This window comes from Microbispora rosea (assembly GCF_044460045.1).
In the GTDB taxonomy this organism is placed as follows: domain Bacteria; phylum Actinomycetota; class Actinomycetes; order Streptosporangiales; family Streptosporangiaceae; genus Microbispora; species Microbispora rosea.
In genome coordinates this window covers 57,672-235,973 of the sequence record NZ_JBITJO010000012.1, presented here as the reverse complement: position 1 = coordinate 235,973, position 178,302 = coordinate 57,672, and the positions used below count along the sequence as shown (strand labels likewise).

The following is a 178,302-nucleotide window of genomic DNA, read 5'->3' as shown; positions in this document are numbered from 1 at the left end:
GCGGTCGCCGCCGGTGAGCCGGTCTCCAGTGTCGTCTCCGACGGCACCGGGGCCCCCGAGGTGGGTCTGAAGGGCCAGGAACTGCTGGTCTCCTCCGCCAACTCCGCCGACGAGATCGGCACCTCGCAGGTCAACGCCGACCTCGCCCTGCGCACCCCCACCGACATCGCCGCCGGCGAATACCACTCCACCATCACCCTGTCGCTGTTCAACCAGTCCTGAACCGCCAGGGGCGGGACAGCACCCCCCCGAAAGTGGGCGTTCGGGACCCGCGTGGGCTCACGCAGGTCCCGGACGCCCACCATCGTCAGATCGGCCTCCACCCTCATCAGACGCGGCCGCCCACGATCAGACAGGAGACACCCGTGTTGCCCAAGAGCCGCCCGCGGGGCGCCCCGGCCCTCCTGGCCGCCCTGACCGCCTTGCTGCAGGCCGCCGGCGTGACCGTCCTGGTCGCCCTGACCACCATGACCGCCCTGGTGGCCGTGGTGGCGGTCGCCGCGCCGGCCGGGGCCGACACCACCTGGTCGGTGGTCCCGGCCGACGCCAACGGCCCCGACGGCCGCAGCGTCATCGACATCGAACTCCCCGCCGGACAACAGGTCACCGAACACATCGCGGTCGTCAACCGCTCCACCCAACCGGTCGACTTCGCCATCGACGCCAACGACGGCTACCTCACCTCCAAGGGCTACTTCGACATGCGCCCCCCCGAGGCCACCCCCGTCGACGGCGGCTCATGGATCAAAGTCCCCGACAAAGTGACCATCGCCGCCGGCGCCACCACCGTCGTCCCCATCACCGTCACCATCCCCCAAAACGCCACCCCCGGCGACCACCCCGCAGGCGTCACCGCCTCCGTCGACGCCATCTCCGGCCAAGTCCGCGTCCACAACCGCGTCGGCGTCCGCCTCAACATCCGCGTCAACGGCACCTTCGCCGCCAAAGTCACCGTGAACGACGTCCACACCGCCTACACCTGGTCGTGGAACCCCTTCACCCCCGGCACCGTCGAAGTCACCTACACCCTCGCCAACACCGGCAACGTCCGCCTCGCCCCCGACAGCCGCATCCTCACCTCCACCTTCGCCGGCGAAAACGGCTGGGACGACACCTCCGAAGCCAAAGCCCGCGAAATCATGCCCGGCGGCAGCCGCACCTTCACCGCACACGTGACCGGCACCTGGCCCCTGGGACCCATCGGCACCACGATCATGGCCATCCCCTCCCCCGCCGGCAAACCCCTGCCCGGCGTCACCGCCGAACGCGTCGCCATCGACACCACCGTCTGGGCCATCCCCTGGCCCCAGCTCACCCTCCTCCTCCTGCTCGTCATCGCCGTCCTCACCCTCCGCCTCACCAGCATCCGACGCCGCCGCCGCATCGAAAAACTGATCATCCTCAACAGCCGCGGCACCCCTCTCGGAACATGAGCCGGCGTCCCCCTTCCAGCCCGACAACCGACATCCGCCCCTCAGGAGGTGGCACCATCAACCGACCCAGGCAACCGATGCCGGTCCAGCGGCCTCCGGTCCGGGGCCGCGTGCTCGCCCTCGCGGTCGCCTTCGCGCTCGGCGCGCTCGTCGCCGGCGGTGCGGTGTTCGGGATGACCCGGCCGAGCTCGATCGAGCAGATGGCCGACCAGATCCGCGCCGAGTCCGCCCTCCGTGACAAGACGCAGATCAAGACCCTGACGGAGCTGGCCCGCACCACGCGGGACCGGCTTGTCCCCGTGCTCGACGGACTGGGCCGGGCCCTGCCCGCCGACGGCACGGCGGGACCGGCCGTGGTGACCGCCGCCGACGTCGAGAACTGGCGGAAGGCGGCCACCGCGGCGGTGGAAGGCTTCGCCGACCCGCCGTCCGGTGAGACCGCCACCAACGTGGCGAGGTCGAGTCTCGCCTCCTCCGTGCGGCAGATCGCCACAGTCGTCGACACCTACGCCGCCGCGCGGGACCTCACCGGACCGGCCCGCACCGCCGCGATGGACCTGACCGTGCGGCAACGCGCCGACGCGCTCTTCACCTGGTCGGTCGGAGCCACCGCCCTCGACGCCGTGAACGTCGACGCGGGCTACGGCCACCAGCACGTCTTCCTGCCGACATCACCCGGCGAGGGGGAACTCACCCCTGACAACGAACCCGAGGGGAATCACGACTCGTGAAAAAGACACTGACCTACGTCCTCACCGCCCTGATGGCCGGGCTCGTGCTGATGCTCGGCGCACCGGCGGCCTCCGCCCACGGTGGAGCGATCAAGCTGGAGGTGACGGGGGACGGCGCCGACAACGTCAACGTGCTGGCGACGTACAAGAAGGACGGCCACCCGGTCACCGAGATCGTCGAGGCGACGCTGTCCGCGACCTCGGCCGACGGCCGTTCCTTCGGGCCGGTGCCGCTCAGGTCGGCGCCCGAGGGCCAGAACCTCTACCACGCCGCCGAGCCGCTGCCGAACGGCGACTGGAAGGTCACCGTGACCGCGACCGAGCCCGCCAAGGCGGCCACGACGGTGAAGGTGAAGGCGGGAGAGATCTCCGTCTCGCCCGTGGCGGCGACCGGTCCCGCATCGGCGTCCGCGCAGAGCAAGGCGGCCGCGGCGGCGGACGACGAGGGCGCTATGGGCATGCCCCTCAAGATCGGCATCATCGCTCTCGTGGCGCTCCTCGCCGTCGCGGCCTTCATCGGCCTCGCCCGGCGCAACCGGGCGAGCGTCGGTCGCTGAAAGAGAGCACAGGTGATCGGGGGACTGAACCCCGGCACTGCCTGGAGCGGCGATCACCACGATGGGCCGGGATGAGGATCCCGGCCCATCGTGGTGTTGTCCCGTGACGGATCAGGGGCTCGTGCAGGTGAGGGCGGGGGTGGCCGCCGTGCCGTTGGCGGTGAAGCCGAAGGTGGTGGAGGCCCCGGCCGCGACGGAGCCATTGTAGGCGGCGTTGCGGACGGTCACGCTGGAGCCGGACACGCTCTGCGTGCCGTTCCACAGACTGCTGATGGTCTGTCCGCCCGGCCAGGTCCACTTCACCGTCCAGCCGTTGACCGCCGAGCCGCCCGCGCGGACCGTGACCTCCGACTGGAAGCCGCCCGGCCAGCTGTTGACCGTCGTCAGGGTCGCCGTGCACGCGCCCGTGACCGGTGGCGTGGGGCTGGGGCTGGGGCTGGTCGGTGGAGTCGGGCTCGGGCTCGTCGGCGGGGTCGGGCTCGGCGAGGTGTCGGGAACGCTGTTGAGGGCGTTCAGCGCCGCGGTGTAGGCGGGCTTGGGCTGGTAGCCGGAGTCCCACATCATGGGGGCGCCATAACCGGGGAACGTCCCGGGGATCCAGGTATGGCCGTCGTCCACGCCCCACTGTGAGACGCCGACGCAGCGGGCGACCGCCAGGCAGGCGTTCACGACCTTGCCGTAGTCCGTGCCCTGCTGCTGCAGTTCGGAGGAGTCGGCCGGCATCGGGATGCGGTCGTCGAGTTCGGTGATGGCGACGTCCAGGCCCAGGTTGGCGAAGCGCTGCATGTTCGCCTGCAGGGACGAGGGAATCTGGCCGACGATGAAGTGGCTCTCGAAACCGATGCCGTGCAGCGGGACACCCCGGGACAGCAGCGACTGGGCCAGCGAGTAGAGCGCGTTGCTCTTGGCGTTGGTGCCCTCGATGTTGTAGTCGTTGATGTACAGCTTGGCGTCCGGGTCGGCGGCGTGCGCGGCCCGCAACGCGTTCGCGATGTAGTCGGCGCCCATCGCCTTGTAGAACACGTCCTGGCGCAGCGTGCCGTCCTCGTTGTACGGCTCGTTGATCACGTCCCAGGCGTAGACCTTCCCCTTGTAGTGGGTGGCCTCGGTGGTGATGTGGTTCTCCATCACGCCCTGGACCTGGTTCAGCGGCAGGCTGCTGACCCAGGATGGCAGCTGGGCGTGCCAGACCAGATTGTGGCCGCGTACCCGCATGCCGTGGGACTGGGCGAAGGAGACGATCTGGTCACCCGACCCGAAGTTGAACGAGCCTCTGGACGGCTCCGTGGCGTCCCACTTCATCTCGTTGCCGGGGGTCACCATGTCGAACTGGGCCGCGGCGAGGTTGACCTCGGCGCTGATGCCGAGGTCGCCGCGCGTCAGCGCGGTGCCGAAGTAGCGCCCCTTGGCCTCGGCCGACGCCTTCAGCGTCGACGCCGCCTGCGCGGGCATCGCGAGGCCGGCCGAGACGGCGGTGGCCACGGCCAGAACGGCGGCCAGTCCGCGGGCGCGGCCTCGTGACCGGTCGATCGGATGGTTGGGCGGTTCCATCTCAGCCCTCCAGTGGTGACTCGGATGCTGTGTGTGAACATGACACGCGGGCGTGGGAACAGGACCGAGGGCCTGCGGCGCTCCCGTGACCAGCTCGGCTCCGGACCTGTCCGGGGAACGGCCGTCGATTGTTAGCGCTAACAACCGACTTCTCGACGTTCCCTCAGCCCGATGGCGGTGAGTGGAGCAAATACGGCTCGAACCGGTTCGTCAAGAACGCGACCGTGCTCCCCCTCGGATGCTCCGCCTCTTGCGTGCCGTTTCACCACCGCGTACTCGCCCCGGCCCGCTTCGTACGCGCGCATCCGTCACTGAAACGTTCACCACATACGGAGCCGGTACGCAGCCCTCATGGGGAAGACGTGGAGGTGCCGGCGTCCGGTAGCGGGAAACGGCGCAGCTGGAGTTTCTGGATTTTTCCCGAGCCCGTCTTCGGCAGGTCGTCAATTATGTCGAAATAGACGGGCAACTTGTATTTGGCCAGGCGGGGGCGGAGAAACTCGCGCAACTCGTCGGCGGTGACACTCGTGCCGGGGCGGAGAACCACGAACGCGCGGCCGACCTCACCCCAGGTGGCATCGGGTACGCCCAGCACCGCGACCTCGGCGACGGCCGGATGCTCGAAGATCGCGGCCTCGACCTCGGCCGGATAGACGTTCTCCCCACCCGAGATGTACATGTCCTTGACCCGGTCGACGACGTACAGATGGCCGTCCTCGTCCAGAACGGCGACGTCTCCGGAGCGGAACCAGCCGCCGTCGGAGAAGGCGGCGGCGGTCGCCTCGGGATTGCGCCAGTAGCCGGGGGTCACGTTCGGCCCCTGGATGAGCACCTCGCCCGGCTGCCCCGGCGCGGCGTCCGTGCCGTCGGGCCGCACGACCCGCACGTCGGCGAAGAACACCGGCACTCCCGCCGAGCCCACCTTGCGCACGCTCTGGCTGGCCTCGAGGAAGGTGGCGCCGGGAGCCGTCTCGGTGAGTCCGTATCCCTGGCAGAACACCAGGCCGCGTTCCTGGTAGGTGCGGATCAGCGCGGCGGGGATCGACGCGCCTCCGGACATCAGGGTGCGCAGCGAGGACAGGTCCGCGCCCGCCCACCTGGGTGACCGGGCGAACGCGGCGAACATCGTGGTGACCCCGAACATCCAGGTGACCCGGTGCTTCTCCATGAGGTCGTAGCACTCGTCCACGTCCCACGACGGCGTGATCACCGAGCATCCGCCTTTGAGGAAGGTCGGCAGCAGGGTCTGGTTCAGGGCGGCGACGTGGAAGAGCGGCGCGCTGATCAGCGTCACCTCGTCGCTGGCGACGTCGACGCCCAGCAGGAGGTTGAAGCAGTTCCACACGAGGTTGCCGTGGGTGAGCATCGCGCCCTTGGGCCGCCCGGTCGTACCCGAGGTGTAGAGGATGAGCGCCGTGTCGTCCAGCCGCACAGGCGTGTCGATCGGGGTGGGGTCGCCCTCCGCGAGCCAGGTCTCGTATGCCCGCTCCCCCGGCCCCGGAGCGCCGAGAGCGACGACCTGCCGGAGGGAGGCCGCGGTGTCCGGCGGCAGGGCCCGGACCACCTCGGCGCACTCGGGCGCGTAGACCAGGACCGTCGCACCCGAGTGGTCCAGCATGTAGCCGATCTCGGGCGCGGCCAGACGGAAGTTCAGCGGTACGAAGATCGCCCCGAGCAGGTGCGAGGCGAACATCGTCTCGGCGAAGGCGACGTGATTGCGGCCGAGGAAGGCGACCCGGTCACCGGCCCCCACCCCCGCCGCACGCAACCGCGACGCCAGCCGTGCCGTCCGTTCGTGAACCTCGGCGTAGGTGAAGGGCCGGTCCTCGAAGACGAACGCGACCCGGTCCGGTGTCATCTGGGCCCGGCGGGCGGGCCACCCTCCCAGTCCGGCGTTGCGCATCGGTGTTCGACCTCCTGTGAGCTGGGGGATCAGGGAAGGCGCCAGGACCGAGCGGGCGCGGCGGCTCGGGACCGGCGGACGAGGCCGACCTGGGAGTCGACGGCGGCGGCGCCGGAGACGGCGCCCGTCACGGATCAGGCGTAGTGCCGGTAGATCACCCGGGCGACGCAGGCCGGCTTGTTCGCGCCCTCGATCTCGACGGTGAAGTCGAGCAGCATCTGGACGCCGTCGCCGGGGACGTCCTCGACGGAGACCACGACGGCGGCGAGGCGGATCCTGCCGCCGACCTTGACCGGGCTGGGGAAGCGGACCTTCTCCAGCCCGTAGTTGACGCTCATCTTCACGCCCTGGATGTCGAGCAGTTCGTTGAACAGCGGGATGACCAGGGACAGGGTGAGGTAGCCGTGGGCGATCGGGCCGCCGAACGGCCCGTCCGCGGCCCGGACGGGATCGACATGGATCCACTGGTGGTCGTCGGTGGCGTCGGCGAAGGTGTTCACCCGCTCCTGGGTGATCTCCAGCCAGCCGCTGTGGCCGAGATCCTTGCCGGCCAGCGCCTTGATCTCGTCGAGCCCGTGCGCGGTGGTGGTCATGCGTCTGTCGTCCTCTCCTGCGTGCCGAGCCCGAGCAGGCGTACGGCGTTGTCCTTCAAGATCTTCGGGCGGACCTCGGGCTTGATCTCGAGCTTGTCGAAGTCGGCCAGCCAGCGGTCCGGGGTGATCACCGGATAGTCGGAGCCGAAGAGCACCTTGTCCTTGAGCAGCGTGTTGGCGTAGCGCACGAGCTGCGGCGGGAAGTACTTCGGCGACCATCCCGACAGGTCGATGTAGACGTACGGCTTGTGCGTGGCGACGGCCAGCGCCTCGTCCTGCCACGGGAACGACGGGTGGGCCAGGATGATCCGCAGCTCGGGGAAGTCGACGGCGACGTCGTCCACCAGCATGGGATTGCCGTACTTGAGCCGGATGCCGCCCCCGCCGGGAACGCCCGCGCCGATGCCGGTCTGCCCGGTGTGGAACAACGCCGGGACGCCCAGCTCCTCGATCGCCTCGTACAGGGGGTACGCCACGGGGTCGTTGGGCGCGATGCCCTGGATGCTCGGGTGGAACTTGAACCCGCGCACGCCGTGCTCCTGGACCAGCCGCCGCGCCTCGCGCGCGCCCGCCCGGCCCTTCCAGGGATCGACGCTCGCGAACGGGATCAGCACGTCGGCGTGCTCCGCACAGCTCTCCGCGACCTCTTCGTTCGAGATGCGCGGGTGCCCGGTGGCGTGCTCGGCGTCCACGGTGAACACCACCGCGGCCATCTTCCGCTCCCGGTAGTACGCGGCGATCTCCGTGATGGTCGGCTGCCGGTGCCCGTGGGCCTTGAAGTAGTCCGCCGAGGCGCCGAACAGCTCGGGGCTCAGCGAGCCGTGCCCGTCCTTGGAGATCTCCGCGTGCGTGTGCACGTCGATCGCGACCAGGTCGGCGACGTTCATGACCGTCATGTCAGACTCCCTGTGCGTCCTCGGCGGGGACCTTGGGCGCGGGGATGCCGTACGTCTCCGGCTCGGCGCCGACTCCCGACTGCCAGGAGGCGGCGATGGTCTCGGCCGTCCATCCTCCGTCGGCGAACGCGACGGCCTTCTCCGCGGGGTGCGACCACAGCGCGAGGCGGTCGCCGCCGATGCCGATCGCCTGGCCGGTCACGCCGGCGGAGGCGTCCGAGGCGAGGAACACGACGAGCCCCGCCACGTCCTCGACCGTGCCCAGCCCCTCGTCCTTGCGCAGCCACTCGGGGAACGGCTTCCCGGTCCGCTCGGACTCCTCGATGACCGGGGCGAAGACGGGGATCGTCTTGGTCATCTCCGTCGCCGCCACCGGCACGACCGCGTTCACCGTGACGTTCGCCCTGGCCAGCTCCATCGCCCAGGTCCTGGCCATCGCCACGATGCCCGCCTTGGCCGCCGCGTAGTTGGTCTGCCCGAAGTTCCCGCGCTGGCCCGCAGGCGAGGAGATCAGGATCAGCCGGCCACCGGTCCCCTGCTCGCGCATCCGGATCGCCGCGGCCCGCGCGCAGGTGAACGTGCCGCGCAGATGCACGCCGATGACCGCGTCGAAGTCGTCGTCCGTCATCTTCCACAGGACCCGGTCGCGCAGGATTCCCGCGTTGGTCACCATCACGTCGATCCGGCCGAACTCCTTCACGGCCGTGTCGACCAGCCGGTCGGCCACCTCGGCGGACCCGACCGGGGCGACGACGCTCCGCGCGGCGCCGCCGCCGGCGGTGATGGCCTCGACGACCTGCGCGGCCGCGTCGGCGTCCACGTCGTTGACGACCACCGCCGCCCCGGCCGCGGCGAGCGCTTCCGCGTAGGCGCGGCCGAGCCCGCGGCCCGCACCTGTGACAACGGCGACCTTGCCGGAAAGATCCATGGGTTCCCCCTGAGTTGTACGGCGAATGGCGCGAATATATGACACTATTGTGACGACCGTCAAAGATGTGCACAACATATGTGCGACACCGGTCCCCATGGCGCAGCGGAGCCGGGTGACGACCGAGGTCAGGCCAGGACGACGTTCTCCAGCCACTGACCGACGCGTTTGACCACCTCGTCGTCGAAGGTGCGGGCGTCGACGTTGTCGGCGTGGATCTCGATCACCGGGAACCCGGCCGCCTCCAGTGCCCTGGCCGTGAAGTAACTGCCGCGAGGGTCGTCGGAGACCAGATGGACCACACCGTCGATGCCGTGCAGGCGGGCCTCCTTCACGTACCACTCGCTCGACCACGGCGGGGTGTAGAGCTGGTCGGTGAAGGCGGCGAAGCGCGCCGCGAGCGCCCTCATCGGGTCGTCGCCGTAGCGGATGTACCCGTCGGCGGCGATGGCCAGATACATCGACCAGACGAACACCGCGCCGTACTCGTCCTGGAAGCGCTGGTAGAAGCCCATGTCGTACCAGAGGCCGCGGCCGATCCACATCAGCCGGGCCCGCTCGTCCGGGCACGCGGCCTGGCCCGTGTCGACCCGTTCGCGCACCTCCTCGTAGAAGCGCTTCGCGATGTCCCTGGCCCACTCGGTGCCGCGGTGCCACTGCGGGAGCATGACGCTGGGGATGCTGTCGACGACGCCGAGCGGCGCGGGCCGGGTGCGGGCGATGAGGTCGCGGGTCTTCCTGTTCCACTCCTCCTGCTCGTTGACCAAAGCCATCACCTCCCGGAAGCGGGACTCGCTGAAGCGCCTTCCGGTGGTGGTCTCCAGGAACCTGACGAGGTTCTCCAGCTCCGCGGTGAGCAGGTCCAGCCTGGCCGGGCCGACGGCCTGCTCCCAGCGGTGCGGCATCAGCTCCCACCAGTTGGCGGGGACCTCGTTCTCGGCGGCGCTTTCCAGCGGATAGAAGGTGACCCCGGGCTCGTGGCCCCAGATGTCGAAGACCTTGCGCGTCACGTCGCCGGAGGCGTCGCCGACGACGATGTCCGGCTTCGGCAGGCCGCCCCACGGGCCGGCCTCCGGTTCCGGGTCGAAGGCGGAGCCGAGGGTGACCGCGTTGTACTGCTCGGAGTAGTCGGGGTAGCCGCGCTCCCGCACCAGCTCCAGGTAGTGACCCGAGCGCTGCTTGGCCGCCACCAGGGACGCCCACCATTGGCTGACCGCGTACGGGATGTCCATCGTGCGGAAGATCTCGTGCGGGACGTCCGCGTTCAGCAGGGCGAACGGCTCGCCGGCCGCCACCCGCCGTCGCAGGTCGGCGAACCATTCGCGCTGGTGCCTGCCCGCCTCGGCCGCGGTCGCGAGGGATTTCACACTGCGCATGGATGTTCCTTCCGCAGGGCGGTCAGGTCGGCACGCCCGTACTCCTGGCGCTCCAGCAGCACGGCGGGGATGTCGAGCGCCGCGCGCTGCGCCGGGAAGTCCCAGGCCGGGGCCTCGTCGCCGATCCTGGAATAGGCGACGAAGAGCTCGGCCCGGCAGTGCCGCACGGCCCGCGCCGCGTGCGCGGCGCGCTCGCCCACCGTGGCCCGGTGCGCCGTCGGGCCGCTGTGGTGGTAATGCTCGGCCAGCGCGTCGAGACCGCCCGCGCCGACCGGTCTGTCCGGGTGCGGGCCGCCGAAGGAGTGGTCCTCGCCGACGACCACGTAGCCCTCGGACTCGACGGCCTCGTACACGTGCGGCGTGTCGTGGTCGCCGCCGCTCAGGAAGACGCGCCGCCCGGCGTGTTCTCCGAGCTGTCCCGCTTCGGCCAGCAGCCGCTCCAGCAACGCGATGTGCTCGTCCACGGGCAGGCCCGGGTCGGCCACCGCGAGGAACTGCCGGCCCGTCAGGCGGGCGGGCACGGCCCGGCGGAGCTCGGCGACGGCGGCCAGCAGCCGGCGGCGCTCGTCGTGCGCCGCCACCGCCCCGGCCAGGTCGAGAGGGCGGCCGGTCCAGGCCTCCAGCCTGGCCGCGAACTCGCCGATCCTGCGCCGGTTGTACCGGGCGGTCGTGCGGTGCGGCAGGTGCAGGATGTCCACGAGATACGCCTCGGGCAGCTTCGTGCCCGGCTCCACGCGGCGCAGCTCCCGCAGCGCGTAGAACAGCCGCAGGGACGCCTCGCAGTCGTGCGAGACCACGATGTGGTCCAGGTCGCCGAAGGCCCCGTCGAGCAGCCGGGTGAGCACCGAGCGGGCCATCGGGTCCACCCCGCGGCCCAGGTAGCGGTCCCCGAGCGCGGAGCCGGACTCCGGGTCGCCCGTGAGGCGGAACGCACGGACCCCTGCGGCCGTCAGCAGTTCGACCGGCATGTCCGCCCCGACGTACCCGACGACCGGCGTCCCGTCGCCGGCCGGGCCCTTCGGGGAGGGCGGAGGCGCGCCGCGCCGGGCGTACGCCTCCTCCAGCGCGGCGAGCGCCGTGGGCATGTCAGATCACCCCCTCTCCGGCCAGGGCCTTGAGCTCGTCGTCGGAGTAGCCGAGCAGGCCGCCGTAGATCTCGGCGTTGTGCTCGCCGAGGCCGGGCGCCGGCCGGTCGAGCCCGGCCTCCGAGGCGGAGAAGCGGATCGGCACGCCGGTCCCGTACAGGTCCCCCTGGGGGCCCTGGCCCGGACGGTGGCGCGGATGCTCCAGCGGCACGACCTCCTCGCGCTCCAGCACGAGCGGGTCGCGCACGGCGTCGCCGGGCTCGCGCACCTCGGCGGCGGGGACGCCGTGCCCGGTGAGCGCGTCGAGGATCGCGTCGAGCGGGCGGTCCGCCGCCCACGAGGCCACCAGCGCGTGCAGCTCGCCGGCGTTGGCCACGCGCGCGTCACGGGTGGCGAAGCGCGGGTCCGCGGCCAGATCGTCGCGTCCCATCGCCGCGAACAGGCCGCGGGCGAACGCGTCGGTGGGACCGCACAGCGCGAACCAGCCGTCCGCGGCGGGGAACGTTCCGAACGGCGCCAGCCTGGGCACCGTCGTCCCCGTGCGCATGGGCAGGCCCAGCTTCTCGTACGCGTCGAACGGCTCACACGCCACCAGCGAGGTCAGCGCTCCCAGCATCGACACGTCCACGTGCTGGCCCTGGCCGGTCGCGTCGGCCCGCAGGACCGCGGCGAGCGTGCCGATCACCGCGTACAGCGGCGCGACCAGGTCGCCCACCGGCAGCCCGAAGCGGACCGGCGGCTCGCCGGGCGCGCCCGCGGTCATCATCACGCCGCTGAGCGCCTGGATGATGGTGTCCATCGCCTTGCCGGAGCCCGGACCGCCCTGCGCGCCGAAGCCGCTGATCGACGTGCACACGATGCGCGGGTTGATCGCGCCGGCCCAGTCGTGGCCGATGCCGAGCCGCGCCATGACGCCGGCGCTGTAGTTGTCGATCATGATGTCCGACACCCGGACCAGTCCGGCCAGGATGTCGCGGGCCTTGGGGTGTTTGAGGTTGAGCGTGACGCTCTGCTTGTTGCGGCCCCGAAGGAGCATCGACACGGACATGTCGTCGTCGCCGTGACGCGCCAGCGTCAACCCGTCCGCGCCGAGATAGGGGGCGTTGTTGCGGGAGCTGTCGCCGCCGGTCAGCGGGTTCTCCACCTTGATCACGCGGGCGCCGAGCCCGGCCAGCAGCAGGGTCGCGTACGGACCGGACAGCGCGGTGGTCAGATCGATCACCGTGCGGCCGGCGAGCGGACGGTCAGCCACGCAGCACCACCTCGTCTCCCTCCCAGTGGAACTCCGTCGTCAGGCCCGCCTGTCGTGTGATGCCCTCGATGTACGACACGACCCGCCGCCCCTCCTCGTCGTCGCCGAGCGGCACCGGACGGCCCGCGCCGTCGATCCAGCAGGGCACGAGGCCCGCCGAGACCAGGCCGGCCGAACCGCTGCCGTCCCGGTCGAACCGGCAGACCGCGATCGCGGTGTTCCGGCTCTCGGGATGGAAGGGGTAGTACGGCATGTCCGGGTCGGGCGCGAAGCCGTACAGCTCGACTCTGCGGCGCGCCCACTCGGCCCGTTCGCCGGCGTCGCCCGTGGCGGGCGTCAACGCGTGGGTGACGGTCACGAAGTTGCCCAGGCCGTGGTAGACCGGCCTGCCGCGGTACATCTCGACGCCGCGCATGATGTGGGCGTGGTGGGCGAACACGGCGTGCGCGCCGGCGTCGATCGCGGCGTGCGCCACGGGCCGCTCGTACATCGCCAGCACGGCGGGCGTGTGCCCGACTCCCTTGTGCAGCGACACCGTCACGACGTCGGCCTCGGCGGCCAGGGCCGCCACGTCCTCGGCCATCCGCTCCAGAGTGGCGGGGTCGGCGAAGGTGTAGACGGCGGGCGGCCCGCCGGGGCTGGCGTGGTCGAGTTCGTAGTGGGTCAGCACCTTGACGTAGGCGCAGCCGGGCTTTCGGCTGGTCGCCCAGGACTCGCGGGGGCCGACGCAGTTGTAGCTGAGCACGCCGATCCGCAGCCCGTCGCGCTCCACGACGGCGGGGCGGCGGGCCTCGTCGAGGGTCAGACCGGCGCCCGTCGTGGTCAGCCCGGCCTCGGTCGCGTATTTGATCGTGTCGGCCACCCCCTGGTCGCCGACGTCGTAGACGTGGTTGCCGGCGAGCGTCACCACGTGGAAGCCGGCCTCGGCGACCGCGGACAGCGCGGCGGGATCGGCGGGCGGGGCGGGGACGTCGGTGCTGACCTGAGCGGTGGACGTGCTGTGGGGAACCTCGATGTGGCCGATCACCACATCGCCCCGGCCCAGCGTCTCCCGGGCCGGGGCGAAGAAGGACGCGGGGTCGGGCTCGTCGACGACGAGGTCGCCGACGGCCATTACCGTGAAGCTCAAGAGGTGGTCTCCTCCTCCAGGAGGCGTTCGTCGGGAATTTGCGCCGCGCGCCCGGAGTAGCGCGACAGGAAGGCCCGCAGGCGGGGCGAGGCGGGGTTGTCGAAGATCTCCTCGGGAGCACCGGTCTCGACCACCCGGCCGTTCTCCATGAAGACGCACCGATCGGCCACCTCGCGGGCGAAGCTCATCTCGTGCGTCACGATGATCATGGTCATGCCGCCGCGGGCCAGGTCGAGCACGACGCTCAGCACCTCGTCCACCAGCTCGGGGTCCAGGGCGCTGGTGGGCTCGTCGAACAGCATGATCCGCGGGTTGGTGGCCAGGGCCCTCGCGATGGCGACGCGCTGCTGCTGGCCCCCTGACAGCATCCGGGGATGGGCGTCCGCCTTGTCGGCGAGCCCCACGCGCTCCAGCAGCCGCAGCGCCTCCTCGCGGGCCTTCTCCGGCCTCCGTCTGTGGACCAGCACCTGCGCCTCGATGACGTTGCGCAGCACGCTCCAGTGCGGGAACAGGTTGAACTGCTGGAAGACCATGCCCATGCGGCCGCGCTGGGCGGCCACCCGCCGATCCGGCAGGGGGCGCAGGTGGCCCCGGTGGAACTCGTAGCCGAGCAGCTCCCCGTCGAGGTGCATGGCCCCGCCGTCGATGCTCTCCAGCTGGTGGACGCAGCGGACCAGGGTGGACTTGCCCGAACCGGACGGGCCGATCACGGTGACGACCTCGCCCTCGTGCACGTCCAGGCTCACCCCGTCGAGCGCCACGTGGTCGCCGAACCGCTTGCGCACGTCGCGGACGCGCAGGACCGGCGTGTCGCTCACCGCTGCCTCGCTCACCGCTGCCCCTTTCCGAAGTGCCGCTCCAGGCGCCGCTGGCCGAAGGACAGGCTGATGACCACCACCAGGTACCAGGCGCAGGCCACGATCAGCAGCGGCACGATCTCGTAGGTCCTGTTGTAGATCACCTGCACCGAGTACAGCAGGTCGGCCATCGCGATCACGCTGACCAGGGAGGTGCCCTTGAGCAGGCTGATGAACTCGCTGCCGGCGGGCGGGACGATCACCCGCATCGCCTGCGGGAGCACGACCTTCACGAAGCTCTGCCGCGCCGTGAACCCCATCGCGCGGGCCGCGTCGCGCTGGCCGCCGTCCACGGCCAGGATGCCGGCCCTGACGATCTCGGCCATGTACGCGGCCTCGTGCAGCGTGAGCCCGATGACGGCCGCGGTCAGCGAGCTGATCACGGAGTTGGTCGGCCACGAGACGAACGTCGGGCCGAACGGGATGCCCAGCGGGATCCGCGGCAGCAGATAACCGAGGTTGAACCAGAAGATCAGCTGGACCAGGGGCGGGATGCTGCGGAAGACCGTGACGTAGACGCCGCAGGCCCAGGCCACCGGCCGGAAGCCGCTCAGCCTGCCCGCCGCGAGAAGCACCCCGAGCACGCTGCCCAGCAGCATCACGATGACGGTGAGCAGCAGCGTCATGCCCAGGCCGCGCAGGACGTTCGGGTCGAACAGGTACGTGCCGGCCACCGGCCACTCGAACCGCGGGTTGGTGACGAGGAACCAGGCGAACTGCGCGACGAGCACGAGCAGCACGACTCCGGCCACCCACCGCAGGGGGCGGACGCGCGGCCGGGCGGCGGCGACGTCCACGGCCTGTGGCGCCCCGGCCTGTGGTGCCGCCGTCTGTGGTGCCACGCTCATTGCGTCGCCGCGGTGTTCATCTTGGGCTCCGGCACCGCCACGCTCTGGAGCCCGTACTTGTCCATGATCTTCTTGTACTCGCCGTTCTTGAAGATCTCCTTGAACGCGTCGAGCATGACCGGGCCGAGGCCGCTGGACTTGGGCACGAGCATCGCCAGCTGGTCGACGCCGGCGCCCTGCTCCTCGGTCTGCGTGACGTAGGTGAAGGCGTCCTTCTCCTTGGAGAGCACGTCGAGGGCGGCGCTCTCGGTCATACCGGCCGCGTCGGCCCGGCCGGACTTCGCGGCGAGGATGGTGCCGTTGGTGTCGGCGAAGCCGATGAACTCCATCGCCGGCTTGCCCTGCTTGGCGCACCACTCGGTCAGGCGCTTGGCCTGATCCTCCACGATGCTGCCGGCGGTGCCGGCGACGCGCTTGCCGCACAGGTCACCCGAGCTCTTGACGGCCGAGGACCCCGCCTTGGGGATCAGGTAGGAGGTCCGGGTGACCATCCACACGAGCGCGTCGAACTGCTTCTCCCGCTCCGCGCTGTCCTTGACCGGGCCGTTGAAGGCGTCGTACCGGGAGGCGAGCATGCCGGACAGCGCCGCGGGCAGGCCGCTGACGATCGAGATCTCGGTGCGGACCCCCAGCACCTTGCCGAGGGCGTCCTGCAACTCCTTGTCGATGCCCGTGACGGTCTTGCCGTCGTTGGCGACGATCCGATAGGGCGGGTGGGAATCCCCGGCAAATCGGATGACGCCCGCTTCTTTGATGCCATCGGGCAGGGCGTCGTACAGAGCCGTCGCACCGGCCGGCCGCTGTGTCTCGCCGTCGCCTCCACCGCAGGCTGCGACGCCGGCGAGGGCCAAGGCCGCCGCACCCGCGAGGATGGTCCTGGGCATTCTCATGGTGGTCCTTCCACGACCAACTAATGATGCAGTTAATTTGGCGGTCGTTGGGATAAGTGTCACACCTAAGGGTGCACACCTGTCAAGAGGCGACTGTGCAGCGGAGACGTACGGGGCGAGCCGGAACGCCGCCCCGTCGCCGATCGATCAGGTGAGCGCGAGGATGGAACTGGTCCGGTGGTGGGCGACCAGCCCGGCCAGCTCGGGCTCGAACTCCGCGACGATCTGCTTGACGCGGAACTCGGCGAGCGGCCCGAGGGTGTCGTAGACCTCCACGAAGAGGTCTCTGGCCGCCGCACGCGGCCAGTCGGCGGGCAGCAGCTCCGCCGGCAGGTCGGGATCGTGGTTGGGGAACGTGCGCCAGGTGTCCATGATCCCCGTACGCGCCACCAGGGCCTCGGACGCGCCGACCACGCCCCTGCGGACGCGCTCCAGAAGAGGAGAGTACTGGGCCACGAACCCCTCGTAGGTGCGCCTGAGCTGGTCGAAGTCCCACGCCTCCCGCGGGGCGCGCATGCCCGCGAGATCCAGGGCCTCGGCCCGGAAGATCGTCGACATGGGGATCTCCAGCTCGGCGAGCACCGCCGCCGCGCCGTCGGCGTTCGCGGTCGGCGACACCCACAGCCCGTCGTAGAGCGGGGCGAAGCCGAGCCAGCGCAGCCTGGCGCGCAGCGCGTGGCGCAGGTCGCGCTGCTCCTCCGAGATGGAGAACGCCGCCATCACCCACGTCCCGTCCCACGCGCCCTGCGCCAGGCCGAAGGACATGATCCGCTGCCGCCCCTCCAGCATCACCGCGGCGGCCCGATCCGTCAGACGATAGTAGGTGCGTCGCCCGTTTTTGGACGACTCGAGCAGATCCCGCTTGGTCAGGCGGCTGAGCGCGGCCCGGGCCGCCACGGCGGAGACGCCGAACTCCTCGGTCAGCCGCACCAGCGCCGCGGACGGCAGTTGCTCGGGCCTGCTGATCCAGTAGTCCCCGAGAAGCGTCGTGATCAGGTGCTGCGGGGGCGCGCCCACCTGGAAACGCGGGAAGTCGAGGTCCGCTGCCTCGGACCTTTCACCATCATTCACAGCAGGAGTATATTGACAACGCTTGAGCGCGCGCTCGTTACCAAGATGTCATGCTTTCGCGGGCTACGGCTACACGATGTGCCGAGGCCACCGCGTCAGCCGGCCAGGTCGCCGCCGGCGAGCAGGTCCAGGCGGTCGCGGTCGGTCGTCTCGTCGAAGCTCGTGTGACGGCGCGTCGCCGGCGACTCCATGACGGACACCTGCGCGAACGTGTGGTGCGCGGCCAGCGCGGCCAGCTCCGGGTCGAACTCGGCGAGGATCTCGCGGAACCGCCGCTCCGCCGGTTCCCCGAGCGAGTCGTAGATCTGCACGCACAGCCGCCTCGCCTCGTCGCGCGGCCACCCGGCGGGCAGCAGCTCGGCGGGGAGGTCGGGGTCGAGCGTGGGGAACGCCCGCCAGTCGGTCATGATCGAGGTTCGCAGCCGCAACGCCTCGGCGGGGCCGGGGCTGGACGTCGCCAGCCGCTCGGCCACCGGCCGGTGGGCGCCGATGAAGCGCAGGTAGCGTCCGCGCAGCGCGGCGACGTCGAAGGCGCGGTCCAGCACCGGGTCCAGGTCGTCGTCGGCGACCTTGCGCGCCCGGAAGACGACCGCCCCGCGCACGCCCAGCCTTCGCACGAGCTCGGCGACGTCGTCCGTCTTGTCGTGCGGGGACACCCACACCGCGTCGAAGAGCATGCCGAAGTGCAGCAGGCGCAGCCCGTCGCGCAGCATCCTCCGGGTGTCCCGCTGGTCCTCGGGCACCGAGAACGTGACAACCGTCCACTGCCCGTCCCAGCGCGGAGTGGCGGCGCCGAACGTCAGCAGCCGGCGGATGTGCGCCACGATCACGTCGGACGCCCGGGGCGGCAGTCCGTACGCGGTGGTGCGGCCGTTGCGGGAGCTGGCCAGCAGCCCTCGTGAGGCGACCCGCCGCAGGGCGGCGCGGGCGCTGGTCGCGGTGATGCCGAACTCCTCCAGCAGCCGGACCAGCGCAGCCGACGGGATGTGCTCCTCGCGCCAGAACCAGTAGTCGCCCAGCAGCGTGGTCAGCAGCCGCTGTGGTTCTGCCCCTTGCCGGGCCCTGGGCAGGGAGCCGGGCTCCGGCGACGCGGTCACCCGGTGTCCCTCCATCGTCAGACTCCTCAGCCGGTGCAGGCTCCCCGGCGGGCCACCCGTACGAACACGGGGCGCTCACCTGGCTCGACCTGCGTGAATCTTATGTCACGCGACTTCGCGTACGTCCGGGTCCTTTCCCGGCGATCCCGGCCGCGGCCAGGAGAACCGGGCCGAGGACCGCGCGAAATGTCTCCTCATTCTTCACCTTTCGGGGACATGGGGGCGCAGGAATCGGCCGGGGGTGTAGGGGATGAACTCCGCGGCGCCCAGGTCCGGGTTCTCGGCGGCCAGGCGTGCGGCGAGCGCGTTGAGCCGGTGGGCGTCGACGTCCGTCCAGCGGCCGGTGGTGACCCGGTTCTCCAGCGTCCGCACCGCGGCGACGAACTCGGCCCCGGTGTAGCGGCAGTGGCCGGGCCGGTCGACGAACGCCTGGCGCAGCATCGCCTGGTTCCCGGCGCGCCGGACCACATCGGAGTAGGCGCGCGCCTGGGTGACGGTGGGGTAGTTGTCGCCGCGCTCGTGCATCGTCAGGACGGGAACGCCGAGCGCGCCGCGCGGGGTGAAGTAGTTCTCCATGTAGGTGACCGCGCCGGGGTCGGCGGACACGCGCGGCGCCGCCGCCAGGGCCGCGAGGTCGGCGTCGAGGTCCAGTCCCGCGCTGTCGTAGAGGGCGCGCACCTGCTGCGCCCGCCCGGACTCCCGCAGTTCCCTGCGATAGTCCACGCCGGTGTTCCAGGACAAGTTCCCGCCCGCCCGCTGCTCCAGCGGATAGCGGGGAGAGAAGACGGTCGCCGTGAACGCCGCGTACTCCTGGGCCTGCTGCGCCGCCCAGTCGCGCGGCGCCGGTTCGGCGGTGCCGGTCACCGACCACGTGGAGACCTGGGCGAAGGAGGCCGCCAGGGCGATGCGGGCCCGGCCGGCCGGCGTCTGCTGGGCGGCGTCCAGGACGGCGCGGGCGGCCGCGACGCTCCGCGCCTCCTCGTCGTCCGAGGCCAGCCGGACGAGCTTCACCGCGTCGTCGCCGGGGGCGAGCAGCGTCTTGAACGCGAACGCCGCGTCGAGCGACTGGTTGAGCATCGCCACCGGCCCGGCCACCGAGGCGCAGTAGGGCAGCGCCCCGTCGACGAGGTCGGGCCGGCGCTCGGCCAGACCGGCCGCGATGGCGCCGCCCATCGACCCGCCCCACGCCAGGGTGGTCGTGGGCTCCCCCCCGACCTGGGTGAATGCGGCGAGCGTGTCGGCGGAGGCCCGCAGGGTCTCCTCGACGGCCCAGCCGCTCCCGTAGGGCCGGGTGCCGGCGAGCGCGTACCCGTGGGCCAGCAGCCAGCTCTGCGCGGCGGCGTTGCCGCCGAGGTCGGCCGGCAGGTGCTGCGGCCCGGCGCCCTGGCCGTAGCCGGGGCTGAACGTCAGCACGGTGCCGTTCCAGTTCCGCGGCACCTCGATCGCGTACGTGGCGCCGCTCGGGTGGACGCCCATGACGCTGACAGGACCGGTCCGGCCGGACGCCGCCGAGGCCTGCGGCAGGCCGGCGACCGGCGGGACGGCGAGTGCGAGGGCCGTGGCCGTCACTGTGGGCGTCACTGTGGCGATTGCTGTGGCGGTGAGCACCGTCACGGCCCGGATCGCCCGATTGATCACTGAACGGGGATTGATGTCCGCCTCCATGAGTGGGAAGCTGCTGCGACACGAGATCCGCAACAGTTGAATGGACGGTCGTCCGATTTCCGCCGCGAGTTAAGTTCGGCAGAAATCTTACGGTCGTCACAGAACTGTTGACAATGCTCTTGGGCCTGCTTACTTTGGCCCGACCACCTGCATGTGAGGAGCCTCGATGTTCCGAAAGTCAGCTCTGGGCGTCGTCGCGGCGGGTGCCGCGATCGCACTCCTGTCCGCCTGCGGTGCCGGTCCCGGTAGCACCCGCGGCGCATCCGCCGACGGCGGCGGGTCCGACGAGCTGGTCTTCGCCGCCATCCCATCGGAGCAGAGCGACAATCTCGAGGCGTCGTTCGCCCCGATCGTCTCGGCGCTGGAGAAGGACCTCGGCGTGCCGGTGCGGTTCCAGGCCGTCACCAGCAACGCCGCCGTCGTGGAGGCGCAGGTCGCCAAACGGGTGGACATCGCCGTCTACGGGGCGTTCAGCTACTACCTCGCGCGGAGCCGCGCCGACGTCGAGCCCGTCGCCGTCCCGCTGGCCGCCCCGGGCGGAGAGCCCGGCGCCTACGCCTACGGGGTGACCCGCGGCGACGACACGTCGATCGCCTCGCTCAAGGATGTCGCCGGCAAGGACGTCTGCTTCACCGACCCCGGCTCCACCACCGGCTACCTGCAGCCCCTCGCCTCGTTGCGGGAAGCCGGCGTCGATGTGGACAAGGACGTCAAGTCGGTGTTCACCCACGGGCACGACACGGCGGTCGCCTCGCTGCTGGCCGGTGACTGCGACATCGCCTTCGTCGGCGACGTGTTCATCGACCAGCTGCTGCCCGCCCGCGGCCAGCTCAAGCCGGGTCAGGTCACCAAGGTGTGGACCTCGCCGCTCATCCCCGGGCCGCCGATCGTGGTCGGCACGTGGCTGCCGCAGGACACCCGCGACAAGATCGTCAAAACGGTGACCGGCCTGACCGCCACCGGCGCCGCCTCCGCCGGGCTGTGCAAGGGCGGCGAGATCAAGGGCCCGAAGAACTGGGGCCAGTACGCCGACGCCCCGGCCTGCACCCTCGGCGCCTCCACCGCCTGGACGTTCGTCACGGCCACCGACGCCACCTATCAGCCGATCGCGCGCATCTGCGAGATCACCAAGGCCGAGGTGTGCACGTCCGGTGGCTGAGGAACCCGCCGTGATCGGCGACCCCGTGCTGCGGCTGTCGGAGGTCGGCAAGGGCTTCCACGGCACCACCGTGCTCGACGGCGTCTCGCTGGACGTCCCGCAGGGGCAGTTCGTCGCCTTGGTCGGCCCCTCCGGCGCCGGGAAGTCCACGCTGCTTCGCCTGGTCAACGGCATGCACCTGCCGGACAGCGGCACCGTGCGCACTCTGGGCGAGAATCCCGCCGCCTGCTCCCGGAGCCGGCTGCGCGCCCTGCGGGCCAGGGTCGGGTTCGTCTTCCAGCAGTTCGGTCTCGTCGGGCGGCTGTCCGCGCTGGAGAACGTGCTGATGGGGTCGCTGGCCACCCTGCGGCTGCCGAGGTACGGGGTGATGAGCTACCCGCGCGCGCTGCGGATCCGCGCCGTGGAGCACCTGAACCGGGTGGGGCTGGCGGACCGGCGCTTCCAGCGCTGCGACACGCTCTCCGGCGGCCAGCAGCAGCGGGTCGCGGTGGCCCGGACCCTGCTGCAGAGCCCCGAGCTGATCCTGGCCGACGAGCCGGTCGCCTCGCTGGACCCGGCGGCGAGCATGGTGGTGCTCGAGATCCTCAAGCGGATCAGCGCCGAGGACGGCATCTCGGTGGTCTGCAGCCTGCATCAGGTCGAGCTCGCGCTCGCCACCGCCGACCGGGTCGTGGCGCTGCGCGGCGGCCGGCTGGTGCTGGACGAGCCGGCCGCCGGCCTCGCCGCGGAGCGGCTGCGGGAGGTCTACGGAACGGCGGGGGGCGGTAGCGAGCAGACGGGGGCCGGTAGCGCGCAGACGGGGGCCGGTAGCGCGCAGGCGGGGGCCGGTGATGCTCGGCGCGATGGCCGGGCGGGGGCCCGCGATGGTTAGCACCACCCCCGCCACGCGCGCCCCGGCCACGGCGGACCCGGGTCCGCTGCGACCGCCGTGGAGCGCCCGCGCCCTCATCGCGGCGGGGCTGCTCGTCGCGGCCGTGGCCGCCACCTGGCTGACGTTCTGGTGGATCGGCCTGTCCCCCGCCTCGCTGGCCGCCGGGCTGGACGACACCGCGCGGCTGCTGCGCCGGATGTGGCCGCCGGACCTGCCCCGCGCCGGCGACGTCGCCTGGATGATCGTCGAGACGCTGCTCATCGCGGTGGCGGGCACCGGTCTGGCGGCGCTGGCCTCGGTGCCGCTGGCATTCGTCGCCGCGCGCACCCACAGCGGCCCCCGCTGGCTGCGGCCGCCCGCCCGGGCGGTCGTCGTGCTGACCCGGGCCGTGCCGACGCTCGCCTTCGCGATCCTGTTCGTGCGGATCTTCGGCCTGGGCCCGCTGGCCGGCGCGCTCGCCGTCGCCGTGCACTCGGTTGGCATGATCGCCAAGCTGCTGACCGACGCCGTCGAGGAGGCCGACCCCGTCCCCGCCGAGGCGGCCCGCGCGTGCGGGGCCGGCGAGGTGCAGGTGGCCGTCTCCACCGTGCTGCCCCGCGTGTTCCCCGCGCTGGCCGGCATCGTGCTGTACCGCCTCGACATCAACATCCGGGCGTCGGCCGTGCTCGGCGTCGTCGGGGCCGGCGGCATCGGCGTGGCGCTGCAGACCGCGCTGGGCAGCCTCAACTACCACCGGGCGGCGGGGATCATCTGCGTGATCGTCGTCCTGGTGCTGCTGCTGGAGCTGCTGTCGGTGGCGGTCCGCCGCACGGTCCTCCGTCCCGGCGTCCGCCGTCCCAGCGTCCGCCGTCCCACGGTTCGCCGCCGCACGGCAAGCCGCACGAGCCGCCGCGACCTGGTCGGTCGCGATGCCGGGGCGGCCGGCCGGACCGCCGGGGACACGACGGGCACGGCCGCGCTGCCCGCCGGGCGCGCCCCGCACGACGTCGGCTGGGACCGCGGCCGGGTGCTTCGGGTGGCCGGCGCGGTCGCGACCGGAGTGGTCTTCCTGGTGTCGCTGTGGTCCCTGGACCCCGACCCGGGCCGGCTGTCCGGCGCCTGGCCCAACCTGCGCGCCGTACTGGCCGGCATGTGGCCGCCCGCGTTCTCCGGCGACCTGCTCATGGCGGTGCTGGAGAGCCTGCTCATGGCCTTGGGCGCCGCCGCGGTGGGCGCCGCGTGCGGGCTGGTGCTGGCCCTGCTCACCGCCGTCAACACCACGCCCTGGCGGCCGCTGTCCGCGGTGGTCCGCGTGCTGCTCGTCGTGGTCCGGGGCATCCCCGACCTCGTATACGCGCTGCTGTTCGTCGCCGCGCTGGGGCTCGGCCCGTACGCCGGTTTCCTGGCGCTGTGGATCTCCTCCACCGCGCTTGCGGCCAAGTTCTTCGCCGACTCCCTGGAGCAGCTCGACCCACTGCCGCACGAGGCGCTGACCTCGGTCGGAGCCCGCCGGTGGCAGGCGTTCGCCGCGGGGATCTGGCCGCAGTTCGTGCCGTCGTTCACCGGCAACGGCCTGTTCGTGGCCGACCTGGCGCTGCGCGAGTCGGTCGTGCTCGGCATCGCCGGCGCGGGCGGCGTCGGCTACCTGATGCAGGAGTCGATCGCCACCCTGCGTTACGACACCACCGCCGCGATCGTCATCGCGATCGCCGTCGTCGTGTACGCCATCGAGACGCTCGCCCGGATCGCACGCAGGCACCTGCTGTGAGCGGACGGGCACAGGACGGGAAGGGAAAGGGATCTCACCATGACCACCACCGCCGACGGCCTCGGGCGCGCCTCCGACTGGGACCCCACCGCGCCGGAGACCTTCGACAGCTCGCACGAGGTCTACGCCGAGCTGCGGCGACGCTGCCCGGTGCCGTGGAGCGACGCCTTCGGCGGCTTCTGGGCCGCCACCCGCTACGCGGACGTGGTGCGGGTGGCCCGGGACAGCGAGGCGTTCAGCACCGCGGTGCAGAACGTCGTCCCGCACGTGCCGCGCGCCCAGCGCCGGCCGCCGCTGCACTTCGACCCACCCGAGCACGGGATCTACCGCGCCCCGATGGACCGGGTGCTGCGCCGCGGCGTCGTACGGCGTCTCGAACCGGCCTTCGCGGAGGCGGCACGCGAGCTGCTGGGGCCGCTCCTGGCCCGCGGCGGCGGCGACTACTCCCAGGAGTTCGCGCTGCCGTACGCGGCGCAGTGCTTCGCGCTCTTCCTCGGCCTGCCGGTCGGCCAGGTGCTGGAGATCCGCCGGATCGGCGTCGCGTACAGCTTCGCCATCCAGGAGATGGACCGGGCCGGGGTCATGGCGGCCAGCGAGGAGCTCTACGCCATCGCCCGCGCCATCGTCGAGGACCGCCGGGCCGACCCCCGCGACCCGGACGAGGACCTGGTGACCAGCCTGCTGCGGGCGTCCGGCGACCCGGAGCGGCCGATCCCCCACGACATGGTCGTGGCCACCGTCCGGCAGACCATCGTGGCCGGCATCGGGGCGCCGCACGCCGTGCTGGGCAGCGCCGCCGTGCATCTGTCCCGCGACCCCGGCCTCCAGGACCGGCTGCGCGCCGACCCCGGGCTGCTGCCGGCGACGGTCGAAGAGCTGCTGCGGCTGTACGCGCCCTACCGGGTGTTCGCCAGGACCGCCACCCGGGACGTCGAGCTCGGCGGCCGCACGGTGCGGGCCGGCGAGGCGATCGCGATGATCTTCCCCTCGGCGAACAGGGACGAGGCGGTGTTCGACGACGCCGACCGGCTCGACCTGGAGCGGCGGCCCAACCGGCACCTCGCGTTCGGGCGGGGCGCGCACCGCTGCCCGGGCGCGGCGATGGCCCGGCTGGAGATGACGGCCGCACTGGGCGAACTGCTCGCCGGCACCACCCGCGTCGAACCGGACGGCGAGGTGGAGATGTTCAACTGGCTGGAGTTCGGGCCCAGGTCGGCGCCGCTGCGCCTCGTCCCCCGCCGCTGAACCGTCCGCTGAAGCCGTCGGAGGCGGGCGCCCGGCAGGCCACATGCCACTGCCGCTGCCGTGAGCCGCCTCGCCCCACGTCGACGGTGCGGTCCGGACGATGTTTACATGCACCGGCGTCATCCGGGTGTCGCCCGTCAGGCCGTGGACCGGGCACGCCGCTCCGCGGCCGCAGGCGGCTCGGAGGTCGCCCGCCGCGTGACCATGACCATGGTTCGACGGCTCCCACCTGTGCAATCGCGCTCAGTCGTGCAGCGGAGGCCCGCGTGCCGCAGCCCGGCCGGGGCACGTCACGGTCGCGCCACCCCGGGATCGATGCGGCAATCAGGGGATTGACATTGGTGACATAAAGCTGAACGATCGTCTGCGTTGGAGACGGCAATGTGCCGCACAACTGCTGCCAGGCGCCCCGCCGGCCATTTCCGGACCTCGCCGGGCCCCGAGCCGACACCCCCTGCCCGTCCATCAACCGTGGAGGAAACGCAAACGTGTTTGCCCGCTCCATGACCGCGCGGACCCTGCTGGCGGCGACCGTGGGAGCGGTCGTCCTCGCCGGCTCCGGCGCCGCGGCGGCGTCGTCCCCCCAGAAGCCCTCACCGCCGAAGCCCCCCGCGGCCGGCGCTCCCGCGCCCGCCATCCTGCCCACGGTCCGCGAGGCCGCCGAGGGGCTGCCCGGGCACACCGTCTACCGCCCGGCCGATCTCAAGGCGCTGCGGAAGGACAGCCTGCCCGTGATCGTCTACGGCAACGGCGCCTGCGCGACGAGCAACCTGGAAGGGATCACGTTCCTGACCGGCCTGGCCTCGCAGGGCTACATCGTCGTGGCCAACGGCGGGCTGGACGAGTTCCCCGTCCCCAACACCCCCGAGAACACGATCGCGCACCCCGAGGCGCTCCTCGCGGCCGCCCACTGGGCCACCGAGTCGAAGCAGGCCCGCAAGCAGTTCGACGGGCGGGCGGACACGACGCGGGTCGGCGTGCTCGGCCACAGCTGCGGCGGAGTCGAAGCCCTCGCCGCCGGGACCGACCCCATCGTCGACGCGGTCGCCGGATTCAACACCGGGTATCTCCCGGAGCCGGCCTTCGGCGGCTACGGGCGGGACCGTCTCGCCGGTCTGCACACGCCGACGCTGCTGGTGAACGGTGGTCCCGACGACGTCGCCTACCAGAACAGCATCGACAACTACGCCCTGCTGAACGTCCCCGCCGCCCTGGTCGGCGACACTGCGGCCGGCCACACCGGCCTGATCGCGGGTCTCGAGGCCACCAAGGGCTGGCAGGTGGCCGCGGACTGGTTCGACTACGTCCTGCGCGGAGACCGGACCGCCGGGGCGCGCTTCGCCGGCCCCGACTGCGGGCTGTGCGGCGAGAGCGGCTGGACGGTCGAGTCGAAGGGGCTGCCGCTGTGATGCGCCGTGAAGTGACCGCGTGCCTGGCCGCCGCGCTGGCGGCCGTCGTCGGCGGCGCGACCGCCGCCGCCGCTGCCCCTGCCGCTGCCCCCGCTGGGCCCTCCGGCGGCACCTCGTGCCTGCCGGACTCCCCCGCCCACCCGACCTGCGTCAGCGGCACCCTTGAGGACGGCACGCCGTACGAGTTCGTCGTCCCGGCCCACTGGAACGGCACCGTGGTGGTCGCCCTCGACTTCGCCGGCACGGGCCGGAACGAGGCCCTGACCACGCGGTTGCTGGCCGACGGCGTGGCCCGCGGCGGGACGAGCCGGGCGGTCACCGGCTGGGACATCCGGTCCGCGATCGACAACCAGGCCGAAGCGCTGGCCCGTTTCGAGCAGGCCTACGGCCCGGCGCGGAAGGCGATCGCCTCCGGAACCTCGATGGGCGGCTTCGTCGCCGCCGGCGTCGCCCAGGTCCACCCCGGCACATTCGACGCCGCCGTCCCGATGTGCGGCGGCCTCGGCGGGTCGGTCGGCCAGTGGAACCAGAAGCTCGACACGGTCTTCGTGCTCGAGCGCCTGGTCGCGCCGGGGCTGCCGGTCGTCGACATCCCCGCCGACATCGAATCGGCCAGGAAGGCGTGGATCGACGCGCTGGCCGCGGCGCAGCGGACCCCACAGGGGCGGGCCCGGATCGCACTGGCAGCCGCGATCGGCCAGTTGCCGGCCTGGGGACGCAACCCCGACGGGTCCGTGCCACCGCCTCCGGACCGCGGGGACGCCGCCGCGCTGCAGCAGGGCGCCTACCTCGCGCTCGCCGGTGGGCCCCTGCCCTACATCGGGCAGGCCATGAGCAGCCGGCGCCAGATCATGGACGTGGTCGGCGGAAACCCGTCCTGGAACACGGGCGTGGACTACGACAAGCAGTTGAGCCTCGCCGATCCCGCCCTCCGGCGTGCCGTCCGCGACCTGTACAAGGCGGCGGGTCTGGACCTCGGGGCCGACCTGAAGACGCTGGCCGCCGCGCCTCGCATCGCGGCCGACCCGGACGCCGTCAAGCGCTTCTCGCGCGGCATCGTCCTGAACGGCGACCTGCGGATCCCCGTGCTCACCCTGTCCGGCACCGGTGACCAGATCTCCACCGTCGCCCAGCAGCAGTCGTACGAGGAGAATGTGCGCCGGGCGGGAGCAAACTCCCTGCTGCGCCAGACGTACACCGAGACCGTCGGCCACTGCGACTTCTCACCGGCGGAGCAGGAGGCGGCGCTGACGACGATGCTCGACCGGCTGCGGAGCGGTCACTGGCCCGCGACGTCCGCCCCGGCGATGAACGCCCGCGCCGCGGCGGCGGCGGCCGACCCCGCCCCTCGGTATGTCCCGTTCACCCCGCCGCGGTTCAACCGCCCCTATCCCGGCTGAGCCGCACGGGCGGCCGCTGCCCGGGACCATCCGGTCCGGGGCAGCGGCCCCTCCGCACATGCCGGCCCGGGACGACGCACGACCTGGCGCGCCCCAGCCGGACGGGGTGACCGGCCCGAGAGCGGTACGACCGCACGTCCCGACCGGCCGCCGGAACGGAGGGCACTCGGCGCCGATTTTCGGCACGAGAGCGATCAGAACACGATCGACTACGTCCGCCCCGCACCTCCTCATCCGTGACTGTCCGAGAGGACGCTCCAGGGACGTGGTGTCTGTCCGCTGGACCGCCCCGCACCGTGGCCGCCCGGTGGAGGCCACGAGCGAAATGTTAACGCTAACAATTCTCCCCTGTCGCGGTTCCTTCTCTATCGGATGACTGTGGTGGCAGGTCGGAGCCAATACGAGATGAAGACGCGATGTCAAGGACGGCACCTCGCGCGCGCTGCGTGGTGAAACACCGGCATACGGGCTCATCAGGCTTTATCAGCGGCCGTCGTTCGCGAGGCGGGAGCGCCGCTCTGAAACTTTCTCGCGATACTTGACACATTTCGGCACAGTTTTCCAGAATGTTTCTCCTAGGCGGCTTTCTCCTGCCCATGTGGTGGTGCGCGGTGAGGACCGCCGTTCGCGACGCCCTGGTGGTGTGCGTTTCCTGATCACAGGACGCGGCGTCGATCACGCGGAGCGACCCCCGCGTGTCCGCTTTTCCCGCAACCGCTCCGTCGCCGCCGGCGGCTCCACGACCTTCGGGTGCACCGTGAACGGCACCGCGGCCCCGCCCGCTGCCTGCATCAGCCCCTGACGGCGGCCGGACATGATGATGAGGAGAAACACAGATGCGTCTGCCCTGGAGAGCGCGGTCACCGCGCCCCTCCGCCGCCACGACCGCGGCGTCGCCCCGGCGGGCCTCGCGCCGAGGCCTCGTGATCGGCTCCATCTCGCTCCTGCTGGCCGGAGCCGGCGGCGTGCTGATCACACAGCCCGCCGAGGCCGCCGTCGCCTGCCGGGTCGACTACGCCATCAGTTCGAGCTGGCCGGGCGGCTTCAACGCCAGCGTCACCATCAACAACCTCGGTGACGCGGTCAACGGCTGGCAGCTGACCTGGTCCTTCGGCGCCGGCGAGCAGATCACCCAGATCTGGAGCGCCACCAACACCCAGTCGGGCTCGTCGGTGACCGCCACCAACGTCTCCTACAACGGCAGCATCCCCAGCGGCGGCAGCACGAACTTCGGGTTCAACGGTTCCTCGAACGGCTCCCCCCAGGTGCCCACCTCGTTCTCGCTGAACGGTGTCGCCTGCACGGGCAGCCCGGGCTCGCCGAGCCCCTCCCCCACGCAGTCGCCCAGCGCGTCGCCGACGCGCTCCCCGTCCGCGTCGCCGTCCCCGTCCCCGTCTCCGTCTCCGTCTCCGTCTCCGTCGGTGACGCCGACATGCGATCTTCCGTCGTCGTACCGCTGGAGCTCGACGGGCGCGCTGGCGACTCCGAAGTCCGGATGGGTCTCGCTCAAGGACTTCACCAACGTCGTCTACAACGGCAAGCACCTGGTCTACGCGACGACGCACGACAACGGATCGAGCTGGGGCTCGATGGCCTTCAGCCCCTTCACGAACTGGTCGGACATGGCCTCGGCCACCCAGACCAAGATGAACTTCTCCACCGTCGCGCCGACGCTGTTCTACTTCGCGCCCAAGAACATCTGGGTGCTGACCTACCAGTGGGGCGGGACCGCCTTCTCCTACCGGACCTCCAGCGACCCCACCAACCCGAACGGCTGGTCGGCGCAGCAGACCCTGTCCACGGCGAGCATCTCCGGCTCCGGCACGGGCCCCATCGACCAGACCCTCATCGGTGACGGCCAGAACATGTACCTGTTCTTCGCCGGCGACAACGGCAAGATCTACCGGTCCAGCATGCCCATCGGGAACTTCCCGGGCAGCTTCGGCTCGAACTACACCCAGATCATGAGCGACTCCACGAACAACCTGTTCGAGGGCGTCGAGGTCTACAAGCTCCAGGGCCAGAACAAGTACCTCATGCTCGTCGAGTCGATCGGCTCGCAGGGCCGCTACTTCCGCTCGTACACGGCCACCAGCCTGGGCGGTTCGTGGACCCCGCAGGCCACCAGCGAGAGCAACCCCTTCGCCGGCAAGGCCAACAGCGGCGCCACCTGGACCAACGACATCAGCCACGGCGACCTGGTCCGGTCCAACCCCGACCAGACCAAGACCGTCGACCCCTGCAACCTGCAGCTGCTCTACCAGGGCCGCAGCCCCAGCTCCAACGGCGTCGACTACGGTCTCCTGCCCTACCGCCCGGGCGTGCTGACCCTGCAGCGCTGACGGCATGACACGGGTCCCGCCCGGCCTTCCCGGCGTACGCGCAGGCCCGACAGGGTGAGCGCCATCACCGCGAGGTAACAGACCGGGCGGAACCCGACCGGCGGGCTCGGCGCGCAGCCGAGCCCGCCCTTGTCATGCCGAGATCCGCATGATCCCGCCGCGCGAGCCCGGATCCTCTCCGAGCGGCGGCGCCGGTTCCTCGTGATCGCCGCTTCCGGCCCACGCTCGCGTGGCTGACGGCTAGCGTGACCGCCGGCCGATCCATTGGAGAACGCGGCCGAGCGGACCTCCGCCGAAGGACGACGCCGCCTGCTCGGACGCGCGCACCGCGGCGAAGCCGTACTCGGTCATCCGCCGCTCGTACTCTCCGATCGCGGCCGTCAGAGAGCCGCCCGAGGCCACGGCCGCGCGGAGCGTTCGGCAGAGCAGCGCCGCGTCCAGCAGCGCGCAGTTCGCCCCGGAGCCCTGGGCCGGGCTCATCGCGTGGATGGCGTCGCCGAGCACCGTGACGGCGGAGGCCTCCCACGGCGCGACGGGCACCGAGCTCCTGATCGCGACGCAGAAGGTCTGGTCCACGTCGGCGGCCTCGATCAGCCGCACCAGAGCCGGGTGCCAGCCCGCGACGCGCCCGGCCACGAACCGGTGCAGGTGTCCGGCGCCATGAGACGACAACTCGGCGTCGGAGCCGGGCAGCAGAGCGGCGGGCACGGCCAGGGACCACATCACGTAGTCGCCCCGCCAGCGTGGGTCCAGACCCGGCCACAGCCGGGCCGCCGCCCGCGCCGGGTCCTCCCGCGGGCGCATGAGCCCGAGCGCCAGGCCCAGCCGGCCCGCCCGTACGGACATGAATCCCTCAGCGAGCCGGGGCGGCAGCAGCGCGGCGACGTCCTCGGTCAGCGGTGTCCTCCCGTAGACGCACCGGGTGCCGAGGTCCTTGATCCGCGCGTGCGGGAGCAGCTCGCGGCGCACCCGTGAGCCGACGCCGTCGGCGCCCACGAGCAGGTCGCAGCCGACGCTGGAGCCGTCGGCGAACCAGGCGCGCACCCGCTCGCCCTCGGTCTCGTAGCGGGTGAACTCCGCGCGGAAGCGCACCACGTCCTCCAGGCCGGCCAGCAGGATCCGGCGCAGCGTCATGCGGTCGGCCGAGGCGCTGAACGACGCCGGGTCCCCATCCGCCGACACTCCGTCGAACTCGACGGCGTGCAGCTCCCTGAGCCACTCGTCCACGATGGTGACCCGCCTGCTCGGCTGCCCGGAGGTGGCGGTGAACAGCTCGTACAGCCGGACGGGCAGGCACTCGCGCAGCGCGCCCGCGCCCCTGGAGTCGAGGTGGATCCGGTACCCCTGCGGCCGGTGGTCCAGCGACGGGTCACGCTCGTAGACGGTGACGCCGATGCCCGCCGCACGCAGGCCGTGGGCCGCGCACAGACCCCCGAGCCCACCACCCACGATGACCACCTGCAACGGCGCATCGGACATGTGCGCGCACTCCTGTCAGAGGTGAGCGGGATGGGACGAGAGCCCGGCCGAGCGTAACCCACCCTGACAACGTCCTCCCGATGATTTCCGCGAGTACGCCGCGGGGATCCCCGGTACGACTCGCCGAGCACCAGGCCACGCTCCCGGCGTCGGGAACCGCAGGGAAGGGATCAAGCGAGGAACGGGCCAGGCGGCACGGCTGTGCGGATGAGGCTTCCTCGCTACGCTGACGTCCGTGTCGATTGATTCCGGTTTCCGGTGCTCCTGTTGCGGGGGTCACCACGACGAGCTCCCGTTGAGCTACCACATGCCCGCACCCGCCTTCTGGAGCCCCGAGATGGCCGAGGCGACCGACAGCGCGCTCTCCTCCGAGCAGTGTGTGATCGAGGGAGAGCACTTCTTCGTCCACGGCCTCATCGAGATCCCCGTCATCGACACGGCCGAGACGTTCAGCTGGGGCGTATGGGTCTCACTGAGCCGGGACAACTTCGAGCGGATGGGCCGGCTCTGGGAAACTCCGGGGCGCGAGTCCGAACCTCCGTATTTCGGCTGGCTGTCCTCCGAACTGCCGATCTACGAACCGTCGACGCTCAACCTCAAGACCAACCTCCACACCCGGCCGGTCGGACTACGGCCGGCCGTCGAGCTGGAGCCCACCGGCCATCCCCTCGCCGTCGAGCAGCGGACCGGCATCACTTCCGCCCGCGTCCGGGAACTGGCCGAGCTGCTCCTCCACCCCGATCATCAGGAATCTCGCCGCGGCCCCGCGTGAGCCGGCGGGGACATCGCGCCGCACCTGATCTCTCACTCCACACGACGTCCGCAGCGGTGGCCGCTGGACGCCCGCAGCACCGGCGGATCAGTCCCGGCGCACGCCGGGCGTGCTCTCCCGCAGCACGACCTCGCCCCGGACGAGCCGCCGGCGAGGGCGCTGCGCCGGTTCGTCGAGGACCATCTCCAGCGCGGCCGCGCCGATCTCGACCAGGGGCAGGCGCACCGTCGTGAGGGCGGGGACGACGTCCCGCAGGGTGGCGATGTCGTCGAATCCGGCGACCGCCACCGTCCGTTCGAGCCCGCGCGATCGCAGCGCCGCGAGGGCGCCGACCGCCATGACGTCGTTGACCGCGAACACGCACTCGACCTCACCGCGCCGCGCGAGCAGTTCGAGCATGGCGTCATGCCCGCCGTCACGGTCGAAATCACCGTGCACGATCGCCTCAGACGGCACGACGACGCCCGAGGCCGCCAGCCCCTCGGCGAATCCGGCCAGCCGGTCGGCGGCCGTGAGCAGGCCACGCGGGCCGGCGAGCACGCCGAACGAACGGTAGCCGAGACCCGCCATGCGGCTGCCGAGGTCGCGGCCGCCCGCGCGGTTGGCGACGACCACGGTGTCGACGGGCAACCGTCGCTGACCGACGAGCGCGACCCGCCCTCCCGACCGTTCGAAGGCGTCGAGTTCGGCGCCGAGCCGCTCGAGCGCGTCGTGGTCGTCCGTACGCGACCCGGCGATGACGATCGCCGCCGCGCGCAGGCCGCGCAGTGCCGCGGCGTACTCGATCTCCTTGTCCGGCCGTCTCCCGGTGCCGGCGATGCTGACCATCAGGCCGTTGGCCTCGGCCACCCGCATCGCCCCGGCAGCTATCGAGGAGAAGTACGGGTCCTCGATGTCCTGCACGACGAGCCCGATCAGGTTGGTGCGGCCCCGCGCGACGGCCTGCGCCTGCGCGTTGGCCGTGTAGTTGAGCGCACGCGCCGCCTGTTCGACCCGCTCGCGGATCTCCGGACGGACCGTGCGCGTGCTGCCGTTGATGGCGCGCGACGCCGTGGCGAGCGACACCCCGGCCTCTCTCGCCACGTCTTCCAGCGTGACCGCGCCGCGCTTCGCACCCATGGTCCTCATCTTGGCCTGCCCGCGGTCGTGTTTCGAACGGCGGACCCGGTTGACGTTCCGATCATCGGGCCGTACGGTCCAGCGTAACGGAAAGCGCTTTCCGTACCAGCGGAGAGCGCTTTCCTCGCGGCTCTCGCACACGAGGAGAAACGAATGGAGACCCTCGGCGTGATCATGAACGGGGTGACCGGGCGCATGGGCTACCGCCAGCACCTGGCCCGTTCGATCCTGGCGATCAACGAGCAGGGCGGCGTCGAGCTGTCGGACGGGCGGCGGGTGGTGCTCCGGCCCGTGCTGGTGGGACGCAGCGCGGCCAAGCTGGAGGCGATCGCGGCCCGGCACGGCATCCCCGATTGGACCACCGACCTCGACGCCGCCCTCGCCGACGACCGCAACACGGTGTACTTCGACGCACAGACGACGAACGCCAGGGTCGCGGCCGTGACACGGGCCATCGAGGCGGGCAGGCACGTCTACACGGAGAAGCCGACCGCGGAGAACCTCGCCGACGCGGTCGCTCTGGCACGGGCCGCGCGCGAGGCGGGCGTGAAGAACGGCGTGGTCGCCGACAAACTGTTCCTCCCGGGGCTGCTCAAGCTGCGCCGGCTCATCGACGGCGGCTTCTTCGGCCGGATCCTGTCGGTGCGCGGCGAGTTCGGCTACTGGGTGTTCGAGGGCGACTGGCAGCCGGCCCAGCGGCCCTCCTGGAACTACCGGGCCGAGGACGGCGGCGGGATCGTGCTCGACATGTTCCCGCACTGGGCGTACGTGCTGGAGAACCTCTTCGGCCGCATCGAGGCGGTAACCGCCAGGGCGGTGACGCACATCGAGGAACGGGTGGACGAGCACGACCGGCCCTACAAGGTGACCGCAGACGACGCGGCCTATGCGATCTTCGAGCTGGCCGGCGGGGTGATCGCGCAGATCAACTCCTCCTGGGCGGTCCGAGTGAACCGCGACGAGCTGGTGGAGTTCCAGGTGGACGGCACCCACGGCAGCGCCGTGGCGGGGCTGCGCCGGTGCCGCGTGCAGCACCGGTCGGCCACCCCGATGCCGGTGTGGAACCCCGACCTGCCCGCGACCGAGCCGTTCCGCGACCAGTGGCAGGAGGTCCCGGACAACGCCGAGTTCGGCAACGGCTTCAAGACCCAGTGGGAGATGTTCGTGCGTCATGTCGTGGAGGACGCGCCCTTCCCCTACGACCTCGCCTCCGGCGCCCGCGGGGTGCAGGTCGCGGAGCTGGGCCTGCGCTCCTCGGCGGAGGGCGTGCGCGTCGAGGTGCCCCCGATCACCAGCGGGGCCTCGGCATGACCGTTGTCACGCTCCCCACGGCGGACCGCCGGCTGGAGACCTACCGGATGCGCGAGCCGGTCGTCTGGACGCGCCCGCCCGCCCGGCCGGCGAGCCGCGTCGCCTACGCGGCCGCGCACGTGGTGGCCGACCCGCTCGCCGCCCACTCCCCCGGCTTCCCCACCGCCCTGGACTGGGACGCCACCCTTGGCTTCCGCCGCCACCTGTGGTCGTACGGGCTGCGGGTGGCCGACGCGATGGACACCGCCCAGCGCAACATGGGGCTGGACTGGACGGCGACGGCCGAACTGATCCGGCGCAGCGCCGCAGCGGCGCTGGATTTCGGCGACCCCGCCGACCTGCTGGCCTGCGGCGCCGGCACCGACCACCTGCCCGAGGCGGCCGGCCTGGAGGAGATCGTCGCCGGCTACCTGCAACAGATCGAGATCGTGCAGGACGCGGGCGCCCGGGTCGTCGTCATGGCCAGCAGGCAACTCGCCCGGCTCGCCTGCGGCCCCGAGGACTACCACAAGGTCTACGCGACCCTGCTCGCCCACGCCGACCGGCCGGTGATCCTCCACTGGCTGGGCGAGACGTTCGACCCCGCCCTCGCCGGATACTGGGGGTCACGCGACCTGGAGATCGCCACCGAGGCGTTCCTCGCGCTCGTCCACGACAATGCCGCCCGCGTGGACGGAGTGAAGGTGTCACTGCTCGACGCCGACCACGAGGTGCGGCTGCGCGAACGGCTCCCAGACGGAATTCGGCTCTACACCGGCGACGACTTCAACTACCCCGAGCTGATCGTGGGCGGCAGCCACGCGCTGCTGGGGATCTTCGACCCCATCGCGCCTGCCGCGGCGGCCGCACTGCAGGCGCTCGACGCCGGAGACACCGCGCTGTTCGATACCGTCCTCGCCCCGACCGTGCCACTCGCCCGGAAGATCTTCGAAACCCCGACCTACCACTACAAGACCGGCATCGTCCTGCTGGCCTGGCTCGCCGGGCACCAGGACGCGTTCGTCATGGTCAACGGCGCGCACAGCGCCCGGTCGATCCTCCACCTGGCCGAGGTGTTCCGCCTCGCCGACCACGCCGGGCTGCTGCCCGACCCCGACCTCGCCGCCACCCGCATGCGCGCCCTGCTCGCCACCGCCGGGGTGACCGCATGACCCCCGACCGCCTGTCCCTCAACCAATGGACCACCCGCCGCTGGTCCGTGCGCGAAGCCGTCGACGGCTGCGTACGGCACGGCATCCCCGCGATCGGGCTGTGGCGTGAGAACGTGGCCGAGCACGGCCTGGCCGCGACCGCGAAACTCGTCACGAACGCGGGACTGCGCGTCTCCTCCCTGTGCCGGGGCGGCTTCCTCACCGGCCCCGACCGCGGTCTCGACGACAACCGCGCGGCGATCGACGAGGCCGCCGCCCTCGGCGCCGCCTGCCTGGTGCTGGTCGTCGGCGGGCTTCCCGGAATCCCCCCCGGAGGCGGGCCACGTCCAGGCTTCAGCCGCGACCTGGCCGAGGCCCGGGCCCGGGTCGCCGAGGCGCTCGCCCTGCTGGCGCCCTACGCCGCCGAGCGCGGGGTGCGGCTGGCTCTGGAGCCGCTGCACCCTGTCTATTGCGCCGACCGCGCCGTGCTGTCCACCCTCGGACAGGCGCTCGACCTGGCCGAGCGCTACCCGGCCGAGCAGGTGGGCCTGGTGGTCGACACCTTCCACGTCTGGTGGGACCCCGAGGTGCTGGCGCAGATCGCACGGGCCGCAGGCCGGATCGCGAGCTACCAGGTGAGCGACTTCCTGGTGCCGCTGCCCGCCGACCCACTGCTCGGCCGCGGTATGATGGGCGACGGCGTCATCGACTTCGGCCCGCTCACCGCCGCCGTCGAGGCCGCCGGCTACCGCGGCGACGTCGAAGTCGAGATCTTCAACGCCGACATCTGGGCCGCCGACCCCGACGAGGTGCTCGCCACGATGAAGCGCCGCTTCGCCGCGGCGATCGGCTGACGGTCTCCGCGACGTCCCCCGCGGGTGTTACGGCGTCCAGCGGACATTGGGGTTGAGGCGACCGTTCCTATCGAAGATCGCCTGGTTGTCCCAGCCGTCGCCGGAGCCGTTGATGTCGGCCGGGTCCCAGCCGTTGCCGGGCACCGCGTACCAGGTCGGCTCCCAGTAGAAGACGCCGATCGCGCCGGCGTCGCGCGCGGTGTTCTGCACCGCCGTGAAGTTGGCTCCCTGCCCCGCGGGCGTCGCCTGGTATCCGGAGCACGGCTGGGAGGAGGAGATCACGTTGGGGGTGCCGTCGGCGTTGGCCGTGGTGTAGGGGTATGCCGTCTCGGCGAGGATCACGTCCTTGCCGTAACGAGACTTCATGTCGGCCACCACGCTCGCCATGGTGGACATCGTGCCGTGCCAGTAGCAGTAGTACGACAGGCCGGTGATGTCCCAGGGCACGCCCTTGGCCCTGATGCCGTCGTAGAACCAGCGAGCGTTGGCGTCGCTGTCCGCGTCCGCGGTGTGGATGATCACCTGGGTCCCGGAGTTGCACGCCTTCGTCGCGTTGTAGCCGGCCTTGAGCAGCAGGCTCAGGTTGGTGAAGTCGTTGTCGACGACCTTGCCATCGTTCCACAGCATGCCGACGTTGATCTCGTTGCCGATCTGCACGCTGTCGGGAGTGGTGCCCTGCGCCTTGAGGCTGGAGCACACGTCGTAGGTGTAGTTGTAGACGTCCGTCTGCAGCTGGGCGATCCCGTGGCTCGCCCAGGCGGCGGGCTTGTACTGCTTGCCGGGATCCGCCCAGGTGTCGGAGTAGTGGAAGTCGACGAGCAGCTTCAGGCCCCTGGCCTTGACCGTCCTGGCGTACTGCAGCACCTTGGCCTTGTTGTTGTAGCCGCTGACGGGGTTGTTCCAGATCCGCAGCCGGACGTAGTTCGCCCCGATGCCCTTGAGAATGTCCAGCGGGTCCCTCTGCGCGCCGCTCGCGTCGTAGTACTTCGCGCCCAGATCGGCGGCACGCTGCAGGGTGGACACATCCGCCCCCAGCATGGTCAGCCTCTTCCCGGTCGGTGACGCACTCGGTGACGGGCTCGGTGACGGGCTCGGTCTCGCCGGGGACGGGCTGGGCGTCGGGCTGACGGCGGTCGGTGACGGGCTCGGTGACGCACTCGGAGTCGGGCTGGGAGACCCGGACACGCCCCCGGTGCACGGCGTGCCGTTGAGGGTGAAGGCCGTCGGCACCGGATTGCTCCCGGACCACGAGCCGTTGAAGCCGAAGGAGACGCTGCCGCCCGTGCCCACGGACCCGTTGTAGCCGGCGTTGGTCGCGGTGACCTGCGGCCCGCTCTGGGTGACGGTCGAGTTCCACGCCTGCGTCACCTGCTGCCCCGCCGAATACGACCACGCCAGCGTCCACGAGGAGATCGGGTCGCCCAGGTTGTCGATCGTGACGTTCGCCCCGAATCCACCCGGCCACTCGCTGCTCACCGCGTAGGTGACGCGGCATCCGCTCGCCGCCGAGGCCGGTGACGCCGCGACGGCACCGGCCCCCGCCACTAGTACCGCCGCGCACAGCGGCAGAGCGAGACCAGGTCTCTTCATGTCTCTCCCAACCTCCACAAGACGCGGACGTCCCCGCCGTACGCGAGGCACTTCCGGCAGGACAGGGCATCGGGGCACACGGCCCCCTGACGGGGTTCTGTGAACGTGCACAGTAGCTCACGACCGCCTGCCCGAGAAGCGCGGCCGCACGGACCGGCGCACACCGACGACCGCGTAATGGTCGTTGACGGAGCGGCGCACATCTCTCATCTTGTGAACGTTCCCAGAGCCGGCATGTGCCGTCATCGTGTCCGTCTGTCCGGAGGCCAACGTGGGAAGACCCGAGCGCCACGACCGTTCGCGAGTGGAGCATGACCAGCGGCGCGATCCGCGTTCCGGGCCGGTACGACCGGCCTCCGGACCGAGCCAGAAGTACGGGGTCCGCGGTGCCGGCCGGCCCCTGCGCCGGTCCTCCTGACATGAATGTTTCACGCCTCACGCTCCCCACTCCGGTGACCCGGCGGCCGTGAACGTGACGCCGGAAACGGATCGCCGCCGGTCGCCGGCCCTCCCCGCGAAACCGGGGACCGGCATCGACCCCGGCGGAACGACCCCTCGCCTACGCGTACGCCCGTCCAGGCGTGCTCACGCGTTCGACCCCCTCGGCGAACCTGCCGCAGGAGAAACGGACCGCCATGCAACTCACGCGCCTCACGCGCCTCGCCGTCGTGGCCGCCGCCCTCGCGACTGTGCTCGCGGCCGTGCTCGCGGCGCCGCCCGGAGCCCAGGCCGCCGCCGGTGACGGGACGCCCAACGACCCGAACATCCGCTTCGTCGGCCGCTGGGACACCCGCAACAGCTCCGCCTACGTCCCGGGCTGGGCCGGCGCCTACCTGACCACCGGCTTCACCGGCACCACGGTCAAGCTGAAGCAGCGCAACGCCATCGACCTCTACTACAGCATCGACGGCCGCCCCGACGTGTACCTGCAGAACGTGCAGGGCACGGTCAACCTCACCCCCACCCCGATCCCGGCCGGCGACCACACCCTGCGCGTGTCCTACCGCGTGGTGGCGGGCTCGTACCACGGCGACGCCGTGTTCCAGGGCCTGGTCCTCGACTCGGGTGCGCGCACCCTGCCCGCCCAGCCGGCCCGCGGCATGGTCGAGTTCGTCGGTGACTCCATCACCGTCGGGACCACCACCTCGAAGAACGCCCTCACCGCGTACGGATGGCTGGTCGGGGAGCAGCTCGGGCTGGATCACATGCAGGTCGCGCAGGGAGGCGCCTGCCTGGTCACCACCGCCGACGGCTGCGTCGGCCTGGACCGCCGCTTCGTGAAGGTCAGCGCCGCCGACGGGGCCGCCGACCACGACTTCTCGCGCTACCAGGCGGACGTCGTCGTGATCAACCTCGGCACCAACGACGTGGGGCACGGCGTGTCCACGACCCAGTTCCAGGACTCCTACGCCGGCCTGCTGCGCACCATCCGGGTCAAATACCCGAAGGCCGCGATCCTGGCCCTGCAGACCTTCCGCGGGCGGTTCGTCGCGCAGACGCAGGCCGCGGTGCAGACCGTCAACAACGCCGGCGACCGCAACGTCTTCTTCGTCGCCACGGACGGATGGGTGCCGTCCGACGGCCTGTCCGACAGCGTCCACCCCAACGACGCCGGACACCGCGCGATCGCGGCCGAGCTGGCGCCGATCGTGGCCGGACACCTCCCCCCGCGCACGACCCCCACCCCGACGCCGAGCCCGAGCCGGACACCGACCCCGGCGCCCTCCCCATCGCCCAGCCGCACCCCCTCGGCCTCACCGACTCCCACGCCCTCGGCATCGCCGAGCGCCACGCCCAGCGGCTCGGCCGCGGGCTGCGACGTGCACTACACCGTGACCAACCAGTGGCCCGGCGGCTTCCAGGCCGACGTACAGGTCACCAACACCGGCGCCGCCGTCCTGACCCCGTGGGCGCTGCGCTGGACGTTCCCCGACGGCCAGCAGATCGACCAGGGATGGAACGGAACGTTCACCCAGACCGGGGCGACCGTCGCTGTCGCCGGACCGCAGTGGAGCCCCGCGCTCGCCCCCGGCGCCTCCGCGACCGTGGGCTTCACCGCGACCTGGAACGGCGCCAACGGCGCACCGTCCTCCTTCACCCTCAACGGCGCCGGATGCCGGGCCGCATGAGCCCCGCGGCCTCGGCCGCCCCGCCCGGAGCGGTCAGCCCACTGACCCCGAGAAAGCGAGAATGCGAATGAGCACGTTCCGGCGACGAGCCGCCGCCCTCATCACCTCGGCCGCGGCCGTTCTGACGGGAGCGCTGACGTGGGTGGCGGGCGCAGCGCCCGCCGACGCCACCACCGGATGCGCCGTCACCTACCGGATCACCAACCAGTGGCCCGGCGGGTTCGGCGCGGACGTGACGGTGACCAACCTCGGCGACACGATCAGCGGCTGGACCCTCGGCTGGTCCTTCACCTCGGGACAGCAGATCAGCCAGGCGTGGAACGCGACGGTCACCCAGACAGGAGCCGCCGTCACCGCCGGAAACGTCGATTACAACCGCACCATCGCGAGCAACGCGTCGGTGAACTTCGGGTTCAACGGCTCGTGGAACTCCGCCAACCCCGCACCGGCGAGCTTCACGCTCAACGGCGTCACCTGCACCGGTGGGGTCACGAGCACCCCCAGCGCCTCGCCGACCCGCTTCCCCAGCCCCAGCCCCAGCCCCAGTCCCAGCTCCAGTCCACGCCCGAGCCCGACGCCGAGCCCCACTCCGGCTCCGGGACGGACCACCGTCTGGCTGGCCGGCGACTCCACCGTCGCCAACAGCTCCGGCGCCCCCATCGTCGGCTGGGGCCGCGAACTCGGCCAGTACCTCACCACCGGCGCCACCGTCGTCAACAACGCCGTCGGCGGTCGCAGCATCCAGACCTGGCTGTACGAGTCCGCCGTCACCGACCGCATGAACTCCACCGGCGAGTGCGCGCTCAGCTCGACCGCCTACGCCTCCCGATGGCAGTCCATGCTCGACGCCTCGACCGGGATGAAGGCGGGCGACTATCTGTTCATCCAGTTCGGCATCAACGACGGCTCCCCCACCTGCCCCCGCCACGTCGGCGCCGCCCGGTATCGCGAGCTGCTCACCACCATGGTCCGCGCCGCTCAGCAGCGCGGCGCCAACCCGGTGCTCGTGACCCCCGTGGCCGCTCTGACCTGCAGCGGAAGCACCGCCGTCCCCAACCGCGGCTACGTCACCGACACCTTCACCGTCGGCACCGCCACCGGCGCCCCGGTGATCGACCTGCACAAGCTGAGCTACACGCTCTACAACAGCCTCCACTTCTGCCCGTTCAACGGCGACTACACCTCCGGCCCGGTCGGCGCCTTCTTCGCCGACGACCACACCCACTTCGAGGCCACGGGCGCCCGCCAGATCGCCGGCCTCGTCGCCACCGCCGTACGCGACCAGCGGCTCGGCCTCGGGGTGTACCTCCGATAGCGGCGTACCTCCGATAGCAGTGCCCCGGGATCGGGGCACTGCCTCCCGGGGCACTGCCTGCGGGTCACGACGGCGTGCGGCTCCACTGCTGGTTGGCGCCACCGCCGCAGGTGTACTGGATGACACGTTGGCGGTCATGTCGGACGGTCTGCCGCCGCTGAAGGCCCAGTACGCGAAGATCACGTTGCCCTTGCCGAGCGCGGTGTCGATCGCCCCGGTGTAGGTCCCAGTAGTTCGCCACGGTCGGCTCGTTGATCGGTATCCGGACGGTGTCGGCACCGGTGATCGAGTACAGCTGGCCGACCACCTGGTTGGCCGTCGCGGCCGCCGAGGAATAGGTGTCGGACGAGCCGAGCCCGGACACGTAGAGCACGCCGTTGACGAAGTTGTCCCTCGCGTCCGCCCAGTTGACGGCCCTCAACTGACCGGTGGACGCGTGCGCCGCGGTCGAGCTGACACTCAGCATGCTTCCGACGAGCGCCAGCCCCGCCAACAGCCGGACCGCGACGACCGCGCGATTTCGATCGTTATGTTCATAAAGGAACATGACGAGCAGTGCCGGAGACGATCGCGGGGACCGCGGAATGTCCCAGGTGAAAGTTTCACCATCCGGACCAGATGCCGATCAGCCGGACGCAACGGCTCATACACATCATCTTCGATCAACTTCGATCGCTACACTGGTTCGCTGACCGCCGTGCTGACGCCCCGGGCGCTGGAGGATCCGACGCTCTCGGAGATATGGGGCGAGAATCTGACCAGGCCGGCCCTGGTCGTGCCGCACACGCGGCAGGGGGTCGTCGACACACGGGTGGAGGGTGGCGAATGACGGTGTCCGACTCGGCCGCACCGCTTCCGGACGAGCGACGGGCCCAGGTCGTCGAGCTGCTACGGCGGCGCGGTGTCCTGCGCGTCAACGAGCTGGCCTCGGAGCTGGACGTGTCGGCCATCACCGTTCGCCGCGACATCGCCCTCCTGGCCTCCCAGGGGCTCATCCGCCGTGTCCGCGGCGGAGCCGCCCTCCTCCGCGGGCCCTTGGCCGAGGCGCCGATCAGCCAGGCAGCCGGGGACGGTCCGGCTCCAGGGCCGGCGCCGGTCCCCTCCGAGGAGGTGAAGGCACACCTCACGATCGGCATGGTGGTCCCGTCGCTGGACTACTACTGGCCCGACGTCATCCGGGGGGTGCGTGAGGCCGCGGCCGCCTCCGACACGCGCGTCGTCCTGCGGGGCGCGACCTACCAGGCCGCCGACGAGCGCCGCCAGCTCTCCTGGCTGGTGGATTCCGTGGGTGTCGACGGCCTCCTGGTGGCGCCGACCACCACCGGCGAGGACGGGGAGGCCCTGGTGCGCTGGCTCCAGTCCGCCGAGGTGCCCGTGGTCCTCGTCGAGCGCGCCGCCGTCGTCGGGCCCTACCAGGAGGCGATGGAGTCCGTGGTCAGCGACCACGTCTTCGGGGCCGCCATGGCCGTGCGCCATCTGGCCGCGCTGGGTCACCGGCGGATCGGAGTGGTCACGACGAGGGAGAGCCCGACGAGTCCGCATGTGCGGCGCGGCTGGCGGCAGGCCTGCGAGGAGCTCGGCCTCGGGCCTGACGACGCGCTGGACGCCGACACGGTCGACCGGAGAGATCCCGAGTGGCCTCGTGTGCGGGACGACCTGCTCGACGAGTGCGTGGATTCCGGAACGACGGCGCTGCTCGTCCACTCCGACCCGGAGGCGATCTCCCTGGTGGAGCGCTGTCAGGAGCGCGGCATCCGGATACCGGGCGATCTCGCCGTCGTCACGTACGACGACGAGGTGGCCGAGCTCTGCGACCCTCCGCTGACCGCGGTCCGCCCGCCGAAGGCGGCCGTCGGGCGGGCCGCCTTCGCGCTCCTCGCGGAGCGGATCGCCGACCGGGACGCCCACCGTCCCGCGCATCGGGTCGTCATAGAACCCCGCCTGATGGTCCGTTCATCCTCGTCATGAGCGGGGCCTCCAGCCTGTCGGTCGTCCCGTCCGGCCAGACGACGACCGTCGCGGCGCCGTCCCTGCGCACGGCCGGCGGCTCGTCCGGCTCCCGCCCGCCGAGGAAGACCACCGCGTCATACCAGGTGCCGGGCCGGGCCGGGCCGATCGTCGCACACCACGGGACGAGAATCCGGGCCGCGAGCGGCGAGGCGTCCTCGGCCGGCGTGACTCCGGAGGCGTCCAGCCCTCCCCCTCCTGTCACCCTGGAGTGTGCGGCGCCGTTCGTCACGGTGGCCGTCGCGGTGGCCGTGGCCTCCCCGGCCCTTCCCGTCCCCGGCAGCGGCCAGCCGCCGACGCGGAGCACGCCCTGCCCGTCCCCCGCCTCCGACACCCGCACGAGCCGTACCTCCCAGGGACCGCGCACGGCCGAGACCAGGTGGATCCCCGGACCGAACCGCACCCGGCCGTCGCGCCCATACCCGTGGTCGGGGCGCGTGCGATCGGGGTCGACCCAGTGCGCCTGCCACCGGGACGCGCCGACGAGCGTCCCGGTGGGCAGGCGATCGACGACGAGGGTCTCGAATCCGGTGCGGTGGCTGGGTTCGCCGCTGCCGGTGATGATCACGACCGACTGGTCCAGCGGGTGCTCCGCGTGCTCACCGGCGAGCACGGGCGAGGTGGCCGTCGAATATCCGATGCGCGCGTACAGCGGGGAGTCGGTCAGGGCGGATCCGGGGTGGGAGTGGTCGGTGCCGTGGTTGGTCACCCGCACGATGCCGTCCGTACGCGTTCCGCTGACGAGCCATCCGGGCGAGGAGACGACGCGGTGGTAGTCGTGGGACTCGACCGGCAGCGGCTCCTCGACCGCCGTCCAGACCGGGTGGCCGGCGGGGAGGGACAGCCCCAGGAAGCCCTTGGCCGCCCAGTACGGTGACCCGGGCCCGGAGTAGGACTGGGCGATCGGCCGCCAAGGCCGGTGCCAGCCCAGCGACAGCAGGCCCTCCTCATCGGGCGCCCCGTGGTCGGCGAAGTGCCGGGCGACGCCGGAGGCGGCACGGCGCAGCATGCCCGGAGCCGGCGTCGCGACGCCCGAGCGCGCGCCCAGCCAGAACTGGGCCGCCGCGGCGAACCGATAGGTGAGGCTGCGGCCCTGGATCAACGGCGAGCCGTCGGCGCCGACGAGGTGGACGGCGTCGTGCAGGTATCGCTCAAGCCTTCGCAGGTAGACCGGCCGCCGCGCGTCCGCGGCGGGGTCTCCGGCGGCCATCTCGGTCCAGATGAGCGGATAGAAGTGCAACGCCCACCCGACGTAGTGGTCGTAGGCGCGTTCCGCGCCGTCGGCGTACCAGCCGTTCTCCCGTGCGAAGCCGTCCGTCAGCGCGAGCCCCGCCTCGATGTCCCCGCGCTCGAACGGGCCGCCGACGGAGCCGACGAACTGCTCGACCACGATCTGGAACCAGATCCAGTTGATCGGCGGATAGTGCGCGCCGATCGCCGGCGCGAGGTAGTCCACCACCCGATCCTGCACCCCCGGTGTCAGGCGGTCCCACAACCAGGGCCGCGTGAGGTGGAGGACCAGGGCGATCGACGCGGCCTCGACCTTGGCCTGGTCGTGTTCGTCCAGCCGCACCCAGCGTTCCGGCGAACCGGGGTCGGTGCCCGCGGCCAGGCCCTCGGCGTACCACTCCATGAGGTTCAGCGGGTCACGCCCGTTCTCTCCGGCCACCCGGAACCCGGCGGCGAGGAACGTGCGCGCGAAACCCTCGAGCGCGTCGACGTCCGGGCCGTAGCCACCGGGCGCGCCGGGGAACGTGATGCGCGCGTGAGACGCCGAGGCGTGCCTGCGGGCCGCCAGCAGGACGCGGTCGGCGAGCGCCGCCCAGTGCGCCCTGGTCCACCCGGTGTACGGCGAGAGCCGCAGGTCGTCGTCGAGTTCGCCCAGCATCCCGCGTGTCCCTTCGCATGGACGGTCGCAGCGCCGTCATCCGAGCGGATGTTCACGTGACCAAAGTGGACGTGATCGTGGCAGCACCGCTCGGTCCCGTCAAGAGATCAAGCACACTTCGATCAACATCGATCGCGCCCGCTGATCATTCTGATTAACACGGTATTGACGTGATTAAAGCGATCGGACATGATCGGCGCACTGGTAAGCGCTTTCCCTAAGGATCGTGAGTGACGAACGGACGACGGCCTCACGCCCTGCTGGTCATGGACCCCGCGACGTTCTCCGTGCAGTTCCAGGAGCCGCAGCTCCGCCGGTTGCACGGTCTGGCCGAGCTCGGCGAACCGATCGTGACCGGCGACCTCGACGCTCCGCACGTACGGCGCCGGCTGCGCGACGTCGAGGTGTTGATGACCTCGTGGGGCTGCCCGCCGCTGACGGCCGAACGGCTGTCCGACGCCCCCCGGCTGCGAGCGATCTTCCACTGCGCGGGAACCGTGCGCGACTTCGTCACCGACGAGGTCTGGCGTCGCGGGATCCTGGTCACCAACGCGGCCCACGAGAACGCCGTCCCGGTCGCCGAGTTCACCCTCGCCGCGATCATCTTCGCGGGCAAGAAGGCCCCGTTCCTCGCCCAGGACGCGCGCACGCATCGGCAGGACTGGTCGTACGCCGCGCGCCGCGGAGAGCTGTCCAACCGGGGACGGACGATCGGCGTCGTCGGCTTCTCCCGAGTGGGACGCCGGGTCGTCGAACGGCTCCGCGGCCTGGAGGTCGACGTCCTCGTCGCGGACCCCTACGCGGACGCGGCCGAGGTGAGCGCCGCGGGCGCCCGCCTGGTGCGGCTGCCCGAGCTGCTGCCGCGCTCCGACGTGCTCACGCTCCACGTGCCCGCGCTTCCGTCGACCCGCCACCTCATCGGGGCCGCGGAGTTGGCCCTGCTGCCCGACGGCGCGACCGTGATCAACACGGCGCGCGGCGCGGTCCTGGACACCTCCGCCCTGGAGCGCGAGTGCGCCCGGGGACGCCTCGACGCGATCCTCGACGTGACCGACCCGGAGCCGCTCCCGGCGGGATCGCCGCTGTACGACCTGCCCAACGTCATGATCACCCCCCACATCGCCGGATCGCTCGGGTCGGAGACCCGGCGCATGAGCGAGAGCGCTCTCGACGAACTCGAGCGCCACCTGTCCGGTCAGCCGCCCCGCGCGGTCGTGACCGCCGACGAGTTCAAGGTCAGCGCCTGACCCGGCGCAGGAAAGGAGACCGGTTCGATGACCGCTTCGACCACGGCAGGAAGATCCCGCCGTTTCGCCAGGTTCGCGGGAGCGGCGGTCGCGCTCGCGCTGGCTCTGACCGCGTGCGGCCGCGGCTCCGAGGAGTCGGCGAGCGGCGGGGCCGTCACCCTGACCGTCTCCGTGTGGAACCTCGCCAAGACCCCCGAGTTCACCGCGCTGTTCGACGCCTTCCAGCGGGCGAACCCCGGCATCACGATCAAGCCCGTGGACATTCTCGCCGACGACTACCCCGAGAAGGTCACGACCATGCTCGCGGGCGGCGACCGGACCGACGTCATCACGATGAAGAACGTCACGGACTACTCGCGCTACTCCAGCCGCGGGCAGCTCCTGGACATCACCGACCTGGCGACGTCGGCCGACACCTCGAAGCTGGCCGGCCTTCCCGCGTTCAACGTGCGGGACAAGTACTACGCGTTGCCCTACCGGCAGGACTTCTGGCTGCTGTACTACAACAAGAAGTACTTCGAGAAGGCGGGCGTCACGATGCCCGAGCACCTCACCTGGGACGAGTACGCCAAGCTCGCCCGGACCCTCACACACGACGAGGGGGGCAAGAAGGTCTACGGCACCTACCACCACACGTGGCGGTCGGTGGTGCAGGCCATCTCCGCCGCGCAGACCGGCGGCGACCAGCTCGGCGGCGACTACTCCTTCTTCAAGGACCAGTACGAGATGGCGCTCGGGCTGCAGAAGGACGGCGCGACCGTCGACTTCGGCACCGCGAAGTCACAGAAATCGGACTACAGGACCATATTCGAGAGCGGCGCGACGGCGATGCTGCCGATGGGCACGTGGTACATCTCCGGCATCCTTGAGCAGAAGCAGAAAGGCGCCACGGACGTCGACTGGGCCCTGGCGCCGATGCCGCAGCGGCCGGGAGCCACCGGCGTGACCACGTTCGGCTCGCCGACCGCCTTCGCCGTGAACAAGCGGGCCGCGCACGCGGACGCGGCCAGAAAGTTCGTGCGGTTCGCCGCGGGCCAGGCCGGCGCCGAGGCGATCAGCAAGGTGGGCGTGGTCCCGGCCCTGCAGAGCCCCGAGATCACCAAGGCGTACTTCTCGCTCACGGGGATGCCCGCCGACGAGCTGTCCAAGAAGGCGTTCCAGCCCGACAAGGTCGTGCTGGAGATGCCGGTCAGCGAGCACACCTCCGACGTCGACACGATCCTCAACGAGGAGCACGAGCTCATCATGGTCGGCGACAAGTCGGCCGACGAGGGCATCCGTTCGATGGGCGAGCGCGTCAAGAGCGAAGTGCTCAACTAGCGAAGGCGCGGGGCGCTCCTCGGTGCGGGAGCAGGAGGACACGAAGGACGGTCATGGCTCATGTGATAACGCGACCGGCGCCCGAGGGCTCGCCGCGCAGACGGCGTGCCTGGCGCGGCGTCCTCGTCGGATGGAGCTTCATCCTTCCGAACTTCCTCGGCTTCGCCCTGTTCACCCTGGTTCCGATGGTCGCGGCGCTGGCGCTGGCGTTCCTGAAATGGGACTCCTACAACACGCCCGAGTGGGTGGGGCTGGACAACTTCCGGCGGTTGCTGCGCGACGAGAACTTCTTCGTCGCGCTCCGCAACACCCTCTATTACGCGGCCGGCCACATCCCGCTCACGCTGGCCGCGGCGCTCGGCCTGGCGATCGCGCTCGACCGCAAGCTCCGCGGCGTGCATTTCTTCCGCACCGCGGCGTTCTTCCCGTACATCACCTCTCTGGTCGCGGTGGCCGTCGTGTGGAACATGTTGTTCAACCCGACGGCCGGACCGGTCAACCAGGTCCTCCACGCGCTCGGCGTCGACGACCCGCCCCGGTGGGTGGCCAGTACGGACTGGGCGATGCCCGCCGTGATCGTCACGAGCGTGTGGCGGGACATGGGCTACTACATGGTGCTCTTCCTCGCCGGTCTGCAGACGATCCCGAAGGAGTACTACGAGGCCGCCCGGGTGGACGGCGCGAACTCCTGGCATCGCTTCCGGCGGATAACCCTGCCGTGCCTGCGCCCCACGACGTTCTTCGTCGTCGTCATGCTGACGATCCAGAGCTTCAAGGTGCTCGACCTCATCGTGGTCATGACCGACGGCGGGCCCGGCCGCAGCACCCTCGTCCTCGCCCAGCTCGTCTACCGGGAGGGCATCACCGAGGGACGGTTCGGCTACTCCTCGGCCATCGCCCTGGTGCTGTTCGTCATCGTGCTCACCGTGACCGTCGTCCAGTTCCGCCTCAACGAACGGAGGAGCGGCCGATGACCGCGCTGCCCGACGCTCCCCCGGCCGTCGCCCCGCCGCGGCCGCCCGGCCGATCCCCGGGCCCCCGCTCCCGGGGGCCGCGTCTGGTCAGGACGGCGCTCGCGTACGTGAGCCTCCTCGCCGTGGCCCTGCTCGTGCTGGTGCCGTTCGCGTGGATGGTGTCGTCCTCGCTCAAGCGGGACAACGAAGTCCTCACCGTTCCCGTCGAGTGGATCCCGCGGGAGTTCCGCTGGTCGAACTTCGCCGAGATCTGGGACCGGATCCCGATGCTGACCTACCTGGGCAACTCGGCCTTCCTGTCGGCCGCCGTCACGGTGCTGCAGGTGCTGACCGGCAGCTTCGCCGCGTACGGGTTCTCCAAGGTGCGCTTTCCCGGCAGGGACCCGTTGTTCCTGGCCTACATCGCCACCATCGCGGTGCCCTGGCAGGCGTACATGGTGCCGCAGTACATCATGATGCAGCGCGCGGAGCTCACGGACACGTACTGGTCGATCATCCTGCTGCAGGCGTTCGGCGCGTTCGGCGTCTTCCTCATGCGGCAGTACTACATGTCGATCCCGGACGACCTGTGCGAGGCCGCGCGGATCGACGGCCTCAGCGAGTACGGCATCTACCGGCGCATCATGCTGCCGCTGTCGAAACCGGCGCTCGCGAGCCTCGCCCTGCTCACGTTCGTGAACACCTGGAACGACTACATGGGGCCGTTCATCTACCTGACGAGCAACGAGCTGTGGACCGTCCAGCTCGGTCTGCGCTCCTTCGTCGGCCAGTACGACGCCGAGTACGCGATGATCATGACGGGCGCGGTGCTGTCGGTGCTGCCGATCCTGGTCGTCTTCCTGTTCGGGCAGCGGTATTTCATCCGCGGCATCGCGACGAGCGGGCTCAAGGGATGAGCGGATACGGGAGCGGGCGGGCGCCGCGTCTGCTCAGACCGGCCCGGCAGGAGACGTACGAGAGGCTGTTCTCCACCGTCTACGTCGGGCTCATGACCAACGTCCTGCTCGCCGTGGCGTGCGCGCCGCTCCTCGCCGCGCTCGCGATCGTGCGGGACCCGCTCGCGTCGTGGCCGTTCTTCGCCGTGCTGTCGCTGCCGTGCGGGCCGGCGCTGGCCGGCGCGTTCGGGTGCTTCGCCGGGCTCACCGAGGGATCGACGGATGTGCTGCGCGCGTTCTGGTGCGCGTACCGGCGGGCGGCGTGGCCGGCGCTGCTCGTCTGGGCGGGCGGCGCGGCAGCCGTGGGCGTGCTGGTCGTCGACGTCGCCGCCGTCGCGCGCACGGGGTGGGGACCGGCGCTGGTTCCGTTCTTCCTCACGGCGTCGGCGCTGGTGGTGACCGTCGCGTTCGCTCTCCTGGTGCTGCTGGCCGAGGCGCCGGGGCCGGTGCGCCTGCGCCCTCTCGTGCTGCCCTGCGTCTACCTCGTGGTGCGGCGCTGGTACCTGTCCGCTCTCACCGTCGCCGTGCTCGGGCTGGCCGTGGCCGCCGTCCTGCTGAAGCCGGTGGCAGGCGTCTTCCTCGCGTGCTCCCCCCTGCTGTACGTCGCCTGGGCCACCACGCGGTTGGCCGTCGCCTCGGTCCTCCGGCAGAGGGTCCTCCGGAGAGCTGATTGGACACAAACACGCGGCCTCTGACGGCGGGGATGTGCAGCGTCACCTACCGGCCGCTTCCCCCGGAACGGATCATCGCGCTCGCCGCGCAGGCCGGGCTGGAGCACGTCGAATGGGGTCAGGACGCCCACGTACGGCTGGGCGACGAGGCGGGGGCGCGCCGCCTGGGCGAGGCGACGAGGGCGGCGGGCCTGTCGGTCTCGGCCCTGGGCTCGTACTACCGGGCGGGCGTCCCCGCCGATCCGGAGGAGGCCGAGCACCTGTGGCGGCAGGTGCTGGCCGCCGCCCGCGCGCTCGGCGCCCCTCGGGTGCGGGTCTGGGCCGGCAACCTGGCCTCCGCGTCCGCCGGCCCCGCCGATCGCCGCAGAACGATCGACCGCCTGAAGCGGTGCGTGGACAGCGCGGGGGACGTCGTGGTCGCCACCGAGTTCCACGACGGCACGCTCACCGACGCGATCGGATCCGCGCTGTCGATGCTGGACGAGGTTCCCGGGCTGCGGACCTACTGGCAGCCGCCGAACGGCATGCCGGACGACGAGGCGCTGGCGGGTCTGCGTGCCGTGCTGGACCGCGTGGACGCCGTGCACGTCTTCAGCTGGTGGCCCACACCGCAGGATCGCCGCCCGCTCGACCACAGGGCGGCGCTGTGGCGGGCGGTCATGGGCATGCTGGCGTCGACCGGCAGGAGGATCGACACGGCCCTCGAGTTCGTCCCCGGCGACGACCCGGGCATGCTGGCCGGCGAGGCCGCCACCCTGCGCCGCTACGTGACCGAGGCATAGGGCGCCGAACCGGAGCCCGTGGGCATGGTCCGGCTCCTCTGGGAGTTACTTTTCGTCACCGATGTACTCTTCGATAACCGCTAACGGCAACAGGATGTGGTCGCAGTAGGTGACGGAGGAGGCGGGAGCCCATGTCGCACCAGACCGAGGCGGACAGGGTGCTGCGCTCGCTGGGCAGAGCCTGCCTTGAGCACGACCCGGATGTTCTGCGATCCGTGCTGGACCGGGTCGGCGACAAGTGGAGCCTGATCCTCATCGGGCTGCTGGACAAGGGGCCGATGCGCTTCACCGAGTTGCTGCGGACGGCCCCCGGCATCTCCCGCCGCATGCTGACGCTGACGTTGCGCAGCCTGGAGCGTGACGGGCTCGTCAAGCGCGTGATCTATCCGGAGATCCCGCCCCGGGTCGAGTATGAGGTCACCCCGTTCGGACGCACCCTGTCCGAGCCCGTCCTGGCGCTCACCCGGTGGGCGGCCGACAACCAGGACACGATCCGCGCCAACCGCCACGCCTTCGACAGGGCGGCCGGCTCCGACGATCTCGGCTGAGGCCGCCGAGCCGGTCCACTTCATGTGACCACGGTTCAATTGAAGTTACCGATCACCGGCGTGTAGTCAGTATTCGCACGTCATCGAGGCCGGCGACGAGCCCTGCTCCACATCGCCGGCGCACGTTCGGGGAGATGATCGGTATGCCTGGCATTGCCGGGGCGGAAGAAACCATGACCGCCGGCGGGATCGACCACCCACGCTTCGAGCTGGGACTCAACTCGTTCGGGGAGGTGGCGACGGACGGCGGGCGCGTGCTCGACGACGCGGAGACCGTGCGCCTGCTCGTGGAGGAGGCCCGGCTCGCCGAGGCGGCGGGGCTGGACGTCTTCAGCGTGGGGGAACACTACCGGGACGGGCACAACGACTCAGCGACCCCGGTGCTCCTCGCCGCGATCGCCACCGCCACCCGGCGCATCGGCCTCGGCACGTCCGTGACGGTGCTGAGCACGAACGACCCGGTCCGGCTGTACCAGGAGTTCTCCACCCTCGACGCGGTGTCCGACGGCCGTGCCCGGATCGTGCTGGGCCGCGCCTCCGTGACCGAGTCGTTCTCGCTGTTCGGCTACGACCTGGCCGACTACGAGCGGCTGTTCGAGGAGAAGCTCGATCTCTTCCTGCGACTCGAACGCGAGGAGCGGGTGACCTGGTCGGGCACGGTGCGGCCGCCGCTCACCGGGCAGCTGCTGCATCCCCGGATGCGGCCGGGGGGCATCCCCACCTGGATCGGCGTGGGCGGCAGCCCCGACTCCGTGGTGCGCGCCGCCCGTCACGGCCTGCCCCTCATGATGGCCGTCATCGGCGGACGGCCGCAGCGGTTCGCGAGGAACGTCGAACTGTACCTCAAGGCGCTCGACGGCTTCGGCCATCCCGAACTGCCGATCGGCCAGCACTCGCTCGGCCTCGTCGCGGACACCGACGAGGAGGCCGTCGAGACCTGGTGGCGATACTGGCGGCCCGTCGTCGAGGATCTCGCGGCCGAGCGCGGCTTCTACGCGCCGAATCGTGAACGGTACGAAGCCGAGGTCGAGCACGGCGCGCTCTTCGTGGGATCGCCCGAGACCGTCGCCCGCAAGATCGTCAAGATGGCCCGCGATCTCCGCCTGAGCCGTTTCGATCTCAAGTACGACATCATGCACCTGCCTCGCGACGTCCGCGCTCGCACGATCGAACTGCTCGGCCGCGAGGTCGCCCCGCGCGTACGCGAGCTGCTCGCCGCGGACACGGTCCACGCATGACTCGGCGACGACCTGGAGTGACCGTGAAACCCGGCGACGTCCGCACCATCGGCATCCTCGGCGCCGGCAAGGTCGGCACCGTCCTGGCCCGCCTCGCCGTCGCGGCCGGCTACCACGTCCTGATCGCGGGCTCCGGGGAGGCCGCGCGGATCTCCCTCATCGTCGAGGTCGTCACGCCCGGGGCGGTCGCGGTGACCGCGGTGGAGGCGGCGTCCGAGGCGGATGTCGTGGTGCTGGCCCTGCCGCTGGGCAGGCATCGCAACGTCCCGGCCGAGGCGCTGCGGGGCAAGCTGGTGCTCGACGCGATGAACTACTGGGGGGAGGTGGACGGGGTCCGGGACGACCTCACCGACCCCCGTACGTCCTCCAGCGAGATCGTCCAGGCGTTCCTGTCCCACTCCCGGGTCGTCAAGGCCTTCAACCACATGGGCTATCACGACCTGGAGGAAGGCGCCCTGCCCGCCGGCGCTCCCGGCCGCCGCGCGATCGCCGTCGCCGGCGACGACCCGGACGACGTCGAGGTGGCCGCCTCGATCGTGGACGCGCTCGGCTTCGACCCGGTGATCGTCGGCCCGCTCGCCGAGGGCGTCCGGATGGAGCCGGGCACGGAGCCGTTCGGCGCGAACGTGGACGCGGCCGAACTGCGCACGCTGCTCGACCGTTTCCCCGGCTCACAGCGCGGCCGCGAGGTGCTCCGCGCGCGCGGCGGGATGACGTCGTCGCCCCGTCCCACGCCCTGATCCGCGCGGCGGCGAGGTCGCATCACCCGACGGCGGTCCCCTCAAGCTCGACCATCAGGTCGGGGATCGCCAGCCGGGTCACTCCGAGCATCGTGGTGGACGGTGCCACCCCTGCGGCGCCCAGCCGCGCCGCCAGCACGCCGTAGTGCTCGAAGAGCCGGTCGACATCGGTTGTGTAGACGTTGAGCCGGACGAGGTTCGCGAGGGACATGCCGGCCTTGCCGAGCACGGCCTCCAGGTTGTCGAGGCTCAGCGCCAACTGCGCCGCCATGTCACCCGAGTGCCGGGGCCTGCCGTCGCCGCCCATGGCGGTCTGCCCGGCGCAGTAGAGCGTCCGGGCGTGCCCGGAGACGATCTCGCCCTGGTTGTATCCCAGCTCCACCGACCACGCCCACGGGTTGACCGCCGTTCGCTCCATCGCCACATCAGCTCCATTCGATTCGCGGGCATCACGTACGTCGATCGGGCTCGGTAGCCGCGATCTTTCTTGTCGCGTTGATGAGCCTCCCAACGAATCACGACATCCTGTGTCGTGTATCTCGATAGATTTCTTGCATGCGCGCCGACCGTTTGGTCTCGCTGGTGCTGCTGCTGCGGCAGCACGGCCGGCTGTCCGCGACCGCGCTGGCGCGCGAGCTTGAGGTGTCCACCCGCACCGTGCTGCGCGACATCGAGGCGCTGTCCGCGGCCGGCGTCCCGGTCTACGCCGAACGCGGGCGGCACGGCGGCTTCGCGTTGTTGCCCGGTTTCCGAACCGAGCTCACCGGACTGAACCACGACGAGGCCCTGGCCCTGCTGGTCGCCGGATCGCGGCGCGGCGCGCAGGCGTTCGGTCTCGGCTCGGCGCTCGCTTCGGCGATGCTCAAGGTGGTTGACGCGCTGCCGGAAAGCTATCGGGACACCGCGGCCGGCGCTGCCGAGCGATTGCTCATCGACCCGGAGACCGACCTCCTCTCGCGTCGGCTGGTCGCCGAGGAGGTCCCCGACGCCGTGGTGGCCGAGGTCCTGCGCGCGGTCTTCGCCGGACACAAGCTGCGGATCCACTACGCGGCCGCGGACCAGCCCCCGAAGTGGCGCACGGTGGACCCGATCGGCCTGGTCACCGTACGCGACCGGGGCTACTTGCTGGCCACGAGGTCCGGCGCGGAGCGCACCTACCGGCTGTCCAGGATCCGGGCCGCCGAGGAACTCGCCGAACCCGCACAGCGACCGGACCGGGTGGATCTGGACCGGGCCTGGCAGGAACGCAGCACGCGGTTCCGGACCGGCGGCGACCAGGTCACCGTGCTGGTACGCGTCGATCCGGCGCGGCGGGAGGACGTGGTGAGCACAGCGCTGGCCGTCCTCGCGGAGGAATCCGACCCGGACGGCCGGCTGCGGCTGGAGGTGACCTTCCAAGATCCGAGACATGCCGAGTGGGCGCTGTGGCAGCTCACCACGGAGGCGGAAGCCCTGGCCCCGCGGTGGTTGCGCGACTCCCTGCGCGACCGCGCCGCCGCGATCGCCGCCCGCTACGCGGCGTCATCCTGAGAATTGCCGCCTTCTGCGAGCCGCCGCGCCGGTCTCGCCGGCGCAGCGGGTCACGGCGGTCTCCCGCTCCACATGCGACAACTTCTCGGGGTTGCGCACGTGGTAGGCGCCGGTGACGTAGCCGTTCTCCACGCGCACCGCCACCACTCCGTCGATCTCCCCGTCGACGCGCACGAGCAGCCCCGGGCCGCCGTTGATCTGAACCGGCTCGACCGACCTTTCGGCGTCGCGTCTCCACCAGCCGGCGGCCAGCAGGCGAGCCACGTCGCCGATCCCCACAACGGGCCGCAGCAGTGCGTGCCTGATTCCGCCGCCGTCGCTCAGGGCGACCACATCCGGCGCGAGGACGTCGAGCAGGCCCTGCAACTCGCCGGTCTCGACCGCTCGCTGGAAGGCCTGAAGTGCGGCCCGGGTCTCGGCCGGCGAGGCGACGCCGCGTGGCCGGCGCGCGGCCACATGCGCCCGCGCCCGGTGGGCGATCTGGCGGACGGCGGCCTGGCTCTTGCCGACGGCTTCGGCGATCTCGTCGTAGTCCAGGTCGAACACCTCGCGCAGCACGAACACCGCCCGCTCGGTCGGCGACAGCGTCTCCAGCACCAGCAACATCGCCATCGAGACGCTCTCGGCGAGCTCGACGTCCTCGGCCACATCAGGCGCGGTCAGCAACGGCTCGGGCAACCAAGGCCCGACATAGGCCTCCTTGCGCCGGTTGAGCGCACGCAGCCGGTCAAGGGCCTGCCGGGTGACGATCCGCACCAGAAAGGCGCGCTCCTCCCGCACGGTGTCCAGATCGACGCCCGCCCAGCGCAGCCAGGTCTCCTGCAGCACGTCCTCGGCGTCGGCGGCCGAGCCGAGCATCTCGTAGGCCACGGTGAACAGCAGATTGCGATGGGCTACGAACGCCGCCGTGGCGGAGTCCACGACGGCCGCGCCGTTCGCGGGGCCGGCACGACCGAGCGGCTCGGCCGGGTCCGCACGTCGCTCGCCGCACTCGCCCATGCCCCGCTCCCGCCTGTTCGCTCGCAACCCTGCCACACCACAAGACGCCGGTCACCGCCGCTCTGTGACGCCCACGAAGGTGGCCTGTGTCACACGGCCGCGCCTGTCACAGGCACCGGGGCTCCGGCGTCTCGTGGTCGTCAGGACGTCGCCGAGCCGATCCGCGGCATGCCCTGGCCAGAACTACTGCGAGTAAGAAGGGCACTGGAGCATGAGCATCATCACGTTCGCGGTCGCGGGGGCGACCGGGCGGCTGGGCCGCCACGTCGTCGACGTCCTGGCCGAGCGGGGGCACCGGGTCGTGCCGATGTCCCGAGCCACCGGCGTGGACATCATCACCGGTGAGGGCCTGGCCGAGGCCCTCACGGGGGTCGAGGTCGTCATCGACGTCGCCTCGTGGCACTCCTCCGAACAGGAGGCGGCGACGGAGTTCTTCCGTACGTCGGCCCGCAATCTGCATGAGGCCGGCCGGAAGGCAGGGGCTGCCCGGATCGCGATGGCCTCCATCATCGGCGCCGACAAGGCCACCGCCGGTTTCCTCGCCGCCAAGAAGGTGCACGAGGAGCTGCTCCTGTCCGGCCCGCTCCCCGTCCGCATCCTGCGGGCCGCCCAGTTCCACGAATTCGTCGGCCAACTCCTCGACTGGCAGCAGGGTGACGTCGCCTACATCCCGGCCCTGCCCACCCAGCTCGTCGCCTGCCGCACCGTGGCCGAGGAACTCGTCGACCTTGCCCTCACCCCCGGCGCGCACGCCCAGGGCACACCGATCCCCGAGATCGCCGGCCCCCGCAGGGAGACCATGGCGGAGGCGGCACAGCTCCTCGGCGCCCGTCGAGGCGTCACGGTCGTCGGCGTCGACGGGTCGGGCATGCCCGATGCCGAGATCGCCGCCGACGGCGCTTTCCTGCCCGGCCCGCACGCCAAGCTCGCCGGGCCCACCTTCCAGGAGTGGCTCGACGCCCAGCCCTGCGCCGGTCGTACGGCGACGGACAGGGGTGACGCCTTCAGCGCCCGATGATGCCGGATGGCGAGGGCCGACGGGAGCGGGGCCCGAGGGCGCCCGCTCCCTGCCGCGCGTCGCCGCGCCGTACGGCCGTGCCGGTCAGCCGGTGGTGCAGGCCGAGCCGTTGAGGCTGAAGGCCGAGGGGTTGGGGTTGTTGCCGGAGTGGGTGCCCTGGAACCCGAACGAGGTGGTGGCGCCGGGGGCCAGTGAGCCGTTGTAGGACACGTTGCGCGCGGTCACCGACGAGCCGCTCTGGCTGACGGTGGCGTTCCAGGCGTTGGTGACCTGCTGGCCGCCGGAGAAGGCCCAGGTCAGCGTCCAGCCGTTGATCGTGCCGCTGCCGGTGTTGGTGATGGCCACTTCGGCGGTGAAGCCGTTGTTCCACTCGTTCTTCGAGTAGGACACGCGGCATGCGCCGGTGCCTCCCGGCGAGGACGGCGAGACCGTGGGCGAGGGGCGGGGGGAAGGCGAGGCCGAGGGCGAAGGCGAAGGCGAAGGATCGGTCGTGCCGCCGATGGTGATGTTGGAGCTGCCGCTGCTCTGGTAGCCCTCGGTCGCCAGGATCTGGTAGTCGTGGTTGCCCAGGGACATGCCGGCGCGGGCCCAGGCGTCGAAGTGGTTGCCGACGGTGATGGTGCCGCCGGTCCTCTTCTGCTGACGGACGCTCCAGTACTGGTTGAAGGTCTGGTTGCCGTCGATGGAAGGCGCGTTGTAACGCGTCGTCTGGTAGATGTCGTAGGTGCCGCCGTCGGAGGTCACGGTGCCCTTGAAGGTGCCCGTGGGCCGGTAGGTGCCCCAGTTCTCGACGATGTAGTACTCCACCAGCGGGCTCCGCGTCCACCCGTACAACGCCAGGTAGGCGTTACCCGATGGGTTGAAGCTGCCCGAGTAGGTCACCGTCCGGCGCGCACCGGGCTTCCAGCCCTTGCCGGCGACGAAGTTGCCGGTGTTGCGCCAGGAGGTGCTGTAGTTTCCGCCGGACCCCAGCTCCATGGAGACCGTGCCCTGGCTGTCGGTCCAGAACGAGAAGAAGTATCCGTTGTTGGTGCCGGTCTGGTTCGTGGTGACGGCCGCGTGGGCGACGCCGGGCAGCAGCGCCACGGCCGCGGCCAGCGCCACGGCGCAGACACGGCCGATGAACAGCCGCAGACCGCCGCGCCCGCGGCTTCTCATCCGGACGGGAAGGTGATTCATGTACGCGCTTCCTCCTCAACGGGCCGACGGCGGCCGGACTACCTGATGCCGGCGGCCGTGGTGACGGCCACCGCGCGCCGCGGCGGAGGTCGGCCGGTCGTCGCGGCCGCCGGCCTGAGGACCATGTCGCGGTTTTGATCCGGATCGACAGTGGTCGAGGCCCTTCGTGCGGGCGAAATTATCGGACGGACGGCGAAAGTGTCGAGCTGAACCTGCGGAGCTGTCAACGAGGCGCGTAGAGCCGCTTCGCCCCAAGGTGTCGTTTCGACGGATCGGTCCTGCTCAGGAGCGATCGCCGGTACGACGGGCGCCCGCGGAGGCGATGAAACTTACCTGAAGACCCACCGGGCATGACGCGAGGAGACCGCCGACATGCCCCTATATGAAGCCTCGCGCCTCGCGAGATCTCCCATGTTTTCGGAGGCCATTGACCGCTCCGAACGATAGGAGCCCGATACTTTCGCCACTGCAACGATAGTTTTCTAGGGATCATGCCCTCCATGGAGACTCTATGCGGTGGCGTCGAGGGCCGGCGGCAGTCCGCACGGCCCGAACAGGCCGGCGTCGAGGAACGCGACGACCCGGGCCACACCGGCGGCGGTGACGCTGAGAACCTGAAGTGCGTGCGCGCGGTAGACGCCGTCGCCGTCTCGGGAGTAGGACCCGAACGCCGGCTGCCCGTTCACGCTCGTCGGGATCATCCGTTGCTCCCCCGCGGCCAGGATCCTGGCCGCGAGAAACCGGAGGACCGTCTCCCTCCCCGCGAACCACGTGGGGATCGGCGGCATCTCCCAGACCGCGTCGTCGGTCAGCACCCCCGCCAACACGCCGACGTCGGCTGTCTCGAACGCCGCGGCGTACCGGTCGAGCAGCGCCCGACGGGCCGGGTCGGCCGGTTCCGCGATCCCGTCCTGAGTGGGGGCGATCTGGCTGAGCTGGGCCCGGGCGCGTTGCAAGGCACTGTTGACCGCGGCGGTCGTGGTGCCCAGCAGGCCGGCGACCTCGCTTGCCCGCCAGGCCAGCACGTCGCGCAGGATCAGCACGGCCCGCTGCCGACCGGACAGATGCTGCAACGCCGCGATGAACCCGAGCCGCATGGTCTGCCTCGCCTCGACGACGGCGGCCGGATCGGCCGGGGCCGCGCCGAACAGCGCGTCGGGGGCGGGCTGCAGCCACGGCACCTCCGCAGCCCCGGGGCGCGGCGGCTCGTCCGGGTGATCGCTCGGGCCACCGAGGCCGGACGGCAGCGGGCGCCGGCCGTTGCCCTCCAGCGCCTTGAGACACGCCCGGGTCGCGATCCGGTACAGCCAGGTGCGCATCGAGGAGCGCCCTTCGAAGCGGGCGTAGCCGCGCCACGCCTGCAGGTAGATCTCCTGGAGCACGTCCTCGGCGTCGTGGATCGACCCGAGCATGCGGTAGCAGTACGCCAGCAGTTCGCGCCGGAACGGCTCGCTCCGCCGGACGAACTCCTCGTCGGGCGTGCCGGTCACCGTGGGCGCCGTCCGCGTCATAGTCCGATCACTCATCCCATCGGCCAGAACATCGTGGCCATCGCCGCGGCCATGAGAGCGTGCGCCACATGGGAGATCCTTTCCGCGGCGCCCGGCGCCGCCCCACCTGAGCCGGGTCGCACTCCAAGGATCAGGAACCACGCCGCCGTGCCCACGAGCATGAGGATGAGCATCCACCTGAGTGTCAGGGACTCGATCATTCCAGGACTCCCGCGTCCGAGACGGACGGGTGACGCCCCTTGGCGAGGCGTCACCCGAGAAGCCGTCGGCGTCTGTTCAGTGATGGTGGGCGTGGTGGGAATGGTCCGCCCCGCCGTCGTACGTGTCGTGGTAGGGGAACTCGCTGACGTGGCGCCGCCGGCCCATGGGGGTCAGGTCGAGGTAGTGGTAGGTGCTCAGCATGACCTCCGCGCCCCGGCCGTACGTCGAGTAGGTGTGGAAGACGCTGTCCTCGTCGCGAACGAAGACGCTGATGCCCTGGGCGTCACCGTGTGCCGCGTACCCCAGGCCCTCCCGCTCCAGGGTCGCCTTGTCCTTGTAGTTGTATTCCACCGGCGCGACGGCCTCGTCGTTGGTGACGTGGAAGTCGTAGTTGAAGTCGCTCCCGGCCGAGGAGTACCACGGGACGGCCCAGCCCATCCGCGCCTTCCACCTTTCGATCTTGGCCAGGGATACGCGGGAGACGAGCGCGAATGTCGTGTCACTGGCGTGCAGGTGCTCCAGCCGGCCCACGTTGTCGACGGCGAACGAGCAGCTCGGGCAGCCGTCCTCCCAGTCCTCGTTCCACATGAAGTGGTACACGAGGAGCTGACGGCGGCCCTCGAACAGGTCGGCCAGGCGGGCCTTGCCGGCCGGGCCTTCGAAGACGTACTCCTTGTCCATCCTGACCATCGGCAGCTCCTGACGCCGCGCGGTGACGGCGTCCTGCGCCCGCATGGCGTCCTTCTCCTGCTCCAGCAGCTTCAGCCGCGCCGCCAGCCACTCGTCTCGTGACGCCGTCCGTGGGAGAGTCATCCTCTTCTCCTTCTGCTTTGTACGGGTCATGACCGGAACAGGCGGTAGGAGCCGACCAGCGTGGCGCCGGCACTGACCGGCGGGACGGCCATGCGACCGGCCGCGCCGTGCTGGAAATCGGCGAACGCCGCCGACCGCCGGAGCGGGTTGTCCTCCCCCTCGATCAGGGCGACGTGCACGAAGCCGACGCCGTCGGCCAAGCGGAACGCCCCGTAGCGCAGCCCCTCCGGGGCCGTCTCGTTCAGCTCGCGGAACACGCGCTCCACGAGCCGCTGGTTCTCCGCCGCCGCGTCGGCGCGTGTCTCGTAACGCACCACGACTGTCTCGCTCATCTGGACGACACTCCTCATCCGCCTGAAGTCACACCGGAAGCGGCCGCACCGTTCTCCGGCCGTCTACAGGTACAGAGGCGCCGTTGCGTAGAAATTCATCGGGCGGACGCGAATGACGTCGATCCTCCGCACGTTTCCATTCGCGGAGAAATGCAGGCACAGGGGCGGCGACGCGACCGATCGCGGTCAGACTGCCGTCGATCCTGGTGAGCGGCGACCGTCATGGTGCCGGTCGGGGCCGGATCCAGGCCCTGGACGGCGTCGAGGACCTGCCGGCGTGTCTCGGGAGGACTACGTCAGGTTCCGCTGAGAGCCTTCGAGAGGATTCCCATACTGACGCCGGCCAGTGCGGCGCCGTCGCCCAGTGTGGCCCTCGCCTTCGTGATCGTACGATCCGGCTCCACCCCACGCAATCCTTTGCTTTCCGTTTCATCTGCGGCCATGGTCCGCAGCTTTCCTACTTGGGCAATCGTGTTCGGGTGAAAACTCATCTGGCTAACAGCCTTGACGACCAGACAAGTTCATCGTACGTTTCCGGCTCGGAAAACCTTTGCGCACAGTTGCCAACCCGGCGTGTGTGCGCTGCGTCGTCGTGACCGCCGCACAGGCACCTACCCGATCGCCGGTGCCCGTGGACACGGCCCCCGGCGGACGGCGTCGAGCCATCCTCGTCGCCGGCCGGCGCCCCCCGCGGGCCACTCCGCGGACAACCCCCCAACCACTCCCAGGAGAGACGCAGTGAAGACGACCAAACCCAGAGCCGGGCAGGCCGCCGCCCTGCTCACCTCGCTCGCCCTCACCGCGGCCGGCGCGGCCCTCGCCGCCGCTCCCGCCCACGCCGCCGCGAGTGCCTCGACCACCCTGGTGGTCAACGCCAACCAGCCCTTCCGTCCGGTGACGCATGTGGCCAGCGGCTCGCTGTACGGCCTGGCGGACGCGTCGACGCCGGCGGACAACCTCGCCCAGGCCATCAAGCCGAACACCTTCGTCCAGAAGCCTCAGGGCGGCAAGCAGCAGCCGACCGGTGACATCCTGACCGTCGCCCCGAAGGCGGCCAGGGCCGGCGCGAAGGTCGTGAACCGGCTGTCCGATGTCTACGCGGGCTGGCCGTACCAGTTCAGCTGGAGCAACTGGTTCAGCCTGGTCGACCAGCAGATCGCGCAGACCAAGGCGTCCGGCATCACCAACCTGGCCGCCTACGAGCTGTGGAACGAGTCGGACAACACCTGGAACTCGTCGAACGGCACGTACGAGGACTTCTGGACCAGGACCTACCGCGAGGTGCGGGCCAAGGACCCGACGACCCCGATCCAGGGGCCGAGCTTCTCGGACAACATCAGCGACATGGACAACTTCCTGAGGAACGCGGTCGCGACCAACACCGTTCCGGACATCATCGCTTGGCACGAGCTGATCAGGTCTTCGAAGATCGCCGGTGACATCGCGACGGTCGTCAACCTCGAGAAGAAGTACGGCATCAGCCCGCGTCCGATCGCCATCGAGGAGTACGCCGCCCCGTCCGAGGTCGGCATCCCCGGCGCCCTGGTCGGCTACATCGCCAAGTTCGAGCGGCTAGGCGTCCACGACGCCGAGCTGGCGTTCTGGAACCAGTCGGGCACGCTCGGCGACCTGCTCACCGGCCGAGGCGGCTCACCCAACGGCGCGTACTGGCTCTACAAGTGGTACGCCGACATGAGCGGCAACATGGTGACGACCACCCCGCCCGCGCAGACCGGCATCGACGGCGCCGCGGCGATGAACAGCGCGGGCAACCAGCTCAGTGTCATCCTCGGAGGCGGCTCCGGCGACAGCGCCGTGGCGATCAACGGGCTCGGCTCCTTCGGCGGGACCGTCCACGTGAAGGTCGAGTACACCCCCTCGCGCGGGCGTACGGTGGCCGTTTCCGGGCCCAGCACGCTGGCCGAGTCCGACTACACCGTGAACAACGGCTCCGTCACCGTGCCCATCCCGGCGATGAACGCCACCTACGGATACCACGTGGTCGTCACTCCGGGCAGCGGCGGCGGCAACCCCGGAACCTCGCTGGCCGGGACCTACCAGATCAAGAACGTGAACAGCGGCCTCGCCCTGGACACGCAGAACTCGGGCACCAACCAGGGCACCCTGGTCGACCAGGCCACTCCCTCGTCCAGCACCACCCAGACCTGGACCCTCGTCGACAACGGCTCCGGCCTCTACAAGATCGTCAACAGGGCGAGCGGGCTGCTGCTCGGCATCACCAACATGAGCACCAGCAACGGCGGGACGGCCCTGATCTGGGGCGACAACGGCACCTCCGACCACCTGTGGTCCTTCATCCCGGACGGGAGCGGCCACTACAAGATCCGCAACTACAACAGCAATCTGCTGCTCGGCGTCAACGGCATGAGCACGTCCTCCGGCGCCCAGGTCCTCCAGTGGGAAGACAACGGCACCGCCGACCACCTCTGGACCCTCACGGCCCGCTAGTTCCCGGCCGAATTCATCCCCGTCGGCCGAACCCGGTCGACGGGGAACACCCGGCGCAGGGAGCACCCTGTGCCGGGGAGCACCCTGCCCGGCGGGAACGGCCCTTCGCATCGTGTGAGGTCCGGGCCGGCCCGCCGGTCAGACGATCGGGGGACGGCCCGCGAGGGTGAGCCGTGCCACGGTGGTCCAGGACATGGGGCGGCGCTGCCCGTGCCCGCCCTTCAGTCCCTCGCGCAGCCCCCGGAACCAGACGGCGAGATTCGCCCGGGAACGGATCCTGGCGATGCTGACCACCGTCCAGACGGCCAGGTAGACGGGGATGAGCGGGGCGGGCAGCCGCCGGTAGGCGAGCCACACCCTGTTGCGGGCGACGAGACGGTAGAAGGAGGCGTGCCTGGCCGGGTCGGTGGCGGGATGGTGGATGACGACGTCCGGCGCGTAGTAGCCGGTGCGTCCGAGGTCCCACAGCCGCCAGCACAGGTCGATGCCCTCATGGAAGAGGAAGAAATGTCCCGGCCAGCCACCGGCCTGCTCGTAGTCGGCGCGGCGGATCAGGACGACGCCCTCGGCCATGACGGTGATGGTGCCGGGCCGGGTGGCGGTGCCGGCCCGCAGGCGGGGCACCCATCGGCGCAGCGTCACACCGGTGTCGGGGTCGGCGATGCGCGGCTGGATGTAGGCGGCCGCGGGGTGGCGGCGGGCTACGGCGACGAGCCGGGCGAGGGTGCCGGAGGTGGGCAGAACCGCGTCGTTGTCGAGGAAGAAGACGAACTCGCCGGCGTCCGGCCCGGCAAGGGCGTCGGCGCCGACGTTCCGCCCAGCGGGGATGCCCTCGTTGACGGGCAAGGCCACCGTGACGACCCCGTCCGGCACGTCATGGGGCTTCACGCCGTTGCCGACGACGACCACCCGAAGATCGACCCCTTGCTGGGCGAGGAGGGACGCCATCGCCCGCCGGAACGGCTCGGGCCGGTCGTTCATGGTGAGCACCACCACGTCGACGGTGGCCTTGGCACTGGTCATCGTGTCGTGTCTCCCGGACGGGTGTGGCGCTGGGCCTTGGCGACGAGGACGAGCGTGGATGCGTCATACGTCGTTCCCGCCGCGTTAACCCGCCCACCCTAGTGGCCGTCACCTGTGCGTTCGGGCCGAATACAAGGGAAACGAGACCGCTCGGTCTCCTGAAGCGTCCCGCCGTTCCCGACGTCATGCGGGGCGGTCACGATCCGCCGTGGCGGGGTCCTTCCGGGGAACTGTCCGAGGTGTGGTGGTCGTGCGAATTGATCGGGTGCTGAGGGCTGCGCCGGCGGCGACGACCTCGGCGATCCCGCAGGCGCCGAACGCCGCCCGCAGGTCGAAGTGCTCGACCATGACACCGAAGACGGTGTAGGAGACGGGCACCAGCCCCAGGGCCGAGAAACTGACCAGCGCCATGACGCGCCCCAGATAGGCATGGCCCGTGTTGGCCTGGACGACTCCGAGGAGCAGCGCGCTCGCGGGTCCTGCGGTGAACCCGAGTGCGGCGGCGGTGACGGCCGTGAGCGGAAGGCCGGGCACGAACGGCAGGAGCGCGATGCAGGCGGCGCCTGCGGCGACCCAGCGCAGTCCCGCGACGGCGGGTTTGCGGGGTGACGGAAGAGCCACCTGAAGTAGAGCACCGGCGACGGCTCCGATGCCGAATCCGCTGATGACGAGGCTGAAGCCGGTCGCGTTCCACCCACGGTTTCCGGCCAGCAGCGCCACGCCGACGTTGAGGGGCGCGGCGACGACGAGATTCAGGGTGGTGACGACCAGCAGGATCGGGCCGAGGACGGGTGTGGTGGCGACGTAGCGCAGTCCGGTCCACAGTGAGGCGAACAGGTTCTCCGGTCCGCGAGGGTTGTCCGGCTCACCCGCCTGCGGTCGTACGGGGAGCCGCAGGGAGCGCAACGACAGCAGCGCGGCGGTGAACAGCGCGGCGTTGACGGCGGCGGCCAGACCAGGGCCGCCGGCGGCGACGAGAATCCCCCCGAGCGGAGCCCCGAGCACCGTGGCCGTTCGTTCCAGGGTCTGGACGAGTCCCTGACCGGCGGGCAGTTGGTGCGGCTGCAGCAACGAGGGTGGCAGCGCCGCGGCGGCGGGCATGTGAGCGGCGTCCAGGGCGCCGAACAGCAGTGCCACCCCGATCAGCAGCCAGAGGTGCGGTGTCGATGTCGTCACCACCGCGACGGCGAAGGTGAGCATGAGGGTGGCGCGTAGCGTCTGGCTCGCCAGGGTCACGCGCAGAGGCCCGTAGCGGTCGGCGACCGTCCCTCCGAGCAGGATCAGCACCGCTCGGGGAACGGACGCGGCGGTCATGATCAGTGCTGTCTGCCGCGGGTCCCCCAGGCGGGCCGCCGCCCAGCCCAAGGCGATGAACCAGATCTGGTCGCCCACCAGCGACATGCCGAACCCGGTGAGATAACGGCCGAAGCCCGGTGAGCGCAACAGCCCCGTCGACCGCTGCCGTTCGAAACGCCGTGGAAGAAGAGGAAAGGGCCGGGGTAATCGTCGTCGTGGCCTGCTGACGTCGGGCATGGCGGTGTCCCTGGGGGGAGGGATGGCTTGGGCCGCCGGGGCGTCCGGCATACCGGTTGTACTCCGCCTTGGGGCAGACAACCAGGAGCAGGCTGGTCTCGCTGACGATGTCGCAGGTCGCCGAACGCGCCGGGGGTTCCGCGAGCCGTTAAGGGTCGGCATCCCCGATGCCATTGGACGGGACCGCATCCTGCCGGGCGACGCCTGAAAAGCCACGCTTTGTGAAACATCGTCCCCCCGCGGGACCGCGGCCGTGTGTCCAGGTCCGGCCATCGAATCGCCGGCTCATTGTTCCCTGCGTGCGGCCGACGTATGTTGCGGTTCCTGCGGCAACCTGGCCCTCGACAGGGAGACGATTCATGGGAATGTGCACTGTGGCGGTGACATCTCGCTTCGCCGGAGGGACCAACCCGATGCCGCCGCCGCCGAAGGGCGACCCCACGGCGGAGGAGGTGTTCAAGCACTGGCTTGACTGGGTCAACACGCACGGCATCACCGACCTGGCCGCGCAGTGCGCCCGCAACCGCGCCACACAGGTGGCTTTCCAGCGCGGCAAGGTGGCAAGCGGACGATCGACATGGGGCAACGGCTCGTGTTTCGCCGTTGTGGAGGTCCTCAGAAGACAAGGAGACCGGCTGGAGGTCGCCAACGCCGCCGGATGGAGCCAGAGCGAGTCTCTGGAGGAGGGCAAGGTCCACGCCGAGCGCAACGCCATCGGCATGGCGTACGACATCCTCCGCACCGGCGTCATCGCGGTGACCCGCGTGTACGTCGAACTCGCCCCGTGCACCAGGAAAGCGATGAGGCAGCAGGACACATGCGCGGAATGGCTGGGCACCATAGCGCCCAACGCGACGGTCATGTACACCCACGAGTATCCCGGCGGGATCGGGGGCTGGAAGGACCTGAACGTCACGATGGCCCGCGAGCAGGACCTTTACGCATTCGCCACCACCTTCGCGAACCCCGGCCGCACCGAACTCTCGACGGACGGCCTCTACGTGACCTGGCGCGCCGACACGAACTCGGCACCGGCGTACCACCAGACGGCCAAGTACCTGATGACCACGCTCGAGGGCACCACGAGTCCGGTGGTCCCGGGAATCGCGGGCGCGCGCGTCGACGGCACCTGACAACGGGGCGTCGCCGTCGGCCGTCGCCGTGCCCCTCACCGTCCTCGACGAGGAGCGCATGACCAGGCCGGAGACGTGATCGTGTGGTGAAGACCCACTCGGTTGAAGAGAGCTTCCACCGGAGAGAAGGAAACCACCTCAGCCCACGTCAGCCGTGCTTGGCGGGTGTGCGACTACTCGCTGTAGCCTCCTGGCCATGACGACGATCAACCGGGGGACGCTCCTGGAGCTGGTTCGCAACCGGCCTCTGCTCGCGGCGGAGCTCCTCGGAGACGCTCTGGGCGTCGGCGACGAAGAGCCGCCCGGCGGCGGAGCATTCCTGCGGCGGTTCCCCCGCCTGGAACTCACGAGCACGGACGAGCCCGCTCTCACCGTCCGCTACCGCGAGATCGTGGCCGGCGCGCGCCGGGCCCGTGCCCACCAGGCGGAAGCCGTGTTCGAGGGATTGATCGCGTTCCTGCGTGCCCGCATCGCCGAGGGGCTGGACCAGGCACGCAGGGCCGTGGACGCCGGGGAGCTGGACACGCACAAGGCGGAGCGGGACCTGGGCGCCAAGCGGGACCGCGTGAATCTCCTGGAGTCCGTGCTCGTCGACGAGCTCTACCTGGCGATCGAGGAGCACGCTCAGGCGGAGCTTCTGCTGAGGCTGGAAGCATCGGCGTACAACTGGCACGCCGACTACCAGGACGCCTGGCGTCCCTGAGCGACGGCCGACCTCGCCGGAAGCCCACCTGCCCAGGCGGGGCAGCGGCGCCCGCAGGATCGACGAGGTGCAGCACGTGTAGTCGTGTAGTCGTGATGGCGCGGTCCGCCTGATGCGACCCGCCGCCACTGTTCGGGCGGCTCGGCGCACGGGGCCGGCCCGGTCGGAGTCCGGGCCGGCCCTGCCTGGTGGGTGGATGTGCGTTACGGCGCGGGGACGCCGTCGAGGATGCTCACCGCGTCGGTGCCCGGGGTGACGACGAGCTTGCGGGTGAGGGTGTAGGAGCCGCCCGCCGGAACGTCGACGTTGAACCGGCTCATCACCCAGTTGCCCGCGGCGTAGACGTCGAAGGCGCCGGCCGGCGTGCCGTAGACGAGCCCGAAGACCTGCGGGTCGGTCCCGGTCATGCCGATGTACGGCTTGGCCGGGGCGTACACCGCCGTCGCGCCGGGTGCCACGATGCCGGTGCCCGGGATGACACTGGCCTGACCGGCCGCGTCGTGGTCCATCGCGTCACCGGTCCACAGGTTGAGCGGAGCCGAACCGGAGTTGCTCAGCTCCGTCGAGACGGTGGCGAAGTCGTCGCCCGGCTTCAGCGTGTACGTCGTCGTCGCCGTCAGACCCGTGAAGCCGGTGACCGGCCCCGACACCTTCACGACGGCCTTGTCGCCGGTCGCCTGGACGATCTTGACGTCGGTCGCCGCCACCGATCGGATGTCCCACGCGTTGTTGCCGGTCGGCTGGGTCGCCGAGACGTAGGGCAGGTTGATCCAGTCGAACTGGTCGGCCATGCCGCGGACGGCGACGTCGACCGGCTTCCCCCGGGTGCCCCCGGAGAGCTGCGAGTCGTTGTAGGCGTCGGCGATCGCCATCGAGAGCTTGTCGTTCTCGAGCATGACGTCGCCGTAGCCCGCCTCGACCAGCCCCGAGCCGATCTGCTTGCCGTAGCCCGCCTCGACCGTGACCGGGCTCAGCGCGACGTCGGCGACGCCGCTGCCCGCCGCCGGCACGGTGACCGTGCCGGCGGCCGTCTGGTAGCCCAGCTTGGACACCCGGACGTCGTACCGACCGGCCGGGGCCTTGACGAGGTACTTGCCCTGGGCGTCGGTGCTCGTGGCGGCGACCACCGTACCGGCCTGCTCGAGGGTGACCCGGGCTCCGCCGACGGCGGCGCCGCCCGCGGTGATCGTGCCGGCCGCGCGAGCGGCGTCCGGCACGGCCGCGTCGTGCAGGTCGATCTCGCCGACCCACTTCGCGATGTTTCCGGTGGGGTCGCCACCCGCGGTCGCGTAGTCGGTCAGGTGGTAGAAGCTGAACTGCTTGGTGGCACCGGGCGCCATCGTGGCGTCGTAGTAGAGACCCTCGACGTAGCCGTACGCACCGACCGCGGCCGGGGTGTCCAGCGCCCACGCGAGACCATGGGCGGCCTGGCCGTTCGTGGTGGCCGTGTCGGCGCCGACGTAGACGTAGTTCCCGGTCCAGCCCGAGGTCTTCAGACCGGGGTTGACGCCGCCGAACCCGGGGATCCGGCCGTTGTCGACCGAGCTGTCGGGGTCGATCATGTAGTTGAAGTAGCCCTGGTAGCCCGTCGTGCCGGTGTTGGTCAGCTTGACCGTCATCTTCACGATCGGAGCGTCGGGCAGGGTCTCATAGCGGACCTGTGCCTTGATCGCCGGGTTGGCCCGGTACTGACCGTTGCCGACGACGGCGGCGCCGTCGACCGCGAGGTCGGGCAGGTCGAGCTGGTCGTCCGGCCGGTCCCACGAGTCGGGCGGCGTGAGGCTCGGACGCAGCAGCATCTCGCCCCAGTCGAGGGTCTCGGCGCCGTTGGCGTCGTTGAGCATGAGGTCCGACAGCGCGCCCAGGCCCAGACCGCCGGCGCCGTTGTTGCCCCCGGCGTACGGCGTCACGGACGCCCGGATCTTGTCATTGGCCAGGTAGTAGTACTCCTTGCCCGTGACGACGTCGGTGCGCGTGCTGCCGTTGCCGTAGTCCGGGGCGTACGTCGACGTCCCGGCGACCGGGTGGTTCACCTTGATCAGCTTCAGGTCGGCCGTCGCCTTGCCGGTGGCACCGACCTTGACCTCGGCCGCCGAGCGCTCGTCGGCGATCAGGCCGCGCTTGGCCGCCGTGACGGTCCAGGTGGACGCCGGCAGGCCGATCCGGTAGTGGCCCTGGGCGTCGGTGCTGGTCACGGCGGTGTCCTGACCGGCCGCGACGGCGGTGACCTTCGCACCGGCGATCGGAGCGCCCGTCTCCGGGTCGCTGACCGTGCCGGTCAGGGTCGCCCAGCGCTGCGCGGACTGGCCGCCCGGCACGTAGGCGTAGAGGTTGCCGTCCCAGGCGCCCGCCACGACGGTGTTGCCGCTGACGGCCGGGCCGGCGCCCACCCAGGTGCCGATCTCGTGGCTCCACAGGATCTGACCGGTGTCGGTGGCCAGGGCGTAGAACCTGCCGTTGTTGGCGCCGACGAAGAGCGTGTCGCCGGCCACGACCGGGCTGGACATGACGCCACCGTGGTAGATGTCGCCGGGCAGCGCCCGCTCCCAGAAGACGTTGCCGGTCTGGGCGTCGAGGGCGACGACGGCGCCGCTCGGGAAGCCCATGTAGACGACGCCGTCCTTGACGGCCGCCGCGCTCGGGGTCGAGTTGCTCGACACGAGCGAGGAACGCGGGCTCCGGTAGGTCCACAGCGTCGCGCCGGTTTCGGCGTCACGCGCGACGATGCCGTTGTCGGCGCCGATGAAGACCTTGCCCTCGGCCGCGGTCGGCACGCCGTCCTGCCAGTTGCCGAGCGACTCGGCTCCGGTCCACTTGCGGGCGCCGGTGGCCAGGTCGTAGGCGAGCACGCGGTCGGCGGTCTGGTTGCCGACGTACACGGTGCCGTCCATGACGGCGGGGGTGCCGTCGCTCATCTGGTTTCCGGACATCGGCGACGCCCAGATCTGCCGCCCGGTCTTGGTGTCGAGCGCCTTGAGGACGCCCTGGCTGCCGATGCCGAAGCGGGTCTGGTACGGCCAGAGCACGGTGTGGCCGGAGACGGCCGGCGAGTAGTAGCCGTAGGTGCGCTGGTTGTTCGGGGCCGGCGCCTGCTCGGGCACGGCCTTCCAGCGCAGCTTACCGCTCTTCGCGTCCACGGCGTACAGCTCCGAGCCGAGGGTCGGCGCGAAGATCAGGCCGTCACCGTAGGCGAGGCTGCCGTGGATCGACTGCGGCACCTGGAAGTTCCACAGCTCCTTGCCGTCCTTCAGCTGGACGGCGTGGATCCGGCTGTTGCCGTCGCCGTTCTCGTCGCGGGTGCCCGCGTAGACGACGCCGTCGTGGATGACCGGCGACCCGGTGAGGAAGGTGCCCTCGGTGCGGAAGCTCCAGGCCAGGAGGCGGCCGGGCTCCTGCGCCGGCGCGACGCCGGAGTGCGCCACGTCGCCGTGGTGCTGGTTCCAGTCGCCGCCGGCGACCGGCTTGAGGCCCGGGCCGTGGGTGAGGGTGAAGTCCGCCGACTTGGTCCAGGTCTTGCCGGCCGCGTCGACCACCTGCACGTCGATGCGGTGCGCACCGGCCTTCTGCCGGTTGGCGGGAAGATCGGCCTGCCAGGTGAACTCACCGGTGTGGTGCAGCGGCGACCACTTCACGTCGCCGTCGAGCCGGTAGCTCGCCGAGACGACCTCGTCGCCGGTGTCGTACGCGTTGATCTGGACGCCCGGGAACTTCACCGCCGGCGCCTCGGAGCCGGGCGCGGGGCTGACGATGGTGACGTGCTCGTTCTCGCCGTACATCCGGAACGGGTTGTCGAAGCCCGGACCCGCCATGTGGATGTAGCGGAAGCCACGGGGCGCGTTGTCGATCGTGTACGAGCTCGACACCGTCTGGATGTGCTTGGCGGTCGAGGCGAACGCCGAGTTGTTCTCGACGTGGTTGGAGTGCTCGTGGCCGACCAGGATCAGCTGCGCCTTGTATTTCTCCAGCACGTCGCCGAAGGCGTCGTACTCCGACGGCGATCCGAACGGCACGTTCATCGGCTGGTGGGTGAGGACGACGAGCTCGATGTCGTTTCTCGGGTCGTCGTCGAGCGGAACGCTCGCGGCGAGGTCGTCCTTGAGCCAGTTCAACTCCTCGTCGAACGGCGCCGAGCCGTTGTTCTCCAGCACCACGAAGTGCCGGTTGCCGTAGTTGAACGAGTACCACTCCGGACCGACGTTCTTGCGATAGTTGTCGATCTTGTCTGCGTACGCCGAGCCGCTCGCGTACTCGTGGTTGCCGACGGCCGGCCACACGCCGACCGCCGACTGCTGGATGCCGCGACGATACGTGTCGAACTGCCCCTGGCTGGCGTCGTTGGTGAGGTCGCCGCTGACCGCGATGAAGCGAAGGTCGGTGCCCGTGGAGTTGATCTCGCGGATCTGGTCGGGCAGCTGCGCGTTGACGTGCGGGTCGGCGATGTTGGCCCAGGAGAAGGTGTCGCCGTCCGAGACGTCGTCACGGACGAGCGCGAAGTCTGCGGTCGGCGTGGCGTCGTCGGCGAGCTGACCGAGGTTGGCCCAGAATCTCGGCTCCTTGTACTCGTCCAGGCCGAACCGGTAGCCCCGCGGCTGGGAGACCCACACGATGTCCGTCTTGCGACGGTCGGTGGAGATCGTCAGCGAGTAGGAGCCGTCGGCGGCGGTCGTGGTGGCGACCTCGCCGTCGGAGACGCGCACGCCGGCCAGGCCGGTCTCGCCGGGGTCGCGCCGGCCGTCGCCGTTGACGTCGGCATACACGACGCCGCTGACGGTGGCCTCCGGCGGGTCGATGGCGGCCGCCGCGTACGACGCGAGCGGCCCCGCCACGACACTGGCGGCGAGCCCCAGCGTGGTGATGTACAGGACGACGCGCAGGCGCGCGCGTGTCCAGGTGAACGCGGACATCGGGTTCCTTCGAAAATGAGGGAGGTGGGTGTCAGGCCAGGAACGGGGAGCGTTCCACGAACCAGACCAGACCGGCACCGGCGACCACGACGGTCGCCGCGACGGTGCCGAGCATGAGGGCGCGAGCGGCGACCGGAGTGGTCGCGGCCCTGCGCAGGAACAGCAGCGCCGGGAAGGCGAGCGCGATGATCGTCAGCTGGACCAGTTCGATGCCGACGTTGAAGGAGACCAGGTCGGCCAGCGTCGAGGCCGACAGCGGCCCGTCGACGGTGAGCGCGCCCGCGAAGCCGAGCCCGTGCAGCAGCCCGAAGCCGAAGACCACGGGCAGGCGGTGGCTCGTCTTCGGCGCGAGCAGGTTGTCGAGCGCGACGAACGCGATCGACAGCGCGATGAGCGGCTCGACGATCCAGCCGGGCACGCTGACCCACCCGGCCGCGGCCAGCACCAGGGTCACCGAGTGGGCGACCGTGAAGGCGGTGGAGACCTCGATCACGTCGCGCAGCCGCCGCGCGCCCAGCAGCAGCGCCAGCAGGAACAGCAGGTGGTCGAGCCCCGAGAGCAGGTGCTCCGCCCCGAGCCGGACGAATCGCGGGATCTCGCTGAGCAGGTCGGTGTGCCCGACCGTGACGCTGGTGCGGGCGGTGTCGAGCAGTGTCGAACCGCGGTGACCGTCGATGTCGTAGGCCACCAACGTCTTGGTGTCGTCGACCACGCCGTCGGAGGCGCGGAAGATGTCGCTGCGCACGGTGAGCGCGCCGGACGCCGGGCAGCCGTAGGCGAGGGCGACCCGCACCGCGCCCGAGGCGGCGAGTTCGACGCGGGCGTCGTCCTCAGGGGTGCACCCCACCAAGCCGCGGCTCAGCCGCAGCCGCCCGCCGACGTACGCCGCCACGTCGCCGGCGTGCGCGTCCAGCGAGCCGCGCCGCACCTCGGTCGGCACCTCGGGGGCCGCGCCGTCCACGCCGGCCGCGTCCAAGGCGAGGGCGCCGTCGAGACCCAGCAGCCGGGCGAGGACGTCGTACTCCACGTCGACGACGGCACCGACGCCGTCGCCCTGGCCACGCAGGTCGACCACGACCGACGTCGCGCGGACGTGCGCCTGCGCCGGAGGGGCGATGAGGAGCATGGGGACAAAAGCGGCAAGGAACGCCAGGAGACGCACAGAACAGCACTTCCGTCGTAGGGGGGCGATCACCGCCAACCCTGCAGTGATCACTCCTTACCCGGCAACCCGCGACGGCCCAATTCACCGACCCTTCCGCCGCCGGTCACCCACCGGCCGGGAGCCGGTTTCCGGACGCCCGGAGCCGGGGCGGACAAGGGTGGGAATGGGAACGCCCCCGGCTCCTTGCGGAGGCCGGGGGCGCGGTGCTGCTGAAGGGTCAGGGCAGAAGGGTCAGGACTGTTTCCACGGTTCGAAGTAGGCGACCGTGACCATGTCCACGTCGACGGCGTCCGGCGGGGTGCCGCCGGTCGCGCTGGTGCCCGTCACGAAGATGCGGACTCCGTTGCCGGATGTGGCGTCCACGGCCAGGCCGCGGGCGCCGTCCCCGGCCGCGACGTTTCCGTCGTAGCGGCCCGTCCAGATCGGCTCGCCGGTGCCCGCGTCGTAGGCGATGGTCACGTAGTCCGTGGTCACGGCCGTGCCCAGCTCCGTTTCGCTGTTCACGCTGCTCTGGCCGGTGACGACGACCTTGCTGCCGTCCGGCGTCGTCCGGACGCCGTAGGCGTAGTCCTCGTTCTTGGCCGTGCCGTCGAAGCTCCGCACCCAGGAGCGTGCGCCGGTGGCCGGGTCGTAGGCGATGGTGGTGTAGTCGGACCCGGAGCCTTCGCCGGTGGTGTTGCCGGTGACGTACAGCTTGCCGCCGGGCGCGACGGTGATGTCGTGCGGGGTGTCGCTCTCGTGGGCGGGACCGTCGTAGGTGTCGGCCCAGAGCTTCCTACCCGTGGCGACGTCGTAGGAGACGGTGGTGTAGTCGGTCTGCGTTCCGGGGTTGCTGGTGACGCCGGTGACGACGACGGCCTTGCCGTCCTCGGTGACCGCCAGGGCGGAGGGGATGTCCAGGCCGTGGTCCTCCCCGTCGAGGTCGGCGGCCCAGAGCTGCTTGCCGGTGGCGGCCTGGTAGGCGACGGTGCCCCAGTCGGTCAGGCCGGTGCCCTCGGGGCCCGCGCTCTGACCGGTGACGACGACCGTGGACCCGTCAGGGGTCACCGCGACCTCCCGGCCGTCATCGGTGCTGGAGCCCGGGCCGTCGTACTGCACGAACCAGGACTGCTTGCCGGTGGCGGTGTCGTACGCGGCCGTGAAGTAGTCGTTCTTGTCGGCCTCACCGAACGAGGTCATGCCGGTGACGTAGACGGTCTTGCCGTCGGGCGCGACCGCGGCCCCCTTGGCGTAGTCGCCGGAGGAGTGAGTGGCGTGCCGGGTCTCCCACAGCTGCTCACCGGACGCACTGTCGTACGCGATCGTGACGGCGTCCAGGCCGATGCCGGCGCCCTGGCTGGTGCCGACGACGAAGAGCTTGGAGCCGTCAGGGCTGATCTCCAGGCCGTACGGCTCGTCGTACACCTTCGCCGGGCCGACGTAGGTCCTGTTCCACAGCTCGGCGCCGGTGACCGCGTCGTAGGCGACGGTGACCATGGACGTGCTGTTCTGGCCGAACGTGGCCGCCTGGCTGAGGCCGGTCACGTAGACCCGCTCACCCTTGGGGTCGAGCGTGACGTACTCGCCGGAGCCGGCGTCGCCCGCGACGCCGTACGAGGCCGCCCAGGTCTCCTGCGCCGGCCGGACCACCAGCGGGATGCGTACGGTGTGCTTCTCCTTCTCCTTCCAGGTGAGGTGGCCGCCGACGTAGGCGTTCATCTCGGCGGTGGTGCGGCTGAACGTGACCGTGAACGACTTGGTCTCGCCCGCCTTGAGCTTGAGCGTGTCCGGCGTCACCTCGGCCTCGATCCCGTCCAGGCCGGTGACGGAAGCGGTGTACGTGGCGGTCGAGCGGCCGACGTTGGTCACCTTGCGGGTCACGGTCTGCGTGCCGGTCAGCCGGCCGATCGCGATCGAGGGGGTGTTCAGGTCGTTGGGGTCGAACGAGTAGCCCTTGTTCTTCAGCTCGTCGCAGGCGTCCTTGGTGACGCCCCTGGTCTCGCCGCAGAGGAACGCGATCCAGTCGTCGGTGCCGCTGTCGTAGACAAGGCCGGGGTCGGCGGCGTTGTTCGGGGCGGCGTGGCCGGCGCCCGCACCGAAGATCACCGAGGGATCGTCGGCAGGGCCGTCCTTGACGTCGGTGCCGCTGGTCATGAGGGCCGACTTGACGGCCATCGGCGACCAGTCGGGGTGCAGGTCCTTCAGCAGCGCGGCGAGGCCGGCGATGTGCGGGGCGGCCATCGACGTGCCGCTGGACAGGTTGAAGTCGAGACCCCCCGAGCCGGCCGGGGAGAACGCGGCGAGGATGTCCTGGCCGGGAGCGATCACGTCGGGCTTGAGCACGTCGCCGCCGCCGGCGCTGAGAGGGCCGCGCGAGGAGAAGTCCGCGACGTACGGGGCCGGGGCGCCGGTGTCGACCGTCGCCTGCTCGACGGTGGCGGTGGCGCCGTCGGTGGCCGCGTAGTCCTTGACGGCCTGCCGGTCCTTCACCCGCAGCTGCACCGTGGGCACGGGGGTCAGGTCGGTGTAGAACGAATCGTCGTCGACGTTGGTCAGGATGACGCCCAGGCCGCCGGCCTCCGACACCGCGACGCTCTTGTTGACCCGGGCCGTCACGCCGCGGTCACAGACCACGATCTTGCCCTTGATCTTGGCCGGGTCGAGCACCGCCGTGCCGCCGTTGTCGCGGGCGGCCCAGCACTGCGCCGCCTCGGTGGGGTCGGCTCCGGGCAGGCCCGCCGTCGCGGCGTCGACGAGCGGCGCCGGACCCGCCTTCGCGGGAGCCGCGGACGGCCCGGTGTAGGAGGTGCCGTCGCCCAGCGTCACCTTCCCCTGCGTCGTCCGGTTGTGTGTGCCGGCGGCGACCGTGGTGAGCCACGGGGAGGGGTGCGCCACCGTGTTCGCGGCCGGGCCGCTGTTGCCTCCGGCGGCGGAGACGAAGATGCCCGCGTCGGCGGCGGCCAGGAAGGAGAGCTCGGCCGGGTCGAGGAAGTCGGTGCTCGTCCCGGAGACGGAGTAGTTGATGACGTCGACGCCGTCGGCCACCGCCTGGTCGATGGCGGCGACCAGGTCGGAGTTGTAGCCGCTGGCCGTGTCCGCGGCCTGGGTGGACCACAGCGCCTTGTACATGGCGATCCTGGCGCGCGGCGCGATGCCGCTGATCTTGCCGTACCCGGCGGCGGGGCCGGTCACCTGCACGTCGTGGTTGCCCGCGGCGGTCGAGGAGGTGTGGGTGCCGTGGCCGTTGTAGTCACGGGGCGAGGCGAACTCCCAGGGCATGAACTCCTTCATGCCCTGGTCGCCACCCCAGCCCTCGTCGAAGTGCCGGGCGCCGACGATCTTTCCGTCGCACAGGGAGGCGTCCCAGGAGTCGTCCGGGCTGCTCTGGTCGCACGTGCCGGTGTAGCCGCTGACCGGACCGTACGCGTGGCCGTCCGGATCGGGGTTGGCGAAGCTCGGGTTGTCCGCCCAGATGCCGCTGTCGATCACGCCGATGACAAGGTCCTCACCGGCGCCGCCCTTCCTGCCGCTGGGACCGCCGAGCTGGTCCCACAGGCCGCCGCGGGCGTCGAGGCCGAGGAACGACGGTGTCGAGGAGGTCTGCACCGTGACCTTCTTGTCCTCGGTGACCGTCACCACATCGGGGAGCGCGCGCATCTTCGCCGCCTGCGCGGCGGTCATCTTGGCGGCGAACCCGCCGAAGGAATAGACGTAGTCGTAGATCTTCTTGCCGCCGGCCTTCTTCAGCGCGGCGTCGTGGCGGCCCTTGAGATGGTCGACGTACCTCGTCACCGCGGCGGACCTGGGCTGAAGCTTCTTGCCCCGCTCCGGCTTGGTCCTGGTCAGCCCGGCCACGTCGCCCTCGTACGTCGCGACGGGGTCGGACAGCATCTGCACGATGTAGGTCTTCTGCTCCTCGGCGCCGGTCGCCGCGGAGGCCGATCCAGGCCAGGCGAGGCCGCTCACCGCCAGTGCGGTCAACGCTGCGGCCGCTGCCAGCCTTCTGGGGACTATGGGGGTTGTGGAATGCATTGTTGCCCTTCATGCCTCTCCGCGCATCGCACGGACGATCGCTGAGGCTAGAAAGGGGGCACGAGATGAGGCATCCGTACTGTACACGGATTTTTGGGCGGTACTTAACCCACTCTTGGTACCCTGTTCGTGCCGGTTGGTGCAGGTAGGGGGTGGCCGCATGCCGTCGGGCGCCCTGTCCGACACGCTCGTCGGCCGGCACGCCGAGCTGGCCCTTCTGCGCGGGGTCATCGACGCACGGCCCTCGCTCGCCCTGGTCGAGGGCGAGGCGGGCATCGGCAAGAGCCGCCTGGTCGCCGAACTCTTCGCGGCACCCGACCTGGCCGCGACCCGCCGGCTCGTGGGCCAATGCGAACAACTCCAGGAACCGCTGCCGTTGTCGCCGCTGCTCGACGCGTTCCGCCGGGCGGGGGCCGAGCTGGCCCGGTCGCGACCGCCCAACCCCGTCGTCGGGGCGCTGGCGCCGCTGCTGCCCGAGATCGCCGAGCTCCTGCCGCCGCCGCTACCGCCTCTGCCCGACCAGCGGGCCGAGCGGCACCGGGTGTTCCGCGCCGCCGTCGCGCTGCTCGACCACCTCAGCCCGCTGGCGCTCGTCCTGGAAGATGTGCACTGGGCCGACGGCGGCACGCACGACTTCCTCGCGTTCCTGGCCGCTCACATGCCACCCGGCCTGACGGTGATCCTCACCGTACGCACCGGGTCGGGCTTACTGCCGATCCGCGAAGCCCTCGCCCGGGCGCCGTCGGGACCGGCCCGCACGATCAGCCTGGCCCCGCTCACCCTGCCCGAGGTCGAGGAGCTCGCGCGGAGCATCGTCAGAACCGATCTTCCTCCGGCGTTCGCCGAACCCCTCTACGAGAAGACCGGCGGCATCCCTTTCATCGTGGAGGAGGTGCTGCGCACGCTGCTGGAACGGCTGCCCGCGGGCCAGATCCCCGGCCGCCCCGACGTCCTGGCCGACCTCGCCGTGCCGACCGTGCTGCGCGACGTCGTCCTGCAGCGGCTGTCCGCGCTCGACGACCCGGCGCGGGAGATCCTCGGGGCCGCCGCCGTCGTCGGCATGACGCCGGACGAGCGCGTGCTCGCGGAGGTCGCGGGCAGCGGGCCGCCGGCCGTCGCCAGGGCGCTGGCGCAGGCCCAGGCGGTGGGGCTGCTGCACGAGGAGGGCGGCCGGTGCCGCTTCCGCCACGCGCTGGCGCGGCAGATCGTGTACGAGTCCGTCCCCGTGTCCGGCCGCCGATGGCTTCATCTCCAGACCGCGCAGGCACTCGAAACCGGCGCTGCGTCCGGCGCCGGGCCCAAGCCGGTGGCCCGGCTCGCCCACCACTACCGGCACGCGGGGCGCGCGGCCGAGTTCGTGGCCAACGCGGAGGCCGCCGCGGACACCGCCTCCTCCCACGGTGACGACGCCACCGCGGCACGGTTCCTGCTCCAGGCGCTGGAGATCGGCGAGTTGTCCCGTGAGGTACGCGTGCGGCTGGCCGTCAAGCTCGGCCGGGCGGCGGTGGACGGGCTGGCGCATGCGGAGGCCCTGCCGGTGCTCGAACGCCTGCTGGCCACCGAGCCCCTCCCCGCTCCCCTGCGCGGCGAGCTGCGTTTCGCGCTCGGCCGCCTGCTGCGGCAGCAGGGCGAGACGCGGGCCGGCCACCTCCAGATCGAGGGCGCTCTGGAGGACCTCGCCGAGCGGCCCGCGCTCCTGGGACGGGCGCTGGCGGTGCTCGCCGCGCCGGAGACCGTCGTGGACCGGCACGTCAGCGAGCACGCCGCACGCTGCGACCAGGCCGAGAAGGCGGCCCGCCGCAGCGGCGAACGCGACGTGCGCGTCGCGGTGCGCATCGCCAGGGCCTCACTCCTGCTGGAGCAAGGCGACCCCGCCAGCACGCGGCTGATCGCCGGGCTGCTGCACGACGACGAGCTCAGGGCCGCGCCGCGGGAGCACGCGCGCGCCTGCCTCAACTGGGCGCAGGGCGCCCTGCACGTGGGCCGGCTGGAGTTGGCCGAGGCCCTGCTCGCCGAGGGACGCCAGGTGGCCGACCAGGCCGAGTATCTCCGGCTGGCGGAGATCACCGAGCTGGTGACGGCCGCCGTCGACCTGGCCGCCGGGCGGTGGGCGGGCCTGGAGGAGCGCGCCTCCCGGTTGGCGGGCCAAGGGGCCAAGGTGGGGGCCGCGTCCCTGGACCGGCGGCTGCTGCACGCCACGCTTCTCGCCGCGACCGGCCCGGCCGAGGACGCGACCGCCCGGCTGGGTGACGTGATCGCGGTGGCGGAGCGGGTCGGGGCCGTCTGGCCGCTCATCCCCGCCCGGGTGACGTTGTCCCGGCTGCTGCTGACCTTGGACGACGCCGCCGGAGCGGTCGAGCACGCCACCGCCGCGCTGGCCCACGTACGGAGCAAGGGGAACTGGGTGTGGGGGGCGGAGAGCGTGCTGTGCCTGGTGAACGCCCTGGACGCGCTCGGCGAAGCAGACCAGGCGGCCGGGCTGGTGGACGAGCTGGGTGTGGGGATCTCGGGCGCCGACGCGCCGATCGCACAGGCGGCGCTGCTGAGCGCGCGGGCCGTCCTGGCACGGTCCCTGGATCCGCCGGAGGCCGACCGGCTGCTGGACGCGGCGCATACCACCCTGCGTGAGGCCGGGCTGCGCTACGAGGAAGCGCTCGCCGCCGAGCGCCTGGGCCGGTGGCGCTGCGAGCGCGGGGCGGCCGACGGCGGGCGGCTGCTGGAGGGCGCGCTGCGCCTGTACGGCGAGATGGGCGCGGACCGGGACATCGCGCGGGTCTGCCGGCTGATGCGGCAGAACGGGGTGCCCATTCCCTATCCGTGGCGCGGTGGGCGGCCGTCCCATGGGCAGACGTTGTCGTCCCGGGAGCGCGAGGTGGTGCTGCTGGCCGCGCGGGGGAAGACGAACCAGGAGATCGCCACCGAGCTGTTCCTGTCCAGGCGCACCGTGGAGAGCCACGTCTCCAGCGCGCTGCGCAAGCTCGGGCTGCTGTCGCGCAAGGAGTTGCGGGGGCGGGCGGCGCTCCCGGCCGAGCCGACCGGCTCGGCGGAGGCTTAGTCACCTCGGTACGAGGGGTAGGTCAAGCTGGCCGCACATCTCCGCGAGCAGCCGCCGCACCGAGTAGCTTGGACTATTGCGTCCAGTATGCTGGGGTCCAGGCGGCTCCATGACAACAACCATCTGTGACGATCAAGCAATGAAGACGATCAGCGGCGTACGTCCCTGAGTGACGCGCGCCCATCGATGCACGCGGCCGGACGGCGGTGTCCAGATCGACCGGCCGCCTCCCATGGCCCCTGGCGCCCAGATGTCGAGCGGGCTTCCATCCCTGCGGCATCTCCGCAAAGACGACACATGACCGAGGAGACGATTCTCATGAAAGCGATCGTGGCGACCGACCAGGCCGCGGGACTGGCCGGGATGAGGCTGGTGGAGCGGCCCGAGCCGCCGGCGGCCATCAACGACGTCATCGTCGAGGTTCATGCGTCGGGATTCGTCCCGACCGAGATGGAGTGGCCCTCGACCTGGACCGATCGCCGCGGCCTCGACCGGACACCGTCGATCCCCGGCCACGAGATGGCCGGAGTGGTCACCGCCCTCGGTTACGGCACGACGGGGCTGTCGGTGGGGCAACGGGTCTTCGGTCTCACGGACTGGCATCGCGACGGCACCCTGGCGGAGTACGTGGCCGTCGAGGCACGCAACCTCGCACCGCTCCCCGGCGACGTCGACTTTACGGTGGGCGCGAGCCTGCCGATCTCAGGGCTGACCGCGTGGCAGGGGCTGTTCGACCACGGCCGCCTGAAGGCCGGGCAGAGCGTGCTCGTGCACGGCGCGGCCGGCGCGGTCGGGTCGTTGGTGACGCAGCTCGCGAAGGAGTTCGGCGCGTACGTCATCGGCACCGGGCGCGCCGCCGACCGACAGAAGACGCTCGACTACGGCGCGCAGGAGTTCGTCGACCTCGACAACGACGCACTGGAAGACGTCGGCGGAGTCGACCTGGTTATCGACCTCATCGGCGGCGACGTCCAGAGGCGGTCCGCGGCCATGATCCGAGCCGGAGGAACGCTGGTGTCCGTCGTCGGACCGCCGGAGGCGCGGCCCGCGGACGGCTTGGCGATCGACTTCGTCGTCGAGGCCGATCGCGCCCAGCTGGGTGAGATCGTGCAGCGGGTGCGGGACGGACGGCTGCGGACGAACATCGGCGCCGTCGCGACCCTCGACGACGCCGTCGCCGCCCTCAACCCGACCGAGCGACGCAAGGGGAAGACGGTCATCAGCGTCCGTCCGTGAGGCTCGGGGACGGCGAGAAACCCTTCCCCCCGGTGGATCACGGTCAGCCACGCGGCCGGATTCGCCGGCTCGTACGGGGACAGGCGATCGGACCGGTCCGCCATCCGGCGTGCACCCGGCGTAACCACGGCCGGCTGTCACCGGATGGCGATTCTGGACTAAATCGTCCACTTTATGATTGCTCAGGTGCCGCGCCGGAGCGACTTGATCAGTGCGTGCGCGGCGTTGTGCTGCTCTGGCGAAAGAGGAGGCAGTGGGCGACCCAGAGACTGATCGAGAGAACCGCCGATGGGTGCGCGATCTCGCCGCCGCCGGCCCCGCCAGAGAGGCGGCGTCCCGGGAGCTGTATCCGTTGCTGCTTCGCATCGCGATCACCGAGGCACGCCGGCGTGCGCCGATCCTGGAGCTGGACGGCCCGGAGCTCGATGACATCGCTCGACAGGCCGCCGCCGACGCGTTGATGGCCGTCACCGAGCGTTTGGACAGATTCCGGGGTGAGGCACGGTTCACCACGTGGGCGAGCAAGTTCGTGATCTTCAATGTGGCCACCAAGATGAACCGTCACTTCTGGCGTCGCCAGGATGTCCCCTACGATCGAGAGGATTGGTCCAAGATCGCATCGCGGTTCGACGTGGGTCCCGACGACGAGGCGCAGGTCCGGGAGTTCGCGGCGGCGGTCTCGGCCGCGGTCGAAGAGAACCTGTCGGAGCGACAGCGCATCGTGTTCGTCGCGACGGTCCTCAACGGCATGCCGATGGATGTTCTGGCCGACGAGCTGGGCTCGACCCACAACGCGCTGTACAAGGTGCTCTTCGACGCCCGCAAGAAGCTCCGGGCGGCGCTGGTGGCGAGTGGCTACCTCGCCCGAGGCACCTGAGGCCCGCTCCGATACACGACCTGGCGGTCTCAGCCACCGGGCCTCGCGCGCGCCGCCGCCTCGGCAGACGCACGATCAGAGTAGCCAGGGTGCCGGGCGTCGATCAGATCGGCGTAGGCGGTAGTTCGCGAAAGGTAGTCGGCGACGAAGGGGCAGATCACGGTGATCGTGCCCTCGCGGGCGCGGATCTCGTCGAGCACGCGCCGCACCATCGCGCCCGCCACGCCCTGGTGCTGATGATTCGGCTCCACCTCGGTGTGCACTAGGGCGTAACGGTTGGGCTTCAGGTGGGTGTAGTAGAGCCACCCGACCAGGTCGCCGTCGCGATGGAGCTCGAAGCGGCCGCGGTCGGCGTTTTCGGACAGCTCCTCGGTCGCCGGCGCCTGTTCCTCGCCGCTCATCGACTCATTCCTCCAGTGTTCAAACGACGGGTGTGTCGGTCACGTTCGTCAGCGCTCGCAGCAGCGATCGCGCGTCGTACGGGCCGGTGTGCCTGCGGCCGTTGATGAAGAGCGTGGGGACGGCCGTGATGTTCATGGCCTCGGCGTCGAGCATGTCGTCGCGCACCCGGCCGGTGACCTCGGCCGAGATGAGGTCCTTCTCGAACCGCTCGAGGTCCAGGCCCAGATCGTCCGCGATCCGGATGATGTCGGACGGCCGCTGGTTGTCCTGATCGTCGAAGAGCGCGCGCGCGAAGTCGAAGAATCCGCCCTGCGCCGCCGCCGCCTCCGTCGCCTCCGCGGCCGCGAGGGCGTTGGGGTGGATCTGCACGAGCGGGGCGTGGCGCCAAACGTAGCGGAGCCGGTCTCCGAGTACGTCGCGCACCTCCAGGATCGAGCCGGACGCCTTGAGGCAGAAGCCGCACTGGAAGTCTCCATACTCGACGATCGTGTAGGGAGCGTACGGGTTCCCGAGCACGTGGTCGCGTGCGGGGTCGACCGGGCGCGCGAGCGTCTGACCGGAGTCGTCGTCGGGGCGCACGGCGTCCGAGATCCGGAAGATGATCGTCGCGAGCACGAAGGCGATGACCGACGCCGCGAGCACACCCACCCGCGCCTCGTTCTGCGCGAGCTCGTCATCGATCGCGAGGTCCACGATGAACAGCGAGATGGTGAATCCGATCCCGCACACCGCGGCGCCGCCGAGGACGCGATCGAGGGTGAGTCCCGCTCCGAGTTCGCCGATCTTCAGGCGTCGGAGGAGCGCGCTCGACCCGAAGACGCCGAGGAGCTTGCCGACGACGAGGCCCACGACGACGCCCCACGTCAGGGTGGAACCGGCAGCGCCGGCGAGAACCTCGGGGTTCAGCACCACACCCGCGTTGGCGAGGGCGAACAGCGGAAGGATGACGTACGCCACGTACGGGGCGTAGGCCGACTGGAGTCGCTCGTTGATCGAAATCGATTCGCGCAGGCTGTTCGCGGCGGCGCGGGCGTACTCGGTGTTGGGCGACTGGCGGAAGGTGCGCGCGAGTTCCAGCGCGCGCTCGACGTCGCTGCGGTTGGGGCGGTACACGGGGACGAGCAGTGCGATCGCGACGCCCGCGAGGGTCGGGTGCACGCCCGAAGCGAGGAAGGCCAGCCACACCACGATCGCGAGAGACGCGTACACCGGCCCGCGGCCGCTAGGGAGATAGCGCGTGAAATACACCCCGGCGAGCCCGGCGGCGGCGACGAGGAGCGGCAGCGGGGTGAAGTGCTCGGTGTAGACCAGGGCGATGATGCTGAGCGCACCGATGTCGTCGACGACCGCGAGTGCCAGGAGGAACACGCGCAGGCGTCCGGGGACGCGGGGGCCGATCAGGGCCAGGGCGCCCACGAGGAAGGCCGTGTCGCTCGAGATCACGGCTCCCCACGCCTGCTCGTTTCCGGAGCCTCTCGCGATGAGGACGAAAAGGAGTGCGGGCACCACCAGACCCGCGATGGCGGCGGCGACGGGCACCAGGGCACGGGACCAGCTCGTCAGCTCGCCGATCGCGAACTCCCGGCGCACTTCGAGCCCGACCGTGAAGAAGAAGACCGCCATCAGCGCGTCGTTCACGAGTGCGTGAAGCGTGAAGTCCAGATGCAGGTCGCCGATGCCGACCATCAGATGGGTCTGCCAGAACGTCTGATACGACGCCAGGGACACGTTGGCCCAGATGATCGCCGCAAGCGTCGTACCGAGGAGGAGCAGGGCGCCGATCCGGTTCTGGCCCATTGCGCCGATCCGCGCGGCGATCGACGGGCGTCGACCGGCGCCGGCGGCGCCCTCCTCAGGGTCGAGTGAGGTCTGGATGACGGTGGGGTTCGTCATGATGACTCCCGTGCCGGCTGTTCCCGCTCGTGTCGGGGTGCGGGTTGCGTGCGGCGATGACGGTGAACACGGTGGCGACGAGGGCGAGCGCGCCGTATCCGAGGGCGATCTGAGGCAGTGAGAAGGTCGTGGAGAGTCGGCCGGAGACCAGGGCGGGGACAGCAGCGCCGCTGTAGCAGAGCAGGTAGATCACGCTGAAGATCGGTGCCCGGTCGGCCAGGGCGCTGCCGTACAGCAGGCCGCGGGTGGCGGCGCTGATGGCGATGCCTTGGCTGGCGCCCGCGACGACGGTTGCGGCGATGAACAGCACCAGGGTGCCGGTGGCGATCGCTGTGATGACGCCGATCCATCCGGCCAGGAAGATGATCACGCCGAGGCGTTGGGCGGCCGCGGAGGTGAACCGGCCGCCGAGGGGAGCACCGAGAGCGCTGGGGCCCATGTAGGCGGCGAACACCAGCCCGATGACGAGCGGGCTGCGCGTGTGGAGTTGATCTTCGACGAGTGCCGGCACGAAGGCCTGGTAGAAGGCCCCGGTCGCCCAGGTGGCCAGGAACACCGCCACCGCTACGGGGAGCAGATGCCTGACCCGGGCCGGTACGCGGACCTTGGGACGCAGTGATGACCAGGCGCCGGGCGACGGAGGCGCCGTCTCCGGGCTGACGGCGACGAGTGCGGCGGACAGGAGAAGAAGGCCGGCGGCGACCAGGTAGATGAGCTGTCGTGGCCAGGGGCCGAACTGGACCAGCGTTCCGGACGCGATGGCGCCCACGGCGAGGCCCAGCATGACTGTCTGGCTGGAGGCGACGGAGGCCAGCCAGGCCGGCCTGGCCGGTGCGGCATCGACGATGTAGGAGGTGAGGCTGCTGCTGGCCAGCCCGGCGCCGAGGCCCATCAGGAGCCGACCGGCGATCAGGACGCCGATGTCGTGCACGTTCAGCAGCAGCAGACAGCCCAGCACGAGGAGGCCGAGGCTCGCGATGGAGATGGGCCGGCGGCCCAGATGATTCGACAGCCGTCCCATCACCAACAGTGTGGCAAGAGTGGCGGCGGAGTAGGCGACGACCGTCATCGAGATACCGGCGTTGGTGAACCCGTTCTCCGCCCGATAGATATTGAAAAGCGGGATCGTCGACCCCACCGCCGCGAACGCGGCCACCAGGGATACCACCGCAGCCAGGAATGCCAGCCGGATCGTTCTGCCCCGGCGAGCCTGGTCGAGCGCCGGCGTCACCTTCTGCATCGGGCCGTGCCTTTCTGTTGTTCTGGACCACCGTTTCCGGAGACTTCGCATCGCGCACGCCGACGTGGCCGCCCACCGTGAAGGTGTCGGCGAGTCAGGACCGCGCGTCCTGCTCGACCTCATCGACGAGAAGCTCCGCCGCAGGGTCCGCCTCAAGCCGCTCATCGGGGATCGGCCGTCCGCTGCGCAACGAAACTCCGTAGGTGCCGGCCCGCAGGCGTTCGCCGGCCCGATCGAGCGCAGCCAGCCGCAGGTTGAGCTGCTCGGCTACAGCATCGTCGAGAAGCTCTTGGGCGAGCGGGTTCGCCGAATCGAAGACCGAGGTCCTCGCATCAGCGGCCGCCTCCAGGTCGGCCGCCCGGGCAGCGGCCGCGTACATGAGAAGTTCCTTGATGCGTTCACGTTCACCCTCGATCAACTGATGTGCGCGGGCTGGATCCATGTGCGACTCCCTGCTGGTGCCGATCGGTGATCAGCGTCGGTGGCGGGACTTCGGCCGGGCCAGGTCACGTCCGCCCCTGGCGGTCTTCCGAGTTAGTGTCCTGAAGGCCGCATCTCTTTCGTCTGCTGTCTCCGGCTCGCTGCGACGTCGCCCGATGCGAGCCCAGATGGACGACTTCGTCCAGTACGGCGTAGCGTTGTCAGCCGCCGAGCGCGCCTTCCGGCGCGCCCCTTTCCCGCATCGAGGAGCAGCGTTGGCTCACGAGGTCACTATCGCCGGTTCGACCATCAGCACTCCGCGGTTGCGGCTGCGTCCGTGGCATCACGATGACGCGGCCGCCGCGCTCGACATCTACGGCAGCTCGGAGGTCTCCCGATGGCTGGCCCCGGCGATGGATCACGTCATCGACCTTGAACAGATGCGCGCCGTGATCACCAAATGGATCGCCGCACCTTCGCGACCCCAGGGGCGCCCGAGTGGCCGGTGGGTGATCGAAGAGACCGAGAGCGGGCGCGTCGCAGGCTCGGGTCAGATTCTTCCGCTGCCGCCGGAGGGCGACGACCTGGAGCTGGGTTACCAGCTCGCCCCGTGGGCGTGGGGGCGAGGGCTGGCGGTCGAGGCGGGTCACGCCCTGGCCCACTACGCGTTCAGCAACGGCGAGGAGGAGATCTTCGCCGTCCTACGGCCCAAGAACGAGCGCGGCGGACGCGCCGCCCGCCGCATCGGGATGGAGTGGGTCGGAGAGACGGACAAGTACTACGACCTGCGGCTTCAGATCTTTCGGCTGCGGAAGGGCGACTTGGACAGCTCCGTACTCCGGCCGGGCCCCGTCGAACGCTGATCTCGGTTCGTCCCCTGCCGTTCTCCCGCGGGACGGCCGCACCCCGTCCTGTGGTGCCACAGTAAAGTGGACTAAATAGTCCTATATCGTGGCAGGATAGATAGGTCGTCTCGACTGGCCGGGAGGGATCGATGAGCACGCACTTCGCAGAAGTGCTGGCCCGCGAGAGCGCATGCCTGGCTGGAGTCACCGACGGGGCGAAGCTGGCCGACTGGCGCCGCCGGGTCGTCGAGGAGCTCATGACCCCACTGTCGCCGTACGTGTTCGCACTGAGACAGACAGGGGACGTCCCCGGGCGAGCCGACTTCCTCGATCGGTGGCGCGAGCTCCTCGCCGAGACGGTGGACCGGTTGCTGCGGTCCGGCACGACGGGCGACACACATTCCTCAGGTCAGACCCGGAGGACCGATGTCGACGCCCAGAAGACCGCGCTGCTGATTCTTGCGACGCTGCATGGAGGCAGCACCCTGAGTCAGATCACAAAAGACCCTTGGCCACTCAACGCCGCGCTCGACCTCGCGCTCGCGCCTTTCACGGCAACGGAGGACAACAGCCCCGCAAGGACGGGGACGAGTAGTCCGATCGGTAACATGAACACGTGATGACGACCGCCGACCCGCGTAATGGCAGACGCCTGACGGCGCGCGGCGCAAAGACGCGGGCGAGGATCGTCGCTGCGGCAACCGACCTGATGTACGTAAAAGGAGTCGGGGCCACCACGCTTGATGACGTGCTGGCGGCGAGCGGAGTCAGCAAGTCGCAGTTGTACCACCACTTCGACGGCAAGGACGCGCTCGTACGGGCCGTTATCGACAACGTCGGGGAACGCGTCATCGAGCGCGAGCGCGAGGCCCTCGGTCACGTCTCGACGATCCGGGGCCTGCGACGCTGGCGGGACGTGTTGGTCCAGAACAACGCCCTCCGGCATGGCGCCTACGGCTGCGCGCTCGGCTCGCTGGCCTCCGAGGTCTCCGATCACGACGCTCTCGCACGTGAAGCCCTGTCTCGGCTGTTCGCCGAATGGCAGGGGCTCCTGGCAGGCGTGTTGCGACGGCTTCAAGACGATGGCGTGCTTCCGCCCGACGCGTCGGTGGACCAGCTCGCGACCGGGCTCATGGCCGCCCTCCAGGGCGGGTACATGCTTGCCCAGACGGCGCGCGATGTCACACCCATGGCGACAGCGATCGACATGGTGCTTGCACACATCGAGAGCCTGTCCAAACGCTGAGCTCATCGCCCGACGGCTTCGGAACGACACGGCTTCGGAACGAATCGAAGTCGCGGGGCGCCCGGATCTGCTCCGCCACCACGCGGCGGAATCCACGCTGTCGTGCACGGCCATCGCCTTCGATCCCCCGCGATCTGGATTTCGCCATCGCGAAGGATCAGGCGATGGCCGTCCTCAGCTCACGACGCCACGCCTCTACCAGCGCAAACTCTCACACCACACCCGTGGACGCAGCGTCAGCGCCCGCCGTTCGTGTCTCGCGCGGTGCGAGTGGCGATGAAAGCCGAGCGGTGGACGTCGATGGCATCCTTCCATTCGGGATGGTCTTCGACGTAGTCGGCGACAAACCCGCAGTAGATACCGGCCTAGGTGTGACTCTGGCTCAGATCTTCAAGCGCGTAGCGCGCCAGCGCCGAAGCGACGCCTCGATGCCGTTGGTCCTGGTCCACGAAGGAGTGCGTGAGCGAGACCCGTCCGCCGGTGGTCTCGTAAGCCAGAGTGCCGACGACCTGGCCATCGATCAGTGCCTCGTAAAGGCGGGTGGTCTCATCCTTGCGCACCTCGACGGTGGCCGGTGATCGCTCCATGCTCTCTTGCTCGCCTCGTTCGTCTCAAGTCGGTGGGTCTGGCCGGCGCCCGCATGGGCGCCTTCGGACTATCCAGTCCAATCTAAGGTACTTCAACCCCATGCTCCAAAGCAGCCGTACGCCTTGATTGGACCTTAGGGTCCAATATAAGAATCCTCGCCGGCGTGCTGCGGCGGGCCATGCCGAGAAGAGGCTGAGCCTGTGAGCGCCAATAGCAGGCCCTCCAAGTCCTGGGCGCATGGACCGCAGGCCAACAAGTGCGCATGAACGCCCGGGAACCGCTCGCTCGGGTCGTCTCCCGCAGCCAGCAGCTCCCCGTAGACGTCCAGGATCTCCATGGCCTCGTCGCAGCCGGCGTCGCGTGGATCGGTCTGGAGAAAGGCGTCCAGTCGAGCCCAGTGATCACTGCGCTGATCACCGGATCCGTTCTGCGCGTTGTCATCCACGCATCCACCTTGGTTGATCCATGCCTCGGACGCCTAACCGGAGTGTCGAGGAAACGGAAAGCACTCCCCCATCTCGTCGATGCGGTAGCGCGTCCCCACTCGTATCGGCTGGGCCGTACGGGAGGAGACGACCGCGGCAGCCGACGGCACGACTCGAGGCAGAGGCCGGGATGGGTGGCTCTGATGTGAAGAGCGGATCAGCAGGGGTTGAGGCTGCAGCGTGCTCGGCACCGGCGTGATCGGTCAGGTCTCAATCTGAACCTGGCGGCCGTCGAAAGCGACGTAGCCGCTGAAGTCGCGGCCGACACGGGCCGCCGCCGACTCCTTGATGTCCGGATAGGACCAAGCCCCGTCCCTGAGCACCGTCTCGCCGGCCAGGACGTCGTGATACTGCGCCCTCCCCTTCCAGGGGCAGGTGTAGGGCGTTGGGCTGTCGCGGAGCACGCCGGCCACGACCGAGTCCGGCGGGAAGTAGACATTCCCCTCTATCCTCACTACCGCCTCGTTCGCGGCCTCGGCCACGACCGTCTCCCCTACCACTGCCTTCATTCCGTTTCCCTCCATCGATCCTCCGGCCGGCCACAATCGTCCTCGCGATGCGGGCACCAGAACCCCGCTTCCCTCGACGGACTCTTCGAGTCGAAGTCGGCTTGCACGTTCACCTAGACGTTGGTGACGGGAAGGGCTCTCCTTCTTACCCGTGTCTTGAGAACACACGGCCGGACGGATGAGCGCGCCGGCTGCCGGCGGTCGCCGTCAGGCGCGACCCGGGGCCGGCAGAAACAACCACGAGCTGGAACCCGACATGTCGAGCCACACGCCCTGTGGTGTCCGGGCCACTCGGGCGACCATCGCCTCGCACTCGCGACAGCGCAGCACGGTTCCGGGTCCGCCCATGTAGGCCTGCAGCTGTCCGAACGCTTGGGCGACGCCGCAGCTACCGCAGCGGACGGTGACGGTGGTCGGGTCGCCTGCGAGGATCCCGGCGAACTCGCCGGCCGCCGCGTTGCCGTCCAATACCGTGCCTGACCCGGCGCCACCGTCGGGCGCGGGCGCGGTCGGGAGATCCCAGGTCATCGATCCACTCCTGTCGGTCCGAATCGTTCTGTGCGTATGCGATCGTCGGGGTATCCCGCCTCGCGGAGCAGGCGTGTGGCGTGGTCGACGAAGCCAGAGGGGCCGCACACGTAGACCCGGGCCGCCGAAGGCTCCGGCCACGAGGACGACGGTCGGATGTCCCCGGCCGCGAGGTGTGAGGCGGCACGGGGATGCCCGTCGGGAACCTTGCGCGTGTAGACGAGACGCACTTCGGCAGACCCCGGCGCGGACAGATCGGCCGACATCTCTTCCAGCTCAAGCCCGTACATGAGGTCGCGAGGGCCGCGAAGCGAATACACGAGCGTCGTCGGCGTCGAGTCCCCCGCCCGTTTCCGGGCGCGCAGCATGGTGACCAGCGGCACCACCCCTGATCCGCCGGCGATCAGGAGGACCGGGCCGTCCCCGATGGACGGGTCCCCCGGCTCCCAGACGAACCACCCGCCGATGGGCCCGCGCACGTCGAGCTCGTCACCGATCTGCATGATCTCCACCAGGTACGGCGAGACCTCGCCGTGGGGAAGGAGGTCGACGGTGACCGCGACGCGGCCGGGCGTGGCGGGCTCAGCCAGCGAGTAACTCCGTTGGGCCGAGTAGCCGTCCTCGGCTGTGAGACGTAGGTCCACGTGCTGACCGGGCAGATGTCCGGTCCAGCCGGGGACGCGTAGAACAAGTGTCCGGGAATGCTGGGACTGCGAGCGCACACCGATGAGCGTCGCCTTGCGCCAGTGATTCCTGGCCGGCGGAGTCGCTTTCACGGAGCTTCCGGCCGGGCCCTCGGTCGTGTTCGTGTCAGTCACCGGCGTGCCGCTCCTCGCGCCACGGGTCCCCGTAGTTGTGATAGCCGAAGCTCTCCCAGAATCCCGGCTCGTCGAAGCGCTGCATCGTGATGCCGTTCACCCATTTCGCGGATTTCCAGAAGTAGAGATGGGGCACCAGCAGCCTGGCCGGACCACCGTGCTCGGCGGGAAGCGGCTCTCCCTCGTACTCGTACGCGATCCAGGCCTTGCCGCCGACCAGGTCCTCCAACGGGAGGTTCGTGGTGTAACCCCCGTACGAATGCACCATCGCGTATTCGTCGTAGGTCTCGATGTCCTCGAAGAAGGTGTCGAGCGCGACGCCCCGCCAGCGGGTCCCGAGTTTCGTCCACCGGGTCACGCAGTGGATATCGACGTTGATCTCCTCAGAGGGCAAGGCCATCATCTCGCCCCAGCTCCACCGCCTCGGCTTGCCGCTCTCGGGCGTGATTGTGAAGCTCCATTTATCCGTCGAGATCAGCTGCGTCGGCCCGGCCGTCAGCACGGGGAATCCGTGGGTCAGATGCTGGCCGGGCGGCAGATCGGCGGCACGCGGGTCGTGTTGGCCGAAGAAGCCACGTGAGATTGTCACCCTGCGCTCTCTTCCAGACCCAACGGTCTCTAGTGGTGGGCGTCCCACGGTCGGGTCGATGGCGGAAGCGACCTTACAGTGGACCTTTTCGTCCAACTTAGGGTTCCGCTGTAATCGGTGTCAAAGCGCTCGCGGTCCGTCGCACACCGACCGAATCCCCAGTCCAATCGCCCCGATCACCCGCAAGAGGGGCCGTCACGAGTGTGTTAGATTGCACAACTTGGACTATATAGACCAGGCTCCGGCGAGATGGCCAAGAGGGACGGGCCGTCGATCAACGCCCCTGGCCGGCCCTGTCGCGGTGCGACGAGGCGAACCGAGAAGGTGACTCCATGACTGAAGGCAGATGTTCCGACGTGGTGCGCTTCGGCGGCGATCTCGGGCTGGCACCTGAGCACCTTCGGGATTCGTTGACCGCCCATGTGTCCGGCTGCCCGGACTGCGCGACGTATGTCGCACAGATCGCCACGACCCGCGAGCTCCTTGGACGGCGCTCCGGTTCCGGTGGCGTCCAGGACGACCTGGACGGCGACGCGATGCCGGTGGCGGAAGAGTCGCAGGCGACGGGCGCCGAGGACCTGCGAAGCGCTCTCCTCACGCGTGCCTCACTGCTCGACCCCGCCAACGCCGAGGACCTCGCCCAGCGATCGCTACAGGTGGGCCTTGCTCTGCAACGCAGAGATTCCCGCCCACGGGGGATCGCCGAGCTGACCGAAATCATGCACACACTCAGCGATGCGCAAATGCGGCTTGACGGGCGTACAGCGCCCGCCGTCGACGTCACCGCGGCTGCCCGAGCCCGAGCGGGCTCGCTCGAAGACCTCAACAGCGATGCCGACGAGCCCGAGCTCTTCTACCCGGATCTCTACCCAGGCGAGGACGGGATCGACGGGTGGGTCGACAGCCCGAACGGGTGGCGCGACGGCGCGGAGATCCTGGGCCCGGAGGAGGTCGACGAGACCGAAGAGGTGTATGACCTGCTCGACAAGGCACTCGGCGAACTGCCCGAGCCACTCGGCGATCTTCTCGCGCTCGTCGATCTGCAGGGCAACGCGCTGGCCGGCTCAGCGAAGGCACTCGGACTCGACGAGCTCTCGGCGACAGCCGCCCTGGCACGCGCCCGGAACCACGTTCGTGGCCGTCTCGACGAGTACCTGCACGGGGCCGAGTGAAGGGTGTGCCCCGGCGAGCCGAGAGACTCCATCCGGCGGCGACCCCGGAGCGTCCTGTCTGCCTCGACGGGCAGGGCGTAGCGAGATCGAACGGATCGCCCCGCCGAGGCCGGCGACCGACCCGCCGTCCGTTGCTACCCTCCCGATCATGGCGATCAGGAACTCCCACTGCTCCTTCTGCGGAGCGGCCTACGCGCCCGGCCTGTCCTGGCCGAGGACCTGCCGGCAGTGCGGCAACACCAGCTATCTCAACCCTCTGCCGGTCGCGGTCGTGCTGCTTCCGGTGGGCGACGGCCTTCTCGTGGTGCGCCGGGACGTCGAGCCGCACCGCGGCCTGCTCGCCCTCCCCGGCGGCTTCATCGACGTCGGCGAGTCCTGGCAACAGGCCGCCGTACGAGAGCTCCGCGAGGAGACGGGCATCGCCGTCGACGCGGCCGGCGTCCGGCTGTTCGACACGGTCAGCGCGCCCGACGGCACCGTGCTGATCTTCGGCCTCGGGCCGCGCACGTCCGCGGACGCCCTGCCGCCGGTCGCGCGCACCGCGGAGACCAGCGAATGGCTGGTGATCGACGGCCCTCAGGAGCTGGCGTTCCCACTGCACACCCAGGTCGTGGCCCGCTACTTCGGCTCCGGCCGATCGTCGTGACCGTCGAGTTGAGCGAGACGATCCTGCAGCTTCTCGTGCCGAAACCGGTACGCCGGCCCCACCTGCCGCAGCAGCCCGACGCGATGGGCGTCCTCCAGAAGGCTCATCAGCCGTAGCGGGATCCGTCCGCGGGCGCGGAGCATGGCGACGGCGACGAGGTAGATCGAGCTGGCTCCTGTGAACCCGAACGTGAGCGTGAACACGACGCCGCCCGCGAGCCCGAACGCGATCCCGGCCTCGGCGCCGTGCAACAGCCCGGAGAAACCGTTCACCAGCGTCCCGGCGAAGCCGAACGCGAGGCCCAACGCCAGCCCGAAGGTGAGGGAACGCCCGTACACGAGCTGGAGGTCCCGCCGCAACGTGATCAGCGGGCCCTGCGGCCGGTCGTTCGTCAGGGGGGTCGTCACCCACTTGTTGAGCCCGAGGGTGACACCACCGATGACGCCGATGACGAGCGCGTAGAGGATCAGGTTGTCGACCTGCGAGGAGATCCCCGCGACCCGCCACAGCGCGAACGCCGCGATCATGCCGACCGGGAGCACCATGACCAGCCCGAGCGCGAGCTGCACGGCGAGCCGGCCGGCGCTCCCGCGCCAGCGCAGCTTGGCGTACGCCGGCTCCAGCGTGTAGCCCTTCAGCCGCTCCAGGATGAGCCCGCCGGTGAGTCCGCCGACGAGCCCGCCCACCGGGCCACCGGAGAGGCCGAAGAGGAGCGCGTCACGGAGGCTGCCCTCGTGCGGGCTGCGCAGCGCCACCACGGCATCGCTGGTCAGCCCCACCGTGACGCCGACGGTCAGTCCGACGGTCACGCCTCCGACGAGGGTGATCCAGCGTCGTGAGATCGCCCGGTGGAGGTGCCACCAGTAGAAGTCCCTGGTGCCGATCTCCGACATCTGACGGGCGACGAACGACAGCCACCTACGCGCCTCGCTCGGGTCCCACGACCGCTGGGGACGGAACGGGTGGTCGTGCTCGTGCCGTTCGGTGGGGTCCTCGTCGGGCGAGGTGGCCGCGAAGCTCGCCTGCACGAGGTTGTCGAGCAGGTGGTCGGTGACGGCGGCCGCCGTCGGGAAGCGCCCGGCGTCGCACAAGGGGGCGGGATTCGCGCGGGTCTCGACGTACACCTTGTGCAGCAGCCACACGACGAGCGGCGTGGAGAGGGCCTTGGGCAGCGGGCCGTCCGGGTCGGCCTTCAACGCGGACAGCAGGCCGGTCCAGTCGGCGCGTTGCCCGGGCGCGAGCCGGTCGCGGAGATAGGAGACGACGTCCGAGCTCTTGACGGGTCTGGGCTCGATGACGGCCGCTCCCGCGAGCGCCACGCCGTCGTGGAGGTTCACGGCCGTCACGTACTCGGCCGTGCGGCAGGTGAGGATGAGCGAATCGACTTTCGAGGCGGCGTTCAGCGCGTTGACCGCCCTCGGGCGCATGGCTTCGGGCAGCTCGTCCAGGCCGTCCAGGACCGGAAGGATCCGCCGGTAGGCGACCAGGCCGCGAGCCGCGTCCGGACCGAACTCGGGGGCGCGCAGCGCGGGGTAGTTCTCCCGCAACCGCCTGCCCAGCCACCGGTGGACAGGCTCGGCCGCCGGGTCCCACCCGGACATCGACAGCAGCACGGGGATTCGGTCCCCGGGCTGGGGCTCCTTCAGCAGTTCCCTGAGCAGGAGCACGGCCAACGTCGTCTTGCCCATGCCGGCCTCGCCGAGAATCACCAGCCGGCGCCGGTCGAGCTTGCGGAACCGGCTGGCCATCTCCGGCATCCGGTCGGTGCGTCCGTCGAACCGCACCCGCCCGAAGCCGAACCACGAGCGCAGCAGCCGCAGCCCCTCGACGTGCTCGTCCTGGTCCATCACGTCGAGACCGGAGATCTTCCAGCGGACCGGCAGCCGGGCCGGCTCGTCGAGGTCGCGCATCACGATCTCCTCGCGCCACTGCTCGTGCACGAGCACCCGCAGCACCCGCTCTGCGCGGTCGATCTGCTCGATCGTGCTCGTGCCGCCCGGCTGCCGACGCCGCCAGGTGCCGACCAGGGGAGGGACGAGCGCGAAAACGCCGAGGGCCACGCTCGCGAGCTGTGCCCAGTTGACCGCCGCGTCCGACTCGGAGAGCCTGGTCAGCCCATAGCCGATCCCGGCGACTGCGGTCACGCCTGCGGCGGGCAGCACGACGCGGCGCCAGCCGGCCCAGCCTCTCATTCCCACATGGTGACAGCGCCCGATCTATCTGGCGAGAACGTGATATTCCGGATCTTCCCTGGGGTCCTCCGTCGACGACCGATCGCAGCACGGTCTTGTCGTCCTGATTGATCGTTCGCGCGGATGGACCCGCGGCATCCCGTCCGCTCCGAAAGCTGCCGGTGGTTTCTGTCGGTAGGCATCGGTACGGTGTCGGCTCGTGTCGTGGAGATCACGTTGGTGGTGGGCTGTCGCCCTGGTGGCCTCGGCGGCCGAGGCCGGATACATCCTCTCCCTGAGAGACTCCGCCGCCTTTTTCGGCGGGTTCTACTACCCCGCCATGTGCCCGGGGTGGGACGCCTTCATGGAGGCGACCGTACCGTTGTCGGTGCTCCACAGCTGGATGCCGCCGGTCTGGTACGGCGGCCTGCCCGCGGTGGTCGTCGCGTTCCTCGCCCATTGGATCTCCATCCGGGTCCGGCGTCCGCGGATCGGCCGCGTCGTCTCGCGAGTCCTCGCGGCGCTGCTGCTGGTCGCCTTCAGCACGGCCCCGCTCGCCCTCGCCCTCGATATCGGCATCAACCGGAGTTGCCTCGGCCTGTGGGGCGGGCCCGAGGGAGCCATGTTGTTCGTGCAGGGCGACCTCGCGCCCATGCTGGCCGCGCTGTGCATGCTGGCGGCCGTACGGACTCCACGGCACCGCATCCGCCGGCTGCTCACCTCTCGCCCGTTCCGCCGCGGCACGGTGATCCTGGCGGCGCTGGGTCTGCTGGCGCTGCTGCCCGCCGCCGACCTCATGAACGGCCCCATCGCCCCGCTCGACCACTGCCCCACCGGCGACGGCACCCGGGTGCTCACCGGCGAACGCGCCTACCTCTGCCAGGCCCGGGGCAGCGGAGCCTTCGCCAACGTCTCCGACCGGGACCTCCTGGCGTACGGACAGGCCGCGTGCCGCGCCTACACCGGCCGCCTCGAAGACGCCTACGCCATCGCGCCCATCTGCCCTCCCGCCGCCACCCGGGTGCAGGCGAACATCGACGCCGAGGAGGCCGAGTTCCGGGCCGAGGAGACCAGGAACCAGAAGGTGTGCGACTCCTCCCGGCACCGTCCGCGGATCACACCGGTACGGGTGACCCGCGACCGCGCCTTCACCGACTACGGCGTGCTGGAGTCCTTCGAGTACGCCGAGGGCGTCGCGGAGAATCCATGGGATGACGGCGTGCTGGACAAGGCCCAGAAGAACGGACTGGTGGCCACCGGCCCCGGGCACGTGATCATCCTCAGCCACTCGGACTACGACATCTGCCTGACCCTGGAGACCTACCGCCGCCGGCCCCCTCTGGAGCTGAAGGGGTGGGACCACGTCGTCGAGGTCGGCTACGACAGCCTCACCGGCCACATCGAACTGATGGACCCCATATCCGGGCTGACCGACGTGCCGAACCTCGCGTTCCGCGGAAAGGGTCACTACCGGATCCGGGTGCACTACCGGAGCCCCGGCTGGAAGGCGTGGACTCCCCAGCACCTCCTGGTGATGGTCTACCCGGGCACAGGCAGGCCGGTCGCCGAATACTGCGGAGCCGGGGCCGGTCGCGGGGTCACTTCCGCGCGCAGGGGGTGCCGTTGAGCGTGAACGCGCTCGGGGCGGCGTTGGAGCCGCTGTAGCTCGCCTGGAAGCCGAAGCCGGCCGTGCCGCCGTTGGCCGGGATCGCGCCGTTCCAGCTCGCGTTCTGCGCCGTGACCCGGGTTCCGGACTGGGTGACGGTGCCGTTCCAGGCGTTGGTGATCTTCTGGTTTCCGGCGAAGGCGAACACCAGGGTCCAGCCGTTGACCGCGGTGCTCGTGCCGTTGGCGATCGTCACGTCCGCGGTGAACCCGCTCCCCCAGTCATTGGTCTTGTAGGTGACCGTGCAGGGCGCCGACGTCGGGCTGGTCGAAGGAGAGGGAGACGGAGACGGGGACGGGGAGAGGGACGGGCTGGGAGACGGAGACGGCGACCGGCTGGGAGAGGCAGACGGCGACGCGGTGGGAGAAAGGGTGGGGGACGGGGAGGGCGAGGCGGTGCCGCCGCTCTTGGCCGCCATCCGGGCCGAGTGCGCCCGGAACACGGCCAGCGCCGCGTCGCCGCTCTTCACGCTGTGCTGGTCGCCCCCGGCGTTCTTGTCCGGATACCACCAGAAGGCCGAGCCGTCGCCGTCCCTCGCCTCGAAGTCCGCGTAGAGCGCGGTCCACCAGGCGACCCGGTCGGCGTTCCCCTCGGTGTTGAACTCGCCCATGAAGAACGGCTTGCCCACCACGTCATGAGAGTCGGAGATCCACTTCCCGATGAGAGTCTTGGTCTGGTCGAGCGTGAGGTTGGCCCAGCCGGCATTCGGATAGGGATGGGCCGAGGTGAAGTCGATGTACGGCGACTGATGGATGTAGACGAACGGGTTGCCCTCGTCGCCGCCGAAGCCGTACCGGGACTCGTGCCCCTCCATGCCGGTCCCGACCAGGTGGTTCGGATCGATGCTCTTGACGTAGGAGGCCATCTCGTCGACCCACTTCCGCAGAGTGGCGCCGCTCTTGTTCTCGTCCGCGCTGACATCCTGGTAGCGCGGCTCGTTTATGAGCTCCCAGGCGAAGATGGCCGGCTCGTCCTTGTACTTGATCCCGCTGTAGTGGTTCGTCCGGTTCAGGGCGTAATTGACGTAGTTCTTGTACTGAGTGAAGCAGCCCGGGCACCTGGTCTTGTCGAAGAAGACGGCACGTCCGGGGTGGCCGCCGCTCAGGCCCTCCCACTTCAGCCGGGTGTCGATGCCGCCGTACGCCTCCCAGTAGTTCTCGAACACCGGGATGAGCCGGATGTCATGCGCCTTGGCGGACTCGATGACGTAGTCGAACAGCGCGAACTGCTGGTCGTTGTACACGCCCTTGCCGGCCTCGAACCCGTGCCAGCTCTCATGGCTGAACATCCACAGCCGCAGCACGCTCACCTTGTCGGCCTGCAACTCGGCCATGTGCGCGTCGATCCGCGCCTTGTCCATGTACTGCGTCTCGGTGTCGCCGTAGCTGCCGCCGTAGGTGAACACGTCGTAGGTGTTCGCGCCCGCGAAGTAGTACGTCTTGCCGTTGAGGCAGAAATGGATGCCGCACCGCTGCACGAAGCCGGAGCTCGCCGCGTCGGCGGCCGCGTGGGAGAACGCCACCGTGCCGGCGGCCACGGCCAGAGCCAGCGACACGAGTAGGTGGATGGGGCGGAACCCTCGTCTCATGGGACTTCCTCATCGGCCGGTGCGGAGGGGAGCGGTTGCACGAAATACGCCCGATGCCCCTCCCCGCAATCACGCCGCACCCGGCCGCCCGGCTCGACCCTCCTAAATGCCTTCTCACCTGGGGGAACCGGTCCGCGCCAGGGACCGGGCCGATGAAAGTTACACCTCTCTTCACCGGTTAAGCAGGACCTCGGAAGACGGTGGCCGGGCTGGGCGGGCTGTGCTGGGTCAGTCGACCAGACCGGCACGGTAGGCGGCGATGGCCACCTGTACGCGGTTCGTGACGGCGAGCTTGTCGAACAGGTGGGAGATGTGGCTCTTGACGGTGGCCTCGCTCATGTTCAGGCGAGCCGCGATCTCGGTGTTGGAGCGGCCGAGCCCGACCTCGATGAGCACCTCGCGCTCGCGGCCGGTCAGAGCCTCCAGCCGGGCGAGCGCGTCACGGCGTCGGCGAATGGGCTGGTCGGTGGTGAGCCGGTGGATCAGCCGCCGAGTGACCCGCGGGGAGAGCATCGAGTCGCCGGCATGCGCGAGACGGATCGCCCGGATCAGGTCGTGCGGCGAGGTGTCCTTGAGCAGGAACCCGCAGGCTCCCGCCTCCAGGGCGGTGAAGACGTGCTCGTCGGTGTCGAACGTGGTGAGGATGATCACCGCGGGGGCCGGGGCGAGCCGGCGGATGGCGCTGGTGGCGGCCAGGCCGTCGTACCGAGGCATCCTGACGTCCATCAGGACGACGTCGGGCTTCAGACGGCGGACCACGTCGACGGCCTGGTCGCCGTCCTCCGCCTCGCCCACGACCTCCACGTCGGGTGCGGACTCGATGATGAACCGCAGCCCCGCGCGGATCAGCGACTCGTCGTCAACCACCAGTGTTCTGATCATGTGATTCCCTCGGGGATGCGTCCGCGGCATGCCACGGCAGCCGGCCCTCCAGACGCCAGCCTCCCGCATCGTCCGGCCCGCCGCGCACCGTTCCGCCGATCAGCAGGAAACGCTCCGCCAGGCCCACCAGACCGACCCCGGCGCCGGTCTCCAGACTCGGCCGAGGCGATCGTCCGTTGGCAACCACGATCGTGACGCCGTCTTCCCTGCTCCCGGTCGCCGTGACCGTGACCGGGGCCCCGTGGGCATGCTTGTGCGCATTGGTCAGGCCCTCCTGGACGAGGCGGTGCGCGGCCCTGGCCGTTTCCCGTGGCCAGGTGCCGATATCGCCGTGCAGGGTGACGGCCCCACCGGCCGATACCCAGGAGTCCACCAGCCGCCGCAGGTCGGGGAAGTCGTCGTCGTCATCGTCGGGCCCGGCGCGCAGCACACCGAGGATCTTGCGCAGTTCTTCGAGCGCCTCCTGCGCGCTGACCCTGATCAGCGCCGCCTCCCGCTCGACGCGCTCCGGCCCAGCGCTCCCGTTCACCTCGAGGCCGCCGGCGTGCAGCGAGATGAGCGTGATCTTGTGCGCGAGCACGTCGTGCATCTCGCGGGCGATCCGGCCGCGCTCAGCGGACCTCGCCTGCTCGTTGCGCAGACGCTGCTCGGTCTCGGCGCGTTCGGCGCGCTCGCGCAGTGATCGGGTCAGCTCGCGGCGGGTCGTGACGTACGCCCCTGCCGCCAGCGTGACCCCGGTGGCGGTCAGCGCCGAGATCAGCGCGTCCGTGCCCAACCGGCCGCCGTCCACCCACTGCTGGGCCAGGAACCCCGCCATGCCGATCGCCGCCAGCGCCGCGAAACGTGTGCCCGCGCCGGAGAACAGGCTGATCAGCAGCGGCCCCGGATTGCCCGACAGCACGTACGCGCCCGCCCCGGCGACGGCCACCGCGACCGGCCACCGGCCCCGGAACCACACCGCGCCCGTGCCCGCCAGCCCGGCGGCGGCGATGACGGGCCGCGGCAGCGGCGCCCACGGCGTCGTGACCGCCAGGACGGTGAGGAACAGGCAGAGCGTCACGAAGGCCGCACTGATCACATGTGGCCCGAGCGCGGCCACCCGCCGCAGCGCCGCGCGGTACGACAGCATCGGTCCAGCGTAGCCAGGGCGGCCGCGCGCCACCTCATACCGGAGTCGGCGCCGGGCACCGGGCGGCCTCTGACTTTCGTCGCAGACACCTGTGGCCGCGATGGCGATGCGGCCGCACCCTCACCCGCCGCATCGTGGATGGCCTGGACAAGGTCAGGAGCGTCCCATGTATGTCTTCCGTTCGCTGCTCGTCGTGGTGTGCTCGATGCTCGTCGTGGTGTGCGCGGCGCTGGCGATCCTCGTGCCGCCCTGCGTCGCCCCCCCTGCCGCGGCAGCCACCGATATTCCGGACGAACGTGCTCTGGCGGACTTCTTCGACGCCGCGATGGCGGACGGGCTGGCGGCCAACCACGTGCCGGGCGCGGTCGTCTCGGTGGTGGGCGGCGGGAAGACGCTCTTCAGCAGGGGGTACGGACTGGCCGACGTCGAGAACCGCAGGCCCTTCGACCCGGGCACCTCGATGGTCCGGATCGCCTCGATCACCAAGCTGTTCACCTGGACCGCGGTGATGCAGCAGATTCAGCGGGGCACGCTGGACCTTAAGGCGGACGTGAACCGCTACCTCACCGCGTTCCGGGTGCCCGCGACCTACCCCCGGCCGATCACGCTGCAGGATCTGATGGACCACACGGCCGGGTTCGAGGACCGCACGATCGGCGTGGGGTCGCGGAGCACGGACGAGGTGCCGCCCTTGGCGGACTATCTCGCCGGCGACATGCCGGCGCGGGTGCGCCCGCCCGGCGAGGTGTCGGCGTACTCGAACTACGGGGCGGCGCTGGCCGGATACATCGTGTCGGAGGTGAGCGGGCAGCCGTACGACGAGTACGTGCGCGACCACATCCTCGCCCCGCTCGCGATGCGGCACAGCACGGCCGCCGAGCCCGTCCCCGCCCCCTTGGCCGCGGATCTGGCGCGCAGCTACGAATACGAGGGCGGGGCGTATCGGCGCAAGCCGTTCGTCTTCGACAACCTCGCCCCCGACGGGTCGATCAGCGCCACCGCGAACGACATGGCCCACTTCATGATCGCCCACCTGCGAGACGGGCGCTTCGGCGACCGGCGCATCCTCGACGAGCCGACGGCCCGGCTCATGCATCAGCGGACGTTCGCGGCCGATCCGCGCATCGACGGGTACGCCCACGGGTTCAAGGAGCAGACGCTCAACGGGCATCGCGTGATCATGCACGACGGCGGCTGGGAGGGCTTCCAGAGCGCGTTGCTGCTGGTGCCCGACGCGGACCTCGGCCTGTTCGTCTCCATGAACGGCGTGGGCGGGGCCGACGCCGCCGCCGACGTCATTCCCGCCTTCTTCGACCGCTTCCTGCCCGGGAAGCGCGCCGTACCCGGCGGCGGCGCGTCCGTCATGCCCGTCGAAGGCTTCTACAAGCCCACCCGGTCCGCCGAGTCCAGCATCGAGAAGGTGGTCGCCCTGACCGGTTCCACCCGGCTGCGGGTGGAGGGCGGGAAGCTCACCTTCAGGGGTTCGACGTGGAGCCCGCTGGGGCCCGGGCTGTATCAGCAGAACGGCGGGACGCAGCGGCTGGCGCCGGTGATCGGCGCGGGCGGTGTCGCGTACGTGGCCACGGACGGACCCGCCTACCAACGCGTCCCCTGGTGGGACGCCCCGCCGGTCAACGTCGTCATCGTCCTGCTGTTCGCCGTCACCGCCCTGTCCGCCGTGCTCGGCCTGCCGGTGGCGGCCGTGGTCCGCCGGGCCGGGGATCGTCCCGTTCCGCGTGCCTGGCGCGCCGGGCGTGTCCTGACCGGGCTCGCCGCCGCGGCCGGACTGGTGTTCGTGGTGCTGTTCACGCTGGTCCTGACCGGCGACACGAGCATCCTCTACGGCGTGCCGGCCGGCGTCCAGGTCCTCCTGGTGCTGCCGCCGCTGGTCCTCGCACTCACCGTCGCCGCGATCGTCACCACCGTGAGGGCCTGGCGGCGCGCGGGCGCCCTGGCCCGCGGGCACCAGGTGGTCGTGCTGGCGGGACTGCTCGCCCTCCTCTGGTTCTGCCTGCATTGGAACCTGCTGGGCTGGCACCTGTGATCGCTCTTGATTCCGTCGCCCGACCCCCTCCACTTCTGGTGCAGACGCATCAAGTTCTGTTCTTTTACGGCGAAAGTCGTTAATCTCGTCGCAATCGGTCCCGCGGGTCCGAGCCGCATCTCCCCATCCAGGGGCCGTACCTCGTGGAGAGCAGAAGTGACGATGGCGCGCGGGGTGGGCCGCTTGCTTCTGCTGGTCGTCGCCGGCGTGCTGACGATGACCGCCCTGGCGACGCCCGCTTCCGCCCACGGCCAGCTCGCGATGTCGACACCGGCCAAGAACGGCACGGTGCGCGAGCCCCTGAAGTCCCTCTCCCTCTACTTCACCGAGCAGCCCGCCCCGAACGCGTACTTCGCGGTCACCGCTCCCAATGGTGCCCGGGTCGACCGGCCCTGGAGTCACGGTCAGCCCGAGCGCCTCGACAAGCCGGTTCAGGAGTACAACCTGATCAACGGGGTGTGGGAACCAAGCGTGTACAACACCGGATACCCGGCGCAGATCCCGGTCGCCTACTGGCCGGAGCGGGGCGAATACGTCGTCCGGTATCTGTCGATCGCCTCGGACGGGGAGCCCGTGCGGGGAGAGCTGCGGTTCACCTACAAGGGCACGACCTCGGGACCGCCGAAGGGCTGGCAGGCCCCGGACGACGAGCCCGACCCCAGCCTGCTCGCCTCGGCCGAGCACGGGAGCGGAGCCCAGCCCCCGGTGCCGCAGAGTGGGAGCAGCCCGGCGGCGATGGGCCCCGCGGCGCCCCAAACCGGCGGCAGCCCGGCCGCGGTCACGCAGACCGGGGCCAGCCAGGCCGCGGTTCCCCAAACCGGCACGGCCGGCACCGCCGCGAGGGCAGCGCAGCCGGGCGACTCCGGCAGCGGGTTGTCGGTATGGCTGGTGCCCGCGGTCCTCGTCGTCGGAGCGGGCGTCCTGGTGGTGCGGGCCGCGCGGAGACCTGCGCCCGTCACCCCGGCGGCCCGGCGGCCTTCCGGCCGGCCTCAGGCCAGGAAACCCGCACGCGCCCCGGCGTCACGCAGCCCCCAACGCCCCAAATCCACCAAGCGACGCTGATCCGCCCCGCCCCTCAGGAGTATCCCCCCATGATGATCGTCCCTGCCCGCCTGCGCCCGCTGCTCGCCGCGCTCCCGCTCGGCGTGGCCCTGCTGATGGCCACGTCTGCCTGTGGCGGGTCGGATGCCGCCGCCCCCGCCCAATCGGCCGCCCCGGCATCCACCGAGTCGGCCGCCGCCCCCGCCGGCTCGGCCGTGAAGGAGATCACGGTCACCATCGCCGGTCGGACGGTCACCCCGCCACCGGGACGGATCGAGGTGACCAAGGGCCAGACGGTGCGGATCACGGTCACCGGCGACGCCGCCGACGAGGCGCATCTGCACGGGTACGACAAGGAGGCCGAGCTGCAGCCCGGCACCCCCGCGAGCATCGAGTTCGTCGCCGACCAGACCGGCCTGTTCGAGATGGAAACCCACGAGTCGGGACTGCAGCTGTTCCAGCTCGTCGTGCGTTAGGCCGCCGGGATGCTGCTGGCTCACGGTGTCGGGGGCCGTCAAGACCTGCCGATCCCGTTCTCGGCCGCGCTGACCGGCGCGGCCCTCGCGTTGCTGGTGTCGTTCGTGGCGCTCGGCGCGCTGTGGAAACAACCGCGCCTGGACACCGCCCTCACCGCTGCCCGCTCGGTGCCCGCCGCCCTGCGGACGGCGGTGACCTCGCCGGCCTGGCGGTGGGGCTGGCGGATCGCCGGGCTCGTCGCCGCGGCGTACTTCTGCATCGGGCTGATCTTCGGGCCCGATCGGGCCGACAACCCCACGGCGGGGGCGTTCTACGTCCTGTTCTGGGTCGGCCTGGTGCCGCTGTCGGTGCTGTTCGGCCCGGTGTGGCGCGGCCTGAGCCCGCTGCGGACGCTGCACCTGCTGGCCTGCAAGGGGCTCGGACGCGACCCCGAACTCGGCCTGCGGCCACTGCCCGCTCGGGTCGGATACTGGCCCGCCTGCGCCGGTCTGTTCGCCTTCGTCTGGCTGGAACTGGTCGCCCCCGAGCGGGCCACCCTGCCGGTCATCGGCGCCTGGCTCGCGGGCTACGCCGTGCTCATGCTCGCCGGAGCCGTCGTCTTCGGCTCCCGGTGGTTCGGCCACGCCGATCCGTTCGAGGTCTACAGCGACCTCGTGGGCAGACTCGCCCCGTCGGCGAGACGCGGCGACGGCGTCGTGGTCTGGCGTAACTCCCTCGACGGCATGGCCGGGCTGCGACCGGCACCGGGGCTGACGACGCTGGTGGTCGTGCTCCTTGGCTCCACCATGTACGACAGCCTGTCCAACGCCCCGGTGTGGGTGCGCTTCATTCAGGAGAGCGCGGTGCCGGCCCCGGTCACGGGCACCGCGGGCCTGGTCGCCGTCATCGCTGTGGTGCTCGCGGCGTACCGGGCCGCGACCGCGCTCGCCGGCCGATGGGGCGCGGCCGATCCCGGCATGACGGCGGGCGAGATCGCCCACTCGATCGTCCCGATAGCCGTCGGATACGTCGTCGCCCACTACTACACCCTGTTCCTCCTGGAGGGGCAGCGGACCATCGCCCTGCTGTCCGATCCGCTGGACACCGGCGCGGACTGGCTCGGCACCGCCGGGTGGACCATCCAGGCGTTCGGCACCACCCCGGCCGGGGTCGCCACCCTCCAGGTCACGGTCATCGTCATCGGCCACGTGCTGGGCACCGTCCTGGCGCACGACCGGGCGCTGGCCCTGTTCCCCCGCCGAACCGCCGTACTCGGGCAGATCCCCCTGCTCGTGCTGATGGTGGTCTACACCGTCGTGGGTCTGCTTCTCCTGTTCGCCGCCTGAGCCGCGACATGGGGGTCAGTGCGTGCGCAGGAACCGCAACACCGCCAGCACCCGCCGGTGCTCCCGCTCGCCCGGTGCCAGACCGAGTTTGGTGAAGACGCTGCGCACGTAGCCCTCGACGGTCTTCGGGCTGACGAAGAGCTCCTTGGCCAGTGCCGCGTTGGTCAGGCCCTGGGCCATCAGCGCCAGGACCTCGCGCTCGCGGTCGGTGAGCTCGGCGAGGGAGTCGTGTTCCCGGCGGCGGCCGACCAGCCGCGCCACCAGCTCCGGGTCGATGACGACCTCGCCGGCCGCGACTCTGCGGATGTCGACGGCGAACGCTCCGAGGTCCGACACCCGGTCCTTGAGGAGGTAGCCGACCGCGCCGTCGAACTCGTCCATGAGCCGCAGCGCGTGGTGCACCTCGACGTACTGCGACAGCAGCATGAGTCCCACGTGCGGGGCGAAAGACCGGATCTCGGCGGCGGCCTCGATGCCTTCGTCGGCGAAGCCCGGCGGCATCCGCAGGTCGGTGATGACCACGGCGGGCGGATCCCGGCGCACCAGGCCGACCAGCTCGGCGCCGTGGCGCGCCCGGCCGATCACCTCGAAGCCCATCTCGGTGAGGATGCGCGTCATCCCCTCCCGGAACAGCAGCGCGTCGTCCGCGACGATCACCCGCATGGCAGCACCGTCCTGAGCCGCGTCCCGCCACCGGCAGGGCTGTCGAGTTCGAGCCTGGCTCCCAACGCGGCGACCCGGTCCGCGAGCCCTTGCAGCCCGCTGCCCGCCGCGGGCCGTGCACCGCCGCGGCCGTCGTCGGCCACCAGGATCCGCAACCCATCGCCGCCGACGGTGACGTCGACGGTCACCACGCCGGCCGCCGAGTGCCGCGCCGCGTTCGTGATCGACTCGCTGACCAGGTAGTACGCCGTCGCCTCGATCTCGCGTGGCAGTCTGCTCCCGACGCTCACCCGCAGCCGTACGGGGATGGCGGACCTGTCCGCCACGGCAGCAAGCGCGGCCTCCAAACCGTCCTGCGCGAGCACGATGGGATGCAGGCCGCGGGCCAGTTCGCGCAGATCCGCCGTGGCCTCCAGCAGCTGGGCGCGAGCGTCTTTGGCCCTGGACGCGAGGAGGCCGTCGCCGGACGCCTTCGCCTGCTCGGCGAGAGCGCCGAGCTCCAGGCCCAGGGTCACCAGCCGGAGTTGCACGCCGTCGTGGAGGTCACGCTCCAGGCGCCACCGGGCCGCGTCCTCCGCGGAGACGATGCGCCGCGCGGCCGCCTGCAACTGCTGAGCCTGCTCCTGCTGGACGATCACTAGACCGGTCTGCGCGACCAGGTCCGTCAGCAGCCGCTCCTCGGCCGCGGTCAGGGGCTCACCGGGCGGTTTGCGTACGGCGATCGCGCCACGGGCAGTGCCCTGATCGACGATCGGCCGCACATGCCAGCGCGGCCCCCCGTGATGCAGTCCATGGTGCAGATCGCTCAGGGGCGCCGGATCGGTCCGGCCCACGGGCTGAGGCCAGCCTGCCCGCGGAGCCATGCACGCCTCGTCGCCGACCCAGACGACCACCTCCTTCGCCCCGAGCGCGCTCGCGACCGTCGCGGCGATCCCGTCCAGCAGCTCCTCAGGTGCGGCGGTGAGCTGAGCGGACAGCCGGGACAGTGCCTCGTACGGCGTCGCCCGCGGCCCGTAGACGAGGCGGTCGGCCAGACGCTGGGCACGCCGCCGCAACGGCTCGAACGCGACTGCGACGACGGCGGTCGCGAGCAGTGACCGCCAGCGTTCCTCCACCGGCACCAGCCCGCCGACGCCGACCACGAGCGCGACGTAGCCGGCGGTGACGAGCAGCAGCATCGATCCGACGACGATGGTCTTGTTGATGACCGGATCGATGTCATAGAGCCGGTGCCTCAAGATCCCGAACGCGGCGGCGACCGGAACGAGCGGCAAGCCGAGCAACCCCGGCACCGGGCTGCCGAAGATCACCAACCCGGCCGCCAGGATCAGGATGTCCATCACGACCGCGAACACCAGCCACCGCATCCGGCGCGCCTCATCGCCGTCGGCACGCCGCAGGCGGACCACGATCGCGACCGTCCCGAGCGCCTGGAAGAGCAGGTAACTGAACTGCGCGTACTCCCACACCCGGGCAGCCGCCGCGGCCCCCGGCACACCGAACGGGTGCGGCGCGACCAGACCGGTCCGGTCGTACTCCACCGGCCACAGCGCGGAGGCCGTCGCCATCGCGCCCGCCACCGCGGCCATGGCCCATGCGGCGCCGAGCCATCTCCTGGAGAGCAGCCTGCCGTCGGGGAACGCCATCAGCATCCAGCCGAACCCCGCGATCGCGAGCGGCAGCGGCCAGACGCCGAGCCACCCCAGCCATGACGCCGCCGGCAGCGGACCTTCGTGCAGGCCGTACTGCCGGCCGAAGAACATCACGGCGTGCACCACACCGGTGGCGACGAACAGCCAGCCCTCCCGGTGCCGGGGCCGCATCCGGACGACGTAGAGCCCGACCGCCGTCCACGACGCCGCGATCAGCCCGTTGTGGGCGTTCGCGAGGTGGAACCCGAGAGACCACCCGTAACTGACGAGCACGGCGACCACCAGCGCCACCACGCCGAGTCCTGCCTCGCGGGCGGCCGGCGGGGCCTCCTCGTACGCGTTCGCCGCTGTGGCCACACCGGAATGGTGACACAGCCGAACGTCCCTGCGAATGAGGGTTTTCCCTGCAGAAAAGCAGGGTGTGCACGCATCCGCGAAGGACGACCGTCGGTCACCGTTGACCCATCAACGACATGCACGAGGAGGCAGCTATGAGCACGCCGGTCACGACGCGCCCTTCCACCAGCTCGCGGCTCAACCTGGTCAGCGGCATCTGCCTGGTGCTGGGCGGCATCACCTTCATCGCCGGCGGCGCCACCCATCCCGGCGACAGCGGCGAGGGCGACAAAGTCCAGCAGTTGCACGAGATGCTCGTGCAGCCGAGCTGGTATCCCTCCCACGCGCTGCTGCTGCTCTCGATGGGCCTGTTCACCGCCGGGATCTTCGCGATCTCGCGCCGCGACCTCGGCAGGAGCATGGCCGCGGCGACCAAGGTCATCGCCGGCATCGGCGTCCTCGCCACCGTCGGCATGGCCGCGCACCTGTTCGCCGCGCTGGAGGCCGACTCCCTCGCGGCGGGTCAGCCGACGACCGTCTCCACGATGCAAACGTGGAACGAGACGATCGTCGACACGCTCTGGGCACTGAGCATCGTTGTCCTCGCCGTCGCCGGCGGCCTCACCCGGACGGTCGGCAACCGCGTCACGCTCGCGCTCGGCCTGGTCGGCGGGCTGGCCTACGCGCTCGCCTCCGCCACCATCGCGTTCACCGACCGGTTCGACCCCCTGTTCCCGGTCGGGTCGCTCATCGGCATCTGGGCCGCCGCCGTCGGAGTGGTGGCGATGACCCGGAAATGACCCGGGGCACATCGTCACCGACGTCCCCGTACGCGGCCTGCAGATCACCACACCGTCGGGATTCGAGCAGTTCATCACCGAACTCGGCCGCCCCGCCGAACACCCCGGCCTACCCGCCCCCACCCCGCCCGACATTCCCCGCCTGATCGAGGCCGGCCGACCCTACGGCCAACAGATCCTCGGCCCGCCTCTGGAGGGGCTCGCTGGTCGCCCCATCCCCCCCGCCGCGACCATTCTGCACGAGAAGGCACCGCTGTCGACTCACGCCGGCGGACGTTCACCGAAAGGGACCTGGAAATGACGGACAGCACGCGCAAGACTCGACTGGGCCTGACCTTCGCCTTCATCGCCGCGGCCTCCTCGGCAATTGTCCCAGCCTCCGCTACGGCGAGCACCGCCGCTGCCACCACGACGACCGCTGCATTGCCGTTCCGGCACGCGGGCTACTTCACGGCAAATCTCATCGGCCCCTTCCATGTTGTCAATGGCCACAGTAATAAGTGCCTGACAGTTCTGGGTGCGGGGGGAGCGGAAAACACCTCAGCAGTACAGTTCACCTGCGACAAAACCTATCCTTTCAACGAGGACTGGTACCTGGAAGATCTCAGCGCATTCAATAAATACTTCCACATCAGAAACCGGCATAGCGGAAAATGCCTTACGGTCTTGGGTGCGAGCAAGGCCGAGAATGCCAAAGTGGTGCAGTTCACATGTGACTACACCTTCCCCTTCAACGAGCAATGGTATCTCGTCGACCTCAGCCCAGCAGACGGGTATTATCATATCGTCAATCGCAACAGCAATAAATGTTTAACCGTTTTGGGTGCGAGTGGGGCAAACAACGCCTCAGCGGTACAGTTCACCTGCGATAAATTCCCGCCTTACAACGAGAAGTGGGTGTTGTCCTGACATCGTGGCCGGACGGCATCATGCACTTCTGACAGCATCGGGCAGCCTTATCTCGATCTTTCGCGCCCATCCGGTGGCCGGCTGAGTGGTTCGGCTGAGCGTGAGATCGCAGTGCCGCGCCGCGCCCGCATCCTCGACACCGGCTGCGGAACCGGCCGGGTCGGTGGCGCACTGGCCGAGGCCGGCCACGACGTCGTCGGCGTCGACGTCGATCCGGCCCTGATCGAGGCCGCCGAGCAGGACCACTCCGGGCCGCGCTGGATGGTCGGAGACCTGGCCGAACTCGATCTTCCCGCGCAGGGCGTCACCACGCCGTTCGATGCCGTCGTCTGCGCCGGGAAGGTGATGACGTTCCTCGCGCCCAGCACCCGTCGCGAGGTGCCGAGACGGTTCCGTGCCCACCTCGCGCCGGACGGCCGGGTCGCGATCGGCTTCGGCGCCGGCCGCGGCTACGAGTTCGGCGAGTTCCTCGCGGACGCGGCCGCCGTCGCGCTCGAACCCGACCTGCTGCTGTCCACCTGGGACCTGCGTCCGTTCAGGGACGACTCGACCTTCCTTGTCGCCCTGCTCCGCCCGGCCTGACAGGGCGACCGGAAAGCTCGGCATGGCATCGATGACCGAAGGCTTGTTCCCGAGGGGTCGGACCTGTCAGCCTCTGCGCTGCAGAGACTTGGGAACGAGGTACTCCTCGACACCGTACGCACCGCGCTCGCGCCCGTACCCGGAGTCCTTGACGCCTCCGAACGGCGCGTCCCACGCGGTCGGCGCGTCGCTCTGGATCACGCCGCCGACTCGAAGCCGCCGGGCGACGCGCTCGAAGCGGGCATCGTCATCGGTCCACACGCGGGCGATGAGGCCGAACCGCGTCCCTTCCGCGAGCTCGATCGCATGCGCCTCGTCGTCGGCAGGCTGGATCGCGAGCACGGGTCCGAACACTTCCTCCTGCACGATCGGCGCGCCTGGATCGTCGGCCACGACCACCGTAGGTGCCGCGTACCAACCGCGTGTGAGGTGGGAGACGTCCTTCGCCGCGACGGTGCGCACCCCTGCGGTCTGGCCGGCGACGCGGAGGTGCTCGGCCACTCTGTTCCGTTGTTCCCGGCTCGCCAGCGGTCCGACGGTGCTGGCCGCGTCGAAGGGGTCGCCCACGACGACCTGCTCCAGCGCGGCGCGGACCTCGTCCTCGGCCTCGTCGAGGAGGTGACGCGGAACGATCAGCCGGGACAGCGCCGCACACGTCTGCCCCGCGTTGCCGAAGCAGCTCGCGATCGTGTGCCGCACCGCGGCCCGCACCTTGTCCTCGTCGAGGACGATCGCGGCGCTCTTTCCGCCCAGTTCCAGCGATGTGCGCGTGCCCCACCGGGCGGCGGCCATGGCGACCTCGCGTCCGGCCGCGACGGAGCCGGTGAAGGAGACGAAGTCCGCGCGCGGATGGCCCGCGATCGCGCTGCCCACGCTTGCGCCGCTGCCGCAGACGACGTTCAGCACGCCCGCGGGGAGCCCGGCCTCGGCGAACGCCTCCGCCACGAGGAACGTCGTGAGCGGGGCGACCTCCGCCGGCTTGAGCACGACGCCGCAACCGGCGGCGATCGACGGCGCCACCTTCAAAGCCACCTGGAACAGCGGATAGTTCCACGGGGTGATCGCTCCGACGACGCCCGCGGGTTCCCGGACGACCTCCGAGTCGCCGATCCTCTCGCGCTCCGTGATCGCGGCGAAAGCCGAGGCCGCCGTGAGACGCATGGCCGTGAGGCCCAGGCCGACCTGCGCGCCGCGAACCTGACTCGCCACGGTGCCGACCTCCGCCTGCATCGTGACGGCGAGGTCGTCCGCCATGCCTTCCAGGATGTCCGCGGCCTTCCCGACCACGGCGACGCGATCAGCGGGCGAGACGCCCGCCCACCGCCTCTGCGCGCGTGCGGCCGAGTCGAATGCACGGTCGACGTCCTCGCTGGTGGCGGACCGCACCCTGGCGATCTCCTCACCGGTCGCGGAGTCGTCCACCGGCACGTACGTCGACCCCGACGGGACGACCCGGGCATTGTCCAGCCACAGCGAATCGTCGACGGTGCCCCTGGGAGATGCCATGAATCCAGCCTTCCTGGATCGTGAGTTGGTGAGCCCTGAACGGCTCTTCGCGTCGCCGCTCAGCCGATGGACGGTTCTGCCAGGAGCTTCCACGGGGAGGGGACGTCACCGAACGGAACCTCGATGAGCACCGGCGCGTCCGTCCCGCGGGCGTTGCGGATCGCGGCGCCGAGCGCCTCCGGGGTGGTCACCCGCTCGCCCGCGACGCCGAACTCCCCGGCCAGGGCGACGAAGTCGGGGTTCTTGAGCTCGACGCCGATGTTGCGGCCGAACGTCTCGGTCTGGATGCGCTGGACGTTGCCGAACGCGTCGTTGCGGAACACCACCGTCACGAGCCCGATAGCGTACTTGGCGGCCGTGGACAGCTCCTGCAGCGCCCACCCGAAACCACCGTCACCGTTGATCGAGACGACCTGCCGGCCCTCGGCTCCGACGGCCGCGCCGAGACCGGTCGGGAAACCGTAGCCGAGCGTGCCCTGGTAGCCGGGCGTCACGTAGGTTCCCGGCTCGTACACGGGGAACGCCAGGCGCGCCGCGTAGCCGACCTGCGTGAGCTCTTCCACGAAGACGCCGTCGTCCGGCATGGCCCCGCGGATCGCCCGGAGCCACTCCACCTGAGGCGCGATCACGCTCAGGGCGTCACGTTCCCGCTTGCGGTGGCCGTCGAGCTCCGGCGCCTCACGCTTGCCGTCGGGGAGGGAGCTCGCGATCGCCTCCAGCGCGACCCTGGCGTCGGCGATGACGACGACGTCGAACTCGCGCGGCGCGCCCACGTCGGCGGGATCCGCGTTGATCGCGATGAGGCGGCGGCGTCCGGGCCGGACGACCGGCTGCCCGGTCATGGTGATGAAGCGGGTGCCGACGGCCAGCACGACGTCGGCGTCCGCGAGGACGTCCGCGCCGGCCAGTCGCGACAGGGCGAGCGGGTGCAGGTCGCTGATGGCGCCCTTGCCGTTCCGGCTGGTGATGACGGGCGCGCCGAGGCGCTCGGCGAGTGCCTGGAGTGCGGCGCCGGATGCGGCGTCGCGCACTCCTCCCCCCGCGACGATCACGGGCCGCTCGGCGGCGGCGAGGAGCTCGACGGCACGGCCGACCGAGTCCTCGTCGATCTCATCGGTGAGGTCACCCTCGGGGGGCGCCACCCCGGCGGTCGTCTTCGCCTGGAGCACGTCCGGTGGGATCTCGATGCCGACGGGCCGCGGGCGTCCGCTGGAGACCCGCGTGAACGCTTCGCGTACGAGGCCGGGGATCTCCTCGGGCGACGTCGCGATCCCGTTCCACTTGGTGAGCGAACGGAGGAGGTCCGACTGCCCCGGGATCTCATGAAGCATGCCGAGACCCCTGCCGATGGTCGGCGAAGGGATCTGACCGGCGATGCAGACGACGGGACTGTTCGTCGCGTACGCGGTCGACAACGCCGCGGCGGCGTTCAGGAGGCCGGGTCCGGGCACGACCATGCAGACGCCGGGCCTGTCGGCCACCCGCGCGTAGCCGTCCGCCATGTACGCGGCGCCCTGCTCGTGTCGCGCCGAGATGAAATCGATCGACTCGCGGTTCTGCGCGAGACCGTCCAGCGCGTAGTCCAACTGGATCCCGGGAACTCCGAAGATCGTTCGAACGCCCTCCGCGATCAGCTGTTCGGCGAGGAGTTCTCCACCGGTCTTCGTCATTGGCTTACCTTTCCTCCGCTCCTGAGCGGGTGTGATGCGGGGCTTCTGCGGGAGTGTCTCGGACCGCTAGATGGCGCTGAGATCCCGCTTCCGGCCCTCCGACGCGATCAGAGTCGCCACGAGGCAGACGGCGAGCACCCCCATCCACACCCAGCCCAGCACGGCGATTCCCCCACCGACGGCGACCAGGGAGGTCGCGATGAGCGGCGTGAAGCCCGAGCCGAGCGCCGAGGCGGTCTGGAAGCACAGCGAGGCGCCGGTGAAACGAAGGCGTGTGGGGAACAGCTCCGCCAGGAACGCGGCGAGCGGACCGAGGATGAATCCCTGGATGAACTGGCCGACGATGACGGCGGCGGCGAAGCCCCCCGCGGTGCCCGTCTGGATCAGGTTGAGCATCGGGAAGACGAAGATCAGAGCTGCCACGATGCCGGCGGCGAGGGGCAGACGCCGCCCCCAACGGTCGCTCAGCCGGGCGCTGATGATGGCCGCGATGAGGAGGGCGATCGAGCCGAAGATCTTCAGGTTCAGGATGGTCGTGCGGTCGGCCCCGAGCTCGACGGCGTGGTTGACCGCCCATGAGGTGGCGATGCCGTCGATGGTCAGCTGGCTGATCGCGACGGTGATGCCGAGCGCGGCCTGCGACGGGTAGCGGCGCAGGACCTCCAGGATCGGCACCTTCCGCTTCTCCGCTTCCAGATCCAGCGACTTGAACAGCGGGCTCTCGCTGACCTTCAGACGGATGGTCATTCCGACCAGGACGAGCAGGACGCTGACCAGGAAGGGGATGCGCCATCCCCACGAGAGGAACTGGTCCTGCGGGAGGCTGGAGGCGAGGGAGATGGAGCCGGTGGCGAGCATCGCGCCGGCCGGTGCGCCGAGGCTCGCGAACGAGGCAGCGAAACCACGCTTGGCGCCGGGCGAGTTCTCGAGGGCGATGAGCATCGCGCCGCCCCACTCGCCGCCGACGGCCACCCCCTGCAGGACCCGGCAGAGGACGAGGAGGATCGGCGCCAGGACACCGACGGTGGCGGTGGCGGGAAGGAGCCCGATCGCCATGGTCGAGACGCCCATGAGGAGCATGGTGGTGACGAGCACGCCCTTGCGGCCGAGCCTGTCGCCGAAGTGGCCGAAGATCACGCCTCCGAGCGGCCGCCCGACGTACCCGACGGCGAGCGTGACGAAGGACGCGATGGTCGCCATGGTCGGCGAGAGGTTGTTGAAGAAGACGTGCGGGAAGACGACCGCGGCCGCGATGACGTACAGGACGAAGTCGTAGAACTCGATCACGCTGCCGCTGAAGCTGGACATCAGGATGCGTCGCATCGGGCCATGCCACAGAGAGTCGGATCGGTCCTGCCGCGTGACTGTGATGTTCGATTCCATGGGGGGTCTTTCAGGTGTGGCCGCGACGGTGTGTCAGCGGGGGTCGTTGGAGAAGACGGGGAGGGTGTCGAGGAGGTGCTCGGTGTCCTCCGGGGAGCCGACGGTCACTCGTATGCCGCCACCGATCGGGCGCACGAGCACGCCCTTGGCCGCGCACTCCCTGGCCACGGCCGCGGCCGATTCGCCCAGCGGAAGGAAGACGAAGTTCGCCGCGGATTCGACGACGTTCCATCCGCGGGAGCGAAGTGCCGCGGTGAGGAGTGCGCGCTCCGCCACGATCGACGCGACGCGACGCTCGGACTCGGCCACCTGCTCCGGCTGAAGCGCGGCCAGCGCCCCCGCGACGGCGACGCCGTCGATGCGGAACGGGACTCCCATGCGCGACACGTAGCTCATCACCTCGCCGTCACCGATCGCGTAGCCGATGCGCAGGCCCGCGAGACCGTGGGCCTTGCTGAGCGTGCGGACGACGATCACGTTCGGATGCCCGTCCAGGAGTTCCAGACCGTCGACGTCCGTCGCGAACTCGACGTACGCCTCGTCGAGGACGACGGCGACGTCCTCGGGTATGCGCGCCAGGAAGTCCTTGAGTTCCGCGTTGGTGTACGCCGTGCCCGTCGGATTGTTCGGGTTGCAGATGACGACGACCCGGGTGCGGGCTGTGATGGCATCGCGCATGGCGTCCAGATCGTGTGCATGCGACAGCAGCGGAACGGCGACCGGCACCGCCGAGTTGGCGATGGCGGCGGTCCGGTAGTACGGAAAGCTCGGCTCAGCGAAGATCACCTCGGAGTCGGCTTCGACGAGGACGCCGACGATGTCCCGCAGCAGCGCGGTGGAACCGTTGGCGACCGCGATGCCACCGGCCGGCCGGCCGACGTGCGCCGCGATGGCCCCGCGAAGCTCGGTGTACTGCATGTCCGGATACCGGTGTGCGTCATCGAGCGCGGCCTTCATCGCATCCACGATCGCCGCCTGCGGAGGCCACGGGACCTCGTTGGACGCGAGGCGCGCCTGCCTGCGCGTCTCTCCGCGTTCGGGACGTCGACCCGGCACGTACGGAGGCAAGCCTTCGAGCCGGTGGGCGATCCTCAGTGATCCCACGTCTCTCCTTCGGTGAACGATCGCCGACCGCGTGCCGTCCGGGCCGCGCGGCCGGTTGCACCACATTGCGCCCACCAGTGGGATTACGGCAATCACAAATATTCGGCTAAACAATTCAATAAATCGAAACTTCTGTCCCGGCCGTCACCCTCGGAGGCCCGCAGCCCCTTCGCCGCCGGGGCCGAAGGGCCGTCGCCTCCCTCAGAGCACGCCGGGCTTGCTCACGGGCATGCCGTCGCGCGAGGCGAAATGCCCCGCGACCGCTTCCCGGCAGTACGCCCGCAGCGCTTCGACCCGGGCGGTGCGCCGGGCGCCAGGCGCAGTGGCGAGCACGATGTGGTTTGGGGGGATCTCATCCGCGATGGGACGGTAAACGATCGGCTTGCCGTCGTAGGTCAGGTCGCCGTGGGGACGGCCCATGATGATCGTGTAGCCGAGACCCCGCGCGACGAGCGAGCGGATCGTCTCGACGTTCGCACTTCGCCAGCGCACTCGAGGCGTGATGCCGGCGTTGCGCAGGATCTCCTCCACGTGATCAGTGGCCGGGCGCATGGCGAGAAGGACGGCGTACTCGTCGCGCAGCGCGCTGAGCGAGACCTTGTCGTGGCCGGCCAGCGGATGGTCGGGCGAGACGGCGAGCTGCAGCCGGACGGGGGCGAGGCGCTGCACATCGACCTCGGCGACGATGTGGTTCTCGTACAGGAGGGCCGCGTCCAGCCGCCCTTCGGTCAGGAGCGTCTGGAGCGCCGCCGACGCTCCTTCCTCCAGCTGGAGATCGATCGCCGGGTGATGCTCGGCGAAGTACTCCGCCATCTGCGGGAACAGCCATGGGGACAGAGTCGTGAAGATGCCCACCCGCAGGGGGCCGCTCAGCTCGCCGCGGATGGTCCCGGCCAGCTCCTGGATGTCCTCGATGCTGCGGGCGATCACTCGGGCGGTGTCGTAGACGCTTCGCCCGGCATCGGTGATCTCCACGCCCTTGCCGCGCGTACGCAGCGTGAGCTGGACGTCGAGGAGCTCCTCCAGCTGCGTGATGGCGAGGGAGACCCCGCCGGCGGACACGTGCAGTCTCCTCGCCGCCTCGGTGACCGAACCGCTCTCGACGACGGCGCAGAAGTACTGGAGCTGCCTGAGCGAGAGCGCCGACGCTCCGTTCACTTTAGTCTCCTTGAACTATCAATCCTGATAGTTGTCATTGCCTGATTAAGTGCGTCCCCGCACACTCGATGTGTCCCTCCATCGAGGTTCGGCATGGAGCGCCCTGATCCCCCTACCAGGAATACGACGATGCACGCCAAACCTACGACCGGGCCCCATGCCGGGGCGGTCTCGACTCTACGCACTTCGCAGATGCGGCGGATTCTCGCGTCGAGCTTCCTCGGCAGTGCGATCGAGTTCTACGACTTCCTGCTCTACGCGAGCGCGTCCGCACTGGTCTTCGCGCACGCCTCCTTCGCCTCGCTCGATGCCGTGTGCTCGCGAAGTCGCCGAAGGTCCTCGTTCTCGGCACGCTCGTCGCGATGACCCAGCTGACGATCTCGGCATGGCAAGCGTGTGGGGACTCGGTTACGCGACCGCCGCCCTCATCGTCTGCGCCGTCGCGCTGTTCATCATCCCCGAAAGCAACCAGCGCGATCTCGCTGCGATCCGCTGACCGATGGGAGTCCCATAAAGTGACCAACTCCGCCACCTTCGACGCCGACGTCATCATCGTCGGCGGGGGACCCGTCGGCCTGCTGGCCGCCATGGAGCTGGACTCGCACGGAGTCTCGACGATCATCGTCGAGGAGAATCCCTACCTTGCTCCCCCGAACGTCAAGTGCAACCACGTGGCCGCCCGCACGATGGAGGCGTTTCGCCGCTTCGGGCTGGCCGACAGGGTTCGCTCGGCCGGCCTCCCCTCCGACCACCCGCAGGACGTCGCCTTCCTCACCTCGGTGACCGGCAAGGAGTTCGGCCGCATCCCGATCCCTTCCGCCTCCGCACGTCTCGACGGAACCGGGCAGGGCCCCGACACCACCTGGGCGGCCGCCGAGCCGGCGCACCGCGTGAACCAGCGGTTCCTCGAGCCCGTCCTCGAGGAGCACGTGGCCTCCCTCCGGAACGTGAGCCTCCGCAACGAGGTCAAGGCCGTCGCGGTCGCCCAGGACGAGGACGGCGTGACGGTGGAGATCGTCCCGGTGGGCTCGGAGGAGAGGACGACTCTTCGCGGCCGTTATCTCATCGGCGCCGACGGCGGCCGCTCGCTCGTACGGAAGACCATCGGGTCCGAGTTCCACGGCGACCCCGTCCTGCAGCACGTCCAGTCGACGTGCATCAGGATGCCGGACCTGTACGAGCGCATGTCGGCGGGGAAGGCGTGGGGCTACTACGTCTACAACGACCGCCGGAACGGTCACGTCTACTCCATCGACGGCGTCGAGACGTTCCTGATCCACACCTACCTGAGCCCTGAGGAAGCCGAGCGCGAGGAGGTCGACCGCGACCGTGCGATCCGCGACATCCTCGGGGTCTCCGACGACCAGTCCTACGATTTCCTCTCTCGTGAAGACTGGGTCGCTCGCCGTCTCGTGGCCGACAAGTTCCGCGAAGGCCGCATCTTCATCGCCGGTGACGCCGCTCATCTGTGGGTGCCCTACGGCGGATACGGCATGAACGCGGGCATCGCCGACGGTCTCAATCTGTCATGGCTGTTGAGCGCCGTGGTCGCCGGCTGGGCGGACGAGTCGATCCTGGACGCCTACGAGGCCGAACGCCTGCCGATCACGGACCAGGTGTCCCGCTTCGCGATGTCCCATCTGCGGAAGATCGCCGATACGGATGTGCCCGCCGGCCTCGAGGCCGACGGCCCCGAAGGGGACGCGGCCCGCGAGGCCTTCGGGAAGCTCGCGTACGACCTGAACGTCCAGCAGTTCGCCGCCGCGGGCCTGAACTTCGGATACAGCTACGCGAACAGCCCCATCATCGTCGCGGACGGCCGGGCACCGGAATACACGATGGGCACGTACACGCCCTCCACGGTGCCGGGCTGCCGCCTCCCCCACCATTGGCTCGCGGACGGTTCGTCGCTGTACGACCGCCTCGGTCCGTGGTACACGCTCGTGGCGCTCGATTACTTCGACGCCGCGGAGCGGTGGGCGGAGGAGGCACGCGCCGCCGGCCTGCCCGTCACCGTGGTCCGGTTCCCCGAAGGCGCCGCGGACTCCGCGTACACGACGCCGTTCGTCGTCGCCCGTCGCGATCAGCACGTGGCGTGGCGAGGAACCGCGCTGCCTTCGGATGTCGCCGCCTTCGCCGCCCGTCTCGGTGCCGCGACCCGCTCGCGGAGCGAGCAGGGCGCCGACGTCATCGCCACCTCCACTCACTGAGATCCTCTGTAGACGCGCGAAGGTCACACACCATGAGCACCGCACCCGCACATCCCTCCCTTCCCCGCCGGCCGGGGAAGATCGTTGCCGTCCACGTCAGCCACGAGTCGCGCGCGGCGCAGCGCGGCCGCCGTCCTGCCGCTCCCTCGTACTTCTTCAAGCCGTCGAGCTCCCTTGCGGCCTCGGGCGACGCGGTCGAGCGGCCCGAGGGCACGGAGCTGCTCGCCTTCGAGGGCGAGATCGCCCTCGTCATCGGCACACCCGCGCGAAGCGTCGCCCCCGCCGAGGCCTGGAGTCACGTGGCGTGGGTGACGGCGTCGAACGACTGGGGGCTGTACGACCTGCGCGCCAACGACAAGGGGTCGAACGTCCGCAACAAGGGCCGCGACGGCTACACCCCGGTCGGCCCGCGGCTCATCGACGCACGCGCGGTCGACCCCACCGCGCTGCGCGTCCGGACGTGGCTCAACGGCGAGCTCGTCCAGGAGGGTGAGACCACCGACCTCATCTTCCCGTTCTCCCAGATCATCGCCGACCTCTCCCAGCACCTCACCCTCGAGACCGGCGACGTCATCCTCACCGGCACTCCGGCCGGAGCCTCGGTGGCCGTCCCGGGAGACGTCGTCGAGGTCGAGGTCGACGCGCCGGGGGGACCGAGCTCGGGCAGGCTGACCAGCAGGGTGATCGACGGCCCCGGCGGCTTCGATCCCGCCATCGGTTCTCTCCCCTCGGTCGACGACCTCCAGCGCGAGGAGGCGTGGGGCTCGCGCGAGGCGGCGGGGCTCCCCGCCGCCTCCCCGGTCATCTCCTCCGGGCTGCGTGACAAGCTGCTCAGGACGCCCGTCGCCGGACTGTCGCAGCAGCTGCGCAAGCGCGGCCTCGACAACGTCTCGATCGACGGCCTGCGCCCGACCCGGCCGGGCACGAAGCTCGTCGGCGTCGCGAGGACGCTGCGCTTCGTCCCGAACCGCGAGGACCTCTTCCGCAGCCACGGCGGCGGCTACAACGCGCAGAAGCGCGCCTTCGACGCCGTGCGGGAGGGCGAGGTCATCGTCATCGAGGCGCGCGGCGAGCGCGGCTCCGGCACCCTCGGCGACGTGCTCGCCCTCCGCGCTCTCGCACGCGGCGCGGCGGGTGTCGTCACGGACGGCGGCGTGCGCGACTACGCGACGGTCGCCGGCATCGACCTCCCCGTCTTCAGCCAGGGGCCGCACCCCGCCGTGCTCGGCCGCAGGCACGTGCCGTGGGACACCGGCCTCACGATCGCGTGCGGCGGCGCCACGGTCCAGCCCGGCGACATCATCGTGGGCGACGACGACGGCGTCATCGTGATCCCCCCGGCGATCGCCGAGGAGGTGGCCGACGCCGCACTCGCCCAGGAGACCGAGGACGCGTGGATCGCCGCGCAGGTCGCCGCGGGTCACCCCGTCGACGGCTTGTTCCCCATGAACACGGAATGGCGCGCGAAGTACGAGGCAGCCACCGAGGCCGGCGCCTGATGACGGGCCTGATGACGGGCGCTCCTCGCGAACGCGCACCCCGATCTCGAAGGCCTGCTCCACCGTCCGATCCCACATCACCTCCGAACGGGAAGATCAGATGACCGACACCGCGGCATCCGTCCGGCACATCCCCGCCGACCTGCCCACGCGCATCCAGCACTACATCGACGGCCAGTTCGTCGACTCCCTCGACGGCGGCACGTTCGACGTGCTCGACCCCGTCTCGAACGAGGTGTACGTGCGGGCCGCGGCCGGCAAGAAGGTCGACATCGACCACGCCGTCGCCGCGGCCCGCCGTGCGTTCGAGGAGGGCCCGTGGCCGCGCATGCTGCCGCGCGAGCGCTCGCGCGTGCTGCACCGCATCGCCGACATCGTCGAGTCCCGCGACGCCCGCCTCGCCGAGCTCGAGTCGTTCGACTCGGGACTGCCGATCACGCAGGCGCTCGGTCAGGCGCGCCGCGCGGCCGAGAACTTCCGGTTCTTCGCCGACCTGGTCGTCGCGCAGGCCGACGACACCTTCAAGGTCCCCGGCCGCCAGATCAACTACGTCAACCGCAAGCCGATCGGCGTCGCGGGACTCATCACGCCGTGGAACACGCCCTTCATGCTCGAGAGCTGGAAGCTCGGCCCCGCCCTCGCGACGGGCAACACCGTCGTGCTCAAGCCGGCCGAGTTCACCCCGCTGTCGGCGTCCCTGTGGGCGGGGATCTTCGAGGAGGCGGGGCTTCCCCGGGGCGTCTTCAACCTCGTCAACGGCCTCGGGGAGGACGCCGGCGACGCGCTCGTGCGGCACCCCGACGTGCCGCTCATCTCGTTCACGGGCGAGAGCCGTACGGGACAGATCATCTTCGGCAACGCCGCCCCGCACCTCAAGGGCCTCTCGATGGAGCTCGGCGGCAAGTCGCCCGCCGTCGTCTTCGCCGACGCCGATCTCGACGCGGCGATCGACGCGACCGTCTTCGGTGTCTTCTCACTCAACGGCGAGCGCTGTACGGCCGGCAGCCGCATCCTCGTCCAGCGGGAGGTGTACGACGAGTTCGTCGAGCGGTACGCCGCGCAGGCGAAGCGCGTGAAGGTCGGCTACCCGCACGACCCCGCCACGGAAGTCGGCGCGCTCGTGCACCCCGAGCACTTCGAGAAGGTCATGAGCTACGTCGAGATCGGCAAGGGCGAGGGCCGCCTCGTGGCGGGAGGCGGACGCCCCGAAGGCTTCGAGTCCGGCAACTTCGTCGCGCCGACCGTGTTCGCCGACGTCGCCCCCGACGCCCGCATCTTCCAGGAGGAGATCTTCGGTCCCGTCGTCGCGATCACGCCCTTCGACACGGACGAGGAGGCGCTCGCGCTCGCGAACGACACGAAGTACGGTCTCGCCGCCTACGTCTGGACGAACGACCTCAAGCGCGCGCACAACTTCGCGCAGGCCGTCGAGGCGGGCATGGTGTGGCTCAACTCCAACAACGTCCGCGACCTGCGCACCCCCTTCGGCGGCGTCAAGGCGTCGGGCCTCGGACACGAGGGCGGCTACCGCTCGATCGACTTCTACACCCATCAGCAGGCCGTGCACATCACGCTCGGCAAGGTCCACAACCCCACCTTCGGCAAGTAGGAATCCCCCACGAGGCCACCGGATCCCGACGCGTTTCCCGCCCCCACCACGAAAGCAAGGACGCTCACATGACCGCCGCCGACCGCACCCCTGCCTCCTCCGGCTTCTCCGTCAGCCAGGAGGCGCCCATCCACGCGGACAATCCCGTCCCCACGCCCGCCTCGCCCGCTCCCGACATCCTGCGCTGCGCCTACATGGAGCTCGTCGTCACCGACCTCGCCGCCTCCCGCGAGTTCTACGTCGACGTCCTGGGCCTGATCGTCACGGAGGAGGACGACGAGGCGATCTATCTCCGCCCCCTCGAGGAGTTCATCCACCACAACCTCGTGCTGCGCAAAGGCCCCGTCGCCGCCGTCGCGGCGTTCTCCTACCGGGTCCGCACCCCGGAGGACCTCGACAAGGCCGTCGCCTTCTACACGGAGCTGGGATGCCGCGTCGAGCGCCGGCCGGAGGGCTTCGTCAAGGGCATCGGTGACTCCGTGCGCGTGGAGGACCCGCTCGGCTTCCCGTACGAGTTCTTCCACGACGTGGAGCACGTCGAGCGCCTCGCCTGGCGTTACGACCTCCACACGCCCGGCGCCATCGTCCGCCTCGACCACTTCAACCAGGTCACGCCCGACGTGCCCAAGGCCGTCCGCCACTACCAGGACCTCGGGTTCCGCGTCACGGAGGACATCCAGGACTCCGACGGCGTCGTCTACGCCGCGTGGATGCGCCGCAAGCCCACGGTCCACGACACCGCGACCACGGGCGGCGACGGTCCCCGCATGCACCACGTGGCGTTCGCCACGCACGAGAAGCACAACATCCTCGCGATCTGCGACAGGCTCGGCGCGCTGCGACGTTCCGACGCCATCGAGCGCGGCCCCGGCCGCCACGGCGTCTCGAACGCGTTCTACCTCTACCTGCGCGACCCCGACGGCCACCGCGTCGAGATCTACACCCAGGACTACTACACGGGCGACCCCGACAACCCCGTCATCACCTGGGACGTGCACGACAACCAGCGCCGCGACTGGTGGGGCAACCCCGTCGTGCCGAGCTGGTACACCGAAGCCTCGCTCGTGCTCGACCTCGACGGCAACCCGCAGCCCCTCGTCGCCCGCACCGACGCGAGCGAGATGGCGGTCACGATCGGCGCCGACGGCTTCTCCTACACCCGCAAGGACGACACCGAAGGGCTGCCCGACTACAAGCAGGGCGAGTACAAGCTGGGCCACCAGCTCTAGGCGGGAGAGTCGTCATGCTTTCGAAGGACATCATCGCGTCCCTCGCGGAGGAGCTCGCGGAGGCGGAGCGGACGCACGGGGTCATCCCCCGCATCACCACCCGGTTCCCCGAGGCCACGGTCGAGGACGCGTACGCCATCCAGGCGGTGTGGAGGGAGAAGAACCTCACATCCGGCCGTCGCCTCGTCGGCCGCAAGATCGGGCTCACCTCACGCGCCATGCAGGCCTCGACCGGCATCACGGAGCCCGACTACGGCGTCATGTTCGACGACACCGTGTGGGAGAACGGCGCGCGCATCCCGCACGACCGGTTCTCCAACGTCCGCATCGAGGTCGAGCTCGCCTTCGTGCTGAAGGAGCCCCTGGAGGGCCCGAACTGCACGCTGTTCGACGTCATGCGCGCGACGGAGTACGTCACGCCGGCCCTGGAGGTGCTCAACTCCCACATCGAGATCGAGGGCCGCACGATCGTCGACACCATCTCCGACAACGCCGCCTACGGCGGGCTCGTGCTCGGAGGCAATCCGACGAGCCCCGACGCGGTCGATCTGCGGTGGGTGTCGGCTCTCCTCTACCGCAACGAGACGATCGAGGAGACGGGCGTCGCCGCCGCGGTCCTCAACCACCCGGCGACGGGGGTCGCGTGGCTCGCGAACAAGACGCACCGGCACGGCGACCGCCTGGAGGCCAACGAGATCATCCTCGCCGGCTCCTTCACCCGTCCCGTGTGGATCGAGAAGGGCGACACGGTGCTGGCCGACTACGGACCGATGGGGACCATCTCATGCCGCTTCGTCTGAGCCCGACACTCCGCGACCGTCTCGCCGCGGCCGAGCGTCCGCTGTTCGGCGGATGGGTGTGCTCCGGCTCCCCCGTCATGGCCGAGATCATGGCGGGCTCGGGCCTCGACTGGGTGCTCATCGACATGGAGCACGCCCCCAACGGCCTCGAGTCCACGCTCGCGCAGCTGTACGCCGTCTCGGCCTACCCTGTCACGCCCGTCGTCCGCGCCCCCGCCGCCGATCCCGTGACGATCAAGCAGATTCTCGACCTCGGCGCCCAGACGGTCCTCGTGCCGATGGTCTCGACACCTGACGAGGCCCGGACCGTGGCGGAGGCCGCGCAGTACCCGCCCGCGGGCCGTCGCGGCGTCGGCAGCGCCCTCGCCCGCTCCGCCCGCTGGAACCGCGTCGACGGCTACCTCCAGAACGCCGCCGACCACGTCTCCGTGTTCGTGCAGATCGAGACGGCCGAGGGCGCCGCAGCCGCGGAGGCGATCGCGGCGACCCCCGGCATCGACGGCGTCTTCGTCGGACCGAGCGACCTCGCCGCCTCCATGGGCGTCCTGGGCCAGCACACGCACCCCGACGTCATCGCCGCCGTCCACCGCGCCTTCGACGGCGTCGCCGCCACCGGCAAGCCCGTCGGCGTCAACGCCTTCGACCCGCAGGCGGCACACGCCTACGCGGAGGCCGGGGCCCGCTTCCTGCTCGTCGGCGCCGACGTCGCCCTCGTCGCACGCGCTTCCGAGTCCCTCGCGACGACCTTCATCCACGACAGGGACGACCCGACACGCGCTTCGTACTGACCACCTACTCGACGGATTCCCCGGGTTCACGCCGCAGGCGACGGGGCTGCTGCGGCGCGTCGTCCCAGCACTGCCCGCTGCGTCCGGCTGACAACTCTCACACCCGTGCCGCCTTCATCGCAGGATCGCAGCGGCAAGGATCTTGTTGATCCAGCCTTCCCACTGATCGGGCGTCCACCCGCGTACGCCGGTGAGCAAGAGGTAGACCTCGAAGCTGACCATGGTGAAGATGACGTCGGCCGCCTCCTCGGTCGACAGGTCCGGGCGCAGGGCCTGCTTGTCGGCGAGTTGCCGTGCGAGGGTGTGGTGGGCGAGGAAGCGCTGGTTCTGATTGGTCTCCCACTGCGCGGCCATCTCGGCGTCGGCGCCGGCGGCGTCGCGGACGATCTTCATGATCGGCGCCACCCGGCCGAAGATGATGCGACTGTTGGCCAGCCAGATCGCCAGCGCCCGGCGGCCGTCCGGTTCGTCGCGTACCCGCTTCACCCAGGGCCGATCGAGCATCGGTATCGGCTCGTCGTCGCCGACCGACAGCACATCGACGATCTCTTTGAGAACCGTGGCCTTGTTGCCGAAGTGGAAGTACACCGTCTGCACCGCGACCCCGGCCCCCGCGGCGATCTGATCCAGGGTGGTCGAGGCGTACCCCTGCCGCAGGAACAGTTCCCGCGCCGCGTCGGTGATCCGTCTCCGGGTGGCGCGCGCTTGAGCGGCTCGGCGGGTGCCCTGTCCGGTCGTGCTCTTGACAGGATCGCTCATTCGCTAGAGCCTACTACAGAGAAACTCGCTAGAGAGAACTCTAGTGAACCCCCCTCTCCGGAGGTGCCCATGGCGGCGACACTCAACGGCTTCCACCACGTCAAACTCCCGGTCACGGACGTGGAACGCAGTCGAGACTGGTACGAGCGCGTATTGGGCCTGCGCGTCTTCATCGAGTTCGTCGAGGACGGCACGCTCATGGGCGTCGCCCTCCGCGATGCGAGCGACGTCGTCGACGTCGCCCTCCGCAAAGATCCGGTGCGGGCTGCCGCGATGGCCGGATTCGACCCGATGGCCTTGTGCGTACCCACGCTGCGTGACCTGAAGGCCTGGCAGCAGCGGCTGGACGACCTGAGCGAGCCGCACGGCGGCATCGTCACAGGTCACGTCGGCCAGGTGCTGGTCGGCCTGCACGACCCGGACGGCATCGAGATCCGCTTCTACCACCCAGCTCGGAACGACCCCGAGGACGCATGATGAGCTTCGACCCCACCGGCTATTTGCTCACCCCGACCGACGGCCACCACCTGTGGTTCCTGGACACCCGCATGACCGTGAAGGCCGGCGCGGACCAGACCGGCGGCGCCTTCACCCTCCTCGAGTGGTCCGCACCCGTCGGCTTCGGGCCGCCTCAGCACATCCACGACCGCGAGGATGAGGCGTTCTACATCCTCGAGGGAAAGATCAACATCGACTGCGGCGACAATCGCTGGACCGCCGGACCCGGGGACTTCGCCTTCCTCCCCCGCCGCATACCACACTCGTTCATCGTCGCCGACGGGCCCGTACGCGGCCTGCAGATCACCACACCGTCGGGGTTCGAGCAGTTCATCACCGAACTCGGCCGTCCCGCCGAACACCCCGGCCTACCCGCCCCCACCCCGCCCGACATTCCCCGCCTGATCGAGGCCGGCCAACGCTACGGCCACCAGATCCTCGGCCCGCCTTCCACGTGACTCGACACACCGACAATCGAAGGAGACGACTTCGGTCTTGACGGTCAGCTCCCTGACGCGGACCTGGCCAGGCCGTGCCGGACCACCCGCAGACTGCGGCTGAACGGGGTGGCCCGGCGGTGCACGTGGTGGTGGGGTGGCAGGTGCCGCCCGCGTGGGGCGGGCACGGTGCGGAAGCGCCGCTTGACGACCTCGACGAGTGCCAGGTAGGCGATCAGGACGACGGCGATCGTGCCGAGAATGGCCGGTGGGATGGGCGCCAGCCCCAAGTCGGATGCGAAGGGCGCGTAGGGCAGGGCGAGTCCGGCCGCCACCACGACTCCCACGGCGATCACGAGGGCTGTGGCCGGCCTGCTTCGCCAGAACGGAGTACGGCGGGTCCTGACAATGAAGATCACCAAGGTCTGGGTGGCGAGGGACTCCACGAACCAGGACGCCCGAAACAGCGGCGGCGCGGTGTGGAAGACCCGCAGCAGCAGCGCGAACATGGCGAGGTCGAACATCGAGCTGAGCGGTCCGAAGACCAGCATGAACCGGCGGATGAGCCTGAGGTCGAAGCGCGCGGGCCGGGCGAGCTGCTCGCCGTCGACGGCGTCCGCTGGGATGGTCAGCTGGCCGGCGTCGTACAGAAGGTTGTTGAGCAGCACCTGGCTCGGCAGCATCGGCAGGAACGGAAGCACCGCCGAGGCGGCCGCGGCGGAGAACATGTTGCCGACGTTGCTGGCCGTCCCCATCAGGAGGTACTTGATGGTGTTGGCGAAGATGCGGCGCCCTTCGACGATGCCGTCGGCGAGCACGCCCAGGTCCTTCTCCAGCAGCACGACGTCGGCCGCGTCCCTGGCGACGTCGGCCCCGGTGTCGACGGAGATGCCCACATCCGCCCGGTGCAACGCGAGCGCGTCGTTGACGCCGTCGCCGAGGTAGGCGACGTCCAGGCCGCCGCTTCGCTGGATGCCGACGATCCTGGCCTTCTGCTCGGGGCTGACTCGCGCGAACACCGTGGTCGCCGGCAGGGCATCGGCCAGGGCTGCGTCGTCGAGACGCTCGATCTCCTCACCGGCCAGCACTCCGGTGACGGGCAGGCCGATCTTCTCGCACAGGCCGGTCGCGACGGTGGGGTGGTCACCGGTGAGGATCTTCACGGTGACTCCGAGCGCGGCCAGGCGTTCGAGCGCGTGCTCCACTCCGGGTTTGGGCGGGTCGCTGAACACCAGGAACCCGGCCAGATCGAGATCGGACTCCACCAGCTCGCGTTCCCCCGGGCGTACGGCGACCGCGACCAGGCGGGCGCCCTCGGCGAACAGCCGCTCGGCCAGCGTTCGGGACTCCTCGGGCACGGCCCGGCACCGGGCCAGCACCGCTTCCGGGGCTCCCTTGACGATGGTCAGCCTCTCGCCGGCAAGGTCCTCGACCAGCACGGATGCCATGCGCCGCTCGTGGTCGAACGGCTTGGCATCGATGCGCCGGTAGTTTTCCGGCGCCCACTCCCGCATCGCACGTGCATCGCGCATGGCTTCCTGGAGGGCGTCGTCGAGTGGCGTGGATCCGGGCGGGTCCGCGCACAGCACGCCGAAGCGGAACGGGCCGTCAGCGTCACCTGGGTCGGGGGTTCCGTCGGGGAAGACGGCCTGGCGCAGGGCGATCTTGGCTTGGGTCAGCGTGCCGGTCTTGTCGGTGAACAGCACCTCGACGTCGCCGAGGTCCTCGATGGCGACCAGGCGTTTCACGAGCACTTTCAGCCGAGTGAGGCGGCGCGACCCGGTGGCGAGGCTGGTCGTGACGACCGCGGGCAGCAACTGCGGGGTGACGCCGACCGCGATGGCGAGCGAGAACAGCATGGCGTCGAGCAGCGGACGGCCCATGATCAGGTTCGTGGTGAACACTCCGGCAGTCAGCGCCGCGGCGACCCACACCAGCAGTCCGGAGAACCTGCGCAGCCCGATCTGGAAGGCCGTCTCCGCGTGCCGCTCACCCAGGCCCGCGGCGATCGCGCCGAAAGCCGTACCGGCGCCGGTCTGGGACACGGTCCCGGCGGCGGTTCCCGCAGTGACGACCGTGCCCATCAGCGCCGTGTCGCCGGGGTTCTTGCGAACCGGCAACGACTCCCCGGTCAGCACCGACTCGTCGCACTCGAAGTCCCGCGCCTCGGCCAGCTCGATGTCCGCGGGAACGACGGCGCCAAGCCTCAGCTGGACCACGTCCCCGGGCACCAGGTCGATGACGTCACGCTCGACGAGGGTGCCGCCGCGCAGCACGCGCGCCCGGCTGCGCATGTGCTCGTGCAGCGCCTCCACCGCGCGCTCGGCGCGGTACTCGTTGGCGAAGCCCAGCCCGACGCTCAACGCGACGATCACACCGATCACCACCGCGTCGGTCCGCTCCCCGACGAAGAACGACACGGTGGCCGCGACCAGCAGCAGTATCAGCAGTGGGCTGCGGAGTTGCCTGGCCAGCACCGCGACGGGGCGCGCCCGGTGGCTGCGGACCGCGTTGGGGCCGACCTCGGCCCGCACGGCCGCAGCCTGTTCGTCGGTGAGCCCTGTCGCGGCCGGTTCCTTCACCGTGAGTCCTCGGGCATCGGCGGATCCGGTCATGCGCTCCATGCCCTGAAGCAAGGGCCGGGAAGTGACAGGGGTCATGACCGTCTCACAGCTCGAAGACCAGCCGGGCGGGGATTCGGCCGGCGAGGACGTCCTCGACGCATTGGTTGATCTCGTCCAGTTTGCGAATCTCGTACTTCACCGTGGTGCGGCCGGCGGCGTGCAGGCGGAACACCTCTGCCAGGTCGGCGCGGGTGCCGACGATGGACCCGATCACGCTGATGCCGCCCAGCACCGTCTCGAAGATGGGCAGGGACATCGCGTTGTCCCGGGGCAGCGAGACCAGGACCAGGCGCCCGCCACGACGCAGCGACGCGTGCGCCTGCTGCAGGACGCGCGGATCGGCCGCCAGGACGACGGCCACGTCGGCACCGCCGAGGTGGCGAATCGCGGCCACCGGGTCCTCGGCCGCGGCGTTCACGACGTGAGTGGCGCCGAGTTCACCGGCGAGGAGGAGCTTTTCGCCCGTCACGTCGACCGCGACGGTCTCGGCCCCGAAGATCTGCGCGTACTGCTGAGCCAGATGCCCCAGCCCGCCGATGCCGAAGATCGCCGCACGCTCGGCCGGGCGCAGCCCGGACACCTTGACGGCCTTGTACGTGGTGACCCCCGCGCACGTCAGCGGAGCGGCGTCGAACGAACTCACGGCTTCGGGCACGGGGACCACATGGCCGGCATAGGCCGCGACGTAGTCGGCATGGCAGCCGTTCAGGCTGTAGCCCGTGTTCAGCTGGGACTCGCAGAGCGTCTCCCGCCCGCTCACGCAGTAGTCGCAGATGCCGCACGCGTAGCCCAGCCACGGAACCGCGACCCGCTCCCCGACGGCCCGGCCGGTGACGCCGGGGCCGACCTGCTCGATCACGCCGATGCCCTCATGCCCGGGTGTGAACGGCAGAGCCGGCTTGACCGGCCAGTCCCCGCGGGCGGCGTGAATATCGGTGTGGCACAGCCCGCTTGCCTCGACACGTACCAGCACCTGACCGGGTCGCAGCTCCGGGACCGGAACGTCGCGGATCTCGATCGGGCCGTCGAATCGGGTGACCATCGCTGCACGCATTGTCTTCTCCTCTCCACCGGGGCTCCAGCGTCCGGCTTGCGCCGCCGCGAGCCTCGTATCCGGGGCTGCTCGGACTGTCACTCGGCCATGCGGGCGGCCATCTCGACGAGCCGGTTGGCGTAGCCCCACTCGTTGTCGTACCAGCCGAAGACCTTCACCAGCTCGCCGTCCGCCTGGGTGAGCGCGGAGTCGAACACGCAGGAGGCGGGGTCGCCCACGATGTCGCGGGACACGATCGGGTCGGTGCTGTAGCGCAGCACGGCCTTCAGCTCCCGGTCGGCGGCATCGGCGAAGGCCCGGTTGACCTCCTGAACCCCCACGGGGCGGGACAGCACCACGGCGAGGTCGGTGAGCGAGCCGTCCTCGACGGGGACGCGCAGCGCGACGCCGTCCAGCCGGCCCGCGAGCTCGGGCAGCACCTCGCCGACCATCCGGGCGGCCCCGGTCGTGGTCGGGACGATGTTCACGGCGGCCGAGCGGGCCCTGCGGGGGTCCTTGTGAGGGGCGTCCAGCAGCCGCTGGTCGGCGGTGTACGCGTGCACGGTCGTCATGAAGCCGCGCACGAGGCCGAAGTGCTCGTGCAGCACCTTCACCATCGGGGCCACGCAGTTGGTGGTGCAGGAGGCCATCGAGACGATCTCGTGGCGGCGGGGGTCGTAGGCCGCGTCGTTGACGCCGGGGACGATCGTGACGTCCACGCTCCTGCCGGGCGCGGAGATGAGCACGCGGCGGGCGCCGCCCTTGAGGTGGCGGGCCGCGTCGTCCCGCGTGCGGAACCTGCCGGTGGCCTCGATCACCAGCTCGGCGCCGTACGCGGCCCAGTTGATGTGCGCGGGGTCGCTGTGCGCGGTGACCGGGATGGAGCGGCCGTCCACGTCGATGGAGGAAGCGTTCGCGGTCACCGGCACGCCGAGGGGGCCGTGCGTGGAGTCGAACCTGAGCAGATGGGCGAGGGTCGCCGCGTCCGCGAGGTCGTTGATCGCGACAACCTCGATGCCCATGGGCAGCGCGCGGCGCAGCACGGCCCTGCCGATCCTGCCGAACCCGTTGATGCCGATCCTCATGGTGATCCTCCTCAGCGCTGGCTGTACCGCCATCGTCCGTACCGGCACGGAGCGGCCGTAGAGGCGTAAGTGCCGCAGACGGGGGCGCAACAGCCCCCGTGCGAAGGCCTTCCGCCTCTCCGCCCGCGCGGGGCGGCGGCGATGGGATGAAAGGAGGTGTCACGAGGAGGAAGAGATGCGTGTGAAGGTCGCCCAGGTCATGGCCCGCGACGTGCCCGTCGTAGAGGGCGGCATGCCGTTCAAGACAGTCGCCCAGGTGCTGATCGCCGCCGACCTGGGCGCCGTGCCCGTGGTCGACGCCGACGACCGGGTCATCGGCGTCGTCACGGACGCGGACCTGTTGCTCAAGGAGGAGTTCAAGGAGCAGTACGCCCACGAGGGCTACCGGCCGCCGTTGCGCGCCCGGCTGCGGCGCCTGTTCGGCCGGGCGGGGCGCGGATGGCGCGAGAAGTCGCGCGGTGACGCGGCCGCCGAGCTGATGACGTCCCCGGCCGTCACGGTCGGCCCGGGAACGGCGGTGGTGTTCGCCATCCGGCTCATGGACCGGCACGGCGTCACGCACCTGCCGGTCCTCGGGCCGGACGGCAGGCTCGAGGGCATGGTCGGCCGGCACGACCTGCTGCGGGTCTTCACCCGTCCGGACGCCGACATCGCCCGCGAGATCACGGTCGACACCTTCGGCCGTTCCCTCTTCGGCGACCTGGCCATGGTGACCGTGACGGTCGACCAGGGCGTCGTGACGCTGACCGGTCGCCTGCACTGGCGCAGCGACGCGCTGACGGCAGCCCGGCTGGCCCGCGGTGTCAACGGTGTGGTGGACGTGATCGACCACCTGGAGTGGGAGGATGACGACACCCACACCTGGCGCCACTGATGACGAGTTCCCCGCCCGGCGCCGGCGGTGTGCGGCTCAACCAGCCCAGGGGCGAGCGTCCCGCCTCCGCCATGGAGGCGCAGGTGGTCACCTGCCCGCAGGCCGCCGGCCGCCGAGGCGCGGGTCCCTGTAGCCATGCACCGGGTCGTCTCCCCCGCGGCGTGCGGCGCCGAAGGCCCCGCCGGGAGGGGACCGACGACCCGCGGCGGCCGGTGTTTCGAGGTCCTTCGGGTGGGACGTTCTGCTCTGCCCCCTGGGCCGCGGCGGGTGTGTGCTTGGTGCGTCGTCATCGAGACAAGGAGGTCACGATGAACCTCATGGAGCGGAGCCAGGGCCGGTTCCCCTTCCCGGAACTGCTGGAGCTGCTGGAGAGCCCGGTCTACGGGTTCCGGCCGTTCGGCCAGATCATCCGGGTGGAGGACTTCGTCGCGGACGGCCGGTACGTGCTGCGGGCGGAGCTGCCCGGCGTCGACCCCGACAAGGATCTGGAGGTCACGGTCGGGCACGGCGTGCTCCACATCCGGGCCGAGAAGACCAAGGAGGCCGAGGACGCCAAGGAACCGCGCCGCTCCGAGATCACCTACGGCGCCTTCTCCCGCTCGGTCACGCTTCCCACGACGGCCAGGGAAGAGGACGTGACGGCCGTTTACCGAGACGGAGTCCTGGAGGTCACGGTCTGTCTGGAGGAGGAGCACAAGACGGCCGACCGCAGGATCGTCGTTCAGCACTGACCGCGAGACACGCCACCCTCGCAACCACCGGAGGGCGGACGAGACGGGCGGAGGCCGGCCGGGCCCCCGCCCGTCTCCGCAACCGCCCGGATGACTTTGGTCCCCGTGGTCGATGACTTCCGCGCGCGGTGGGCGGATGGTCCAGGACCCACAGTGGAGACGGAACCGACGAAGGGGGTAGACGATGACCGTCACCGAGGTCAGGCGACAGGGAGACGCGCAGGCTCCCGCGCGCGCGGCGTGGCGCGGCTTCCGCGGCACGTCCTGGCGCGGGAGCGTCGACGTGCGCGACTTCATCCAGGCCAACTACACCCCGTACGAGGGCGACGAGTCGTTCCTCGCCGGGCCGACCGAGCGGACCCGCGCGGTCTGGGCGGAAGTGTCGGACCTGTTTCCCGAGGAGCGACGGCGCGGGGTGTACGACGTGGACACCGCCACGCCTTCCTCGATCACCGCGCACCGGCCCGGCTACATCGACTCCCAGCGCGAGCTGATCGTCGGGCTGCAGACCGACGCCCCGCTGAAGCGGGCGATCATGCCGGCGGGCGGCCTGCGGATGGTCGAGAACGGCCTGGCCGCCTACGGGTACACGCTCGACCCCCGGGTGAAGGAGATCTTCACCACGTATCGCAAGACGCACAACGACGGCGTCTTCGACGCCTACACCCCGGAGATCCGGGCGGCCCGCCGCGCGGGGATCATCACCGGGCTCCCCGACGCGTACGGCCGCGGGCGCATCATCGGCGACTACCGGCGGGTCGCGTTGTACGGCGTGGACCGGCTTGATCGAGGCCAAGCGGGCCGAGCTGCGCACGCTGGACGGCGAGTTCTCCACCGATGCGGTCATCCGCGACCGGGAGGAGCTGGCCGAGCAGCTGCGCGCCCTCGACGAACTGAAGCGGATGGCCGCCTCCTACGGTCCACGACATCTCCCGGCCCGCGGCCACCGCGCGCGAGGCCGTCCAGTGGCTCTACTTCGCCTATCTCGCCGCGGTCAAGGAGCAGAACGGCGCGGCCATGTCCCTCGGCCGCACCTCCACGTTCGTGGACGTCTACCTGGAGCGGGACCTCGCCGAGGGACGGCTCACCGAGCAGGAGGCGCAGGAGCTGGTCGACGACTTCGTCATCAAGCTGCGCATCGTCCGATTCCTGCGCACCCCCGAGTACGACCAGCTCTTCTCCGGCGACCCGACCTGGGTGACCGAGTCGATCGGCGGCCTCGGCGCGGACGGCAGGCCGCTGGTCACCCGCACCAGCTACCGCTACCTGCAGACGCTGCGCAACCTCGGTCCGGCCCCGGAGCCGAACCTGACGGTCTTCTGGTCGTCGCGGCTGCCCCAGCCGTTCAAGCGCTTCTGCGCCCGTCTGTCCATCGAGACCAGCTCGATCCAGTACGAGAGCGACGAGCTGATGCGACCGCGGCACGGTGACGACACCGCCATCGCCTGCTGCGTGTCGGCCGCCCCCGTTGGAAAGCAGATGCAGTTCTTCGGCGCCCGGGTCAACCTCGCCAAGGCCCTGCTGTACGCGATCAACGGCGGCCGAGACGAGATCAGCGGCGAGCAGGTCGGCCCCGCCTACCCCGCGCTGACCGGCGACGTGCTCGACTACGAGGAGGTCGCGGCGGCCTTCGACCGGATGATGGACTGGCTCGCGAAGACATACGTGAACGCGCTGAATGTCATCCACTACATGCACGACAAGTACGCCTACGAGCGCATCGAGATGGCGCTGCACGACTACCCCGTCACGCGCACGCTCGCCTGCGGGATCGCCGGCCTGTCGGTGGCCGCCGACAGCCTGTCGGCCGTCAAGCACGCGACGGTCCGGGTGCTCCGCGACGTGACCGGGCTCGCCGTGGACTATGTGGTCGAGGGCGACTACCCGGCGTACGGGAACAACGACGACCGCGCCGACGCCATCGCCGCCGACCTCGTCAGGTCGTTCATGGACAAGATCCGCCGCAACCCGTCCTACCGCGACGCCGAGCACACCCAGTCGGTGCTCACCATCACCTCCAACGTGGTGTACGGCAAGCACACCGGCAACACGCCCGACGGGCGCAGGGCCGGGACGCCGTTCGCCCCCGGCGCCAACCCGATGAACGGCCGCGACCGGCACGGCCTGGTCGCCTCGGCGCTGTCGGTGGCCAAGCTCCCCTACGACCAGGCGCAGGACGGCATCTCGCTGACCAGCACCGTGACCCCGGACGGGCTGGGCCGCACGGCCGAGGACCGGGTCGCCGACCTCGTGGGCGTGCTCGACGGCTACTTCGAGGCGGGCGGCTTCCACATGAACGTCAACGTGCTCGACCGGGCCACGCTGATCGACGCGATGGACCACCCCGAGAAGTACCCGCAGCTCACCATCCGGGTCTCCGGCTATGCCGTCAACTTCGTCCGGCTGACCCGCGAGCAGCAGCAGGACGTGATCGACCGCACCTTCCACGGGCGGCTGTGATGCGCGAGCCCCTGCTGCGCGACGCCGCCGCCGAGCTCTGCCAGACGGAGCCCGCGGCCGGCACCGGCGTCATCGAGTCGTGGGACCTGTCGGTCGGCGTGGACGGACCCGGCACCCGCTTCGTGGTGTTCACCTGTGGCTGCCCGCTGCGCTGCCTGTACTGCCACAACCCGGAGACCTGGCGGATGCGCGATGGCCGCCGGGTCACCGTGGACGAGGTGATGACCGAGGTGGACCGTTACCGGCGGTTCATCTCGGTCGCCGGCGGCGGGGTGACGGTCAGCGGTGGCGAGCCGCTGCTGCAGCCCCGCTTCACCGGCGAGCTGTTGCGCCGCTGTCATGACAGTGGCCTGCACACCGCGCTGGACACCTCCGGCTACCTCGGGGACCGCGCGAGCGACGCGCTGCTGGCCGCCACCGACCTCGTGTTGCTCGACATCAAGTCGTGGGATCCGCGGGGCTATCGGCGGCTGACCGGGGCGCGTCTGGAGCCGACCCTGCGCTTCGCTCGCCGATTGGCCGATCTGGGCCGCCCGGTCTGGGTGCGGTTCGTCCTGGTTCCCGGCCACACCGACGCCGTGGAGAACGTGGACGGCCTGGCCCGGTTCGTCGCGACGCTCGGCAACGTCGAGCGGGTCGACGTGCTGCCCTTCCATCGCATGGCCGCCGGCAAGTACGCCCGGCTCGGGCTCACCTTCCCTCTGGCCGACGTCAAGCCCCCGGACAGGGCCCTCCTGGAACGCGTACACGCCCAATTCGCCGCCCACGGCGTCCGCAGCGTCTGACCATCACCACCAGCAGGGCCACCCCCGTGGCGATGCCTCCGGTGACGACCGGGTCGTAGTGCGATCCGTGGTCGGGGAACAGGGACCAGCCGACGTTGGAGGCGGCGTGGCAGACGACCGCGGCGAGCACGCTCGCGCTGCGCAGGTAGAGCCAGACGATGACGACCCGCAGGGCCACCGTGTACAGGCACTGGCCCGCTATCCACAGCGGGCCGTGGCCGGCCTGTGCGTACGGGATCAGGTGCCAGACCGCCCATGTCACCCCGAGGATGACACCGGTGACCGGCAGGCTCCAGCGGGTGGACAGCGGATCGGTGGCGTACGCCGTCCATCCCGCCTCCTCGCAGGCGGCGGCGACGAGGAACACGGCGAACAGCAGTGGGACCTCGATCAGCGAAATCCGCGGCTCGGGCAGTGACCGGCCCAGCAGGACCGTCACGGCGTAGGAGCCGGCCATCACGCCCAGGGGCAGCGCGATCGCGAGTGCGAACCAGCGGCCGGTGCGGGGAGCGGCACGCCAGTCCACGACGCGCCGCAGCAGCCGCTTCACGGCGCCGCGCGGCTCATGCCGGCGGATCAGCAGCACCGCCGCCAGCAAGGGGCAACACGCCATCAGCGCGCTCACGGGCAGGGTCTGCGACAGGCGGCCGGCCATGACACCGGCCAGCCAGAAGGGCACGGACAAGGCGAAGGTCAACGCGATCAGCCGCACGGGCGACCTGTGGCGCGACTCCGTCCACCCGCTCACACGCCGCTCCTCGATCCGGCGCCGGGCGGCCACCGGCTCGGCCGGTCCCTGGAGGTGATGCCGGGCTCCAATCCTGCGTCGATGCGCTGTTGCCTGCGCCAGTTGTCGATGGTCTGGTCGCTGATCCGCAGATCGGCGGCCACCTGCTGTCTTACCGGGAGCCTCACCTCATTCTCAACTCCTCCTGCCCGCCCCCTCCTACGCCCATCCCGACCAGCGTGATCGAAATCGAACCGGTTCGACGTGCTGCGTCGACCGAATATGGGCAGACATCATCGGCACGGCAGGCGTGCACGGCCATGCAGGTCGCACGGGCGACCGGTCGCGTGAAGCCGGCCTGGGCGCGATGGCCGGGACCGTAGCCACGGCGACCGGCTCAGCGGAGCGGCGGCGGAGGTGAGCGGTGGGTCGTGGTTTTCGGTCACGTGTTGCGCATCGACGCCGATGATAGAGGCGTTTCGGGGACGGCTACGCTCCTCCCCCGTCGGGTCCTCCTCGAACAACAGCACTGGTCCCCAGGACCCGCGCGGCTCTTGGGTCCACGGGGCCGCGTGACGGCGGCGCGGCGAAGGTGTATCACGGATATTTCCGGCTCTTGACCATCCCGTCGGCACACGCTTATGGTCAAGTCGAATCGGTTCGCCGAATCGATTCGACCCGGCCGCACCCCCCGACGGGAAGGCGCATGGTCACACCCTTGTCTCGGCGGGCACGCAGGATCGCGGCGCACGCCGTCATCGCCTCCGCACTCGCGCTGACCGCGACCCCGTGGCCGCGACATGGGTCGACTCGTCCGCGAAAGAAGGAAGAATGTCAGCTCATCCGAAACGCTTAGTCACCATTGGGCGTCCCGACGGTACAGCTGCGGCACCCGGCCAGGGCCGGGGCCTGAACGGCAAAAAGGGACTCGCAGTCCTCGGAACACTGTTCGCCACCGCTGCCTTGCTGGTCAGCGGCCAGCAGCCCGCCGCGGCAGACCCGAACGTCAGCTCTGCCGGCGTGAAAGAGCTGAGCGTCGATCTGTCCGCGAAGACGAAGCGGTCTGAGGGGGTGGGTCTTGGCATTCTCTACGGCATCACGCAGGACGGGTTACAACCGTCCGACGAATTCCTCGAACCGCTGAAGATCAACGCCTTCCGCAGCGGCGGCTGGTATGCGGGCGGCTGGATCAAGGACAAGTACACCTTCGGACCGGGCACCCAAGCCAACATCGATGCGGTCATCGCCGAGGCGAAGCGTCTACAGCGCCCGCCCCGTCATAAGGTCGAGTACCAGGTCCTGCTCAGTGATGTGTTCGGTTCGACCGGCGGGGCTCCGGCGAACACGCTGTGGCCGTGCACCAACGGCGACTGCAGCAACTGGATCACGTTCATCGACGCGACTGTGTCCAAGCTCCAGGCTTCCGGCCAGAAGTTCACCTACGAGATCTGGAACGAGCCCGACCTCAGCATTTTCTGGAGACCGGGCGTCAACACGGAACAGTACTTCCAGATGTGGGACAGCGCCTACCGCGAGATCCGGCGCATCGCCCCGGCCGCGACAATCGCCGGCCCGTCGTTCGCCTACACCCCTGAGCGACGCCCCGAGGAATGGCAGGCCTTCCTGGCCCACGTCAAGGCCGCGAACACTGTCCCGGACGAGATCACCAACCACGACGAGGGGACCGTGGACGACCCGGTCACCGTCGGCAAGTCCCTATCGGACGCACTCGACGCCAACGGGATCGCCCAACGGCCCCTCTCGGCCAACGAGTACCAGCCCGCGGATCGCCAGACCGCTGGAGATACCGCCTGGTACAACGCCCGGCTGGCTCAGTCGAACTATGCCAACGCCATGCGCGGAAACTGGAGCTGCTGCGTCATTCCGAACCTGACCGGGCTGCTCACCAAGACCCCGAGCGGATGGGCGGCCAACGGAAACTGGTGGGCGATGCGCACCTATGCCGACCTGACCGGCACGCTGGTCTCCACCTCCGAACAAGTCGGGTCGACCGCGATTTCCGCGTCCGCGGACCCCGCGAAGAAGCGCGCTGTGGCGCTGCTCGGTGACATCCAGGGCGCATACGTCGGGCCGATGGCCGTTACCTTCAAGGGGCTGTCCTCGACGCCGTGGCTGGTCCGCGACGGCCTCGTGCACGCCACTGTCTACAGGATCCCTGACCAGGCACCCCTGTACACGCGCCAGGTCGTCCTCAGCCAGGACGTCAAGGTCGAGAACGATGCCATCACAGTGCCGTTCGACTTCGAGTCGCGGCACGACGCCTACGGCGTCTATCTGTCCTGGACCGAACCACAGGCGATCTCTCTCGACGCCCCGACCGCCGTGCAGCCCGGGAGCACCTACACGGTCCCGGTGACGTTCACCAACGGCGGTGGGCAGATGGATCGCGACGTCCGGACGAGTCTCGCCGCCTACACCCCGGACGGCGAGCCGGCCCCCGGATTCACCATCACCTGCGCGGACGGTCACGCGCCGGCGTGCCCAGGCGTGCCCAAGCTGGCCTCCGGTCAGAGCGCTGTCGTGCGGTACACGATGACGACCTCCGCCGATCTGCCCCGAGGCAACTACCGGTTCACGGCGGTCGCTACGGCGAAGTCGGAAGGACAGGACATCTCCGTGAAGAACTCCGTCGACGCGTTGCTGCACTGTGAGGTCGGGGACGTCTGCGAGGCTGAGGATGGAGCTCTGTCCGGCGGAGCATGCCTGGCCACGGACCATCCCGGGTATACGGGATCGGGCTTCGTCGCGTGCTTCACCGCACGGGGGCCGAGCGTGACTGAGCAGATCGTCGCCCAGGATGCGGGCACGTACTCACTGGACCTCCGCTACTCGGCCGGCCCTGACGGTCCGGCCGGCACCCGGAGCGCATCGGTGTCGGTAAACGGCGGAGACCGTCACCAGATTGCACTTCCGCTCACCGGGAGCTGGAACACCTGGGCCGACGCGACCATTCCGGTGCAGTTGGTGGCGGGCATCAACACGATCAGCGTCAGCTACGGTTCCGGTGACACCGGGTGGTTCAACCTCGACCACATGGTCGCCGCCAAGTAGCGCAAGGACTGCATTCTCGGTCGTATCTTCAGGCAGCCCCGTCCGGCACCCAGCGACATCGGTGCCGGATGGGGCTGCCGCTTCGACGCTCCGGATACATGAGAGAACCGCCCCGGGATGGCGGTTGCTGCGCCGCCCCGGCCACCCTGCAGATCGGCATCGGTGCTGCCGCCACCACCGCGGCGCAAACGCGTGCACGCGCTGTGCGGCGTCGACCTGTCCCTACGGCGCGGCCATACCCACGGGCTGGTCAGTGAGTCAGGCAGCGGGAAGAGCACGCTGGCCCGCTGTGTCTCGGCCTGCAGCGGCCGGACGACGGCTCGGTGGTCTTCGACGGCACGGAGATCGTCAGATTACGGCCCGGCCGTGCATCTGCCGCATCATTCGCCTCGTTCGCGTGTCGACGCCTTCGGTCCGGCCGTTGTGATGCGGCACGGTGATGGCGGCGTTCACCGCCTCGCGGTCGAGCTCGAAACCGCCGGCGAAGCCGTGCAGGTAGGGCAGGTTGGCGGCCGGCTGTCGGTGAGCTAGGCGGTGAGCCTGGTGTCGTTGCCCGCGGCCGGGGACAGGAGTTCGGCGAAGGCACGGGCCAGGCGGGCCAAGCGGGCCAGCTCGGGGAGTTCGGGGAGTTCGGGAAGTTCGGGAAGTTCGGGGTACGCTCCCACGAGTTCCTGCAGGAACACGGTGCCGGCCTGCCGCGCCGCCCGCCGCCCTCGGCCCGAGCTCCGGGCGGGCCCGCCTGTCCTACCGCCGGGCCGGCGAATGCTTCGAGGCCCCATCCCCGGTGATCACGCTTGTGCCGGCGCGCGCCCATGGCGCCTGCGGGCGATCGCGCGCGCGATCAAGGGGAAGCCGATCAGGGCCGGGAGCAACCAGTAGGCAACGGTGGGGAGCCTGTCCCAGAGCGGCAGGTGGGGGCCGTTGTCGACGTAGAAGCCGGTCAACACCAGCACGTAGGACGCGCCCATTGCGAGGATGTGGAGGTCGGGCCGGCGCCGCCGGTTGGCGTAGCCCGTCAGCGCGGCGGCGAAGCCAAGGGTGCCGATGACGAACAGGTGGACGTTCTCCCGCCAGCGGATCGCCGACATGACGGTCAGGGTGAGGTAGACGACGGCCCACGCCCACAGGTAGACGCGGCCGAATCGCCGGTGCAGTGGGCTTTCCTTGCGCGTCAGTGCGGCGATCGCGCCGCAGCTCACGCAGGTGATCCCGGCAGTGACGTGGATGGCGAGTGCGGCGAAGAAGACCGGTCCCGCGTTGGGGATCGGAGTGCCCAGGATGTCGATGTGGTCCATCGCATCTCCAATACGTAGTGTTCCTACATGTAGCAACGCTACTCCGGGTCTTGGCATCCAGGAAGAGCAGATATAGCGTTACTACCTATGAGGGCGGAAGCACTGAAAGGACACCTGGACGGTCTCCTGCTCGCCACGCTGGAGGACGGACCGCAGCACGGCTATGCGGTGAAGGAAGCGCTGTGTGACGCCACGGGCGGCAAGCTCGATCTGCCCACCGGCACTGTTTATCCGGCGCTGCACCGACTGGAGCGCGCGGGCCTGATCAAGGGAAGCTGGTCGGTGGTGGGCGGTCGCAGACGGCGCACTTATGAGCTGACCGAGCAGGGGCGACGCTCTTTGGCGGGAGCACGCGACCACTGGCAGGAGTTCGCCGCGGTCATGTCCGCAGCGCTGGGTGGTGGACCGTGGCCGGCCACGAACTGATCGAACGCCACCTGCGGACGCTTGCCGAACGGCTGCCCGACCCCGTGGTCGACGAACTCGCCGACGGCCTCTTGGCGTCCTACGACGACCAGATGGAGCGGCTCGGCGATCCGGACGCGGCAGCCCAGGCCGCCCTGGCGGACTTCGGCGACGCCGACACCGTCACCGCCGCCTTCATTCGCGCCTCACCGGCCAGGCACGCCGCAATCACGCTGCTCGTGGCCGGACCGATCGTCGGACTGGGCTGGGGAGCCACTCTCGTCACCGCCAACGGCTGGACCTCGGCGATCCCGCTGCCCTTACGCCTGGCCTTCGGTCTCCTGCTCGGCTCGGTCGTGCTCATGCTCGTGACCGCCCTCCGGGAACAGCGGCGCTACCGCACCGTACGGCTGGCCGCCCTGGGCGGCGCGGCAACCGTCGCTGTCGTGGACACGCTCATGCTGGGCATGGTCGTCACGCTTGTGCCGCCGCCGTCCTTGTTGCTGCTCGTGGCGCTGACCGGCAGCGTCGCGAGGATCATGCTGGCGGTGCGAGCTGTCCCCACGCTGATCACACGCCTATGACTATGCCGCGGTGTCGTCTCGCCGGGGGGGCTGCCCGCCTGGCAGGAGGGTCGCGACGAGGCGCCGCCGCCGACCGGGAGTACGCCCGCGCGAGGACGCCCCGGGCAGAGGCGGTAAGAGCGGCGGGATCAGCTTTCTTGCTGCGCGTCGATCTCGGTGATCAGAGCCTGGATGCGGGTTTTGATCTCGTCCCGGATCGGGCGGACGGCCTCGACGCCCTTGCCGGCGGGGTCGTCCAGGGTCCAATCGAGGTACTTCTTGCCTGGGAAAATCGGACAGGCATCCCCGCAGCCCATGGTGATGACGTAGTCGGAGGCCTGCACCGCCTCGGGGGTGAGCACCTTGGGAATCTGGCCGGAGATGTCGATGCCGACCTCCTTCATCGCCGCCACGGCGGCCGGGTTGACCTGCTCGGCGGGCAGCGACCCGGCGGAGCGGACCTCGATGCGGTCGCCGGCCAGGTGGGAGAGGAATCCGGCGGCCATCTGGGAGCGGCCGGCGTTGTGCACGCAGACGAACAGAACGGACGCGACAGGAGCGGTCGTGGGCATCTTCTTCTCCTTCTTACCGATAGTGGTGCGGGTCAGGCCCGGGGCAGGGTGGCAGGGCAGGTCGGCGACTCGCGCGTCGATCGCGTCGCGGATGGCGTGCAGGAGGTGGCGGCCGAAGCCTCAGGTTCACATCAGCACCGGCTGATGTGAAAGTATCAGTACATGCTGATGTCAGTCGACACTGATCTGTTACGGGTGCTGGCCGATCCCCTGCGGCTGCAGATCGTGACCCTGCTCGCCCGGGAGACGCTGTGCACCACACACCTGGTGGCCGAGACCGGCGCGCGGCAGACCAACCTGTCCAACCACCTGAAGGTGCTGCGGGACGCCGGGATGGTGGACACCGAGCCGTGCGGCCGGTTCACCTACTACCGGCTCAAGCCTGACGTCATCGCGGCTCTGGCCGGGCAGTTCGCCGAACTGGCCGAGACCGCCCGTGCCACCGCCGCCGCCGACAGGAAGAGGGCCTGCCCATGACGGCCGCCGAGCCCGCCCACGCCGCGCCCGGCGGCGTGGTGGGCAAGCTGTCGCTGCTGGATCGGTTCCTGGCGGTGTGGATCCTGGTCGCCATGGGCCTGGGCCTGGGCCTCGGCCGTGCCGTCCCGGGACTGAACGACGTGCTGTCGAAGGTCGCGATCGGCGGCGTCTCCCTGCCGATCGCCCTCGGCCTGCTGATCATGATGTATCCGGTGCTGGCCAAGGTCCGCTACGACAAGCTGGACGCCGTCACCGGTGACCGCCGCCTGATGGTCTCCTCGCTCGTCATCAACTGGGTCATCGGCCCGGCCGTGATGTTCGCCCTGGCCTGGATCTTCCTGCCGGACCTGCCGGAGTACCGCACCGGACTGATCATCGTCGGCCTTGCCCGCTGCATCGCCATGGTCATCATCTGGAACGACCTGGCCTGCGGCGACCGCGAGGCCGCCGCCGTCCTTGTGGCACTCAACAGCGTGTTCCAGGTCCTGGCGTTCGGCCTGCTCGGCTGGTTCTACCTCGACCTGCTGCCCGGCTGGCTCGGCTTCGGCGAGGGGCAGCACCTCGACATCTCCGCATGGAAGATCGCTCTCAACGTCGTCATCTTCCTCGGCATCCCGCTGCTGGCCGGATTCCTCACCCGCCGCCTGGGCGAACGTCGGCTCGGCCGCGATCGGTATGAGAGCGCGTTCCTGCCGAAGATCGGCCCCTTCGCGCTGTACGGGCTGCTGTTCACGATCGTGATCCTGTTCGCCCTGCAGGGCAAGACGATCACCTCCGAACCCGCCGACGTCGCCCGCATCGCGCTGCCGCTGCTGGCCTACTTCGCGCTGATGTGGTTCGGCGCCTTCGCCCTCGGCAAGGCCCTGGGCCTGTCGTACGACCGGACCGCCACGCTGGCCTTCACCGCGGCCGGCAACAACTTCGAGCTGGCGATCGCCGTGGCCATCGCCACCTTCGGCGTCACCTCCGGCCAGGCCCTGTCGGGGGTCGTAGGACCGCTGATCGAGGTCCCCGTGCTGGTGGCGCTGGTCTACGTCTCCCTCGCCTGGCGCCGCCGATTCGCCCCCGCCACGGCCTGACAGGACTCCCCCGTCGACGGCACGGGGGCCGCTCAGGTAAGTCCGGCGCAGCCCCGCCGCGTACGGGCCCAGGCTGTGGTTCTCACGCGGGGGCGGCGCCGGTCAGCAGCCGGCCCATCCCGGCCAGCACGCTCGGCTCGACCCGGTAGTACACCCACGTGCCCCGCCGCTCGGAGGCCAGCAAACCGGCTTCCTTCAGCTTCTTCAAATGGTGGGAGACGGTCGGCTGGGACACCCCGACATCGGAGATGTCGCACACGCACGCCTCGCAGCCGGGCGCGGAGGCGACCGCGGAGAACAGGCGCAGCCGCACCGGGTCGCTGAGCGCCTTGAACATCGCCGCCGTCCGCTCGGCTTCTGCGGCCGTGAGCGTGCGTTCGGTCAGCGGCGGGCAGCACGGCACCACGGCCTCGGACTCCAGCACCGGCAGCGTCCGCGAATTCGACATGCATCTATGTTGACATATATCGAACCAACGCGTGAGGGCCAACCCAAGCATCACCACCACCTCGCCATCAGTGACGAACCCTCTTCCTGATTTGATGAGTGTCTATGTTGACGGTCATCGAAACAGGTGCCATGCTGGCCGCGCAACTCATAGACGAATGTCGAATCAGAGGAGACGCCGTGACCACGCCCGCCGCAGAACTGCCCGTCGTCGTGATCGGAGCCGGTCCTATCGGCCTCGCCGCCGCCGCCCATTTGATCGAACGCGGACTCGACCCGCTGGTGCTGGAGGCCGGCCCCGCGGCCGGATCCGCCGTCCGGCAGTGGTCACACGTGCGGCTGTTCTCCACCTGGGGCGAGGTCGTCGACCCCGCCGCCGAAAAGCTGCTCGCCCCGACCGGCTGGGTCCGCCCGGACGCGGCGACGTACCCGACCGGCGGAGACTGGGCCGATCAGTACCTCCAGCCGCTCGCCGACGCCCTCGGCGACAAGGTCCGCTACAACACCACTGTCACCGGCGTGGCCAAGGCCGGACGCGACCGCGTCGTCGACTCCGGCCGCGACGAGCAGCCGTTCACCGTGCACGTACGCCCCGCCGACGGCGGCGAAGAGCGCATCAGTGCCCGTGCGGTCATCGACGCCTCCGGCACCTGGACCACCCCCAACCCGCTCGGCGGCGACGGGCTGCCCGCGATCGGTGAGGAGAGCGCGAGCGATCGCATCTCCTACCGCGTCCCCGACCTGCGCGACCCGGCCGTACGCGCCCGGTACGCGGGCCGGCGCACCGCGGTGCTCGGCTCCGGCGCGTCGGCCTTCACCGCGCTGGCGGCCCTTGCCGAGCTGGCCGAGCAGGAGCCCGGCACGCACGCGGTCTGGATTCTGCGGCGGGGCATCGGCGCGGGCACCTTCGGCGGCGGCGAGGCCGACCAGCTTCCCGCCCGCGGCGCCCTCGGGCTCGCCGCCAAGGCCGCCGTCGAGGCGGGGCACGCCACGGCGGTCACCGGATTCCGCGCCACCGCGATCGAGCATGACAGCGACCGCCTGGTGCTCATCGCCGATGACGGCCACCGCACCGACCCGATCGATGAGGTCGTCGTGCTGACCGGCTTCCGCCCGGACCTGTCGTTCCTGTCCGAGGTGCGCCTCGGCCTGGACGAGCGTCTGCAGGCCCCGCTCGCACTGGCGCCGCTGATCGACCCCAACGTGCATTCCTGCGGCACCGTCTATCCGCACGGCGTCCACGAGCTGTCCCACCCCGAACGGGGCATCTACCTGGTCGGCATGAAGTCCTACGGCCGCGCCCCGACGTTCCTGGCCATGACCGGCTATGAGCAGACCCGGTCCGTCGCCGCCGCCCTGGCCGGCGATCGAGAGGCCGCCGAACGCGTCGAACTGGTCCTGCCCGAGACCGGGGTGTGCGGCGGCTCCGGCCTGTTCGACCAGCCCGAGTACGCGGCTTCCTCGTCCGGCGGCTGCTGCGCCGCCCCGGCCACTCTGCAGATCGGCATCGGCGCTCCCACCTCCGGCGGCTGCTGACCGTAATGACCGATCTTCACGCTCGCGTGACCGGTGTCGAGGCCGCCCCCCGACTTCACCTCACCCTGCCGCGGCGGGGATCCGGTAGGTGGGACGCGGGTAGCCGGGCTTGAACGAAGGGACGCCGGCGCTCTGCACGGCCGATGTGCCGGTGGCGGCGGACACCACCTTCACCGCCTCGGCCACCGCGGCGTCGAGCTCGGCGGGCTCGCACGCGACGCGGGCGTTGAGCCGTGCCTCCGCACCGGTGAACGTCCTCCCCACCGCGGCGTCCACGGTCGGCTCGGCGCCGCCGGCGGTCACACTCACCTTGCTCAGGTCGCCGGCGGACTCGAGGCTGACCTTCACGTGGCCGATCATCCAGCCGTTGCGGGCGGCGGTCGCGGACAGGTGCTCCAGCAGCGCACGGGCCCAGGCGTCCGGGTCGAAGCCCTCCACCGCCGTCACGTCCAGGCTGAGGTTCAGCCACGCCAGCGCGGCCTCGGCGTTGGCGTAGCGGTCGTAGTCGATGTCGAGACCGCGTCCGGCGGGCTGCGAGCCCAGCCAGAGGGACACCAGTTGCTCCAGCCCCTCGCCGGTTTTCGCCGAGTAGCCGACCACGGTGGCGGTGGGGTACCGCTCGCGCAGGTCCGCGATGACGGCGGCGGCCTCCGCCGCGCCGAGCAGGTCGATCTTGTTGAGCGCGATCACGTCGGCTTCCTGTAACTGCTTGCCGAACAGGTAGGACATGTCCGACTCCGTGTCGTCCAGCGGCAACGACGTACGGAGCGCGTCGAGCCTTTCCGGTTCGACGACGACCAGGAGGGGGGCGGGCGCGAAACGTTCGCCGTAGTGAGCGCTGAGCGGCCGGATGACGGTGGCCTGCAGATCGGTGCAACTGCCCACCGCCTCGGCGAGCAGTGTGTCCACCTGGTGGCCGTCGACCAGGCGCTGCGCGACGGTCAGCAGGTCTTCGAACCGGCAGCAGAAACATCCGCCCGTGACCTCGCCGGCCTCCGCGATCGCCGACTTGGCGAGCTGGGTGTCCACCAGTTCTGTGCCCTGGTCGTTGGTGATGACCGCGACCCTGCGGCCCTGCGACTGGAGATGTTTCGCGACCGCGACGAGAGTGGTGGTCTTGCCCGCCCCGAGAAAACCGCTCAAGGTCATGAAGGTGATCAACCGGCGTTCGCCTCACTTCTGGTAACGGTGCTCCGTACAGATATCGCCGCATTGCACGGCACGAGTGAGTATTCGCGTCACAGGGTGTCGAGGTGGTGTCAGTGATCCGCCATCCGCAGCCAGCTAACAGCGTCTGTTCAACGAGGTCAAGATCCTTGACGCCAGGAAACAAATGATTAACAATGCCACGAAGTCGCACCAGAAAGGGGTATTGATGGAAATCAATACAGATGCTACGATTACCGCGAGCCTATTCGTTCAAGGAATTAATCACGCGTGATTTTCGTAATGACGGCATCGGTGGCCGACTGCCCGCCGGATCGCCTATCGCGTGGCGACGGAGGGCAGGGCGATGATGCCCGTCAGTGCGGTGAGCGCCTCGGGCACGACCCGGTAGTAGACCCAGGTGCCCCGCCGAGTCGACGTGACGAGCCCGGCGTCCCGGAGAACCCTGAGGTGATGGCTGATGGTCGGCTGGGTGAGGTCGAACGCCCCGACGAGGTCGCACACGCACGCCTCGCCGTCGAGGTGAGAGGCGACGAGGGAGAGCAACCGCAGCCGTACGGGGTCGCCGAGCGCCTTGAAGCCCGCGGCGAGGGCGATGCTCTGCTCCCGCGTCAACGGCTCCGTCACCCGCGCCGGGCGCGGCACATCGGGCTCGACCGCGGGAAGGTCTTCATGCGGCAGCAGCACAGGCTCGTCGTGCTCGGCCATGGCGATCGGGTCCTCTCCCTCAGCGCCCCGGGCGTGGGTCACCCGGCCGCATCACCCACGAGTCTAGACAACCCTTCCTCGCAGGAGGTCTCGTCATCTCGCGCCCCCCGCTGACCCACGCAGAGGCGACGGAGCGTGGCGCCCTGCTGCGCGTGCGGTCCTACAACCTGCACGTCGATCTGAGCAGGACCGAGGAGCCGGTGTTCCGATCCAGGAGCACGGTCCGCTTCACCTGTGCCCGGCCGGGCGCCTCCAGTTGGGTGGACGCACTGCCCCGGCGGATGCGTTCCGCCGTGCTCAACGGGCGGCCGGTCGAATACGACGGCGCCGGACGGATCCTCCTGCCCGATCTGGCGGCCCGCAACGAGCTGACCGTGGAAGCGGACTACGACTTCTCCACCAGTGGCGAGGGCCTGCACCGGTACACGGACCCGGCCGATCAGCAGGTGTACGTGTACAGCCACCTGCAGCCCGGCCACGCCCCCCGGGTGTTCGCCTGCTTCGACCAGCCCGACCTCAAGGCGCCCTTCGCGATCAGCGTGACTGCTCCGGACGGATGGACCGTGTTGTCCAACGCCCCGCTCGACGACCGGCCCGGGACAGGCGTCCACAGGTTCGCACCCACCCCGCCGATCAGCACGTACGTGGCGGCGGTGGCGGCCGGCCCGTGGGCGTCGTGGACGGCGGACCGGGGAGGCTCCGTGCCCCTGGGGGTGCACTCCCGGCGTTCTCTGGCGGCGCACCTCGACCCGGCCGTGCTGCTGGAGCGGCTCGGGACAGGGGTGTCGTTCTTCGCCGAGGCGTTCGGCACGCCCTATCCGTTCCGGAAGCTCGACCTGTGCTTCGTCCCCGAGTTCAACTTCGGCGCCATGGAGAACGCCGCCTGCGTGTTCGCCGCGGAGACGTTCGTGTTCGACCGCGCGGTGACCCGGTACGCGCACCGCCGCCGGAACGAAATGATCTTCCACGAGATCTCCCACCAGTGGTTCGGCGACCTCGTCACGCTGCGCTGGTGGGACGACCTGTGGCTGAGCGAGGCGTTCGCCACCTGGGCGGGCGTCCACGCGCTGACCCGGCTCACGGACGATGTCGACGCCTGGGCCGACTTCGCCGCCGGCAAGAAGGCGCACGCGTACCTGCTGGACCAGTCGGCCTCCACCCACCCGGTCGTGACCGGCGTCCCCGACGTGGACGCGGCCGGGTCGGCCTTCGACGCGCTGACCTACCACAAGGGCGCGAGCGTGCTGCGCCAGCTCGTGGCCCGCCTGGGGCTCGACGGGTTCCTGGAGGGCATGCGGCGCTACTTCGCGGACCATCCCTACGGCACCGCCGGCCGGGCGGAGATGCTCGCCGCCCTGGAGAAGGCGGGTGGCGTGGACCTGACCGCCTGGACGGACGCCTGGCTGCTGACGGCCGGGCTCACCGAGGTGCGGGCCGACTTCGACGTCGACGAGGCCGGGTGCTTCACGCGTTTCGACCTGGTCCAGGAGGGAGTGCCGAGGCCGCACCGTCTCGCCGTGGGCGTCTACGCGGAGGACCGGCACGGTGATCTGGTCCGCGTGCGGAGGCACGAGCTCGACGCCGACGGCCCGCGCACGGGCGTCGACGCGCTCGTCGGCAGCCGGTCCGGCGCGCTGGTGCTGCCCAACGACGGCGACCTGACGTACTGCCGGATCGTCCTGGACCCGCGCTCGACGGAGGAGATCGTGCACCGGATCGGCCGGCTGGCCGATCCCATGGCCCGCTCGCTCTGCTGGACGGCCGCGTGGGACATGGTCCGGCACGGGGAGCTGCCGCCGCGGTGGTTCCTGACGATGGTCCTCGGCGGACTTACGGCCGAGACGCAGATCGGCGTGTTCCAGCGGCTCCTCGTCCGGGTCGCCACCGTGCTGACGGCCTACACCAAGCAGAGCTGGGCCCGCGCCCACGGCTGGCCCTCGTACGTGGACCGCCTGCTGGACGTCGTCAGCACCCACGACGGCGACACGAACGGCGGCACAGACGCGGACCAGAGGCTGGCAGCGGCCCGAGCGGTCGCGGACGCGGCGCTGACGGCCGTCCACGTCGACACCGTGCGGAAATGGTTCTACGGCGCGGCCCCGTTCGATGTGGACGACGCGTTACGCCGCAGGCTCGCCCGGTCCCTGGTCGCGCATGGCGAGCCCCTGGAGGACGTCACCGGCGCCTTCACCGCCGTCGGAGACCGGCTCGCCGAACGGCTCAGGGCGTCGGCGCCCACCGCGGAGGCCAAGGAGTGGGCGTGGACGACCATGCTGGGCAGCGAGAGCGTCGCGCAGGTCCGCGCGCTGGCCGACGGATTCACCCACCCCGCGCATCATCACCTGCTCGCGCCGTTCGCGCGGCGTTACGCGCGGGACGTCCCCCCGCTGCTGGCCGCCGCGGGAGACCGGGAACCGGCCCGTACGATCGCCGTCCGGTTGTTCCCCTCCTGGCCGGTCTCACGGCGCACGCTGGGACTGATCGACCGCCTGCCCTCCGATGACCGGTTCGTCAGGCTGACCGGCGCCGCCAGGGCCGAACTCGCCCTCGCCGTGGACCTGTCCGAGCGGGACGCCGCCGGGTGACAGCCACTCCTCCGCGCTGTCGCCCGCCGCGAACCCGCGGAAGACCTCCCGCATGGCCGGCCCGGCGTCCGGGCCCGCGTACCACCGCTCCCCCGCCCGGCCGGCCAGGTGGTCCCACAGCGTCTCCCGCAGCATGAACGCCTGGTGATACACCAGCGGGTAGCAGGGCTTGCCCTCCAGGTAGGTCTGCATCCGGTCCCATGCGGCCCCTCGGTCCACCGCGACGCCGAACTCCCGCTCATGCGAGCGCGCGTACTCGGCGGCCGGGTCCGGGCAGCCGTCGTGCACGGCCATCTCGTAGCAGAGGCTGCTTGCCACCAGGCGGCGGACGTGCTCGCGCGCGAAGGCCAGGCGTTCCACGGACTCGGCGTCCACCGTCACGCCGAGGTGGCGCCGCTGCCAGTCCGGCCGCCGGACGACCCGTTCCAGGGTGAAGCCGAACGCCTCGGTGAGCGCCGGGTGCGTGCGCCACAGGTCGGCGGGGTGCCGGGTGCCCGCGGTGAAGTGCAGCGCGTGCCCGAACTCGTGCAGAAGCGTGGCGTGGTGCCCCAGCGTCGTGCCCGGCATGGTGGACACCCGCACGTCGACCGGCGGCGCGACCGGCGAGCAGAACGCCGTGCCCGACTTGCCGGGCCGCGCGACGTCGTCGACGACGATGCGTTCCAGGCATCCGCCGAAACCCCACGCGCGTACGGTGGAGCGGACGCTGTCGAGCGCGCCGCCGGCGCCCTCGGGCAGGACGGCGCGTGCGGCGACGAGGCGGGCGTCCCCCAGGGACGGGATGGAGATCCCGTCGCGAGCCCGCCAGCCATCCCATCGCTTGAGGAACCCGGCCCGCGTGGCGTCCAGCCAGTTCCGGGCGTGGGCCACGAACCGGTCCACCTCCGGGTGCAGCGCCCGCACCAGCGCGGCGTGCGTCGGGAAGCCCAGCCCGGCCCGCGCCTCGGCGTACGCGTCGAGCCAGCGCCGCCGCCCTTCGCGCAGCCGCTCTCCGACGTCCGCCAGAGCGGCCCGGACCTCGGCGCGCCGCCGGTCGTCGGTGACGGTCCGCGAGAGGGCGACCAGTTCCCCGTGGGTGAGCGTCCTGCCGCCGACCTCGGCGATGACGGTGCGCTGGAGCAGCCGCAGCCGCGCGGTCGCCTCCGTCAGCCGGACGCGGAAGTACCAGAGGATTAGCTCCCCGGCGTAGTGCAGGTCATCGTGCTCCAGCGCCTGGAGGACGAGCCGGCCGTCGGTCAGCCAGGTGAGGCCGCCCTCCGGCAGCGCCGGGTGGTCCTCGCCCTGTCCCGTCGCGGCCAGCCAGCGGGCATGGGCGACCCGGGCCTGCAGCGCCGCGAGATCCTCGACATGACCGGCCAGGTAGCCGGGGACGGTGGTCACGACGGGTCCACGGAGGCCGCCGGGGGCAGGCCGAGCACCTCCGAGGCGCCGTCGGCGACCTTCTGCCAGAAGTCGCGCCGGTCCTCGGGGAGCCCGGCGAACAGCTCCGAGCAGCGGCGGGTCATCTCCAGTGCCAGCCCGGGGTGGGCCAGCACACCGCGGATCCAGGCGAGCTGGCCGGGCTCCGGCGGGTCGATGCGCAGCCCCGCGAGACCCGCGCGGACCTTGCGCCCGACGCGCTCGTCCAGCGTGGTCGCGTAGCTCTCCCGGGCCTGCGGAGTGTCGCCGTCCACCGCGAGCGGCACCGTGGCGGCGAGCGTCTCCGCCGCCGCGCAGGCGTCGGTGATGCCCGCGCCGAACAGCGGGTCCTTGTGGCAGTAGGCGTCGCCCGCGAGCCGCCAGCCCGGCCCCGCCGGCTCGCGGTGGAAGTTCCGCAGGCTCTTCGACGCGTACACGGGCGAGACCCGCCGCGCCGCACGCAACCGGTCCGCCATGGCGGGGATCGACCGGAGCAGGCGCTCGTATCCCCCGTCTCCCCCCGCGCCTGCCCGGAGGGCCGCGTACTCCTCCAGGGGTGCCGACACCATGATCACCCACCGCCCGCCGTCGCACGGGCCGACCTGGAGCACGTGACCGTCGTCGTGCCACAGCTCCAGTGCGGGCGCGGGCAGCGGGACGACGTCCTCCCAGTAGGCGTGGAACGTGCAGCGCATGGCTCCGGCGTCGAAGGTCGTGGCCGCGCCGGCCTGACGGGCGGTCGCGGATCCCCGCCCGTCCGCGCCCACGACGATCCTGGCCTTCTCCGACCATCCCGCGCCCTCGATCCCGATGACCTGGTCACCGTCCCAGCGCAGGGACCGCACGGGGCTGCGTTCCCTGATCTCGGCCCCGTGCCGGCTCGCGGCGCGCAGCAGGACCCCGCTGAGGGTCTCCCGGCGTACGCACAGGTTGTAGTGGTACGGCGAGCGGGGCAGCATCGGCGCCCCGTAGTAGCCGCCCTCGACCTCCAGGTGCCAGCGCCGCAGCGGTGGCGCGCCGGTGGCGAGCACCTCGTCCAGCACGCCGAGCCGGTCCAGGAAGGACAGCGTCGTGGGGCCGAAGAAGTGGGTGGAGACGGCCGGGGCGGGCAGTCTGGTGCGGTCGCATACCAGGACCCGCAGACCCTCCCGGGCGAGCAGGGCGGCGCTCGCGGCCCCGGTGACGCCGCCGCCGACCACGATCACGTCATACATCGGCCGCTCCTCACGTCATGTCCCGCCGGCCAGTACGAACGGCAGGCGGCCCGACCAGATCCTGCTGACGGCCCACCGGCGGTCGCTGACCGCGCGGAAGCGGTGGCCGAGCACCTCACGCAGGTCCAGGGCGATCGGTCGCTGCCGGAGGATCCCGGCCACCCGTCCGTCCCTGATCAGGAACCCGAGCCGCAGCCTGCCCTCGACGACCGGTGAGAGGCCGGCGCGCTGGTGCCCGCCCATCAGCGACTCGACGAGCACCCCCGCGCGGACGCCGGCCAGCAGGTCGTCGAAGGACCCGGCGTCGGCCGGTCCCGCCGACAGCGTCGCGCCGTTGAGCACCGGCGTGGCGGGCTTGAGCACCGTGCGGCGCAGTGCGTTGCCCCGGAACCCGTGCCCGGTGGGCGCCGTCCCGCACGCGGCCGCCGTACGGACGCTGTGGTACGCCCGGACCGGGACGCCCCGCTCCACCAGCGTGAGGGGCGCGCACGGCACGCCGTCGTCGTCGCTGCCCGGCCAGGCCAGCCCACCGGTGCCCTCGTCGTCCGGCGCGGCCGGTTCCGAGGGATGGTCGCGCAGGCCGATCGAGGGGTGCAGGAACGGCTCACCCAGATGACCGGCGACGAACGAACGGCCCGCGGTGACGGCCGTGCCGTTCAGCGCGGTGACCAGCGGGGTGAGCAGGGTGTGCACCGCGGACGGCGCGAGCAGCACGTCGTGGTCGCCGGAGGGCGCGTCGGCGGCGGGCAGCCCGTCCCATCCCGCCGCGGCCTCCAGCCACGCGGAGAGCGCGGCGGGCAGCTCCGGCGTCCGGGTCCAGCCGGTCCAGGGCAGCTGGACGGCCGAGCCTTCCGCCAGAGCGGCGATGTGGAAGAACCGGTCCGAGGTCGTGGTCCGCCCGTCCGGGGCCGCGCGGTGCACCGCCTGCTGCGTCCTGGTCACCGTGCCGTGCACGGTCAGCCCGGCCGAGCGTTGCAGCGCGCCCAGCTGCTCGGCCAGGAGCCGTACGGATCGGGTGCCCTCATCCGCGGCGGGCCTCTCGGCGGCCTCAGGGGCGGCGTTCCTCCCGATGACCGGGTCGCGAGGCGCCGGGGGCCCGTGAGCCGCGTTCCGCACGGCCTCACCGACCAGGCCGTGCACGTCGTCGAGGCGGGTCGTGGTGGCCGTGCCCACGCGGCCGTTGCGGTGCACCCGCAGGCACAGCGCCGTCTCGTGCGCGGACCTGACCAGGTCGGGCACGCCCGAGCCGACCTCCACCACGGTGTCGTCGCGCTCGACGGCCAGGATCTCCCAGTGATCGGCGCGGGCTGCGGCCTCCGCGCCGGCCTGTTCCAGCCGGTCAGCCAGAGGTGACACGTATGCCTCGCAATCGCAGCATGGGGGCCCAGGAGCTGACCGGCAGCGCGTTCTGGCCCTGCTTGCCGCAGCTCGCCGAGGTGTCGCCGCGCCATTGCTCACGGCCGATCGCGTCGATGGCCGCGAAGGCGCCGAGCACGTCACCGGACAGCACCACGCCTCTGACCCGGCCGCGGACCTCGCCGTCGCGGATCTCCCGGCACTCCGCCGGCAGGAAGGTGAATCCGGCGCGGTCGGTCTGCCCGCCGAGCACGCCGCGGGCCAGCAGCCCGCGCGCCACACCGCTGATCATCTCCTCCTCGGATGCGGCGCCGGGGGCGATGGCGATCGTCCGCAGCCGGGGCAGCGGCGGGTGGCGGAAGTTCAGGGCTCTGGCGTTGCCGGTGGGGTCCTCACGGAAGGCCGCCGCGGTGGAGCGGTCGTGCAGCCGGGGCCGGGTGACGACGCCGTCGCGCAGCAGTTCCACCGCGGACCCCGCCGTGCCCTCGTCGTCCACCGGCACGAATCCCCGCGCACCGGGACGTCCGGGGTGATCGGTGATCGTCAGCATGGACGGGCCGAGCCGGCGTCCGGGGGCCAGGGACCGTTGCAGCTGCGCGTCCCCGAGGTGGTGGTCGGCCTCGGCGAGATGCCCGATCGTCTCGTGGGCCCAGATGCCGGCCAGCGGGCCGTCGCAGACCACGTCGTACTCCCCCGGCGCCACCACGGGGGCGGCGCGCAGGTCCACCGCGGTCGCGACGGCGGCCTCCAGGTCCGGGGCCAGGCCCCGCACCACGGAGAAGTCGCCGCCGCTGCCGGCCGACACCGAGCCGGCGGTCCTCGCGGCGCCGCCGTCGGCGTAGACGGTGATCTGCAGCGTCAGGTCCCTGCGCCGGTACGAGACGCCGGTCCCCTCGCTGGTGAACAGCTCCACGTCCGCGACCGACTCGCGGTAGTAGACGAGCGCCCCGGTCACGCCGGGATGCGCGGCCAGCGCCGCCGCGTGGTAGGCGCCGAGCAGGTCCGTCTTCTCCGCCAGGCCGACCGTCTCCGCGAGCTCACCGATCTCGCCGGGACGGTCGTCCAGGTAGGGGCGGTGCGCGGCGAGACGTCCCGCCGCGCACCCCAGCTCGACGGCGTCCCGCGCGGCCCTGCGCAGCACCGGCCCGGCGTCCATGCCGGTGGCCGACGCGAACGCCGACCCCGACCGGCCGAGCACGCGGGCACAGCACCCCTCGTCACGGCTGGTCACGCTGCTTTCCAGGCCGTCGCCGCGCCACACCAGGTCGACGGTCATGGCGCGTTCGAGACGTACCTCGGCGTAGTCGTCCGCCCGTAGGCCCGCGTCCCGGAAGAGCGCGGGCGAGCCGCCGGTCAGCAGCACGGTTGGGCGGGGCTGTCGTCCCGGTAGGCGAAGATCATGGCACTGGTGACCTGCGCGCCGTCGCGGTAGGGGACGAGCCCGTCGCTGCGCATGTCCACGCTGCCGAAGCCCGCGCCGAGCACGAGGTCTCGATACTGGCTCTCGGTCATGCCCACCACGCACCGGGCGAAGTCCTCCGCGCCGGCGGACTCGCCGGCCGCCACGTCCGCCGGGGGCGGGCCGTCGTCGGAGTACACGACGTCGGAGATCACCGCCACTCCTCCCGGGCGCAGGACGGCCGCGACCGCGTGCAGCACTTCCTTCTTGTCGGGGAACATGCCGAGGACGCAGTTGCTCATCACCACGTCCACGCTGGCCTCACGCACCGGTGGGCGCCGGATGTCGCCGACCCGTACGTCGATGTTCCTGAGCCCCATCTCCTTGGCCGCGCGCCGAGCCGTCCTGACCATCTGCATCGACGCGTCGACGCCGATGACCCGGCCCGTCTCACCCACCCGGCGCGCGGCGATCAGCAGATCCAGCCCGGCGCCGCAGCCGAAGTCCACGACCGTCTGCCCGGGGCGCAGGCCGATCGCGTTCATGGGCGAGCCGCAGCCGCTGGACAGCTCCAGGACCCAGTCGGGGATCTCGGCGAGCTCCTCCGGGGTGTACACCGACGTGGGAGAGCAGCACAGCGTGCTGGTGCCCTGCACCGCCAGCGCGTCGTAGCGCTTCTTGACGTGCGTCTCGACGGGAACGGGACCCTGGTCGGCCGGGGCCGCTTCCGGGGCCGCGCAGCAGCCCGCCGTCTGGTCCGCGGTCGCTGGCGCGCATCCGCAGGCGTCCGGCTCGGCGACCGTCTCCACCGACGTCCGCGGCCGGATCAGCTCATCCAGGGAAACGAACCCACGCGTGTCATCTGCTCCCACGTTCCCTCTTCTCCTTCCGGTCGGTTCGCGTGCTCCTGCTGCCGGCGCAGCGCCATGGGCAGCAGGTAGGCCAGCTGGGTCTCGACACGCGTCGTGATGCTGGACACCTTGGGGCAGTAGCAGGTGTTGAAGTCGCCGCCGTTGGCCGCCCATGCCTTGATGGGGCAGCCGCCGCCCCCGCAGAACAACTTCACGTTGCAGTCGCGGCACATGGGCACGGTGTCCACGTGGCGGTGCCGCCAGGGATCCCGGTAGCCGGCCGCGTAGCTGAACTCGGGGTAGAACGTCCCGCAGGCGTGCTGGGGACGGCCCACGGTCTCCGGGCAGCCGTAGATCTTGCCGTTGGGGTCGAAGGCGACGACGCTCGTGCCTGCGCTGCACCCCTGGAGGTTGGGCCGCAGACGGTCGCCCTCCAGGACGGCCGACCTGATGCGGGCCAGGTCGGGCTGCAGCATGCGGTCCACCAGGGGGTTCTGCTGGACCATGCGCCAGAAGGCCTCCTGGAGCCCGGCCTTGACGTCGCCCCTGACCATGCGCTTGCGCTTCTCCTCGGGGTGGTCGGGGGTGACGTACAGGAACGTGGTGGCCTTGGTGAAACCGTTGAACAGGCGGATCTTCGGGTGGTCGAGCCACCCCTTGGCCTGCGCGAACTCCGCGAAGCGCGGCATGTCGTCCACGCTGTCCTCGTCGACGAGCACCCGGATCAGCACGCGGATACCGGCCTCCGCGGCCACGTCGATGCTGCGCTCGATGAGCTCGAACGTCGGCTTGCCGTTGCGGAACACCCGCCGGGTGTCATGGGTCCTCGGCGTGCCGTCCAGGCTGACCTGGACCTCCTCGCAGCCGTACTCGAGCAGCATCGGCACGTACGCGTCCAGCGCCACGCCGTTGGTGATCGCGGTGACCGGGTAGCCGCGGTCGTACGAGCCGCGCAGGATCTGCTCGACGGCGCCCCGCTGGTACGGCGTGTCCAGCAGCGGTTCCCCGCCGAACAGGGTGATGTACGGCGGGCCGGAGTTCTGGTGCCGGTCCTGGATCTCGGGGATGGTGTCGAACGCGGCCTCGATCATCTCCTCGTCCATGCGCGGGCTCCTGGTGGTCAGCTCGCCCTCGAAGCAGTACGGGCACGCCAGGTTGCACACGAACGACGGGATGAACATGAACTGGAACGGCGCTTCCTGGATCGCCTGGAAGTAGCCGTCGACGATGGCGCGGTAGCGCGCCTCCTCCTCGACCGGGTCGGTGCAGACGTACCCGCGCTCCAGCAGGCCGGCCACGAGCTCACGGTCGACGGCGGCGTCTCCGGCGCGGACCCGTTCGAGCACGGCGACCTCGGCGGGGGTCACGATGTCCATCGATCCGGACACCGCGTTGGCGAGGACGCTCACCTTGCCGCTCTCGTCGAGATAGGCCGGGTCCAGGGTGCCCTCGGGGAGCTCCACCGAGAAGGTGACGGTGTTCGGGCTCACGAGCATGGTGTGTCTCCCAGAAACGGTGTCCGGTGGGCCGGGACGTGGAGGGCGCGGCAGGGGACACCCGTGTCGTACGGTCCGCCGGCCACGGTCACTCGCAGCCGTCGGGGTCGTTGGCCATGATGCTGGTGACGACGTCGAGGTTCTTCCGGCCGCGCATGGCGGTGCAGCAGTCGGTCTGCTTCTCGGACACTTCGGCGTTCTCGATCATGGAAATGGCGATCATAGGTATCACCTCCTCCACTGTGATCTCTGCCGCGCTCTCCGGCCCGCTCCCCGCCGCGACGCGGCGGAGAGAGTCGTTGGTGGGGCGCGTGCCCCAGGTGGCGGGTCACCGCAGGACCTCCCGCACGATGAGCACCGCGACGGTGATCAGGCCCTCGCCGATGATCAGACCGGAGGCGACGATCTCGGTGCCGCTGCGCCGCCCGGGGTTGCGACGGGTGAGCAGCCACTGGGTCAGGCCTCCGGCGGCGAGGGTCAGCGAGTCGGCGGGGGGAAGCAGCACTCCGAGGCCGATCATCGTGGGCATGGCCGAGGTGAAGGCCAGGCCCAGGCCCAGTGGGCCCGAAACGGCCAGCGCGAGGGCCACGGTGGCGGGGTATTCGGTCGATCCCCGGACGGTGGCGTCCACGAACTGGACCGCGGTGGCCACGGGGGCGGGGAAGGAGCCTCCTCCGAGCACACCCGCGCGGCTGAGCACCGCGATCACCAGGACGCCGACCACGGCGCCGGCCAGGCCGCCCGCCAGTTGCGTCCAGCCCGTCAGCCGCCTGGGCGGCTCGGACAGGCCCTCGGGACGGTCGTGGGCGACCTTCACGGAGTAGGTGAAGTACACGGCGGCGAGGGCCGCGCAACAGACGGTCGAGGCCATGAGCAACGCCGCCGTCTGGTCCGCGCCGGATATGGCGAAGGCGACGACGCTGAAGTACAGCGCCGGGGACAACGGCACCAGCCCGATCTCGCCTCCGGCCCGGGTGAGGAACACGGTCATCACGGCGAGCAGCACGACGCCGAGCAGGCCGTAGCCGAGGTAGCGCAGCAGGGACGGGTACACCAGCGCCAGGAGCGCCGTTCCCACGAGGACGGCGGCGGCGAGCCACCGCGTACGGCCCGGGAGCAGACGGCCACCCTGGAGGGAACGCGCAAGCGGGCCGCGGACCCGGGCGATCGAGGCGAGGGAGTAGCCGAGGATGAGGCCGACGCCGGCGGCGAGCACCCACGGATAGGACAGATGGTCGGTGTACGCCACGGACCGGCCCTCTGTGCCGTCCTGGACCGCCCACACGACGACGGTGTACGCCGCGCCGGCCGCGAGCCAGGCGCACGCGCGCGGGCCGATGAGGAACCCGACCCCGTACAACAACGGCGAGAGGGCCAGGGCCAGATGGGTGCCCGTGACCTCCGGCGTGACCTCGTGGCCCCACAGGGCGACTCCCAGGGCCGACGCGGCGCCCACGCCTGCGGCGATGGGAAGCATGCGGCCGAGCCGGTCGCTCTCCCCGTCCTTGGGGCTGCTGAGCGACGCCATCAGGGTGATGGCCGGCTTCAGGGTCGGGTAGGGCAGCCGCTCGGCGACCACCAGCGCCCGCGCGACGAGCCCGCCGAGGAGGATGCCCACGGCGTTCGCGGCCATCGCCAGCACCACCAGGAAACCCCAGGCCGGCAGCTCACCGGCCCGCAGGACGACGGCTCCGATGCCGGTGTCCAGCGCGGCCGTGGCCATGTATCCGCTGGACGCGATGGAGAAGACGACGAAGAGACCCTGCCAACTGAGCGCCCCCGCCACCCGGAGCAGCGCCGCGCCCAGCGCGGCCACCAGCGCCGACCCTCCGAAGGACGTGCCGGTGCGGAACAGGACCAGCACGTTGAGGACGCAGAGCAGCACGCCGATGGCCAGGCCGATGAGCGTGGCCCAGACGTACGATCCCCGCCAGCCGGCAAGGGCGTCCACCGCCAGAGCCGAATGCGATGGAGCGGAGGATACGGTGCGCTCCTTTCCTCCCACAGAGCGCCCCCCATCTCGACCAGGTGAACTACATTGATAACTATCGATGTACGCGGCAAATGCACATTAAAAGGGTCTCGCGTCAATGGTCAAGGGTCTTGACAAGATTTCCAATTCGTGCGCCGGGCTCGTGTTACGCGACCATTACGATACTTTTCGGAATTACGCCATACAGCATGTCCGCCAATTCCGCCAGATCACAGCGTGCGATCGGCGAGCAGGGGGTCGGCCTTCACACGTCCGGCCGTGACCGCGCCCGGATCGCGGCCGTACAGCCCGGAGACCAGGGCGAGACCGATCACGCCACCGATCAGCTGGACGACGACGAACCCCGGCACCGAGGACGGGGCGATCCCGGCGAAGGTGTCGGAGAAGGCCCGGCCGATGGTCACGGCCGGGTTCGCGAAGCTGGTCGACGAGGTGAACCAGTACGCCGCGCCGATGTAGGAGGCGACCGCGACCGGCGCCAGGCGGGCGTTCCCCGCACGGACCAGCAGGAAGACGACGAGCACCAGCCCCGCCGTGGCGACCGCCTCGCCGAGCAGGAGGTGCCCGGCCGAGCGGTCGTGCGTGGACCAGGTGACGGCGGCCTTTCCGAACATCGCGTTGGCCAGCACGGCCCCGCTGATGGCGCCGGCGATCTGGGCGGCGGCGTAGACCCCCACGTCCGAGAGCGAAAGCTCGCGGTGCACCCACCAGTCGGCCAGCGTGACCACCGGGTTGAAGTGCGCCCCGGAGATCGGGCCGAGAACGAGGATCAACACCCCGAGCCCGAAGACCGTCGCCGTCGAGTTCTCCAGCAGTTGGAGTCCCACGTCATCGGGCGAAAGCTCCTGCCCCATGATCCCCGACCCGACCACCACCGTCACCAGCAGCAGCGTGCCCACGTACTCGGCCAGCGCCCGGCGGGGCAACGCCGGGCTCACCAAGAATCACCGATCCGGTCGAGACGCGCTGCCGAGTCACGCACGCTTGGCCTCCCCTGGACATGACATACCGCATGACGTCCTGCCGCACCGCGCCAGCCGACCTGTCGCCACACGACCCGAACCGATATTTACAGATATCAATGCGATTTGGTAGCGCCAATTTCCGCGAAGTTCGCCTGACTGCCGCGCCGAACGCCTAGCCGCGATGACCCATTTCCGGACAGGCCAAAAATAGGCTGGTGTGGAGCAACCGGTCAGCGCGGGCACGCGAATCGCCCTTCACCACCGTCCGCACCGCATCAAGATCACCAAGGGGCCGAGCTCCCCGCACGGCCCGGCTGGCGATGGCCATCAAGGCTGGTGGAGGCGGCGCAGAAGCGCCGGCGCGGTCAACGCACCCCAGCTCGTCGAGCGGCCCGCGCCGGGACCACATTCGTCAAAGGAAAACCGTCGAGCGGCCCGAGGAATCACCGGCCGTTAAGGACCAGTCAATAGGGCGTTAACAGGATCTTCACTCAAAAGTCTTGACGATAGCTCCGATAGTCCTGACGCTATTGCCGTCGGGCAGGGGATATACGGTTCAAAGGCCGGTGATGTCAGCGTGAACGTCGGACAGGCCGTACAACAGCGCTACAGCGTCACAGCGCCGCGTCGCGGGTCCCCGCGCCGGGCCGTGCTGCTCTGATGCGCAATCCCTTGCGGCTATTCCCTCGGACGTATTGCAGCAGGATTTCGGCTGCGGAAATCCCGTCAGCTACGTAGGACCGGGCGAGCCGGTGCTCGACCTGGGCAGCGGCGGCGCGGGGCTGCAACCGGTCCGTGGCCGGGCGGTTCCACTCCGGCCGAGCCAGACCTCTCGCTGCGCGCGCTCCCCCACGAGCACCGCTACCCCCCGGAGGCATTCCTATGGAAGTGCTCGTACTTGTGCTCGTGCTCTTACTGGCCGCCGCCAACGGAGCGAACGACGTGCCGAAGGGTGTCGCCACGCTCGCCGGCGCGGGCGTGACGAAAATCCGCACGGCCATCGTGTGGGGCACCGTGGCCACCACCCTCGGCTGCCTCGTCTCGTTGACGTTGGCCTCGAAGATGACCGATCTCTTCTCCAAAGGCATCGTCTCCGCCAAGCCCACCCCGGCTTTCACGGTCGCGGTGCTGATCGGAACCATCTTCTGGGTCGTCTTGGCCACCGTCCTGAAGTTGCCCGTCTCCACCACCCATGCCCTGGTCGGCTCGCTCCTCGGCGCCGGAAGCCTGTTCGCCAGTTCCGCCGTCGAGTGGAACGGACTGCTCGGGAAGGTCGTGCAGCCGCTGCTGCTGAGCATCCTGGTGGCCTACGCCATCTCAGCCGTTTTAGGAATCGTCACCCGCAAAGTCGTGACGATCCGTACGGCGAGAAGGGAGAGAATCCAGGCTCCGGTCCCGGACGGCGACGCGGCGCCGGTCGCGACCTTGACGAGACAGGTCGAGCCGACCAAGGCGCAGCAAGCCATCGGAATCGCGCACTGGGCGACAAGCGGCCTGGCGAGCTTCTCCCGGGGCCTCAACGACGCGCCCAAGATCGTCGCTATCGGCACCTTCGCGCTGGTGGGCGGGATGACCCCGACCGGCCTGCTGTTCGCCGTCACCGCGGCCATGGCCGTCGGAGGTGTCGTGGCGGGCTCTCGCATCGCCGACCGGCTCGCGTACTCCGTTATCAAGATTCCCCATGTCGAAGGTTTCACCGCCAACCTCACGACCGCGAGCCTCGTCGGACTGGGCGCCATACTGGGCTTGCCCATGTCGACCACGCAGGTGTCGGCAGGCGCCATCTCCGGCATCGCGGCCAACGACCTCTCCAGGCTCAATAAGAAGACCGTCCGGGACCTGCTGATCGCGTGGTTGTGCACACCGCCCGTCGCCGCCGCCGTAGCCGCAGGGGCGTACCTCCTGCTTGCGTAGCGGCACCCGCTTCGGAGGCGTGACAGCCCCTCCTGGTCGCCTCAGGCAACGTGAGGCGTTCCGCCTCCTCCCATCAGGAGAGCTCCAGCGGATCGAAGGGACCACCCATGCCCCCGATGCCCAGCGTCCTGTTCGTATGCGTACACAACGCCGGCCGTTCTCAGATGGCGGCCGGCTGGCTCGCTCATCTGGCCGGCGACCGCGTCCAGGTCCGTTCAGCCGGTTCGGCGCCCGCAGAGCGGGTCAACCCCGTCGCCGTCGACGCCATGCGCGAGGTCGGCATCGACATCAGTGCCGAAAGTCCGAAGCTCCTCACTGCCGACGCCGTCCAGGTATCCGACGTGATCATCACCATGGGCTGCGGTGATGCCTGCCCTCTCTTCCCCGGCAAACGGTACGAGGACTGGAAACTCGACGACCCGGCCGAGCAAGGCCTGGATGCGGTGCGCGTGATAAGAGACGAGATCTACGACCGGGTGAAGGCTCTGCTGGTCGAGCTTCTGGAGCCCTGATGCGCTTCCCGGGAGCACATGGTTGACGTCCCTGGCCGCCGGCCACGCCCACAACCTTCGCGTCGGCCGGATCGTAGGATCACACCCGCGAGCCGCACGACGCGCGGGCCGGCCGCTTCACGCCGGCTCCTCCCCCACGGAGTTGACGATGCGCCGGGCGAGCTCCAGACGAGGTCTGTCGATCATCTCTCCGTCGACCCGTACGGCGGCGCCCGCGGATCCGGCCGCCACGTCGAGCACACGCCGGGCCCAGTCCAGTTCCCCATCCGAGGGCGTGAACGCGCTGCGGACGAGAGCGACCTGACGCGGGTGCAGACACAACTTGCCGGTGAATCCCAGGGCCGCCGCCCGGCGGGCGGCCCCCAGGGTCGCCGCCTCGTTGTCGATCTCGGGCTCGACCCCGTCGACGGGCCCGGGCAGCCCGGCGGCCCTCGCCGCGAGGACGACCTTGCTGCGCGCGAACAACAATCCCTGCTCGTCGCCGCCCCGCGAGGGAATACCCGCGTCGAGGCAGAAGTCGAGGTTTCCGAACAGAAGCCGCGCCACGCCCGGAGCCTGTGCGATGAGATCCGCGTCCCGTACGCCCCGGGCGGATTCGAGCAACGCGAAGACCGGTACCCGCGGGCCGAGCACGGCGGCCACCGTCGCGACGTGCTCCGGCGCCTCGGTCTTGGCAAGGACGACTCCGGCCAGCCCTTCGGCCCCGGCGAGCGCCGCCAGGTCGTCATCGTGCCACGGCGTGCCGATCCCGTTGACCCTGACCAGTGCCGGGTGGACGGAGACGTGGCCGGCGGCGGCCGCCCGCGCGTGTGCCTTGTCCTGCGGGGCGACGGCGTCCTCGAGGTCGATGATGATCGCGTCCGCGCCGCTGGCGGCGGCCTTCGCGAAGCGGTCGGGCCGGGTCCCGGGCACGAAGAGCAGGGTCCGCGCCGTCGTCCCGTACGCCCCGGTCACGGTGTGCCGGGACGCGGGTCGAGACCGGCGGCCCGCAGAGACCTCTCGTCCCACCGGGGTTCGACGACGGCGCGGGTGGGACCATGCCCCCGCCGGTAGACCAGAAGGGTGCGCTCGAAGCTGATCACGATCACCCCGTCCTGGTTGAACCCGATGGTGCGCACCTCCACCACGCCCACGTCGGGACGGGACTGCGACTCGCGCACCGAGAGCACTTCCGACTGGGAGTAGATCGTGTCGCCTTCGAAGACGGGATTGGGCAGGCGCACCCGGTCCCAGCCCAGGTTCGCCATGACGTTCATGGACACGTCGTGCACACTCTGCCCGGTGACCAGGGCCAGGGTGAAGGTCGAGTCGACCAGCGGCCTGCCCCACTGCGTTCGCTCCGCGTAGTGCCGGTCGAAGTGGATGGCCGCCGTGTTCTGGGTCAGCAGGGTGAGCCATGAGTTGTCCACCTCGGTCACCGTACGGCCGAGCGGGTGCCGGTAGACGTCGCCGACGACGAAATCCTCCAGGTAACGGCCCTCCCAGCTCACTGACGGCGTTCGGGGCGCCGGGGAGGCGGTTCCGTTCTCGTCCACGTCGGGTCTCCTTGTCGATGGTGTCTGTACGCCGGTGCCGCCCTCGGTATGCCCGGAGCGGCGAAGGCGGGAAGCGGCTGCTCCCATGGATGTCATGCTGCGAGTACTGGGCCGCCCCCGGCGGGATCAGTGACGGGCCAGGCCCAGCAGCAGGCCGCCGGCCGATACCGCCGGGCTGCTCGTCAGGAACAACGGTGTGCCCGCCTCGGGCGCCCGCACCTCGGCGAAGACCTCACCCCACACGTCGCTCATCGTTCCCAGCAGCCCGGCGGCCGGCACGGGCTCCCCCACCGCCACGGCGGGCTCCCACCAGCCCGCCCGGTCCGTACGCAGCCAGTGCCACCCCTCGTGCAGGCGGACATCGCGCACCGGCCACGGCTCACCGTCCAGCACGCCGACGGATCTGGCGATGTTGGTCAGCCCGGCCAGGTGCCGGTCGATCGCCGCCCGGTCGAGCAGGCCGTTCTGGCCTGACTCCGCGATGACGGCCGGGATGCCGGCGTCCGCCGCGGCCGCGCACGTGCTGCCCGCCACGGTCCGCGCCTCCGCGGCCTGCCTGACGACGTGCCCGGCGCCGTACGCCAGGGCGAGTTCCAGCGAGGCCGCCTCGACCGGGGACTCCTCGAAGATCGTGAACGGCTCCAGTGACTCGGGCAGGTCGCCGGCGTGCATGTCGACGAGGTAGTCGGAGCCGAGGACGAACTCGGTGAAGACGTGGTGCGCGAGCACCTCCGTGAACGAGCCGCGAGGGTCGCCGGGAAAGCTCCGGTTCAGGTTCTCGCCGTCCACCGGGACGACGAACGGCGTCCTGGCCCAGAATCCCGGCACGTTCACCACGGGGACGACGACGATCCGCCCGGAGACGCCGTTGTCGTCGAGGTTCCGCACGAACTCGCGGACGGCCGCGATCGAGGCGTACTCGGCGCCGTGCACGCCGGACAGCACGGTGAGTCGCGGCCCGTCTCCGCGGCCCCGGATGTCGAAGTACGGGATGTCGAGCCCGTCCGGGCCGAGGCCGGGGATGCGGAGAGTCCGCCGCTCGATCATCGCACCGCCGTTCCGAGGTCCGGCAGCGCCTCGGCGAGGAAGTCGCGCATCGTCTGCTGGAACAGCTCCGCCTCCTCGATCTGCGGGGAGTGCCCGGACTTCTCGAAGACGACCAGCGTGGAGTCCGGGATGAGGGAGGCGATCGTCTCCGACGACGACACCTGGGTCACCCAGTCGTGGCGGCCCACGGTGACGAGGGTGGGGCAGGTCACGGACGGAAGCTGCGGCTTGACGTCGTAGATCGGCGCGTTCTGCTGGAAGCACCAGTTGTGCGCCTCGTGGCGGTAGATGCCGGCCTCGACCCGCGCGGCCGCCTTCTCCGGGTCGTACTCGTGGTCGTACAGCGGGATCAGTTCGGCCCAGCGGGCCTTCAGGTCGGCGTCGTCGCGGATCTTGCCGCTCCAATAGCGCTCGTAGTTCTCCCAGTCGAGCTCCACCCGGGTCTGCGTGCGCGCGTTCTCGTGGGCGAGCTCCAGGTTGGTCCGGTCCGGTGAGGTGTCCCGCAGGATCATCGCCCGCACCCTGTCCGGGTAGGCGATCGCGTACTCCATGGCGATGAATCCGCCGTAGGAGCCGCCCGCGATCACGATCGTCTCGGCGCCGGCCCACTCGCGCAGCGCGTCGACGTCGGCGGCCCACTGGGCGTGCGAGTAGGGCGGGACTCCCTCACTCAGGCCGCAGCCGCGGGCGTCGAACACCACGACGCGGAACAGGTCGGACAGCGGGCCGAAGGTCGCCTTCGGCTCCGCCAGCGAGCCGATGCCCCCGCCGCCGTGGTGGGCGATCAGCACGGGGGCGCCCTCCTCGCCGAGGACCTCGACGTTGAGCCGCGCACCATTGATGTTCACGAACATGTGCACTCCTTGCTGAGGAAACGCGGGCGCCCTGGCTCAGGCCGCCGCGGAGTCGATCCAGGCGGCCACGATCTGGTCGAGCACACCGAGGGGGACGGCGCCGTTGCCGAGCACCGTCCCGTGGAAGGCGCGGATGTCGAACCGGGATCCGAGCCGGGCCTCGGCCACGGCCCGCAGGCGGCGGATCTCGCGACGGCCGATCATGTACGCCAGCGCCTGCCCGGGCCATGCGATGTAGCGGTCGATCTCGTTGCGGACGTTGGCCCGCGTCGTCGCGGTGTTGTCCCACATGAATTCCATGGCCTGCCTCCGCGACCAGCCGAGGTGGTGCATGCCCGTGTCCACCACCAGCCGGCAGGCGCGCAGCGCGTCGAACGAGAGCATCCCCAGCCGGGCGATGTCCGAGGTGTACAGGCCCATCTCGTCGGCCAGCCGTTCGCTGTACAGGCCCCAGCCCTCGACGTACCCGCACACCTCGGCGTCCAGGAAACGCCGGTACGCCGGAAGGTCCGTCAAGGTCTGCGCGGAGGCGATCTGCAGGTGGTGCCCGGGCGTGCTCTCGTGGAAGGCCAGTGCCTCGTACTCGTACACGAACCGTTCCTTCGGGTCGGCCGTGAGGACGCAGTGGGCGCCGGGCCGGGACCCGTCGCCCGCCGGCGGCCGGTAGTGGGCGAGCGCGGCGTTGCCCGCCTCGATCGGGTTGATCTCCTCGATGACGCAGTCGGCGATGTCGTACGCCGGGAACCAGTCGTCGCGGGCCTCCTCGGCCCGGCGCAGCGCGTCGGTCACCACGTCGACGATCTCGGCGGCCGAGCCGAACCGCAACGAAGGATCGTCCCGCAGCCGGGCCAGGATCTCGCCCACGTCGCTCGTGCCGAGCACCCGGCCGCCCAGCTCGGCCCATTCCTGTCTCAGCTCCGCGAGACAGTCGAGGCCGATCTGATGGATCTCCTCCGGAGACAGGTCCGTGGTGGTGTGGCGCCGCACCGCGGCCCGGTAGCCCTCCTCGCCACCGGGGACGAAGCGGACGCCGACCCGCTCGTCGGGCCGGGCCACGGGCAGCAACTCGTCCCTGAGGCCGGCGAGCAGGCGCCGGAGCGCGGGACGGACGGACTCCTCGACGATGTGGGACGCGCGCGCCCTGACGCTCCCCTCGTCGACGCCGGCCGGCAGCCGGAGGCTGAGCAGGGTGTCGTCGGCCAGGCTCAGCGAAAGGTGCCCGGTGAGCTGGTCGATGGCTTGGCCGACGCCGACGCGGGTGGGTATGCGCCCGTCCTCCTTGGCCGCCCGATAGCGGTCGAGGATCGCGTCGACGAACGCGGGCAGGGCGGTAAGCCGCCGGAGGTACTGGTCGACGGCCACCGCGTCGGAGAGGGACGCCGCCGGGACCGACATGAACATCATCGCCTGCGGTGAGGAGTAGCCGTCCGCGGACGCCCCCGTCTCCCACAGCCCGTGCTCCAGATCGGACCGCACGCCCCAGGCGAGGCGGCCGAGCACCGCGTGGTTGATCCGGTCGGCCGGGTTCAGGCCGCCGGGGTCGATCTCCGCCAGCCGCCGCTCGATGTCCGCGATCTTCGCGGCGTCGGCGGCGGAGCCGGAGCGGCTGGGGTCGGGCACCAGCCCGTCGAAGCCCGAGACGCCGAGCAGTGTGGCGCTGAAGGGGTCGGCCGTGTGCTTCACCTGGAAGAACTCGGCGCTGAGCTGGGCGAGCCGATCGTCCGCCCCGGCGGCCGCCGGGGGCTGGTCGTCAGGAATCACTGATCCTCTTTCCTGTTGACGGGGGCGCGGGAGGGGCCACTAGGCCCAGATCCGCTCGAGCGCCCGGAGGATGTTGCCGCCGAGCACGGCCGTGATCTCGCTGTCGGAGAACCCTTCCCGTACGAGCAGGCCGCAGATGTTGTGGAAGTTCTCGGTCGGGTTCTCCAACCCGTCGACGTACTCCACCTTCTCGAAGGAGGGGCCGCCGGGTGCCGCGGCGCCCACCTTGAGCAGGTGCCCGAAGACGGTGTGCAGGCCGACGTGGTCGCCGTAGAGGGTGTCCGGCCCGAACGCGACGTGCTCGATGCCGACCAGGTCCAGGCAGTACCGGAAGTGGTCCATCACGGACAGGATGGTGTGCCGGGGATGGGCCTCGGACAACGTCGTGTGGGGCGCCGCCGACATCCCGATGACGCCGCCCGTCTCGGCGACCGCGCGCAGGACGTCGTCCGGCTTCATCCGCGGCGTGTCCCAGACCGCACGCGCTCCGGCGTGGGTCATGAACACCGGGCGCTCGCTCACGGCGCAGACGTCCAGGCCGGTCCGGTCGGAGGAGTGCGAGATGTCGATGGCCAGGCCGAGCCTGTTCATCCTGGCGACCGCGCGCCTGCCGAAGTCGGTCAGCCCGCCGTCGGTGGTCTCGTTCAGGCCGCTGCCGAGGGCGTTGGCGTCGGAGTAGGCGATGCCGATCTGCCGGAGGCCGAGGCCGTACAGGACGTCGAGCCGATCGATCTCGTTCTCGATCGGCGTCGCCGCCTCCAGGCCGAAGAGCAGCCCCACCTTGCCCGACCGGTGCGCGTACTCGATGTCGTCCATCGTCCGGATCACGATCACGTCGGACTGGTGGGCGATGTCGGCCTGGCGCATGCCGAGGTCGGTGATGATGTCGAGCCAGCGCCACGGGGCGTTGCCGGTGACGCAGGCGGTGCCGTCCATCATGTTGTCGAACACCACGGTCATGCCCGACGCGAGGAGCCCGGCGAACGCGGTGTGCTGGCGTCCGGTCCTGTTGTACTCCGGCGTCTGCCGCATGTCCGCGGGGAACCGGACGGGATGGTCGTGCAGGCTGACCACGACGTTGTCCCGCAGCAGCCGCTCGGCCCGTTCCCGCTCCTGCTCGCTCAGGCCGCCGGCGTACGGCGGCACGCGGCCGAACTCGGGGGCCAGCTCGATGTCCGGGAAGTCGACGCCGGGCGTGAGGTAGCCGTACGACTCGTAGGCGCCCACGGTCACCGCGTGCCGTCCCTGCGGACCGGCGCCAGCCGGTGCGGCCCGTCTGCGAGCAGCCGCCACAGCCGCTCCCAGGCGCGCATCCCCTCGCGCAGCCGGGAGATCCGCATGAACTCGTTCGGCGCGTGCAGGTTCTCGTCGGCGGTGGAGAAGGAGAAGAACAGGGTCTTCGCGCCGAGGACCTCCTCGAACAGGGCCGTCGCGGGCAGCGTCCCCGCGATGACGGCCAACAGGACATCCTGGTCCGGGTAGACGTGCGCGAGCGCCTCGGTGGCGGCGCGGATCGCCGGGTGGCCGGCGGGGATCGTGTACGCGGGCACCCCGCCCTTGTCGGGGCGGACGGCGACGCGCACGCCGGGGATCTTCTGGGCGAGCACATGGTCGGTGATCGCCTGGAGCACCCGTTCCGGGCGCTGGCCCGGCACGAGACGGCAGGAGATGTGGGCGGTCGCGACGTGCGGGATCACCGTGTACTTGCCTCCGGCCAGGACGCCGTTGATCTCGAGGGTGGGACGCTCCCACAGCCGCTCCAGCGTGCTGTAGCCGGCCTCGCCGAAGAGGCCGTCGAGGCCCAGGTCGTCGCGGTAGCGGTCCTCGTCGAACGGCACCGCCGCGATGGCGGCGCGGCGCTCGTCGCTCAGCTCGGGGATCCCGTCGTAGAAGCCGTCGACCGCGACCCGGCCGTCGGCCGCGTGCAGGCCGGCCAGGATCTCGCTCAGGGCGTGCACGGGGTTGGCGACGGTGCCGCCGTAACGCCCGGAGTGCAGGTCGGTGGCGGCGCCGCTGACCTCGACGTCGAGCGTCACCAGGCCTTTGGACGCGATCGACAACGAGGGCTCGCTCGGCCGCCACATCGCCCCGTCGGCCGAGATGACCAGGTCGGCCGCGAGTTCGTCCGCATGCTCGCGCAGGTATGCGGGGAGGTGGGGGCTGCCGATCTCCTCCTCCCCCTCGAAGAGGAACTTGACGTTCAGCGGCAGCGCGCCTTCCTGCTCGATGAACGCCTGCGCCACCTTGAGCACGATGAAGACCGGGCCCTTGTCGTCGGTGACCCCGCGCCCGCGCATCACGTCGCCGTCGACTCTCAGCTCGAACGGCGGGGTGCGCCACTCGGCGAGATCGCCGGTCGGCTGCACGTCGTAGTGGCCGTAGACCAGGATGGTGGGAGCGCCGGGCGCCCCGAGCCACTCGCCCCGGACGACGGGGTGACCCGCCGTGTCGACGACCCGTCCGCCGGCGAAGGACAACTGGGCCGCGAGCCATTCGGCCGCGGTCCGCATGGTCTCCGCGGTGGCGTCCCGGCTCACGCTGGGCACCGCGACGTAGTCGGCGAGCTCGTCGAGGTAGGCGGCGTCGGTCGAATCAAAAGAGAGCATGTCCACCATCAATCGAGAGGGTCTGACCGGTGATCCAGGATGAGGATTCCGAGACGAAGAACCGGACGCCGTGCGCGATGTCCTCTGGCCGGCCGAGCCGGCGTACCGCGATGCCTTCGACGAGCGCGGCCTGCCCCTGCTCGCCGTAGCTCTCCCACTGCTCGATCGTCGTGGGATTGGACAGGACGAACCCCGGCGCGATGCAGTTGACCGTGATGCCGAACCGTCCCAGCTCGTGCGCCATCTGACGGGTGAAGCCGATCTGCCCGGCCTTCGCGCTGGCGTAGGCCTGGATGCCGGTCAGGCTGACGCTGCGGCCCGCGCCCGACGAGATGTTCACGATGCGGCCGAAGCCTCGCCGCTTCATGGCCGGCACCGCCGCCCTGGTGCACAGGAAGGTGCTGGTCAGGTTGGCCGCGACCACGGCGGACCAGTCCTCGTCGCTGATCTCCTCCAGAGGGTGGTGGACCTGGCCGACCACCCCGCCGGCGTTGTTGACCAGGATGTCGACGTCGCCGATCTCGGCGAAGAAGGCGTCGACCGCGGACGAGTCCGTCACGTCCACCGTGTCCTTGTCGACGCCGTGCACCCGGGCCCCGTCCGCCTCGAGCGCGGCGGCGATGGCCGCCCCGATCCCGTGTGCCGTGCCGGTGACGACGGCGACCCTGCCCCTGACTGCTGTCACTGGTCGAGCCATCCCTTCTCGAGCAGCTCGCGGACCTCGGCCACGCCGGCGTCCCACACGATTCGCATGTCCTCGTCGCTGCGCTGGTAGGCCCCACCCAGGCTTCCGTCCGGGGACAGCTCCCTCATCTCGCGCGCGGTCACGTTGTCCGCCAGCGACCTCGGCAGGACCGGCGCGCTGCCGCCGGGGATCTCGACGCCGTCGACCCTGGTCCAGGCGAAGTTCTCCAGCCAGGAGCCGTGGAACTGGTCGTCGTCGAACCTGGACGCGGCCTCCGCCGTCTTCGGCGCGTTGTACCAGCTGTGGAACAGCACCTCCACCCGTTCCTCGCGCGGCAGGCACACCCATTCGCGGATGAGGCCGGCGACGGGAGCGTTGCCGCCGTGGCCGTTGATCACCGCGATCCGCCGGAACCCCTGGGAGGCCAGGCAGTTGAGCAGGTCGCGGATCACCTCGATGTAGGTGCTCATCCGCAGGCTCATGCTGCCCGGGTACTCCACGAAGTACGGCGCCATGCCGAACGGCAGGACCGGCAGGACCGGCACGCCGAGCGGCTCCGCCGCTTCCACCGACACACGCTCGGCCAGTAAGGCGTCCGTCCCGAGCGAGAGATACCCGTGCTGCTCGGTCGACCCGACCGGGAGCACGATGCGATCGTCGCGTTGGAGGTAGTCGGCGATCTGCATCCAGTTGCTGTCGAAGACCCGCACCGGTCCTCACACTCCGTTCGATATGCGAAGTGAAACCAATGTCGACCTTGGGAGTGGTCAACCGTAAGGGAAGTTGCGTCTCATACTAACCATTTGCCCCGCAAATACCAGCCATCCACTGCAAACGCATTCGGATCGCCTGTCGCTGCGGGTGTCCGCCCCGAGATGTGGCACCTGTCATACGGGTGACTCCGGCGGCGGGGCTCTTTCCGTGCCCTTTCCGTGTCCCCGGCGGGGTAGCCTTCCCGCCATGCCCCCTCGCCGCCGCTCCCCTGCTTCGCACGCCCCGGCTGCTTCACATACCTCGGCCGCTCCCCTGCGGGCTGTCGCCGACGTGCCCGTCCCAGTGCCTCCGGTTCCGCTGGACGACGTGGACCGGCAGATACTCGTCCTGCTCAGCCAGGACTCCAGACGCTCGCAGCGGGCGCTCGCCCGTGAGCTCGGCATGTCCGCCCCCGCGGTCGGAGAACGCATCGCGCGTCTGGAACGTCTCGGTGTGATCCAGGGGTACGGCGTGCGCGTGAACTGGAGCGCCGCGGGCTATCCGATGACGGTGTACCTGATCATCACGGCCGTCCAGGGCTACCAGCAGCAGGACCTCGTCGAGCAGCTCGCCCTGATACCCGAGCTGGAAGCGCTCGACATCGTCACCGGCGCCATGGACATGCTCGCCCGGCTCCGGGTGCGTGATCACCAGCATCTGCGGCAGCTGCTCATGGACTGCATCTGGCAGATCGAGGGCGTGCAGCGCACCGAGACCGCGCTCAGCCTGGTGGAGATAGAGCCGAAGAACCTGGTGGCCGACCTGCTGTCGGCCCCGCCCGGCGAGCCGGCCTGAGCGGTCCGGCCGGCTCACCGGGGATCGTGTGGGGGGTCCGTGCGCCCGAAGGCGTTTTCGGGGGCGGGTCACGGACCTCGCGGCGGCGTGGCCATCTGGGAGACCTCAGCCCCGGCGATCGGCGGCGGCGCGCAGCCGCTCGATGCGTTCCGCGTCGTACCCGAGCACCTCGCCCAAGACGTAGGCGGCGTCCTCGTCGCGCCGGGGAGCACGCGCGTGGGCGCGTTGTTCCGAACCCACCCGCAGCGGGCTCGCGACCTGCCGCACGGTCCCGAAATAGGGATGTTCGGTCTCGACGACCATGCCCCGGGCGACGGTGTGCGGATCCCGCAGGGCCTGCGCCACGGTGTTCACCGGCCCGCACGGCACCCCGGCCGACCGCAGCAGGCCCAGCCAGTGCTCGCTCGTGCCGGTGGCGAACACCGCCTCGAGCTCGGCCAGCAGGGCTGCGGCGTTCTCCCGCCGCGCGGCGAAGTCCCGGTACCGGGGGTCGTCCGGCCACTCCGGATGCCCGAGGGCCCCGGCGAGCCGGCGGAAGAACTTCTCCTTCGGGCAGGCGACCACCAGCCAGCCGTCTCCCGTCGGGAAGGCCTGGAAGGGGACGAGCGACGGATGAGCGGAGTGGTGGGTGCGCCTGGGCTCGAAGTCGCCGTTGAGCTGCCAGGCGGCCGGGTAGGTCAGCATCGAGATCGCCGTGTCGAACAGGCTGACGTCGCAGTCGGCGCCGACGCCGTCGCGCCGCGCGGCGTGCAGCGCGGCCAGGATGGACGCCGCCGCCACCAGCCCGCCCGAGTAGTCCACGAGCGACAGCCCGGACTTGGTGGGCGGTCCGCCGGGCTCGCCGGTGAGGTCCATCCAGCCGGCCATGCCCTGCAGCACGTAGTCGTACCCGGGTTCGGCGCTGCGCGGCCCGGTCATGCCGAACCCGCTGAGCGAACTGCACACGATCGCCGGGTTGAGATGCTTGAGGTCGTCGTAGCGGATCCTCAGCTTGGCCGGGACGTCCCCCCGCAGGTTCGAGTGCACCACGTCGCTGACCTTGACCAGGTCCTCGAACACGGCGCGGCCCTCGGGCGTGGAGATGTCGAGGCTGAGACTGCGCTTGTTGCGGTTGAACGTCTCGAAGAACAGGCTGTCCTCGCCGTGCTGCTCGGGAACGACGTACCTCCCGATGTCACCGCCGGTCGACGGGTCCTCGATCTTGATGACCTCGGCTCCCAGGTCCGCCAGATGCACGCTCCCGAACGGCCCCGCGCCGTACTGCTCGATCGCGATGATCCTGACATCCTCCAGCGGCATCACGGCAGGACCGGCTCTCGGCGTGCCGCGGCGATCGCCGCCACCCGTGCCATCTCGTTTCCCACGATCATCAGTCCCTCGTCCACTCCCATTCCGGGCTTGGCCAGCACCTGTCCCGCACCGCAGGCCATGGCGACGTTGGCGGTGACCTGCGCCGAGCGGTCCGTCTCGTTGCACGTGCCACCGCAGTACGCGACAAGTCCGCGGTCGCGCACCAGCAGCAGCGCCTCGATCGTGTTGTTGATGCCGCCGAGGTCCGGTGTCTTGACGTGGATCACGTCGGCCGCGCCCCGGTCGACGAACATCTCGATGTCCTCAAGGGTGTTGCACCACTCGTCGACGGCGATCTTCACCCGCGCGTCCATCCGCCGCAGGGCGGACCGCAGCCGGACGTACGTCTCGATCTGGGCCTCCCGGCTCCCGGCGTCGACGGGATGCTCGACCACCAGCTCATACGGGGCCGCGATCTCCCCGAGACGGGCGAGATAGGCGGCGACCGCGTCGACGTCGCCGTCGAAGGCGAGGCCCACGGTGCCGTAGGTGTCGACGTGCAACCGGGGCGTGTACGCGCT

The 178,302-nt window shown here is 70.6% G+C and carries 154 protein-coding genes and 2 pseudogenes (1 of these 156 cut by a window edge); 72 read left to right on the top strand and 84 right to left on the bottom strand.

What is annotated here, in order from left to right:
- From ACIBK1_RS35635 to ACIBK1_RS35620, 4 genes are all read left to right on the top strand, one after another.
- The coding region (locus tag ACIBK1_RS35635) for a hypothetical protein (RefSeq protein ID WP_396740067.1) at window positions 1–222 on the top strand (222 nt) is incomplete at its 5' end.
- A 143-nt stretch (window positions 223–365) separates the two neighbouring features.
- Complete coding sequence (locus tag ACIBK1_RS35630; RefSeq protein WP_396740066.1) at window positions 366–1,433, top strand: WxL protein peptidoglycan domain-containing protein; 1,068 nt, start codon at window positions 366–368, stop codon at window positions 1,431–1,433.
- 77 nt (window positions 1,434–1,510) lie between these two features.
- Window positions 1,511–2,164 carry a hypothetical protein gene (locus ACIBK1_RS35625; RefSeq protein ID WP_051762858.1) on the top strand — a complete coding sequence of 218 codons (654 nt, stop codon included), beginning with the start codon at window positions 1,511–1,513 and terminating at the stop codon, window positions 2,162–2,164.
- On the top strand, window positions 2,161–2,721 hold the full coding sequence (locus ACIBK1_RS35620) for a hypothetical protein (protein WP_051762859.1): 561 nt from the start codon (window positions 2,161–2,163) through the stop codon (window positions 2,719–2,721). Before ACIBK1_RS35625 ends, ACIBK1_RS35620 begins: the two co-directional genes overlap by 4 nt.
- Before the next feature lie 111 nt (window positions 2,722–2,832).
- Here ACIBK1_RS35620 and ACIBK1_RS35615 read toward each other — a convergent pair whose 3' ends face one another.
- From ACIBK1_RS35615 to ACIBK1_RS35545, 15 genes are all read right to left on the bottom strand, one after another.
- The gene (locus ACIBK1_RS35615; RefSeq protein WP_051762860.1) at window positions 2,833–4,272 is read right to left on the bottom strand and encodes an endo-1,4-beta-xylanase; all 1,440 of its coding nucleotides are present in this window, start codon (window positions 4,270–4,272) and stop codon (window positions 2,833–2,835) included.
- Window positions 4,273–4,621: 349 nt separating this feature from the next.
- Window positions 4,622–6,175 carry a long-chain fatty acid--CoA ligase gene (locus ACIBK1_RS35610; RefSeq protein ID WP_396740065.1) on the bottom strand — a complete coding sequence of 518 codons (1,554 nt, stop codon included), beginning with the start codon at window positions 6,173–6,175 and terminating at the stop codon, window positions 4,622–4,624.
- A 134-nt stretch (window positions 6,176–6,309) separates the two neighbouring features.
- Window positions 6,310–6,768, bottom strand: a complete 459-nt coding sequence (locus ACIBK1_RS35605) for a MaoC family dehydratase (protein ID WP_030512388.1) — start codon at window positions 6,766–6,768, stop codon at window positions 6,310–6,312.
- Window positions 6,765–7,655 (bottom strand): amidohydrolase family protein, encoded by an 891-nt coding sequence (locus ACIBK1_RS35600; RefSeq protein ID WP_076443189.1) that lies wholly within the window; start codon window positions 7,653–7,655, stop codon window positions 6,765–6,767. Before ACIBK1_RS35600 ends, ACIBK1_RS35605 begins: the two co-directional genes overlap by 4 nt.
- A 10-nt stretch (window positions 7,656–7,665) precedes the next feature.
- The gene (locus ACIBK1_RS35595) at window positions 7,666–8,592 is read right to left on the bottom strand and encodes an SDR family oxidoreductase (protein ID WP_030512390.1); all 927 of its coding nucleotides are present in this window, start codon (window positions 8,590–8,592) and stop codon (window positions 7,666–7,668) included.
- 128 nt (window positions 8,593–8,720) lie between these two features.
- Complete coding sequence (locus ACIBK1_RS35590; RefSeq protein WP_076443173.1) at window positions 8,721–9,968, bottom strand: 2-hydroxyacyl-CoA dehydratase family protein; 1,248 nt, start codon at window positions 9,966–9,968, stop codon at window positions 8,721–8,723.
- Window positions 9,956–11,053 carry a 2-hydroxyacyl-CoA dehydratase gene (locus ACIBK1_RS35585; RefSeq protein WP_396740064.1) on the bottom strand — a complete coding sequence of 366 codons (1,098 nt, stop codon included), beginning with the start codon at window positions 11,051–11,053 and terminating at the stop codon, window positions 9,956–9,958. The genes ACIBK1_RS35590 and ACIBK1_RS35585 overlap by 13 nt, the downstream gene beginning before the upstream one ends.
- 1 nt (window position 11,054) lies before the next feature.
- On the bottom strand, window positions 11,055–12,305 hold the full coding sequence (locus tag ACIBK1_RS35580) for a CaiB/BaiF CoA transferase family protein (RefSeq protein ID WP_396740063.1): 1,251 nt from the start codon (window positions 12,303–12,305) through the stop codon (window positions 11,055–11,057).
- Window positions 12,298–13,434 carry a CapA family protein gene (locus ACIBK1_RS35575; RefSeq protein WP_396726756.1) on the bottom strand — a complete coding sequence of 379 codons (1,137 nt, stop codon included), beginning with the start codon at window positions 13,432–13,434 and terminating at the stop codon, window positions 12,298–12,300. Before ACIBK1_RS35575 ends, ACIBK1_RS35580 begins: the two co-directional genes overlap by 8 nt.
- A complete protein-coding gene (locus ACIBK1_RS35570) occupies window positions 13,431–14,267 on the bottom strand; it encodes an amino acid ABC transporter ATP-binding protein (RefSeq protein ID WP_030512395.1) in 837 nt (278 codons plus the stop codon). Before ACIBK1_RS35570 ends, ACIBK1_RS35575 begins: the two co-directional genes overlap by 4 nt.
- Window positions 14,264–15,139 (bottom strand): amino acid ABC transporter permease, encoded by an 876-nt coding sequence (locus tag ACIBK1_RS35565; protein ID WP_396740062.1) that lies wholly within the window; start codon window positions 15,137–15,139, stop codon window positions 14,264–14,266. Before ACIBK1_RS35565 ends, ACIBK1_RS35570 begins: the two co-directional genes overlap by 4 nt.
- The gene (locus ACIBK1_RS35560; protein ID WP_231514198.1) at window positions 15,136–16,029 is read right to left on the bottom strand and encodes a transporter substrate-binding domain-containing protein; all 894 of its coding nucleotides are present in this window, start codon (window positions 16,027–16,029) and stop codon (window positions 15,136–15,138) included. Before ACIBK1_RS35560 ends, ACIBK1_RS35565 begins: the two co-directional genes overlap by 4 nt.
- A gap of 147 nt (window positions 16,030–16,176) precedes the next feature.
- Window positions 16,177–17,100 carry a PaaX family transcriptional regulator gene (locus ACIBK1_RS35555; protein WP_231514199.1) on the bottom strand — a complete coding sequence of 308 codons (924 nt, stop codon included), beginning with the start codon at window positions 17,098–17,100 and terminating at the stop codon, window positions 16,177–16,179.
- Window positions 17,101–17,195: 95 nt separating this feature from the next.
- Complete coding sequence (locus ACIBK1_RS35550) at window positions 17,196–18,212, bottom strand: PaaX family transcriptional regulator (RefSeq protein ID WP_051762861.1); 1,017 nt, start codon at window positions 18,210–18,212, stop codon at window positions 17,196–17,198.
- A gap of 186 nt (window positions 18,213–18,398) precedes the next feature.
- Window positions 18,399–19,862 (bottom strand): alpha/beta fold hydrolase, encoded by a 1,464-nt coding sequence (locus ACIBK1_RS35545; RefSeq protein WP_396740061.1) that lies wholly within the window; start codon window positions 19,860–19,862, stop codon window positions 18,399–18,401.
- Between the two features lie 166 nt (window positions 19,863–20,028).
- On the opposite strand from ACIBK1_RS35545, the gene ACIBK1_RS35540 reads away from it, so the two are divergent.
- The 7 genes from ACIBK1_RS35540 (at window position 20,029) to ACIBK1_RS35510 (ending at window position 30,035) form a co-directional block, all read left to right on the top strand.
- Window positions 20,029–21,021 carry a phosphate/phosphite/phosphonate ABC transporter substrate-binding protein gene (locus ACIBK1_RS35540; RefSeq protein WP_051762863.1) on the top strand — a complete coding sequence of 331 codons (993 nt, stop codon included), beginning with the start codon at window positions 20,029–20,031 and terminating at the stop codon, window positions 21,019–21,021.
- Window positions 21,014–21,892, top strand: coding sequence for a phosphonate ABC transporter ATP-binding protein (locus ACIBK1_RS35535; protein WP_396740060.1), 879 nt, complete (start codon window positions 21,014–21,016; stop codon window positions 21,890–21,892). Before ACIBK1_RS35540 ends, ACIBK1_RS35535 begins: the two co-directional genes overlap by 8 nt.
- On the top strand, window positions 21,885–23,639 hold the full coding sequence (gene phnE, locus ACIBK1_RS35530; RefSeq protein ID WP_396740059.1) for a phosphonate ABC transporter, permease protein PhnE: 1,755 nt from the start codon (window positions 21,885–21,887) through the stop codon (window positions 23,637–23,639). Before ACIBK1_RS35535 ends, phnE begins: the two co-directional genes overlap by 8 nt.
- A 39-nt stretch (window positions 23,640–23,678) precedes the next feature.
- Window positions 23,679–24,884: a cytochrome P450 gene (locus ACIBK1_RS35525; RefSeq protein ID WP_396740058.1), complete on the top strand. Its 1,206-nt coding sequence runs from the start codon at window positions 23,679–23,681 to the stop codon at window positions 24,882–24,884.
- Window positions 24,885–25,387: 503 nt separating this feature from the next.
- Window positions 25,388–26,293 carry an alpha/beta hydrolase family protein gene (locus tag ACIBK1_RS35520; RefSeq protein ID WP_396740057.1) on the top strand — a complete coding sequence of 302 codons (906 nt, stop codon included), beginning with the start codon at window positions 25,388–25,390 and terminating at the stop codon, window positions 26,291–26,293.
- Window positions 26,293–27,693 (top strand): alpha/beta hydrolase family protein, encoded by a 1,401-nt coding sequence (locus tag ACIBK1_RS35515; RefSeq protein WP_396740056.1) that lies wholly within the window; start codon window positions 26,293–26,295, stop codon window positions 27,691–27,693. Before ACIBK1_RS35520 ends, ACIBK1_RS35515 begins: the two co-directional genes overlap by 1 nt.
- A gap of 836 nt (window positions 27,694–28,529) precedes the next feature.
- Window positions 28,530–30,035 (top strand): non-reducing end alpha-L-arabinofuranosidase family hydrolase, encoded by a 1,506-nt coding sequence (locus tag ACIBK1_RS35510; protein WP_396740055.1) that lies wholly within the window; start codon window positions 28,530–28,532, stop codon window positions 30,033–30,035.
- 240 nt (window positions 30,036–30,275) lie between these two features.
- Here ACIBK1_RS35510 and ACIBK1_RS35505 read toward each other — a convergent pair whose 3' ends face one another.
- Entirely contained in the window at window positions 30,276–31,514 is a 1,239-nt protein-coding gene (locus ACIBK1_RS35505; protein WP_396740054.1) for an FAD-dependent oxidoreductase, read from the bottom strand.
- Between the two features lie 235 nt (window positions 31,515–31,749).
- Here ACIBK1_RS35505 and ACIBK1_RS35500 point away from each other — a divergent pair, with 235 nt between their 5' ends.
- Entirely contained in the window at window positions 31,750–32,286 is a 537-nt protein-coding gene (locus tag ACIBK1_RS35500; protein ID WP_081904060.1) for a DUF2199 domain-containing protein, read from the top strand.
- A gap of 87 nt (window positions 32,287–32,373) precedes the next feature.
- Here the strand turns inward: ACIBK1_RS35500 and ACIBK1_RS35495 are convergent, their stop codons facing one another.
- A complete protein-coding gene (locus ACIBK1_RS35495; RefSeq protein ID WP_156081260.1) occupies window positions 32,374–33,405 on the bottom strand; it encodes a LacI family DNA-binding transcriptional regulator in 1,032 nt (343 codons plus the stop codon).
- Between the two features lie 153 nt (window positions 33,406–33,558).
- Between ACIBK1_RS35495 and ACIBK1_RS35490 the strand changes: the two genes are divergently transcribed.
- From ACIBK1_RS35490 to ACIBK1_RS35480, 3 genes are read left to right on the top strand one after another with little or no spacing between them, the layout of a single operon-like run.
- Window positions 33,559–34,716 (top strand): Gfo/Idh/MocA family protein, encoded by a 1,158-nt coding sequence (locus tag ACIBK1_RS35490; RefSeq protein WP_396740053.1) that lies wholly within the window; start codon window positions 33,559–33,561, stop codon window positions 34,714–34,716.
- On the top strand, window positions 34,713–35,867 hold the full coding sequence (locus ACIBK1_RS35485; RefSeq protein WP_030512379.1) for a dihydrodipicolinate synthase family protein: 1,155 nt from the start codon (window positions 34,713–34,715) through the stop codon (window positions 35,865–35,867). The genes ACIBK1_RS35490 and ACIBK1_RS35485 overlap by 4 nt, the downstream gene beginning before the upstream one ends.
- Window positions 35,864–36,700 (top strand): sugar phosphate isomerase/epimerase family protein, encoded by an 837-nt coding sequence (locus ACIBK1_RS35480; protein WP_396740052.1) that lies wholly within the window; start codon window positions 35,864–35,866, stop codon window positions 36,698–36,700. The genes ACIBK1_RS35485 and ACIBK1_RS35480 overlap by 4 nt, the downstream gene beginning before the upstream one ends.
- A 27-nt stretch (window positions 36,701–36,727) precedes the next feature.
- On the opposite strand, the gene ACIBK1_RS35475 is transcribed toward ACIBK1_RS35480, so the two are convergent.
- Window positions 36,728–38,245 carry a glycosyl hydrolase 53 family protein gene (locus ACIBK1_RS35475; RefSeq protein ID WP_396740051.1) on the bottom strand — a complete coding sequence of 506 codons (1,518 nt, stop codon included), beginning with the start codon at window positions 38,243–38,245 and terminating at the stop codon, window positions 36,728–36,730.
- Window positions 38,246–38,925: 680 nt separating this feature from the next.
- Between ACIBK1_RS35475 and ACIBK1_RS35470 the strand changes: the two genes are divergently transcribed.
- Together ACIBK1_RS35470 and ACIBK1_RS35465 are read left to right on the top strand one after the other, a co-directional pair.
- Window positions 38,926–40,419 carry a cellulose binding domain-containing protein gene (locus ACIBK1_RS35470; protein WP_396740050.1) on the top strand — a complete coding sequence of 498 codons (1,494 nt, stop codon included), beginning with the start codon at window positions 38,926–38,928 and terminating at the stop codon, window positions 40,417–40,419.
- 67 nt (window positions 40,420–40,486) lie between these two features.
- The gene (locus ACIBK1_RS35465; protein ID WP_396740049.1) at window positions 40,487–41,734 is read left to right on the top strand and encodes a cellulose binding domain-containing protein; all 1,248 of its coding nucleotides are present in this window, start codon (window positions 40,487–40,489) and stop codon (window positions 41,732–41,734) included.
- 64 nt (window positions 41,735–41,798) lie between these two features.
- Here ACIBK1_RS35465 and ACIBK1_RS35460 read toward each other — a convergent pair whose 3' ends face one another.
- Window positions 41,799–42,281 carry a hypothetical protein gene (locus tag ACIBK1_RS35460; protein WP_396740048.1) on the bottom strand — a complete coding sequence of 161 codons (483 nt, stop codon included), beginning with the start codon at window positions 42,279–42,281 and terminating at the stop codon, window positions 41,799–41,801.
- A gap of 278 nt (window positions 42,282–42,559) precedes the next feature.
- Between ACIBK1_RS35460 and ACIBK1_RS35455 the strand changes: the two genes are divergently transcribed.
- Window positions 42,560–43,702: a substrate-binding domain-containing protein gene (locus ACIBK1_RS35455; RefSeq protein WP_030512372.1), complete on the top strand. Its 1,143-nt coding sequence runs from the start codon at window positions 42,560–42,562 to the stop codon at window positions 43,700–43,702.
- On the opposite strand, the gene ACIBK1_RS35450 is transcribed toward ACIBK1_RS35455, so the two are convergent.
- Window positions 43,662–45,629, bottom strand: a complete 1,968-nt coding sequence (locus ACIBK1_RS35450; protein WP_396740047.1) for a DUF2264 domain-containing protein — start codon at window positions 45,627–45,629, stop codon at window positions 43,662–43,664. The two genes, ACIBK1_RS35455 and ACIBK1_RS35450, sit on opposite strands and share 41 nt — an antisense overlap.
- Window positions 45,630–45,859: 230 nt before the next feature.
- On the opposite strand from ACIBK1_RS35450, the gene ACIBK1_RS35445 reads away from it, so the two are divergent.
- From ACIBK1_RS35445 to ACIBK1_RS35405, 9 genes are all read left to right on the top strand, one after another.
- Window positions 45,860–46,876 carry a hydroxyacid dehydrogenase gene (locus ACIBK1_RS35445; protein ID WP_231514195.1) on the top strand — a complete coding sequence of 339 codons (1,017 nt, stop codon included), beginning with the start codon at window positions 45,860–45,862 and terminating at the stop codon, window positions 46,874–46,876.
- A 27-nt stretch (window positions 46,877–46,903) separates the two neighbouring features.
- On the top strand, window positions 46,904–48,196 hold the full coding sequence (locus ACIBK1_RS35440; protein WP_396740046.1) for an ABC transporter substrate-binding protein: 1,293 nt from the start codon (window positions 46,904–46,906) through the stop codon (window positions 48,194–48,196).
- 53 nt (window positions 48,197–48,249) lie between these two features.
- A complete protein-coding gene (locus tag ACIBK1_RS35435) occupies window positions 48,250–49,170 on the top strand; it encodes a carbohydrate ABC transporter permease (RefSeq protein WP_363422170.1) in 921 nt (306 codons plus the stop codon).
- Window positions 49,167–50,066: a carbohydrate ABC transporter permease gene (locus ACIBK1_RS35430; protein WP_030512367.1), complete on the top strand. Its 900-nt coding sequence runs from the start codon at window positions 49,167–49,169 to the stop codon at window positions 50,064–50,066. Before ACIBK1_RS35435 ends, ACIBK1_RS35430 begins: the two co-directional genes overlap by 4 nt.
- Window positions 50,063–50,800, top strand: a complete 738-nt coding sequence (locus ACIBK1_RS35425; RefSeq protein WP_396740045.1) for a hypothetical protein — start codon at window positions 50,063–50,065, stop codon at window positions 50,798–50,800. The genes ACIBK1_RS35430 and ACIBK1_RS35425 overlap by 4 nt, the downstream gene beginning before the upstream one ends.
- Window positions 50,776–51,558, top strand: a complete 783-nt coding sequence (locus ACIBK1_RS35420; RefSeq protein WP_396740044.1) for a sugar phosphate isomerase/epimerase family protein — start codon at window positions 50,776–50,778, stop codon at window positions 51,556–51,558. Before ACIBK1_RS35425 ends, ACIBK1_RS35420 begins: the two co-directional genes overlap by 25 nt.
- Before the next feature lie 131 nt (window positions 51,559–51,689).
- On the top strand, window positions 51,690–52,106 hold the full coding sequence (locus ACIBK1_RS35415; protein ID WP_081904058.1) for a winged helix-turn-helix transcriptional regulator: 417 nt from the start codon (window positions 51,690–51,692) through the stop codon (window positions 52,104–52,106).
- 143 nt (window positions 52,107–52,249) lie between these two features.
- Window positions 52,250–53,344 carry an LLM class flavin-dependent oxidoreductase gene (locus tag ACIBK1_RS35410; protein WP_396740043.1) on the top strand — a complete coding sequence of 365 codons (1,095 nt, stop codon included), beginning with the start codon at window positions 52,250–52,252 and terminating at the stop codon, window positions 53,342–53,344.
- Between the two features lie 23 nt (window positions 53,345–53,367).
- Window positions 53,368–54,084 carry an NADPH-dependent F420 reductase gene (locus ACIBK1_RS35405; RefSeq protein ID WP_396740042.1) on the top strand — a complete coding sequence of 239 codons (717 nt, stop codon included), beginning with the start codon at window positions 53,368–53,370 and terminating at the stop codon, window positions 54,082–54,084.
- Between the two features lie 22 nt (window positions 54,085–54,106).
- On the opposite strand, the gene ACIBK1_RS35400 is transcribed toward ACIBK1_RS35405, so the two are convergent.
- Window positions 54,107–54,502: a RidA family protein gene (locus ACIBK1_RS35400; RefSeq protein ID WP_030512361.1), complete on the bottom strand. Its 396-nt coding sequence runs from the start codon at window positions 54,500–54,502 to the stop codon at window positions 54,107–54,109.
- A 137-nt stretch (window positions 54,503–54,639) separates the two neighbouring features.
- On the opposite strand from ACIBK1_RS35400, the gene ACIBK1_RS35395 reads away from it, so the two are divergent.
- Window positions 54,640–55,614: a helix-turn-helix transcriptional regulator gene (locus tag ACIBK1_RS35395; protein WP_396740041.1), complete on the top strand. Its 975-nt coding sequence runs from the start codon at window positions 54,640–54,642 to the stop codon at window positions 55,612–55,614.
- Here ACIBK1_RS35395 and ACIBK1_RS35390 read toward each other — a convergent pair.
- Complete coding sequence (locus tag ACIBK1_RS35390) at window positions 55,606–56,613, bottom strand: RNA polymerase sigma-70 factor (protein ID WP_081904057.1); 1,008 nt, start codon at window positions 56,611–56,613, stop codon at window positions 55,606–55,608. The genes ACIBK1_RS35395 and ACIBK1_RS35390 overlap by 9 nt on opposite strands.
- Before the next feature lie 211 nt (window positions 56,614–56,824).
- On the opposite strand from ACIBK1_RS35390, the gene ACIBK1_RS35385 reads away from it, so the two are divergent.
- The gene (locus ACIBK1_RS35385) at window positions 56,825–57,631 is read left to right on the top strand and encodes an SDR family oxidoreductase (RefSeq protein ID WP_051762846.1); all 807 of its coding nucleotides are present in this window, start codon (window positions 56,825–56,827) and stop codon (window positions 57,629–57,631) included.
- A gap of 84 nt (window positions 57,632–57,715) precedes the next feature.
- Here the strand turns inward: ACIBK1_RS35385 and ACIBK1_RS35380 are convergent, their stop codons facing one another.
- The 5 genes from ACIBK1_RS35380 to ACIBK1_RS35360 form a co-directional block, all read right to left on the bottom strand.
- On the bottom strand, window positions 57,716–58,810 hold the full coding sequence (locus tag ACIBK1_RS35380) for a glycoside hydrolase family 11 protein (protein ID WP_396740040.1): 1,095 nt from the start codon (window positions 58,808–58,810) through the stop codon (window positions 57,716–57,718).
- Between the two features lie 509 nt (window positions 58,811–59,319).
- A complete protein-coding gene (locus ACIBK1_RS35375; RefSeq protein WP_396740039.1) occupies window positions 59,320–60,321 on the bottom strand; it encodes a sigma-70 family RNA polymerase sigma factor in 1,002 nt (333 codons plus the stop codon).
- 11 nt (window positions 60,322–60,332) lie between these two features.
- On the bottom strand, window positions 60,333–60,521 hold the full coding sequence (locus ACIBK1_RS35370; protein WP_030511540.1) for a hypothetical protein: 189 nt from the start codon (window positions 60,519–60,521) through the stop codon (window positions 60,333–60,335).
- 76 nt (window positions 60,522–60,597) lie between these two features.
- Complete coding sequence (locus ACIBK1_RS35365) at window positions 60,598–61,335, bottom strand: DUF899 domain-containing protein (protein ID WP_357325508.1); 738 nt, start codon at window positions 61,333–61,335, stop codon at window positions 60,598–60,600.
- 26 nt (window positions 61,336–61,361) lie between these two features.
- Window positions 61,362–61,667, bottom strand: coding sequence for a hypothetical protein (locus ACIBK1_RS35360; protein ID WP_030511542.1), 306 nt, complete (start codon window positions 61,665–61,667; stop codon window positions 61,362–61,364).
- A 738-nt stretch (window positions 61,668–62,405) separates the two neighbouring features.
- Here ACIBK1_RS35360 and ACIBK1_RS35355 point away from each other — a divergent pair.
- Window positions 62,406–64,136 (top strand): RICIN domain-containing protein, encoded by a 1,731-nt coding sequence (locus ACIBK1_RS35355; protein WP_396740038.1) that lies wholly within the window; start codon window positions 62,406–62,408, stop codon window positions 64,134–64,136.
- 138 nt (window positions 64,137–64,274) lie between these two features.
- On the opposite strand, the gene ACIBK1_RS35350 is transcribed toward ACIBK1_RS35355, so the two are convergent.
- Window positions 64,275–65,159 (bottom strand): glycosyltransferase family 2 protein, encoded by an 885-nt coding sequence (locus tag ACIBK1_RS35350; protein WP_387076749.1) that lies wholly within the window; start codon window positions 65,157–65,159, stop codon window positions 64,275–64,277.
- A 183-nt stretch (window positions 65,160–65,342) separates the two neighbouring features.
- Window positions 65,343–66,602 (bottom strand): MFS transporter, encoded by a 1,260-nt coding sequence (locus tag ACIBK1_RS35345; RefSeq protein WP_396740037.1) that lies wholly within the window; start codon window positions 66,600–66,602, stop codon window positions 65,343–65,345.
- A 449-nt stretch (window positions 66,603–67,051) separates the two neighbouring features.
- Here ACIBK1_RS35345 and ACIBK1_RS35340 point away from each other — a divergent pair, with 449 nt between their 5' ends.
- Both ACIBK1_RS35340 and ACIBK1_RS35335 read left to right on the top strand, forming a co-directional pair.
- Window positions 67,052–67,825 carry a hypothetical protein gene (locus ACIBK1_RS35340; RefSeq protein ID WP_197042890.1) on the top strand — a complete coding sequence of 258 codons (774 nt, stop codon included), beginning with the start codon at window positions 67,052–67,054 and terminating at the stop codon, window positions 67,823–67,825.
- A gap of 196 nt (window positions 67,826–68,021) precedes the next feature.
- Window positions 68,022–68,528: a hypothetical protein gene (locus ACIBK1_RS35335; RefSeq protein WP_030511547.1), complete on the top strand. Its 507-nt coding sequence runs from the start codon at window positions 68,022–68,024 to the stop codon at window positions 68,526–68,528.
- 203 nt (window positions 68,529–68,731) lie between these two features.
- On the opposite strand, the gene ACIBK1_RS35330 is transcribed toward ACIBK1_RS35335, so the two are convergent.
- The 3 genes from ACIBK1_RS35330 to ACIBK1_RS35320 form a co-directional block, all read right to left on the bottom strand.
- Entirely contained in the window at window positions 68,732–73,432 is a 4,701-nt protein-coding gene (locus ACIBK1_RS35330) for an outer membrane protein assembly factor BamB family protein (protein WP_396740036.1), read from the bottom strand.
- 31 nt (window positions 73,433–73,463) lie between these two features.
- Window positions 73,464–74,558, bottom strand: coding sequence for a HupE/UreJ family protein (locus ACIBK1_RS35325; protein ID WP_051762540.1), 1,095 nt, complete (start codon window positions 74,556–74,558; stop codon window positions 73,464–73,466).
- 270 nt (window positions 74,559–74,828) lie between these two features.
- On the bottom strand, window positions 74,829–78,557 hold the full coding sequence (locus ACIBK1_RS35320; protein ID WP_396740035.1) for a S8 family serine peptidase: 3,729 nt from the start codon (window positions 78,555–78,557) through the stop codon (window positions 74,829–74,831).
- A 211-nt stretch (window positions 78,558–78,768) separates the two neighbouring features.
- Between ACIBK1_RS35320 and ACIBK1_RS35315 the strand changes: the two genes are divergently transcribed.
- The 3 genes from ACIBK1_RS35315 to ACIBK1_RS35305 all read left to right on the top strand — a co-directional run bounded on the left by ACIBK1_RS35315 (window position 78,769) and on the right by ACIBK1_RS35305 (window position 83,776).
- Window positions 78,769–81,663: a helix-turn-helix transcriptional regulator gene (locus ACIBK1_RS35315; protein WP_396740034.1), complete on the top strand. Its 2,895-nt coding sequence runs from the start codon at window positions 78,769–78,771 to the stop codon at window positions 81,661–81,663.
- A gap of 318 nt (window positions 81,664–81,981) precedes the next feature.
- Window positions 81,982–82,899 (top strand): NADP-dependent oxidoreductase, encoded by a 918-nt coding sequence (locus tag ACIBK1_RS35310; protein WP_030511552.1) that lies wholly within the window; start codon window positions 81,982–81,984, stop codon window positions 82,897–82,899.
- Window positions 82,900–83,152: 253 nt separating this feature from the next.
- The gene (locus ACIBK1_RS35305) at window positions 83,153–83,776 is read left to right on the top strand and encodes a sigma-70 family RNA polymerase sigma factor (RefSeq protein WP_030511553.1); all 624 of its coding nucleotides are present in this window, start codon (window positions 83,153–83,155) and stop codon (window positions 83,774–83,776) included.
- Between the two features lie 29 nt (window positions 83,777–83,805).
- Here ACIBK1_RS35305 and ACIBK1_RS35300 read toward each other — a convergent pair whose 3' ends face one another.
- From ACIBK1_RS35300 to ACIBK1_RS35285, 4 genes are all read right to left on the bottom strand, one after another.
- Entirely contained in the window at window positions 83,806–84,177 is a 372-nt protein-coding gene (locus tag ACIBK1_RS35300) for a GNAT family N-acetyltransferase (protein WP_051762542.1), read from the bottom strand.
- 19 nt (window positions 84,178–84,196) lie between these two features.
- Window positions 84,197–86,071, bottom strand: coding sequence for a Na+/H+ antiporter NhaA (nhaA, locus tag ACIBK1_RS35295; protein ID WP_396740033.1), 1,875 nt, complete (start codon window positions 86,069–86,071; stop codon window positions 84,197–84,199).
- Window positions 86,031–87,311 (bottom strand): MFS transporter, encoded by a 1,281-nt coding sequence (locus ACIBK1_RS35290; protein ID WP_396740032.1) that lies wholly within the window; start codon window positions 87,309–87,311, stop codon window positions 86,031–86,033. The genes nhaA and ACIBK1_RS35290 overlap by 41 nt, the downstream gene beginning before the upstream one ends.
- Before the next feature lie 94 nt (window positions 87,312–87,405).
- Window positions 87,406–87,753, bottom strand: coding sequence for a TraR/DksA C4-type zinc finger protein (locus ACIBK1_RS35285; protein WP_363422226.1), 348 nt, complete (start codon window positions 87,751–87,753; stop codon window positions 87,406–87,408).
- Window positions 87,754–88,006: 253 nt separating this feature from the next.
- Here ACIBK1_RS35285 and ACIBK1_RS35280 point away from each other — a divergent pair, with 253 nt between their 5' ends.
- From ACIBK1_RS35280 to ACIBK1_RS35270, 3 genes are all read left to right on the top strand, one after another.
- Entirely contained in the window at window positions 88,007–88,594 is a 588-nt protein-coding gene (locus tag ACIBK1_RS35280; protein ID WP_030511557.1) for a GNAT family N-acetyltransferase, read from the top strand.
- A 131-nt stretch (window positions 88,595–88,725) separates the two neighbouring features.
- On the top strand, window positions 88,726–89,196 hold the full coding sequence (locus tag ACIBK1_RS35275) for a hypothetical protein (protein ID WP_030511558.1): 471 nt from the start codon (window positions 88,726–88,728) through the stop codon (window positions 89,194–89,196).
- On the top strand, window positions 89,196–89,822 hold the full coding sequence (locus ACIBK1_RS35270; RefSeq protein ID WP_030511559.1) for a TetR/AcrR family transcriptional regulator: 627 nt from the start codon (window positions 89,196–89,198) through the stop codon (window positions 89,820–89,822). Before ACIBK1_RS35275 ends, ACIBK1_RS35270 begins: the two co-directional genes overlap by 1 nt.
- A gap of 365 nt (window positions 89,823–90,187) precedes the next feature.
- Here the strand turns inward: ACIBK1_RS35270 and ACIBK1_RS35265 are convergent, their stop codons facing one another.
- The 6 genes from ACIBK1_RS35265 to ACIBK1_RS35240 form a co-directional block, all read right to left on the bottom strand.
- On the bottom strand, window positions 90,188–90,409 hold the full coding sequence (locus ACIBK1_RS35265; RefSeq protein ID WP_396740031.1) for a GNAT family N-acetyltransferase: 222 nt from the start codon (window positions 90,407–90,409) through the stop codon (window positions 90,188–90,190).
- A gap of 134 nt (window positions 90,410–90,543) precedes the next feature.
- Window positions 90,544–90,855 (bottom strand): hypothetical protein, encoded by a 312-nt coding sequence (locus ACIBK1_RS35260; RefSeq protein ID WP_396740030.1) that lies wholly within the window; start codon window positions 90,853–90,855, stop codon window positions 90,544–90,546.
- Between the two features lie 243 nt (window positions 90,856–91,098).
- A complete protein-coding gene (locus tag ACIBK1_RS35255) occupies window positions 91,099–91,404 on the bottom strand; it encodes a DUF427 domain-containing protein (protein ID WP_030511562.1) in 306 nt (101 codons plus the stop codon).
- 207 nt (window positions 91,405–91,611) lie between these two features.
- Window positions 91,612–91,932 (bottom strand): DUF6510 family protein, encoded by a 321-nt coding sequence (locus ACIBK1_RS35250; protein WP_396740029.1) that lies wholly within the window; start codon window positions 91,930–91,932, stop codon window positions 91,612–91,614.
- A complete protein-coding gene (locus ACIBK1_RS35245) occupies window positions 91,929–92,708 on the bottom strand; it encodes an FAD-binding oxidoreductase (protein ID WP_030511564.1) in 780 nt (259 codons plus the stop codon). The genes ACIBK1_RS35250 and ACIBK1_RS35245 overlap by 4 nt, the downstream gene beginning before the upstream one ends.
- A gap of 34 nt (window positions 92,709–92,742) precedes the next feature.
- Entirely contained in the window at window positions 92,743–93,339 is a 597-nt protein-coding gene (locus tag ACIBK1_RS35240) for a sulfite oxidase-like oxidoreductase (protein WP_030511565.1), read from the bottom strand.
- 332 nt (window positions 93,340–93,671) lie between these two features.
- On the opposite strand from ACIBK1_RS35240, the gene ACIBK1_RS35235 reads away from it, so the two are divergent.
- Together ACIBK1_RS35235 and ACIBK1_RS35230 are read left to right on the top strand one after the other, a co-directional pair.
- Window positions 93,672–94,511 carry an RNA polymerase sigma factor gene (locus tag ACIBK1_RS35235; RefSeq protein ID WP_396740028.1) on the top strand — a complete coding sequence of 280 codons (840 nt, stop codon included), beginning with the start codon at window positions 93,672–93,674 and terminating at the stop codon, window positions 94,509–94,511.
- 148 nt (window positions 94,512–94,659) lie between these two features.
- Window positions 94,660–95,157, top strand: coding sequence for an NUDIX domain-containing protein (locus tag ACIBK1_RS35230; protein WP_396740027.1), 498 nt, complete (start codon window positions 94,660–94,662; stop codon window positions 95,155–95,157).
- On the opposite strand, the gene ACIBK1_RS35225 is transcribed toward ACIBK1_RS35230, so the two are convergent.
- The gene (locus tag ACIBK1_RS35225; protein ID WP_396740026.1) at window positions 95,130–97,349 is read right to left on the bottom strand and encodes an NACHT domain-containing protein; all 2,220 of its coding nucleotides are present in this window, start codon (window positions 97,347–97,349) and stop codon (window positions 95,130–95,132) included. The two genes, ACIBK1_RS35230 and ACIBK1_RS35225, sit on opposite strands and share 28 nt — an antisense overlap.
- 199 nt (window positions 97,350–97,548) lie before the next feature.
- On the opposite strand from ACIBK1_RS35225, the gene ACIBK1_RS35220 reads away from it, so the two are divergent.
- Window positions 97,549–98,955 carry a hypothetical protein gene (locus ACIBK1_RS35220; RefSeq protein ID WP_156081200.1) on the top strand — a complete coding sequence of 469 codons (1,407 nt, stop codon included), beginning with the start codon at window positions 97,549–97,551 and terminating at the stop codon, window positions 98,953–98,955.
- On the opposite strand, the gene ACIBK1_RS35215 is transcribed toward ACIBK1_RS35220, so the two are convergent.
- The 3 genes from ACIBK1_RS35215 to ACIBK1_RS35205 form a co-directional block, all read right to left on the bottom strand.
- Window positions 98,927–100,582: a cellulose binding domain-containing protein gene (locus ACIBK1_RS35215; RefSeq protein WP_396740025.1), complete on the bottom strand. Its 1,656-nt coding sequence runs from the start codon at window positions 100,580–100,582 to the stop codon at window positions 98,927–98,929. The two genes, ACIBK1_RS35220 and ACIBK1_RS35215, sit on opposite strands and share 29 nt — an antisense overlap.
- Before the next feature lie 228 nt (window positions 100,583–100,810).
- Window positions 100,811–101,464 (bottom strand): response regulator transcription factor, encoded by a 654-nt coding sequence (locus tag ACIBK1_RS35210; RefSeq protein ID WP_396740024.1) that lies wholly within the window; start codon window positions 101,462–101,464, stop codon window positions 100,811–100,813.
- Window positions 101,442–102,593, bottom strand: coding sequence for a sensor histidine kinase (locus tag ACIBK1_RS35205; protein ID WP_051762547.1), 1,152 nt, complete (start codon window positions 102,591–102,593; stop codon window positions 101,442–101,444). The genes ACIBK1_RS35210 and ACIBK1_RS35205 overlap by 23 nt, the downstream gene beginning before the upstream one ends.
- Window positions 102,594–102,759: 166 nt before the next feature.
- Here ACIBK1_RS35205 and ACIBK1_RS35200 point away from each other — a divergent pair, with 166 nt between their 5' ends.
- The 4 genes from ACIBK1_RS35200 (at window position 102,760) to ACIBK1_RS35185 (ending at window position 107,480) form a co-directional block, all read left to right on the top strand.
- Entirely contained in the window at window positions 102,760–104,637 is a 1,878-nt protein-coding gene (locus tag ACIBK1_RS35200; RefSeq protein WP_396740023.1) for a serine hydrolase domain-containing protein, read from the top strand.
- Between the two features lie 162 nt (window positions 104,638–104,799).
- Window positions 104,800–105,699, top strand: a complete 900-nt coding sequence (locus ACIBK1_RS35195) for a copper resistance CopC family protein (RefSeq protein ID WP_396740070.1) — start codon at window positions 104,800–104,802, stop codon at window positions 105,697–105,699.
- A 29-nt stretch (window positions 105,700–105,728) separates the two neighbouring features.
- Window positions 105,729–106,154 carry a cupredoxin domain-containing protein gene (locus ACIBK1_RS35190; RefSeq protein WP_051762552.1) on the top strand — a complete coding sequence of 142 codons (426 nt, stop codon included), beginning with the start codon at window positions 105,729–105,731 and terminating at the stop codon, window positions 106,152–106,154.
- Between the two features lie 9 nt (window positions 106,155–106,163).
- The gene (locus ACIBK1_RS35185; RefSeq protein WP_030511576.1) at window positions 106,164–107,480 is read left to right on the top strand and encodes a hypothetical protein; all 1,317 of its coding nucleotides are present in this window, start codon (window positions 106,164–106,166) and stop codon (window positions 107,478–107,480) included.
- A gap of 15 nt (window positions 107,481–107,495) precedes the next feature.
- On the opposite strand, the gene ACIBK1_RS35180 is transcribed toward ACIBK1_RS35185, so the two are convergent.
- Window positions 107,496–108,143 carry a response regulator transcription factor gene (locus tag ACIBK1_RS35180; protein ID WP_396740022.1) on the bottom strand — a complete coding sequence of 216 codons (648 nt, stop codon included), beginning with the start codon at window positions 108,141–108,143 and terminating at the stop codon, window positions 107,496–107,498.
- The gene (locus ACIBK1_RS35175; RefSeq protein WP_396740021.1) at window positions 108,134–110,152 is read right to left on the bottom strand and encodes a sensor histidine kinase; all 2,019 of its coding nucleotides are present in this window, start codon (window positions 110,150–110,152) and stop codon (window positions 108,134–108,136) included. The genes ACIBK1_RS35180 and ACIBK1_RS35175 overlap by 10 nt, the downstream gene beginning before the upstream one ends.
- A 134-nt stretch (window positions 110,153–110,286) precedes the next feature.
- On the opposite strand from ACIBK1_RS35175, the gene ACIBK1_RS35170 reads away from it, so the two are divergent.
- The 3 genes from ACIBK1_RS35170 to ACIBK1_RS35160 all read left to right on the top strand — a co-directional run bounded on the left by ACIBK1_RS35170 (window position 110,287) and on the right by ACIBK1_RS35160 (window position 112,422).
- On the top strand, window positions 110,287–110,931 hold the full coding sequence (locus ACIBK1_RS35170; protein ID WP_030511579.1) for a hypothetical protein: 645 nt from the start codon (window positions 110,287–110,289) through the stop codon (window positions 110,929–110,931).
- Between the two features lie 297 nt (window positions 110,932–111,228).
- Window positions 111,229–111,840, top strand: a complete 612-nt coding sequence (locus tag ACIBK1_RS35165) for an RICIN domain-containing protein (RefSeq protein ID WP_081903955.1) — start codon at window positions 111,229–111,231, stop codon at window positions 111,838–111,840.
- A 111-nt stretch (window positions 111,841–111,951) separates the two neighbouring features.
- The gene (locus ACIBK1_RS35160) at window positions 111,952–112,422 is read left to right on the top strand and encodes a class I SAM-dependent methyltransferase (protein ID WP_396740020.1); all 471 of its coding nucleotides are present in this window, start codon (window positions 111,952–111,954) and stop codon (window positions 112,420–112,422) included.
- A gap of 66 nt (window positions 112,423–112,488) precedes the next feature.
- On the opposite strand, the gene ACIBK1_RS35155 is transcribed toward ACIBK1_RS35160, so the two are convergent.
- From ACIBK1_RS35155 to ACIBK1_RS35135, 5 genes are all read right to left on the bottom strand, one after another.
- Complete coding sequence (locus tag ACIBK1_RS35155) at window positions 112,489–113,928, bottom strand: aldehyde dehydrogenase family protein (RefSeq protein WP_030511581.1); 1,440 nt, start codon at window positions 113,926–113,928, stop codon at window positions 112,489–112,491.
- 59 nt (window positions 113,929–113,987) lie between these two features.
- On the bottom strand, window positions 113,988–115,598 hold the full coding sequence (locus tag ACIBK1_RS35150) for a thiamine pyrophosphate-binding protein (RefSeq protein WP_396740019.1): 1,611 nt from the start codon (window positions 115,596–115,598) through the stop codon (window positions 113,988–113,990).
- Window positions 115,599–115,664: 66 nt separating this feature from the next.
- Complete coding sequence (locus tag ACIBK1_RS35145; protein ID WP_030511583.1) at window positions 115,665–116,921, bottom strand: MFS transporter; 1,257 nt, start codon at window positions 116,919–116,921, stop codon at window positions 115,665–115,667.
- Between the two features lie 93 nt (window positions 116,922–117,014).
- Window positions 117,015–118,085 (bottom strand): histidinol-phosphate transaminase, encoded by a 1,071-nt coding sequence (gene hisC, locus ACIBK1_RS35140; RefSeq protein ID WP_396740018.1) that lies wholly within the window; start codon window positions 118,083–118,085, stop codon window positions 117,015–117,017.
- Between the two features lie 201 nt (window positions 118,086–118,286).
- A complete protein-coding gene (locus ACIBK1_RS35135; RefSeq protein WP_051762556.1) occupies window positions 118,287–119,243 on the bottom strand; it encodes a LysR family transcriptional regulator in 957 nt (318 codons plus the stop codon).
- A 192-nt stretch (window positions 119,244–119,435) separates the two neighbouring features.
- Here ACIBK1_RS35135 and ACIBK1_RS35130 point away from each other — a divergent pair, with 192 nt between their 5' ends.
- The 7 genes from ACIBK1_RS35130 to ACIBK1_RS35100 all read left to right on the top strand — a co-directional run bounded on the left by ACIBK1_RS35130 (window position 119,436) and on the right by ACIBK1_RS35100 (window position 127,378).
- Entirely contained in the window at window positions 119,436–119,609 is a 174-nt protein-coding gene (locus ACIBK1_RS35130; protein WP_197042897.1) for a hypothetical protein, read from the top strand.
- Window positions 119,610–119,758: 149 nt separating this feature from the next.
- On the top strand, window positions 119,759–121,453 hold the full coding sequence (locus ACIBK1_RS35125; protein ID WP_396740017.1) for an FAD-dependent monooxygenase: 1,695 nt from the start codon (window positions 119,759–119,761) through the stop codon (window positions 121,451–121,453).
- Between the two features lie 32 nt (window positions 121,454–121,485).
- Window positions 121,486–122,952 carry a fumarylacetoacetate hydrolase family protein gene (locus tag ACIBK1_RS35120; protein ID WP_396740016.1) on the top strand — a complete coding sequence of 489 codons (1,467 nt, stop codon included), beginning with the start codon at window positions 121,486–121,488 and terminating at the stop codon, window positions 122,950–122,952.
- Between the two features lie 100 nt (window positions 122,953–123,052).
- On the top strand, window positions 123,053–124,561 hold the full coding sequence (gene hpaE / locus ACIBK1_RS35115) for a 5-carboxymethyl-2-hydroxymuconate semialdehyde dehydrogenase (RefSeq protein ID WP_396740015.1): 1,509 nt from the start codon (window positions 123,053–123,055) through the stop codon (window positions 124,559–124,561).
- A 68-nt stretch (window positions 124,562–124,629) separates the two neighbouring features.
- The gene (gene hpaD / locus ACIBK1_RS35110) at window positions 124,630–125,790 is read left to right on the top strand and encodes a 3,4-dihydroxyphenylacetate 2,3-dioxygenase (RefSeq protein ID WP_030511590.1); all 1,161 of its coding nucleotides are present in this window, start codon (window positions 124,630–124,632) and stop codon (window positions 125,788–125,790) included.
- 14 nt (window positions 125,791–125,804) lie between these two features.
- A complete protein-coding gene (gene hpaH, locus ACIBK1_RS35105) occupies window positions 125,805–126,590 on the top strand; it encodes a 2-oxo-hept-4-ene-1,7-dioate hydratase (protein ID WP_396740014.1) in 786 nt (261 codons plus the stop codon).
- Window positions 126,575–127,378 (top strand): HpcH/HpaI aldolase/citrate lyase family protein, encoded by an 804-nt coding sequence (locus ACIBK1_RS35100; protein WP_396740012.1) that lies wholly within the window; start codon window positions 126,575–126,577, stop codon window positions 127,376–127,378. Before hpaH ends, ACIBK1_RS35100 begins: the two co-directional genes overlap by 16 nt.
- A 114-nt stretch (window positions 127,379–127,492) precedes the next feature.
- On the opposite strand, the gene ACIBK1_RS35095 is transcribed toward ACIBK1_RS35100, so the two are convergent.
- Window positions 127,493–128,137: a TetR/AcrR family transcriptional regulator gene (locus tag ACIBK1_RS35095; RefSeq protein ID WP_030511337.1), complete on the bottom strand. Its 645-nt coding sequence runs from the start codon at window positions 128,135–128,137 to the stop codon at window positions 127,493–127,495.
- 69 nt (window positions 128,138–128,206) lie between these two features.
- On the opposite strand from ACIBK1_RS35095, the gene ACIBK1_RS35090 reads away from it, so the two are divergent.
- Window positions 128,207–128,614 (top strand): VOC family protein, encoded by a 408-nt coding sequence (locus ACIBK1_RS35090; RefSeq protein ID WP_363529001.1) that lies wholly within the window; start codon window positions 128,207–128,209, stop codon window positions 128,612–128,614.
- Window positions 128,614–129,093, top strand: coding sequence for a quercetin 2,3-dioxygenase (locus tag ACIBK1_RS35085; RefSeq protein ID WP_036408520.1), 480 nt, complete (start codon window positions 128,614–128,616; stop codon window positions 129,091–129,093). Before ACIBK1_RS35090 ends, ACIBK1_RS35085 begins: the two co-directional genes overlap by 1 nt.
- Before the next feature lie 44 nt (window positions 129,094–129,137).
- On the opposite strand, the gene mgtA is transcribed toward ACIBK1_RS35085, so the two are convergent.
- From mgtA to gap, 3 genes are all read right to left on the bottom strand, one after another.
- Entirely contained in the window at window positions 129,138–131,654 is a 2,517-nt protein-coding gene (mgtA, locus tag ACIBK1_RS35080; RefSeq protein WP_396740010.1) for a magnesium-translocating P-type ATPase, read from the bottom strand.
- Between the two features lie 85 nt (window positions 131,655–131,739).
- The gene (locus ACIBK1_RS35075) at window positions 131,740–132,750 is read right to left on the bottom strand and encodes a zinc-dependent alcohol dehydrogenase (RefSeq protein ID WP_357319319.1); all 1,011 of its coding nucleotides are present in this window, start codon (window positions 132,748–132,750) and stop codon (window positions 131,740–131,742) included.
- Window positions 132,751–132,827: 77 nt separating this feature from the next.
- A complete protein-coding gene (gene gap, locus ACIBK1_RS35070) occupies window positions 132,828–133,820 on the bottom strand; it encodes a type I glyceraldehyde-3-phosphate dehydrogenase (protein ID WP_396740069.1) in 993 nt (330 codons plus the stop codon).
- Between the two features lie 169 nt (window positions 133,821–133,989).
- On the opposite strand from gap, the gene ACIBK1_RS35065 reads away from it, so the two are divergent.
- The 5 genes and pseudogenes from ACIBK1_RS35065 to pflA all read left to right on the top strand — a co-directional run bounded on the left by ACIBK1_RS35065 (window position 133,990) and on the right by pflA (window position 138,664).
- On the top strand, window positions 133,990–134,688 hold the full coding sequence (locus ACIBK1_RS35065; protein WP_396740008.1) for a CBS domain-containing protein: 699 nt from the start codon (window positions 133,990–133,992) through the stop codon (window positions 134,686–134,688).
- A gap of 308 nt (window positions 134,689–134,996) precedes the next feature.
- Window positions 134,997–135,419, top strand: coding sequence for an Hsp20/alpha crystallin family protein (locus ACIBK1_RS35060; RefSeq protein ID WP_396740006.1), 423 nt, complete (start codon window positions 134,997–134,999; stop codon window positions 135,417–135,419).
- Between the two features lie 184 nt (window positions 135,420–135,603).
- Window positions 135,604–136,146 (top strand): annotated as a pseudogene (locus ACIBK1_RS40640) (pyruvate formate lyase family protein); the annotation flags it as partial.
- 200 nt (window positions 136,147–136,346) lie between these two features.
- Window positions 136,347–137,879 carry a pyruvate formate lyase family protein gene (locus ACIBK1_RS35055; RefSeq protein ID WP_449566894.1) on the top strand — a complete coding sequence of 511 codons (1,533 nt, stop codon included), beginning with the start codon at window positions 136,347–136,349 and terminating at the stop codon, window positions 137,877–137,879.
- Entirely contained in the window at window positions 137,879–138,664 is a 786-nt protein-coding gene (gene pflA / locus ACIBK1_RS35050) for a pyruvate formate-lyase-activating protein (protein WP_396740004.1), read from the top strand. The genes ACIBK1_RS35055 and pflA overlap by 1 nt, the downstream gene beginning before the upstream one ends.
- Here the strand turns inward: pflA and ACIBK1_RS35045 are convergent.
- On the bottom strand, window positions 138,591–139,412 hold the full coding sequence (locus ACIBK1_RS35045; RefSeq protein ID WP_396740002.1) for a CPBP family intramembrane glutamic endopeptidase: 822 nt from the start codon (window positions 139,410–139,412) through the stop codon (window positions 138,591–138,593). The genes pflA and ACIBK1_RS35045 overlap by 74 nt on opposite strands.
- On the bottom strand, window positions 139,409–139,579 hold the full coding sequence (locus ACIBK1_RS35040) for a hypothetical protein (RefSeq protein WP_197042870.1): 171 nt from the start codon (window positions 139,577–139,579) through the stop codon (window positions 139,409–139,411). Before ACIBK1_RS35040 ends, ACIBK1_RS35045 begins: the two co-directional genes overlap by 4 nt.
- 643 nt (window positions 139,580–140,222) lie before the next feature.
- Here ACIBK1_RS35040 and ACIBK1_RS35035 point away from each other — a divergent pair.
- Entirely contained in the window at window positions 140,223–142,463 is a 2,241-nt protein-coding gene (locus ACIBK1_RS35035; protein ID WP_396740000.1) for a CBM35 domain-containing protein, read from the top strand.
- 348 nt (window positions 142,464–142,811) lie between these two features.
- Here ACIBK1_RS35035 and ACIBK1_RS35030 read toward each other — a convergent pair.
- Window positions 142,812–143,080, bottom strand: a pseudogene (locus tag ACIBK1_RS35030) (ISL3 family transposase); the annotation flags it as partial.
- 171 nt (window positions 143,081–143,251) lie between these two features.
- Window positions 143,252–143,758: a DUF2306 domain-containing protein gene (locus tag ACIBK1_RS35025; protein WP_030511318.1), complete on the bottom strand. Its 507-nt coding sequence runs from the start codon at window positions 143,756–143,758 to the stop codon at window positions 143,252–143,254.
- An 87-nt stretch (window positions 143,759–143,845) separates the two neighbouring features.
- Between ACIBK1_RS35025 and ACIBK1_RS35020 the strand changes: the two genes are divergently transcribed.
- Window positions 143,846–144,184, top strand: a complete 339-nt coding sequence (locus ACIBK1_RS35020) for a PadR family transcriptional regulator (protein WP_030511317.1) — start codon at window positions 143,846–143,848, stop codon at window positions 144,182–144,184.
- A complete protein-coding gene (locus tag ACIBK1_RS35015; protein ID WP_030511316.1) occupies window positions 144,166–144,747 on the top strand; it encodes a hypothetical protein in 582 nt (193 codons plus the stop codon). Before ACIBK1_RS35020 ends, ACIBK1_RS35015 begins: the two co-directional genes overlap by 19 nt.
- Before the next feature lie 128 nt (window positions 144,748–144,875).
- On the opposite strand, the gene ACIBK1_RS35010 is transcribed toward ACIBK1_RS35015, so the two are convergent.
- The gene (locus ACIBK1_RS35010) at window positions 144,876–145,298 is read right to left on the bottom strand and encodes an arsenate reductase ArsC (protein WP_030511315.1); all 423 of its coding nucleotides are present in this window, start codon (window positions 145,296–145,298) and stop codon (window positions 144,876–144,878) included.
- A gap of 162 nt (window positions 145,299–145,460) precedes the next feature.
- Between ACIBK1_RS35010 and ACIBK1_RS35005 the strand changes: the two genes are divergently transcribed.
- Together ACIBK1_RS35005 and arsB are read left to right on the top strand one after the other, a co-directional pair.
- On the top strand, window positions 145,461–145,775 hold the full coding sequence (locus ACIBK1_RS35005) for an ArsR/SmtB family transcription factor (RefSeq protein ID WP_030511314.1): 315 nt from the start codon (window positions 145,461–145,463) through the stop codon (window positions 145,773–145,775).
- Window positions 145,772–146,854 (top strand): ACR3 family arsenite efflux transporter, encoded by a 1,083-nt coding sequence (gene arsB, locus ACIBK1_RS35000; protein WP_396739997.1) that lies wholly within the window; start codon window positions 145,772–145,774, stop codon window positions 146,852–146,854. The genes ACIBK1_RS35005 and arsB overlap by 4 nt, the downstream gene beginning before the upstream one ends.
- Window positions 146,855–146,936: 82 nt before the next feature.
- Here the strand turns inward: arsB and ACIBK1_RS34995 are convergent, their stop codons facing one another.
- Entirely contained in the window at window positions 146,937–147,302 is a 366-nt protein-coding gene (locus ACIBK1_RS34995) for an ArsR/SmtB family transcription factor (protein ID WP_396739995.1), read from the bottom strand.
- Between the two features lie 179 nt (window positions 147,303–147,481).
- Here ACIBK1_RS34995 and ACIBK1_RS34990 point away from each other — a divergent pair, with 179 nt between their 5' ends.
- Entirely contained in the window at window positions 147,482–148,837 is a 1,356-nt protein-coding gene (locus ACIBK1_RS34990) for an FAD-dependent oxidoreductase (protein ID WP_396739993.1), read from the top strand.
- Between the two features lie 60 nt (window positions 148,838–148,897).
- On the opposite strand, the gene ACIBK1_RS34985 is transcribed toward ACIBK1_RS34990, so the two are convergent.
- Window positions 148,898–149,998 carry a GTP-binding protein gene (locus ACIBK1_RS34985; RefSeq protein WP_396739991.1) on the bottom strand — a complete coding sequence of 367 codons (1,101 nt, stop codon included), beginning with the start codon at window positions 149,996–149,998 and terminating at the stop codon, window positions 148,898–148,900.
- A gap of 324 nt (window positions 149,999–150,322) precedes the next feature.
- The gene (locus ACIBK1_RS34980) at window positions 150,323–150,712 is read right to left on the bottom strand and encodes an ArsR/SmtB family transcription factor (protein ID WP_081903923.1); all 390 of its coding nucleotides are present in this window, start codon (window positions 150,710–150,712) and stop codon (window positions 150,323–150,325) included.
- 152 nt (window positions 150,713–150,864) lie between these two features.
- On the opposite strand from ACIBK1_RS34980, the gene pepN reads away from it, so the two are divergent.
- Complete coding sequence (pepN, locus tag ACIBK1_RS34975; RefSeq protein ID WP_396739989.1) at window positions 150,865–153,297, top strand: aminopeptidase N; 2,433 nt, start codon at window positions 150,865–150,867, stop codon at window positions 153,295–153,297.
- A gap of 1,376 nt (window positions 153,298–154,673) precedes the next feature.
- Here pepN and ACIBK1_RS34970 read toward each other — a convergent pair.
- The 8 genes from ACIBK1_RS34970 to ACIBK1_RS34935 form a co-directional block, all read right to left on the bottom strand.
- Entirely contained in the window at window positions 154,674–155,909 is a 1,236-nt protein-coding gene (locus ACIBK1_RS34970) for an NAD(P)/FAD-dependent oxidoreductase (protein WP_030511307.1), read from the bottom strand.
- Between the two features lie 15 nt (window positions 155,910–155,924).
- The gene (locus ACIBK1_RS34965; protein WP_396739988.1) at window positions 155,925–157,265 is read right to left on the bottom strand and encodes a metallopeptidase TldD-related protein; all 1,341 of its coding nucleotides are present in this window, start codon (window positions 157,263–157,265) and stop codon (window positions 155,925–155,927) included.
- The gene (locus ACIBK1_RS34960; RefSeq protein WP_396739986.1) at window positions 157,249–158,628 is read right to left on the bottom strand and encodes a TldD/PmbA family protein; all 1,380 of its coding nucleotides are present in this window, start codon (window positions 158,626–158,628) and stop codon (window positions 157,249–157,251) included. Before ACIBK1_RS34960 ends, ACIBK1_RS34965 begins: the two co-directional genes overlap by 17 nt.
- Window positions 158,619–159,536, bottom strand: a complete 918-nt coding sequence (locus tag ACIBK1_RS34955; RefSeq protein ID WP_156081173.1) for a methyltransferase domain-containing protein — start codon at window positions 159,534–159,536, stop codon at window positions 158,619–158,621. The genes ACIBK1_RS34960 and ACIBK1_RS34955 overlap by 10 nt, the downstream gene beginning before the upstream one ends.
- The gene (locus ACIBK1_RS34950; protein ID WP_363422342.1) at window positions 159,491–161,011 is read right to left on the bottom strand and encodes a radical SAM/SPASM domain-containing protein; all 1,521 of its coding nucleotides are present in this window, start codon (window positions 161,009–161,011) and stop codon (window positions 159,491–159,493) included. The genes ACIBK1_RS34955 and ACIBK1_RS34950 overlap by 46 nt, the downstream gene beginning before the upstream one ends.
- A gap of 88 nt (window positions 161,012–161,099) precedes the next feature.
- Entirely contained in the window at window positions 161,100–161,234 is a 135-nt protein-coding gene (locus ACIBK1_RS34945) for a hypothetical protein (protein WP_259402773.1), read from the bottom strand.
- A 105-nt stretch (window positions 161,235–161,339) separates the two neighbouring features.
- Window positions 161,340–162,962: an OPT/YSL family transporter gene (locus ACIBK1_RS34940; RefSeq protein WP_076438076.1), complete on the bottom strand. Its 1,623-nt coding sequence runs from the start codon at window positions 162,960–162,962 to the stop codon at window positions 161,340–161,342.
- A gap of 251 nt (window positions 162,963–163,213) precedes the next feature.
- Entirely contained in the window at window positions 163,214–163,942 is a 729-nt protein-coding gene (locus ACIBK1_RS34935; RefSeq protein ID WP_396739983.1) for an aquaporin, read from the bottom strand.
- Between the two features lie 909 nt (window positions 163,943–164,851).
- On the opposite strand from ACIBK1_RS34935, the gene ACIBK1_RS34930 reads away from it, so the two are divergent.
- Window positions 164,852–165,883 carry an inorganic phosphate transporter gene (locus ACIBK1_RS34930; RefSeq protein ID WP_396739982.1) on the top strand — a complete coding sequence of 344 codons (1,032 nt, stop codon included), beginning with the start codon at window positions 164,852–164,854 and terminating at the stop codon, window positions 165,881–165,883.
- A 107-nt stretch (window positions 165,884–165,990) separates the two neighbouring features.
- Window positions 165,991–166,395: an arsenate reductase ArsC gene (locus tag ACIBK1_RS34925; protein ID WP_396739980.1), complete on the top strand. Its 405-nt coding sequence runs from the start codon at window positions 165,991–165,993 to the stop codon at window positions 166,393–166,395.
- 117 nt (window positions 166,396–166,512) lie between these two features.
- Here ACIBK1_RS34925 and ACIBK1_RS34920 read toward each other — a convergent pair whose 3' ends face one another.
- The 9 genes from ACIBK1_RS34920 to ACIBK1_RS34880 all read right to left on the bottom strand — a co-directional run bounded on the left by ACIBK1_RS34920 (window position 166,513) and on the right by ACIBK1_RS34880 (window position 175,593).
- Complete coding sequence (locus tag ACIBK1_RS34920; protein ID WP_396739979.1) at window positions 166,513–167,349, bottom strand: HpcH/HpaI aldolase/citrate lyase family protein; 837 nt, start codon at window positions 167,347–167,349, stop codon at window positions 166,513–166,515.
- Window positions 167,346–167,930, bottom strand: coding sequence for a MaoC family dehydratase (locus ACIBK1_RS34915; RefSeq protein WP_231514118.1), 585 nt, complete (start codon window positions 167,928–167,930; stop codon window positions 167,346–167,348). The genes ACIBK1_RS34920 and ACIBK1_RS34915 overlap by 4 nt, the downstream gene beginning before the upstream one ends.
- Window positions 167,931–168,056: 126 nt before the next feature.
- A complete protein-coding gene (locus ACIBK1_RS34910) occupies window positions 168,057–168,977 on the bottom strand; it encodes a succinylglutamate desuccinylase/aspartoacylase family protein (RefSeq protein WP_051762454.1) in 921 nt (306 codons plus the stop codon).
- Window positions 168,974–169,831, bottom strand: a complete 858-nt coding sequence (locus ACIBK1_RS34905) for an alpha/beta fold hydrolase (RefSeq protein ID WP_030511295.1) — start codon at window positions 169,829–169,831, stop codon at window positions 168,974–168,976. Before ACIBK1_RS34905 ends, ACIBK1_RS34910 begins: the two co-directional genes overlap by 4 nt.
- 36 nt (window positions 169,832–169,867) lie before the next feature.
- Window positions 169,868–171,592 carry a DUF885 domain-containing protein gene (locus ACIBK1_RS34900; RefSeq protein WP_396739977.1) on the bottom strand — a complete coding sequence of 575 codons (1,725 nt, stop codon included), beginning with the start codon at window positions 171,590–171,592 and terminating at the stop codon, window positions 169,868–169,870.
- Window positions 171,593–171,631: 39 nt separating this feature from the next.
- Complete coding sequence (locus ACIBK1_RS34895; RefSeq protein WP_396739975.1) at window positions 171,632–172,825, bottom strand: dipeptidase; 1,194 nt, start codon at window positions 172,823–172,825, stop codon at window positions 171,632–171,634.
- Window positions 172,822–174,198, bottom strand: a complete 1,377-nt coding sequence (locus tag ACIBK1_RS34890) for a dipeptidase (protein WP_396739973.1) — start codon at window positions 174,196–174,198, stop codon at window positions 172,822–172,824. The genes ACIBK1_RS34895 and ACIBK1_RS34890 overlap by 4 nt, the downstream gene beginning before the upstream one ends.
- Window positions 174,185–174,883 carry an SDR family NAD(P)-dependent oxidoreductase gene (locus ACIBK1_RS34885; protein ID WP_197042867.1) on the bottom strand — a complete coding sequence of 233 codons (699 nt, stop codon included), beginning with the start codon at window positions 174,881–174,883 and terminating at the stop codon, window positions 174,185–174,187. The genes ACIBK1_RS34890 and ACIBK1_RS34885 overlap by 14 nt, the downstream gene beginning before the upstream one ends.
- A complete protein-coding gene (locus ACIBK1_RS34880) occupies window positions 174,880–175,593 on the bottom strand; it encodes a creatininase family protein (protein WP_030511290.1) in 714 nt (237 codons plus the stop codon). Before ACIBK1_RS34880 ends, ACIBK1_RS34885 begins: the two co-directional genes overlap by 4 nt.
- A gap of 346 nt (window positions 175,594–175,939) precedes the next feature.
- On the opposite strand from ACIBK1_RS34880, the gene ACIBK1_RS34875 reads away from it, so the two are divergent.
- Window positions 175,940–176,431 carry an Lrp/AsnC family transcriptional regulator gene (locus ACIBK1_RS34875; protein ID WP_051762448.1) on the top strand — a complete coding sequence of 164 codons (492 nt, stop codon included), beginning with the start codon at window positions 175,940–175,942 and terminating at the stop codon, window positions 176,429–176,431.
- A 105-nt stretch (window positions 176,432–176,536) separates the two neighbouring features.
- On the opposite strand, the gene ACIBK1_RS34870 is transcribed toward ACIBK1_RS34875, so the two are convergent.
- Together ACIBK1_RS34870 and ACIBK1_RS34865 are read right to left on the bottom strand one after the other, a co-directional pair.
- Entirely contained in the window at window positions 176,537–177,730 is a 1,194-nt protein-coding gene (locus tag ACIBK1_RS34870) for a CaiB/BaiF CoA transferase family protein (RefSeq protein ID WP_231514117.1), read from the bottom strand.
- Window positions 177,730–178,302: the final stretch of a methylaspartate ammonia-lyase gene (locus ACIBK1_RS34865; protein ID WP_030511287.1), read on the bottom strand. 684 nt of this gene lie beyond the right edge of the window; only the last 573 of its 1,257 coding nucleotides appear in the window; its start codon lies off the right edge, out of view; its stop codon occupies window positions 177,730–177,732. The genes ACIBK1_RS34870 and ACIBK1_RS34865 overlap by 1 nt, the downstream gene beginning before the upstream one ends.

What these genes read in the sequence shown, in the direction of transcription:
- ACIBK1_RS35625 (WP_051762858.1), top strand. Translation starts at nt 1,511, where the DNA reads ATGCCGGTCCAGCGGCCTCCGGTCCGGGGCCGCGTGCTCGCCCTCGCG.
- ACIBK1_RS35615 (WP_051762860.1), bottom strand. Translation starts at nt 4,272, where the DNA reads ATGGAACCGCCCAACCATCCGATCGACCGGTCACGAGGCCGCGCCCGC.
- ACIBK1_RS35610 (WP_396740065.1), bottom strand. Translation starts at nt 6,175, where the DNA reads ATGCGCAACGCCGGACTGGGAGGGTGGCCCGCCCGCCGGGCCCAGATG.
- ACIBK1_RS35605 (WP_030512388.1), bottom strand. Translation starts at nt 6,768, where the DNA reads ATGACCACCACCGCGCACGGGCTCGACGAGATCAAGGCGCTGGCCGGC.
- ACIBK1_RS35600 (WP_076443189.1), bottom strand. Translation starts at nt 7,655, where the DNA reads ATGAACGTCGCCGACCTGGTCGCGATCGACGTGCACACGCACGCGGAG.
- ACIBK1_RS35595 (WP_030512390.1), bottom strand. Translation starts at nt 8,592, where the DNA reads ATGGATCTTTCCGGCAAGGTCGCCGTTGTCACAGGTGCGGGCCGCGGG.
- ACIBK1_RS35590 (WP_076443173.1), bottom strand. Translation starts at nt 9,968, where the DNA reads ATGCGCAGTGTGAAATCCCTCGCGACCGCGGCCGAGGCGGGCAGGCAC.
- ACIBK1_RS35585 (WP_396740064.1), bottom strand. Translation starts at nt 11,053, where the DNA reads ATGCCCACGGCGCTCGCCGCGCTGGAGGAGGCGTACGCCCGGCGCGGC.
- ACIBK1_RS35565 (WP_396740062.1), bottom strand. Translation starts at nt 15,139, where the DNA reads ATGAGCGTGGCACCACAGACGGCGGCACCACAGGCCGGGGCGCCACAG.
- ACIBK1_RS35560 (WP_231514198.1), bottom strand. Translation starts at nt 16,029, where the DNA reads ATGAGAATGCCCAGGACCATCCTCGCGGGTGCGGCGGCCTTGGCCCTC.
- ACIBK1_RS35550 (WP_051762861.1), bottom strand. Translation starts at nt 18,212, where the DNA reads ATGGAGGGACACCGGGTGACCGCGTCGCCGGAGCCCGGCTCCCTGCCC.
- ACIBK1_RS35545 (WP_396740061.1), bottom strand. Translation starts at nt 19,862, where the DNA reads ATGGAGGCGGACATCAATCCCCGTTCAGTGATCAATCGGGCGATCCGG.
- ACIBK1_RS35540 (WP_051762863.1), top strand. Translation starts at nt 20,029, where the DNA reads ATGTTCCGAAAGTCAGCTCTGGGCGTCGTCGCGGCGGGTGCCGCGATC.
- phnE (WP_396740059.1), top strand. Translation starts at nt 21,885, where the DNA reads ATGGTTAGCACCACCCCCGCCACGCGCGCCCCGGCCACGGCGGACCCG.
- ACIBK1_RS35525 (WP_396740058.1), top strand. Translation starts at nt 23,679, where the DNA reads ATGACCACCACCGCCGACGGCCTCGGGCGCGCCTCCGACTGGGACCCC.
- ACIBK1_RS35520 (WP_396740057.1), top strand. Translation starts at nt 25,388, where the DNA reads ATGACCGCGCGGACCCTGCTGGCGGCGACCGTGGGAGCGGTCGTCCTC.
- ACIBK1_RS35515 (WP_396740056.1), top strand. Translation starts at nt 26,293, where the DNA reads ATGCGCCGTGAAGTGACCGCGTGCCTGGCCGCCGCGCTGGCGGCCGTC.
- ACIBK1_RS35510 (WP_396740055.1), top strand. Translation starts at nt 28,530, where the DNA reads ATGCGTCTGCCCTGGAGAGCGCGGTCACCGCGCCCCTCCGCCGCCACG.
- ACIBK1_RS35505 (WP_396740054.1), bottom strand. Translation starts at nt 31,514, where the DNA reads ATGTCCGATGCGCCGTTGCAGGTGGTCATCGTGGGTGGTGGGCTCGGG.
- ACIBK1_RS35495 (WP_156081260.1), bottom strand. Translation starts at nt 33,405, where the DNA reads ATGGGTGCGAAGCGCGGCGCGGTCACGCTGGAAGACGTGGCGAGAGAG.
- ACIBK1_RS35490 (WP_396740053.1), top strand. Translation starts at nt 33,559, where the DNA reads ATGGAGACCCTCGGCGTGATCATGAACGGGGTGACCGGGCGCATGGGC.
- ACIBK1_RS35485 (WP_030512379.1), top strand. Translation starts at nt 34,713, where the DNA reads ATGACCGTTGTCACGCTCCCCACGGCGGACCGCCGGCTGGAGACCTAC.
- ACIBK1_RS35480 (WP_396740052.1), top strand. Translation starts at nt 35,864, where the DNA reads ATGACCCCCGACCGCCTGTCCCTCAACCAATGGACCACCCGCCGCTGG.
- ACIBK1_RS35470 (WP_396740050.1), top strand. Translation starts at nt 38,926, where the DNA reads ATGCAACTCACGCGCCTCACGCGCCTCGCCGTCGTGGCCGCCGCCCTC.
- ACIBK1_RS35465 (WP_396740049.1), top strand. Translation starts at nt 40,487, where the DNA reads ATGAGCACGTTCCGGCGACGAGCCGCCGCCCTCATCACCTCGGCCGCG.
- ACIBK1_RS35460 (WP_396740048.1), bottom strand. Translation starts at nt 42,281, where the DNA reads ATGTTCCTTTATGAACATAACGATCGAAATCGCGCGGTCGTCGCGGTC.
- ACIBK1_RS35455 (WP_030512372.1), top strand. Translation starts at nt 42,560, where the DNA reads ATGACGGTGTCCGACTCGGCCGCACCGCTTCCGGACGAGCGACGGGCC.
- ACIBK1_RS35450 (WP_396740047.1), bottom strand. Translation starts at nt 45,629, where the DNA reads ATGCTGGGCGAACTCGACGACGACCTGCGGCTCTCGCCGTACACCGGG.
- ACIBK1_RS35440 (WP_396740046.1), top strand. Translation starts at nt 46,904, where the DNA reads ATGACCGCTTCGACCACGGCAGGAAGATCCCGCCGTTTCGCCAGGTTC.
- ACIBK1_RS35435 (WP_363422170.1), top strand. Translation starts at nt 48,250, where the DNA reads ATGGCTCATGTGATAACGCGACCGGCGCCCGAGGGCTCGCCGCGCAGA.
- ACIBK1_RS35430 (WP_030512367.1), top strand. Translation starts at nt 49,167, where the DNA reads ATGACCGCGCTGCCCGACGCTCCCCCGGCCGTCGCCCCGCCGCGGCCG.
- ACIBK1_RS35425 (WP_396740045.1), top strand. Translation starts at nt 50,063, where the DNA reads ATGAGCGGATACGGGAGCGGGCGGGCGCCGCGTCTGCTCAGACCGGCC.
- ACIBK1_RS35415 (WP_081904058.1), top strand. Translation starts at nt 51,690, where the DNA reads ATGTCGCACCAGACCGAGGCGGACAGGGTGCTGCGCTCGCTGGGCAGA.
- ACIBK1_RS35410 (WP_396740043.1), top strand. Translation starts at nt 52,250, where the DNA reads ATGCCTGGCATTGCCGGGGCGGAAGAAACCATGACCGCCGGCGGGATC.
- ACIBK1_RS35400 (WP_030512361.1), bottom strand. Translation starts at nt 54,502, where the DNA reads ATGGAGCGAACGGCGGTCAACCCGTGGGCGTGGTCGGTGGAGCTGGGA.
- ACIBK1_RS35395 (WP_396740041.1), top strand. Translation starts at nt 54,640, where the DNA reads ATGCGCGCCGACCGTTTGGTCTCGCTGGTGCTGCTGCTGCGGCAGCAC.
- ACIBK1_RS35390 (WP_081904057.1), bottom strand. Translation starts at nt 56,613, where the DNA reads ATGGGCGAGTGCGGCGAGCGACGTGCGGACCCGGCCGAGCCGCTCGGT.
- ACIBK1_RS35385 (WP_051762846.1), top strand. Translation starts at nt 56,825, where the DNA reads ATGAGCATCATCACGTTCGCGGTCGCGGGGGCGACCGGGCGGCTGGGC.
- ACIBK1_RS35380 (WP_396740040.1), bottom strand. Translation starts at nt 58,810, where the DNA reads ATGAATCACCTTCCCGTCCGGATGAGAAGCCGCGGGCGCGGCGGTCTG.
- ACIBK1_RS35375 (WP_396740039.1), bottom strand. Translation starts at nt 60,321, where the DNA reads ATGACGCGGACGGCGCCCACGGTGACCGGCACGCCCGACGAGGAGTTC.
- ACIBK1_RS35370 (WP_030511540.1), bottom strand. Translation starts at nt 60,521, where the DNA reads ATGATCGAGTCCCTGACACTCAGGTGGATGCTCATCCTCATGCTCGTG.
- ACIBK1_RS35365 (WP_357325508.1), bottom strand. Translation starts at nt 61,335, where the DNA reads ATGACTCTCCCACGGACGGCGTCACGAGACGAGTGGCTGGCGGCGCGG.
- ACIBK1_RS35360 (WP_030511542.1), bottom strand. Translation starts at nt 61,667, where the DNA reads ATGAGCGAGACAGTCGTGGTGCGTTACGAGACACGCGCCGACGCGGCG.
- ACIBK1_RS35350 (WP_387076749.1), bottom strand. Translation starts at nt 65,159, where the DNA reads ATGACCAGTGCCAAGGCCACCGTCGACGTGGTGGTGCTCACCATGAAC.
- ACIBK1_RS35340 (WP_197042890.1), top strand. Translation starts at nt 67,052, where the DNA reads ATGGGAATGTGCACTGTGGCGGTGACATCTCGCTTCGCCGGAGGGACC.
- ACIBK1_RS35335 (WP_030511547.1), top strand. Translation starts at nt 68,022, where the DNA reads ATGACGACGATCAACCGGGGGACGCTCCTGGAGCTGGTTCGCAACCGG.
- ACIBK1_RS35330 (WP_396740036.1), bottom strand. Translation starts at nt 73,432, where the DNA reads ATGTCCGCGTTCACCTGGACACGCGCGCGCCTGCGCGTCGTCCTGTAC.
- ACIBK1_RS35325 (WP_051762540.1), bottom strand. Translation starts at nt 74,558, where the DNA reads ATGCTCCTCATCGCCCCTCCGGCGCAGGCGCACGTCCGCGCGACGTCG.
- ACIBK1_RS35315 (WP_396740034.1), top strand. Translation starts at nt 78,769, where the DNA reads ATGCCGTCGGGCGCCCTGTCCGACACGCTCGTCGGCCGGCACGCCGAG.
- ACIBK1_RS35310 (WP_030511552.1), top strand. Translation starts at nt 81,982, where the DNA reads ATGAAAGCGATCGTGGCGACCGACCAGGCCGCGGGACTGGCCGGGATG.
- ACIBK1_RS35300 (WP_051762542.1), bottom strand. Translation starts at nt 84,177, where the DNA reads ATGAGCGGCGAGGAACAGGCGCCGGCGACCGAGGAGCTGTCCGAAAAC.
- nhaA (WP_396740033.1), bottom strand. Translation starts at nt 86,071, where the DNA reads ATGACGAACCCCACCGTCATCCAGACCTCACTCGACCCTGAGGAGGGC.
- ACIBK1_RS35290 (WP_396740032.1), bottom strand. Translation starts at nt 87,311, where the DNA reads ATGCAGAAGGTGACGCCGGCGCTCGACCAGGCTCGCCGGGGCAGAACG.
- ACIBK1_RS35285 (WP_363422226.1), bottom strand. Translation starts at nt 87,753, where the DNA reads ATGGATCCAGCCCGCGCACATCAGTTGATCGAGGGTGAACGTGAACGC.
- ACIBK1_RS35275 (WP_030511558.1), top strand. Translation starts at nt 88,726, where the DNA reads ATGAGCACGCACTTCGCAGAAGTGCTGGCCCGCGAGAGCGCATGCCTG.
- ACIBK1_RS35270 (WP_030511559.1), top strand. Translation starts at nt 89,196, where the DNA reads ATGACGACCGCCGACCCGCGTAATGGCAGACGCCTGACGGCGCGCGGC.
- ACIBK1_RS35265 (WP_396740031.1), bottom strand. Translation starts at nt 90,409, where the DNA reads ATGGAGCGATCACCGGCCACCGTCGAGGTGCGCAAGGATGAGACCACC.
- ACIBK1_RS35255 (WP_030511562.1), bottom strand. Translation starts at nt 91,404, where the DNA reads ATGAAGGCAGTGGTAGGGGAGACGGTCGTGGCCGAGGCCGCGAACGAG.
- ACIBK1_RS35250 (WP_396740029.1), bottom strand. Translation starts at nt 91,932, where the DNA reads ATGACCTGGGATCTCCCGACCGCGCCCGCGCCCGACGGTGGCGCCGGG.
- ACIBK1_RS35235 (WP_396740028.1), top strand. Translation starts at nt 93,672, where the DNA reads ATGACTGAAGGCAGATGTTCCGACGTGGTGCGCTTCGGCGGCGATCTC.
- ACIBK1_RS35230 (WP_396740027.1), top strand. Translation starts at nt 94,660, where the DNA reads ATGGCGATCAGGAACTCCCACTGCTCCTTCTGCGGAGCGGCCTACGCG.
- ACIBK1_RS35225 (WP_396740026.1), bottom strand. Translation starts at nt 97,349, where the DNA reads ATGAGAGGCTGGGCCGGCTGGCGCCGCGTCGTGCTGCCCGCCGCAGGC.
- ACIBK1_RS35215 (WP_396740025.1), bottom strand. Translation starts at nt 100,582, where the DNA reads ATGAGACGAGGGTTCCGCCCCATCCACCTACTCGTGTCGCTGGCTCTG.
- ACIBK1_RS35210 (WP_396740024.1), bottom strand. Translation starts at nt 101,464, where the DNA reads ATGATCAGAACACTGGTGGTTGACGACGAGTCGCTGATCCGCGCGGGG.
- ACIBK1_RS35205 (WP_051762547.1), bottom strand. Translation starts at nt 102,593, where the DNA reads ATGCTGTCGTACCGCGCGGCGCTGCGGCGGGTGGCCGCGCTCGGGCCA.
- ACIBK1_RS35200 (WP_396740023.1), top strand. Translation starts at nt 102,760, where the DNA reads ATGTATGTCTTCCGTTCGCTGCTCGTCGTGGTGTGCTCGATGCTCGTC.
- ACIBK1_RS35195 (WP_396740070.1), top strand. Translation starts at nt 104,800, where the DNA reads ATGGCGCGCGGGGTGGGCCGCTTGCTTCTGCTGGTCGTCGCCGGCGTG.
- ACIBK1_RS35190 (WP_051762552.1), top strand. Translation starts at nt 105,729, where the DNA reads ATGATGATCGTCCCTGCCCGCCTGCGCCCGCTGCTCGCCGCGCTCCCG.
- ACIBK1_RS35185 (WP_030511576.1), top strand. Translation starts at nt 106,164, where the DNA reads ATGCTGCTGGCTCACGGTGTCGGGGGCCGTCAAGACCTGCCGATCCCG.
- ACIBK1_RS35180 (WP_396740022.1), bottom strand. Translation starts at nt 108,143, where the DNA reads ATGCGGGTGATCGTCGCGGACGACGCGCTGCTGTTCCGGGAGGGGATG.
- ACIBK1_RS35170 (WP_030511579.1), top strand. Translation starts at nt 110,287, where the DNA reads ATGAGCACGCCGGTCACGACGCGCCCTTCCACCAGCTCGCGGCTCAAC.
- ACIBK1_RS35165 (WP_081903955.1), top strand. Translation starts at nt 111,229, where the DNA reads ATGACGGACAGCACGCGCAAGACTCGACTGGGCCTGACCTTCGCCTTC.
- ACIBK1_RS35155 (WP_030511581.1), bottom strand. Translation starts at nt 113,928, where the DNA reads ATGGCATCTCCCAGGGGCACCGTCGACGATTCGCTGTGGCTGGACAAT.
- ACIBK1_RS35150 (WP_396740019.1), bottom strand. Translation starts at nt 115,598, where the DNA reads ATGACGAAGACCGGTGGAGAACTCCTCGCCGAACAGCTGATCGCGGAG.
- ACIBK1_RS35145 (WP_030511583.1), bottom strand. Translation starts at nt 116,921, where the DNA reads ATGCGACGCATCCTGATGTCCAGCTTCAGCGGCAGCGTGATCGAGTTC.
- ACIBK1_RS35130 (WP_197042897.1), top strand. Translation starts at nt 119,436, where the DNA reads ATGCGGCGGATTCTCGCGTCGAGCTTCCTCGGCAGTGCGATCGAGTTC.
- ACIBK1_RS35120 (WP_396740016.1), top strand. Translation starts at nt 121,486, where the DNA reads ATGAGCACCGCACCCGCACATCCCTCCCTTCCCCGCCGGCCGGGGAAG.
- hpaE (WP_396740015.1), top strand. Translation starts at nt 123,053, where the DNA reads ATGACCGACACCGCGGCATCCGTCCGGCACATCCCCGCCGACCTGCCC.
- hpaD (WP_030511590.1), top strand. Translation starts at nt 124,630, where the DNA reads ATGACCGCCGCCGACCGCACCCCTGCCTCCTCCGGCTTCTCCGTCAGC.
- hpaH (WP_396740014.1), top strand. Translation starts at nt 125,805, where the DNA reads ATGCTTTCGAAGGACATCATCGCGTCCCTCGCGGAGGAGCTCGCGGAG.
- ACIBK1_RS35100 (WP_396740012.1), top strand. Translation starts at nt 126,575, where the DNA reads ATGCCGCTTCGTCTGAGCCCGACACTCCGCGACCGTCTCGCCGCGGCC.
- ACIBK1_RS35095 (WP_030511337.1), bottom strand. Translation starts at nt 128,137, where the DNA reads ATGAGCGATCCTGTCAAGAGCACGACCGGACAGGGCACCCGCCGAGCC.
- ACIBK1_RS35090 (WP_363529001.1), top strand. Translation starts at nt 128,207, where the DNA reads ATGGCGGCGACACTCAACGGCTTCCACCACGTCAAACTCCCGGTCACG.
- ACIBK1_RS35085 (WP_036408520.1), top strand. Translation starts at nt 128,614, where the DNA reads ATGAGCTTCGACCCCACCGGCTATTTGCTCACCCCGACCGACGGCCAC.
- ACIBK1_RS35075 (WP_357319319.1), bottom strand. Translation starts at nt 132,750, where the DNA reads ATGCGTGCAGCGATGGTCACCCGATTCGACGGCCCGATCGAGATCCGC.
- ACIBK1_RS35065 (WP_396740008.1), top strand. Translation starts at nt 133,990, where the DNA reads ATGCGTGTGAAGGTCGCCCAGGTCATGGCCCGCGACGTGCCCGTCGTA.
- ACIBK1_RS35060 (WP_396740006.1), top strand. Translation starts at nt 134,997, where the DNA reads ATGAACCTCATGGAGCGGAGCCAGGGCCGGTTCCCCTTCCCGGAACTG.
- pflA (WP_396740004.1), top strand. Translation starts at nt 137,879, where the DNA reads ATGCGCGAGCCCCTGCTGCGCGACGCCGCCGCCGAGCTCTGCCAGACG.
- ACIBK1_RS35035 (WP_396740000.1), top strand. Translation starts at nt 140,223, where the DNA reads ATGTCAGCTCATCCGAAACGCTTAGTCACCATTGGGCGTCCCGACGGT.
- ACIBK1_RS35025 (WP_030511318.1), bottom strand. Translation starts at nt 143,758, where the DNA reads ATGGACCACATCGACATCCTGGGCACTCCGATCCCCAACGCGGGACCG.
- ACIBK1_RS35020 (WP_030511317.1), top strand. Translation starts at nt 143,846, where the DNA reads ATGAGGGCGGAAGCACTGAAAGGACACCTGGACGGTCTCCTGCTCGCC.
- ACIBK1_RS35010 (WP_030511315.1), bottom strand. Translation starts at nt 145,298, where the DNA reads ATGCCCACGACCGCTCCTGTCGCGTCCGTTCTGTTCGTCTGCGTGCAC.
- ACIBK1_RS35005 (WP_030511314.1), top strand. Translation starts at nt 145,461, where the DNA reads ATGCTGATGTCAGTCGACACTGATCTGTTACGGGTGCTGGCCGATCCC.
- arsB (WP_396739997.1), top strand. Translation starts at nt 145,772, where the DNA reads ATGACGGCCGCCGAGCCCGCCCACGCCGCGCCCGGCGGCGTGGTGGGC.
- ACIBK1_RS34995 (WP_396739995.1), bottom strand. Translation starts at nt 147,302, where the DNA reads ATGTCGAATTCGCGGACGCTGCCGGTGCTGGAGTCCGAGGCCGTGGTG.
- ACIBK1_RS34980 (WP_081903923.1), bottom strand. Translation starts at nt 150,712, where the DNA reads ATGGCCGAGCACGACGAGCCTGTGCTGCTGCCGCATGAAGACCTTCCC.
- ACIBK1_RS34970 (WP_030511307.1), bottom strand. Translation starts at nt 155,909, where the DNA reads ATGTATGACGTGATCGTGGTCGGCGGCGGCGTCACCGGGGCCGCGAGC.
- ACIBK1_RS34950 (WP_363422342.1), bottom strand. Translation starts at nt 161,011, where the DNA reads ATGCTCGTGAGCCCGAACACCGTCACCTTCTCGGTGGAGCTCCCCGAG.
- ACIBK1_RS34945 (WP_259402773.1), bottom strand. Translation starts at nt 161,234, where the DNA reads ATGATCGCCATTTCCATGATCGAGAACGCCGAAGTGTCCGAGAAGCAG.
- ACIBK1_RS34930 (WP_396739982.1), top strand. Translation starts at nt 164,852, where the DNA reads ATGGAAGTGCTCGTACTTGTGCTCGTGCTCTTACTGGCCGCCGCCAAC.
- ACIBK1_RS34925 (WP_396739980.1), top strand. Translation starts at nt 165,991, where the DNA reads ATGCCCCCGATGCCCAGCGTCCTGTTCGTATGCGTACACAACGCCGGC.
- ACIBK1_RS34910 (WP_051762454.1), bottom strand. Translation starts at nt 168,977, where the DNA reads ATGATCGAGCGGCGGACTCTCCGCATCCCCGGCCTCGGCCCGGACGGG.
- ACIBK1_RS34905 (WP_030511295.1), bottom strand. Translation starts at nt 169,831, where the DNA reads ATGTTCGTGAACATCAATGGTGCGCGGCTCAACGTCGAGGTCCTCGGC.
- ACIBK1_RS34890 (WP_396739973.1), bottom strand. Translation starts at nt 174,198, where the DNA reads ATGCTCTCTTTTGATTCGACCGACGCCGCCTACCTCGACGAGCTCGCC.
- ACIBK1_RS34870 (WP_231514117.1), bottom strand. Translation starts at nt 177,730, where the DNA reads ATGCCGCTGGAGGATGTCAGGATCATCGCGATCGAGCAGTACGGCGCG.